At 35.5% G+C, this 230,686-nt stretch carries 173 protein-coding genes, 5 tRNA genes and 1 pseudogene (1 of these 179 cut by a window edge); 71 read left to right on the forward strand and 108 right to left on the reverse strand.

The features are described from left to right. From EZ428_RS08445 to EZ428_RS08455, 3 genes are all read left to right on the forward strand, one after another. Nucleotides 1–429: the 3' end of a glycoside hydrolase family 43 protein gene (locus tag EZ428_RS08445; protein ID WP_131552712.1), read on the forward strand. 501 nt of this gene lie to the left of the window's left edge; only the last 429 of its 930 coding nucleotides appear in the window; its start codon lies off the left edge, out of view; it ends in the stop codon at nucleotides 427–429. A gap of 1 nt (nucleotide 430) precedes the next feature. Then, nucleotides 431–1,405, forward strand: a complete 975-nt coding sequence (locus EZ428_RS08450) for a glycoside hydrolase family 43 protein (protein ID WP_131552713.1) — start codon at nucleotides 431–433, stop codon at nucleotides 1,403–1,405. Between the two features lie 433 nt (nucleotides 1,406–1,838). Beyond that, on the forward strand, nucleotides 1,839–4,184 hold the full coding sequence (locus tag EZ428_RS08455) for a glycoside hydrolase family 127 protein (RefSeq protein ID WP_131552714.1): 2,346 nt from the start codon (nucleotides 1,839–1,841) through the stop codon (nucleotides 4,182–4,184). A 126-nt stretch (nucleotides 4,185–4,310) separates the two neighbouring features. On the opposite strand, the gene EZ428_RS08460 is transcribed toward EZ428_RS08455, so the two are convergent. Both EZ428_RS08460 and galB read right to left on the reverse strand, forming a co-directional pair. Beyond that, entirely contained in the window at nucleotides 4,311–5,636 is a 1,326-nt protein-coding gene (locus EZ428_RS08460) for a rhamnogalacturonan acetylesterase (RefSeq protein ID WP_131552715.1), read from the reverse strand. Then, complete coding sequence (gene galB / locus EZ428_RS08465) at nucleotides 5,636–8,077, reverse strand: beta-galactosidase GalB (RefSeq protein ID WP_131552716.1); 2,442 nt, start codon at nucleotides 8,075–8,077, stop codon at nucleotides 5,636–5,638. Before galB ends, EZ428_RS08460 begins: the two co-directional genes overlap by 1 nt. 313 nt (nucleotides 8,078–8,390) lie before the next feature. Between galB and EZ428_RS08470 the strand changes: the two genes are divergently transcribed. Beyond that, the gene (locus EZ428_RS08470) at nucleotides 8,391–8,858 is read left to right on the forward strand and encodes a VOC family protein (RefSeq protein WP_131552717.1); all 468 of its coding nucleotides are present in this window, start codon (nucleotides 8,391–8,393) and stop codon (nucleotides 8,856–8,858) included. Nucleotides 8,859–9,175: 317 nt separating this feature from the next. On the opposite strand, the gene EZ428_RS08475 is transcribed toward EZ428_RS08470, so the two are convergent. The 14 genes from EZ428_RS08475 to EZ428_RS08540 all read right to left on the reverse strand — a co-directional run bounded on the left by EZ428_RS08475 (nucleotide 9,176) and on the right by EZ428_RS08540 (nucleotide 39,919). Continuing rightward, nucleotides 9,176–9,835, reverse strand: coding sequence for a hypothetical protein (locus tag EZ428_RS08475; RefSeq protein ID WP_131552718.1), 660 nt, complete (start codon nucleotides 9,833–9,835; stop codon nucleotides 9,176–9,178). A 661-nt stretch (nucleotides 9,836–10,496) separates the two neighbouring features. After that, nucleotides 10,497–11,159 carry a glycoside hydrolase family 2 protein gene (locus EZ428_RS08480; protein WP_165501741.1) on the reverse strand — a complete coding sequence of 221 codons (663 nt, stop codon included), beginning with the start codon at nucleotides 11,157–11,159 and terminating at the stop codon, nucleotides 10,497–10,499. Continuing rightward, nucleotides 11,095–11,580, reverse strand: coding sequence for a hypothetical protein (locus EZ428_RS08485; protein ID WP_131552720.1), 486 nt, complete (start codon nucleotides 11,578–11,580; stop codon nucleotides 11,095–11,097). The genes EZ428_RS08480 and EZ428_RS08485 overlap by 65 nt, the downstream gene beginning before the upstream one ends. A gap of 60 nt (nucleotides 11,581–11,640) precedes the next feature. Further along, on the reverse strand, nucleotides 11,641–13,815 hold the full coding sequence (locus EZ428_RS08490; RefSeq protein ID WP_131552721.1) for a glycoside hydrolase family 3 C-terminal domain-containing protein: 2,175 nt from the start codon (nucleotides 13,813–13,815) through the stop codon (nucleotides 11,641–11,643). Between the two features lie 112 nt (nucleotides 13,816–13,927). Then, nucleotides 13,928–16,717 carry a glycoside hydrolase family 2 protein gene (locus tag EZ428_RS08495; protein WP_131552722.1) on the reverse strand — a complete coding sequence of 930 codons (2,790 nt, stop codon included), beginning with the start codon at nucleotides 16,715–16,717 and terminating at the stop codon, nucleotides 13,928–13,930. Nucleotides 16,718–16,720: 3 nt separating this feature from the next. Next, a complete protein-coding gene (locus EZ428_RS08500; protein ID WP_131552723.1) occupies nucleotides 16,721–18,511 on the reverse strand; it encodes a glycoside hydrolase family 9 protein in 1,791 nt (596 codons plus the stop codon). 88 nt (nucleotides 18,512–18,599) lie between these two features. Continuing rightward, a complete protein-coding gene (gene galA / locus EZ428_RS08505) occupies nucleotides 18,600–21,449 on the reverse strand; it encodes a beta-galactosidase GalA (RefSeq protein WP_131552724.1) in 2,850 nt (949 codons plus the stop codon). 34 nt (nucleotides 21,450–21,483) lie between these two features. Continuing rightward, the gene (locus EZ428_RS08510; RefSeq protein WP_131552725.1) at nucleotides 21,484–23,247 is read right to left on the reverse strand and encodes an alpha-L-arabinofuranosidase; all 1,764 of its coding nucleotides are present in this window, start codon (nucleotides 23,245–23,247) and stop codon (nucleotides 21,484–21,486) included. A gap of 67 nt (nucleotides 23,248–23,314) precedes the next feature. Further along, complete coding sequence (locus EZ428_RS08515) at nucleotides 23,315–24,532, reverse strand: glycan-binding surface protein (protein ID WP_131552726.1); 1,218 nt, start codon at nucleotides 24,530–24,532, stop codon at nucleotides 23,315–23,317. A gap of 28 nt (nucleotides 24,533–24,560) precedes the next feature. Continuing rightward, nucleotides 24,561–26,144, reverse strand: coding sequence for a RagB/SusD family nutrient uptake outer membrane protein (locus EZ428_RS08520; protein WP_131552727.1), 1,584 nt, complete (start codon nucleotides 26,142–26,144; stop codon nucleotides 24,561–24,563). A gap of 17 nt (nucleotides 26,145–26,161) precedes the next feature. Beyond that, nucleotides 26,162–29,338, reverse strand: coding sequence for a SusC/RagA family TonB-linked outer membrane protein (locus EZ428_RS08525; RefSeq protein WP_131552728.1), 3,177 nt, complete (start codon nucleotides 29,336–29,338; stop codon nucleotides 26,162–26,164). A 41-nt stretch (nucleotides 29,339–29,379) separates the two neighbouring features. Next, nucleotides 29,380–32,217 (reverse strand): TIM-barrel domain-containing protein, encoded by a 2,838-nt coding sequence (locus EZ428_RS08530; protein ID WP_131552729.1) that lies wholly within the window; start codon nucleotides 32,215–32,217, stop codon nucleotides 29,380–29,382. 185 nt (nucleotides 32,218–32,402) lie between these two features. Continuing rightward, entirely contained in the window at nucleotides 32,403–36,527 is a 4,125-nt protein-coding gene (locus EZ428_RS08535; protein ID WP_131552730.1) for a hybrid sensor histidine kinase/response regulator transcription factor, read from the reverse strand. 134 nt (nucleotides 36,528–36,661) lie between these two features. Next, a complete protein-coding gene (locus tag EZ428_RS08540) occupies nucleotides 36,662–39,919 on the reverse strand; it encodes a family 78 glycoside hydrolase catalytic domain (RefSeq protein WP_131552731.1) in 3,258 nt (1,085 codons plus the stop codon). 695 nt (nucleotides 39,920–40,614) lie between these two features. On the opposite strand from EZ428_RS08540, the gene EZ428_RS08545 reads away from it, so the two are divergent. After that, nucleotides 40,615–41,748, forward strand: coding sequence for a hypothetical protein (locus EZ428_RS08545; protein ID WP_131552732.1), 1,134 nt, complete (start codon nucleotides 40,615–40,617; stop codon nucleotides 41,746–41,748). 680 nt (nucleotides 41,749–42,428) lie between these two features. On the opposite strand, the gene EZ428_RS08550 is transcribed toward EZ428_RS08545, so the two are convergent. From EZ428_RS08550 to EZ428_RS08565, 4 genes are all read right to left on the reverse strand, one after another. Continuing rightward, nucleotides 42,429–42,502 (reverse strand) — tRNA-Pro (locus EZ428_RS08550). Nucleotides 42,503–42,554: 52 nt separating this feature from the next. Continuing rightward, nucleotides 42,555–42,628: transfer RNA gene (locus EZ428_RS08555), tRNA-Pro, on the reverse strand. 93 nt (nucleotides 42,629–42,721) lie between these two features. Then, nucleotides 42,722–42,808, reverse strand: a tRNA-Ser gene (locus tag EZ428_RS08560). A 65-nt stretch (nucleotides 42,809–42,873) separates the two neighbouring features. Further along, the gene (locus EZ428_RS08565; protein WP_131553376.1) at nucleotides 42,874–44,880 is read right to left on the reverse strand and encodes an HD family phosphohydrolase; all 2,007 of its coding nucleotides are present in this window, start codon (nucleotides 44,878–44,880) and stop codon (nucleotides 42,874–42,876) included. 188 nt (nucleotides 44,881–45,068) lie between these two features. Here EZ428_RS08565 and EZ428_RS08570 point away from each other — a divergent pair, with 188 nt between their 5' ends. The 7 genes from EZ428_RS08570 to EZ428_RS08600 all read left to right on the forward strand — a co-directional run bounded on the left by EZ428_RS08570 (nucleotide 45,069) and on the right by EZ428_RS08600 (nucleotide 51,489). After that, on the forward strand, nucleotides 45,069–45,926 hold the full coding sequence (locus EZ428_RS08570; RefSeq protein WP_131552733.1) for an SPFH domain-containing protein: 858 nt from the start codon (nucleotides 45,069–45,071) through the stop codon (nucleotides 45,924–45,926). Then, nucleotides 45,926–46,462 (forward strand): hypothetical protein, encoded by a 537-nt coding sequence (locus tag EZ428_RS08575; RefSeq protein ID WP_131552734.1) that lies wholly within the window; start codon nucleotides 45,926–45,928, stop codon nucleotides 46,460–46,462. The genes EZ428_RS08570 and EZ428_RS08575 overlap by 1 nt, the downstream gene beginning before the upstream one ends. After that, nucleotides 46,446–46,625 (forward strand): Arc family DNA binding domain-containing protein, encoded by a 180-nt coding sequence (locus tag EZ428_RS08580; RefSeq protein WP_131552735.1) that lies wholly within the window; start codon nucleotides 46,446–46,448, stop codon nucleotides 46,623–46,625. Before EZ428_RS08575 ends, EZ428_RS08580 begins: the two co-directional genes overlap by 17 nt. A gap of 187 nt (nucleotides 46,626–46,812) precedes the next feature. Next, nucleotides 46,813–47,991 carry an acetyl-CoA C-acyltransferase gene (locus EZ428_RS08585; RefSeq protein ID WP_131552736.1) on the forward strand — a complete coding sequence of 393 codons (1,179 nt, stop codon included), beginning with the start codon at nucleotides 46,813–46,815 and terminating at the stop codon, nucleotides 47,989–47,991. Nucleotides 47,992–47,997: 6 nt separating this feature from the next. Continuing rightward, entirely contained in the window at nucleotides 47,998–48,921 is a 924-nt protein-coding gene (locus EZ428_RS08590; RefSeq protein ID WP_131552737.1) for a hypothetical protein, read from the forward strand. Nucleotides 48,922–49,036: 115 nt separating this feature from the next. After that, the gene (locus EZ428_RS08595) at nucleotides 49,037–50,620 is read left to right on the forward strand and encodes a peptide MFS transporter (RefSeq protein ID WP_131552738.1); all 1,584 of its coding nucleotides are present in this window, start codon (nucleotides 49,037–49,039) and stop codon (nucleotides 50,618–50,620) included. Nucleotides 50,621–50,739: 119 nt separating this feature from the next. Continuing rightward, nucleotides 50,740–51,489 (forward strand): polyprenol monophosphomannose synthase, encoded by a 750-nt coding sequence (locus EZ428_RS08600; protein ID WP_131552739.1) that lies wholly within the window; start codon nucleotides 50,740–50,742, stop codon nucleotides 51,487–51,489. 51 nt (nucleotides 51,490–51,540) lie between these two features. Here EZ428_RS08600 and EZ428_RS08605 read toward each other — a convergent pair whose 3' ends face one another. The 5 genes from EZ428_RS08605 to proS form a co-directional block, all read right to left on the reverse strand. Further along, entirely contained in the window at nucleotides 51,541–52,044 is a 504-nt protein-coding gene (locus EZ428_RS08605; RefSeq protein ID WP_131552740.1) for a YdeI/OmpD-associated family protein, read from the reverse strand. A 154-nt stretch (nucleotides 52,045–52,198) separates the two neighbouring features. Further along, the gene (locus EZ428_RS08610) at nucleotides 52,199–53,062 is read right to left on the reverse strand and encodes a TIGR02757 family protein (RefSeq protein WP_131552741.1); all 864 of its coding nucleotides are present in this window, start codon (nucleotides 53,060–53,062) and stop codon (nucleotides 52,199–52,201) included. A gap of 74 nt (nucleotides 53,063–53,136) precedes the next feature. Further along, the gene (locus EZ428_RS08615) at nucleotides 53,137–54,276 is read right to left on the reverse strand and encodes a cystathionine gamma-synthase (RefSeq protein WP_131552742.1); all 1,140 of its coding nucleotides are present in this window, start codon (nucleotides 54,274–54,276) and stop codon (nucleotides 53,137–53,139) included. Nucleotide 54,277: 1 nt separating this feature from the next. After that, complete coding sequence (locus EZ428_RS08620; protein WP_131552743.1) at nucleotides 54,278–54,967, reverse strand: hypothetical protein; 690 nt, start codon at nucleotides 54,965–54,967, stop codon at nucleotides 54,278–54,280. A 98-nt stretch (nucleotides 54,968–55,065) separates the two neighbouring features. Next, entirely contained in the window at nucleotides 55,066–56,538 is a 1,473-nt protein-coding gene (proS, locus tag EZ428_RS08625) for a proline--tRNA ligase (protein ID WP_131552744.1), read from the reverse strand. Between the two features lie 105 nt (nucleotides 56,539–56,643). On the opposite strand from proS, the gene EZ428_RS08630 reads away from it, so the two are divergent. Together EZ428_RS08630 and EZ428_RS08635 are read left to right on the forward strand one after the other, a co-directional pair. Continuing rightward, nucleotides 56,644–57,609, forward strand: coding sequence for a hypothetical protein (locus EZ428_RS08630; RefSeq protein ID WP_131552745.1), 966 nt, complete (start codon nucleotides 56,644–56,646; stop codon nucleotides 57,607–57,609). A 22-nt stretch (nucleotides 57,610–57,631) separates the two neighbouring features. Then, nucleotides 57,632–59,143 carry an OmpP1/FadL family transporter gene (locus tag EZ428_RS08635; protein ID WP_131552746.1) on the forward strand — a complete coding sequence of 504 codons (1,512 nt, stop codon included), beginning with the start codon at nucleotides 57,632–57,634 and terminating at the stop codon, nucleotides 59,141–59,143. A gap of 120 nt (nucleotides 59,144–59,263) precedes the next feature. On the opposite strand, the gene EZ428_RS08640 is transcribed toward EZ428_RS08635, so the two are convergent. The 3 genes from EZ428_RS08640 to EZ428_RS08650 all read right to left on the reverse strand — a co-directional run bounded on the left by EZ428_RS08640 (nucleotide 59,264) and on the right by EZ428_RS08650 (nucleotide 62,881). Further along, complete coding sequence (locus tag EZ428_RS08640; RefSeq protein ID WP_131552747.1) at nucleotides 59,264–60,052, reverse strand: DUF4350 domain-containing protein; 789 nt, start codon at nucleotides 60,050–60,052, stop codon at nucleotides 59,264–59,266. A 471-nt stretch (nucleotides 60,053–60,523) separates the two neighbouring features. Beyond that, a complete protein-coding gene (locus EZ428_RS08645) occupies nucleotides 60,524–62,356 on the reverse strand; it encodes a UbiD family decarboxylase (protein WP_131552748.1) in 1,833 nt (610 codons plus the stop codon). 45 nt (nucleotides 62,357–62,401) lie between these two features. After that, nucleotides 62,402–62,881, reverse strand: a complete 480-nt coding sequence (locus EZ428_RS08650; RefSeq protein ID WP_131552749.1) for a Dps family protein — start codon at nucleotides 62,879–62,881, stop codon at nucleotides 62,402–62,404. 169 nt (nucleotides 62,882–63,050) lie between these two features. Here EZ428_RS08650 and EZ428_RS08655 point away from each other — a divergent pair, with 169 nt between their 5' ends. Both EZ428_RS08655 and EZ428_RS08660 read left to right on the forward strand, forming a co-directional pair. Then, nucleotides 63,051–64,388, forward strand: a complete 1,338-nt coding sequence (locus EZ428_RS08655; RefSeq protein WP_131552750.1) for a LysM peptidoglycan-binding domain-containing protein — start codon at nucleotides 63,051–63,053, stop codon at nucleotides 64,386–64,388. Then, nucleotides 64,372–65,013, forward strand: coding sequence for a uridine kinase family protein (locus EZ428_RS08660; RefSeq protein WP_131552751.1), 642 nt, complete (start codon nucleotides 64,372–64,374; stop codon nucleotides 65,011–65,013). The genes EZ428_RS08655 and EZ428_RS08660 overlap by 17 nt, the downstream gene beginning before the upstream one ends. Nucleotides 65,014–65,164: 151 nt before the next feature. Here the strand turns inward: EZ428_RS08660 and EZ428_RS08665 are convergent, their stop codons facing one another. From EZ428_RS08665 to EZ428_RS08680, 4 genes are all read right to left on the reverse strand, one after another. Next, nucleotides 65,165–65,824, reverse strand: a complete 660-nt coding sequence (locus tag EZ428_RS08665; protein WP_131552752.1) for a 3-oxoacid CoA-transferase subunit B — start codon at nucleotides 65,822–65,824, stop codon at nucleotides 65,165–65,167. Between the two features lie 131 nt (nucleotides 65,825–65,955). After that, the gene (locus EZ428_RS08670; RefSeq protein WP_131552753.1) at nucleotides 65,956–66,657 is read right to left on the reverse strand and encodes a CoA transferase subunit A; all 702 of its coding nucleotides are present in this window, start codon (nucleotides 66,655–66,657) and stop codon (nucleotides 65,956–65,958) included. Nucleotides 66,658–66,928: 271 nt separating this feature from the next. Continuing rightward, complete coding sequence (locus EZ428_RS08675) at nucleotides 66,929–69,298, reverse strand: endonuclease MutS2 (RefSeq protein WP_131552754.1); 2,370 nt, start codon at nucleotides 69,296–69,298, stop codon at nucleotides 66,929–66,931. Between the two features lies 1 nt (nucleotide 69,299). Then, nucleotides 69,300–69,887 carry a DUF4296 domain-containing protein gene (locus EZ428_RS08680; protein ID WP_131552755.1) on the reverse strand — a complete coding sequence of 196 codons (588 nt, stop codon included), beginning with the start codon at nucleotides 69,885–69,887 and terminating at the stop codon, nucleotides 69,300–69,302. A gap of 71 nt (nucleotides 69,888–69,958) precedes the next feature. Between EZ428_RS08680 and EZ428_RS08685 the strand changes: the two genes are divergently transcribed. From EZ428_RS08685 to EZ428_RS08705, 5 genes are all read left to right on the forward strand, one after another. Next, a complete protein-coding gene (locus EZ428_RS08685; protein ID WP_131552756.1) occupies nucleotides 69,959–70,648 on the forward strand; it encodes a YggS family pyridoxal phosphate-dependent enzyme in 690 nt (229 codons plus the stop codon). 59 nt (nucleotides 70,649–70,707) lie between these two features. Further along, the gene (locus EZ428_RS08690) at nucleotides 70,708–71,175 is read left to right on the forward strand and encodes a GNAT family N-acetyltransferase (RefSeq protein WP_131552757.1); all 468 of its coding nucleotides are present in this window, start codon (nucleotides 70,708–70,710) and stop codon (nucleotides 71,173–71,175) included. Between the two features lie 84 nt (nucleotides 71,176–71,259). Next, nucleotides 71,260–72,060, forward strand: coding sequence for a DUF3298 and DUF4163 domain-containing protein (locus EZ428_RS08695; protein ID WP_131552758.1), 801 nt, complete (start codon nucleotides 71,260–71,262; stop codon nucleotides 72,058–72,060). Further along, on the forward strand, nucleotides 72,060–73,334 hold the full coding sequence (locus EZ428_RS08700; RefSeq protein ID WP_131552759.1) for an aspartate kinase: 1,275 nt from the start codon (nucleotides 72,060–72,062) through the stop codon (nucleotides 73,332–73,334). Before EZ428_RS08695 ends, EZ428_RS08700 begins: the two co-directional genes overlap by 1 nt. A 15-nt stretch (nucleotides 73,335–73,349) precedes the next feature. Further along, complete coding sequence (locus EZ428_RS08705; protein WP_131552760.1) at nucleotides 73,350–74,528, forward strand: class I SAM-dependent methyltransferase; 1,179 nt, start codon at nucleotides 73,350–73,352, stop codon at nucleotides 74,526–74,528. A 142-nt stretch (nucleotides 74,529–74,670) separates the two neighbouring features. Here EZ428_RS08705 and EZ428_RS08710 read toward each other — a convergent pair whose 3' ends face one another. The 5 genes from EZ428_RS08710 to EZ428_RS08730 form a co-directional block, all read right to left on the reverse strand. After that, nucleotides 74,671–74,868, reverse strand: a complete 198-nt coding sequence (locus EZ428_RS08710) for a cold-shock protein (RefSeq protein WP_131552761.1) — start codon at nucleotides 74,866–74,868, stop codon at nucleotides 74,671–74,673. Nucleotides 74,869–74,954: 86 nt separating this feature from the next. Then, the gene (locus EZ428_RS08715; RefSeq protein WP_131552762.1) at nucleotides 74,955–75,590 is read right to left on the reverse strand and encodes a peroxiredoxin; all 636 of its coding nucleotides are present in this window, start codon (nucleotides 75,588–75,590) and stop codon (nucleotides 74,955–74,957) included. Between the two features lie 55 nt (nucleotides 75,591–75,645). Then, complete coding sequence (locus tag EZ428_RS08720; protein WP_131552763.1) at nucleotides 75,646–76,566, reverse strand: DUF72 domain-containing protein; 921 nt, start codon at nucleotides 76,564–76,566, stop codon at nucleotides 75,646–75,648. 74 nt (nucleotides 76,567–76,640) lie between these two features. After that, nucleotides 76,641–77,732, reverse strand: coding sequence for a S1C family serine protease (locus EZ428_RS08725; protein ID WP_131552764.1), 1,092 nt, complete (start codon nucleotides 77,730–77,732; stop codon nucleotides 76,641–76,643). 1 nt (nucleotide 77,733) lies between these two features. Next, entirely contained in the window at nucleotides 77,734–78,300 is a 567-nt protein-coding gene (locus tag EZ428_RS08730; RefSeq protein WP_131552765.1) for an RNA polymerase sigma factor, read from the reverse strand. A 349-nt stretch (nucleotides 78,301–78,649) separates the two neighbouring features. On the opposite strand from EZ428_RS08730, the gene EZ428_RS08735 reads away from it, so the two are divergent. From EZ428_RS08735 to EZ428_RS08750, 4 genes are all read left to right on the forward strand, one after another. Beyond that, on the forward strand, nucleotides 78,650–78,853 hold the full coding sequence (locus EZ428_RS08735) for a hypothetical protein (RefSeq protein WP_131552766.1): 204 nt from the start codon (nucleotides 78,650–78,652) through the stop codon (nucleotides 78,851–78,853). 96 nt (nucleotides 78,854–78,949) lie between these two features. Then, a complete protein-coding gene (locus EZ428_RS08740; protein WP_131552767.1) occupies nucleotides 78,950–79,138 on the forward strand; it encodes a PG1828 family lipoprotein in 189 nt (62 codons plus the stop codon). A 139-nt stretch (nucleotides 79,139–79,277) separates the two neighbouring features. After that, nucleotides 79,278–80,624: an adenylosuccinate lyase gene (gene purB / locus EZ428_RS08745; protein WP_131552768.1), complete on the forward strand. Its 1,347-nt coding sequence runs from the start codon at nucleotides 79,278–79,280 to the stop codon at nucleotides 80,622–80,624. A 120-nt stretch (nucleotides 80,625–80,744) separates the two neighbouring features. Beyond that, a complete protein-coding gene (locus EZ428_RS08750; protein ID WP_131552769.1) occupies nucleotides 80,745–81,296 on the forward strand; it encodes a NifU family protein in 552 nt (183 codons plus the stop codon). A 208-nt stretch (nucleotides 81,297–81,504) separates the two neighbouring features. On the opposite strand, the gene EZ428_RS08755 is transcribed toward EZ428_RS08750, so the two are convergent. The 24 genes from EZ428_RS08755 to EZ428_RS08870 form a co-directional block, all read right to left on the reverse strand. Then, on the reverse strand, nucleotides 81,505–82,293 hold the full coding sequence (locus EZ428_RS08755) for an inositol monophosphatase family protein (RefSeq protein ID WP_131552770.1): 789 nt from the start codon (nucleotides 82,291–82,293) through the stop codon (nucleotides 81,505–81,507). Between the two features lie 2 nt (nucleotides 82,294–82,295). Further along, entirely contained in the window at nucleotides 82,296–83,450 is a 1,155-nt protein-coding gene (locus EZ428_RS08760) for a prolipoprotein diacylglyceryl transferase (protein ID WP_131552771.1), read from the reverse strand. Between the two features lie 121 nt (nucleotides 83,451–83,571). Then, a complete protein-coding gene (locus EZ428_RS08765) occupies nucleotides 83,572–88,374 on the reverse strand; it encodes a CHAT domain-containing protein (RefSeq protein WP_131552772.1) in 4,803 nt (1,600 codons plus the stop codon). Between the two features lie 96 nt (nucleotides 88,375–88,470). Beyond that, nucleotides 88,471–89,790 carry a tRNA (N(6)-L-threonylcarbamoyladenosine(37)-C(2))-methylthiotransferase MtaB gene (gene mtaB, locus EZ428_RS08770; RefSeq protein WP_131552773.1) on the reverse strand — a complete coding sequence of 440 codons (1,320 nt, stop codon included), beginning with the start codon at nucleotides 89,788–89,790 and terminating at the stop codon, nucleotides 88,471–88,473. A gap of 201 nt (nucleotides 89,791–89,991) precedes the next feature. Beyond that, complete coding sequence (locus EZ428_RS08775; RefSeq protein WP_131552774.1) at nucleotides 89,992–90,576, reverse strand: hypothetical protein; 585 nt, start codon at nucleotides 90,574–90,576, stop codon at nucleotides 89,992–89,994. Between the two features lie 94 nt (nucleotides 90,577–90,670). Next, nucleotides 90,671–91,237, reverse strand: coding sequence for a UbiX family flavin prenyltransferase (locus EZ428_RS08780; protein WP_131553377.1), 567 nt, complete (start codon nucleotides 91,235–91,237; stop codon nucleotides 90,671–90,673). A 290-nt stretch (nucleotides 91,238–91,527) separates the two neighbouring features. Then, on the reverse strand, nucleotides 91,528–93,153 hold the full coding sequence (locus EZ428_RS08785) for an NADP-dependent glyceraldehyde-3-phosphate dehydrogenase (RefSeq protein WP_131552775.1): 1,626 nt from the start codon (nucleotides 93,151–93,153) through the stop codon (nucleotides 91,528–91,530). A gap of 3 nt (nucleotides 93,154–93,156) precedes the next feature. Continuing rightward, nucleotides 93,157–94,731: an MFS transporter gene (locus EZ428_RS08790; RefSeq protein ID WP_131552776.1), complete on the reverse strand. Its 1,575-nt coding sequence runs from the start codon at nucleotides 94,729–94,731 to the stop codon at nucleotides 93,157–93,159. Nucleotides 94,732–94,800: 69 nt separating this feature from the next. Next, a complete protein-coding gene (locus tag EZ428_RS08795) occupies nucleotides 94,801–95,466 on the reverse strand; it encodes a bifunctional 4-hydroxy-2-oxoglutarate aldolase/2-dehydro-3-deoxy-phosphogluconate aldolase (RefSeq protein WP_131552777.1) in 666 nt (221 codons plus the stop codon). Beyond that, nucleotides 95,459–96,475 (reverse strand): sugar kinase, encoded by a 1,017-nt coding sequence (locus EZ428_RS08800; protein WP_131552778.1) that lies wholly within the window; start codon nucleotides 96,473–96,475, stop codon nucleotides 95,459–95,461. The genes EZ428_RS08795 and EZ428_RS08800 overlap by 8 nt, the downstream gene beginning before the upstream one ends. Nucleotides 96,476–96,477: 2 nt before the next feature. Further along, nucleotides 96,478–97,878 carry a glucuronate isomerase gene (uxaC, locus tag EZ428_RS08805; protein WP_131552779.1) on the reverse strand — a complete coding sequence of 467 codons (1,401 nt, stop codon included), beginning with the start codon at nucleotides 97,876–97,878 and terminating at the stop codon, nucleotides 96,478–96,480. A gap of 77 nt (nucleotides 97,879–97,955) precedes the next feature. Further along, a complete protein-coding gene (locus tag EZ428_RS08810; RefSeq protein ID WP_131552780.1) occupies nucleotides 97,956–98,771 on the reverse strand; it encodes an SDR family oxidoreductase in 816 nt (271 codons plus the stop codon). 159 nt (nucleotides 98,772–98,930) lie between these two features. Next, nucleotides 98,931–99,761 (reverse strand): 5-dehydro-4-deoxy-D-glucuronate isomerase, encoded by an 831-nt coding sequence (kduI, locus tag EZ428_RS08815; protein ID WP_131552781.1) that lies wholly within the window; start codon nucleotides 99,759–99,761, stop codon nucleotides 98,931–98,933. Between the two features lie 170 nt (nucleotides 99,762–99,931). Then, the gene (locus EZ428_RS08820; protein ID WP_131552782.1) at nucleotides 99,932–101,575 is read right to left on the reverse strand and encodes a UxaA family hydrolase; all 1,644 of its coding nucleotides are present in this window, start codon (nucleotides 101,573–101,575) and stop codon (nucleotides 99,932–99,934) included. 42 nt (nucleotides 101,576–101,617) lie between these two features. Further along, entirely contained in the window at nucleotides 101,618–103,117 is a 1,500-nt protein-coding gene (locus tag EZ428_RS08825) for a tagaturonate reductase (protein ID WP_131552783.1), read from the reverse strand. A 209-nt stretch (nucleotides 103,118–103,326) separates the two neighbouring features. After that, nucleotides 103,327–104,364, reverse strand: coding sequence for a pectate lyase (gene pelA / locus EZ428_RS08830; protein ID WP_131552784.1), 1,038 nt, complete (start codon nucleotides 104,362–104,364; stop codon nucleotides 103,327–103,329). Nucleotides 104,365–104,500: 136 nt separating this feature from the next. Further along, nucleotides 104,501–106,426: a glycoside hydrolase family 88 protein gene (locus EZ428_RS08835; RefSeq protein WP_131552785.1), complete on the reverse strand. Its 1,926-nt coding sequence runs from the start codon at nucleotides 106,424–106,426 to the stop codon at nucleotides 104,501–104,503. A 1-nt stretch (nucleotide 106,427) separates the two neighbouring features. Continuing rightward, on the reverse strand, nucleotides 106,428–108,104 hold the full coding sequence (locus tag EZ428_RS08840) for a glycoside hydrolase family 28 protein (protein WP_131552786.1): 1,677 nt from the start codon (nucleotides 108,102–108,104) through the stop codon (nucleotides 106,428–106,430). Nucleotides 108,105–108,243: 139 nt separating this feature from the next. After that, nucleotides 108,244–109,860 (reverse strand): glycoside hydrolase family 43 protein, encoded by a 1,617-nt coding sequence (locus EZ428_RS08845; RefSeq protein ID WP_131552787.1) that lies wholly within the window; start codon nucleotides 109,858–109,860, stop codon nucleotides 108,244–108,246. A 78-nt stretch (nucleotides 109,861–109,938) separates the two neighbouring features. Further along, nucleotides 109,939–110,949, reverse strand: coding sequence for a pectinesterase family protein (locus tag EZ428_RS08850; RefSeq protein WP_131552788.1), 1,011 nt, complete (start codon nucleotides 110,947–110,949; stop codon nucleotides 109,939–109,941). Between the two features lie 6 nt (nucleotides 110,950–110,955). Then, on the reverse strand, nucleotides 110,956–111,693 hold the full coding sequence (locus tag EZ428_RS08855) for a rhamnogalacturonan acetylesterase (RefSeq protein ID WP_131552789.1): 738 nt from the start codon (nucleotides 111,691–111,693) through the stop codon (nucleotides 110,956–110,958). Between the two features lie 172 nt (nucleotides 111,694–111,865). Further along, complete coding sequence (locus EZ428_RS08860) at nucleotides 111,866–113,428, reverse strand: fibronectin type III domain-containing protein (protein WP_131552790.1); 1,563 nt, start codon at nucleotides 113,426–113,428, stop codon at nucleotides 111,866–111,868. Between the two features lie 10 nt (nucleotides 113,429–113,438). After that, nucleotides 113,439–115,235 (reverse strand): RagB/SusD family nutrient uptake outer membrane protein, encoded by a 1,797-nt coding sequence (locus EZ428_RS08865; protein WP_131552791.1) that lies wholly within the window; start codon nucleotides 115,233–115,235, stop codon nucleotides 113,439–113,441. 22 nt (nucleotides 115,236–115,257) lie between these two features. Next, nucleotides 115,258–118,443, reverse strand: coding sequence for a SusC/RagA family TonB-linked outer membrane protein (locus tag EZ428_RS08870; protein ID WP_131552792.1), 3,186 nt, complete (start codon nucleotides 118,441–118,443; stop codon nucleotides 115,258–115,260). 228 nt (nucleotides 118,444–118,671) lie between these two features. On the opposite strand from EZ428_RS08870, the gene EZ428_RS08875 reads away from it, so the two are divergent. Together EZ428_RS08875 and EZ428_RS08880 are read left to right on the forward strand one after the other, a co-directional pair. After that, on the forward strand, nucleotides 118,672–119,688 hold the full coding sequence (locus EZ428_RS08875) for a LacI family DNA-binding transcriptional regulator (protein WP_131552793.1): 1,017 nt from the start codon (nucleotides 118,672–118,674) through the stop codon (nucleotides 119,686–119,688). A 215-nt stretch (nucleotides 119,689–119,903) separates the two neighbouring features. Next, nucleotides 119,904–122,357, forward strand: coding sequence for a TonB-dependent receptor (locus EZ428_RS08880; protein ID WP_131552794.1), 2,454 nt, complete (start codon nucleotides 119,904–119,906; stop codon nucleotides 122,355–122,357). Between the two features lie 66 nt (nucleotides 122,358–122,423). Here EZ428_RS08880 and EZ428_RS08885 read toward each other — a convergent pair whose 3' ends face one another. Both EZ428_RS08885 and EZ428_RS08890 read right to left on the reverse strand, forming a co-directional pair. Beyond that, a complete protein-coding gene (locus EZ428_RS08885) occupies nucleotides 122,424–122,654 on the reverse strand; it encodes a hypothetical protein (protein WP_131552795.1) in 231 nt (76 codons plus the stop codon). Between the two features lie 89 nt (nucleotides 122,655–122,743). Further along, a complete protein-coding gene (locus EZ428_RS08890) occupies nucleotides 122,744–123,184 on the reverse strand; it encodes a nuclear transport factor 2 family protein (protein WP_131552796.1) in 441 nt (146 codons plus the stop codon). Between the two features lie 242 nt (nucleotides 123,185–123,426). Between EZ428_RS08890 and EZ428_RS08895 the strand changes: the two genes are divergently transcribed. After that, nucleotides 123,427–124,014, forward strand: coding sequence for a DUF4142 domain-containing protein (locus EZ428_RS08895; RefSeq protein WP_131552797.1), 588 nt, complete (start codon nucleotides 123,427–123,429; stop codon nucleotides 124,012–124,014). 365 nt (nucleotides 124,015–124,379) lie between these two features. Next, a complete protein-coding gene (gene asnB, locus EZ428_RS08900) occupies nucleotides 124,380–126,224 on the forward strand; it encodes an asparagine synthase (glutamine-hydrolyzing) (protein ID WP_131552798.1) in 1,845 nt (614 codons plus the stop codon). Nucleotides 126,225–126,273: 49 nt separating this feature from the next. Here the strand turns inward: asnB and EZ428_RS08905 are convergent, their stop codons facing one another. Continuing rightward, nucleotides 126,274–127,110, reverse strand: a complete 837-nt coding sequence (locus EZ428_RS08905; protein WP_131552799.1) for an energy transducer TonB — start codon at nucleotides 127,108–127,110, stop codon at nucleotides 126,274–126,276. Nucleotides 127,111–127,427: 317 nt separating this feature from the next. Between EZ428_RS08905 and EZ428_RS08910 the strand changes: the two genes are divergently transcribed. From EZ428_RS08910 to EZ428_RS08920, 3 genes are all read left to right on the forward strand, one after another. After that, the gene (locus tag EZ428_RS08910) at nucleotides 127,428–129,611 is read left to right on the forward strand and encodes a glutamine synthetase III family protein (RefSeq protein WP_131552800.1); all 2,184 of its coding nucleotides are present in this window, start codon (nucleotides 127,428–127,430) and stop codon (nucleotides 129,609–129,611) included. Nucleotides 129,612–130,509: 898 nt separating this feature from the next. After that, complete coding sequence (locus tag EZ428_RS08915) at nucleotides 130,510–131,691, forward strand: AIR synthase related protein (protein WP_131552801.1); 1,182 nt, start codon at nucleotides 130,510–130,512, stop codon at nucleotides 131,689–131,691. A 55-nt stretch (nucleotides 131,692–131,746) separates the two neighbouring features. Next, entirely contained in the window at nucleotides 131,747–132,679 is a 933-nt protein-coding gene (locus EZ428_RS08920; RefSeq protein WP_131552802.1) for an NAD(P)-dependent oxidoreductase, read from the forward strand. Here EZ428_RS08920 and EZ428_RS08925 read toward each other — a convergent pair. The 3 genes from EZ428_RS08925 to EZ428_RS08935 form a co-directional block, all read right to left on the reverse strand. Continuing rightward, complete coding sequence (locus EZ428_RS08925) at nucleotides 132,676–133,527, reverse strand: dienelactone hydrolase family protein (protein WP_131552803.1); 852 nt, start codon at nucleotides 133,525–133,527, stop codon at nucleotides 132,676–132,678. The genes EZ428_RS08920 and EZ428_RS08925 overlap by 4 nt on opposite strands. A 111-nt stretch (nucleotides 133,528–133,638) precedes the next feature. Then, the gene (locus EZ428_RS08930; protein ID WP_131552804.1) at nucleotides 133,639–134,223 is read right to left on the reverse strand and encodes a hypothetical protein; all 585 of its coding nucleotides are present in this window, start codon (nucleotides 134,221–134,223) and stop codon (nucleotides 133,639–133,641) included. Between the two features lie 58 nt (nucleotides 134,224–134,281). Further along, a complete protein-coding gene (locus EZ428_RS08935) occupies nucleotides 134,282–137,626 on the reverse strand; it encodes a TonB-dependent receptor (protein WP_131552805.1) in 3,345 nt (1,114 codons plus the stop codon). A 469-nt stretch (nucleotides 137,627–138,095) separates the two neighbouring features. Here EZ428_RS08935 and lpdA point away from each other — a divergent pair, with 469 nt between their 5' ends. Beyond that, nucleotides 138,096–139,484, forward strand: a complete 1,389-nt coding sequence (gene lpdA / locus EZ428_RS08940; RefSeq protein WP_131552806.1) for a dihydrolipoyl dehydrogenase — start codon at nucleotides 138,096–138,098, stop codon at nucleotides 139,482–139,484. Between the two features lie 114 nt (nucleotides 139,485–139,598). Further along, nucleotides 139,599–140,438, forward strand: coding sequence for an MBL fold metallo-hydrolase (locus EZ428_RS08945; RefSeq protein WP_131552807.1), 840 nt, complete (start codon nucleotides 139,599–139,601; stop codon nucleotides 140,436–140,438). Between the two features lie 172 nt (nucleotides 140,439–140,610). On the opposite strand, the gene EZ428_RS08950 is transcribed toward EZ428_RS08945, so the two are convergent. From EZ428_RS08950 to EZ428_RS08960, 3 genes are read right to left on the reverse strand one after another with little or no spacing between them, the layout of a single operon-like run. Further along, nucleotides 140,611–140,823 carry a helix-turn-helix domain-containing protein gene (locus EZ428_RS08950; protein WP_131552808.1) on the reverse strand — a complete coding sequence of 71 codons (213 nt, stop codon included), beginning with the start codon at nucleotides 140,821–140,823 and terminating at the stop codon, nucleotides 140,611–140,613. Between the two features lie 24 nt (nucleotides 140,824–140,847). Continuing rightward, nucleotides 140,848–141,747 carry a DUF2975 domain-containing protein gene (locus tag EZ428_RS08955; protein ID WP_131552809.1) on the reverse strand — a complete coding sequence of 300 codons (900 nt, stop codon included), beginning with the start codon at nucleotides 141,745–141,747 and terminating at the stop codon, nucleotides 140,848–140,850. Next, on the reverse strand, nucleotides 141,744–142,229 hold the full coding sequence (locus EZ428_RS08960; RefSeq protein WP_131552810.1) for a DUF2975 domain-containing protein: 486 nt from the start codon (nucleotides 142,227–142,229) through the stop codon (nucleotides 141,744–141,746). Before EZ428_RS08960 ends, EZ428_RS08955 begins: the two co-directional genes overlap by 4 nt. A 407-nt stretch (nucleotides 142,230–142,636) precedes the next feature. On the opposite strand from EZ428_RS08960, the gene EZ428_RS08965 reads away from it, so the two are divergent. The 4 genes from EZ428_RS08965 to EZ428_RS08980 all read left to right on the forward strand — a co-directional run bounded on the left by EZ428_RS08965 (nucleotide 142,637) and on the right by EZ428_RS08980 (nucleotide 147,312). Continuing rightward, complete coding sequence (locus EZ428_RS08965) at nucleotides 142,637–143,497, forward strand: sigma-70 family RNA polymerase sigma factor (protein WP_131552811.1); 861 nt, start codon at nucleotides 142,637–142,639, stop codon at nucleotides 143,495–143,497. 139 nt (nucleotides 143,498–143,636) lie between these two features. Beyond that, the gene (locus EZ428_RS08970; protein ID WP_131552812.1) at nucleotides 143,637–145,085 is read left to right on the forward strand and encodes a glyceraldehyde-3-phosphate dehydrogenase; all 1,449 of its coding nucleotides are present in this window, start codon (nucleotides 143,637–143,639) and stop codon (nucleotides 145,083–145,085) included. A gap of 131 nt (nucleotides 145,086–145,216) precedes the next feature. Next, nucleotides 145,217–146,002, forward strand: a complete 786-nt coding sequence (locus EZ428_RS08975; RefSeq protein ID WP_131552813.1) for a PhzF family phenazine biosynthesis protein — start codon at nucleotides 145,217–145,219, stop codon at nucleotides 146,000–146,002. A 362-nt stretch (nucleotides 146,003–146,364) separates the two neighbouring features. Beyond that, nucleotides 146,365–147,312, forward strand: a complete 948-nt coding sequence (locus EZ428_RS08980) for a M28 family peptidase (protein WP_131552814.1) — start codon at nucleotides 146,365–146,367, stop codon at nucleotides 147,310–147,312. A 37-nt stretch (nucleotides 147,313–147,349) separates the two neighbouring features. Here EZ428_RS08980 and EZ428_RS08985 read toward each other — a convergent pair whose 3' ends face one another. The 5 genes from EZ428_RS08985 to EZ428_RS09005 form a co-directional block, all read right to left on the reverse strand. Then, nucleotides 147,350–147,616, reverse strand: a complete 267-nt coding sequence (locus tag EZ428_RS08985) for a hypothetical protein (RefSeq protein WP_131552815.1) — start codon at nucleotides 147,614–147,616, stop codon at nucleotides 147,350–147,352. A gap of 134 nt (nucleotides 147,617–147,750) precedes the next feature. After that, on the reverse strand, nucleotides 147,751–149,331 hold the full coding sequence (locus EZ428_RS08990) for a S41 family peptidase (RefSeq protein WP_131552816.1): 1,581 nt from the start codon (nucleotides 149,329–149,331) through the stop codon (nucleotides 147,751–147,753). 38 nt (nucleotides 149,332–149,369) lie between these two features. After that, entirely contained in the window at nucleotides 149,370–149,978 is a 609-nt protein-coding gene (locus EZ428_RS08995) for an HAD hydrolase-like protein (RefSeq protein ID WP_131552817.1), read from the reverse strand. Beyond that, complete coding sequence (locus tag EZ428_RS09000; RefSeq protein ID WP_131552818.1) at nucleotides 149,978–150,466, reverse strand: ATP-grasp domain-containing protein; 489 nt, start codon at nucleotides 150,464–150,466, stop codon at nucleotides 149,978–149,980. Before EZ428_RS09000 ends, EZ428_RS08995 begins: the two co-directional genes overlap by 1 nt. Nucleotides 150,467–150,527: 61 nt before the next feature. Then, nucleotides 150,528–151,178 carry an ABC transporter ATP-binding protein gene (locus EZ428_RS09005; RefSeq protein ID WP_131552819.1) on the reverse strand — a complete coding sequence of 217 codons (651 nt, stop codon included), beginning with the start codon at nucleotides 151,176–151,178 and terminating at the stop codon, nucleotides 150,528–150,530. Between the two features lie 158 nt (nucleotides 151,179–151,336). On the opposite strand from EZ428_RS09005, the gene EZ428_RS09010 reads away from it, so the two are divergent. The 3 genes from EZ428_RS09010 (at nucleotide 151,337) to EZ428_RS09020 (ending at nucleotide 154,306) form a co-directional block, all read left to right on the forward strand. Further along, nucleotides 151,337–151,975: a hypothetical protein gene (locus tag EZ428_RS09010; protein ID WP_131552820.1), complete on the forward strand. Its 639-nt coding sequence runs from the start codon at nucleotides 151,337–151,339 to the stop codon at nucleotides 151,973–151,975. Beyond that, nucleotides 151,975–152,271, forward strand: coding sequence for a winged helix-turn-helix domain-containing protein (locus EZ428_RS09015; protein ID WP_131552821.1), 297 nt, complete (start codon nucleotides 151,975–151,977; stop codon nucleotides 152,269–152,271). The genes EZ428_RS09010 and EZ428_RS09015 overlap by 1 nt, the downstream gene beginning before the upstream one ends. Before the next feature lie 373 nt (nucleotides 152,272–152,644). Then, nucleotides 152,645–154,306, forward strand: a complete 1,662-nt coding sequence (locus EZ428_RS09020) for a DUF4153 domain-containing protein (protein ID WP_131552822.1) — start codon at nucleotides 152,645–152,647, stop codon at nucleotides 154,304–154,306. A gap of 245 nt (nucleotides 154,307–154,551) precedes the next feature. On the opposite strand, the gene EZ428_RS09025 is transcribed toward EZ428_RS09020, so the two are convergent. Continuing rightward, nucleotides 154,552–155,805, reverse strand: a complete 1,254-nt coding sequence (locus EZ428_RS09025) for an ROK family protein (protein ID WP_131552823.1) — start codon at nucleotides 155,803–155,805, stop codon at nucleotides 154,552–154,554. 183 nt (nucleotides 155,806–155,988) lie between these two features. Between EZ428_RS09025 and EZ428_RS09030 the strand changes: the two genes are divergently transcribed. From EZ428_RS09030 to asnS, 7 genes are all read left to right on the forward strand, one after another. Continuing rightward, a complete protein-coding gene (locus EZ428_RS09030) occupies nucleotides 155,989–157,275 on the forward strand; it encodes a Gfo/Idh/MocA family oxidoreductase (protein WP_131552824.1) in 1,287 nt (428 codons plus the stop codon). 22 nt (nucleotides 157,276–157,297) lie between these two features. Then, on the forward strand, nucleotides 157,298–160,771 hold the full coding sequence (locus EZ428_RS09035; RefSeq protein WP_131552825.1) for a DUF1080 domain-containing protein: 3,474 nt from the start codon (nucleotides 157,298–157,300) through the stop codon (nucleotides 160,769–160,771). Nucleotides 160,772–160,800: 29 nt separating this feature from the next. Then, nucleotides 160,801–162,255, forward strand: a complete 1,455-nt coding sequence (locus EZ428_RS09040) for a Gfo/Idh/MocA family protein (protein ID WP_131552826.1) — start codon at nucleotides 160,801–160,803, stop codon at nucleotides 162,253–162,255. A gap of 7 nt (nucleotides 162,256–162,262) precedes the next feature. Next, on the forward strand, nucleotides 162,263–163,348 hold the full coding sequence (locus EZ428_RS09045; RefSeq protein ID WP_131552827.1) for a Gfo/Idh/MocA family protein: 1,086 nt from the start codon (nucleotides 162,263–162,265) through the stop codon (nucleotides 163,346–163,348). Between the two features lie 418 nt (nucleotides 163,349–163,766). Beyond that, nucleotides 163,767–164,960: an ADP-forming succinate--CoA ligase subunit beta gene (sucC, locus tag EZ428_RS09050; RefSeq protein ID WP_131552828.1), complete on the forward strand. Its 1,194-nt coding sequence runs from the start codon at nucleotides 163,767–163,769 to the stop codon at nucleotides 164,958–164,960. 850 nt (nucleotides 164,961–165,810) lie between these two features. Continuing rightward, a complete protein-coding gene (locus tag EZ428_RS09055; RefSeq protein WP_131552829.1) occupies nucleotides 165,811–167,010 on the forward strand; it encodes a GAF domain-containing sensor histidine kinase in 1,200 nt (399 codons plus the stop codon). A gap of 101 nt (nucleotides 167,011–167,111) precedes the next feature. Further along, nucleotides 167,112–168,548 (forward strand): asparagine--tRNA ligase, encoded by a 1,437-nt coding sequence (asnS, locus tag EZ428_RS09060; RefSeq protein WP_131552830.1) that lies wholly within the window; start codon nucleotides 167,112–167,114, stop codon nucleotides 168,546–168,548. Nucleotides 168,549–169,113: 565 nt separating this feature from the next. Here the strand turns inward: asnS and EZ428_RS09065 are convergent. Then, nucleotides 169,114–170,751, reverse strand: a complete 1,638-nt coding sequence (locus tag EZ428_RS09065; RefSeq protein ID WP_131552831.1) for an FMN-binding glutamate synthase family protein — start codon at nucleotides 170,749–170,751, stop codon at nucleotides 169,114–169,116. A 146-nt stretch (nucleotides 170,752–170,897) separates the two neighbouring features. Between EZ428_RS09065 and EZ428_RS09070 the strand changes: the two genes are divergently transcribed. The 8 genes from EZ428_RS09070 (at nucleotide 170,898) to EZ428_RS09105 (ending at nucleotide 183,658) form a co-directional block, all read left to right on the forward strand. After that, on the forward strand, nucleotides 170,898–171,518 hold the full coding sequence (locus tag EZ428_RS09070) for an L-threonylcarbamoyladenylate synthase (protein ID WP_131552832.1): 621 nt from the start codon (nucleotides 170,898–170,900) through the stop codon (nucleotides 171,516–171,518). A 198-nt stretch (nucleotides 171,519–171,716) separates the two neighbouring features. Continuing rightward, nucleotides 171,717–176,693 (forward strand): CehA/McbA family metallohydrolase, encoded by a 4,977-nt coding sequence (locus EZ428_RS09075; protein WP_131552833.1) that lies wholly within the window; start codon nucleotides 171,717–171,719, stop codon nucleotides 176,691–176,693. 14 nt (nucleotides 176,694–176,707) lie between these two features. After that, complete coding sequence (locus tag EZ428_RS09080) at nucleotides 176,708–177,631, forward strand: PorP/SprF family type IX secretion system membrane protein (RefSeq protein ID WP_225871026.1); 924 nt, start codon at nucleotides 176,708–176,710, stop codon at nucleotides 177,629–177,631. A 171-nt stretch (nucleotides 177,632–177,802) separates the two neighbouring features. Beyond that, nucleotides 177,803–179,002, forward strand: a complete 1,200-nt coding sequence (nhaA, locus tag EZ428_RS09085) for a Na+/H+ antiporter NhaA (RefSeq protein ID WP_131552834.1) — start codon at nucleotides 177,803–177,805, stop codon at nucleotides 179,000–179,002. Next, nucleotides 178,999–180,825 carry a glycoside hydrolase family 2 protein gene (locus EZ428_RS09090; protein WP_131552835.1) on the forward strand — a complete coding sequence of 609 codons (1,827 nt, stop codon included), beginning with the start codon at nucleotides 178,999–179,001 and terminating at the stop codon, nucleotides 180,823–180,825. The genes nhaA and EZ428_RS09090 overlap by 4 nt, the downstream gene beginning before the upstream one ends. Before the next feature lie 9 nt (nucleotides 180,826–180,834). Further along, nucleotides 180,835–181,218 (forward strand): nuclear transport factor 2 family protein, encoded by a 384-nt coding sequence (locus EZ428_RS09095; RefSeq protein WP_131552836.1) that lies wholly within the window; start codon nucleotides 180,835–180,837, stop codon nucleotides 181,216–181,218. Between the two features lie 310 nt (nucleotides 181,219–181,528). Continuing rightward, on the forward strand, nucleotides 181,529–183,109 hold the full coding sequence (locus tag EZ428_RS09100; RefSeq protein WP_131552837.1) for a rhomboid family intramembrane serine protease: 1,581 nt from the start codon (nucleotides 181,529–181,531) through the stop codon (nucleotides 183,107–183,109). A gap of 12 nt (nucleotides 183,110–183,121) precedes the next feature. Beyond that, the gene (locus EZ428_RS09105) at nucleotides 183,122–183,658 is read left to right on the forward strand and encodes a hypothetical protein (protein ID WP_131552838.1); all 537 of its coding nucleotides are present in this window, start codon (nucleotides 183,122–183,124) and stop codon (nucleotides 183,656–183,658) included. Between the two features lie 88 nt (nucleotides 183,659–183,746). Here EZ428_RS09105 and trpA read toward each other — a convergent pair whose 3' ends face one another. The 5 genes from trpA to EZ428_RS09130 form a co-directional block, all read right to left on the reverse strand. Continuing rightward, entirely contained in the window at nucleotides 183,747–184,517 is a 771-nt protein-coding gene (gene trpA / locus EZ428_RS09110) for a tryptophan synthase subunit alpha (protein ID WP_131552839.1), read from the reverse strand. Between the two features lie 84 nt (nucleotides 184,518–184,601). Beyond that, entirely contained in the window at nucleotides 184,602–185,783 is a 1,182-nt protein-coding gene (gene trpB / locus EZ428_RS09115) for a tryptophan synthase subunit beta (RefSeq protein WP_131552840.1), read from the reverse strand. Between the two features lie 163 nt (nucleotides 185,784–185,946). After that, complete coding sequence (locus EZ428_RS09120) at nucleotides 185,947–186,573, reverse strand: phosphoribosylanthranilate isomerase (RefSeq protein WP_131552841.1); 627 nt, start codon at nucleotides 186,571–186,573, stop codon at nucleotides 185,947–185,949. Between the two features lie 110 nt (nucleotides 186,574–186,683). Then, the gene (gene trpD, locus EZ428_RS09125; protein WP_131552842.1) at nucleotides 186,684–187,673 is read right to left on the reverse strand and encodes an anthranilate phosphoribosyltransferase; all 990 of its coding nucleotides are present in this window, start codon (nucleotides 187,671–187,673) and stop codon (nucleotides 186,684–186,686) included. Nucleotides 187,674–187,863: 190 nt separating this feature from the next. Continuing rightward, a complete protein-coding gene (locus tag EZ428_RS09130) occupies nucleotides 187,864–191,109 on the reverse strand; it encodes a S41 family peptidase (protein WP_131552843.1) in 3,246 nt (1,081 codons plus the stop codon). A gap of 125 nt (nucleotides 191,110–191,234) precedes the next feature. On the opposite strand from EZ428_RS09130, the gene EZ428_RS09135 reads away from it, so the two are divergent. Further along, a complete protein-coding gene (locus EZ428_RS09135; RefSeq protein WP_131552844.1) occupies nucleotides 191,235–192,173 on the forward strand; it encodes an ion channel in 939 nt (312 codons plus the stop codon). A 313-nt stretch (nucleotides 192,174–192,486) separates the two neighbouring features. Next, nucleotides 192,487–193,059 (forward strand): DUF4377 domain-containing protein, encoded by a 573-nt coding sequence (locus EZ428_RS09140; RefSeq protein WP_131552845.1) that lies wholly within the window; start codon nucleotides 192,487–192,489, stop codon nucleotides 193,057–193,059. Nucleotides 193,060–193,061: 2 nt separating this feature from the next. Here EZ428_RS09140 and EZ428_RS09145 read toward each other — a convergent pair whose 3' ends face one another. From EZ428_RS09145 to recR, 4 genes are read right to left on the reverse strand one after another with little or no spacing between them, the layout of a single operon-like run. Next, nucleotides 193,062–193,967: an alpha/beta hydrolase gene (locus EZ428_RS09145; protein WP_225871027.1), complete on the reverse strand. Its 906-nt coding sequence runs from the start codon at nucleotides 193,965–193,967 to the stop codon at nucleotides 193,062–193,064. 3 nt (nucleotides 193,968–193,970) lie between these two features. Continuing rightward, the gene (locus EZ428_RS09150; protein ID WP_131552846.1) at nucleotides 193,971–194,786 is read right to left on the reverse strand and encodes an SDR family oxidoreductase; all 816 of its coding nucleotides are present in this window, start codon (nucleotides 194,784–194,786) and stop codon (nucleotides 193,971–193,973) included. Beyond that, the gene (locus EZ428_RS09155) at nucleotides 194,786–195,550 is read right to left on the reverse strand and encodes a PI-PLC domain-containing protein (RefSeq protein ID WP_131552847.1); all 765 of its coding nucleotides are present in this window, start codon (nucleotides 195,548–195,550) and stop codon (nucleotides 194,786–194,788) included. Before EZ428_RS09155 ends, EZ428_RS09150 begins: the two co-directional genes overlap by 1 nt. Nucleotides 195,551–195,556: 6 nt before the next feature. Further along, nucleotides 195,557–196,174: a recombination mediator RecR gene (recR, locus tag EZ428_RS09160; RefSeq protein ID WP_131552848.1), complete on the reverse strand. Its 618-nt coding sequence runs from the start codon at nucleotides 196,172–196,174 to the stop codon at nucleotides 195,557–195,559. A 246-nt stretch (nucleotides 196,175–196,420) separates the two neighbouring features. On the opposite strand from recR, the gene EZ428_RS09165 reads away from it, so the two are divergent. The 3 genes from EZ428_RS09165 to EZ428_RS09175 all read left to right on the forward strand — a co-directional run bounded on the left by EZ428_RS09165 (nucleotide 196,421) and on the right by EZ428_RS09175 (nucleotide 199,365). Then, the gene (locus tag EZ428_RS09165) at nucleotides 196,421–197,929 is read left to right on the forward strand and encodes a sodium:solute symporter (RefSeq protein ID WP_131552849.1); all 1,509 of its coding nucleotides are present in this window, start codon (nucleotides 196,421–196,423) and stop codon (nucleotides 197,927–197,929) included. Nucleotides 197,930–198,016: 87 nt separating this feature from the next. Beyond that, nucleotides 198,017–198,724 carry an LOG family protein gene (locus EZ428_RS09170; protein ID WP_131552850.1) on the forward strand — a complete coding sequence of 236 codons (708 nt, stop codon included), beginning with the start codon at nucleotides 198,017–198,019 and terminating at the stop codon, nucleotides 198,722–198,724. Between the two features lie 143 nt (nucleotides 198,725–198,867). Further along, nucleotides 198,868–199,365 carry a hypothetical protein gene (locus tag EZ428_RS09175; RefSeq protein WP_131552851.1) on the forward strand — a complete coding sequence of 166 codons (498 nt, stop codon included), beginning with the start codon at nucleotides 198,868–198,870 and terminating at the stop codon, nucleotides 199,363–199,365. Here EZ428_RS09175 and EZ428_RS09180 read toward each other — a convergent pair. Continuing rightward, complete coding sequence (locus EZ428_RS09180) at nucleotides 199,362–199,952, reverse strand: DUF502 domain-containing protein (protein ID WP_131552852.1); 591 nt, start codon at nucleotides 199,950–199,952, stop codon at nucleotides 199,362–199,364. The two genes, EZ428_RS09175 and EZ428_RS09180, sit on opposite strands and share 4 nt — an antisense overlap. 123 nt (nucleotides 199,953–200,075) lie before the next feature. Then, nucleotides 200,076–202,535, reverse strand: a complete 2,460-nt coding sequence (locus EZ428_RS09185) for a bifunctional UDP-N-acetylmuramoyl-tripeptide:D-alanyl-D-alanine ligase/alanine racemase (protein WP_131552853.1) — start codon at nucleotides 202,533–202,535, stop codon at nucleotides 200,076–200,078. Between the two features lie 635 nt (nucleotides 202,536–203,170). Here EZ428_RS09185 and EZ428_RS09190 point away from each other — a divergent pair. Together EZ428_RS09190 and EZ428_RS09195 are read left to right on the forward strand one after the other, a co-directional pair. Next, nucleotides 203,171–203,974 carry a hypothetical protein gene (locus EZ428_RS09190; protein ID WP_131552854.1) on the forward strand — a complete coding sequence of 268 codons (804 nt, stop codon included), beginning with the start codon at nucleotides 203,171–203,173 and terminating at the stop codon, nucleotides 203,972–203,974. Between the two features lies 1 nt (nucleotide 203,975). Continuing rightward, a complete protein-coding gene (locus EZ428_RS09195) occupies nucleotides 203,976–207,278 on the forward strand; it encodes a DEAD/DEAH box helicase (RefSeq protein WP_131552855.1) in 3,303 nt (1,100 codons plus the stop codon). A gap of 86 nt (nucleotides 207,279–207,364) precedes the next feature. On the opposite strand, the gene EZ428_RS09200 is transcribed toward EZ428_RS09195, so the two are convergent. Next, complete coding sequence (locus EZ428_RS09200; RefSeq protein ID WP_131552856.1) at nucleotides 207,365–207,853, reverse strand: hypothetical protein; 489 nt, start codon at nucleotides 207,851–207,853, stop codon at nucleotides 207,365–207,367. Nucleotides 207,854–208,044: 191 nt separating this feature from the next. Between EZ428_RS09200 and EZ428_RS09205 the strand changes: the two genes are divergently transcribed. After that, nucleotides 208,045–209,046 carry a hypothetical protein gene (locus EZ428_RS09205; protein ID WP_131552857.1) on the forward strand — a complete coding sequence of 334 codons (1,002 nt, stop codon included), beginning with the start codon at nucleotides 208,045–208,047 and terminating at the stop codon, nucleotides 209,044–209,046. Between the two features lie 214 nt (nucleotides 209,047–209,260). Here EZ428_RS09205 and drt3b read toward each other — a convergent pair whose 3' ends face one another. The 6 genes from drt3b to EZ428_RS09235 all read right to left on the reverse strand — a co-directional run bounded on the left by drt3b (nucleotide 209,261) and on the right by EZ428_RS09235 (nucleotide 215,361). Further along, a complete protein-coding gene (gene drt3b, locus EZ428_RS09210; RefSeq protein ID WP_131552858.1) occupies nucleotides 209,261–211,198 on the reverse strand; it encodes an antiviral reverse transcriptase Drt3b in 1,938 nt (645 codons plus the stop codon). Then, entirely contained in the window at nucleotides 211,191–212,378 is a 1,188-nt protein-coding gene (gene drt3a, locus EZ428_RS09215; protein WP_131552859.1) for an antiviral reverse transcriptase Drt3a, read from the reverse strand. The genes drt3b and drt3a overlap by 8 nt, the downstream gene beginning before the upstream one ends. A gap of 151 nt (nucleotides 212,379–212,529) precedes the next feature. After that, nucleotides 212,530–213,339, reverse strand: coding sequence for a TIGR02391 family protein (locus EZ428_RS09220; RefSeq protein WP_131552860.1), 810 nt, complete (start codon nucleotides 213,337–213,339; stop codon nucleotides 212,530–212,532). A 136-nt stretch (nucleotides 213,340–213,475) separates the two neighbouring features. Then, nucleotides 213,476–214,540 (reverse strand): DUF932 domain-containing protein, encoded by a 1,065-nt coding sequence (locus tag EZ428_RS09225; RefSeq protein ID WP_131552861.1) that lies wholly within the window; start codon nucleotides 214,538–214,540, stop codon nucleotides 213,476–213,478. Further along, nucleotides 214,518–214,724 carry a hypothetical protein gene (locus EZ428_RS09230; protein WP_131552862.1) on the reverse strand — a complete coding sequence of 69 codons (207 nt, stop codon included), beginning with the start codon at nucleotides 214,722–214,724 and terminating at the stop codon, nucleotides 214,518–214,520. Before EZ428_RS09230 ends, EZ428_RS09225 begins: the two co-directional genes overlap by 23 nt. Before the next feature lie 61 nt (nucleotides 214,725–214,785). Further along, nucleotides 214,786–215,361, reverse strand: a complete 576-nt coding sequence (locus EZ428_RS09235) for a hypothetical protein (protein WP_131552863.1) — start codon at nucleotides 215,359–215,361, stop codon at nucleotides 214,786–214,788. 408 nt (nucleotides 215,362–215,769) lie between these two features. On the opposite strand from EZ428_RS09235, the gene EZ428_RS09240 reads away from it, so the two are divergent. Beyond that, on the forward strand, nucleotides 215,770–216,531 hold the full coding sequence (locus tag EZ428_RS09240) for a hypothetical protein (RefSeq protein WP_131552864.1): 762 nt from the start codon (nucleotides 215,770–215,772) through the stop codon (nucleotides 216,529–216,531). Nucleotides 216,532–216,548: 17 nt separating this feature from the next. On the opposite strand, the gene EZ428_RS09245 is transcribed toward EZ428_RS09240, so the two are convergent. The 7 genes from EZ428_RS09245 to traJ form a co-directional block, all read right to left on the reverse strand. Further along, nucleotides 216,549–217,100, reverse strand: a complete 552-nt coding sequence (locus EZ428_RS09245; RefSeq protein ID WP_131552865.1) for a hypothetical protein — start codon at nucleotides 217,098–217,100, stop codon at nucleotides 216,549–216,551. A gap of 15 nt (nucleotides 217,101–217,115) precedes the next feature. After that, entirely contained in the window at nucleotides 217,116–217,847 is a 732-nt protein-coding gene (locus EZ428_RS09250) for a hypothetical protein (protein ID WP_131552866.1), read from the reverse strand. Nucleotides 217,848–217,930: 83 nt separating this feature from the next. Further along, nucleotides 217,931–218,935, reverse strand: coding sequence for a hypothetical protein (locus tag EZ428_RS09255; protein ID WP_131552867.1), 1,005 nt, complete (start codon nucleotides 218,933–218,935; stop codon nucleotides 217,931–217,933). 15 nt (nucleotides 218,936–218,950) lie between these two features. Continuing rightward, nucleotides 218,951–220,000, reverse strand: a complete 1,050-nt coding sequence (gene traM, locus EZ428_RS09260) for a conjugative transposon protein TraM (RefSeq protein ID WP_131552868.1) — start codon at nucleotides 219,998–220,000, stop codon at nucleotides 218,951–218,953. Between the two features lie 25 nt (nucleotides 220,001–220,025). Further along, nucleotides 220,026–220,244: a hypothetical protein gene (locus tag EZ428_RS09265; RefSeq protein ID WP_131552869.1), complete on the reverse strand. Its 219-nt coding sequence runs from the start codon at nucleotides 220,242–220,244 to the stop codon at nucleotides 220,026–220,028. Between the two features lie 4 nt (nucleotides 220,245–220,248). Next, on the reverse strand, nucleotides 220,249–220,863 hold the full coding sequence (gene traK / locus EZ428_RS09270) for a conjugative transposon protein TraK (RefSeq protein ID WP_131552870.1): 615 nt from the start codon (nucleotides 220,861–220,863) through the stop codon (nucleotides 220,249–220,251). 19 nt (nucleotides 220,864–220,882) lie between these two features. Continuing rightward, on the reverse strand, nucleotides 220,883–222,085 hold the full coding sequence (gene traJ / locus EZ428_RS09275) for a conjugative transposon protein TraJ (RefSeq protein WP_131552871.1): 1,203 nt from the start codon (nucleotides 222,083–222,085) through the stop codon (nucleotides 220,883–220,885). Nucleotides 222,086–222,463: 378 nt separating this feature from the next. Here traJ and EZ428_RS09285 point away from each other — a divergent pair, with 378 nt between their 5' ends. Next, on the forward strand, nucleotides 222,464–223,774 hold the full coding sequence (locus tag EZ428_RS09285; RefSeq protein WP_131552872.1) for a hypothetical protein: 1,311 nt from the start codon (nucleotides 222,464–222,466) through the stop codon (nucleotides 223,772–223,774). Nucleotides 223,775–223,783: 9 nt separating this feature from the next. On the opposite strand, the gene EZ428_RS09290 is transcribed toward EZ428_RS09285, so the two are convergent. Beyond that, nucleotides 223,784–224,035: a hypothetical protein gene (locus EZ428_RS09290; RefSeq protein ID WP_131552873.1), complete on the reverse strand. Its 252-nt coding sequence runs from the start codon at nucleotides 224,033–224,035 to the stop codon at nucleotides 223,784–223,786. Between the two features lie 122 nt (nucleotides 224,036–224,157). Between EZ428_RS09290 and EZ428_RS09295 the strand changes: the two genes are divergently transcribed. Together EZ428_RS09295 and EZ428_RS24360 are read left to right on the forward strand one after the other, a co-directional pair. Continuing rightward, nucleotides 224,158–224,340: a hypothetical protein gene (locus tag EZ428_RS09295; protein WP_131552874.1), complete on the forward strand. Its 183-nt coding sequence runs from the start codon at nucleotides 224,158–224,160 to the stop codon at nucleotides 224,338–224,340. Then, nucleotides 224,337–225,260, forward strand: a pseudogene (locus EZ428_RS24360) (recombinase family protein); the annotation flags it as partial. The gene EZ428_RS09295 and the pseudogene EZ428_RS24360, both read left to right, overlap by 4 nt. A gap of 581 nt (nucleotides 225,261–225,841) precedes the next feature. On the opposite strand, the gene EZ428_RS09305 reads toward EZ428_RS24360, so the two are convergent. The 3 genes from EZ428_RS09305 to EZ428_RS09315 all read right to left on the reverse strand — a co-directional run bounded on the left by EZ428_RS09305 (nucleotide 225,842) and on the right by EZ428_RS09315 (nucleotide 226,668). After that, nucleotides 225,842–225,926 (reverse strand) — tRNA-Leu (locus EZ428_RS09305). Nucleotides 225,927–225,979: 53 nt separating this feature from the next. Then, nucleotides 225,980–226,052, reverse strand: a tRNA-Gly gene (locus EZ428_RS09310). Nucleotides 226,053–226,176: 124 nt separating this feature from the next. Further along, nucleotides 226,177–226,668, reverse strand: coding sequence for a regulatory protein RecX (locus EZ428_RS09315; protein WP_131552875.1), 492 nt, complete (start codon nucleotides 226,666–226,668; stop codon nucleotides 226,177–226,179). Between the two features lie 157 nt (nucleotides 226,669–226,825). Between EZ428_RS09315 and EZ428_RS09320 the strand changes: the two genes are divergently transcribed. Next, nucleotides 226,826–227,509, forward strand: a complete 684-nt coding sequence (locus EZ428_RS09320) for a hypothetical protein (RefSeq protein WP_225871028.1) — start codon at nucleotides 226,826–226,828, stop codon at nucleotides 227,507–227,509. Between the two features lie 11 nt (nucleotides 227,510–227,520). Next, nucleotides 227,521–228,252 (forward strand): hypothetical protein, encoded by a 732-nt coding sequence (locus tag EZ428_RS09325; RefSeq protein ID WP_131552876.1) that lies wholly within the window; start codon nucleotides 227,521–227,523, stop codon nucleotides 228,250–228,252. 296 nt (nucleotides 228,253–228,548) lie between these two features. On the opposite strand, the gene EZ428_RS09330 is transcribed toward EZ428_RS09325, so the two are convergent. Continuing rightward, complete coding sequence (locus EZ428_RS09330) at nucleotides 228,549–229,208, reverse strand: peptidoglycan-binding domain-containing protein (RefSeq protein ID WP_131552877.1); 660 nt, start codon at nucleotides 229,206–229,208, stop codon at nucleotides 228,549–228,551. Between the two features lie 170 nt (nucleotides 229,209–229,378). Continuing rightward, nucleotides 229,379–230,047, reverse strand: a complete 669-nt coding sequence (locus EZ428_RS09335; RefSeq protein ID WP_131552878.1) for a response regulator transcription factor — start codon at nucleotides 230,045–230,047, stop codon at nucleotides 229,379–229,381. 102 nt (nucleotides 230,048–230,149) lie between these two features. On the opposite strand from EZ428_RS09335, the gene EZ428_RS09340 reads away from it, so the two are divergent. Beyond that, complete coding sequence (locus tag EZ428_RS09340) at nucleotides 230,150–230,560, forward strand: hypothetical protein (protein WP_131552879.1); 411 nt, start codon at nucleotides 230,150–230,152, stop codon at nucleotides 230,558–230,560. Nucleotides 230,561–230,686 lie beyond the last annotated feature (126 nt).

The raw sequence follows: 230,686 nt of genomic DNA on the forward strand, positions 1-230,686 counted from the left end.
ACGACTAAAGATTTCAAGACATTTTCTGAAACTAAACTTTTATACAACCCAGGTTTTAATATAATTGATGCCACTATTGTAAAAGACAAAAACAGGTTCATCATGTTCTTAAAAGACGAAACCAGAGAACCTGACCAAAAAAATCTTAAAATCGCTTATAGCGACAACTTAATTGGCCCCTACTCTAAAGCAAGTGAAAAAATTACTGGAAATTATTGGGCAGAAGGACCTACTGTATTAAAAATTAAAAAAGATTGGTTGGTTTATTTTGATAAATACAGAGAGCATAAATATGGCGCCATCCAATCTTCAGATTTGGTAAACTGGACCGATGTATCAGCTCAAATTTCAGTTCCAAAAGGAATAAGACATGGTACTATTTTGCCTATCAAAAAAAGAGAATTAAAAAAACTATTAAAGGTAAATTAAGATGACTAACATCAAAGCTGTTGGATTAAGTTTGATTGCCATTGCATTCAATACTTCAATTGCCAAATCTCAAGAGAAAATTATTGTCTCAACAGGCAATCCAATCATCACAGATAAATATACTGCAGACCCAGCTGCTTTAGTTTACAAAGATTCAGTTTATTTATATACTGGTCATGATGTGCCAAAAGCACCTAAAAACAGCTACGAAATGCACGAATGGTTAGTTTATTCATCAGCAGATATGGTAAACTGGAAAGAGCATAAATCTCCGTTAGATGTTAAGGCTTTTAATTGGGCTAAAGATGATGCTTGGGCTTCGCAGGTGATAGAAAGAGATGGAAAATTCTATTGGTATGTGGCCATAACTCACGGTACCATACACGGAAAATCTATCGGCATTGCTGTTTCAGATAGCCCAACTGGGCCATTTAAAGATGCTTTGGGCAAGGCTTTAATAACAAATGACATGACAACAGATGTGAAAATTAGTTGGGATGACATTGACCCTTCAGTAATTATTGATGATGATGGTCAGGCTTACTTGTTCTGGGGAAACCAAAAATGCCGCTACGTGAAGTTAAAGAAGAACATGATAGAAATGGATGGTCCAATTGTAACCTTAGATTTGAAAGAATTTACCGAAGCACCTTGGATTCATAAAAGAAAAGACTGGTATTACCTTTCTTATGCTTCTCAATTCCCAGAAAAAATTGTTTATGCAATGAGTAAAAAAGTGACTGGTCCTTGGGAGTATAAAGGCATTTTAAATGAAATTGCTGGAAACTCAAACACTAACCATCAAGCCATCATCAATTTTAAAGGCAAAGATTATTTCGTTTACCACAATGGCGCAATTAATAACGATGGTGGTAGTTTTAGAAGGTCGGTATGCATAGATTACCTGTACTACAACAAAGATGGAACCATGAAACGTGTAGTGATGACTACAGAAGGTATTAAAAAAGCGAAGTAACAATCAGTTCGTCACCCTGAATTTATTTCAGGGTCTGGCTAGTATTTGAAAGGGATGAAAGATGCTGAAATAAATTCAGCATGACGAAAGTTAATATAATTTGAAAAGCAAAATCAGAGCAAAATTAAAGCCAGTCCTTCTTTCCGCTAAATCTTTTATAAGCTTCGCAAATAAAAGTATACCGCTGCAATAAGGTTTATGAACAACGGTCTTTGCTACTATTTAGGGTTGCAAAAGCACAGACCTGCGTTATCTAAACGGGATTGAAGCGAAAATACTTTTTGTCATGCTGAGCGTAGTCGAAGCACAAAAAGATTGAAGCAAAAAGCCCGACTAACTTAAATACCTGTAGAGTTATTGCTTTTCCAAAAAAAGATAAAAAATATGGTCTTTGAAAGGCCAAATATATAGTTAACCATATTATAATTTAGATATGACAAAGAAACTTATTAGCTGTGCTTTACTATTATTTACAGGTAATTTCGCTTTCGGGCAAGATAAACTGCAAGCTTTTAGCTTAAATGAAGTTCGTTTACTCGACGGACCTTTTAAAGCTGCTCAGCAAACAGATTTAGCTTATATGCTATCGCTTGATGCTGACCGATTATTGGCACCTTACTTAAAGGATGCCGATTTAGCTCCCAAAGCCGAACAATATGGCAACTGGGAAAATACAGGTTTAGATGGGCACATGGCTGGTCATTATTTATCAGCCTTGTCGTTAATGTATGGTTCTACGGCAGATCCAAAAGTGAAAGAGAAGATAGATTATGTAATCAGTGAGCTCGAAAAATGTCAGGTTAAAAATGGCAACGGTTATGTTGGTGGTGTACCAGGTGGTAAAGCAATTTGGGAAGAAATTAAACAAGGAAAAATTAGAGCCAATAGCTTTTCGCTGAATGGCAAATGGGTGCCATTGTATAACATTCATAAAATCTATAATGGTTTATACGATGCTTATGCCGTTACTGGGAATTTAAAAGCAAAAAATATCTTGATTAAATTAACAGATTGGTGCATTGATTTAGTAGCGAATCTCTCTGATGCTCAAGTTCAAGAAATGCTAAAAAGCGAGCATGGCGGCTTAAATGAAGTTTTTGCAAATGTGGCTGACATAACAGGCGATAAAAAGTATTTAGTGTTAGCTAAAAAGTTTTCAGATTTATCAATTCTTACTCCACTCCTCAATCAAAAAGATGCCTTAAACGGATTGCATGCAAATACTCAAATACCAAAAGTAATTGGTTTTGAGCAAGTAGCCAAAGTAGCTCATGATGCAACATGGGCAAATGCAGCTAATTTTTTCTGGCAAACTGTAGTAAAAAACAGAACTATTTCCATTGGCGGAAACAGTGTTCGTGAACACTTTAATCCTACCAATAATTTTTCATCGATGATAGATTCGAGGGAAGGTCCAGAGACTTGTAATTCCTATAATATGCTAAGGCTAACTAAGCAATTATTTCTGGCCAATCCGAGTGCTAATTATGTAGATTATTATGAAAGAACTTTATATAATCACATTTTAAGTTCGCAGAGTAAAACAGGTGGCTTTGTCTATTTTACGCCAATTAGGCCCGGTCATTACCGAGTTTACTCTAGCGCACAAGAAGGTTTTTGGTGCTGTGTAGGCTCTGGATTAGAAAACCATGCGAAATATGGCGAACTGATTTATGCGCATAGTAAAACTGATTTATTTGTCAATCTTTATATCCCATCAACCCTAAATTGGAAAGAAAAAGGATTAACCATTACACAACAAACTACTTTTCCAAATACAGAAACTTCAAAGATTAGCGTAAAGATTAACAAACCAAGTTCATTTGCCATTAATTTCCGTTATCCTGCTTGGGTAACAAATAACACTTTAACTATTTCCATTAATGGAAAGAAACAGAGTTTTACAAAAAATGCAGCTGGTTATGCCAGTATTCATCGTTTATGGAAAACTGGCGATGTAATAAACATCACCTTACCGATGCATAACACCGCTGAATTTTTACCTGACCAATCTAACTGGGTATCTTTTTTACACGGACCAATTGTACTTGCAGCAGCAATAGACACCTTAAAACCTAAAAATTTAATAGCTGATGGAAGCAGAATGGGACACATTGCTTCAGAAACATTATTTCCGATAGATAAGGCTCCATTAATTGTTGGCTCAAAGGATAATTTGGCTGCAAAGATTAAATATGGCACCGCCAATATGCAATTTAAGGCGGCCGACCTTATCTATCAAGCGCAATATAAAAATCTAAAGCTTGTTCCATTTTATGAGATACAAGGCAGGAGGTACATGATGTATTGGCCATATACCAATGAGGCCGGTTTACAAGAAAAAATAGCCAATATCAATAAGATTGAAAAGGCAAAAAATGAACTCGATGCGCAAACTGTAGATGTGGTTAATACTGGTGAGCAACAACCAGAATCAGACCATAATTTTAAAGGCGAGCAAACAGAGAATGGAACTTTCTTGGAAAGACATTTTAGAAATAGCAGAGATTGGTTTAGCTACGAATTAAATAACCCTAAGTTAAATGCAACTAAGCTTCGCTTTACCTTATATGGCAAGGATAAAAACAAGAACTTTGAAGTTTACATCAACAAAATTATAATAACCACCATAAGCTTAGATGGAAGTAAAGGCGATGGTTTTTACGAAGTTGAATATGAAATCCCTGCCTTTTTAAGAAAGGAAAAAATGGAAGTGAAATTTGTTGCGCAACAAAAATCTCAAGTCGCTAATATTTATGAGGTAAGGTTAATGAAATAGGGCTTTAAACCAAGTAGATCATGTTATTCACCATATAAGAAATATAAGTTCATTTAAGCTTGAGGTTTTACTTACATTGATTTATATTTCTTATATGGTTTATCTTATTTACAAACTGAAAACTGATTAATTCCCATCTGGTTTAACAATACTACTCTTAGGGCTTTCTGGCCATTTCCATTTTGTTACATCATCTGGTTTTGATGGACTAAAGGCCGGTAAATCATCTACCAAATATTTAGCTATACCGAGCTTTTGTTGTTTGATGCCTAGAATGATGCATTGCGCAATTTCATAAGCGCCATAAGGGTTAAAGTGCGTATTATCTGCCAATTCCTTATCCTGACCAGGATAACTATTTGCAGGATAATGCACAAAAGCTTTTTTAGAATTTTCTTCTCCCAATGCATTAAACAACTCCATTGTCATTGCATTTAAATCTATTAAAGCTACTTTTTCATCTTCAGCAACTTTGCGAGCCGCAGCAGGAAAATCACCTAGCGAATTTGTAATTTTTCCATCAGCACCAAAAGACCTACGACTAGTGGAGGTAACCACAACAGGAATACCACCCTTCTTTTTAACCTCAGTTATAAAAGTTTTCAATCGCTCTGTATACGATTTAAAAGCGCCATCATTAGGTCCTTTATCTTTTTGGTCATTATGGCCAAACTCAATAAAAAGGTAATCTCCAGGTTTCATTACACTTAACACTTTTGCTAATCTTCTACTCCCTAAAAACGAACCTAGGGTTAAGCCAGATTCAGCGTGATTAGCAATAGCAACTCCTGGTTTAAAAAAACGTGGTATCATTTGTCCCCATGAGGCCCAAGGTTCATTATCCTGATTAACAACTGTGGAATTACCTGCTAAAAAAACAGTAATTTGATCTTCTACCTTTGTAATTTCTAGTGAGTTTAAATGAGTGTTCAAATCAAATTCTAGCGTCAATTTATCATCCCAATCCAACTTAGTTAGCTCTCTATCTTTTAACCCTACAACTTGCCCCCCAGTTATATTTTTATTTTTAACGTTTACAATAAAGGTTTTTGTAATGTATTTTCCTGCAACAGTTTTTACATTTTCTAACATCAATCTCCTTGATTCTGCTTTAACGGTACTTTCTGAAGCTTCTTTTGAATCCCCTATGGTAACAGTGATTTTATAATTTCCTTCTGGTACTGCGACTGAAAAATAGAAGGGCAAATCACTTTTCACCAAGTCGCCTTTAAGTAAATCTTTTCCTCCCCTATCAACAGCAGTTACTTTAGAATCAAAATCGAATCCATAACCTTTTTCCTTGCTGTAAACATCGCTAGGCAAAATCTTGATGTAATTTTTCTCTGCCTTACCCGAGCCAAAATCAAACTTATAAGCTGTCTTAGTCTGTGCAAATAAACTACTTGAAGCCAATAACAAGGCAAAAGTGATTTTATGAATATTGTTTAGCATTATTTAGAGTTTAGTGTGATTATTGCGCTTGTTAAACCTTTTGCGCTAACCTGTAAATTGATATTCCCTTTGAGTTTTGAGCTCTCTACAATGGCAACCGCCATTCCGCTAAAAGCTTTCATTTCTGGCTGATGAAATAATTGTAAAGAAGTAGCATCGCCATTACAAGCAGCACGATATTTACCTGCTCCAGTAACTTTAAACATTAAATTATCTGTAGCCGTTGGACAAAGATTGCCGTCCTTATCTACCACACTAACTGTAACAAAAGATAAATCTTTACCATTTGCAGTTAACTGTTTTCTGTCTGCCGTTAATTTTAAATGATGTGGCGGTCCAGCAGTTTTAACTTCTTCAGTAGCTACAGCTTTTCCATTTTCATCATAAGCAACAACTTTAATACTTCCTTTTTGATAAATTACATCGTTCCACATTAAACGGTAACGAGTTTGATTATTCAAATTGCTCTTTTTCTGAACGCCCATACTTTTCCCATTTACAAATAACTCTGCCGAAGGATAATTAGTATAACAGAAAACAGGAATATTCTGACCTTCCTTGCCTTCCCAGTTCCAATGTGGCAATAAGTGCAAGGTTTTTTCTTCTGGTTTCCATCTGCTTCTGTACAAGTAAAATCTATCTTTAGGCAAACCTGCCAAATCGTAAATACCAAAATAAGAACTACGTGACGGCCAATAATCATCATAAGGCGTTGGCTCTCCAAGATAATCAAAACCTGTCCAAACAAATTCACCAGCAGAATAAGCCGTTGTATCTTGAACCGCCCATTCATCATCAGGAACTTGAGACCAATTGCAAAACTCTAAATCGTAAGATGAACTTTGATTGTCTGGATGATGTATATCCTTACCCATTTTTACTGGGAAATGGTAAACTCCTCTTGAACTTACTGTTGAAGCAGTTTCTGAACCATAAAGAAAACCTTGTGGTAATTTTTTATAAGCTTCGAAATATTGTTTCGGTTTGTAATTAAATCCAGGAACATCTAAAGTAGCCGCAAAATTGTTCTTTAATGCAGAATTAATGCGGTCCATTCCAGCTGTTACTAATCTAGTTGGGTCAGCTTTATGGCAAATATTCTGTAGATAGGTAATGATTTTATAACCTTCCTTATTGTCTTGGTCTGGCACTTCATTTCCAATGCTCCACATGATAATGCTTGGATGGTTGCGGTCTCTCTCAATCATATTGGTTACATCTTTTTCTGCCCACTTATCGAAAAAATTATGGTAACCATTTTTCATCTTACCTCTTTTCCACTCATCAAAAGTCTCCTCAATTACCAAAAATCCCATTTCATCACATAAATCTAAAAACTCTGGAGCCACCGGATTGTGTGAGGTACGAATGGCATTACAGCCTAAATCTTTCAATAAAACCAATTGTCGGCGCATGGCGGAAACATTAACCGCTGTACCTAAAGGGCCCAAGTCATGGTGCAAACAAACACCTTTGAATTTTACATTTTTATCATTTAACCAAAAGCCAGTTTCACGTTTAAACTCAGTTTTTCTTATTCCGAATTTAGTTTGTTGTTGGTCGGTTAATACATTGTTCACATATAATTTAGTAACCAGCGTATAAAGTGTAGGGGTTTCCGGCGACCATAATTTCGGATTTTGCAGCTTTAAGTCTATTTCATTTTTGCTCAAAGCAGAACCACTAACTAAAGTTGTCCCTTTTGAATCGAGTACGTTATAAACTAACTTAAAACCTTTGACCAAACTATCAGATAATTTGGTTTTCACATTTACTTTTGCAGCATTGGCTGATATTTCAGGTGTTGTGACAAATGTACCCCAAGTTTTAAGGTTTGTCTTATTTTTAACAATTAGATGTACATTCCTATAAATTCCCGCTCCCGGGTACCATCTAGATGATTCTGGTTTATTATCAACCCTAACGCTTAGCGTATTTGATTTTCCTTTAATGATATAAGCAGAAATATTGAATTGAAAAGAGCTGTAACCATAAGGCCAATTACCAACTTCTTTACCATTAACATAAATGGTTGAGTTGCTCATAACGCCATCAAACATTAAAGTCACTTCATCATTACCAGACACCGTAGGAACTGTAAATGTAGTACGATACCAACCAATGCCCATGTAAGGCAAAGCCCCTGTTCTACCAGTTTTCCTGGTTTCTTTGGTTTCGTTATTTTGGGTAATCTTAGTGATTTGCAGATCGTTATTTTCATCAAACGGACCATAAATTGCCCAATCATGGGGTACGGTTACGGTTTGCCAAGCCCTATCATTAAAACTGATTTGGGCCGCGCTAGGAAAATCTCCTTTTGAAAACTTCCAACCGTTTTCTAATAAAACAGATTTAGTTAATTGTGCTGAAGATAAAAGAGGAAAAAAGCTTACGGAAATAACTAATATAGTTCTAAAAATCGACTTTTTTAAAGTAATCATTTGTGGTTCTTAGGTTATTTGGTTTCGAGCTTAAATCTGACCATTTTATCTAAAAAAACTGTACTGTACTGTTATGAGGAGAATAGGTCCAATTCATCATCTAAAAAAGCTAAGCATAGCCTAGCAGTTGAAACATTATTAATTAAGGCTGATGAAGGGCTTGTTTTTACAAGGGTATTTGTTTTTCCATTTTACCTCTTACATTTCCCATCTAACATTCTTTTTTACCAACATAGAACCCAAAGAGCACCTTATTAACTAGAGCCTGTCCCGAATTTAACTATATTTAATCCCTAAGCAATTAAAACCTCGTATGAAACCAAGCCACTTCCTTATTGCCATTACCTGCTGCCTCAGCTTTCCCTTTAGTTCTTTTGCTCAAAATAATGCCCAAGCAAAAGCCGCAAGCTTAAACCATATTGCTTTTTATGTGGCCGATCTCAACATCGCCTCAACCTTCTATCGTGATTTTTTTGACCTGAAAGAAATCCCTAATCCCTTTAACGACCAAAAACATACTTGGTTTAGTCTAGGCCCCAATTCAGCCCTCCACATCATATCAGGCGCCAAAACCAAGGGCAATTATTTCATTGAAGAACATTTATGCTTTAGCACCCCATCCATTGAAATTTTTATCAAAAAGCTGAAAGCGCAAAAGATAAGTTATATGAGCTTTAACAAGGTAATTAACGAAGTTACCCTTCGCCCAGATGGCGTTCATCAACTCTACTTACAAGACCCCGATGGGCATTGGATTGAAGTAAATGATGCGAAGCTGTAGCCTAAGATAAGCCAATCTAATTTTTCTATGCGCAAAGAGCAATAAATAAAATAGAATTTATCATAGCCATTTTTTGATACCATTACTTCATTAACAGCTATCAGCACTTGTATAACCAAATCAGGAATAATCTTGTTGAGTGTATAACAACAATAAAAATAACACATAAGAGTGTATAGCCCAATCTAGCCTGGGCATAGATTAACCATCTAAGCCATTCAAACAACTAACCAACTCAGCAATTAACCAGTTAACCAACTTAAACAATTAACCAGTTAACCAATTCAAACAGTTAACCCATTCAACCAATCAATCCCCTATCCAATTTTCCTTAAAAAAGCTACTCCCATCCTTGCCAAGGTACCCACTACCTTACCATCCTTAAGTTTTTCACATTTAAGCACATACAAACATTGTGCATTAGCAGGCAATTCAGAGAAACGAAGTAAAACCTCACCTTTTTGCAATTCGCCAGATAATTGAGCAGTAAGAACTTCAGCAGGATAAGCATTAAGCAGCGTTTCATCTGTGGCAATGCGTAAAATACTCATTAAATAAGCTCGGTCAGTAGCTGGTCCATATAAAGTATAGTCCAATACCATGTTTGGGCCGGGATATTGAGGTTTGATATAAAAATAGCCGTGTTTATTGGTTCGATAATTAGGGCGCATTTCCATCTTTTCGAGAGGAAGATAAGAAATGAGCTTGCCTTCTTTCTGTTGCGCCCTTATTTTTTGGAGCAATTTACTCCAGAAAACTGTATCCTTAAAGCCCGGTGCTAAATCGTTAACCGCATCAAAAATGATTTTAGCCATTAAATTGGCAGTGGTTTGTTTGGCGGTGCTTTCCTTCATCCCATCTGCCAAGAAAATCTCGGTGTATGAGCCCCTAACTGCTCGATAGTGGTCGCCGTAAGCTTTACTGCGGACAAGTATATATCTTACTTTTTTACCCTTAGATTTGCGTTTCTTTCCCATAGAATTTGTATCTTTAAGTTTACAGCCTCTAGGGATCAAAAGCTATCCTAAAATTACCAAAAAATCTTCAAAAAACAATACCCTTAAAGCGACGTTATAGCGACAATAAAGCGACCTTATAGTGACCTTGCTCCCAGACAAACTCGTACCAAATCCGAGACAAGTTCGAGAAAACTTCGTGAAACCTTCGTCAATGCTTCGCTAGCCACCCACTTTTCGGGTACTATACGATCAACATGTTCCCGAACAAAACTCGACCAAAACTCGACCAAAACTCGAACCTGATTCGAATCACTTACGTTGCAAATACGAGTGAGATGCGATACAAAGTCGAAAAAAAGACGATATTTTGTTTATCTTATGGAGATTTGACTTATCCTGGCGTGATCTTATTCCCATTAGTCCGCGAAACAACTCAAACTAGTGGGTTTCGTTTTTTTTTAAATCCCAATTCTTACATAATAGTTGATCCGCGCCTTGGTCAGTTAATATGACAGGTGAAGTGATGTAACTCTCCTCCTAAATAAGTCCATATATAGTCCATACTAAGTCCATATATTACTAGCATAACTTGGACTTTATACAGATCTGATATTCTTTTAAATGAATATTTATCGAAGGAGTGTTACGAGGTGGTAGGATCCTGCTTAGATTACCATAATCAATAGGTAACAAGTAAACTTTCCTTGCTGGCTGGCATCCCATGAAAAAAGCTCCACTCAAATTGAACCACTAAGCCATATCGATCACAAAGATCTAAAAACCTTTCTGGAGGTAAGCCCAAATGAAATCGGAGATAATTACCACCCAAATCTTTGGTGCGTTGGATAGTGTTCTTTTTAAACCAGGTTGTATCGTATCCCAACTGTACACCTTCTTTGGTGCGCATCCAACGATGCCATACCACGGTTGGTCCACGAGGGATGAAGTGCGCATTGTTCAAATAAAATTGTTTGTCTTTTACTTCAAAGGTTTTAATACCCAGGGGAATACTCCTTTCATCGCTACCCATGCCACTGGCATCAATTATCGTTAGTTTAGCTTGATAGGGAATTGAAATGACATTGGCATTTCCAGCAATGGTTTTGGTTTGTGTAATTAATACCTTACCTGCTTTATCAACTACCACAAGTTTTGCTTTCCCCTCAAATTTTTCGGCGTTGTTAAGGTTAAAGTGAATATTTACCAGTTGGTTTTTGCTATCTACAAAAGGCATTACACGGGCTATGCCCACCGTCCCATGAAGATGTAAAACCACATCATCCCATAATCCTGAAAGAGACATTACTGCGCCATTGATCAGATTGTGGAATGTAGGAAGCATCCGTTTCGGGTATATTTTTTAGGGATGCCAAAGCAATTTCGATAACCATGGTTTTTCCTGGTTTGGCATTTTCATTCTCCAACTCAAAAAAAACAGGTGCCATCCCTCCTTCTTTCTGACCAATTAGTTTGCCATTGACATATAATTCTGGCCTGAAGCGTGCTCCTTTTAATTGTAGTGTAATGGCTTTCCAATTTCCTTTAGGCAACTGAACTACCTTTTTATACCACAAAGTTTCGCCTGTAATTTTTTTAGGATCACTTGCAATTGATGGAACCGATACTTTTTGGGTGTACTTTCTGTTAAAGCCCATTTCCCATTCTCCATTTAATACCTTGGTTGCGGTTGACTGTGCAAAGGTCAGCGTTGAATAAAAGACCATAGCCGATAAACAGATATTAGGGAATATTTTGTTTTTCATAAGGATGTTTGTTTTTGGTAAGTGACTCGTCAATACTTGCAAAACTGAAGAATTAGTATTTTAAGGTTTTAATTCCACCATTGATACTTGACGAATATCTTTTGATGAGCTTCCCACCAAAATCTGATATTTTCCACCATCCATTACCCATTGAAATAGCTGATCATTATAATATTGGAAAGCCGTTTGATCTAATTCTATTTTTAGGGTTTGTGTTTCGCCCGCCTTAAGGAATATTTTCTGAAAAGCTTTAAGCTCCTTTTCTGGTCGTGGTAATTTTGGTTCATCTTGACCCACATACAGTTGCACAACTTCGGCCCCATCCTTTTTACCTGTATTTGTAATGGTTAGTGTGATTGAAACTTTTTTATCTCCCGCTACCACGTCCAGCTTATCGTATTTAAAAGTGGTGTAGGAAAGTCCGTGACCAAAAGCAAATTGTGGCTCAACTTTATAGGTATCGAAATAACGATAGCCTACAAAAATATCTTCATGGTAAACAGCCGTTCCGTTTACACCCGGATAATCGCCAAGTTTGTGTGCAGGAGAATCTTCCAATTTTTTAGGGAAAGTCATTGGTAATTTTCCTGAGGGATTTACTTTGCCAAAAATAACATTTGCCAATGCATTGCCACCTTCCATACCTGGATACCAGCCTTCTATCACTACTTTTGCTTCATCAATCCAAGCATTCATTTCTACTGGCCCACCACCCATCATGATGATCACAAGGTTTGGTTTAACTTTTAGTAATGATTTTATTAATTCGTCTTGTCCGAAAGGTAATTTTAAATCTTTCTTGTCCACTCCTTCAGCATCATAGGCATTATCATCCCATTTACTAAAATCGTATCCATGTACCCAACCACCAACAAAAATTACCTGATCAGCAGTTGTTGCAATTTTAACTGCTTCTGCAATGAGTTGCTGATTAGCGATTGCATTTTTAGCTACCTCATAACCCTTTGCAAAAGTTACCTTGGCTTTTGATCCAACATAATTCTGAATTCCCATTAAAGGAGTAATTTCATAAGTAGGTTTTACTTGAGAGCTACCGCCTCCCATTGCATTTGGTTTCATGGCATTAGTACCAATTACAGCAATATTTTTAATTTTTGCAGCATTTAATGGCAATACCTGATCTTTATTTTTTAGCAAAACAATTGCTTCCTCTGCAACTTTTAAGGCGGTTTGTTGGTGTTCTTTTGTGGCGAATTGTCCGGCTTTACGGCTTTTATCTAGCATTCCGGTTTTAATCATGACCCTTAAAATTCTCCTCACCTTTTCGTCTATAAGTGCAACCGGCACTTTACCAGCATTAACCAAGGTAATCACTGTGTCACCCATGAAAAATTTAGCATAATTTGGTTTGGGCAACATACCAAGGTCTGTACCCATTTCTAAGTCGGTTCCATTGTAAAGTGCTTCATTGGTATGATGTACCGCCCCCCAATCGCTCATTAACAAACCTTTAAAACCCCATTCTCCTTTTAAAATTTTATTGACAAGGTAATAATTATGCGTTGCCCATTGTCCTCTAAATTTATTATAAGATCCCATCACTGTATTTACATCGCCTTCTATTACAGCGGCTTTAAAACCTGGCAAATAAATTTCTCGTAAAGCTCGTTCGCTCATTTCTACATCAACGGCGGTTCTATCAGTTTCTTGGTTATTGGCAATAAAATGTTTTAAACTGGCTGAAATACCTTGATCTTGTACCCCTTTAATATATCCAACTGCCATTTTACTAATCAAAAATGGATCTTCGCTTAAGTACTCAAAATTTCTACCATTTAGTGGCGTTCTGATGATATTTATACCAGGCCCTAAAATCACGTCCTTGCCTCTTGCATTGGCTTCGCTACCCAATACCGCCCCAAATTTATAACCCAATTGAGGATTCCATGTGGCGGCTAATGCATTACCAGTGGGTAAGTAAGTACCTGCATCGTTTACGTGATCATTAGAAGTGTCCCAATCTCTACCGTGTTCTGGTCTAACACCATGTGGGCCATCAGACATGACCAATTCTGGAATGCCTAATCTAGCTACACCTGCCGAAGTGAATGAAGAACTGGCGTGAATCATTCCTACTTTTTCTGCCAAGGTCATTTTAGAAAGGAGTTGATTGATTTGTTGCTCAACTGTATTTCGTTGTGCATGAACCGAAAAATTAAAAGCAGAAAAAAATATTAAAAAGATAAGTCTTGCTTGTGGGTAGGTAAGTTTCATTTAATAAGAATTTATAATGGATTGAATGTTGAACTAGCTAAAATAACCCCGGGAATAAGAAATATTGAGCCTGTTTTGTTAATAAAAAGGGTTAATATGTTAACTGATTTGGCTATTTAAAGTCAAACCACAATGTACCTTTAAAAGAATCGTAATTTAGCTGAATGTTTTGCTGACTAGTTGGCCCTAAAAATTCAGGTTTTTGAAATTTGGTACCAATTGGTGCTATCGCATTCATGAAACCTAAATCCCCGGCAGGAAATGCTGCTTTTACAGACTCTCTGGTTGCTTTAGCGTAGGCTGGCTTAAATAATTGAAGAAAAACATTTTGATTGGCCGTGTAAACGGTAAAATCTGCCTCGCTATTAGCTAATTTAACCCAATAAAATGGGCCATGATATCCCTTAAATTCTGGATAATCGAATTTTTCTCCAGTAATGCCATCGTTATATTCCTTTTTCCAAAGCCCAAACTCGGCACCATCCATTCTGTTTTTATATACCCTTTCAGGCCCATTCCCCATGAATTCAGCTCCTTTAACCAATTGCTCGGGATAATTAAATGTGATCCCCATAAAGTTATAGCCTAACTGCTGGTCGAAACGATTTGCAGCATACTCATAATCGAGTTTTACTGGCATACCAGCAGTAAAAGTCCATTTTACGTTTAACCACTCTTCACCTTTGTATGCACTTTCTACAATTACATTGCCATCTTTTACATAGTTTTTAAAGTATTGAAGCTTCATTTCTGAGCGAGCTTGCGCAAGAATTGGTCCTTTAGATAGACTTATTTGTTTTCCTTTTGAAATAACATGGTCTAGTAGCCCAGTAGTTTCATCAAACTGAACATCTAATTCATTTACCAAAACATTAAGTTTTCCTGATTTTAGTATCGCTTGAGGTTGTGTTTTAAATTCCTTTAAAACAATATCAGATTTGATTACATCTTCTGGAAATTTTAATGACCATGACCAAGTGTAAATCTCTTTTCCCTTCGGATCTATAGCGGTAAAGATCAATACATCGTTTTTTTTCCAATCGCTGGGCAAATTTAGTTTGAGCGCCGTAGTTTCTCCCGGGTTGACACTTGCTAAGAGAATCATTTGATCTGAGGCTTTTACCATCGTTTTTAACTCATCTTTATCTCTTATAAACTTTTTTAATTCCCATTTAAAAGTACATTGGTTTAAATTTGTATAGAGGTATCTGTTTTCTATAAAAAGTTTTCCATCAAAATTGGTTGGAATGTATTTGTTGTTAACCACAATAGGCGACCAAATTTTTCTTACCGCATTAAAACTGCCCTCTTTTTCATGATGTGGCCCAACAATACCGTCTGGAGCACTATCGCCTGCTAAATCAATCGCTCCATTTTTATCCGTTCGCACCACGCCTTCATCTGCAAAAGACCATAAAAAGCCGCCTGCCCCGTAGGGATGTTTGAGCATCATGTCCCAAAAGTCCTGTAATCCCGCCGCCATGCCTCCATCGTAATTGCCATGCATAAATTCGGTAGGAAAAAATACTTCTTTGCTATATAGCATGGCATTAACCATATAATTATAATCAGGATAGTGACGAGTATCTGTACCTCTAAACTTTTCCCACGGGTGAATGATCATTCTTTTTTGAGGATCATATAAATCAAAATCATCATCTAGTTCCCTGTTCCAGCCACCCTCATTTCCATTTGCCCAAATTACTATGGATGGGTGGTTAACATCCCTTACTACAAGTTCTTTCACCAACTTTTTGCCAATTGGGGTATCATAGCTTTTTTGCCATCCAGTTAATTCATCAATAACAAATAAACCTAACGAGTCGCACACCTCTAAAAAATGCTGATCTGGAGGGTAGTGAGACATTCGCACTGCATTCATGTTCATTTGTTTAATCAATTTAACATCATCAATGCTAATTTGCTTACTCAATGCTCTCCCACTTTCTGGCCAAAAACTATGTCTATTTACACCCTTAAATTTAATTTTAACATCATTTACATAAATCCCATCGGCTGGCCTAAGTTCAACTGTTCTAAAACCTATTTTCTGTTTAACTTGATGCACAATCTTTTTTTGATCTACTAACGAAACCGTTAAATTGTACAGATAAGGTGCCTCAGGGTTCCATTTCTTGATATCTTTAAACCTTGTGGATATCCTCGTATTTCCTTGTTTATCAATTAATTGTTGAGTTGAGCCAATTTTTTTCCCATCCAAGGTTTTGAGTTCCACCTCAATTTTTTGAGAGGAAAATTCTCCTTGCGTAAAAACATCGACCATTAAGGTCCCATCCGCCGTTGCGTTAACAGCAACCCGATCTATAAATTTTTTGGGTACGATCTCTAAATAAACTGGCCTGTAAATGCCACCAAATTGCCAGTAATCTCCCTCTCTTTCTGCTTTGTTTACAGATGCATTAGTAGATTTTTTATAGACCTTAATTTCTAACAAATTTGTACCAGTGGGATTCAATTTATCGGTAATGTTATATTTGAAACGATAAAAACCACCTTGATGAATGGGGCCGGCCAATTTACCGTTGATCTTTACCTCGGTATCAGTCATTGCGCCCTCAAAAACGATAAATACCTCTTTGTTTAAACTAGCTGGTGATTCAAAATTTTGTTTATACCAACCAAATTCATTTGGATTATTTGAATCAGAAAAATAATTATAAGTACCAAAACCTTGTAATTCCCAATTAGAAGGCACCTTAATTTTACTCCATTTGCCACTGTTCATTCCGGTGTTTACCATAAAATCCCAGCTAACGGTGTGGTCTTTATCAACCCCAGAAAGATATTGGTATTGAGTTTCTTGGGCGTTTGAAACAATTGACAAACTAAATTGCAACAAGAGAATGAAAGTTTTGATCTTAATATTTTTTATAGAATTCATCTTTTAATTTTTTGAGTAGCCACATTCATATTGTAATGCCTGTATTGCATTTACCAGATAAACTAAAGGCGCATTCCAATTAATGGCAATTTCGTTGGCTGCATAAGAATTCATACTATCCGTATAGGCCTCATCGGCTACCATACTAGGTAATGCAACTCCATCTTGCTTTCCAGGATTAGGCCCACCTACCAAAAAACCTGGCACTGGTTCTTTAATTCGATCTGCTGCAGAAGGACGATGGTGAGGAAACATTGGCGTTTTTGACCCAAAACCAGTAACATAAGAAAAACCTGTAGCATTACGTCCTAACAAATAATCGAGATTAGACAATGCATGATCTAGGTACTTTTTATCTTTTGTGATTTGATAAGCTTGAATGAGTACTATGCCCTGATTTGCCGCATTGGCATTACTGCCCCAACCAAAATCTCTGTTTGTTTTACCCATAACAGTTTGATAGGCAGTTGAAGATGCACCTTCAATGAAATCGTTAGCCATTTTTAGCAACCTTTTCTTAATGATTTCGGCGTCCGTTTTTTGGTTGTTTTTTAAAGCTGCTTCATTTCTTAGTAGCGAATAATAACCTAAAAGCCTAACATTGTTCCAAGATGGTAAGGGCATTCGTTCATCTGGTAAGATATTTACAGCAGTATAGTATTTTTCATTTTGTGTGGTTAGGTATAATTCTATGGCCGCCCAAATAAATTCATCTGTAAAATTCCGATCACCATAACCACCAGTAGTAATTTTAGGTTCATATTTGTTATTCATCGAATTTTGATCATAAGACATACTAGGATTTTTTATGGCCCAGTCCCAAGCCTTTTTGGCTGCATTTAAGCAAGAATCTGAAAGTCCTGGCAATTGTGTCTCATATTTTCTAAAAATACGACTTGCCTGAGCGGTTACCGCAGCAAAATCGAGCGTAGCTGAAGTTCCTTTCTGAACCACATAACGAGGTAATTTTGTAATCTCGGGCATTACCATACCATCAAAAAATGCGTTGGTTAACTTATTGTAAACCCCTCCATCATCTTGGTCTTGCATGCATAACATCCACCTAACGTTCCATAAAATCTCATCTAATTCATCAGGTACCTTATTGCTGCTTTCTGGAATATTTAAGTTTATTTTTTTTACATAAGATGGAAAATCTTCATACAGCGAAAGTAAAGTACCCGTGGTAATACCAGAATTTACAATGTATTTATTGTAATCGCCTGCATCATACCATCCTCTTGGTGCAGAAATTATTGTTCCGGTTGGCTTTTTTTCGGTTGCCGCAGAAGGGTGGATTAACACTTTATTATCTGGATGACCCGCATTTCTAAACCATGGTCCCGCATATTTTTCTGGTAAGGCCATTGAAGCTCTTTGGTAATAAAATGCTTTTACCGTACCTTTAGCCAAATCTGCAAACACATCATTTTTAATACTAAATTGATAGCTATAGCCCATATCTGGGATATAAATAATATAATCGCCAGGCTTTGTAAAATCTGAGAAATTAGCAATTAAGGTTTTTTTACCATTTAAAGCTACATTGGTGGAGGGTTGTAAATTCCCACTAAAAACAATCTTGTTTTCTTTTGCAGTTATAATTTCGAACTTGGTCAAACTATCTGCGCTAACAACAGCTATTTTTTGTGCGTTTGGATAAAAGCCAAGTTGATTAAAGCGAATATTTTCTGATAGGAATAAATTATTTAAGTTAACCTGTTGTGCATTTAAAGTAATATTAACAAAAATTAAAAAAGAAGAAAGTAAAAACGATTTGAAAAAGAAGCTCATTTTATGATTTTATTGGGATAAACTTATTGGGAAAACAGCAGTCTATTGCCATCTTGAAAATTAATTGGGATCATTAGCACTCTCATTATTACTTTTTAATTTGTAATAAAAGCGTACTTGATTTTAAACCCGCGGAGTTAGTTTGCAATTTAATTTCGCCTTCCTCGCCAGTTGCTTCTACAATTACTTGAGCCAAACCATTAAACAAGTTTCTTTTCCATTGTGGTGCAGGCGTATAAATCTGAAACAAGCCAAGATCTGTATTAAAACTATCCCAGCTGTTTTGTTTAACAAATGGAGTAGCAATAACCGCAACTGTATTTTTACCCACTTTTATCAATTTCTCATCAATTATATATTCGTAACCTTTTTTATTTTGGGCTAAATTGCCTGCCAGTTTTACCCCATTCATATAAATTGATTGTTGTGGACCAACGCATTTGTAAAAGAAAGTTACTTTAGCACCTTTTGGTATTTCGGGCAAATCTACTGTACCCCTATATATTAATGCTTTCGCTCTTTCTGCGAAAGATGCGTTTCTCTCGTCTTTAAAAGCAGGTTTCCATTGCTGATCATTGTAATTAGCGGCAATACCGTCAACAACAGCCATATTATCAACTATCTTTTCCTTTAAGCTGTGTATTGGGAAAGTTTCAATTTTTTCCAAGAATTTCTCTGGTGCTAAAGAAGTGGGATCTCCGTTGCCTACGCCAATTATTTTGCCCGGACCACTTAGCTCAAAACTTAGGTTGTTATTGGCAGTTGGCACATTTAAGCCCTTTTTATCGGCTACCGAGATGGTTACTACGGCAACTTTGCTATTTTCTACTAAAATTTTATCTTGTTTGGCAACAATTACTGCTGCTTGTTCAGTTGTATTAACTGCATCTGTTAATGTTTTTTTACCGTTTTTAAAACCCACAGCTTTCAAATTACCAGGTGCATAATTTACTTTCCACTCCAAGTGTCCATTTTTTTCCATGGTCTTTTTCCCTAAGCTTTTTGAGTTTAAAAAAAGCTCAACTTCATCGCAATTACTATAAACCCAAACGTCAAAAGTCTTACCTTCTTTGCCTTTCCAATTCCAGTGAGGCAAAATATGTAGGGTAGGTTCATCTGTCCACCATGATTTTAAGTACCAATTGTTATCTTTAGGAAAACCACATAAATCTAACATCCCGAAATAGGAAACTACTGAAGGCCAGCCAAAGGGGGTTGGTTCTCCCCTGTAATCAAAACCTGTCCAAATAAACATACCTGCCAAATATGCTCTGCTGGCATAGTGTTTCCAGCCATTCTCTAGGCTTAAAAAGTTATCATTTTGCTTTTTATCGTAGGCTGCTAAGTAATGTTTTTCAAGGTCATCAACATAAATGCCACGAGTTGCCACTGTAGAACCTTCTTCTGTACCCCAACTTAATTGTTGAGGAAATTTCTGGTGTTGTTCGTCCGTGTTTTTTGTGGCGATGTAATTATAACCCAACATATCAATGGTGGTGGAAATACCATTGCCAATGCCGCCACTCACTGCTGCCGTGATTGCTCTGGTAGTATCTATGGTTTTGGCAAAAGCCTGAATTGTTTTTGCCACCCTTGCGCCTGTAATATTTCCTTCGATGTTCCATTCTTCATTACCTACCGACCAACTGATTATACTTGGGTGATTGCGATCTCTTAGCATTAATCTTTTCAAATCATTTAAGTGCAAATCTGTAGTACCCATGAGCCTTGTTTCGTCAATTACCAACATACCTAGTCTATCACAAGCATCTAGCAACTCTGGCGTTGGAGGGTTGTGTGAGCAACGATAAGCATTACTACCCATTGCTTTAAGTAAGCCTATCCTGTAATATTGCAATTCATCTGGCAATGCTACCCCTAAACCCGCATGATCTTGGTGGTTATTTGTTCCCTTTATTTTAATGTGCTTACCGTTTAAAAAAAATCCTTCATCGGCATCAAATCGAATAGTTCTTATTCCGAAAGTGGTTTTATAAACATCAATCAATTTTCCATTTTGGCTAATTGTAGTAACCAGTTGATGTAGGTAAGGATTTTCTAAGGACCATAATACTGGATTTTTCAATGAAATGGTGCTGGAAAAATCTTTCAACTCTAATGAATTGATTTTAAGTTTTTCAATTTTAACAGTTCCCAAAACCTTTCCTTCTGCGTTTAAAACTTCTTGCTTAACCTCAAAATTCTCGTCTTTTAGCCCATCGTTTTTTACAGTTACCAATGCTTGTATTTTTGCTTTATCGTTCTCCAACAAAGTAGATACAAACGTTCCATTTGTCGCCACATGTAGTGGATTTGTTTTATTGAGCCAAACATGACGATATATACCGGCACCTTCATAGAACCAGCCCTCTTCCATGGTTACGTCAGCTCTTACGGCAATTACATTTTCGCCGCCATAATTTACATAATCAGTAATATCATAGTTAAAACTGTGATAGCCACTTGGTTCTGTGCCTAGATAATGGCCATTTACCCACACTATAGAATTTCTGGAAACTCCATCAAAAGCGATCGAAATTTTACGACCAAGATCTGTCGTTGGTATATGAATCGTTTTGCGATACCAACCCACACTTGTGTTAGGAAAGTTTCTGCCAACGGCATTAAAGCCATGACTTAAACTGGCATTCTTATCAAATTTTTGTTCAACCGCCCAATCATGTGGCAAATTTAACTTCCTCCAATATCTATCATCAAAACCAGGTGCAGCAGCTCCATCTCCATATCCAGTTTTACTGAGGTAAGAAAAATAGCTTGTTCCATTGTAAAAATCCTTTTGTGGTTCATATGGATGTCCGAAGGCAAAATACCAGTTTGCATCTAAAGAAATGTGTTCCCTTGTATTTGTAACTTGGGCTTGAGTGGTTAAACAATTGATAAACAAAAAGAAAACGATGATCGGAAAATACTTAAGCATTATATTTTAAGAAAAATAAGATAAAACGGGTTGTTTATTTTTTATCGACAACGAGATACACCACTGATCGAGGCGGAAGTGTTAATTTAATACCACCGACAACAGTTGCCGATCTGGCCACTAAGGTTTGGTAGTTTGTTGGTCCACCAGAAACGCCATCGGGCCCATTATCATTAATTAATAATTTTCTAGAAAACTCGCCATTATCATTGCTACCTGTAAGCGTGTAGTAATAATACCTGCTACCAGCATTAAAATTCTTGATTTCGGTGTTTACAATTTGAGTGCTGGTTCCCTTGTTCACTAAAACAATTCCGGCTTCGCCTGATGCGTATCCGGAAGCATAACTAACCACGTCAGTTGATCCAGTTACGGTAGAGGTAACCATCCTATCTCCAAAATATTTTTGGAAATAATATATGTGATAAAATGCAGGCCTTGGTGTCCATTTTGTAGTTCCATCACCTTCGTCTGCCAAACTAAACATCCCATGATCGTTTCCACTACTGTACCCATTTGCCAAATCCCACCTACTGGCCATTCCATAATTGTTTTTTATTAATTCGCCCAAAACCATAATGGCATGCATGCCTGCAATATGGGAAACTTGTTGCTTAGAGCCTTCTGCAAAAATATTCCATTCTGTCATTGCAATTGGCTTTAAAGAAGCGCCATTGTCTTGAGTGGTTTTTTTCATGTAATCCATGATCATTTTAGATTCAGTAACCGCTGTATTTAAAATCACCGACGCAGTAGAATTTTGAGCGTAAGGTGTGTAATAAGTGTGTACAATATAAAAATCTGCGGCTCCTGCAGCTGCAGATAAAAAGCCAGAATTCCAGTTCTTATCAACTACGTTGCTACTTGTTGTCGCATCATATTGGATCAATTGCCCTCCAATTTTTATCACAGATCCTATCTCACTAGCCGCCTTACGCATCGAATCTGCAAAAACCTTGAAATGTTTTCCGTAAAGTGCACCGTTTATAATTTCAGGCTGACCATCTTTATTGGTTGCCGTATTAATTTTATAACCTGCTTGCCAAGGGCCAGCATCTTCGTTACCAATTTCCCAATATTTTGTTTTTCCTTTATCAAAACGAACCCAATCTGCCGCTAAATGTGCCGCAACTTGGTCTGGATGTGTGCTTGTACCATAGCGGGCATAGCTATAGTTTACGGTAATTATTCCAGTACTATTTGTTTGTTGTAAAAAATTATAATAGTTAGCTAAGGAAAGTGTCCAGTTTGCAGTGTTTTTTCCGTACCAATAACCAGCATTCACTGAAGTTCCTGATGTGTTATAAAGCGTGCTTGGAGCATCTGCAGGTTTTTGATTGGCATCTGCATTCCAAAAAAATACACTGGCAATGTTTCCGCCAGGAAAACGCAAAATATTTGGAGATAGATTTTTAACATGGCCTACCAATAAAGGCTCGGTAGCCAATTGCCCTATATATGGATTTGTGTTATTCCCAAAGAGATATTTTGATACCTTAGCCACAGTTTCGCTAAAATCTGCACCAACTGTAACGTTTGCCGGCGACGTACTTTTGGGAACATCTACAAAATTAGGAGCTACAAAAGCTTTACCTTGCCAGTCGTCCATGAAAAAGCCAATTGTATTGGCTACTGGCACTGACTTTGGCGGAATAATATCACCTGTGTTTCCTGGGTTTGTGGGAACAGTTGGCTCGGCAATCACTTCTTTGGGCGTTTTTTTACAGGCAAGTAGAAACAACAAGCCTATACCCAAATAAGTAAGTTTTAACTTATTTGTAGTTAAATATAATTTCATGGTTGTGTATTTAAGGTGGATAAAGAAGGTTATAGGCTTTTTAACTAAAGCCTATAACCACTTTATTTTATCTATTTGCCTTAACAATTCTGATGTTGTCAATTGCCACATCAAACTTGGTAGTAACTGGCGTAGAGGTGTCATTGATATACATGAACACCATAGGTCTTCTACCTGTACTATTGGTTAAATCTGCTAATGTTGGTACGGAGTTACCGGTACCTTCTCCATTATTAGTTTTAGTTTTAAACTGAGTTAAAGGAATGGTTACCGTATACCATTGGTTTGATGTAAATGGTGTTGGCAGTGTTGCTTTCCAAGGCTCATAGCGAGCAAGATATAACCAAGTACCCTCATCCCTACGTATCATTAAGCCTCCTCCGCCCCAAGGTTCTTTAACGAAAATCTCGAATTTTAACACATAACTAGCTACTGGATCTTGTAAATTAGCCAATGGAACCCATTGTACAGGATTTAAGTTAATAGATCGATTAGCATCATACCATGCATAATTAAAAGAAGAGATTGGCCCAGTAAACATTCTGGCATAAAAGCCTTGTGCACCTGGAAACAAAGTTTGATCATTAGTTCTGGTACTGCCATAACTAAAAGTATTCACGTTATCAAAATTACAAAGCATACCTGTAACTTGATCATTGTAAGAGCTGTATTTGGTAGATCCACCCTGTGTTTTCACTATAATATCGCCAGATGTTGCACCCAAAGGAATGGTTACCGTACAAGAAGTTCCATCTGGTTTAGAAACCACATTTGTTCCATCAGCACCTCCCGGAAATGTGATATTTGTAATGAGGTAAAGGTACTGGCCATATAAAGTGATGGTTTGACCAGGTAAAGTGTACTCATTACTTACCGAGTTTACGATAGGCGGAGGTGGTGAAACGGGAAATTTAAAAATCGTTTCTCCATATTTACTCACCAAACGTATTGTATTCTCTTGTCCCTTTGGGATATTAGAAAATAGTATAGAAGGCACAGTTACCACAAAATTGTTATCGCCTACTAAAGCAGCGTTAAATGTTGCCGGAAAACCACTAAAATACACTGCCGAAGCCGATTTTAGGTTTGCCCCCTGTATAACGATGTTCTGCCCAGAACCCACCTTAGTTAAGGTAGAATCGTTTGGTGCAGGAGCAATTGCCCTGATTCTGTTAATTACAGGTGGTTTTTCATTTTCCTGTTTTTTACAAGAAGATTGAGTGGCCATTACCATCACACATAGCATGATAAATAAGCCAAATTGATTTTTAAAGACCTTTTTCATTATTCATTTAATTAATGATGAACTTATTTTATTTATAATAGGCCACAGCGGGCTGACTTAACAATGGATTTGTAGTGATATCTGCTGCAGGTAAAGGTAATTTGAATGAAGCTGCTGTGGGTGTAGAAAACTGCGGTTCATTTGTTCTGGCATTAGTTGCTGCATTATACGTTAGACGACCTCTATTTTGCAACGAAATTTTATTGATAGTTTGAGAAGGGTTAATATCATATTCCCTTAACAAGTCAAACCAATATTGACCTTCGATAGCAAGTTCTATTTGTCTGTCTATTAAAACATCAGCCTTTGCAATTGGTGCAGCCTTAACATCTAAACCTGCCCTAGCCCTCACTAAATTATAATATTTAACCGCATCTGCATTTGTAGAAGTACTATTATTTCCAATTAAAGCCTCAACGTAAATCAAGTAAACATCGGCAAGCCTTAACATGTAAGTAGCAGAACTGGTAGAAAGAAAATATACCTGTCCGGGATTATCTTCATTTGTACCAACTACATATTTTTTTACGTGTGGCGTAACATCTGTAACCCTATAACCTCCATCTTTTTTCAACAACTCAGTATATAAATCGCCATTTTGCATAAAAGTTGCTTTACGTCTGGCATCTTTTACGTCGTATTTGTTGTAAATATCTATACTTGGTGAGTTGGCAGCTCCAAATCCATCACCTGCATTGGTTAACTTACCCTCGGCAGCAAAGTAACCTTGTGTACTATTGCCAAGTCCGTAAGCTATCGGGCTAGCAATAAATTGCAATGCAAAAAGGCTTTCTTCGTTATTATTATTTTCTATCTTGAATAAATCAGCATAGTTAGGTAATAACTTTAAACCGCTATTGACACAAACATCACCTGCGTATTTTTGCGCACTATCCAACAAAGCTTGGTTTCTTAAGCCATTTCCTGTACCAACACCATCATCTGTAAGGCCAGATCTTGTTAAGTAAATTTTAGCCAACATACCTTCTGCCGACCATTTGTTAACCCTTCCTTTATCAGGTGTACTGCGCAAATTGGCAACGGCAAACTTCATGTCATCAATCACAAATCTGTAAACATCCTTAACTAAGTGTTTGTTAATTTGTGGTTGCTCCGCTAGTTCCCTATTGTCGGTAATAATGGGTACTTCTCCAAAATATTGAACCAAATAAAAGTAGGCCGTGCCTCTTAAAAAACGAAGTTCGGCTATGGCACTATTTTTTGCTGCGACGCTAACCGATGGATCTGTATTCTTTTCTATGTAAATCATATTAAGGTTAGCATAGGCAATTATTTTGTAGAGTGAACGCCATGCTTCATTAATCCTTGGATCGCTACTGTTAACCGCAAATGTAGAATAGGTTATCCAGTTGGTACGAGATAAGTTGCCGGCCATCGCGTCGCCAAGGGCGATCATCGATTTATCATTAAAATCGAACCAGGGTGTACCATATAATGCACCAGTAGCCAAACGAAGATCCCCTTCTGATTTAAAGAAGCTTTCTAAAGTTACCTTATCTAATGGAGCTCTGTCTAAAAAGCTCTTTTTACATCCAAAAAATGTAATCAAACCAAGCGATAAGGCAAGTATGAAATATTTTTTATTTTTCATTTCTTTTAAATTTAAAATTAAAATCCTGCGTAAATACCAAATGTATAAGTACGAGAAGATGGATATCTACCATTATCTACGCCAGCAGATTGTGCACTTTGAAAACGAGAGCCCACTTCTGGATCATAACCAGTGTAATCTGTAATGGTAAATAAATTGGTAATGTTTCCGTAAACCCTTAAATAACCAATTTTTAGTTTTTGGGTCATTTTATAAGGTAAGCTATAGCCTAGCACTAAATTTTTAAGACGTAAGTAAGAACCATCTTCAATGTATCTTGTAGATACCCTGTTGTTGTTATTTAAGGTCGAAGTTGAAATTCGTGGAACTTTGGTATCAGCATTGGTAACGTAAACATTATTGATATCTGCTGCACTACCGCTCGGATCTTTTAAAGCCAAACGGGCATAATTATTTACCGATTGCAGCAAACCAAAACCACTTTGCAGATCTTCGTTAGTTCTTTTTAACTGATTAAAGATTTTGTTGCCATAGTTACCATTAAAAAATACCGTTAAATCAAATTGTTTGTATTTAAAGGTATTGGTCATGCCATATTGAAATTTAGGAAGCGGAGAACCCAAGTACGTTTGATCCTTATTATCAATAATTTTATCACCATTAACATCCTTAAATTTAATATCACCCACCCAAACACCATTAACACCTATGGCACCTTGGTTTGCGTGATTAGTTAAATCTGCCCCATCCTTAAATACGCCTTCTGCTATATAGCCATAAAACTCGCCAATTGATCGGCCAACAGTAACTTGCTGTACAATGTCGGTACCCAGATACTGTGGTAAATTGGTGTCTTTGGTAATTAAAGAGGTAACCTTGTTCATGTTCCTTGACAAGGTGATATTGGTTGTCCAGTTAAAATTCTTAGACTTTAAGTTGATTGAATTAACACTAAATTCTATACCCTTATTTACAATTGAGCCAATATTCTTAGTAGGTGCATTCAATTTAGCTACCGTAAATTGATCTTGCGGGGTTGTGCCAGAATATAACGGAAGCGATAAACTATTTAAGAGATTGGAGGTATTTTTATAATATCCATCTACTGTAAATTGTAACCTGCTATTAAAAAATCCAGCATCTATACCAATGTTTGATGATTTTGTAGTTTCCCATTTGGCATTAGGATTTGGCACATTATCTAACAAAACACCTAAACCTAACGCAGTTTGCGTTGTACGGTAAGAGGTTCCATAAACGTAATCTCCTATGTTTTGATTATTTACAAGACCATACCCTAACCTTAGTTTTAAATCACTTATAAAATCAACCGATTTTAAGAATTTTTCTTCTTTTAAACGATAAGCCAAGGCAAATGCATAAGTAAAATTCCAACGGTTGCCCGGCGCAAATTTAGAAGAACCATCATACCTAAAAGTTGGGGTGAAGATGTATTTATCGTTATACGTTAAGTTAAACCTGGCATAATAAGAATCTATAGCTTGCTGTCCTTTACCACTAGTTGAAGTTGCTTTCGCTGGATCACCTAAATTAAGCTCAGAAATTACGTTTTGAAAAAAGCCAGAGGCAGTTGCATCTACATAAGAACTTGTGTTTAATCGAGATTCATGACCAATGGTACCATTTACCTTATAGATTTTTGCAAAAGTGTGATTATAGCTTATATAACTTCTGAAAGTGTTTTGATTGTATGCTGTACTTCCTCTTCTACTAAAACTTACAGCCTTTGGAAACTGTCCGAATTGATAAGATGGCTCAAATTGAACAATTTGTCCGTAATTATAGTTTATCGCCATCTCATTGCGAAACACAAAGTCTTTTAAAAAGGTGATGTCTGCATAAGCACTTCCATACACCTCGCTCCTAGTTCTGGTATTGGTGTTGATCTCAGTTAACGCAAACGGATTGGTTAAGGTAAATAGTGAACTCGATGGGCCACCATAAGTACCATCAGGATTTATAACAGCGATATCTGGCGATTGCCTAATGGCTAACTGAACAAGGTTTCCGTCTTGATTATTAATATTCTCATTGATGCGATTACCCGAAATATTGGTAGCCAATTTTAACCAGCTGGTTACCTTGGTTTCTACATTTAGTCTAACATTATATCTTTTAAAATCAGATTTGATGGCAATACCATCTTGATTTAAGTGCCCGAAGTTTAAGCCGTAAGTAGTACGAGCATCGCCCCCATTAAGCGAAACATTGTAATTTTGGACAGGGGCAGTGCCAAAAATTGCTTTTTGCCAATTTGTACCCGGACCTAAAACAGAAGGATCTGCAAATAATGGATTTGGAGTGGCAAAGTTTTGAATATCACGGACATTTCTAAATGCAGCATATTCTGGCAGTTCCATTACCGGTAAATATCTAGGTAACTCTTGGATCCCGTAAGACATATCGAAATTAATTTTTGGAGGACCAGATTTTCCTTTTTTAGTGGTTACGATAACCACACCATTACTTGCCTGACTACCATAAATTGCAGTTGCAGAAGCATCTTTTAAAATGTCTATACTTTCAATATCAGAAGGAGAAATAGTGGCCAAAGGATTTGTAGTTGGGCTACCACCAGTATAAATTGCACCGTTAACATCGCCTCCATAAAAAACCCCATCAATAACATATAAAGGTTCTTGGTTAGCTCCCAATGTAGAGATACCTCGTATTTGCACAGATATACCTCCGCCAGGCTGACCAGAATTGGTGTTAATAACCACACCTGCAACCCTACCTTGTAATGCTTGATCAAACGTGGTCGCAGCTGACTTAGCGATATCATCTGCCTTAATAGATGATATTGAACCTGTTACATCTTTTCGCAATGCAGTTCCGTAACCCACAATTACCACATCATTTAAGTTGTTGATTGAATTTACCAAACTGATGTTCATTACATCTTGCCCTGCCACAACAGTTGCTTCTTTGGTTTGATAACCTATATAGCTAAAAACCAACACATCGCCAGTTGCAACTTTTACTGTGTAATTTCCAGAAACATCTGTAATGCTTAACTGGCTATTTTTACCTTTTAAAGAAACATTTACCCCAGGTAAACCCTCTTTGCTGTTGCCATCACCAGTTACTTTTCCACTAATAGAGCGCAACGTTGCCTGTTGTGCATAACTTAAGCCATTAATGGCGATAAGCATAGAAAATATGACCAGTACAACAAGCGTCTTGCTGTAAATAATATTTTTCCTCATCATTTTAATTTTGTAAATAATTTGTTCATGTTGGTTGATTTGATTTATAATTTGGTTGTAATTTGCTTGCCTGTATAATTAATTGTTTGGGTTGCTTTCTGTTCAAAGTTGAGTGGTTTTGGAGATTTAGAATTAATCAAAAACACTTTAAAAATTCTCTTATTTAACATGCCTTTAAATTCTCCAACTCTACTTTGGATGGTTAAAGAATTTGATTGTTGATTATAGTTAAATTGGATGGTAGAAAATGCGCCCTTTTCGTAATTGTTATTTATACCTTCATCTTCATATAAACTAAATGTGGCATCTTTACCACCGTAAACGTATAAATGCAAGGTATCTGCAGGTTTTTCATCGGTATATTGTAACTCTGGCCCAAAGGGAATAATGGAACCTTCCTTAACAAAAATTGGCATTCTTTCATATGGAGAGGCTGCATTTATGGTTTCCCCACCAGCAAAATACTTCCCATCATAAAGGTTATACCAACCTGTACCTTTTGGTAAATAAACAGGTCTATTTGTTGCTTTATATTGATAAACTGGATTAATTAATAATGATGGACCAAACATGTATTGATCATTGATATTGTTAACAGCTTTGTCTTTCCCAAAATCCATCATTAAGCCACGCATAATGGTATAATCGTCTTTAAAAGTTTGACCTGCCAAAGAATAAACATAAGGCATTAACCTGTACCTAAGCTTATTATAGTAAAGCATACTTTTATAGGCAGGATGATTTTCTGGAGCAATATTATAAATCTCCCTATAAGGAAATTGTCCGTGAGCTCTAAATAAGGGTACAAAGGCGCCAAATTGGAACCACCTGCTATTTAATTCTCTCCATTCTGCCAAATCAATTTCATTAGGTTTTTCGTAGCGTCTTTCTACGGAAAAACCCCCAACATCCATGGTCCAATAAGGCAAGCCTGATAAAGAAAAATTAATACCAGCCGAAATTTGAGATTTCATATCTTCCCACCTCGACGCAATGTCTCCACTCCATGTGGCAGCACCATATCTTTGTAAACCTGCATAAGCAGACCGTGTTAAAATAAATACCCTATCGTTTGGTTTAACGGATCTTTGACCTTCATAAACACCCTTAGAATTTTGTAGTGGGAAAGCATTAAAATATTTTGTAGATGAACCTAAAAACGTTGGATTCATTAATTCTTTACGGGACTCTATTGGCAAATTTGAATGAATATCTGGTTCGGTAGCATCCATCCACCAAGCATCAATCCCTTTCACGTACAATTTTTTTTTCATTAACTCCCAAAAAGCCTTTCTTGCTGCCGGATTAAAGGCATCGTAAAAAGTTGAAGTAAAACCTAACCAATCTTTTTCTTGATTTACCACATTACGTTCGTACAGGAAGCCTTTTTTATTCATAAAATCGTAATTGGCATTACCTGTGTAAAACTTTGGCCATACAGAAATCATCAATTTGGTATGATAGTTATCATGCAATTTTTTAATCATCGCATCTGGATCTTGGAACCTATCCTTATCAAACTCATGGGTACCCCAACTATCTAATTTCCAATACTGCCAATCGAGTACAATATTGTCTAATGGAATTTTACGATCCCTGAATGTTTTTACAACATCGAGCAATTCGTCTTGCGTTTTATATCGCTCTCTACTTTGCCAAAAACCCATTGCCCATTTTGGCATTAAAACAGCTTTTCCAGTTAGGTTCCTGTAACCACTAATTACTTCATCTGCATTTTTACCTGCAATAAAATAATAATTGATCTCATCTCCAGATTCAGATAAAAATGCATATTGATCTTTTTCATCTTCTGGAATTGGGGTTAAGCATTTTAACGACAAATAAGATGGACCACCATCTGGAACCCATTGCATTTTTAGGTCGTACCTTTTATCTTTTAACATCTTGACCGCAACCACCGCACTACCAGGATTCCAAGCTTGCCTCCATTTATCTACCAGTAATACCCCATCAATCCAAATTTTAATGTATCCTGCGTATTTAACCTGCAAATGATGTAAACCCTCAAAACCTGATGCTACTTTTCCTTCCCAATTCACTAAACCGTCTTCCAGTTTATATCCTTCTGGAAATTTGTTCATGTCACTTAAAAACGAATAATCAATATCAGATTCTGCTCTTTTTAAAAAAACGTTTTTCTCTTTTGTATCATGGTAGGTGGCCGTTAGCCAACCTTCGTGCCCTTCAGCATCAAATAATTTTAAGGCAGAAAGCGGTTGATAGGTTCTGACATCTCCTACTTTGGTAATTGAATAGTTATCCCATAAAATACCATAATTTTGGTTTGATAAAAGAAAGGGAATGGCAACATCTGTATTATTCTGTAACAGTAAAACTTGTTTCCCTTTGTAATTCATCATGTCATCTTGATGCTGGCCTAAACCATAAATTGCTTCTTCTGATGGAGATTTAAAAGCTTGCATTAATTGAAATGATGCTTCGCCATTATTAGAAACTGATTTAAAGGAACGACTATTTTCTTTTTCACTTAAAAGAACCCTACCTGCTTGATCTTTATAAACTATGTTTCCGTTGTTACGGTTAATAACTACCGAAATGGAATCTGTGCTCAATACAATTTCTTGGCTTTGCTCAACCACCGACCATTTAATTTTTGTTGACGGGCGATCTATAGCCATTAAGCTAGGTTGATTGCTAAATGTAGAAATTGGACCTACTGTAACGTGGATAATTTTATCTGCAATAACATCTAACTTAATTAAACGATTTTGATTTGCGTCTTGTGTTTGGATCACAATGCCATTTTCTGTTTTTTGATAAGTGGTTTGCTGTGCTAAACAATCACCAGAAAAAGTTAAACAACCGATTGCATTAAAAAGGAAAAAAAATGTTTTGTACATACTTTGGATTTTTTGTTAATAAAGCATTTATTGCTAAATGACTTAACTAACGCTAACATTATATTTGGCTTAAATTTTTGTTAGGTAAAAGTAGCCAGTACAGGATGATGTGACGGTATGCAAATGATTAAAAATAGGTATCAAAATGTTAACTCGAAAGAAAAATGCCTTAAATAAGCCAGAGATTAAGGTTTTTCGTTTAGCTGATTTGCTCTATAAACTGTGGGCAGTTCATTAAACTCTTGCTTAAAATATTTAGAAAAGTATTTTGGGTTATTAAAACCAACCGAATAAGCAATCTCAGAAATGGATAACTGAGACTTTAACAATAAGGCTTCTGCTTTTTTTAGTCGATATGACCTAATAAATTCTACAGGAGATTTGCCACTCAATAATATTAATTTCTTGTAAAGCCCAACCCTGCTCATGTTAAGTTCGCTACTTAATTGATCAACAGAATAGTCGGCATTAGCTAAATTTTTCTCGATCATTACCAATAACTGACGCATGAATTTCTCATCAACCGACTCAATTACATCCTGCACGGTATTTATATCAACCTGTTTTTGATAAGTCTTTTTAAATGCCTCTTGCTGAGCTAACAAATTTCTTATTTTAGATAATAATATTTCAAAATTAAAGGGCTTCATTACATAATCGTTGGCCCCTATTTGTAAACCCGCCAACTGCGTTTCTTCGGTTGTTAAAGCGGTTAGCAAAATTACAGGAATGTGAGCCGTTCGTTTATCTTCCTTAATTTTTTTGCATAAATCAATTCCATTCAGTTCTGGCATACTGATATCACTTACCACTAAGTTAGGATGTGCAGAAAGCAAACGCTGCCAACCTTCCTTGCCATTAGCAGCTTCGTAAATATGGAAGTACTCTTTTAAGTTATCTTTTAAATAAAACCGAAAATCCTCGTTATCTTCAATTAATAGCAGCGTGGGTTTTTTATTTAAATTTACTGCTTGAACAAAATCTTGATCATCTATCATTCGTTTTTTTACGGTAACCGTCTTTTTTATTGATATCTGGCCACTTATATCGGCCGTATCGATTAACGGAAGAGCCACTGTAAAAGTAGAACCTTCATCTAGCTTACTTGTAGCCCAAATTTTTCCACCATGCAAGTTCACAAATTCTTTGGTAATGGATAAACCAATGCCGCTACCTTGGTTTACGATAGATCCAGGCACTTCATTTTGAAAAAATCTTTCAAATATTTTATCAAGCTTATCGTCTTCAATACCAATACCTGTATCTACTACCTTTAACAATAGGCAAGTTTGGTTCAATTCATTTTTTTCTGTAGTTAACATCACATCAACTGCACCGCCTTGTGGTGTAAACTTAAATGCATTTGATAATAAATTAAAAAGGATGCGTTCCACCTTATCGTGATCAAACTGAGTTACCAAACTAATCAAATCGGTTTCAAACTGCAATTCTATGTTTTTCTTCTCTGCAATATCTGTAAATGAAAATGTAAGCTCTTTAATAAAGCCAATAATATCACCAGCTGTAGCCTGCAATTTAAGCTCTTTAACTTCCATCCTTCTAAAATCTAGCAACTGATTAACAAGATTAAGCAAGCGCCTACTGTTTCGCTGAACCATTTTCAGTTGCTCTTTTTTTCCTTCATCAGCCGTTTGGTGGATAAGTTTCTCCATTGGTGTGATGATCAGTGAAAGTGGTGTCCTAAACTCATGGCTAACATTGGTAAAAAACTTAATCTTCAGCATATCCAAGTCGCGCATCCTTTTAGCTTCCTGACGTTCTTGTTCTAATGCAAAACCTGTTTTTAATTTATTTATGCCTCTTCTTCTAACCAAGTAAAGTGCCATTAAAACAGCCATGACATAAAGTATATATGCCAAAGGTGTTCGCCAAAATGGTGGCAAGATTTTAATAGAAAGATGTTTTTCATTCGCTACCCAATCGCCAGCAGAATTGGTAGAAATTACCTTGAATATATAGTTACCAGGATCTAGGTTGGTGTAAGTTGCCCTTCTAAATTTATCTACTGGCTCTTGAAACTTCTTATCAAAACCCTCTAGCATGTATTTATACCTGATCTTATCGGGGTTAAAAAAGTTGAGTGCCGTAAACTCTATGGAAAAGACATTTTGATGATGATTTAGCACCAACTTATCTATACTATTTAATGCTTTTGTCAGAACGATGCTACCATTGACCTCTTCCCCTACATCAACGCTTTTATTTGCAATTTGTAAATCAGAAAAACTAATGGTTGGTTTGATAAAATCACTGATAATATCATCAGGTTTAAACAAGTTTAATCCATTTGCACCACCAAAAATCAGTTCACCTTTACTTGTGATGTAAGCAGCATTTACATTAAATTCTCTTCCCTGCAAACCATCATGCTGGTCATAATTATTAAATGTGTAGCTAAGGTTTTTACCATTTTTCTTTACCTTTATCAAGGTTAAACCCTTCGAGGTACTTAACCAAAAATTACCCTGCCTATCTTCCACTATATTTAAGGTAGAATTATCTGCAATACCATCTTCAGATCTAAAAACCTTAAAATAACCCGTTTTTGGGTCGTACCTATTTAGTCCATCTCTAGTGGTTATCCATACATAACCATAACTATCTGCTAAAATATCGTATACGTTACCATTGCTCAATGCATTTTTACCATGGGGATCTGCGTTAAAATGGATAAACTTTTGAGTTCTTTTTTGCCAAAAATCTAATCCAGATGAAGTACCAATCCAAATGTTCCCATTTTTATCTTTTGAAAGAGCGGTTATGTAATTAGATGCTACAGAATTTGCACCTGTATAAGCCTTGTAACGTTTAAATACTTGCCTATCTCTATCAAGAACAGCAATACCTCCACCTAATGTTGCAATCCAGAGAGATTGATCATCTGCCTCCAAAATATCCCAAACCCTATCATCACTTAAGGTATTTGTATTTGTTTTATCGTATCTAAAATGCTTAAAGTTTTGTCCATCAAAACAATCTAATCCTCCAAAATAACTTCCAATCCATAATTTTTTGTCTTGGTCTATATATAAACTAACAATAATATCATTGCTTAAACTATTTGGATTGTTGGGCTGGTGAGTATATACTTTAAATTTCCTTGTTTTTCTATTAAAAAACATCAAACCCTGCCCATTGGTGCCAATCCAAATGTTACCCTCATGATCTTCAATAAATTTATTTACATCATCAAAAGGAAGGCTATTAGGGTTGGAAGCAAAATGACGGTATAACGGAAATTTAATGATGTTTTTATGGTAATAATTGATTCCCTTTTTAAAAGTTCCAATCCAAATAATACCGCTGGGATCTTTATATAAATTTACAATACTATTCTGACTTAAACTTTTAGAGTCATCTTCCCTATTGGTGATGTAGCTAACAGAAAAATCTTTTTTATTAAGTAAGTTAATACCGCCATGATCTGTACTAATCCATATTAATCCATTTTCATCCTCAATTATACCCGTTATCAAGCTATTATTTAACCCACCAGGTTTTTTAGTGAGTACTTTATTTATTTTTTGAATTGAATCATAATAAGTTACTCCTTCTTGACCCTCAAAACTCCAAATATAAACCACATCACTTTTATCGATAAAAAACCTTAGTGGCCTGTAACTTGACTTATCCTTAATTTCAAAAACAGAAACTTTTTGGGTTATTTTAAGCGATTTGATGTTAAATTTTTCAAATGTTTTGTCCACATGAAGTACCCACATCCCCTCTTTTGCATCCGTTTGGATGCTTGCAACAGGTGCTGCCCCTAATTGTGAAGGATGAGTTCCCCTGCAAGGAATATGTACTGTTTTATTTTGTTGAGTGAGGTAAATATAAATCCCCCCACTACCTGCATTGAACCAAAAATTACCTAGCTTATCTTTCTTAACAGCATTTATGACGCTTGTTTTAATGCCGATTTTTTTGAAATAGTTAGCCGCATTTTGATCAAAACTTTGTAGTTCTAAGTCGTAAATATTAAATCCGGCACGAGTATCAATCAATAATTTTTGATCAGGAAGTTCGTAAATGTTATTTATAAAATCATCGCTAAGCGATTTTGGGTTTCTCGTATCATGCCTAAAAACCTTAAACTGATACCCATCATAACGATTGAGCCCCGCCATGGTTCCAAACCACAAATAACCTTTATTGTCTTTAAAAATTGTGGTTACTTGATTATTCGACAAGCCATTAGCGAGTTCGAGCCTAGAAAATTGCAATTGGTTTTGCTGTGCAGAGGCAAATTTTGAAACAAAAAAAAGAAACCAAAGGAATATACAGCGCATCTATAGCAATTTATGGAATGGTTATCGCAAGTTAAAAAAAATCGTTTAAGATTTAATCTTTCGCCTTTTAGAGGCCTCAATCAACCCGCAACTATATTAGCTCGATTTGCAAAGCCAACGCCTTAACCTGCCGATTAATTGTTAATCATGAAATGATACTTGCCAGACTGAACAGTATAAACCAGATGTTTGGGCTCATTTCTTAAAAACCCTACACCTTCAGCTTTATTTATAGCTAAGCCTCCCTCAGTTATTTTTTCTTTGTTGGTTAATGGCAGATAAAGCGTTGCAGAAGTATTAACAGGTACAGCAACATTTAAGCTAATCCCATTTTCTGTTCGTTGCCAATTGCAAACAATATTCCCACTTATCGCTTTAAAAGATCCTTTTACCCAACTTAAATCTGACACAAATGAAGGTTTGAAAGTTATTTTTCGAAAGCCAGGACCCGTTTCGTCAGGGCTTATCCCTATCAAATCATTGAAAAACCATTCATTGATTTGCCCCGACATGAAGTGATTTTGCGAACCAAAATCTCCAACACCAGCATCCCATTTTTCGGTTAGGCTGGTTGCACCTTTTTTAATCTGATAGCCATAACCTGGTTTTTCAGATTGGTTATTCATTTCATATACAACATCAGAATAGCCCTCATCGGCCAACGCCCTAAGCAAAAACCTGTAGCCAACTTCTCCAGAATTAAAGCTGTTACTGTTTTTTTTGATACTATCTACCAATGCCTTAATCAATTTAGGGCGATCTTTTGGTGCTGCCAAGTTAAAAAACAATGGCATGGCATAAGTTGTATTAGAACCTGTTGAATAAGATACTGTACCTGCATTAAAAAATTTCCTATTAAATGCCTTTCTGATTTGAACCATCGCATGACCATAAGCTTCTGCATCTTCAGTTTTATTTAAACGTTTGGCAACATTGTACATGATTTCATTATCGTAATAGTAAACAGCCGTTCCCGTAAAAGAAACAGGTGTTAGCTGAGATCCCCAAGCGGGCTTTGGACCAATATCATACCAATCGCCTAGGCCAGTTAAAATGATATGGTCTTTAGCAGTAGAAGCCAGAAAAGAAACATATTTTTTCATTCGATCGTAGTAACGCTCTAAAAGTGAAATATCTCCCGAAAACAAATATTGTTGCCACGGAACAATAATGAAAGAACTACCCCATTCGGTTGAGTTACGGAAACCATTGCTTAAATCTGATGGGCCAGCAATAAAATATTCTGGGGCAATATTGGGTACAAATCCATTTGGCAATTGTGCATCTGCCATATCGCTCATCGTTTTGCGAAACAATGGCGACATGTCAAAATTGTAACGGAGCGATGGCCCATTCAAGTGATTTTCTTCCAACCAACCCATTTTTTCCCGGTGCGGGCAATCTGTCATTAAACTTTGCATGTTGCTTCGTTGGGCCCACCTGACCAGTTCATAAATTTCATTAAACATCTTGTTTGATGTTGAAAATTGACCCACAGGTTCGGCCGATGAGTGTACGATCAAATCTTCAATGGCTTCAATCTTTGGCAGTGGATCGTTTACCGCTGCAGGGAACAGTTCAACCTGTAAGTACCTTGCCCCTTGATAAAAAAACTTTGGTTTCCAATTTTCTATTCCTCTTCCGGCAAGTGTATACTGCCACCAGGCAGGCCTTGCCCCATCTTGTGTGGCCGATTTTCGATCTACCAGACCATTTTTATCTAAAAGCTCTGCCGGTATCATTCTCACAAAACTTCCTTTTTTACCACTTACCCTTAAGCTAGGCATCATGGAAGCATTTTGCCCAAAATCATAGATCCATAAATTATCCCTTATTTTTGTTATTTTAATAGGACGTTTTTTTTCAATCACCTTTATTGGTGGTGCTGATGCAGATAACCCACGGAGTTCTCCACCAGGTCCCAAACATTCGATGGCGTTTTGCCATAATGAACTTGATTTGAAGCTAGCAGTTTTCCAACCCAAAACCTCTAAATTAGCATTATAATCTTCACCTCCAAACATATTAGAGTAGGTAACGGGGCCAGGTGCTACCTGCCAAGTCTTGTCTGTGCCAATTATTTTTACGGTACCATCTTCATAATCTAATCTTAATTGTGCAATAGCCTTTAATGGTCCGTAAGAGTTTAGAAACTTAACATATCTGGTTGTATCTGGCTGGATATTATACATTCCATTTCCCAAAATAATTCCAATGGCATTAGTTCCTGCTTTTAACCTCTTGGTAACATCATAAGTAACATACAAAACAGTTTTTTTATATTCCGTCCAGCCGGGTGTCAGTAAATCATCTCCAACTTTTTGTCCGTTTAATGAAAGTTCAAATTCAGACATCCCACTTATAAAAATAGTTGCCCTAGCCAAGCCCTTGCTGATGGAAATGTTCTTTCTTAATGCCATTGATGAATAATTTGGCAAAACAGAAGTATCTTGAGGTTGATCTGTTAAATTCTGCTTAGTCCATCCATTTACGGCATTGCTATCCAAGGCTGTTACTGTAGTACCTGCGGCCATATTTTTACTTCCCGAAAAAACTTCAATTTGTCGCAAAGCGAATTGAAAGTTACGGTTTGAACCCCACAATCTGTTTGCAGTTATCCTTATAAACCTTGCTTGTGCATTTTTTACACTGAAAGAAACTGGTTTCCATCCGGGATTGCTAAATTGTTTTGTTGTATAATCAGCAACTGTGATTATTTTGGTAAAATTTTCATCGTTAGCTAATTCTACCTTAAAATTGATAGGGAAACCGTATCCAGCACGATCCTCAAAAAAAACAGGCGTAATTTTTATAGCGGAAATTTGTGTTAGTTTCTTTAAATCTACTTGCACCCATTTTATTTCATTACCTTTTTCGGAACTTTTAGACCTGTAGCCAAATGGGCTGAGCGCAAATTTTTCGGCACCCACTGCACTGATCCACTTAGCAATCCAATCCTTTTTCTCTAGTATGCCCATTGTCCAGTGGGCGATGTTGCTCCACTTAGAAACATTTCCTTTATTATCCCAAATACGGACTTTCCAATAATATTTTTTTCCAGAGGTTAACGCTTTTCCAGAATAGGTTATATAGGCCATTTGACTAGAAAGAACTTTGCCAGAATTCCAAAAATTCCCTTTATTGTTATTCAATGCAAATTCATTATCTGCCACCAAAAGTTGATAGGCGATTTGATTTACGTTTCTCATGCCCACCAGACTATTTAATATATAGCTAAGACCAGGGCGATCAACGTCAACACCCAACGGATTTTTAAATAATTCACATTTCAGCTCTGTTGGTTGTAATGCAGTATTTGCTGCAGAACAATAAAAGATGCTAAAAAATAATATAAGAAGAACAAGATATCTTTTTGATGGAAGCATGATCATTAATAATATATTTGGTTTGACTGTACATTGATGCCGGAAAATTTGATGCAGTATCCAATGCAATCTAAAGTTTTATTTATTGAGCCTTAATAGGAATGTTTTAAAATTTATTTCCACAATAAACTTTACCACAATAAATCTATTCATAACTACTGGTTTGCGGTTATTAACAGTTAACAATAAACTCAAATTTAATAAAGTAATGGTGAAGAAAAAATGTACAATATGGTCTTTTTCTTATCCAAATTGATTGGCACATTGAAGGTAGGTCGCCTTAACTCCGCGAAAAGTTCTTACTGCAACTTCTCCAGATCTTCCTTTGTAATGAATTCAATTGTTGCTATGATCCTTAATAGCTAAAGTGACAGGTGCAGTATGGAACACTCCTCCTATCTAAGTCCATAGTAAGTCCATATATTACCACTATAACTTGGACTTTGTACAGATTTTATATACTGTTATAATGAAGGTTTATCGAAGGAGTGTTACTAGGCGGTAGGATCCTGCTTGAGGCATAATAATATGACGTCAATAAAAGAATTTATTGATAGTAATTTAAACGAGATAAAAATACACACCTAGCGAAACAGTGAGAACAGTAAAACACTGATTTAAAAATACATAGGTAAAAAAAGGTAATTTTACCCTTTTAATGAGCAGGCAAGTCAGTTATCTTTATCTTTAAATAACAGATCATGAAATACACTCTCACCATTACCCTCATGCTGGGTATTACCACGGTAACCTCAATTGCCGCAATTGCTCAGAACAAAGTTGGCTATAAGATTAAAATAAAGCCATACGCTAACGTACAAAAGGTCGTCGAAGTGAAAGGATGTCAAGATACCGTCAAAAAAGGAGCTGAAATCAAAGTAGAAACCATTAAGACCGTCGATGGTTCCATCTATACCATCACACGCAAAAGCACTCCATTAAAAGACACTGTACTTTTAATTCCTAAAAAAATTAAAAAAGACCTTGCTGGAGATGCCGACGGATTGGCCAACGTCTTTATAGACGAAAAAGACAAATCCCTTCTTCATATCAATTACTGGCTCAACCCAGAAACCATAGTCCCTAAGGGCTCTATTGTCCAAAAGACGGTACAAACACTAGACTGCAACGGCAACTATATCCCAAAAACAACATTAGATACCCTCAAATTACCCACTGCATATCGTCTTTGGAAGATCGATGCACAAAACTGGCCAGATACCAAAGACAAAAAATGGGTCAAAACTGCAGACGAGATCATCGAGGTATTTGGAGTGACCGGCAATACCAACTATTATTTAGTTGACCGCTACGACCGCAATGCCGACTATCAGATGACACTAAAAAACCGGGAATTCCTATCCTATCCTACCTCTTGGTTGGAATACGGTCCCATTATCATCCCTGTAAAATACCGCTTCCAACGCGAGAAAAACGGCAAGATTGCCAAGGACCAGTTCCAGTCCGACATCAACATTGGCGTTTACGGAGGCTACAATTTCGGAAGGTACAGGTTGCGTAACGATGGTGGTACCCTCACCGAGCTCACACCGATATCGTTCAGTTTGGGCAGCTTCATTAATGTAGGCACCGCATCGATCGACACCCTTGCAACCAACCTTTCCGATACACCTCTGGCTAAGGACGAAACTTCCACCATCGGCGTAATCTCTCCCGGGTTCGGCGCAATGCTGTCCATTCATAACCTTCAGATTGGCCTCTATAGCGGCATAGACCTAGGAATGGGCAAAAGCGCCAAATTGTGGAACTTCCGCAACCGCCCCTGGATCGGCTTCGGCATAGCCTACAATGTCTCAGGCTTTTGGAAGAAATGACAATAAATGAGTGCCTGCATATTTTCGCTTGCAAGCAGCTCAGCAAGGGTCTTTTTATAGCTTTACAGCAATTCGCTCGCAATACCTTACATCATGCAGTTAGCCATTTGCTATATGAGCTTCTATCAAATTTTTCGTGCATCATTAACTTCCATCGAAACGGAGATTTAAGCAAAACTGGCCGTTTGTTTCTCCAATACTACTAAACTAATTCTACTTGCCAGAAAACAACACCCTGTGTGATTCATTATGATAATGATCGTTTGCGTGACCATCATAGCTCATCTGCTGGATGACTATGATGGCTTTTACCTACACCTATGGACTTTTGAGGGCATCACGATTGAATAGTTTGAAAAGACCTGAAACAGTTTTTGCGCTAGGCATATGTCATGAAAAGGGGTTTTGAAGACAAAGAAAGCCTTCGCTTCTCCCTTGTCGAAGCTTGCTTTTTAATTTACAGCCTTGTTTTCAAAGCCGCTGTTGTTTAGAGGGCTAGAGGATTACGTTCGCTGCGCTCGGTGATGCTGTTGGAGGGGGTGGATTCAAACTCAAGCCTTGGTCTTCTCGTTCCTCGAAGATCGCTTTTTTGTTTCTTGCTCCCCGGTCAAGCCCTTTGGGCTTGCGACCAGCTGAAAACAAAAAAGCCCTTTCTGCTTCGCAGAAAAGGCTTTCGTTTGTCGGGATGGCAGGATTCGAACCTACGACCTCCTGCTCCCAAAGCAGGCGCGATACCGGGCTACGCTACATCCCGAACTTGGTATCACCTTTTTGACCCTTTTGTGAAAGTGGAATCTTACTTTTTGTCGGGATGGCAGGATTCGAACCTACGACCTCCTGCTCCCAAAGCAGGCGCGATACCGGGCTACGCTACATCCCGAACTTGGTATCATTTTTAGACCCTTTTGCGAAGGGATTGCAAAGAAACGATTTTTAAATCACAAAAACCACTAATTTGACGTTTAAATTTATGCGGAGGAAGAGGGATTCGAACCCTCGGTACCGTTGCCAGTACGACAGTTTAGCAAACTGTTCCTTTCGGCCACTCAGGCATCCCTCCGTATTTTCAAAATATCCGTTTTGAGGTTGCAAATATAGCAATTCATTCATGTTTACAAAAAAAAATTACGTTGTTTGTAAATAATCTATTCGCACATGATAGATGCTCATCAGCATTGTCTTGAATATCAGCTTTATAGTTTCTAAATCTTTTAACGTTAAATCGCAATTATCTAACTGGTCTTGCTCCAATTTGTAGTTAATTATCCTTTCAACCAAGTCATTTATGCTTTGAGCGTCTGGATTTTTGAGACTTCTTGATGCTGCTTCAACAGAATCTGCCAACATTAAAACACCAGTTTCCTTAGAAAAAGGAATAGGCCCTGGATAACGGAAAATATTTTCGTCGACAAATTTTTCTGGCGAGTTCTTTAAGAATGACTGATAAAAATAATCTACCCTTGTGTTTCCATGGTGAGTTCTAATAAAATCAATCACATTTTCTGGCAATTTATGCTTTCTGGTAATCTCTATACCTTTATGAACGTGTTTAATAATGATCTGTGCACTTTGCTCATAAGGTAACTTATCATGTGGACTAACAGCTGTATTTTGATTTTCGATAAAATATTGCGGATTTTCCATTTTACCAATATCATGGTAAAGTGCCCCTGCCCTAACCAACAACGAATTTCCCCCTATCTTAAAAATAGCAGCCTCGGCAAGGTTTGCCACTTGCAATGAGTGTTGGAAGGTTCCTGGGGCTTTAAATGCTAATTCTCGAAGCAATTTATTATTGGTGTTAGTTAGCTCTATTAGTGCCACATCAGAAGTAATTCCAAATACCCTTTCAAAAGCATAAATTAAAGGATAAGCCAACAAAGAAAGCAATACACTAAACACAAAAGGTAAAAAGTGAATCCATTCTATTTGTTTAAATGAACCTTCTCTTAACAGAGAAATGCCTACAAATGAAACAAAGTATGCCGCCAAAATAAATGAAGCTGATATCAGCAGTTGCTCTCTTTTAATTAGATTTTTAATGCTGTAAATGGCCACCATACCCGCAGTAGTTTGATAAAAAACAAACTCAAAGCTACTGGGCACGAAAAATCCAGCTATTAAAATAACCAACAGGTGAAGGTTTAAGGCAAGACGGGTATCAAATAATATCCTGATGATGATTGGTACTATACAGAATGGGATATAATAAAGGCTGTTTAAGTCAAGTTTTATTGCCCAAGTTAGCGCCAGCAACATTGAAGTGATCACCAGCAATAGCAATAGAAGCTGTCTGTTGTCTGCAAAAATGTCCTTCCTAAAAAGAAAAAGGAAAACCATCAAAAGTGTAATGATAAAGCCAACCAAAAATACTTGCCCTAAATAAACCAGCTTGTTATCGCCTATGGTTTTTGTTTGAGCCTCATAAGCCTCTTTAAATGATAATAGTTTTTGGAATACCTCATCATCTACCGTGCTTCCTTTCGCAACAATTAATTCGCCTTTTTGAACCATCCCTTTGGTGGTGGATAAGCTATTGATGGTATTATCCTGAACAACCAAGGTTAAACCTTCATCAAAAATAATGTTTGGCTTCAAATGACTTTCAACAAGGTCTATAACTACATCATTAACCCTATCATTAATAGACTTAAAATTAGATTTAAAAAAATCCAATGCACTTTCTGTTGTAAAAACATCTTGGGAGTTAGATTTTGTAGAAATATTATTGTCAAGCAATGAGAAATCATAATGCTTCCCATCTTTTTGGTGTTTTGCAGTTAATTCGATAATGCCCCTCTTATAAACAGATTGAAGCATTTTGTATGCATTTTGCTTATTTACCTCTTTTTCGTTTTCTGCAAAAGCATTAGATTTCCACTTTACATCAAACTCATTTAAAAATGCTTCGCCTTGCGCTTTAAACACCTCAACATCATATTTGTAAATTGGCAAAATATTATTTAAAGCCTCTTTTTTATCTGTAGTTACTTGACTGTTTGTTTTTAAAATGGCAAAGCTAAATGGAGATATTAAATCTTTATTGTCCCAAACCTTGCCCTTTTCAAATTCATACCGAAATCGAGGTTGTTTAGGTAAATAGAGCGTGATTAAAAAAACGCAGGCAACCATCATTACATATTTAATGTTCGACGAATACTTGCGGTAAAGAACCTTAGGATTATTTCTGATTTTAGCCAAAATAGTTCGAATTGATTAACCCAAAATTAAGATTAATTTCTTAACATAAATATTTACCCTGTTTTATTTGTAATTATGAAATTTTATGTCTCCATTTGTGATATCAAATTAATATCATTATGTATACAGAAAAAATCATCAAACCACCTTCAGGTTATTTAACCTTGGCTTTGTTTTTAGTATTATTGATTGGCGGCATTGTAGCCCTCTCAAACGAGTATTTTTTTACTGGCGGAGCAATACTGACAGTAAATTTCATTTTGGTATTACCAGGATTGATTATTGTAAACCCTAATGAATCAAGAGTATTAACCCTTTTTGGGAAGTACATCGGAACAGTTAAATCTGATGGCTTTTTCTGGGTAAACCCATTAACGAGCAAAAAGAAATTATCCTTAAGGGCTCGTAATTTAAACGGGCAACAATTAAAAGTGAACGACAAAATGGGTAATCCTATTGAGATTGCGGCTGTAATTGTTTGGCAAGTTAATGAAACCGCTAAAGCAACCTTTGCAGTAGAAAATTACTTACAATACGTTAACATACAGAGTGAAGCAGCAGTTAGGCATTTAGCAAACAGCTTTGCTTATGACAATATGGAAGACGAAAGCGCGGAGATCACCTTAAAAGATGGTGCTGAAAAAGTAAGCATTTTATTAGAACAAGAGCTTAACGAACGTTTGTCTAGAGCTGGTATTGATGTAATTGAAGCCCGTATCTCTCACTTAGCTTATGCACAAGAAATTGCTAGTGCCATGTTGCAACGTCAACAAGCAACCGCGGTTATTGCAGCTAGAAGGCTTATTGTTGAAGGTGCTGTTGGTATGGTTGAGATGGCTTTAGAAAAACTTTCGCAAAAAGGTATTGTAGAACTTGATGAAGAACGTAAAGCTGCAATGGTAAGCAATCTTTTGGTTGTTTTATGTGGTGACAGACATGTCCAACCTGTTGTAAATACTGGAACATTATACAATTAATGGAATTTATAGAAATACAGCAATTAAAACTTTGGTGGCTCTATATTTTATTGGGAATAGATACCATAATAGTGGGCAGTATTGTTTTATTTGATAAAGGCGGAATGAGCTGGCAAGATTTAAAAGACATTTATTTCTTGCCGGTTTTCGCCATTGCATTACCTTATATTGTTGTCTATTTCGTAACCAACAATGTTTTAACCTTAAGCATTGACCAATGTGGCATAAATTATAAATATTGGCCTTTTTCGAAAAACAAAACTGTCTCTTGGACTCGAATTGAAAAAATGTATATCAGAAAATACGATGCATTTGGAGAATACGGTGGATGGGGTTTACGAAATCGCCTATGGTTTAAATTTAATGATAAGGCCTATGTTTTTAACGATAACAATCTAGGTTTACAATTAGAACTAAACAATAACAAAAGACTACTTTTCAGCACTTCAAAAACTGAAGAATTGTCTCTTTTTTTAATTAACCTGAAAACAAAATACAACATAGGAGCCATAGAAACCGATGTCAGAGAAAGATAAAAAAGCCTTTGTGTTGAGAATAAACCCAGCTTTACTTAAAGAAATAGAGCAATGGGCTGCTAATGAATTCCGTAGTACAAACGGACAGATCGAATACTTATTAAGCGAAGCAATAAAATCTAAAAAGAAAACTAAATCTAAAAAATCAGATACTGAAGATTAGAAAAACAGTGTCAGTATTTCATAGCAATTGAAGCCCTGCCCTTTGCTAATCCCAATGAAAAAATTGGGAACCGCTGTCGGTCAGGTTTATATAACAAAGTCACAGCTACAAGTCAAAATCCATTTATTGTTCGATAATTTCTTTTCGAATACCTAAATTGCGCCACCAAATATTATAAAAACATCATATGAGAGAAGTAGTAATTGTTGCTGCCGTAAGAACGCCCGTGGGTAGTTTCGGTGGTTCATTAGCTGGGTTTTCGGCTACTCAATTAGGTGGCTTTGCCATCAAAGCAGCTGTAGAAAGAGCAGGTTTAAAACCAGCAGACATCCAAGAAGTTTACATGGGCAATGTGCTTTCAGCAAACCTTGGCCAAGCACCAGCAACACAAGCCGCTAAATTTGCAGGCTTACCAGATTTACCCGCAACAACCATCAATAAAGTTTGCGCATCAGGAACTAAAGCGATCATGTTAGCTGCGCAAAGCATCGCCCTTGGCAATAATGAAATAGTAATTGCAGGCGGAATGGAAAGCATGAGCAACGTGCCTTATTATTTAGATAAAGCTAGAAATGGTTATCGTTTAGGTCACGGGCAAATTACCGATGGCCTGGTAAAAGATGGCTTATGGGATGTTTACAATGATTATCACATGGGTTCTGCAGCAGAACTATGCGCCATCACTTGCAACATTACTCGTGAAGACCAAGATAATTTCGCCATTGAATCTTACAAAAGAGCACAAGCGGCACAAGCTAGCGGCAAATTTTCTGAAGAAATAGCTCCTGTAGAAATAAAAGACAGAAAAGGAGAAATCACTATATTTGACAATGATGAAGAACCTGCTGCCGTTAAATTTGATAAGATACCAGGACTAAAACCAGTTTTCAAAAAAGACGGCACGGTAACAGCGGCCAACGCATCAACATTAAATGATGGAGCGGCAGCTTTAGTGCTGATGAGTGCAGAAAAAGCAAAAGAAATGGGCATAAAGCCATTAGCTAAAATTTTAGCCTATGCTGATGCACAACAAGCTCCAGAATGGTTTACCACAGCTCCGTCAAAAGCAATTCCTTTAGCATTAAGCAAAGCCAATTTGAAAACTACAGATGTAGATTTCTTTGAGATAAACGAGGCATTTTCGGTTGTTTCATTGGCAAACAATGCTGCCTTGGACTTAAATGCAGCGAAAGTAAACGTAAACGGAGGAGCGGTTGCAATTGGCCATCCACTGGGTGCATCTGGCGCAAGGATTGTAGTTACGTTACTTTCTGTTTTAGCACAAAATAAGGGTAAAATTGGTGTCGCCGGGATTTGTAATGGTGGTGGTGGTGCAAGTGCAATAGTTATAGAAAATCTACGTTAATCAACTATGTTTAAACCATTTAAGTTTTACTTATTCCTTTTCGTTTTATGCTGTTCGTTTAAACTTAGTGCCCAGCATACTTTTAATTTAAGCAATACTCCCAAATTAAATAAGATACAAGATTCACTTGTAATTTTAAGTGAGGCAACTTTTGCTGCAAAAACTAATTTAGAACGTGTAGAGAAAAACTCGCAATTTGTAAAGAAGTTTATCAGTGCCTTGAAAACAAATGGCTCTTTTAACTTTGGTTTCGACTCTTTAAAACGCATTTCAATTCTAAAATCTCCAGACAATTCATTTCGCATCATCACTTGGTTTATCCCAACAGAAGAAGGTACTTATCGTTATTATGGCACCATACAAATGGGAACACCTGACGGTAGTCTGAAACTTTTTCCGCTAACAGATGATACCGATCATTTAACAGATGTAAATGCAGTATCTACTAACAAGAATTGGTTAGGTGCACGGTATTATGAAATGATTCCTGTTATTGTAAATGGGAAACAGCCCTATTGGATTTTCTTGGGTTGGAAAGGAAATAATGCCACAACAAACAAAAAAGTGATCGAGGTACTCTCTTTTGACAAAGGACAACCCGTTTTTGGAAAGAACATTTTCGAGACTGCAAAAAACCAACCTTTAAAAAACAGGGTGATATTTGAGTACAACAAAGCCAACACCATGACCTTAACTGTCGAAAGTAAGGTGAACATGATTGTTTTTGACCATTTAGCGCCATACGATACAAAAATGGCTGGCAAATTTGAATTTTATGTTGGCGATGGCAGCTTTGATGGCTATAAGTTAAATTGGGGCAAACTATCTTTATCAGAAAACCTAGAGCTCAAAAACGATCCTTCCCCTAACGATGATTTTTATGGCAAGCCTATAAAAGCATCAACCATCATTACTAAAACAAATCAATAAGCATAATTACGTTACATTTTAAAATTTGCTACTGTGCATACATGTACTTATATTGCAATTTAAAATAACAATATTACACACAAATAAAACTGAAATATTAAACTTAACTAAAAACATGGCATCTGAAACTATTAGCCTAAGCCAAGACGAGGCACTTGATTTACACCTTGAAAAAAGTGGTGTAGAAACACAAAAATTACTCAATCACCCTGTCGGATTATTTGTACTATTCTTTACCGAAATGTGGGAAAGATTTAGTTATTATGGAATGAGGGCTTTGTTAGTACTTTTTTTAGTAAGTGAAGCAAGTAAAGGAGGCTGGGAATGGACCAGACCAGAAGCTTTAAGCTTGTACGGATGGTATACTGGCTTGGTTTATTTAACCCCTATAGTTGGTGGTTTTATTGCCGATAAATTAACTGGCTATCGGAAGGCAGTAATCATTGGCGCATTAGTAATGACTTGCGGTCATGCCTCTATGGCAATGGAAGGTATAAGTACTAATTTCTTTTATTTAGGCTTAGTACTAATGATGGTAGGTAATGGATTATTCAAACCAAATATCTCTTCAATGGTTGGAAAGCTGTATCCCTTAACAAGTGATAAAAAACATGCTGCTTATACGATTTTTTATATGGGTATTAACTCTGGTGCATTTTTAGGCATTTTGATGTGCGGTTATGTAGGCGAAAAAATTGGCTGGCATTGGGGCTTTGGTTTAGCTGGTATTTTTATGTTCTTTGGCATGTTACAATTTTACTTTGGACAAAAAATATTTGGTGTTATTGGCGGTCTTGTAAATAACAAAAATAAAGACACTCAAAACACAGATGAAGTTTTGCCTAAGAAAGTTGAGAATCAGCGTTTGTTGGTAATTTTTATTCTTTCATTATTTACAGTTTTCTTTTGGATGGTATTTGAACAAGCAGGTGGTTCAATGACCATTTTTGCTAAGGACTATACCTTAAGAAATTTAGATGGTAGCTCAAGTACAATTTTCAAATGGGCAGATGCGGCTTTAACGATCTTCCCTTTATTGGCAGTTTCTGTAGTATTATTTGGTTTAGCAAAAAAATTGTTTGCAAAATATCCAGCAACAATTCTTTTCACCGCAGTTAGTTTTATCATTATATGGGGATTAGCAATTTGGAAAGTGCAAAAGGAATTTTCTGCGGTTAACACAGAAGTGCCAGCCTCATGGTTTGGTATCTTAAACTCATTTTTCATTGTTTCATTAGCACCATTCTTCTCTAAACTTTGGGAAACCAAATTTAACCCAAGTGGACCAGCTAAATTTGGCATGGGCTTAGTTTTTGTTGGATTAGGATTTGCTGGATTAGCTTATGGCGGAAGAGACATCGCTGCTGGTGCAACAGTGGCACAGGTAAGTATGTTTTGGTTGATCTTTGCCTATTTTTTCCATACTGTAGGCGAACTATGTGTATCTCCAGTTGGATTATCTTATGTAAGTCAATTATCTCCCGTAAAATATGTTGGACTTATGTTTGGCGTTTGGTTTACTTGTACCGCAATAGGCAATTGGTTGGCTGGTGCTAGTGGAAGCTTAATCGATAAAATAAGTACAGAATATTCGATTTCTACCTTCTTTTTAATTTTCACTATACTTCCTATCGTTGTTGGGTTAATTGCTTTTGCACTTACTCCATTGTTGCGTAAATGGATGCATGGCGTTCACTAAACATAGTTTTAACATCATTTAACCAAAAGCCCGTAAAGAAATTTCGGGCTTTTGCTTTTTAATAGCTATTTTCGCCAAATCAAATTGTAAATAGTAAATCAACAATCGTAAATCTACCTGTGTCTGATAGCCTAGTCATTATTCCAACTTATAACGAAAAAGAAAACATAGAGAAAATCATTCGAAAAGTGTTTTCTTTAGACTATGCATTTGAGGTCTTAATCATTGATGATGGTTCTCCAGATGGCACTGCAGGTATTGTTAAAGATTTACAGTTAGAATTTCCAACTCAACTACACATAGAAGAGCGTAGTGGTAAACTTGGTTTAGGTACAGCTTATATACATGGTTTTAAATGGGCATTGGCAAGAAATTACGAATACATTTTCGAAATGGATGCGGATTTCTCCCACAACCCTAAAGACTTAATTAAACTGTTAGGCGCTTGCCTGCCTGCCGGACAGGCTGGTGTTAGCGGTGCTGATGTTTCAATTGGCTCAAGATATGTAAAAGGCGTAAATGTGGTAAACTGGCCTATGGGAAGGGTTTTAATGTCTTATTTCGCCTCTATGTATGTGCGTATCATTACAAGAATCAATATTCAAGACGCAACAGCTGGATTTAAATGTTATAGAAGAATAGTGCTAGAAACCATCCCAATGCATAAAATCAAGTTTGTAGGTTATGCCTTTCAAATTGAGATGAAATTTACTGCCATTAAATATGGTTTTAATGTTGTTGAAGTTCCCATCATTTTTACGGATAGAACCGAAGGAACATCCAAAATGAGTACCAGAATATTTAGGGAAGCTTTTTTAGGGGTAATACAAATGAAGGTGAATAGTTGGTTTCGTAACTATAGTCGTTGATCGTTGTTCGTTGATCGTTGGGTTTTAAATGAAAAACGACAGACGATCAACCTACCCCCTATTACTTCTTATCATTAAACCAAAATCTTGCTTATGGTACATTGCATTAACTATCATCACCAGTCTTTTTGTACGAGTTGGTTCAGTTTTAGCACTATTTAACCAATTGATGAAATAGTTTTGATGTGATTTAGGCATTGATAGAAAACGTGCTAACAATTCTTCTTCATCTGCCAAACAAAGCTCTAAATCATCAGGCATTTCTATTTTAAAGTCTGCATCAAATTCCAAATTCAGGTTAATTACCGCTCCCTCTTCTTTTCTTAAAGCTTTTCTCAATGGTTTATTTAGCGCCAAAATGAAACCTCCATCTTTAACTGGCATCACGCTCATTCCTTTCACCGCTACTTGATCTATTAAACCCTTAACCCTAAAACCAATGCGTGAATTAGGCTTAATTTTGTCTGCCACATCTTGTGGGATAAAAATATAACTCCACCCAGTTTTATCGCCATTTTTGGAGAAACGTTCTATTTCTGCTTTTAGGTTAATCATGATGTGAAATTAAATAGAAAATGGGAAATAGACGAATCGATTTAAAGGGGAAATAGGAAATGGAAAATAGACTAATTGTTAAAAAGTATAGAATACACAAATTACTTTTATAACCTCTCTACTCCCTATTTCCCATTCGCTATTCCCTAAAATATCAAAACTTCTCCTCCACTCCTAAACCAAAAAGTGCAAAATCATACTTAACAGGATCTGTAGGGTCAAACTCTTTTAGCTTATTTGTCAACTCAACTGCAGTTAACCAATCTGTTTGTTTACGGTTGATTAAACCTAATCTTCTCCCTACCCTATCTACGTGTACATCACAGGGGCAAACTAATGCTGAAACTGGAATGGTGTTCCAAAGGCCAAAATCTACACCACAATCATCCTTACGCACCATCCATCTTAAAAACATATTTAAACGTTTGCAGGTAGATTTTTGCAGGGGCGATGAAATGTGCTTGAAAGTTCTCCTAGGGAAATCTGGTAAGCTAAAAAAATAGGACCTGAAATGATTTAATGCTTTCTCGGCCGTAAAATCATCTGCTACAAAATCATTTAATGAACATGGCGAAGAAGCAAGCTCGATATAATTTTCATCATTATATTTTTCTGGTAAATAAGCTGGATTAAAGATTTGTTGTTGAGGCAAAAAGGCTGTTTCGAATGTATCAGATTGTAAATAATGTTGTTTAAAGAATGATACAAAATAAAGTAAATCGGTATCGTTAAATGTACGATGTTTAAAACCTAACAGACCTTTTAAATCATCATCGCTATGATTGAGCATAAACTCATAAGGTTGGTTATCCATCCTTAGGAATAACTCATTACACTTATTGATAATTGTTTTACGTTGGCCCCAAGCTAAAATTGCTGCAAAAAATGCAGCAATTTCAATGTCTTGTTTTTTGTCGTATTGATGCGGAATACAAATGGGATCGTTAGCAATAAAGTTAGGCCGATTATATTGCCTTACTTTAAAATCTAAAAAATCCTTAAGCTGGTTAAATTCCATTTTTTGGTTAATTGTTAAATCGGTTAATTGGTTAACTGAACGATTAACCAATTTCAACAGTTAAACGCTTAAACTTAACTCAATGCTTGCTCCAAATCTGCCAATAAATCTTCTATATCTTCTACGCCAACACTTAAGCGCAATAGGTTGTCAGTTACGCCAACTTTTTCACGTTCTTCTTTTGGAATAGAACCATGTGTCATTGTAGTTGGATGATTAACCAATGATTCTACACCTCCTAAAGATTCTGCCAAAGAGAAGACTTTAAATCTAGATGCAATTCTAAATGTTTCTTGTAAATCAGCGTCTTTTAGAGTAATAGAAACCATTCCACCGAAACCACGCATCTGTTTTTTAGCAATATCATGATTAGGATGGTCTTCAAAACCTGGCCAATAAATTTTATCAATTTTTGGATGTTTCTTTAAATAATGGGCAACCTTCTCTCCGTTTTCGCAATGTGCTTTCATGCGCAAATGCAAAGTTTTAATTCCTCTTAAAACTAAGAAAGAATCTTGTGGACCAGGAGTTGCTCCACATGCATTGTAGATAAAAAACAAATCTTTATACAACTGCTCATCGTTAACCAAAAGCGCACCCATCACCACGTCAGAGTGACCACCGATATATTTTGTAACAGAGTGCATTACTATATCAGCTCCTAAATCTGCCGGGTTTTGCAAATAAGGAGAAGCAAAAGTATTATCAACCGCTAAAAGCAGCTTATTTTCTTTTGTGATTTTTGCAACACCTTCAATGTCAATAATTCGCATTGTTGGATTAGTTGGCGTTTCTATCCAAACTAACTTAGTGTTTTCGTTAACATACGGAATGATATTTTCAGGCTTAGATAAATCTAAAAAATGAAACTTAATTCCGTACTTCTGATAAACTTTAGTGAAAATACGATAAGATCCACCATATAAATCGTTCCCTGTAATTACCTCATCACCAGGTTTTAACAACCTCAATACACAATCAGTTGCCCCCATTCCGCTACTAAAAGCTAAACCGAATTTACAGTTCTCTAAAGCTGCTAAACAATCTTCCAAGGCCTTACGCGTTGGATTTGTACCTCTAGAATATTCGTAACCCTTGTGCTCTCCAGGAGATTTTTGCCAATAGGTTGAGGTTTGGTAAATTGGTGTCATGACTGCACCAGTTGTTGGATCTGGTTCTTGACCAGCATGTATAGCTTTTGTTGCAAACTTCATGTTATAGATTATTTTGCTGTATTTCTGAACTGAATAAATAACCTAAACGCTTACCTGTTGGGTATCCGCTTGCGGCTATTAGTGATTGTTTTTGATGTAAGGTTACGTCTTTTATTTGTGCAAATGGTGGTAGCAGCAAATCTGTGTTTAAGCACAAAAGTATAGACCTTTCTAAAATATCTGTCAAATTTTCTTCAGTAACCATATTGGCTTCAAAGTCTTCGTATAAAAAGCCTAATGCACCATCACCTTCTACCAGAAAATGTTTTTCCTTGTTAACTAATATCCTAGCAATTAACGAACCTTCATCAGCTAACCTGTTATATTTAATTGAATCGGCTAAAAAATTATGGATGTAAATTACGCCACAATAACTGAGGCTCTCATCTGCCTTTACATAATTAGTCTGAAAAATTGAATGTCCCTCCTCAAAGTTAAAAACATTGCTATGCATTGAAATCATCAGCATATCGCCAGAAAATTTCAACTGTGCTTCGAATAGGTTATTTTCCTTATAATTTACCTCCACAGAAGGGTCTTTACTGGTATAATCCCCATGCAGTCTTGCTGCAATTTTAGAAAGAATGGTTTTAGTTAAGCCAAACACCTCAGCTGTGCTGCGATAAATAGCTTGTTTTAAGGAAGCCGTACTTTCTAATTTGCTGAGTATTTCTTTATAGTTATCTTCCATTGGGTATAGGGTATTGCGTATTGCGTATTGAGAAATACCTACTGAGCAAATCAATTAGACTTGATCAAATCTCTATACGCTATACGCATATCTCAATTCTAATAAGCCCTTGCAAACAACACTCTTTGTATAGATGGTTTACCAGTTAATATACAAACACCTTCTTCTTGTTTATTGTTTAACGGGATACATCTTATTGTTGCTTTTGTTTCCTCTTTAATTTGTTTTTCGGTTTCTGCTGTGCCATCCCAGTGTGCAGAGATAAAGCCAGTTTTGCCATCTAACAATTCTTTAAATTCATCGTAAGAGTTAGCTTCGGTAATGTGCTCTTCTCTAAATTGATGTGCCCTGCTATAAATATTTTCTTGAATTTCATTTAACAAGTTAGCAATGTAAATATCCAATCCTTCTTGTGGAACTGTGGCTTTCTCCCTTGTATCTCTACGTGCTAATTCTACCGTACCATTCTCCATGTCTCTACCACCTATTGCTAAACGAACAGGAACTCCTTTTAGCTCATATTCTGCAAATTTGAATCCAGGACGTTGACTATCTCTACTATCGTATTTCACAGAGATGCCCATTCCTTTTAGCTTCATCATTAATTCATTTACAAAAGTTGAAATTTTAGCTAAATCTTCATCACCTTTATAGATTGGAACAATTACCACTTGGATTGGCGCCAATTTTGGAGGTAATACCAAACCAGCATCATCACTATGTGCCATGATTAAAGCCCCCATTAGGCGAGTTGAAACGCCCCAGGACGTAGCCCATACGTGTTCTTGTTTACCTTCCTTACTTGTAAACTTTACATCAAAAGCTTTTGCAAAATTCTGGCCTAAAAAGTGTGATGTTCCGGCTTGTAAAGCTTTTCCATCTTGCATTAATGCTTCAATACAATAAGTTTCTAAGGCGCCAGCAAAACGCTCAGTTGGCGTTTTTTTACCTTTCACAACAGGCACAGCCATCCAGTTTTCCGCAAAATCTGCATATACATCTAACATTCTTTCTGTTTCTTCAACAGCTTCTTGAGAAGTTGCATGAGCGGTATGTCCTTCTTGCCACAAAAACTCAGTAGTACGTAAAAACAAACGAGTTCTCATTTCCCAACGAACCACATTGGCCCATTGGTTAATCAGTAAAGGCAAATCGCGATAAGATTCTATCCAACCTCTGTAAGTATTCCAAATTATGGTTTCTGAAGTAGGGCGAACAATTAATTCTTCCTCTAATTTTGCAGTTTCATCAACTACTATGTTTCCATTACCATCATTTTTAAGACGATAATGTGTCACAACAGCACACTCTGTGGCAAAACCCTCTACGTGTGCAGCTTCTTTAGAAAAATATGACTTAGGGATGAACAAGGGGAAGTAAGCGTTACTATGGCCAGTGTCTTTAAATTTTTGGTCTAAAACTGCCTGAATTTTCTCCCAAATTGAATAACCATATGGCTTTATTACCATACATCCTTTAACCGAAGAATGCTCGGCTAAGTCGGCTTTTATAACAATATCGTTATACCATTGAGAATAATCGTCGTTTTTACTCGTAATACCTTTGCTCATAACTAATTGGAACGTTTTTTGTGTTAAATTTCTTGTAAAGTCGTTTACAAAGCTATAAATTTATAGCTACAATTTAATTGAGCACACAAACAAAACACACATATCATGAAATCTAACCATTTATTCACCAGTTTGCTCGCGGTAACTGCCTTGTTGGTTGCCTCTTGCTCTACTCCAAAAATGGCGCAAAATGCTGCCGTTCAGGACGACGTGTACAACACAACTGCACAAGCTAAGGAGTATAAGCCTTCGGAGCCGGTTCAAGCTACACAAACAGACCAACAATCTAATGCTGACTATTATGGAAGAACTAATCCTAATTACGATATGGATTATTATTCTCGTATAGACAGATTTTACTATGGCAGCCAGTATAGAGGTTATTATGATCCATACTACAACTATTATGGCTACAACTCTTATTATAACCCATACAGCTTTGGTTACGGACTTGGTTATGGTTATAGTGGATTAAGCCTTTATTATGGCGGTTATTTTAACAATTGGGGATATTTTGGCAGCCCTTATTATAATCCTTATTGGGGTATTTACTCAAATTACAACTATTTTGGTTCTGGATATTATGGCAATGGATATGGTGGCTACTACGGAGGGGGTTATTATGCTGGCGGAGGTGCTTACAGCCCTAACTATGGTACAAGACCAAATAGAGGTGGTGAAAATGGCGTAAGAAGAGGCAGCGGAACAGGTTATAATGGTGGTTCAGGTATAGGAGCACCTACTAGATCAAACACTGGAGCTGGCTCTGGCAATACCGTTACTAGAAGCAGAGCAGAAATGTACAATCCTGCAGGACCAAGTGGAACTACAACTCGCCCAACTGGAACTAGTAATAACGGGGGGTCTTACACACCAAGTAGAACAACTACCACAACAGATTCTAGACCAACTAGAACAAGTGAGAGCTCAAGACCAGCACCCACTTATAGTCCCCCACCAACTCAATCAAGCTCTCCTCCTTCAAGAGCAGAAAGCTCAGGAAGTAGTTCTTCAGGTAGCAGTAGCAGTGGTGGCGGCGGTGGCGGCAGACCAGGTAGAGGTGGAAGATAATCTAAATTAACATTCAACACAGATGAAAAAAATTATATTAATGTTTGTGGTAGCTATAGTAGCTACTACAAGCAATACTTACGCTCAATACTCTGGCGACGCACTTCGCTTTTCTCAAACAAATTATGGCAGTACTGCTCGTTTTAAAGCAATGGGTAATGCGCAAATTGGAGTTGGTGGAGACATGAGCTCTTTAGGTGGAAACCCTGCTGGATTAGGTTTATTTACTAAATCAGAATTTAGCTTAACACCAGAGTTTAATGGCGGTGGCGTTAACGCCTCTTACCTTGGGCAAAATACCAATACTACAAAAGGCCAATTAAACATTAACCAAATTGGTGCCGTATTCTATGTTCCAACTTACAAACAAAAAGGTCAAGACACTAAAAAAGGACTAGTTAGTGGTGTTTTTGGTTTAGGTTATAGTAGAAACAATGATTATAGTACTGAAATTAATTACGGAGGCCCTAACAATAAAAATTCTATCGCAGATTATTTTGCTGAACTTGCTGGATCAGGTGTTCCTAGTAATTTAGGAGAAGGTAGTTTAGAAAGGATGGCTTATGATAATTATTTGATTAGCTATGATAATGTTGCCAATAATTATTTCCCAGAAACTTTTGCAGATGCATCTAATGCAAATATTCAGCGTAAAAACGAAGTAAGATCTGGTTCTGTATCTGAATTTAATTTTTCCGGAGCTGCCAACATCGGCAATAAGGTTTATATTGGTGCAAGTATTGGTTTAGTAGATATTAAATACAATACCGATGCACAATATGAAGAAAGTGGAAAAGCTAGAGAATACAATTCGGCTGGTATTTTAACAGGCGCTAATACGCCTTACAAATTACTTTTCAACCAAAGTCAGGTAACCAAAGGTTCTGGCGTAAATGGACGTATTGGTATTATTGTTAGACCGGTAGACAACCTTAGATTAGGTGCAACCGTGCAAACCCCTACTTGGTTTGTAATTGACGACAGTTATACAGAAGGCTTAGATAATAGAGGAACAGCTAGAGGAACTACAGATGAGCAGACTTATGATTATACTTACAACTTAAGAACACCATTAAAAGGATCTTTTGGAGCAAGTTATATCATTGCCGGTCAAGCTATCATTTCTGCAGACATTGATTATGTTGATTATGCAAATATTAAATTTTCAAACAACAATGGAAGCGGTGCAAGTTCTACCATTACTTCGAATAATAAAGCTGTAAGAGATAACTATCAGAGTGCAATTAATTACAGAATTGGGGCCGAATATAAAATCAATAGTGTTAGTTTAAGAGCAGGTTACGGTTTAAATGGTAGTCCATATAAAACTGATGAAGATAATTTCTACGATACTAAGATGTACAGTGGAGGTTTAGGGTATAGGGTAAACAACTATTATATAGATTTAGCTTACCAAAGAATTGAGGCAAACAATACTTATAGCCCATATACTTTAAATAATTTCTCTGAACCAGTAGCCGATGTTAAAAGCAGCAAAAACAATGTGTTCTTAACTTTAGGATTAAGATTTTAAAAATACTAGGTTAACAAAAAAGGCTTCTCAATAAATTGAGAAGCCTTTTTTGTTTGATAACAATGGAAAACATCATTAATTCTTTTTCTTATCTACCTTAAGATTTGAGTTTAACTATCTTTAATGGATTTGCTTAATTAACCAACTTGCCATATCATTGGCTGCTTTATCATTCTCAAACCTAACAGGCAACCTTCCATTTACATATTCATTATACAACCATGGGTCGCCAACTGCCAATACCATACCTTTGCCGTACTTAGCGCTTACCATGACATTTTTCCCATCTGTTGTTTTTAACACAGGTTTTGCTGTATGATTAATTGCAATAGAAGATGCATCTTTAATAAAAATATGCTTCGCAGTTTTTAATATGGGATTATTTTCAATGCTGATTTCACCATCTGCAAAATGTTGGTCGTCGGTTACATGAAGGATTAAATCTTTATTAAAGGCAAAGCCGAATTTAGAAGTTAATATGTTCAAATGTTCCAGGTCTGCATTTACTTCATCGTTGGCCATTAACAACAAAACACCACCTGCTTTTACCCATTTTGCAATTGCTACTGCTTCTGTTTCGTTAACATAATTAGGTTTCGGATTGTCTTTTAGATTATCTGGATCTACAATGATATAAATATCGGTACCTTTTAATTTTGCTTCATCTGGAGCGGTACTTAAGGTTTTCAATTCTTTTGCCCCATTCTTTTTAAAGGCCTCGCCAAAAATTGAAAAGCCAGACATTTCAGTTTCATTCCATTGGTAATGAAAAGTAACCATGTTACCCGACTTGTCTTTTTTAGTTTCCTGGTTATAATAGTTATCTATGGTAACAGTTTGTGCATTTAGCCCTAGCCCAATAAAAGTCATCGGGCAAATCATCCATATTTTGTTCAAAAATTTATTCATCGTATCTAGTATTTAAGTTTAGCATAAAGATAATTCATTAAAGGCATTACATGCCAGCAAGGGCACAAGAAATCGACCAAATATACTTAAGCTACCCTGCTGACGATGCTTTACCTTGAAATATTATCCCTCCATTACAACTTGTTTCCTTTACAGCTCTATCTATTTTTAGGAAATTAAAACAATTAGCATTTGATCAATACAAATATTTGCTTAGTTCTCTTAACTAAACTATAAATACTTGAATTAAAGAAAGAGTTTAACACTGCACAAACGTTTGTTCTGCGTTACATTTGATAATTGAAATTATCTTTCAGAATTTTTGATTCAACTTGTTATTATTTCACCAGTCTGATGAATTGATATGTGTTTTAAAAAAATTTAGAAAAAAGAACAGGAGCAAATAAACTTTGCCTTGCGGTTTCTATTAACAGTTATTAAAACTCTCTAAGAAAGTTTGATAAAGTAATTTTATATGACCCCATATAAACTACCACCCTTTTCTCCCATTTGATCTATTTTTTGTTCTACTGTTGGATCTTTGATCAATTCTGGAGCGTGATGAGGTTTCTTTCTTGCATCAATGATCAATGGTCCATTACAGCCCCAATGTTTGTTGGTATTAAAATCATTAACACCATCAATATCAGTTGCAGGATTGCTTCTGGTAAATGTTACCCAAACCAAATTATTAATGTTTGCAGCGGTAAACTCAGCATCATCGCCTACAACAATTAAGGGTAATGATTTCAAATCCTCAGCCTTTAAATGGGATTTTAAGGTTGCTATTTCTGTTTTGGCACTATCATATTGATAAGGATTTGCTTCAATAACCATCACCCCTGGCATAGCCATTTTTGGATTGTTAAATCCATCTGGTAAGCTAAAGTTAGCAGGTAATGATTTCGTTAAGTCCCTTTTCTTTTCTCCAGCTGCTGCAAAAACAACTTTAGAGCCAGCGTTTAATCCCTCACCCGAATAATCTAGCGTATCAATGGTGGTATTGGTATGGAAATGTAAATCCTTTGTGAAGTCAATTCTTTCTAGCATGTGCTGAAGAAAATGTTCGATGTGATTGGTGCTTAAATTTTCATCATCTTCTCTTGCTGCTATAAATAGATATTTAGCCAAACTCAATTGGTTTTTACCTAAAATATGATTAGCGATGGTTAAAATTTCTTGAGGTTTCCTGTCTTTTAAATAAGGCGTATACCTTTCGCTACCAATGGCAAACAGCAATGGATGCACACCTGCGGCATCAACTGCATTTACTTCTTTTAAGCCTGAGATTTCTTTCGGAATGGCAGAGCCAGTTATTTCGTGAATAAGCGCACCAAAACTGGTATCTTCTTGTGGGGGTCTGCCAACAACCGTGAACGACCAAACTGCATCTTTTTTATGATAAACATTATGAACCTTCATCAATGGAAAAGGATGTGTTAAACTGTAATAGCCCAAATGGTCGCCAAATGGTCCTTCAGGTTTATTTTCCTGTGGGTAAACAATACCTGTAATTACAAAATCAGCATCTGCAGAAATACAGAAACCTTCCTCGTCATAAAAATACCTAAACCGTCTATTGCCCATCGCTCCTGCAAAAGTTAACTCAGATAATCCCTCTGGCAAAGGCATTACTGCAGCTAAAGGATGTGATGGTGGCCCACCGACAAAAATACTTACTTTTAAAGGTTGTTCTTTTGCATTTGCCTTGGTTTGGTGTACCCCAATTCCCCTATGAATTTGGTAGTGTAACCCTATTTCTTTATCAGTAATGTAATCGTTTCCTGCTAATTGAATTCGGTACATTCCCAAATTGCCATTCATCACCCCTGGTTTATCTATATCTTCTGTAAAAACTTGGGGCATGGTAATAAATGGCCCACCATCCATTGGCCAATTTACAATTTGTGGCAATGCACTAATGGTGGTTTTCTGGAAAGTACTTTTAAATAGCGATTGTTTTAAAGGCAATGCCGATAAAGCCGTAAGGGCAGAACCAGCATATTTTAAAGGGTTTTTTAGTGCCTTTATGGGATCAGAACGTAAACCTACCAATTGTTCTACTTTTGGCAGGCTATCGCGAAACATAAATTTAGAACGGTCTAAGGTTCCGAAAAGATTAGAAACAGCAGGGAATTGACTTCCTTTTACGTTTTCAAACAATAAAGCCGGACCTTGATTTTCATACACTCGCAAATGAATGGCGGCCATCTCTAAATAAGGGTCAACCTCTTCTTTTATACGAATTAAATGACCATGTTTTTCTAGGTCTGCAATGCAGTCTGCTAAGTTCTTGTATCCCATTTACAAAGATAATTAGCTAATTCGCAAATTAGCTAATTAGCTTATTTATTTCTTACCAGCGAAAGAGCGTAACATCCAAGTTGTTTTCTCTTTAAATTGCATGAAACGGTTTACCATGTCATTGGTTCCATCATCACCAGCAGTATCTGATGCTTCTAGCAAATCACGTTCTAACTCGATTAGTTTTGCCATGTCTTCTAAAACGGCATCAACCATAGCTAAATCATTTAAGCCAATGGTATCAATTTCTTTAATGGTAGATTCTTTAATGTAATCAGCAAAACGACTGTGAGGTGGTTTCCCTAATGTTAAAACACGCTCGGCAATTTCATCAATTGTTAATTGAGCGTTGGTATATAATTCTTCAAACTTGATGTGTAAGGTAAAAAAGTTTTGGCCTTTAATGTTCCAATGGCAACCTCTTAGCTTTTGATAATGAATGTGGTAATTGGCTAAGTAGTCATTTAACATATCTACTACTGGTTTAACTTTTTTTTCGCTTAAACTAATTTCTTTTGCGTCCATGATAATTTCGATGATTTAATTTCAATAATAAAACAATCACTCTTAAGATTGGTTTGGCTAAATTTAGGAAAAAAGCACAATAGATATGTCATAATAACGTTTTAGCTACATCATTTACCCTAAAAATTATTTTCGTATAATTGTCAACCAAATACTTTCAAGAAATTTAATGCGCAAACTATATATACTCCTCACCATCTTTACACTAAGCTCTTCCATTACTTTTGCCAACTATAAGGTTGATTCTATTGGTGTTGAGAATAACAAAGGCAAAAAACTGATTGTCCACAGAGTGGAAGCCAAAGAAACTTACTATTCGCTTGCTAAAAAATACAATGTCAATTTTAAAGACATCATGAGCTTTAACGATAGCAAGTTTTTACAGATTGGCGTGACTATTAAAGTACCTACCGAGATTCCTTTCTCTTCTGCTACTTCATCTACTGTTGCGACATCAAATAGTGAAGATGTGGTGCAATACACCATTAAAGCCAAGGACAATTTAAATATGCTTGCAGAAAAGTATGGCACAACGGTTGATGAAATTAAAAGGGTAAATGGCTTAAAGTCTATCAATTTACAAATTGGGCAGGTTTTAATCATTCCGAATGAGCGAAAAGTTGAAGACACAGCTACTCAACCAGAAACTAAAACACTGGTTACCCCTCCAACACCAAAAACAGCTGTTGATAATAAGGTGGCTACAAATGAAAACCCAGCTACAGTAGTAGAGCATGCCATAAAAGCCAAGGAGAATTTAAACCTCTTAGCAGAAAAATACGGCACAACGGTTGATGAAATAAAGCGATTAAATGTTCTTTCTTCAAATAATTTAAGGATTGGTCAGGTTCTAAAAATTCCTTCGGTAAATGGAACTCAAGCACCCGTAGTTGAAAACGTAACTCCAACTGAACCAAAAAGCAATGCAAAAAAAGAGGTTGTTGTAGCAAAAACAAATGCTGCAGATGCAGGTTTTGAACATACGGTTGTTGCTGGCGAAACCATTTACTCTATTGCGCAAAAATATAGCTTAACCACCTATCAGTTAAAAACCTTTAATAACCTTACTTCAACAGATGTTGTTGTAGGACAAAAATTAATTATAAAGGGCGCTAAACTAGCTGCAACAGAAGGAGATGATGAAGAAAGTACTGGAAGCCCTAATACGATTAAAGACCCAACCTTAAAATATGCTCCAAGCAAATACGGCTTAACCCAATTTGAAGAAAAAGGAATTGCAGTTTGGATTGCCGACCAAGACCTAGATGCTACTAAAATGTTGGTTTTACATCGCACTGCGCCAGTTGGCACCGTTATAAAAATCACAAACCCAATGAGCAACCGAACCACCTATGCTAAGGTTGTTGGTAAATTTACAGAGAACGAATCAACAAAAGATGTTATAATTGTAATGACAAAAGCGGTAGCAGACGCTGTTGGCGCTTTAGATAAACGCTTTACCTGTAATATAACTTACGGCGCTCCTGAGAATGAACAACAAAAATAAACCACTAATTATCGGAATTGCTGGCGGCAGCGGTTCTGGAAAGACCTTCTTTTTAAATAGTTTTTTACATCATTTTAAAAATGATGAAGTTACATTGCTTTCACAGGATGATTATTACATTCCTGCCGGAGAGATGACCCAAGAGGAAAACAAACTCTACAATTTCGATTTACCATCTACCATTGATGACGAGCAATTTTTAATTGACATTAAAAAATTAATTAAGGGAGATGTTGTTTACAAAAAGGAATATAACTTTAACAATCCTTTAGCAGTTGTTAAAATTTTAGAAATTAACCCTGCCCCTATTTTAATTGTTGAGGGATTGTTCATTCTTCATTTTAAAGAAATTTCTGACTTATTAGATTTACGCATATTTATTGAAGCGGATGAAGATGTAGCTTTACAACGTCGCATTAAACGCGATGGGATGGAAAGAGGCTATCCCGAAGATGATGTACTCTACAAATGGAACAATCATGTTGTACCAGCATATAAAGAGTTTTTACTTCCTTATCGTGATGCTTGCAATAAAATTGTAATCAACAATAACGATACACCTGACGATATCATTAGAATTACTGAGGAGATATCTGACGAGTTGAAAACGAAGTATTGTAAATAAAGAGCTGCCGTCATTTCGAGCGAGCGCAGCGACGAGAAATCTGCTCAAGAAGAACCATCAATATTGTTGATACAAACTTAATTTATGTTTAAACAACTAACAGATTTCTCACTACGTGAAAAACTCCGTATCGAAATGACGTGCTTATTTATTAATCCAAAATCATTTCAGGCACATTGTCATCAGCGTAGAGCTTACCTAAGGTTGATTGTTTGATAAAATCGACACTAACGCCTGGCGCTCTTTCTAACAACCTAAAACCACCTTCTGGTAAAATATCCAATACAGCTAATTCAGTTACCACCTTTTTAATACATTTAACACCAGTTAATGGTAATGTACAATTAGGTAACAGCTTACTCTCTCCAGCCTTATTGATGTGCTGCATCGCGACAATTATATTCTTAGCCGAAGCCACTAAATCCATTGCCCCACCCATTCCTTTAACCATTTTACCAGGGATTTTCCAGTTGGCTATGTCTCCATTTTCAGAAACTTCCATTGCTCCTAAAATGGTAAGGTCTATTTTTTGAGCTCTTATCATCCCAAAACTCATTGCCGAATCAAATATGGATGAACCCGCTAAAGTGGTAATCGTTTGTTTACCAGCATTAATTAAATCAGGGTCTTCTTCTCCTTCGAAAGGAAACGGCCCCATACCCAACAATCCATTCTCAGATTGTAGTACCACATTTATTCCTTCTGGAATGTAATTAGCTACTAAAGTTGGAATGCCTATTCCTAAATTAACATAGTAACCATCTTTTATTTCTTTTGCTATACGTTTAGCAATTCCGTTTTTGTCAAGCATGTTTTGTTTTTTAACCACAAAGGGCACAAAGTAAATTTTGAGATAATGTTTATTCGTTTTTCGTTGGTCGTTTTTTTCGTTGACCGAAGGACGATAGACGAAAGACGATGGACGAAAGACGTTACTGCTCTTTAATCTTTTTTCCTAGTGGTTCTCTGTTCAATTCGTTTTTCGTAGTTCTCTCCTTGGAATATGCGATGAACATATACACCAGGCGTATGAATATGGTCGGGGTCTAGTTCTCCTGCTTCTACCAGATGTTCTACTTCAGCAATTGTAATTTTTCCGGCCATTGCCATTACAGGATTAAAGTTTCTACTGGTAGAACGGAAGATTAAATTACCTGCAGTATCTCCTTTCCAAGCTTTAACTAAAGCAAAATCTGCATCAAAGGCATATTCCATTAAATAATCCTTACCATTAAAGTTCCTGATTTCTTTACCTTCTGCCACCTCAGTACCTACCCCTGCAGGGGTAAAAATTGCTGGCATTCCGTAACCTGCAGCCATACAACGAGTGGCTAATGTTCCTTGTGGAATTAATTCTACCTCCAGTTCGCCGCTTAACAATTGTCTTTCAAACTCAGCATTTTCGCCAACATAAGATGAAATCATCTTTTTCACCTGTCGGGTTTGCAACATTAGCCCAATTCCGAAATCATCTACACCTGCGTTATTTGCAATACAGGTTAACTTATTAACACCTTTTTTAACGAGTGCAGTAATGCAATTTTCTGGAATACCACATAAGCCAAATCCACCTAACATTAAGGTATCTCCATCTTTTATATCCTTGATGGCATCATCTGCTCCAGATACAACTTTGTTAATCATATATAACGTTTTGCGGCTAATTTAGAATTAAAATAGCGCTTATTAAAATTAGATTAGATGTAAAATTTACACTAAGCAAAGCAGATAAAACGCCTTAAAATGTAAAATAGCCACGTTTTAATGCGATTAAAACATTTAGAAATATTTCTAAATTCTTACAACTAGGAAGGGTTATTTCAAAAAATTTAAACATTAATGCATTAAGAAAATAAGTCTGAAATCTTAACAACCTTAATTTCTTCCTCCCAGCCGCAGGCATGAATGTTTAAAATTATTTCAAGTTAACGTAAGTAATCCCATCTCCACCTCTATCTGCATGTTCATCTTCTAAACTTGTAACTTCTTTATATTTCTTTAAATGTTCTCTCACTAATTTCCTTAAAATCCCATCGCCTTTACCGTGAATTAGTTTAATAGATGGAAAGCCAAGCATAATTGCTTTATCCATATAGTTTTCTACCTCTTGAATAGCATTTTCACCACGCATACCACGTAAATCTAATTCAGGTTTAAAATTCATAACAGCTTCAGACATTCTACCTGAAAAGGAATTACTTTGAACCACTTTTTTTGCTTGGCGATTGCTAATTTTTTGGACCCTATTCCGTTTAACAACAGAACGTAAGTCGCCCAAAGCCAACACAAAGTTATCCCTGTTAATTTCTAATACCTGTCCGCTGGTTTCTGTATTTATTAATTGAACCCAATCTCCTACTTCAATTGCAGAATTATCAATTTTAACAACAGGTTTTTTCTCTTCCTTAACTTCGTTTTTAACTAAACTCTTTTGAAGATTCTGTCTTAATTCTTTCGTTACAACCTTATCGGCTTGTTTTTCCTTAATTTCTGCAATGGTATTCTCTACCAGCTTATTGGCGTCCCTAATGATATTTTGAGCTTCTAATTTGGCTTCCTTAATTAAAACCTTTTTATTCTCTTCTAAAAAGAGCTTGAGCTTTTCATTTTCTGCAACTAGGTTTTTAACCTTGTTCTGCTGATTAGCGAGGGTGATTTTAGTCTCGTGAATTTGTCGTTTTTCTTTTTCTAAATCGACCAATAAACTATCTATGCTATTTTGGTTGGTTCCAGTCTTTTGTCTTGCTAATTCTAATACTTCTCTTTGTAAGCCAATATTCTGGGCAATTTCAAAAGCGTAAGAGCTTCCAGGTTTACCTAAATCTAAAACATATAAAGGCTTCATTTTACTGTTATCAAATAACATTGAAGCATTTTCTAAACCATCGGTATTACCTGCAAACAGTTTTAGGTTTGAGTAGTGAGTTGTAATTACACCTCTAACTTTTTTCTTATTTAAGACTTCTAAAACAGCCTCTGCCATTGGCCCACCAAATTGTGGATCGGTTCCTGTACCAAATTCATCAATTAAAACCAAGGTTTTTGGAGAGGCGTGTTCTACAAAATACCTCATTTTAGTTAAATGCGCACTATAAGTACTTAGGTCTGATTCAATAGATTGGTCATCGCCAATATCTGCAAAAATCTGGTCGAAGATTCCCATTTCACTACTCTCATCAACAGGAACCAGCAAGCCAGTTTGCAACATCATTTGCAACAAACCAACAGTTTTCATACAAACAGACTTACCACCTGCATTTGGTCCAGAAACTAAAACAATCCTTAAATTCTCATTGATATGAATATTTAAAGGCACAACTGTTTTTTTCTCTGCAGCAAAAGAAAGAAGCAATAGCGGATGACGAGCATTTATTAGTTTCGTTTTTGCTTCTTTCAATAAAACAGGCATATTAGCCTGAACATCTATTGCAAACAACGCTTTAGCCCTAACAAAATCTAACTTCGTTAAAAACCCGTGATAAGATAAAAGTAATGGTGTAAATGGTCTAAGTTCTGTCGTTAAAGCAATTAAAATCTTGATGATTTCTCTGCGTTTATCAAATTCTAAATCCCTTAGTTTGTTGTTTAAGGTAAAGACTTCTTCAGGCTCTAAATAAACAGTTTGTCCACTTGCCGATTCATCGTGTATAAAACCTTTTAACTTTCTTTTATTCTCTGCCAAAATGGGAATACAGATTCTTCCATCTCTGACGGTTAAACTTCCATCAGCAACCCAGTTTTTGCCAACCGCCATTTTATAGATAGAATCCATTCTTTTACGAACTTCCTGTTCTCCTTTGGAAATTGCCGATGTTATTTCTTGCAGTTCAGCAGAAGCATTGGGCTTTAATTTTCCCTTTGAGTCTAAAACCGTTTCTATTTTTTTAAGAATATTTTTTTCGATAGGTAAATGCTCAAAGAGTGCTTCCAAATTTGGATATATTTCCTTTCGTTCATCGAAAAACCGAAGTACAGAAAAAACAGTTTGCAAGGAAGAATAGATTTGAAATAACTCATCTTCTATTAAATAAGTTCCTTCAACCCTTATTTTATCCGCCAGTGTTTTAATATCAAAAAACGTACTGATTTGGAGCGGCTCTTGATTTTCTAATATGCTTTTAAACTCGCTTGTTTGACGAAGAAATTTATTAATCTGGTCAAACTTAGTCATCACTTGCATTTTTGCAACTAACGTTTGTCCCATTGTACTTAAACAATGTTGATGAACCATTTGTCGCACCTCATTAAAGCCTAAACGCTCTTGGCAATTTTCGGGATATAACATATTACTGAACGGGGAATTTTGTTTTTTTAGCAGACAATGTATCTAATGCAGGTTTAACTTCGGTAGCTAAAGGCATAGGCATCGCAGCAGGTGGTATAGATACTGACAGAACATTACCAAAATTGCCATAGCGCTGCCTAATTAAATACCTATAATTATATCTTCTGTCTAAAGTTGGGTCGTACTGAGTGCTGTCTTTTGCGCTTGCATCAAAAATACCTTTAAAAGAATACTCTAAAGCCAATAGATCTTCTTTTGTAACCTGTTCTTTTAAAATCGTAAGCTTAACACTAATGCTGTCATACATCTTTTTCATAAGGTCTGGATGATTGTAATAGTAATCTAAACTTCTGTTATATAGAGCTGAATCGATATCGAATTTATTGTAAACACCTTTATATAAAGGAGCAGCTACTTTTTTAGAAGTATCTTGACTTGGCAAGTTTAAGGTAGACATGTAACCATCCACAATATGGATATCTATCAGTACTTTCTCCATTTTATCTGGCTGAATGATATCCTTCGGAACGCCTGGTTTACAAGCGTAAATGAATAAGCAAAGCATGATAAGGGTAAAAAATCTTTTCATTATTTGTAAAACCTTCTTATTTCTTAGTCAAATTGAACTAAGGATGTTAATTTTACCAAAAATACTGATAAATGAGCATTGCAGATAACTTATTGAAATATAAAAATGAATTAGACTCGGTTGGGGTTAAATTGGTAGCAGTTTCTAAAAACCATCCGGCAGATGCCGCATTAGAGGCTTACAATGCCGGTCAAAGAGTTTTTGGAGAGAATTTGGTGCAAGAAATGGTTGAGAAACAAGCTCAACTACCACAAGATATAGAATGGCATTTAATTGGCCACTTACAAACCAATAAAGTAAAATACATTGCTCCGTTTGTAAAACTGATAGAATCTGTAGATAGCCTTAAACTGTTGAAGGAAATAGACAAACAAGCCGCAAAAAATAACCGCGTTATAGATTGCCTTTTACAAATTTATATAGCTGATGAAGACACTAAATTTGGATTGGGGTTTGATGAAGCCATTGAATTGTTGAGGTCTGAGGAGTTTCAAACCTTTAAAAACGTGAGAATTGTTGGCTTGATGGGAATTGCAACAAATACTGCATTAGAAGGACAGACTAAAGCAGAGTTTCAAGAATTGAAAGTTCTTTTTGATGGTATAAAAGTTAGCTTTTTTAGAAAAGAAGATAGCTTTAAAGAAATTTCTATGGGTATGTCTTCAGACTATAAATTGGCTATTGAACAAGGAAGTACAATGGTTAGAATTGGAAGTAATATTTTTGGCAAAAGAGTAATTAAACATTGGAAAGCTGAATAAGGCGTTTTTCGTCTATCGATAAACGAACAACGTCCAACAACAAACGAACAACGAAACATATGAACATAAACATAAGAGTTGCAGTAAAGGAAGATTGCACAAGGTTATTAGAATTAATTAATGAATTGGCTGTTTACGAAAAGGCACCTGAAGAAGTTACGGTAACTATTGAGGAATTTATTGACGCAGGTTTTGGAGAAAAACCAGTTTGGAAAGCCTTTGTGGCCGAAGAGAATGAGGTGGTTTTAGGTTTTGCTTTATTTTACACCAGATACTCTACGTGGAAAGGTTGCCGTTTATATTTAGAAGATTTTTTAGTTACTGAAGCCGCACGAGGAAAAGGCATTGGAAAACTGTTATTTGAAACTGTTATTGCAGAAGCAAAAAATGGTAATTATAATGGAATGACTTGGCAAGTTTTGGATTGGAATGAGCCCGCAATTAATTTCTACAACAAATATAAAGCTTACATAGAGACTGGCTGGCTCAATGCATCGCTCTCAAAAGAGCAAACTCATGACTTATGAAACCATCGTGAGCAAACACTCAAAAAAACAAAACGAATATGCTCATGATAGCTTCATCTCCTTTAAAAAAACAATTATATAGTGATGAAAAAACTAACTTTATTTCTTGTTCTAATTAGTATTCTAGCAGCTTGTCGCAACGACAAAAGTAAAACTGAAACTATCGAAACAAGAGTAGATTCTCTAACCTACAACTACGATTCTGTAACGATTTACAGCACAAACATTGTTAAAACTGACGCAAAGGAAACCGATACTACAAAAGCAGTAATACAATATCCTGTTTTTAAAAACGAGGAATTGAATAATTATATCCAAAGACAAGTACTTAATTACTTTTCAGAAGAAGACAAAGCCATTATTGCTTATCAGGATATTGCAAAGAGCTTTATAACAGGTTATGATAGCTTTTACAATGAAAATAAAGGCACACAACAGGCTTGGTTTTTAAATATAGATGTTAATGTGCTTCATCAAACTCCAAATTATATTGCATTGGAGTATATACATTCAGATTATTCTGGCGGAGCTCATCCCAACACAAATTTTTCTTTCATCAACTACAATCCGAAAACAAACCAGCCATTAACTCTAGATTCGTTAATAGACAAGAGCAATAAAGCTAGGTTAACAAGCATCTCTGAAAGTATTTTTAGGAAGGATGAGAAATTATCGTCAACCGAACCATTAGAAGGAAAATACTTTTTTAGCGATGGGAAATTCACATTGCCTGATAATTTTTATGTGAGCAATAAAGGATTAGTATTTTTTTACAATCCTTATGAAATTAAAGCCTACGCATACGGAACAACTGAAATAACCATTCCATTTGCTGCTTTAAGAGAAATAGCTAAACCAAATACCATTTTAACCACAACAAATTAATGCAAGTATTTAAATTCGGAGGAGCTTCTGTAAAAGACGCAGAGGGTGTTAAAAATCTGGCTAAAATAGTACAAAGATACCCGTCTACTCATTTATTAATCGTTATCTCGGCAATGGGGAAAATGACCAATAAATTGGAAGAATTAACTTGGGCTTATGTTAAGGGAGATGAAAAAGCGCATCAGCTATTTGATGAAATTAAAGCTTTTCATTTTGACATGATATCAACTTTGTTTGAAGACCGAAAAAACCCTGTTTATGATGATGTAGCAAATACTTTTGTAGAAATTGAGTGGCTTTTAGAAGAAGAGGCAAGTGACAGCGCAGATTATTTGTACGACCAAATTGTCTCTATTGGTGAAGTGGTTTCTACCAAAATTGTGGCTGCTTATTTAAATTTAGCTGGTACTTTTACCATTTGGACAGACGCAAGAAATTACATCAAAACAGATAACAACTATCGTGAGGCAACTGTAATTTGGGATAAAACGGAACAGGAGATTCAAAAACATTTACCTACTTTTTTAGATAAGGGAGTTGTAGTTACCCAAGGTTTTATTGGTGCCACCAGCGAAAATTTCACCAGCACTTTGGGCAGAGAAGGCTCTGATTATTCTGCCGCCATATTTTGTGCTTGCTTAAATGCAGAATCGATGACGATTTGGAAGGATGTGCCAGGTGTTTTAAATGCCGACCCAAAATGGTTCGACGAAACAGAAAAAATCCCTCAGCTTTCTTACCATGATGCCATTGAGCTAACCTATTATGGGGCTACAGTTATTCACCCAAAAACGATAAAACCTATTCAGAATAAAGGAATTCCTTTGTATGTTCGTTCATTTATTGAACCAGATGCAGTGGGAACGGCAATTACTGGTGTTGCCTCTCCTTTACCAGTTGCATCTTTTATATTTAAAATAAATCAGGTACTAATCTCTATTTTCCCGAAAGATTTCTCCTTTATTATTGAAGAGAATTTAAGTCAGATTTTTAACATTCTACACAAAAACAAAGTAAAGGTTAACACGATGTTAAACTCTGCCATTAGTTTTTCTGTTAGTGTAGATAATGATGATATAAAAATCGAGCAATTGATTAAAGACCTATCTGAAACCTTTAAAGTGAAATACAACAAAGGTTTGGAATTGGTTACCATCCGTTATTACAATCAGCAAACCATTGATAGGGTTATTGTTAACAAAGATGTTTTGCTGGAAGTGAAAAGCAGGCATACTTGCCAAATAGTGATGAAAGACAAAACCCAAAACCCCTAAGGGGCTTTTCATAAAATGAACCCAAACATTTTAGACAAGGAAGTTCAGCAGTTTATCGATTCAAACTTGCTAAGTGATGTAAACAAAATTGCATTGGCAAAACCTATGTTTCAAAATGTGAGTTCAGCAGAATTGGCAGGGCAAATTGCGGCAAAAAAGAAAGCAAAAAACAAGCTTCCTACTTGGTTTAGCACAGCTGATATTTATTACCCAGCCCTATTGTCAATCGAACAAACCTCTTCAGAAACTACGGCAGCTTATAAGGCTAATTTAGCTATTGGTAAAACGTTATTAGATTTAACTGCTGGTTTTGGCATTGATAGTTATTTTTTTTCTAAGAAAGTTGATGAAGTTTTTAGTTGTGAAATCAATCCTGAATTAGCAGAAATTACAGCACACAATGCAAAAGTTCTTGGTGCAATTAAACTTTCAGTAATTTCAGATGATGGACTTGAATTCTTAAAAAATGCAGATAAAAATTTTGACACCATTTACATTGACCCCGCTAGAAGAAGCAATAGCAATAAGGTTTTTAAATTAAAAGATTGCACTCCAGATGTAACTGAAAACTTAGATTTTTTGCTAGCTAAAGCTCAGCGCATCATTATAAAAACTGCTCCTTTATTAGATATTTCTGCTGGCTTAAGCGAATTGAAAAATGTAAGTGAAATTCATATTGTTAGTGTAAAAAATGAATGTAAGGAGTTGCTTTGGGTTATAGATAAAAGCTTTACAGGAGAAACAAAAATTGTTTGTGTTACTTTAAATGAAAAAGATAAGGTATTTCGGTTTGCTATTGGCGATTTGCAATTAAAGACAGAAATATCACAAAGTGAACCAGCAGGTTATTTATACGAACCAGATGTTGCGCTTTTAAAAAGTGGTGCTTTTAATTTAATAGCCGAAAGGTTTGGAATGAAAAAATTGCATCAACAAAGTCAATTATATTTTAGTGATGAAATTAAAAAAGATTTTTTAGGTAGAATTTTCGAAATCAATTCACTATTGACTTTAAAAGAATTGAAAAAGGAAAAAGAATTGAAGGGAAATGTTATTGTAAGGAATTTCCCTGAGAAAGCAGAAAACTTAGTCAAAAAGTATAAAATAGAATCTACCCATGATGACTTCCTTGTATTTACTCAAAGTAACAATGGCTATCTAGTCATTAAAGCTAAAATTATACAGCATTATTAAGAAAAAAATAAAACGTCATTTCGAACGAGGCACGAGGAGAAATCTCTTGCAGAAGTACTACTGAATAAGATTTCTCTGCGTTCCGTTTCGAAATGACGGGCAAATTTGAGCCGGCCTCTTTTTTAATATAATTATAAATGATTTAAACCTTTTTAACGCTAACAGCTTGTAATCCTTTTTTTCCTTCAGCAATTTCAAATTCTACTTCATCATTCTCTTTAATGCTGTCTATGCCTCCAATTACATCTTTAAAATGAACAAAAATTTCTTTATTGCCATCGTAAACAAGAAATCCGTAACCTTTTTGAGTATTAAACCATTTTACTTTTCCAGTATTCATAAAATTTTGATTGTATTGATAATTTATTTAAGTATTTAAACCTAATTTAGTTACAAAAGTTTCAAAAAGAAATAAATATTTTAAAATTATTTGTTTGGTTGAGGCGTAGTTCTCAAATAAGGCTTAATAACTTGATGGCCTTTTGGGAATTTTGCAGGAATATCTTCAGTTTTAATGCTATTCATCACAATAACATCCTCTCCATCTTTCCAATCTGCCGGCGTAGCAACGCTATATTGAGCAGTTAGTTGCAAAGAATCGATAACCCTTAATACTTCAGTAAAATTTCTTCCTGTAGAAGCAGGATATGTAATCATCAGTTTTACTTTTTTATCTGGAGAAATCACAAATAAAGAACGAACAGTCATTGTCTCAGATGCATTTGGATGAATCATGTCATAAGCATCGGCTATTTTCTTATCCTCGTCTGCAATGATTGGAAACTCCACATTGGTATTTTGAGTTTCGTTAATATCACTTATCCAACCTTTATGAGATTCTGCTGAGTCTACACTTAAAGCCAAAACCTTAACGTTTCGCTTATCGAACTCAGGTTTTAAAGAAGCTGTTCTGCCTAACTCTGTGGTACAAACTGGTGTATAATCTGCAGGATGTGAAAATAAAACTCCCCAACTATCGCCCAAATAATCGTAAAAATCAATCTCACCTATAGATGTTGTTGCCTTAAAATTTGGTGCTGTATCTCCTATTCTTAAACTCATTGTATTTAATTTAAATTAATAAAATCTTTAATGAGTTGAAGTTACAAAAAGTCTATTAAAGTAGTAGATTACTTTTTGGAATAAAATTTATTCGTGACAAATCGCTACCTAAATGCTTGTTGAATTGCTCAATCGTATAATCTGCGATTAATGGCGTATCGGCTTCATCGTGTTGGTGCAAAAAGAAATATACTTTCTCTAAGCCATTAGCTAACCAGTGCTTAATCCTTATTACCCATTCATCAACCCTGGCTTTGTCAGAATCGAGGAACTTCCCACCATTACCTACAAATCTTATAAAAGCTTCTGGACTTGGCAATTCCATGTGTAAACAATCTCTTCGGCCACTAGCATCAGTAATTGCAGCGCCTTTTTCGTGTTTCGCCAACATGCTAAATAATTGTTTTTTAGCATCGCCAACAAACCAATCTTTATGTCTTACCTCAACAAAAACCTTTAAATCTTTTGGTAATTTTTGTAGGTAATTTTCTAATACATCAATATTATTTGGACCAAAATTATCGCTTACCTGCAAAAAACAAGGCCCTAAGTATTTACGAAAAGCAGATATTGATTTAATATATTCATCAGTTAAAAAATCGGTGTCTTTTAATCTTTTAATGTGAGTAATGGTTCTAGAAAATTTGGGACAGAAAATAAAATCTTCATTCGTATTTGCCTTCACCATTTCTGCCCATTTGATAATTTGTTCTTCTTTAGGGATGCTATAGAAAACCGCATTCAATTCAATAGAATTAAAATGTTTAACATATTCCCCTAAAAAATCGGCTTCTTTGGTTTTCTTTGGATAGATTAAATCTTTCCATTCTTTTCTTCCCCATTTGGCACAACCCACAAAAAACTCAGTCTTTGCTGGCTTATTATTTTTTAAAGTAAGGATTGTTTGTTCGCCATCTGCTGGCAAAGTAAAATCAACATTTAATACTTCTTCTTCTGCAACTCTTCCAAATTCCATAACAAATCATTTAAAAACAAAAACCGTCACGATAAATAATCGTGACGGTTCTCAAAGTTAATATTTTGGGAATATTAATACACTTTTATCATGAAAACATAATCCTGTATTTTTTGGACTTGTTTATTACGTTTTAAGCCTTGTAATGAACTTCTTTTACCATAAGCCACTCTTCTACTTAAAGAATCTTGTGGAATTGCATTTAAAGCTTCCATTATATATTTAGATTTTACAGCGAATGCTGCTCCATCTGTTTTACTTTCTTTTCCGTTAATCACACCAACAATATTACCGCTATTATCTAATAAAGGGCCACCACTATTACCTGGGTTAACTGGAATAGCAACTTGATAAGCAATGGTATCGCCATTTAAACCAGTTTTAGAACTCACATAACCATCGCCCAAAACCACATCGTCTTTTGGATAGCCTAAAGTATAAACAGCATCACCAATACCAGCCGAACCTTTTTTAATACTATAAGGTAATGCACCTAGATTTTCAAAAGCAGCATCACTAATTTTTAAAATAGCGATATCATTTATTGGGTCAGTATAATAACGCACTACTTTAAATATTTCTCCTTTACTATTCTGAACAGATATTGAACCTTTGCCATTAATCACATGGTAGCTAGTTAAAATATAACCATTGCTTGAAATAGCAAAACCAGTTCCACCAAACTTAGCTGGTAGTGATTCTGTAGCACGATTTCTAGGATTATTATTAATTGTTCTTATGATATTATCTTGTGAACCTTTCAATTCAGAAACTTTACCAGCCAAAAGCTCCATATTTCCTTCTTGTTTAGTTTGGCTCTGTATAGAATACAACATGATCATTGCCAATATCAAAAATGAAGCGGCAACTGCAATTGCAGATTTATTGTTTCTAAATAATCTAACAATCTTAGATGGGTGTGGACCAACTTTAGCACTAATTGCAGCAACATCAATTTTATCGTGAGCAGCATCTAACTGTTGTTTCAGTAATAAAACATCAGCATATTGTTTCATCGATTCTAAAAACACCTTATGTGCAACAACTTTATGATCAACAATTGGGTCATTATTTCTCAATTGCTCAAAAGCTTTTTGCTCATCAGCTGTTAACTTACCGTTTAAGTAATCCTCAATAATCGCTTCTAATTCTATCTCGTTCCTCATTTTATGATTGAAAAAATAACTTTTTTAACCTTTGTAAACATTTATACTTCTGTGTTTTGGCGTTATCTGTGTTGGTATAACCAAACTTCTCACAAATATCCTGCATCGATAAACTATTGATATAAAAATCCTGAATAATCGTTTTGCAGGGTTCGCCTAAACTTTCCAAGGCAACTTTCATCTTGTCGAACTGCAGGTCTTTTTGTTCACGCTGCTCTACATCTTCATCAACAACTAAAACACCCTCAAAATCGGCTATGTTATTTGTCTTTTTGCTATGTTGTGCTAGTTTCTTTAACCATATTCGGCGACTAACCGAATATATATAGGTCTTTAGCTTACTACTTAGCTCAAAGTTGCCAGTTTTGATTTTGTTATATAAAACAATAATTGCTTCCTGATACACATCTTTCGCATCATCTTCATCGCCATTATTGTTTAAAATAAATTGTAAAACCATCGGATAATACCCCGCATACAACTTATTTAGCGCTTCTTCTGAGTTGTTAAGTATACCTAATACTACCTCTCTATCTGTTGGAACTGAACTATTTAACTTAAAACTCACCAATTAATACATTTAAACGTGAATGGTAACCCAATGATAGACAAAAAAAATATTTTTCGCCTTAAAATGACAATTCTGAAGCTAATTCTTTTCATTATTTGAAAAGCAAAGACAGTAGAATTTTTTAAAGCTAGTCCTGCTGTCCGTTAAATCTCGATTTGCTCAATTCACTTCCATCAGGTTTATAACACAATCTTCAGTGCAAAAATATCACACGTTAATACTCAAAAACAAGCAATGGTAACCCCAAAAAAATAAAAATATATTTCTCGTTTTTTCAGGTCACCTTTTAAAAATATTTGCATTAAGGTAAAAACCTAAAAATTTTAACCTTTAAACAAAATTAACAATGAAAAATGTATTTAAATTCGGCTTTTTAGCCTTCACATTGTCCTTATCCTTAACATCTTGCGATTGGTTTACAAATTCTTCTGATTCTGCGGCAATAGATTCAAACAAAATCGACTCTCCTCAGGTAGATTCACCAAAAACCGATTCTCCAACAATAGATTCTAATAAAATAAAGGTCGATTCGGAGAAGATTAAGCACTAAATAAAAATAATTTCATTTTTTTTCAAAATTGCGGGTTACCTTTTTAACTTTGCAGTATTAACATGTAAATTAATTAATTATTTAAACAGAATTAAAATGAAAAACTTATTTAAATTTGGCTTTTTAGCTTTAGCATTATCTTTAGGTGTTGCTGCTTGTAACTCTGAGAAAAAAGATGCTGCTACTGATTCACCAGCAGTTGATTCACCAGTTGTAGATTCACCAGTTGTAGATTCACCAGTTGTTGATTCTCCAAAAGTTGATTCTCCAGCTGTAGCTCACTAGTCAATAGTAAAGCTTATAAAAAGGTCTTAACAAATTTTGTTAAGACCTTTTTTGATTCTAAGCCATTTTATCTCCCTTATAAACACCATAAATAAAGATAAATGTTAACTTTGCGGAATTATCAAAATTCTCATTCAAAATGAATTTATCTTCGCTTCAAGCTATCTCTCCTGTAGATGGTCGTTATAGAAAAACTACTGCAAAACTTGCCGATTATTTTTCTGAATCTGCTTTAATAAAATATCGTATTTTTGTAGAGATAGAATATTTCATCGCATTAGTTGAAGCTAAAATCCCTGGATTAGAAAACTTTGACACCTCGCTTTATCCTAAATTAAAGGCAATTTATCAAAACTTTACTGATGTAGATGCGCAACAAGTAAAAGATACAGAAAGCATTACCAACCATGACGTAAAAGCTGTTGAGTATTTCATTAAAACGAAATTTGATGAGCTTGCCCTACAACCGTATAAAGAGTTTATCCATTTCGGCTTAACTTCTCAAGACATTAACAATACTGCTATCCCTTATACTTTCAAATTAGCATTAGAAGAAACTTATTATCCAGCAATTGCTGAATTAATTGAGAAAATAACTGGTTTAGCCAAGGAATGGGAAAATGTTCCTTTGTTGGCGCACACTCACGGGCAACCTGCATCTCCTACCAAATTAGGTAAAGAGTTTATGGTTTTTGCAGAAAGATTAACTATTCAATTGCAAAACTTAAAAGCAATTCCTAATAGTGCGAAATTTGGTGGTGCAACGGGAAACTTTAATGCACATCATATTGCTTATCCAAAAACAAATTGGGTAGACTTCTCTAATGATTTCGTAAATAATGTATTGGGATTAAACAGAGCTCAATACACTACTCAAATAGAACATTACGACCAATTTGCCGCACAATGTGATGCATTAAAGCGCATCAACAATATCATTATCGATTTAGATAGAGACATTTGGGCTTATATTTCTAAAAACTACTTTAAGCAAAAAATTAAGGAAGGCGAAGTTGGTTCATCGGCTATGCCACATAAGGTAAACCCAATAGATTTTGAAAATGCTGAAGGTAATGCTGGCTTAGCCAATGCCTTATTTGAATTTTTTGCAGCAAAATTACCTATCTCTCGTTTACAAAGAGATTTAACTGATTCTACAGTATTAAGAAATATTGGTGTTCCAATGGCTCATACCATTATTGCCATTAGTTCTACTTTAAAAGGATTAAATAAAATTATCCTTAATAACGATGCAATAGAAGCAGATTTAGAAAATAACTGGGCTGTAGTTGCCGAAGCTATACAAACTGTTTTAAGACGTGAAGCCTATCCAAATCCTTATGAAGCATTAAAAGCTTTAACACGTACTAACCAAAAGATTACCGCCCAAACAATGGCTGTGTTTATTGATGAATTAGATGTAAACGACATCATAAAAGCTGAGTTAAAATTAATTACGCCGTTTAATTATACAGGAATATTCTAACCTCACCCCAGCCCTCTCCTTAAGGAGAGGGAACTATTCTTCATAAATGACCTAAAATAGACAACTGCACTCTCTATTTAGAATTAGAATTAATTATTTTTGTAGCATAATATTAAAGACATGACTATTAACGTATATACAGAGCAAACCCCAAATCCGGCTACAATGAAGTTTATGGTTAATAAACTTTTAATTAATGGTAGCGAAGATTTTGCAACAAAAGAAAGTGCTGAGCACTCTCCTTTTGCTAAAGAATTGTTCAAGTTTAACTTTGTGAATGGCGTATTTTTTGCAAGTAACTTTGTTACTGTTACTAAAACAGAAGATGCTGAATGGGCTGATATTGAAGCTATCTTAAAGGAATTTGTTAAAGGCGCAGTAGAATCAGAGTTTAAAATAAAGGAAAACACTGCTGACGAAGCACCAGCTTTTGAAGGAAGTGAGCTAGAAATTAAAATTCAACAGATATTACATGATTACGTTCGTCCTGCTGTAGAGCAAGATGGCGGTGCAATTAGTTATAAATCATTTGATGAAGGCGTAGTTACTGTAGAATTAAGAGGTTCTTGCAGTGGTTGCCCATCATCTACAATCACTTTAAAATCCGGCATACAGAACTTATTACAAAGAATGGTTCCTGAGGTTAAAGAAGTTGTTTCAATGGCGTTATAGGGATTAATTGGTTCATTAGCATCAATGGTTCATTAGTTCATTGATGAAAGAGCATAAAAAAGAGTCCAGACTTTAAGTTTGGACTCTTTTTTTATGCGATAAAATACTATGAATTGTTGTGGCAATCCTTGGGGTTGCCCATTTACAGTTATATTATTGCAAAATGGGCAGGGCAAGCCCAGCCCCGACAAGTCCTGACAGATTAAGACTAAAAATATTTCTTAATCGTAGATAAAATCTCTTCTGTTAGCAAACCATTTGTCGCTAAAACTTCTCTTGTTTGTAAAAATTCATCGCCACCTGCAAAGTTCATGATTTGTCCACCTGCTTGTTGAACCAAGTAAGCTCCGGCAGCCACATCGTAAGAGTTTAGGTTATACTCGAAATAAGCATCAAATCTTCCGCAAGCAACATAAGCTAAATCTACAGCCGCAGAACCTATTCTTCTTAAGCCATGGCATTTCTGCATCATGTCTGTAAAAAGCTGAATATATTGAGGCTGTTTCTCAAACTGATAATATGGAAATCCAGTTGCCAATAAACTTTGTGTAAGGTTTTCAGCTTTAGAAACTCTTATTTCTTTGTTGTTCAATAAGGCAGGTCCTCCTTTGTAAGTGGAAAACATTTCACCTCTATTAATTTCATAAACAACCCCAATAATAGGTTTATCTTCTTCATAAAGCGCAACACTAACCGAATAAGTAGGAATGCCATGAATGAAGTTGGTTGTTCCATCTAAAGGGTCAATTATCCAAGTAAAAGTTCTGTCAGTAATATCTTCGGTATCTTCTTCTGTTATAAAACCAGAACCTGGCAATATTTTAGACAAGTTTTTAACCAATTGTTTCTCTGCGTTTTTATCTACATAAGAAACCATATCGTTTAAGCCTTTATATTCAATCGAATTTGAATCGAAAGCCATTGATTCTTTACGGATAAAATTACCCGTTAATCGCGTTGCGGCGACTACCTTTGAGCATAATAATTCGTAATTCATCTTTAATAATTTGCGTTTCTCTCTTTGTTTTTAATTGAATAGATAACTAAAAGTAATCCTCCTATAAACAAAAGTGATGATATCAGTTCTGCTTGCGTAAACGGAATACCAGCCACTGTATATTTAGAATTTACACGAATCAATTCTATAAAAAATCTTTCTACCCCGTTTAGCATTAAATAAATTCCAAACATCATTCCTGGCAATTTAATGCGTTCACGAATTTTCCATAAAATGATGAATAAAATAAATGCTAAAATAACTTCATAAATTGGAGTTGGATAAACAGGTTGTGCCAATTCATTACAATAATTACCAATGCAACCTGCGATATGGTTACCTTCTCTAGCTACGTTATTTGGATAAGTGTATGCCCATAACCAATCTGGCAACCAAGTAAATGGCTTAGGATTTAAATTTGGAATTCCCCAATCGCCATCTCCTGATAAATGACAACCAATTCTTCCAACACTATAAGCTAACATCATTCCTGGTCCGCCAACATCTAACATGTGTAATGGTTTAATGCCATTTTTACGAGCGATGTACAATACAGCTGCACCACCGCAAATTAAACCTCCATAGAAAGTTAAACCTGTAAATGAGAATAATCCGCCAATCGGATCTTTAACGAAAGTATCCCAATGTTCTAAATTATCGAAAATCTTTGCTCCTAAAAAGCCCCAAACTGCAGCCCAAACTACCATACTGCTCATTACTTCATGAGGATGAACAGTTACTTCAACTTTTTTTGGCTTAGGTAACTTTGTTTTTTGTTTCTCGCTATAATCCCAATAGGCAAAAACGATGGCTAAAACTATACCGCCAATTATATTTCCTTTGGCCGAAAGTAAAACTCCTTGTTGGTCGTTTACAAATAATTTATAGTTAATGATAGCATAAACAACTTTATAACCAATTAGAAATCCAAAAAATGCATTCAATAAAATGTCTGAGATACTTGCTGGCTCTCCGACAGTAATTATCCTTTTAGTTGGGTGTATTAAGCCTAAAGCTTCTTTTCGTTTCAATTCTTTTGTAAAAGCCCAGTAACCAGCAACAAATGCCAATGCTACAAAAACGCCGAAAGTATTAAATGGAAGCGGAATATCTACACCAAAAAGGTAAGATATGAAATGCGAAACGGTTGGAAACATACAAAAATTAGTTTAAGCGAAGATAGGAAAGAAAATTAAAGACCGAAAGTCCGAGGTCCGAAAGTCAGGCTTTAAAAGAAAATATCTTTCGGACTTCCCGACTAACAACTTTCGGACTTTCTTATCGCCATTCTCCATACAAAATAAATGCCCCCCAATAAAATGGATGCACAAATTTTGGGTTGCGACTTAAGGTTTCCTGTGCTTTTCTCAATGCTAGTGCCTTAGGCATAGAATTCCCCATATTTTCATAAAATGCACTCATTAGCAAACTTGTGGCTTCATCATCTACCGACCAAAGTGAAGCAACTACAGATTTTACACCGCTTACTAAAAGTGAATTTGCTGGAGAAACATACCATCCCTTATTCACCGTTTGCGTTACTGCCGTCTCACAAGCAGATAAGGTTACCAAATCGCAATCTGAAATTTCGAGTCCTTTAATTTCTTGTATGGTTAATTTACCATCATTTGTGCTCGATTTTGCAAATTTTAAAAACGTTTTAGAAAAATCACTATAATCTAAAATACCATGGGTGGCAAAATGGATAATTTTTTTTGAGCCTAAGCTTTCTTGAGCCATGTCTTCTGTTGCAGAATCGCCAATATATACTTTGGCTGTTGTTATAATTTTATTTATTTCCTTAACCTCATTCTCAGCATTGGGTAAGCTATGGTCTGGGTTACCATAAGCAACAAAACTCATTCCTTTAATCGAATCAGGTTTTTTCTTGGTAAAGATGGATAAACTATTCGTGTAAAAAATCGTATAGTCTTCTACTAAATACCTAAAAGTTCCCTTATCATTTTTCTTACCAATTGCTTGAAATGGAATACTGCTCAATTCGCCATTATTAATAATGCAAAGTTGAGTTTTATTAGCTATATCTGCCGTTATTGGGTCGATAAGCGCTTCGTATAAACTAGTTCCTGTTTCTGCAATAGAACGAGATGATTGTGCTGAATTGGTAACCTTAACTCCTCTCAAATTTAATGGAGCCGCATTTTTATCTTTAAATGGTTGTTTTAATGCTACACTAAAATCTTTAACCTGAGCAGAAAAATCTGTCCCATTAATGCTCACAACCTTGGCTTTGGTGCTTTCGTTTGTTAAGGTAAAAATAATAAGCTGATCACCTTGAACAACGTATAACAATACGGCCATTTCTGGTGGAATAGAAGATTTAAATTCTTTAAGTTGCTCTGGGTTAACACTTTTAGTGAAATTATCATTAAAATCTTTATGTACCTTAACCATACTATCTAAAAAATTAAGCAATTGTTTCTGAGCAAATTGCTGAACCTTTTGTAGCGACACGATTTTGTCTTTATTCTGTTCTGCCGCTGGTTTTGCCTTTTCTTTGGCTATGTTCTCTTCTACTGAGGCAACTGTATTTGTTAACTGTGTGTGTTGTTTCAAGGCGGCCGATTTCTCTGTATTGTTACTCATCGCAACAACACCATTCATTTTCTCTTTAATTGCTTGGATATTACTTCTACTTGTGTATTCTAATGCTTCATCAGTTTTACCAACTTTTATAAGCGTAGAAATTAAATTATTATAAAGACTTACTTTTTTCTCATCAGCAGCAAAGATTTTTTTAGCAGCGGCACCACCAAATATATTTTTACCGGTACCTTCTACACTGGTTACTGCTCTTTTAAAATAAACCGTTGCAGAATCAAGTTTATTCTCGTTATAAAACATTAATCCACGACTGTAAAGCGCTTCCCATAAATTTTTAGCTTCTCCCACTCTAACCGAATTCACAATTGCTTCATCAAAGTACTTAGCAGCTTCTACATCTTTCTTTTGAGCCATTGCAACTTTACCTAAGTATAAAGATGATTCTATCAACTGGCTATTTTCTTTTGTTGATTTTGCGTACTGATAAGTATTTTGCAAATTAACAATCGCATTAGCGTAATCCTTTTTATCATGGTATAGCTTACCCAAAACCATTGTAGCACTAGATTTTGAACGTACCGCATTTTTTTCATTGCAAAGCTTTAGCGACAATAATAATATCTTTTCTGCCTCTACATAATTCTTTTGATGATAATATACCTCTCCCAAGTTAGTAGTAACCAACAATGTATTTTCTGTTACCACAGGTTGAGTTTTTATAATGGCATTAGCTTGATTAAAGTAGTTTAAGGCTTGGGGATAATCTGCTTGATAATAGTAAATTGTTCCGATATTGTTCAAAGTTGTAAAGCGACTATCTGGTGATTTTTCTACTTTAAAAAGACTATCAGCTGCCGTATAACTTTTAATGGCATTGATATTATCTGATATCCTATTATAATAATTACCTGCAAGAATGTAGGTATTAGCAATTTGATAGGCGTTGTTTAACTGCTTATAAATTTTAAAACAACTATCAATCAAAACTTTAGACTCAGGAAATTCTCCCTTTAACTGATGTAAATCAGATAAAGCTGCTAGGACATCGGCTTTGCCACCATAATTGTTTGTTGCTTTAGAAATATCCAAAGCTTGCTGCATTACATTTTCAGCATCATTAAACTTACCTAAAGAAACATTGGCGTAACCAATTGACAATAAAATATTTGATTGCTCAGATTTTTCATCAATCTCTTTATAGATAGCTAAAGATTGACCGTATTTAAAAATTGCATCGGTTAAATTAAGTCTGGTATTTGCAGCATCAGCTAGTTTTTTATAAGTTAAAGCTTGCTCCCTTTTTCCATTAATTTCTTTTGATATGGCTAATGCCTGAATGAAATATTTTTCAGCACTATCGTATTTTTTTTCTCTCGTATCTAAATTTCCAAGATTAAGCAAGCAGTATAACATTTGGTCCTTTATACCAATCGTTTTGTACAAATCATAAGATAACATATAATATTTTCGAGATTGTACCATATCATCCATATAGGTTGCATCCGCGATATTATATAACTGCTTGGCCATTTCTTGTTTTAGCCCAAGCGCTTTTAAGCTTTCATAAGCTGCTAAATAATGTACCATTGCTTTTGGAATATTTTTATCCTTAATGTAAATATCTCCAATAGAGCCATCTATTTCTGCCAGTTTATCTTTTAATCCAGCTTTTGTATAGGATATTTTAGCACTATCTAAAGCGGCAATGGCTTTTACCTTATCGCCAATTTCAATAAATAAACTACCTAATTTAGAATAGGAATAACCCATTCCTTCGAAATTACTCCCTTTTTTTCTGTATAATATTGATTGTTTATGAGCGGCAACAGCTTCGTTAAATTTACCTAAGCTCCATTGAGATTGCCCTATTTGCGAGTAACTATAACCCGCTTTATTCCAATCTTCAGTTTTTAACTGAATTGCCAATGCTTCATTCGCAAACTCGATATTCTTATCGTATTTGCCCATTTTGCTAAAAGCATAAGCTTTACTATTTATGGCATATGAGCGTTTTCCAGACTGGTTTAAGTTCTTGTAAACCACAATTAACGAATCATATACAGAAACAGCTTCTTCGTAGTTGTTTTGATTTGTTAAAATGTCTGCCACATTTTCTCTTGCCAATGCGTTTGCTACTTGGCTAGAAAAATCATCAAGTTTCCGATACTCATCTGCAGATTTTCCATAATATATTTTAGCCTCATTTAAATTTCCTTTTCTTTTTAAAGAATAGCCATAATAACCATAATGTTGTGCTAACAAACTTGTATACAAAGTCGACTCAAGTTGTGTTTTATAATCTTTAAAATCATTTTCGAGCCCATTGTAAGTTTTCGTTGCAGCTACAAAATCACTAAGCATCACCTCAATATAAATTCTTTTAAGTTTAAGCTTGATGTAGTACTCCCAATATTTTGATTGCCTGAAAAAATCAATTGCCTTATTGGTATGGACAATCGCTTGTGCATATTGTTGCTTATCTTGAAAAATTTGAGCTTGTATGTAGTGATAAAAACCTAAACCGGAAGTATCCTTTAAAAACGTTCCTGCTTTTAGTGTTTCTTTTAATAGGTTATCTGACTCTAAAATTTTTCCATCATTTGTTTTATCCATTGCAATAACTGCCCAAGATTTAAAATATTCATCTTTAACAATTACACTTCTATTTGCTAGCAGGAATTTTTCATACCTTATTTTATCATTTGTATAATGTTTTAAAGAATCTAACACTTCCTGATTATTTAAAGGCGCATTATTGATTACCCAAGTAGCAAAAACTTCGCCCAACTTCCAACTGGTACCAATGTATTTACCAGGATAAGATTTAACGAATTTCAAAAATCCGATAATATCAGCTTTAGTTGTTTTAGCCATTACATCTAAAACAGTCCTTCCTTTATATCGTCCATCAATCATTTTAACTTTTAGACTCTTGTACTTGTCATCATCCTTAACCATGTCATAAATTGATTTGATATCAATTATGCTTTTGTTTATGATAGAATCTTCCAAAACCTTCGAATCTTTAGTGAGGATTTGTTTTAATGAGTATAATTTGTTTCTAGAATTATCAAGAAATGTGATTTGCATTAATGCTAGATCATAAAATAGACTGTTATAGTTGTTTTGTGGCAGATTTATGTCTAAACTTAAATAATCATTTGCGATTACTCTTTCATCAGTAATATTGGGCTTATACAATGTTGTTTTAGCGATAATGGTATCACCCATCAATTTCACAATTGTACTAAAACCTAGTTCTTTTTGAGAACGATTTGGCTTTTCTGTAGAATAAGTTCCGAAAACTTTACCCTGCTGTCCCACCTTTACGCCTAATTTACCTCCTTCATAAATGAAAAGATAAACACTATCGGCCTTGCCATAATAAACGTAATCTATTTTAAAGTTGAAATTTCTAACAACGGTTTTAGCAACCTGAGCCTTGGTAGAAATAGAAAGAATTATAAGTATTAAACCTAGCAATACTTTTATAGCAGAAAACATGTACTTTTTCATACAGCGAGTTTTGTGAGCATTATACACACAATATTACAATATAAAAGCTACTGCTATATACCCACAACTGGGTATTTTAAAGAAGGAATTTGGCGATTAATGAGCTAATACTTCCTCAGCTTCAGCCACTTCTACTTCGCCATCGGCTAAAAGTTCTATTAACTTCACGTTTTTAAGCTCGTTAACCATTACAGGGTCGTACTTTGCCTTAACTTTTACATAGTTTTTGGTAAAACCATGCATGTATCCATTCTTTTGGTCGTCTTCAAAAAGCACTTGTGCAGTAGAACCGATTTGAGATTGATAGAAAGCTCTTCTTTTTTTATCGGAAAGAATATGTAGCATTTTATTTCTATCGAAACGAGTGCTTCCTGTAACTTTACCCTTCATAGTTGCAGCTTCTGTTTGCTCACGTTCAGAATAGGTAAATACGTGCAAATATGAGATATCCAATTCATTTAAGAATTGATATGTCTCTAGAAAATCATCGTGGGTTTCTCCAGGGAAACCAACAATAACATCAACACCGATGCAGCAATTAGGCATTACTGCTTTAATTTTTGCTACACGTTCTGTATATAACTCACGTTGGTAGCGTCTTTTCATTAAACCCAAAATCTTATTTGAGCCAGATTGCAATGGAATATGAAAATGAGGAACAAAACGTTTTGAGGTGGCTACAAATTCGATAATCTCGTTGCTTAACAAGTTAGGTTCAATTGATGAAATACGAATACGTTCAATTCCATCCACCTCATCTAATGTCTTAACAAGGTCGAAGAATTTATCTTCTCTTTGTCCATCACGGATACCAAAATCGCCTAGGTTTACACCTGTTAGTACAATTTCTTTAACGCCACTTGCTGCAATTTGAGTAGCACGATTAACTACATTCTCAATGGTATCACTCCTACTTCCACCTCTTGCCAAAGGAATAGTGCAATAAGTACAAGGATAATCGCAACCGTCTTGAACTTTTAAGAAGGTACGGGTTCTATCGCCAATTGAATAAGCTGCAATAAAATTATGGTTTACTTTTTCGATATTTTGTTGATGAACAACCGCCTTAGGATTTTTAGTTAAGTCTGAAATAAATTCAACTATCCTGAATTTTTCAGCAGCTCCTAAAACCATATCAACGCCTTCAATTTCGGCTATTTCTGTAGGTTTTAACTGTGCATAACAACCAACAATAGTTACATAAGCATTTGGAGAATACTTTAATGCTTCTTTAACAACTTTGCGGCATTTTTTGTCAGCGTGTTCTGTAACAGAGCAAGTGTTGATTACATAAACATCAGCTGCATCTGTAAATTCAACTACAGCATAACCCGCGTCAGTAAATAAACGACCAATGGTTGATGTTTCTGAGAAGTTTAGCTTACAGCCAAGTGTATAAAATGCAACTTTTTTCATTCGTTAACCATGTTTTCAGCGGTAATGAAGCTATCATAATTTTGTTGACTGTTTGCCTTTGGCCTTTAGAAAAATTATGATCGTTTCATTGAGGTTGCTCCAAAGGAGCCCATATTTTGGGCAAAGATAAGAATTAGATGTGAGTATTGAGATATGAGATTTGAGACGGACAGGAAACCTTACAACGAGCTAACAATAGTATTACTTTTTTAACAAGTACTTATGATAGTAATTATATTTCTTGATATAAGATTCAATCATTTCGTAGCTAAAATTCTTTTCTGCAATAAAATCATTCCAAAGTTCCTTATAATCTCCAATCAAATCATAAAAATTACTTTTTCGCTCTTCTCTAGTACCTAAGATGTTATTTGTTTTTATTTCTAAGAGATCGCCATTGTCTTTGCTTGCATACCAAATAGTTTGACTAGCAGTGCCTGCACCCATATAGCCAGAGGTTCCAGCTATAAAATGCTCATATAACTTTACTTTCCCATTCTCCAAACGCTCCAAAAACAATGGCTTTTTACGTGTTGGAATAGTTTTTAAAACATAAGAAGAACTATCCTTACTTTTGTAATAAGCAGATAAATCATCATAATTCACATCTTCGAATTGTGATTTTCCATTAGCTCTAAATTTAAGCCCTGTAGATATTAGTTGTTTTTTGAATTGCCCTTTTGTAGTATCTCCAGCATTATTTACGATGTAATCTTTCTGGGCAAACACAAAAAAACTAGAAAAAATTAAGCTGAGAAATAATGAATTTATAATGATACGTTGCATCTTGATTAAATTTCCTAAAAATAAATTAAAACCTTGTCATTTCTAATCTAACAAGCAGTTATTAGGCTAATAAATTCAGATTCAAACATTTAATTTATTCTTCATTCCATCTATAGCTTTCAGAATCTAACCCTGCTAAATCTATTACCCGATTAACCACCGTTTGCGCCACTTCTTCTATTGTTTTTGGTAAGCTATAAAATGACGGGTTGGCTGGACAAATAATTCCTCCAGCTTCTGTTACGGCTTTCAAATTATTAATATGGATTAAGCTAAAAGGCGTATCGCGAACAACTGCAATTAGTTTTCTGCGTTCTTTTAAAATTACATCTGCAGCACGAGAAATTAAATCGTTAGATATGCCGTGGGCAATACGGCCTAACGTTCCCATAGAGCAAGGAATAATAATCATTGTATCATATTTGGCAGAGCCTGATGCAAATGGCGCATTAAAATCCATTTTATGATAAAAAGTAAATGGGTAATTATCATAATCTTCATTTCCCAATTCAAAACGCCACACTTCCTTTGCATTATCAGACATTACTACTCCAACTGTCTCTATTTGCGAAGAGAGTTTCAACAAATTATCTAATAAAAGCTTGGCATAAACAGAACCGCTAGCACCAGTAATGGCAACAATGATTTTTTTCTTTTTTATCATATCTAAGCAAATATACGAAGTGGTATTGATTTTGGACGTTATAGATGAGCCTAATCAATATAGATTCCTCATACCTCTGAATGACATTTTTTTTGTAAAAACAAAAAAGGGCCTGAAACAAGTTTCAGACCCTACATCTACCTATGAAAAACATACCCCCGAAAGGGTAAGCTCAAATGTAACTAATTTTATAAATAAAAGAAAGTTTAAACACTCTTTTTTTTATTATAGTGTAAATGTGACACAAGTCCTCTTTTTTTATTGCTAAAAAACAGGTCTCATTACATTTAAAACAAGTATTTCGTACTTAAAAAGTTTGAACTATTGCTGTCAATAATCTCATTTAACAAGTGCTTATTGTTTTCGTTTAGTTTCGTTGCCACTAGTGACCTGATGGAGAACGAACGCAAAGCATCAACAACCGAAAGCGTACCTTCGGCACTATCTTTTCTACCTGTAAAAGGAAAAACGTCTGGCCCGCGTTGACATTGACAGTTAATGTTTACCCTACTTACTTGATTAACCAAAGGGTCAATCAAAGCGGCTACCTCTTGCTCATCATTACTAAAAATACTTACTTGCTGACCGTGAGTAGAATCGATTAAATATTGAATTGTTTCTTCTAAATCATCAAAAGGTACAACTGGCACAACTGGACCAAATTGCTCTTCTGTATATAATTTCATTTGAGCATTAACAGGATAAACTACAGCTGGATAAACAAATGATTCATTTGTTGCTCCACCATTTTCATTCATCACTTTTGCCCCTTTTGAAATTGCATCATCTATTACTTCTTTCAAGTAAGCAGGTTTGTGAGGTTCTGGAAGTGGTGTTAAAGAAACGCCATCAACCCAAGGCATACCAAATTTTAATTTGTTAACTGACTCTGAAAGTTGTTTCAAAAACTCATCAGCCAAGCTACGATGAACAAAAATAATTTTCAAAGCCGTACATCTTTGTCCGTTAAATGAAAGAGAGCCAAGTACCGTTTCTTGAACAGCTAACCTCAAATCTGCCTTTGCAGTAATAATGGCTGCATTTTTTGCATCTAAACCTAAAATAGCACGTAAACGATTCACTTTTGGGTGCATCTTTTTCAATTCGTTAGCTACCTTACTAGAACCAATCAAAGTTAAAACATTGATTTTTCCTGATTCCATTAAGCCGGGAATGATTTTATTTCCACGGCCATAAATCGTGTTAACCACACCTTTAGGGAAACAGTTTTTAAATGCTTCTAATAATGGATAAAACAATAATGTTCCATGTTTAGGTGGTTTAAATAAAATGGTATTGCCCATGATTAACGCCGGAATTAACGTTGTAAAAGTCTCATTTAATGGATAGTTAAATGGTCCCATACATAACACTACACCTAAAGGTGAACGGCGAATTTGAGCTACAATACCTTGTTCCATGGTGAAACCAGAAGATTGTCGATCTAAATCTTTTAACGCATCAATTGTAGCTTGAATGTATTCAATTGTACGGTCAAACTCTTTGGTAGAATCGGCAAATGTTTTACCGATTTCCCACATGATTAACTTCACCACTTCTTGTTTCTTTTCAATAATAGCGTGAGTAAAGCGCTCCACACATTCTATTCTTTGTGCAACCCCCATTGTTGGCCATTCGCCCCTACCATTATTATAGGCGGCTACCGCTGCATCAAGTGAAGCTGTTGCTTCTGCTGCATCACAAAGTGGATAAGTTCCAATAACCTTTCGCTCTAAACCTTTTTCAGTTTTGATACAAATCGGTGATAATACCGTGTGAACATCACCACTCCAAGGCAGCATTTCTCCATTGGATAAATATTCGCGTTGGTTAACTTCTGCTGCCAATTTAAAGGCAGTAGGAATCTGCTCTTCTGTTAAAAAGAGTGAATCCAATTCTTCTTGAAAGCTCATAATTTATAGATCAGTAATCTTTTTATATTTTGGAACTAATAACTTCATGACAGACCAAGCAATTAAATAAGCGACTGCACAAAATGCGAACATAATGGTGTAAGCAACAGTCATATTTGATTGAACTAGGGGTTTTTGAATTTCTAGCAATTGGGTAAATAGATTTGCGTCTACAGCTTTTAATTTATCAGCAACTTCAACTGGCAACTTACTCAATGCCATGATATTCAAGTTCACTTTGTCGCCATATTTACTAGCCAAATCCATCGAAGTAATTTGCGTGATAAAACCACTATTACCAAGTTCGTTGAATTTTGTAAACGACTCTGATATTCCCTTATTTGCATAATTATCAAAGATCCAGCCGCCAACTTTAGTTACTAACACACCGCCTAAACCACCTGCCATACCACCAATACCTACAACAGAACCAATTGCTCTTTTAGGGAACATATCTGAAACCGTGGTAAAAATATTTGCAGACCAAGCTTGGTGAGCGGAAGCGCCAATACCAATTAAAACCACTGGTACCCAGAACGAATAATGTCCGAAAGGTTGTGCTAACAAAACCACCAAAGGGAAAAGCGCAATTAAAAACATGGCTTTCATTCTGCCATCATAAACTGCATAACCTTTGTCTGCAAAGTATTTAGGCAACCAACCTCCACCAATACTACCAATCATTGTCATACTGTAAAGCACAGATAATGGGAGCATGATATCAGATCCTGTCATACCGTATTGATCTTTCAGATAACCTGGCAACCAAAATAAGAAAAACCACCACACACCATCAGTCATAAATTTACCGAAAGTAAATGCCCAAGTCTGTCTGTAACCTAATAATTTAAACCATGATACCTTATCAACATTGGCTTTATCGGCTATTTCATCTTCATCACTATTGATATAAGCTAATTCTGCGGCTTTTAATCTTTTTTGTTTTTCTGGAGATTCGTAAAAAACTAACCAAAAGAAAAGCCATAAGAAACCGATAGCACCTACCAATTCAAATGCTCTTTCCCATCCCCAATGCTCAGCAATCCAAGGAACAGTAATTGGTGCTAAAATTGCGCCTACGTTAGCGCCTGAGTTAAAAATACCTGTTGCAAATGAGCGTTCTTTTTTCGGATGATATTCTGCTGTAGCTTTAATTGCAGCGGGAAAATTCCCTGACTCTCCAATTGCCAAGACGGCTCGAGAAAACATAAAACCGAGAATAGATACTGGTAATGCAGCTATACCAAAGGTAGTTAAGATAGAAGCAACACCCGTACCAATTGAAATTGAATATGCGTGAATAATTGCTCCAATTGACCAAATGATAATTGCAATACCATAACCCCATTTTGTTCCCAATTTATCTACAAACCTACCTGCAAATAACATTGCAATTGCATAGGTAAATTGAAATACAGCAGCAATATCTGCATAATCACTGTTAGACCAACCGAATTGTTCTTCTAATGTTGGCTTCAGTAAACTTAGCACCTGTCTATCAAGGTAGTTAACTGTTGTTGCAAAAAACAAAAGGGCGCAAATGGTCCACCTGTAATTGCCGATTTTAGTTTGGTTCATAATTTTTGGTTTAACCCCTACATTCTTTGAAGAAACGTTGGAGGATTTAATATTTGGTTAAATTTGTGTTTAAGGTTTTACTTTATTGATGATTTCAAATGCTTTTGTGGTTAACGCGTGCAATTCATCATAAGCTTTATTTTCTAATATTTTTTTACTTACTAATTTACTTCCCATTCCAACCGCACAAACTCCAGCTTTAAACCAGTTATCAATATTTGTTTCATCAATTTCTACTCCGCCAGTTGGCACAAATAGTTGCCCTTGGAAAAGTTCTTTAATTGACGATAAATACTCCGGCCCTAAAATGTTAGCAGGAAACAACTTGATAATTCCAGCTCCAAACTGATGAGCTACATTAATCTCCGTAGGTGTCATACATCCAGGAATCCATAATAAACCTGCATCGTGAGTTAATTTACCAACTTCTAAGTCAACCACTGGGCAAACAATAAAATCTGCCCCAGCTGCTAAAAACTCCTTAACTTCTGTTGTGTTTTTAATTGTACCAATCCCTAAAAACAAGTCTTGCATTTCAGTTTTCAAGGCTTCCTTTAGAAACTTAAAATTTTCTAATGCAGCCTTACCTCTATTTGTATATTCAAAAACACGAACGCCACCTTTGTATAAAGCACGAACAATCTCTAAACTTACTTGTGCATCTTCATAATAAAAAAGAGGCAACATCCCTTGAGTTCTGATTGCCGCTATCGTAGTTTCTTTATTCTTAGTCATTTTCTGCTAGTGTTTTTTTAACGTCTGCAACTCTTGCTGTTGTCGCATCGCTAGGTATATATAATTTATTGTAAGCTGCAGCAGTAGCAAAGTTTAGTGTATCTAATGGATTATTACCCTGATAAAAACCATAAATTAAACCAGCCATGAAACAGTCGCCGCTACCCACTTTATCTAATATCTTTTCTGAAAGGTATTCTTTCGAAACTAGTAGTTCATTAGCTGTATAAAGTGCGGTATAATATCTAATTCCTTGTTTGTAATCGAAACGGAAAGTATTTGCCACCCATTTACATTTAGGATATTGTTTGATGATCTCTTCTGAAGTATTTTTTGCTTGCTCAAGATAAGTATTTTTATCATCAGCTTCTACAATACCTGCTGGTACAGTTATGTTTAACATCTTTTCTGCAGCCCAAATATTGCCCATGATTAAATCGCAATATCGAGCTAATTGAGGCACAATTTCTGAAGGTTGCTTTCCATATTGCCATAATTTAGCACGGAAATTTAAGTCGATAGAAATTGTAATTCCCTTTGCACTTGCTGTTTTTACCGCTTCTAAGCAAACATCGGCTGCTGCCTGATTTAATGCCGGACAAATGGCACTAAAATGAAACCACGTTACGCCATCCAATACTTTATCCCAGTCGATTGTTCCTGTTTGCAACATCGCGAAGGCAGAATTTGCCCTATCGTAAATTACACCTGCATTTTTTAAGTCTTTTCCTTTAGGCAAATAATATAAGCCTATTCTATCGCCTCCGTGATGAATTTTAGAAGTATCAATATGGAGAGCATCCATGTAACCGATGATTTGCTCAGACATAAAATTCTCAGGCAAAGCTGTAAAATAAGCTGAAGGAATATCCCATAATGCCAATGCCGTTGCAACATTTAATTCTGCACCACCAACATAAAAAGGCAATTTATTTTCCGCTAACCATTCTCCATCTCCATCCGGACAAATACGCAATAAAAGCTCCCCAAAACTTAAAACCTTACCCATACCTAGAAATTGAAATAAGTTTTAGCATTGTTATAACAGATATTCTGGATAATTTGACCTAGCCATTCTTTATCGTAAGGTAATTCTCCATTTTCTACATCGGTACCGAATAAATCACATAAAATACGTCTAAAATATTCGTGACGAGGATAAGAAAGGAAACTTCTAGAATCGGTTAACATTCCTACAAATTGGCTTAATAAACCTAGGTTAGACAAGGCATTAATTTGGTTAATCATTCCTTGCTTTTGATCTAAAAACCACCAACCAGAACCCCATTGAACTTTTCCAGCAACAGTTCCATCTTGGTAATTACCAATCATTGTTGCAAATAATTCATTATCTGCCGGATTTAAGTTATATAAAATGGTTTTAGCCAATTTATTATTCAAATCCAATTTGTTTAAAAATTTAGATAATGCTTTTCCTTGTGGGAAATCTCCTATAGAATCAAATCCTGTATCTGGGCCCAAAGAAGTTAATAAACGATCGTTATTATTACGAATTGCACCTAAGTGAAATTGTTGAACCCAGCCTTTCTCATGATCCCATAAAGCGAAAGTGAAAAGCATAGCCGATTTGAATTTCAGATTCTCTGCTAAGCTAATCGCTTCGTGTTTTCTAATTTTTAAGAAAATAGCTTTTACTTCTTCATCGGTATAATCTTCAGCATAAATTTGCTCTAAACCATGGTCAGAAACTGATGCTCCGTTTTCAGCAAAATAATCATGGCGAGCTTTTAAAGCTGATAAATAAGTGTCATAATCTGCAATTGCTGTTCCTGTTAGAGCAGCTAATTTATCGATGTAGGTATTTAAACCCGGAACATCATCTGCATTCATCGCTTTATCTGGTCTAAACGCAGGTAAAACAACAACTTCAGCATCACTAGCTGCAATTTGTTGATGGTATTCTAAATTATCCAGAGGGTCATCAGTTGTACATAAAGTTTTTACGTTCATTTTACGTAATAAGCCTTGTACGCTGTATTCCTTGGTTTGTAATTTGGCATTACACTCATCGTATATTTTTTTCGCATTGGCTGAAGATAAAACTTCGTGAATGTCGAAATAACGTTGTAACTCTAAATGTGTCCAGTGATAAAGTGGGTTTCTTAAAGTATAAGGAACGGTTTCTGCCCATTTTTCAAATTTTTCCCAATCAGATGCAGCGCCAGTAATATAATATTCATCAACACCGTTTGAACGCATCGCTCTCCATTTGTAATGGTCGCCATAAAGCCAAACCTGAGTAATGTTCTCAAAGTTTTTGTCTTGTGCAATTTGCTCTGGCATTAAATGATTATGGTAATCAATTACCGGCATTTGTTTTGCAAACTCGTGATACAACGTTTTTGCTGTTTCAGTTTGCAATAAAAAGTTCTCGTCTAAAAAATTTTTCACGTCTTATATTTTTTACCACATAGCCACATAGGAAATTTGTCTATGTTACCTATGTCTCTATGTGGTTAATTTCATTTCTAAACTCCACTAAAAATAGAGAAGCCACCATCTACGCAAATCATTGCACCTGTTACAAACTGAGATGCATCGCTCAATAGCCAAACTAAAGCACCTTTTAATTCATCTGGATCACCGAAACGTTTAAAAGGAGTTTGTTTAATTACCGACTGACCACGAGGTGTAAAACCACCATCTGGTGTAGTTAATAAGTTTCTGTTTTGTTCGGTTAAGAAAAAGCCTGGAGCCAATGCATTCATTCTAATTTTATCGCCATAACGATTAGCTAATTCCACTGCAAACCATTGTGTATAGCAATCTACAGCAGCTTTACCCATATTGTAGCCTAATACCTTGGTTACTGCTTTTTTGGAATTCATTGAAGAAATATTTACAATACTTCCTCTTCCAGTTTCGGCGATGGCTTCTCCAAAAATTTGAGTTGGAATAAGTGTACCCCATAAATTTAGGTCTAACACTTTTTTCATTCCATCCATTTTCATTTTGAAAACGCTTTCTTCTGGTTGCAAAACACCATCTGGCATATTACCACCAGCAGCATTTACTAAACCATCAATTTTACCAAAAGCAGCGATAATTTTTTCTCTGGCAGCAATTAATTCTTCTTCATCCATTGCATCAGCAATTAAGGCAATTGCTTTACCACCATTTTTATTGATTGCGTCTGCTCTTTCATTAGCTATTTCGGCATTTCTACCTAAAATACCAACTGCACCACCTGCTTCTACAATAGCGTTAACAAACGAATTACCTAAAATCCCTGTTCCGCCAGTTACTACGATTACTTTACCTTCTAAAGAAAATGATTGTTCCATCTTTATTATCTTTTTAACCACCAAGACACTAAGAACACAAAGCTGAATTACAATTTTTTTGGTGCTTTAGTGTCTTTGTAGTTTATATGTTTTTACTTCCTTTTTGACCACCAAGCTTAATAATAATTTCTTGGTGCTTTTTGTGTCTTTGTGGTTTACCTACTTAAGTTCTTTTACGCCAAATGTATCCATATCGGCATAGTCAAGGTTTTCACCTGCCATACCCCAAATAAAGCTGTAATTTTTTGTTCCGCTACCAGCGTGAATACTCCAAGTTGGAGATAAAACTGCCTCATGATTAGCTACAATGATGTGACGAGTTTCTTGCGGCTCACCCATATAATGGAAAACTCTATGTTCTTCATCAACATCAAAATAGAAATAAACTTCCATTCTACGGTCGTGTGTATGAGGTGGAATAGTATTCCAAACACTACCAGTAGAAAGAATGGTTAAGCCCATTACCAATTGGCAACTTTGAATTCCATCTTTGTGGATGTAACGAATAATTCTACGTTCGTTAGCAGTTTCTACGCTTCCTAATTGTGCAGAAAAAGCATCAGCATTTTGCAAATAAGTTGTTGGATGTGTTGCGTGTGCTGGAGCCGATAAAATATAAAATACTGCTGGATTGTTAGCATCAGCACTGCTGAAAGATACATCTTTAACACCTTTACCCATATACAAACAATCTAGTTTAGCTAAATTGTATGTTGTACCATCTGCTTCAATTGTTCCAGTACCCCCTACATTAATTACGCCCATCTCTCTTCTTTCTAAAAAGAAATCAGCACGTAAAATATCATAAGTACCTAAAGGTACTATTTCGGTTGTTGGCGTAATTAAACCAGTAACCATTCTATCGTAATGAGCATAAACAAAATTGGCTTTGTTTTTCTCTTTCAATCCGTCTAATAAAAACCTTTCTCTAATTTTCTCAGTTCCGTAGGTTTTAAAATCTTCTGAGTGTACGTGTTGTATAATTTTCATTACTTTTTATTGCTTTTATTGGTTATGAAGCTTGCTATGCAGGTTTCATTGGTTGTTTTTTTATTATTCGTCATTTCTAACCGATAATTTATCGGGAGAAATTTCTTTTGCTCTGTGCATTATCAGACCAGATATCTCCTCGCTGCGCTGCGTTCGATATGACGGTTTAACTATAATGACACCCCTCTTTTCCAAGGAATAAAATCATCTTGATTTAGTAAAACTGATTTAGGGATTATTTCGCCACTGGCAGCTTTAATGCAATATTCTAAAATATCTTCGCCCATTTCTTCAATGGTCTTTTCGCCTTCAATTACAGGCCCTGTGTTGATATCAATGATATCGCCCATTCTTTTAGTTAAAGCGTTGTTTGTAGAAACTTTAATTACCGGACAAACTGGATTTCCTGTTGGCGTACCCAAACCAGTAGTAAATAGAATTAAAGTTGCTCCACTAGCTGCTTTACCAGTGGTAGCCTCTACATCGTTACCAGGTGTACAAACTAAATTTAAACCGTGTTTTGTACTTGGTTCAGTATAATCTAAAACATCTTCTACAGGCGATGTTCCACCTTTTTTAGCTGCGCCATTACTTTTAATGGCGTCAGTAATTAAACCATCTTTGATATTTCCTGGAGATGGGTTCATATGGAACCCAGAACCTGCATTTTCTGCTGCCTGACTGTAAGCACCCATCAAACCAATGAACTTCTTTGCAGCCAATTCATCTTTAGTACGATCAATTAAGTCTTGCTCAGCGCCACATAACTCTGGAAATTCGGCTAACAAAACCGTTGCACCTAAGCCTACTAATAAATCTGAACAATAGCCCACTGCAGGATTTGCAGAAATACCACTAAATCCGTCGCTACCACCACATTTAACACCAACATTCATTTTGCTTAAAGGCGCTGGTTGGCGTTCTATTTTATTAGCTTCAACTAAACCTTCAAAAGTTTTTTTGATAGCCAAGGCTATCATATTTTCTTCGCTTTGCGATTGCTGTTGCTCGAAAATGAAAAGAGGTTTATCGAAATTAGGATTTCTATCTTTTAAATCTTTAGTAAAATCTTGAACTTGTAAATTCTGGCAACCTAAACTTAAGACTGTTACTCCTGCAACATTCGGATGATCTGCATAAGCAGCTAATAATTTACTTAATACGGCAGCATCTTGCCTAATACCACCACACCCACCTTGATGGTTTAAAAACTTGATACCATCTATATTCTTAAATGGCCTATTGTGTCTTACACCTTCAAAAGAAAGTGGTGCATCTAAAGTTGAAATATCAACTCCATTTTGATATGCTTCTACCAATTGGTGGGTATAAGATTTGTATTTTTCAGTTACAGCATAACCTAATTCATTGTGTAAAGCTTCACGAATGACATCTAAATTACGGTTTTCGCAAAAAACAGTTGGAATAAATAACCAGTAATTTGCTGTACCAACTTTGCCATCTGAGCGATGGTAACCATTAAAGGTTCTACCTTCAAATTTCGAAACATCGGGCGCTTGCCAACTGTAATGATAAGGGCGATATTCGTATGGAGCAGCTGCGTGTTTTAAGTTATCTGTATTCATTACAGCCCCAGCTCTAACTGTAAATTGTACTTTACCAACTAAAGTTCCGTACATACTTACTTCATCACCAGCATTCATATCGGTCATATAAAATTTATGCTTCGCATCGATATCATCGACTAAAACATAATCAACACCCTGATAAGTTACTGTTTGACCTGCTTTTAAATCGGTTAAAGCGACAAGTACATTATCTTTTGGATGAATTTTTAAAACCTGTTGTTTCATATTTATTCTACTTTCTTTTTTGAAAGGATTAAGTTAGTTAAATTAATTAGAACTGTTTAACGCTACTAAAGCTTCTGCAATACCATTTTTAGCTATTGCTTCGTGTTTTTCATTTACGGCTTGAGTAAAACCAGGCAATAAGTTTAAATCGGCTTTCCAGAAATCAACATCCGATAGCACGGTTAATGGATAGTTTGAACTATTTGATGATAATGTGTCATTGAAATAGCTTGCACTATCATCAGTAATTAAATAATCAATTCCATTATATGAACCGTAATATTTACCATCTTTTTGGCTTACCACTTTCATGAAAGTTAAATAAGCTGCAAAGCCAAAGGCGATATGTTCTGGAACGCTACTGAATAATTTATAATGATTTAGCAGCAATGGCAAAATGCGGATTTTCATTTTCATTGTATATTGAAAGGTGATATTAATCCACAAATGTTCAATAGAAGGATTTGCAAAACGGTCTTTAACCGTGCTTGCAAAGGATGTAGTTTGTTGCTCAGTAACTTGATAAGGAATTGCTGGGCCAATTTCTGAAGTCATTAAAACCTCTATGTAAGATTTTATTTGTTCATTAGTCATTGCTTTCTTAACGGTATCTATACCCGATAGAAATGCAATACCAGAACTTAAAGTATGTGTACCGTTTAATAAACGAACTTTTAATTCTCTATAAATCTCAATGTCTTCGGCAATAACAACACCGGTATCTACTTTAGCAAAAGACAGTGCTTCTGCCACTTTAGCATCGCCTTCAATTGCCCAAAGACTGTAAGGTTCGCTCATTGAAAGCAAATTATCAGTATAACCTAGTTCATTTTGCAAGCTAGCTAAAGTTGCAGCATCAGGCTTTCCTGGTACAATTCTATCAACTAACGAATTGCAAAATCTATTTTCGTCTTGTAACCATAAAATAAAATCACTTTCTAAGTTGTTAAATCTTGCTAATTCAACTACAATTGAACCTAATTTCTTACCGTTATCAGGTATCAACTCTGTTGCCACGATAACCAAGCCACTATCTACTGCGCCTAAAGCTTTAAACCTTTCGTGTAAAACTGCCAACACTTTAGCAGGGAAAGAAACTGGGGGATTTTGATTGATACTTTCATTAACTAACTGAATACCTACTTCTGTAGTATTAGATACAATAACGGTTAAGTCTTTTGATTTTGCAATTTCAAGAATAGCATTCCAATCATCATTTGCAGAAATAACCCTGCTTATGGCAGACGATATTATGTTTCGTGAAACTAGTTGGCCATTTTCTATACCACGGATACAAAGCGTATATAATGAATCTTGTTCTTCAAATTCTGATGTAGCGCCACTTGTAGATTTTACTACAGCAACCCTACCATTAAAAACCCCTAGTCGGTTTGCTTTATCTATAAAGTAATCTGGTAAACCACGCAGTAGAACACCTGTTCCGAATTGCAATACCTTTTCTGGAAGTTCAAAAGTATTTGCAGATGGCACAATCACATCTTCCTTAGTAATAAGGTTAAGATTTGCTTTAGATAGAATCATTATTGTATATCAAATTTCAAATTAAAATTTGCCGACGAAAGAAATCAAAGCACATTGTCAGCTTTTGGTTATAGCAATTTTACGTATTTTTAGCTATTAAAAACCCTATTTGAAAGCAAATATTTGCGCAATCGTTCCCGAATTCAGTTGCCAGTTTTCAGCTGGCAGTTGGCAACTTGTTACGCTGAAAATTGAAAACTGGAAACTGATTACTGATTAGCTTTTTGCCATTTTGGATAATCTTTAAGAATTAGATTATTCGCCCAAGTACCGTACCATCCATATCCGTTTCTACGTTCGAAACTGATATCAGCTACATTTGATTTAATTGAATTGTCTCTATCTCCAAAAATTGGCTTATTGGTTTGAAAATCATAAAATCTAGCCCAAATTATTGAAGTTTCATCTGGAATTAAACCAGTATCTTTTCCATCGGGAAATTTAGCGAATTTATAGCCTGTTATTTTTGAAGCATCAAACCAAGCTACCGCATTTGTTATTGCATTTTTAACAGCTGGTGATGGATTTTTTAAACGTATTAAAAACTTTACTATACCGGCAGATTCTGATGTACTTAAGGAAGCTGGTTCAAAATTTCTAGCTTTTGCAGGTTTTAAAGTGTTTTGATCATATTGTGCTGCCCAAATGGTTAATTTCCCATTTTGGGTAATTTGAGTTTTTAAGATACAGTCTAGGCCTCTTTTCACAGCATCTTCTGCTTTAGAAAAATATGCTTTATTCACTACATCGAAATCGTTTGCTTGGGTAACAATGTTTAACATGATATTTAACACATTAATCATAGCATCATCATTATAGGTAATTTCGGCCCTATAGCTACTGTTATCAGGATAATATTGTGGCCAACCCCCATTTGCATACTGCGCTTTAAAAAGATAATCTATACCTTTTTCTGCTGCAACTAAATAAGCTTTGTTTTGAGTGGTTTTATATGCCTTTACTAATGCATTAATTTCTCTAGTTGTTGCCTTATTATCAATTGTGGCATGCATATAGTCAGTTGCTTTAATTTTAGCTAATAATGCATCTGTTAATGGCAATTCATATTTAACTACAACACCACCTACTAATTGCTTTGGCCAAGCCCCATTGCTCAACTGATATACTAACATCTTTTCCGCTAATTCATCGGTTTTTTGAGCCGTTTGCGTAGCTTGTTGAGCAGATGCACAAGAGTACAAACTCAAGCAAATTAACGATAGAAATATTTTAGTTATGTTTTTCATAATTTAATTTTAGGCATTAAGAAACCTTCGAGATCCTTTTTTTAACCGCACCTGCTGGCAGGCAGTGCAAAGAATATGGCATTCAAGCTTTCATATCTTCCGGACTTTCGGTCTTAATAACTTTCTGACTTCTTTACTATTTTACTTGTTTTGTTAACCAATTCACTAAATCATTTGCAGCTTTAAAGTTGTCATAAGTAGCTGGTAATTTTCTTGCATCTACATATTCGTTGTACAACCAAGGATCTCCGATTACAAACACGGTGCCTTTACCATATTTAGCTACAGCAATTACATTGTCTCCGTCTTTATCTTTTAATATTGGTCTTGCGCTACCAGAAAGCTTTAAACTGCTATATTCTTTAATAAAAAGATCTTTTGTGTTTTTAAAGATTTCATTTCCTGCAGGCACAACTACTTTAGCTGTTTCAAATACTCCTGCAACAGGCACTTTCCCTTTGGTTTCTCCATTAAAATGAAAACCAAATTTGTTAGCCAATTTGTTAAAATGTTCTAATTCTACATTTGGACCATCATTACCTAATAACACTAAAACACCCCCAGTATTTACCCAATTTGCAACATTTGCGATGTCTTTTTCTTGAACATAATTAGGTTTCGTCGACTCTTTTTCACTATCAGGGTCTACAATAATATAGATTGAAGCACCTTTCAGATTTTCAACAGTAGGCGCCTGATATAATGTTTTGTTTTTAAATCCAGATCTTTCAAAGATCTCTCCAAGCAATGAGAAGCCATTATTATCACGAGCATCCCATTTGTAGTGCCAAATTTGATCGTTACCACTTTGATCCTTTTTAACTTCATTATTAAAATAAGAATCGAGTATTACGGTTTTGCCTGATCCTGGTTTTGGTAATGCAGCAATTTCCATTTCATTAGCTGCGCATAAAAATGCTCCAACACCTTTTGCATCGTTAGTAATTACTTTTTCGCTCATGTAATAAGCATAACTACCATCACGATAAGGTTTTCCGCCTAAGCCAGAAACAGCTACAGTTCCCTTCAAATTAACTTTATCTGTTCCTACCCTCTCGATAAATTCTTTTTGAATTCCTTTATAACCTTTATCTGCAACTGCGAAATAAGATTTTGGCAACCATCCCATTCTAACTGCTTTGGCATAGGTGTAAACAAACATACTTGAAGCAGACGATTCGAAGTAATTGCCCTTTCCTTGTGGTTTATCTAAAATATCATACCATAAACCAGACTTAACATCTTGAACTTTTTGAGTTGCCACTGCAAAGCGATTTAAAATAGCCAATAATGCTGCTCTTTTTGGATGTTTTTGAGGAAAATTATCTAACACATCTACTAAAGCCATTCCGTACCAACCCATTGCTCTTGCCCAAAAATTAGGTGATTTACCAGTAGTTTTATTGGCCCATTGTTGGGTTTTAGATTCGTCCCAACCGTGATATAACAAACCAGTTTTTGCATCTCTTGAGTTTTTCTCCATCCAAATAAATTGATTGGCGATATCATCAAATGCTTTTTCATCTTTAATTAACGTTGCATATTCTGCGTAAAATGGCTCACCCATATACAATCCATCTAACCACATTTGGTTTGGATAGATTTTTTTATGCCAAAAACCACCTTCCTTTGTTCTTGGTTGTTGTTTTAACTGCTCCCACAATACAGTTGCTGCTTTAAAATATTTTGCCTGACCAGTTACTTTGTATAACGTTAATAAAGTACGGCCATTTTTTACATTGTCTATATTATGGTCTTCTTGTTTGTACATTTTGATGTCGCCATCCTTAGTCACGTACGCATCCATACAAGCTTGCATGTATTTAAAATATTCATTGTTAACCGTTCTTTTCCAAACGCCATCAATGCCTTCTAAAATCACGCCTTGATCATAAGACCACTTTACTGGTCTAAAATTATTAGAACTTGCATTAGCCGAATCCTTAGACAAGGCCAGCACTTGGTCGGCCATTTGTTGAGATAAAGGTTTTACTTGGGCACCTACCTTAAAAGTTAAGCTTGTTAAAGCTACAAGTGCAAAATATTTAAAGGTTCTGTTCATGTTATTTATTAATCTGTAAAGTTTTTTCATCAGCACCAGCTAAAAATTCGGTTTTAGATTTTGCTTTTGTAGCATCTAATCCAGAGGTTTTAATGGCGCTATTTCTATCTCCTGCGATACGAAAAAGCAATTGGGCTGCATTATAATTTATATTCTTAAAGTTGATTACATTTCCATTTTGTATGTTAATTAATGGATTAGAATTGGCAACAATCAAATTCACATTATTTAAACTTACATTTTTTGCCTCTTGAATATCTATACCTTCATTTGCTGCGATATTTAGATTATCTAATGTAATGTTACTGATGCTTAGTTCAGGTAAGCCTCTAATAAATACCGCTTTCGATGCACCATCACAAACCACATCAGTAATATGAAAATCTCTAAAAATGGGCGTCTCTTCGGTTACAGGTAATAACTCAACTTTTGGAGCATCCCTTTTTTCACCTTTTAGCGGAACAGGATCTACCGCAGCATAATACATATCAAACAAAATAGCTTCGCCGACAATATCTTTCATGTTGATGTTTTTAACAAAGATTTTCTCTACCACGCCACCTCTGCCACGAGTTGTCTTAAAACGAAGACCAATATCAGTTCCAATAAACGAGCAATCAGAAACAAAAATATTTTTAGCACCACCAGACATTTCACTGCCAATTACAAATCCGCCATGTGCATGATAAACTGTGCTATTGCGAATAATTACATTTTCTGTTGGCATTCCGCGTTTTCTACCTGCAGCATCACGACCAGATTTAATGCAAATTCCATCGTCACCTACATCAAAAGTACTACCTTCAATTAATACATTTTTACAAGATTCAAGATCAATACCATCTCCATTTTGAGCGTACCATGGGTTTTTAACATAAACATTTCTTACGGTTAAATCTTCACACATTAGTGGATGTAAATTCCAAGCTGGGGAATTTTGAAAAGTAACACCTTCTAACAAAATCGTCTTACATGATGTAAAAACCAATAAATTTGGTCTTAAAAAAGTTTTAATGCTATTGTAAAATTCTGGAGTTTTATCTGGAGTAATTTCTCCAGCATTTTTCATTTTTGTAGCTTTAAAGAAGGCTTCAGAAGGGTACCAGCTTTTTTTATCATCACTTAACACACCACCTGATGCTATTAATTTAGACCATTGGCTTTCGGTTAACTTATCTTTCTTAACCATTCGCCAAACTTCACCAGCACCATCTATAATGCCAAAACCGGTTATGGCAATATTGGTTTGGTTTGTAGACCATAAAGGCGATTGGTTACGCATTTGCGGTAAACCTTCCCAATTGCTGGCAACTAATGGGTATTGATTAAAATCTTTAGTAAACTGGAGGATTGCATTTTTTTGCAAATGCAAATTTACATTGCTTTTTAACTCGATTGGTCCAGTTAGCCACATTCCTTTTGGCACAAGAACAACGCCTCCACCTTTTTTATTACAAGCTATAATTGCATCATTTATTGCCTTGCTATTTAAAGTAATACCATCGTTCTTAGCCCCGTATTTTATGATGTTAAAAGTATCTGCTTTAAAAGATGTTTTCGCTATTACTGGAAGATTACTAAAAGAATAGGCTGCTTTTTGCTTATTCATTTGGGCAAGAGCAGTTAATGAAGTAATAAAAAGAGTTGTAGTAAATATAGTTGATACTATTTTTCTCATTCGGGTATACAGTTTATATTGGTAATTATTAATAACAAGTCTACAGAGTTTAAAGGAGTAATGAAACAAAAACAGACAAAATAACTGTGCAATCGTTGTCAGTCGTTAGCTTTTAATTATCAGTTTTAGCAGTTTTCTATTACAATTCTATTCTAAACCAATCAAAATCTGCATAACCTGCATCATTGGTTTGTTGTTCTCTAACGCAAAAGAGCCCCACTTTAGCACCTATCCATTTTCCTGGCTCAGCCTGAAAAACATCATTCACTTTTGTAAATTTATCTCCATCTAAGCTGTAGCTAAATTGGCATTTTGCGTCTTCAATTACCGTTACGCTTAAGTAAATAGTATTAGAACTTAATTTGATCAATGTTTCTTCTTTTTCGGCTTTACCTTTATCTGCAGTTTTACAAGTGGTATAAACTAAGTAATTTCCGTCTTTTTTGCTCTTAACAGCGATGTTGGCATAACTTAAACCAGCTATGATGAGACCGGCTTTTTCGTTCTCTAACTTTGGGTTTGGTATAAGTGTTAGTTTAGTAACTGTTGTAAATTTTTCTGTCGGGAATTTTTGTAAAAGCAAGTTTGGCACTTCCCAATAATTTTTAGCACTATCTGGCATTTTTACAGAATACAGTCTTAACATTCCTTTGGCAGGGTTTAAAAATGACCAAGTAGCCGATGGATTCGCTTGCCATTGCCATTGTAACCCTAAATTCGTTCCGTTAAACTCATCGCTTTCTGCAGGGGTTGTAATCACTACCGGTTTTAATATGGATGGCTTTTTATAAACCAAAACTGGTTCTCCAATTCCATCGCCGTCTACATCTGTTCCAATTACTGGCCAATTATTAACCCACTTCATTGGCTGTAAATGAACTACCCTTCCATATGCATTTTTATCTTGAAAGTGTAAAAACCAATCTTCACCCGATGGCGTATTAACCCAAGCACCTTGATGTGGACCATTTATTGGAGATTTTCCTTGATCCATTGCAACTTTTCGCTCGTAAGGTCCGTATACATTTTTAGAACGAAGTATAGTTTGCCAACCTGTTGATACACCGCCACCTGGAGCAAAAATGTAATAATACCCATTTCTTTTATAAAATTTCGGTCCTTCTATTGTTGGATCTAACTCGTGGCCATCATAAACTAATTTACCTTCATCAATTACTTTATCACCTGTGGCATTCATCTTTTTTACTACGATAATACTTTTAATTCCAGCTCTGCTGCCTGCATAAGCGTGGGCTAGGTATACCTTTCCGTCTTCATCCCAAAGTGGACAAGGGTCAATTAAGCCTTTCCCTCCTTCTACTAACACCGGCTCAGTCCATGGACCTGCAGGATTTTTGGCTTTCGTTAAATAAATACCAAAATCTGGGTCTGGATAGTAGATGTAAAATTCTCCATTGCGAAAACGAATAGCAGGGGCCCAAACTCCGTTTCCATGTTGCGTTTTGGAAAAATGATCAAAAGGTGGTTGTCTTTTTAAGGCATGGCCGATGATTGTCCAATTTACTAAATCTTTTGAATGAAGAATTGGTAAGCCGGGAATGGCGTCAAAACTCGAAGAAACCAAATAAAAATCATCTCCAACTCTAACTGCATCCGGATCTGAATAATCAGCATCAATTACTGGATTTTTATACTTTCCATTACCTAAATCTGGCACCCAAACTTTAGAAATATCTTTTTGAGCAAAGGCTGAAATGGAAAGGAAAGCGAAAAATGTAAGGATTGATAATTTCATAATGTATCTGTGGTTATTCTTTTTGTATTGATTGCTATGCGTTGTCCAAAACGAACAACGATAAACGAAAGGATTGATTTACTCTCTAGGACTCCAACCATTGAAAATCTTATCTAGCGTATATTCTTTTGCTATTGCATCATCTAATTGATGTGACCAAGACACTCGAGATTTTGCATTGGCACCAGGCCCAGTACTTTTATACTCTGCGTAAAATGCAGTTTTCTCATTGCTTTCTTTGCCCCAATTATTCCAGCCTTCTGCCTTAATTATTTTACCCAAATCACAATTAATGAAAACTGCTTTTGCATAAGGTCGCCAAGGTCTACCTAAAAAAAAGGAATTAGCTGGAGCATCGCCTGTGATTTTGCTATTGATAAAAACGTAGCCATATTTTGAGGTATCTGGAGATGAAGAAGCAGTAACATATCCTGCTTTTTTACAAAAAATCTCACATTCTTCGAAAACAGCAGTGGATGCCCCAAAAATGAAATCGACTGTTCCTTCAATATAACATTTGTAGTAATATTGGCGACTGCCATAACCGTAAGTATATAAGGTATCTTGAAAACCTAACATTCTACAATTTGTAAATTTGGCTTTATCACCTGCCACAAACAAAGCAACTGCCTGACCAACCGGTCCTGCCGTATTTTGGAATGTGATGTTTTCCGCAGAAAAACCTTCTCCATAAATAAAAAAACTTGATGAACCAGAAGTCCCTTTTTCTTCTCCAAAAGCATTTTTCCGTTGTGCCCAATCATCATAAGTTAAAATAGTCTTCTCAACGCTTTCGCCTATCATTTTAACCAGTTTCTTTGAGGCAGAAAGATTTAATTTTTCTTTATATGTTCCATTTTTAATGAAAATTGTTGTTGGTGTTTTTCTAAAGTCTGGAACAGCATTGATTGCCTCTTGAACAGTTTTAAAATTTCCGCTACCATCGGTGGCTACTACGAAATCGTATTGAGTATTGAGTATAACGTATGGAGATTCGAGATGTGGAATATGAGAGCTGAGAGTCTTTGAATTGGCAAAACCGACATTCAACAATATAACAATCCAACAATAAAACAATCCTCTTTTCATTAGTAGTTATTTCTTAAGTAGATGTTTAGCTAAACTAGTTTTTGTCTCTTTAACTCCGGCCGCAACCAAACCAGCAAAAGCTTTTGCACCTTCCACATTTAAATGTGTGTTATCTTTTAATCCCTTTGGGTAGTTAACGTGCCCAGAATCTAAGTGAAGGAACAACTTTTTAGAGGACTCGTCACCTAAAGATTTAACCAACTTCTCGGTCTTACGTTGCATATCAATTAGTGGGATTCGTAGCGAATCAGCCAGCTTTCTAACAACATCAGGATAACCTTTATGTGTGTCGGTTAAAACGCCATTTATAAAATTACGACGAACAATTGGTGTCAATAAAATTGGATGTGCTTTTTTAGCCTGAGTTTCTTGAACATACTTTATCAAGTTAACTTTAAACTCTCCTAAGGAAGTTCCCACCTTTGGGTTTTCAATTTTCTCATCATTATGACCAAACTCAATCAATACAAAATCACCTTCTTTTAAAGTTGTCAGTATATTCTCCCATCTTTTTTCATTAATGAATGATTTGGTACTTCTTCCATTTAAGGCTCTATTATCAACTTTTACTTCCTCATTAAAAAACGATTGAAGTTCCATTCCCCATCCAGTTTCTGGAAATTTATCTTTTGCTTTATTCGCTGCTGTAGAATCGCCGATGATATAAAGTGTAATGGGTTCATTTTTTATGAAGGTAAATGACGTTAGGATAATTCCTAATCCGATCAAAAGGTCTTTATACATGCTATAATTGGTTTTTTTAAAAAGTCAAACTGTTTTTTGAGTTCTTAGAGAAGCAAATTACTCAACTTTTATAGCATTTATGATAATTAATTATGCAAACGTTGCCGACTGTTATTACAAAAAAAGGGCAGAATAAATCCTGCCCCTTTTATAGATAAACCAATTTAAACTTTTACCTCCATCTTGGGTCACCTATTCCATTTGTTTTTAGTGTATTCTCGCTAATGGTAAAATTACCTGTCGCAGGAGCGGTAAAACCAGGATTTAAAGTAGTTGAAGTTCCTGTATCATATTTAGCACCCGATGTAGCACTTCCGGCTAAATAAGTTGGTGCATTAAAATAGTTATTTCCGGTAAAATTAGCAGCCACAATAATAGTTGATGCTTGGTTTGTTAAAATACCACCAGAGTTTGCTACTATATTTTTAGAGAAAAATATTTGTTGATTCGCTAAACGAACATACAATAACCTATTTGCGGCACCAGTACACATTCCATTTAATGTATTGGTAGCAATGGTAATAACTGATGTTATTGTAGGGAAGTTGGTTGAACCAGCAGGATCCATTCTAAAGAAATCTCTTGCTAAAGCTGAATTATAAACTGTATTATTAGAGAAATTTACAGTTTTAGCTAAGCCAGCTCTAAAATCAATAAAATCTCCTCCATTACATTCGATATTACTAATGATATTACCTTTTATTGTTACTGATTCAATAAGTGCCTTAACATTTACGTACATTAATCCTTTTACATAATTTTTGATTATGCAATTTTCAATAGAAAGATTGCCATAAGCATTATCAGAAGCTTCATCATAAATAACAGCTTGATTACCATTTAATGATCCTGTTCCATCAATATCCAAATCTTTTAGCGCCAAACCAGCATTAGCTTTTAATCTAATGATCATACCTTTAATCATTGGTTTATCAGTTGGTTTAGCCCCTTTTATCGATATTGATTTAGTTGCTGTTATATCTGCATTAATGTTATAAGTTCCAGGAAATAATGCAAACACATCTCCTGCATTAGCATTAGCAATTAAAGTAGCAAAGTTATCTGTTGGATAAACTGGAATTGCGCCACCTAAATCAAGTAAAGTGGTAAAGGTAATTGTCCCTCTAACTTTAGTTCCATTAAGTAGTTTTGCAGTATATAAAGTTTCTCCGGTTAACCCTGTAACAATAGCCTCGCCTGCTGCTATTTCTGCGGCAGTAACTGCTCTGGTAATATTACCCGGCGACAATGTAATCGTAGTAGCAGTTTGTCCAGCCGGCCAGTTTAGTGCTACTGAATTTGAGGTTAATTTAGCTGCATTTATGGCCTGTAAAATTTGTTCAGGATCAGTCTTGGCAGTAGCGGTTACCCATTTAGAATCAACTATTCCATCACCAACTCCTTTAACTCTAATTGAATATTGGGTATCCCCGGCTAGGCCAGTTACCGTATACGGCACTTGTGTAAATGTGATATTTGGAATAGTTTTAACCGCTGTTCCTGAGAAATCTGCATTTTCAAATACTTCAATAGTGTAGGTTTTGGCATTATTTACTGCTTTCCATGTTAATAGAACGTTTGTTTTATTAACTACATTAGCAGTTAAACCAGTTGGTGAAAATGTTCTATCAACTTCTAACTTGGTAATTTCATCCATCATATCATCTTTACAACCTGAAAACCCTATTAAAGTCATCAGGAAAAAAATGCTGATATATATTTTGTTCTTTTTCATAACCTAATTATTATAAGTTTAAAGGTTTATTATTTAGCATCCCGTTGGAAGCATCTAAAAAAACTTGCCATATAGGCCAGTATTGTTGCAAATTTGGTTGTTTTACGAATAAAGCATCCCAATATTTTATCGGATCTGCAGCAGTACCCAAAGCCCAAGTTTTGTTAGCTGTATAACCACCAGCCGCACCAATAGCATCAATATCACCAAAGTTTAAACCATAAATTTCTACAGTTTCTCCGTTTGCCAAAGTTTTATAATAGATTTTAGCCGGAAGGTTTGCATACTTTCCTGTCCTGCTTTCTAATTGTTGCAATTTGGTTTTAGCTTCAGTCAATTTGGCATCTAATAAATTCCAGCGAATTAAATCTCCCTTCCTTAACATTTCACCAGTAAACTCTAACGCTCTCTCATTTACTACCGCATCAAAAAACGCTGTTTTGGAAGCTGTTGCTGTACTCATGAATGCAGTAACTTTTGCAGGAGCGGTTGGGTAAGCCCTATCACGAATCATTTTTAAATATGGAGCTGCTGCTGCTGGGCCATCAATATCATTAACAGCTTCTGCTGCCATTAAAATCACATCGGCATAACGCATGTACATCCAGTTTAAACCATCATCATTTGTAGCGGTAACTCTTCGTTTCATCCACTCATAACGATACTTACCAAAATATAAAGCGCTTAATGATGATGGAACCTGAATGGCACCTTTAGTACCATCGCCACCATCCCATCCATAAGGGACAATACTTACATCTCTACGTACATCTTCTTTCTCGTACTCGTATAACATAATTGGATTAGGACCATTTGTACCCCCTTTATTTTGACCAGTATATTGATCTGTCTTTGAATGTTTTACGCCTAAATCAAAGATTACTCTACCTCTACCTTCACTAAATGGAATTTCCCACATCGATTCTAAACCTGCAGCACCAACTTCTTCATTTAATTTTCTGAAGACTTCTTCATATCCTAGCAACCTTAATTTACCACTAGCAATAATCTCTAAACACTCTTTTTTAGCAATTGCATACATTTTATCGTGAGACAATTCTGGATCTGCGCTTAATTTTACAGTACCATCTAAACGTTGTGCAAAACCACCAGCAGCTAGGGCCAAACGAGCTCTTAACCCTTTAGCAAATGCTTTATTTACTTTTTCAACACTGTTAGTACTTGCATTTTCATTTGGCCATGGCAAGTAACCAGCTGCTTCATTTAAATCAGCCAATAATTGTTTATAAATAACATCCCTATCACTTCTCGGCAAATAGCTAGTTTCGCTAGTAATTGGTTCAAATCTAGCTGGCACATCACCCCAACCTTTAATTAAATCATTGTATATAACTGCTCTTAAAGTTAATATTTGCCCTAAAATTTGTGCCATTTGAGGGTTACTTTCTATTTTGCCATAAGTTCTAATTCCTCGTATGGCTAAATTTGCCCTTTCTATTCCTTCGTAGAATTTAGCCCAAGCATTATCTAGCGTATTCATTTGGCTATTATTTACATTGGTATTATTGTTACTCAATCTTGCTTTATCATCGCCTGTTGCTTTTAGTGAATTGTATACTTCGGTATCATTATTAACACCGTAATAAACCAAAAAGCGACCTCTATACGAGTTAGTTTCTCCAAACGATTGTAAAATCCCTGCAACTGCTCCTTCAGATAAACTTGGTGTAGAGAATATAACAGACTCATCCAAAGTAGACTTTGCTGGTGCATCCAAAGCATTTTTACAACTACTTATTGCTGCAAATCCTGCAAAAACAAATAGTATATATATTATCTTTTTCATATTATTTATTTAAATATTTTTCTTAAAAATTAACGTTTAACCCAAAAATGAATGATTTACTTCTTGGGTAAGCAGAATAATCTACACCTGGTGTTAAAGTAGTGTTTCTCCTAGTAGATACCTCCGGATCAAAACCAGTATAATTAGTCCACAACCATAAGTTATAACCCGAAGCATAAACCCTTAATTTTTTCATTTTCAATTTCTGTGAAATGTTAGCAGGTAAAGTATAACCCACTGTAACAGTAGATAAGCGCAAGAATGAAGCATCTTCTACAGCCCAATCGCTCAATACAAATGCTTTAGAGAATGGCGACCAAAGTGTGGTGTTAGCGTTCATTGCCGTTAATTCCGCAGGATCGTTACTCAGCGTACCGTCTGCACGAAGATTTGTCCAACGTTTACCTGTAGCCATGATATCAATCATATTTCTAGAACTATATTTACTACTAGAAGTATATTCTATTTTATTAGCATTATAAACATCATTTCCGTAACTCCAGTTAAAATAAGCGCCAATATCAAAATTATAAATTCTAGAGTTTAATGAGAAACCACCAGTGTTTAATGGGTTCGCATTACCAATGATAGATCTGTCTGATAAATCAATTTTTCCATCTCCAGAAATATCCTCAATTTTCATTGTTCCTGGGCGAATTGTACCTAGAAACTCTTTACCATCAACAATGCCAGGTTTCAATGTCCAAGTATCTGTTGCCGAATTATATCCAGAAAAGTCTGAAACCTCATATCTACCCGCATTTTTATAACCATAAATACGACCAATAGATGCTCCTGTCTCTACTAAATAATCTACCCCAATTTCAGTTGATGCCCAACCAGATGTACCATTTAAGTTCTTAAGAGGACCTAATGATTTCACTTTATTTCTATTGAAACTAATATTAGCACTTACAGTAAAATCAAAATTTGTTTTTTTCACAGCATTCCAACTTGCAGAAAACTCTAAACCTTTGTTTTCTGTTTGGCCCACATTACGGTATTGTGCATCATACCCTGTACCTGCTGTAGGAACTAAAAGTAGCAGGTCTTTAGTTTTATTTAAATAGGCATCTATTGTTCCTGTAATTTTAGAATCAAGGAGCGTAAAATCTAAACCTATATTTCTTGTTACATTTGTTTCCCACTTTAAATCAGGATTAGCCATAATTTTAGATGGTGCCCAAAAATTATTATAGCCATTTGAGTACACAATAGTAGAACTCTGGAATGATTGTACTATTTGACCCGGAGGAATATTATTATTACCTGCAGCACCATAACTTGCTCTTAATTTTAAGTCTGTTAACCAAGATTTTGTATCATTCATAAAATCTTCTTGAGAAACTCTCCATGCCCCAGAAACTGATGGAAAATATCCCCATTGGTTGCCAGCTGCGAATCTCGATGAACCATCTGCCCTAAAAGCTGCACTTAATAAGTATTTGCCCTTAAAATCATAATTGGCTCTTCCAAAAAATGAAAGAAGTTTATCGTCAGGTGAAAAATTATTATCTATAATAGTAGACTTGCCCTGAGTAGTTAATACCTTAGTTTGTTCAAATGTGAATGTTTTAGGGAAATTATGAACTTCATTCAATAAAATATTCTGCTCTGTTTTGATATATTCATGACCCAATAAAACATTAAGGTTATGATCTTTATTTAAAATTTTATTAAAGCCATAATTTAATGTATTAGTATTTCTTAAGCTATTTCTATTTGTATTTGTACTAGCAAGAATTGGAGTATTCGGATAATCAAGAGTATTTTTTACATAATAAGTTGTAAGCCCATAAAAACGATCTTGATCATTTCTTGAACCGTCATAACCCACCTCAGAACGTAATTTTAGATTATCAACGATTTCATAAGTAACAGCTCCATTGAGATTATAAGCTTTGCGATGAATTGATTGATTGTTATCAGTAATAGATGTTAGCGGGCTATATAAGTTAAACTCATCATTAGTTTCTGTTGATGATGTTAAACCAGCAACAGGAAACGGAGGATATAACATGGCATTTTTTAAGCGAGAATCTGCAGAAGATTTTTCATTTTGCTCATTTGCACCACCGCCATTGGTTTTAGTATCCGAATAACGAACTCCAAAATCTAGTGTTAAGTTGTCATACAGTTTATGATTTAATTTAAAATTAACATTTTGCCTTTGGAAATCAGACAATTGCATTATCGCCTTATCTTTCACAAAACTATGACTCAAACTATATTTAGTCTTATCACTTCCCCCGCTAATACTTAAATTATGATTTAAGGTAGTCCCTGTACGACCAAATATAAGATCCTGCCAATCATTTGGTTGTACATTGGCATATAAATCGATATCTTGAAAGTTTCCAAAATATTGTGCATAATCATTCGGCGTTTTCTCTAGCAAAGCCCTTTCATATTGCCAAGTTACATAATCTAGAGGTGTAAGTACACTTAACTTATTTGCCATTTGCCTTGTACCTGCAAAAATATTGTAGCTTATACTTGTTTTACCAGCTTTACCACTTTTCGTAGTCATTAAAACAACACCATTTGCACCCCTCGAACCGTAAATTGCGGCAGAAGAAGCATCCTTTAAAATGTCTATGCTCTCTATATCCTGTGGAGCAATATCTGAAATTGAGCTAACTGGAAAGCCATCTACAATATAAAGTGGGGTATTATCACTCGTTATAGATGCACCACCTCTTACCCTAACACTCATCACCGCATCTGGTGAGCCTTCGGTAGAAGCAATACTAATACCAGCTAAACGCCCTTGGATAGCCTCTAAAGCAGAAGAAACTGGTGCAGCTGCAATTACTTCAGCACTAATAGATGATACTGAACCTGTCAAATCTTTTTTACGAACAGTACCGTAGCCCACATTAACCATAACTTCGTTTAACGTGGACACGTCTTCATCAAGTGTGAAATTTACCTTAGTATCATTTCCAACTGTTATTTCTTGTACCTTAAAGCCTAAGTATTTAGCTTGCAAGACTACAGTTCCTGAAGTTGGAATATTGATTACGAATTGACCATTTGCGTCGGTACTTGCAGAAGTAGATGTACCTTTAATGGAAACAGCGGCTCCCGGAATGGCTTCTTTACTTGCCTTTTCTGTTACTTTACCCGAGATTTGCCTTGTTTGTTGTGCACTTACCATAGTAACACCTATAGCCAGCATCCAAAGAAGCAGTAGAATTTTTTTCATACATTAAAATTATATTTGGTTATTAGGCCATTTAACAGGCTTTAATAAACAAGTCTACATTGTTTTTTTTACAAACCATAACAGTACAGGACACTAAATTTGTGCAATCGTTCCCGACAACGTTACCAAAAAGTGTTATCGAAATTTTATATTTAAGCCTCAGAAAAAAATCGTAATATTATACTTTGATTTTTACCGTTAAAATATTAGCAGAATATTGCTTTAACTATGTTTGAGCCCGTAACCATAAAAGATATTGCAAAAGCTTTAGGCCTCTCTACTTCAACCGTTTCTAGAGCGTTAAGGGATACCCATGAAATAAGTGCCGCTACCAAGAAAATAGTGCTCGCTTATGCAAAGGAAATCAACTATCAACCTAACCCTATTGCATTAAGTTTAAAGGAACGCCGCAGCAAATCTATAGGTGTAGTGGTTAGCGAAGTGGCTAATAGTTATTTTTCTCAAGCAATTAATGGAATCGAATCTATTGCTTATGATAGAGGTTATCATGTTATCCTTTCACAAACACATGAATCTTATGATCGTGAGGTAATTAACGTTCAGCATTTGGCTTCTAGATCTGTTGATGGTTTATTGGTATCATTGTCTTCTCAAACGAAAGACATTTCCCACCTTACGTCCTTACATGAAAGAGGTTTACCAATTGTATTCTTTGATCGAGTGGCCGATGAAATTGAAACCCATAAAGTAATATCCAATAACGAAAAGGGAGCTTTTGAAGCCACCAACCATCTCATAAAATCTGGATATAAACGTATTGCTCACTTAACAAGTTCTACGCAACTATCAATTAGTATTGAGCGCCTAAAAGGATATGAAAATGCCTTAAAAGCAAATAACATTGAACCTAATCCTGCCTACATTAAACATTGTCCACATGGTGGAATGATTTATGAAGAAATGGAAAATGCAATTAAAGAATTAATGGCCTTACCTGAAAAACCAGATGCCATATTTGTAGCGGGAGACCGTTTAAGTACAGGTTGTTTAAGTGTATTTAAGAATTTAAAAATTGCAGTACCTAAAGATATGGCCATTGCCGGTTTTAGCAATTCTGATGTACTCGATTTATTTAATCCCTCACTAACATCTGTCCGTCAACCAGCATTTGAAATAGGAAAATTGGCTACACAAATGTTATTACAGCTTATCGAAGCTAAATATCCTGTAGAAGAATTCGAAAAAAAGGTTCTAGAAACCGACTTGTATGTTAGGAATAGCTGATAAATGCTATTATTCAATCTATCTACAGCATACAAACACACTATACTACATTTCTAATATTTAGTATCATTTAAAACTTCCCCACATACTATAATGTTGATTATCAGTATGTCTATAGCATTATTTTGCTTTATTTAAAATAAGTCTAAATAAATTTTGCTTTTATAAGCTTGGATTATATCTTTGCCACTGTTTAGAATTAATCCAAATAAAAGATGAAGAAATTATTTACTCAGATCCTTAGTGTCATTACTATTTCCATATTCCTGTTTGGGAATGTGCAGGCCCAAACAAAAAACGGCATCGTATCAGGTATTATTAAAACCAGCGACGGTAAACCAGCTCCATACGTAAACGTAGGCTTATTGAATACCAACAAAACAAGCCAAACGGATGAAAATGGTAACTTCATTATCAAAAACATAACTGCAGGTACATATACTTTAAAAATTTCTGCAATTGGAACAATTTCGCAAGAGAAGCAAGTTTCAGTTACAACCGGTCAAACTACTACGGTAGATTTTGCCATTGCAGAATCAGCATCAAAACTTAAAGAAGTTGCCGTAAATGGCTATAGAACACCAAATTCAAAATCTGTTAACCTAGGTAAAACTAATATACCAACAAAAGACTTACCTCAATCTGCACAGATCATCACAAGTCAAGTAATTGCAGATCAGCAAGCCGACCGATTAGGAGATGTAATGAAAAACGTTAATGGTGTAGCACTAGGCGCAAATCGCGGTAGTGTAGGAGAGAATTTTTATGCTCGTGGTTATAGCTTAGGGAGCAATAATACCTTTAAAAATGGAAGTCGTACTTCTATTGGTGGGAGTCCAGAAGCTAGTACTTTAGAATCTGTAGAGGTTTTAAAGGGTAGTGCAGCATTGTTATATGGTGGTGTTACTGGTGGTGCTGTTATAAACATGGTAACTAAAAAACCTCAATTCGAATATGGTGGCCAAGTATCTTTGCGTACAGGAAGTTATGACCAATACAAGCCTATGGTAGATATTTATGGTCCCATCTCTCAAAAATTAGCATTTAGAGCCATTAGCACTTACGAAAAAGCAGGCAGCTTTAGAGATAATGTAAAATCTAAACGTGTTTATGTAAACCCTTCATTACTTTATAAAATCAGTGATAAAACAGATATCTTATTACAAGGTGATTATTTAAAAAGCAACTATACTCCTGATTTTGGCGTTGGTTCTGTTGGCAGTAAAATTATAGATTATGGCAGGAACCAATTTATTAATACCCCTTGGGCCTACAATAATACAAATACAGTTACTGGTCAATTAAACGTAAATCATAAATTCAATGACAATTGGAAAATGAATGTAATAAGTTCATTTCAATCTTATGGTAGAGATTATTATGGCGCAGAACGCCCTGCTGCTGATGCAACTGGTGTTGCTCAACGTAATTTAACAAGATCTAAAACACAAGAATACACTTACAATCAACAAGTTAATTTAACTGGTATATTTAATACTGGAAAAATTAAACATACATTATTAGTTGGCCTAGACGCAGACCAATCAAGAGTTACGAGTAACGGGTTTAACTATGGTAAAAATGCAAATGGTACTGCTATCACTGCATATAATTATGGAAGTGTAAATTTATTTAATCCAGCTACTTATTATGGTTCTGGTTTAATACCAACTACCTTTAACATTAGCGAAACTTTTACTCCAGTTTATCGCTATGGTGCCTTTGTGCAAGATTTAGTTGAAATTACAAATAAATTTAAAGTATTAGCTGGCATCCGTTATACAGACCAAAAGAATGCTCGTACCAAAACGACTGTTTTCGAAACAGGTGCCATAACACGTGCAGCAACTAAAATTGAAGGTGCATTTTCACCTAAAGTAGCCCTTATATACCAACCAATACAATCAACTTCCATGTATCTGAGTTATGCCAATAATTTTATATCTAATACAGGAACAGATATTTTTCTTGCAGCTCTACCCCCATCTATTGTAGATGATTACGAAATAGGTGTAAAAAATGACCTCTTTGGTGGCAGATTAACTGCTAATTTAGCCGTATACAGAAAGGTAAATAGCAACATTGCACAAACTGCAGAGTTTGATGCCCAAGGAAATATTAACTCAAATAGCAACATTAAACAACTAAATGGAACTACTAAAAGTGATGGACTAGAAGCAGATTTAACAGGAAGTATTTTACCTGGACTAAATTTTATTGCTGGATATAGCTATAATTTTATGCGCTATACTAACACCGCTCCTATTGTAGCCACACCAACAACTGCTAATCCTAATGCGACTACATCAGGGATGTTAGAAGGTGTACGTTTAGTTGGAACAACTAAGCATACGGGTAATGCCACTCTTTTTTACACTATACAAGAAGGAAAAGCTAAGGGCTTAAAATTAGGAACTTCTGTTTTCTACACTGGAAAGCGTAATGGCGGTTGGAATGATAACAAGGCTGCTACAACTTTACGACTAATCCCTTTGGATGCATTTACAACAGTTGATTTTTCTGCTGGATATTCTTGGAAAAAACTTTCATTATTAGCAAAAGTTTCAAACATTACAAATGCGCTAAATTATTATGTGCATGAGAACTATAGCGTTAACCCTATTGCCCCTCGTCAATTCATCACTACACTTTCCTACAGGTTTAAATAAAGTATTAAAATAATAAGCCCTAAAACTATGATAGTTTTAGGGCTTATTTTATAAGATAAATAATAATTAGCCTATTTCAAATTCAGTTGCTAATTGTTGCAACTCTTCTTTAGAAATAGACCTTGGGTTATTATATTGTTTCTCTAACATAGTTAAGGCCACTTTAATGTGTCCCGTAGTTGTATTGATCAAGCATTCTCCATTTTCAACGGTGCTAGATATGTACTTACCAATTTCCCGATTGATATCCGAAAAACGAAGTACTAATTCATGGAATATAAACACTGGATAATTCATACATTAAAAGTATAAGTCCAATGTTAAGTTTATATGAAATTAATGTTATTTTTTGTTAACATTAAGTTAATATTGAAGACAAATTAGTTTTATTGTTTTACTTCTGGCAATTTAAATGCTTGCCTACCCAATAATTTCCATTCCCTTCCTTGCTTTTGCCAAACAAGCAAAATTCCTAAATGTACTTCACCTGGCTTACCACCATCATTTGTTTTTGCATGAAGTTCATGACGAACCAGTGCTGTTTTTCCAGTAACTTTAACCGTCTGATTTTTATATTCAATACTTACAAAATCTGATGAACCATTAGCTATGGCCTCTACAAACTCTGCTTTATTTTGCAATTTACCACTGGAGTGTCCATAACTTAAATCTTCTGCTGCAACATTTTGCAAAGCAGTTCTTTCGCCACTTATTAATGCTAAACGCATATTTTCTACAGCAGTTAAAACATTAGATTCATCTTTAGTTTGAGCTTTTACCATAAACGTGGCAGTTATTAATAACAATACGATGCTTATTTTTTTCATTTTCAATATATAATTAAGCCAATATACAGCTTTTCGCAATTGGTAGGAAATCTTCAAAATTACCATAACTCATTAACCTTAAAACCAAGAGTTGTATTGATCAAGTTTATCAAACATTTTTAAATAAGGCTTGTTAAGCATCAAACAAAAATATCTAACTATGAACCATTATAATCTTTGAGTCAACAACTGAAGCATTGAGATTATAATAGTTTTATCACTAAAACAAAAACCATAAAAAAATGAAAAAATTAGGATTTTTAAGTATGATCGTTATCGCTGCATTTGCTTTTCAAGGCTGTAGCAGTGAGCCAAAGGATTCAAAAGAAACTGCAGACAGTTTAAATGAAACCAAAGATACAACTACAAATGCAAACGCAACAGGCGGCATTGCGGTTGATGAAAATGATGCAAAATTTACAACTGACGCTGCCGCTGGTGGTATTGCAGAAGTTGAACTGAGTAAATTAGCTTTAACAAAAACTGCTAATGCCGAAATTAAAGCATTCGCTGATATGATGGTAACAGATCATGGAAAAGCTAATGCTGATTTGATGGCTATTGCTTCAGCAAAGAACATTACCTTACCAACAGCATTAGATGAAACTCATCAGAAAAAATATGATGATTTAGCTAAACTGACAGGAAAAGATTTTGATAAGGAATATGTAAAAGCAATGGTTGATGGTCATCAAAAAACTTGGGACTTATTAGATAAAGAATCAAAAGATGCAAATGATGCTGACTTAAAAGCTTTTGCCGCTAAAACAGCACCTGTTGTTAAAGGTCATTTAGATATGATCAAGAAAATACAAGATGCTTTAAAATAAAAAAGACATTTTATATAAAGGTTCTAGCTTACTAAGTAGCTAGAACCTTTTTTATGTTTGAAAAGTTTGCCATAGCAGCCACTCAAACTATATTCTTCAAATAGATAATATTCCTTATGCTTTAGTGAGGTTGCACTTACACAATCTATCTGCAGCTTAGCTCAACAACAAGTTATTGTTGATTTAACATAATCAACAATAAAGTTTTACAATGACTTTTTAACTAAATATTTGTATGTTTGAGACAACAAAATCCCTAATAACGCTCCTATTACTGAAATCATTTTATAGTATTTGGATATTTGTGGATTCAAGATAACCAAGTATTATTAACCCTGCTAAGCATATAAATCTCTAATGTGATTATGAGTGGAATAACTGGATTTATAGACCATAATCAAAAAATAAACGAAGCACATTTAATAGAGTCATCTAAAACATTACTTCATCGTGGAGGTAATGGAAACGACATTATTTTCGACAAAAAAGAACATTACACTTTAGGCATTGCTAATCAACGTTTAGCTACAATAGATTTAAGCAAAAAAGCTTCACAGCCGCTAACCACAAATTGTGGTAATTACAGCATTACCTTAGATGGCACTATTTACAATTATTTAGAACTTAGGGAAACCTTGATTAAATATGGAGTAACATTTTCTACCCTAACAGACACTGAGGTTATACTAGAAGGTTATAAAAAATGGGGCTATAGATGCTTTGAAATGCTAGATGGCTCTTTTGCTTTTGCTATAATAGATAGAAAGTTAAACCAATTGTTAATTGCTAAAGACGAAATTGGAGCCAAGCCCATATATTATTACAAGGAGAAAGGGTTTTATGCCTTTGCCTCAGAAATTAGAGCGCTTCTTTCTTATCCAACAATAAAGAAAGAAATTAATAAAAATGCTATTCCCACTTTTTTCAGGTATGGTTATTTTATTGGAGAAGAAACCATCTATAATAATATAAATAAGTTTAAAAAAGGTACTTTAACTACAATTGACGTTCATAGTGGAAATAGTTATGATAGCCCCTTAACCCGAAAACAGCTTATTCCCTCAATTTCCGAAAACAACTATACGGAAGAGCAAATCTTAGACCATGTTGAAGATCTGCTAACAGAATCTATCTTAAAGCGAAATGTTGCTGATGTTTCAATTGGGGTTCTATTAAGCGGTGGTTTTGATAGTGCAACTGTTGCAGCTATTTTGCAAAAAAACCAGACAAAAAGAATAAAAACTTATACTGTAAGCTATAAAAATGAAAAGCTTGACGAAGCATTACAAGCTAGAAAAGTTGCCGAACATCTAAAAACAAATCATAAAGAATTTTACCTAGATAAAGTAGATGCCTTAAATATGGCAAAAAACTTATCAAATGTATTTGACGAACCAATAGGCGACAGTAGTGCTATACCGTTATTATTTATTGCCGATAAAGTTAAAGATGATGTTAAGGTTTTATTAGGTTCTGAAGGTGGAGATGAATTATTTGGTGGCTACAGAACTTATGCAAAGGCAATTAAAATCAATTCCTTATTAAGTGGCAATCTTCCCAAATTACTTAAGGATGCTTTGATTAAATTCCTGATAAAAACACAGCCTAGAATGAAAGAGGTTTTAAAAGGAGAAGGCCTATTAAATAAATATCTAGCAATTAACGCCTGCTATAGTTTAAATCAAATAGGAAAATTATTAAACGTTGATGTAAATATTCCTAATAAAACCAAGGGTAAGGCGCAAAATATTAAAGACTTGCTTATTCATGATTTGCACAATTATTTACCAAACAATATCTTTTTAAAAAACGACAAGTGTTTTTCTCATTATGGTGTAGATAATAGAGACGCCTTATTAAAAAATGAATTGATTGCATATCTAGCCTCATTAGATTCGAAATGGTTCATTAAAGATGGAGAACAAAAATATTTACTTAAAAAAATCACTTCTAAATACATACCATCGAGTTTTATAGCCAATCCAAAAAAAGGTTTTGTAATTCCATTAGCTAAGTGGCTAAAAACAATACTTAAACCATTAGTAGAAGAATACTTGTCGGAAGAGAAATTAAAGCAACATCAGTTATTTAATGTAAAAGAAGCATTAAAAATAAAATCATCATTTTATGTCCATAATACCGCCTATAATGCGCAAAGGGTTTGGCTATTATTACAATTTCAAATGTGGTATTATAAATGGATGGCGTAAAAAAGCGATGAGTTACACTAACCCATCGCTTTTACATTAAATTGGAGTATTAATTAGAGATAGTGTAATTAATTGGCATATTATAACGAACCCTTACATTGGTATTATTCTGTTTTCCAGGTTCCCATTTTGGGGATTTTTTGATGACCCTCATTGCTTCATCATCACAGCCATAACCAATTCCACGTACCAATTTCACATCAGATAACGTCCCATCTTTCTCGATTACAAAGCTGATATATACCTTACCTTGTACTTCATTTTCTTGGGCCATATAAGGGTACCTTAAATTTTTCTGTATAAATTTTGCCCAAGCTGCCATCCCGCCAGGAAATTCCGGGAATTTTTCAATACCTGAAGTTTCATATATTTTAGTGTCACTTTCTCCTTCAGTTCCTGTTCCGAAACCGCCACCAGTAGTTGGTGCTGGATCTGCATTACCTTTCCCGTCTTTTCCTTCTAAGTTAGTACTTCCAATTACGGCTGTTTGTAACTCCACACTAGTTGGCGGTGGAGTATCATCTATTGGATCTGCCACCACAACAGGAGCGACAAAAGCCTTTGTTTTTACTGGTTCTTGGGGCGCCGGCTCCTCTTGCTTTGGTTCTTCTTTTTTAGCTTCTTCCTTTTTCATTTCATGAATTGGTTCAATATCTTCAGTATTCATGACAACTTGGGTTACCTTAGGTTCAACGGGTTGCATTTGCGCATAAATCATTGGACCAACAAACAACAATACGAATACAGGCACTACGATCAATAGAGCTTTCGTCATGATACTAGATGATTCTGACCTTAATGCATAAGCACCATAATTTTTGTTTCTGTTTTGGAATACGAGAGCAAGCCACTCACTGCCGTATAAATTTGATGAATTGTTAAACATAGCTTTTAGGTTTTTTTTAACTATGATGTTAGTTATTAAACAATTCCATAAAGAATTTTAAAAAAAATTAAAATAGCCAAACATTGATTTTTTACACATTTTTAATTTTTTTAACATTATTGCCATTTTTATGTCCGTTTTAAGAAAAAACATTAAAATTTTACTAAAAATTTGAAATTTCATTGAAAAAATTGATAAAAAATTCTATTTTTGGATAAAATTTAAACAAATCAATGAAACCATCATAAGTTTTACGTTTAAAACAAACAACAAAAAACTTATGATAGCTTCATAACAAATAAAAAAATAACAAACTAATGAAAAGTCTAAGAACAATTGCTCTAAAAGAGGCGCAAAATAGAATTTCTCCAGAAGTTCAAGCACCCTCATCAAAAATTTCTGATTTTTACGGTTCGAATGTTTTTGATAAGAAAAAGATGAGAGACTTCTTGTCTAAAGAAGTTTATGAAAAGTTAATCTCTACTATTGGCCAAGGTGAATTAATTAATGCTGACGATGCTAACCAAATCGCATCAGCTATGAAAACTTGGGCAATGGCAAAAGGTGCTACTCATTACACGCACTGGTTTCAACCTTTAACTGGTTCGACTGCTGAGAAACATGATTCATTTTTTGAGCCTAGTGGTGATGGAGCAATTGAGAAATTTGCCGGAAGTGCATTAGTTCAACAAGAACCAGACGCTTCTAGTTTCCCTAACGGTGGTATTCGTAATACTTTCGAAGCTCGTGGTTACACTGCTTGGGATCCTTCTTCTCCAGCATTTATCATGGAAAGCAAAGCTGGTAAAACACTTTGTATTCCAACTGTATTTATTTCATACACCGGAGAATCTTTAGATTATAAAGCACCTTTATTAAAAGCATTAGCGGCAATGGACAAAGCTGCTGTTGATGTTTGTCAATATTTCGATAAAAGCATCACTAAAGTAAATGCTTCTTTAGGTATTGAGCAAGAATATTTCTTAGTAGATCTTGCATTGTTTAATGCTCGTCCAGATTTAGTAATGACTGGCCGTACTTTATTCGGACACATGTCTGCTAAAGGACAACAATTAGAAGACCACTATTTCGGTTCTATTCCTGAGCGTGTATTTGCTTACATGGTAGATTTCGAAAATGAAGCTTTGAAATTAGGTATTCCTTTAAAAACTCGTCACAATGAAGTTGCACCTTCTCAATTTGAGTGTGCACCTATTTATGAAGAAATCAACTTAGCTATTGATCACAATCAATTATTGATGGATTTAATGGAAAAAGTTGCTCGTCGTCATAACTTCAAAGTATTATTACACGAAAAACCATACGCAGGCATTAATGGTTCTGGTAAGCACAATAACTGGTCTCTAATTACAGATACTGGCAAAAACTTATTAGCGCCAGGAAAAACGCCTAAGAACAACCTAATGTTCTTAACATTCTTCGTAAATACAGTTAAAGCTGTTTATGAGCATGCAGATTTATTAAGAGCAAGTATCACTTCGGTAAGCAACGATCACCGTTTAGGTGCTAACGAAGCTCCACCAGCAATTATCTCTATCTTCTTAGGTCAACAACTAGATGAGATTTTAGATGAAATCGAGCACTCTCGTATCAGCAAAAAAGCAAAAGAAGATAATGGTTTGTGGTTAGGTATTCCTAAAATCCCTCAAATCACTTTAGATAACACAGATCGTAACCGTACTTCTCCATTCGCATTTACAGGTAACAAATTCGAATTAAGAGCTGTGGGTTCTTCTGCTAACTCTTCTGCTCCAATGACTGTTTTAAATGCAATCGTTGCAGATCAGTTAACTAAATTTAAGGTAGATGTAGATAAATTGATTAAAAAAGGCGATAAAAAAGACGTTGCTTTATTAACAGTTATCAAAAGATACATTAAAGAATCTAAAGATATCCGTTTCGAAGGAAATGGTTATAGCCAAGAGTGGGCTGATGAAGCTGCAAAACGCGGATTATCAAACATCAAAACTACTCCTAAAGCTTTAGATGCTTATGTAAGTGAAAAATCAACTGAGTTATTTACTAAAACTAATATTTTCAGCAAACGTGAACTACACGCACGTCATGAGATTTTATTAGAAAGTTTCTTCAGAAAATTACAAATCGAAGCTCGTGTAATGGGCGACGTGACCAATAGCCAAATTTTACCAGCTGCAATTGCTTATCAAAACATTTTGATTGAGAATGCAAAAGGATTAAAAGACCTTGGTTTAAGTAAAGAAGCTATTGCTACTCCACTTGCAATTATCAGCACACTTTCTGAGCACATTGGCATTGTTAAAACTAATATCGATGCGATGTTAGAAGAACGCAAAAAAACCAATGCAATTGAAGACAGCCGTGATAAAGCAATCGGTTACGATGAAAAAGTTAAAGTTTACTTTGACACCATTCGTTACCACGTTGATAAATTAGAGCAAATTGTTGACGATAGCGTTTGGCCATTGCCTAAATTCAGAGAGTTATTATTCTTAAAATAAGATTTCTTTCTTTATAACATTTAAGGCGTCCCGATTAGTCGGGACGCCTTTTTTTGATTTGTCATCCTGAGTGCAATGTCCAAACTCTTCCTATCGTGTGGCCACAAATTATTGGAGCTTATTTTTGCTTCCTGCCTGCCGCAAGGCATCAAAGTTTTTGATGGGTGTATATTTTAAGGGTATGCGAGAATGCTTCGCATTATTGAAGCATTAAAAGTATGTAAAAATACATCGTAAAAGGAAAGCACCAAATCATTCAATCCATTCGAACCAACATCGCTTTTGGGTCGTATCAGAGTCGTCTCTGCATCGTGACAGAATCACAATGAGTCCAATATGAGTCCAATATAAGTCCAATATGTGTCCAAGTATTTCGATAAAAACTTGGACTTTTTATACATATATTTTAAAGTTACTATTGTAACATTCCAACTCAGTTACGATACTGTTACGAAGCAGACCCTAATCAGTAGCAATGCTGTCTCGACTGTATGACGAGCAATAGATAAAGGATATGGGAACACCTGCGTTATCTAAAAAATGGGCCCCTGCCTATCCTATCGTGTGATACATCTTTTTTTTTGCTTTGTTATGGCGTCATTTCCAGCTCGACTGGCAATCTTAATGCTATAGAAAGCGAATAGGCATACATAACGCTTTACGATTAGCTGTGCTGAGCCCTTCGGGGTTCCCGATGGCATGTGAATGACATCAGATTTTGAGACTTGTGTTCATAAGATAGAGGTAGTTATCGGGAGAGCCGAGGACTTGAAATCAAACGCCCGACTAACATTAAAAGATTCCCACTGTCGCTGCTTTTCAAACATCTTTATTACCAGCATAAACCTTTTACCTTTTTACCTTCCGCCTTTTACCTTAAAAACTTATCTTTGCACCAATGAGCGATAATAGGTACAACCAACGTGGCGTTTCTGCATCAAAAGAAGATGTACATGCAGCTATTAAAAATATTGACAAGGGTATTTTCCCTCAAGCATTTTGCAAAATCATTCCTGATATTTTAGGAGGTGATGAACAATATTGTAATATCATGCATGCCGATGGTGCCGGAACAAAATCTTCATTGGCCTATACCTATTGGAAAGAAACAGGCGACATCTCTGTTTGGAAAGGAATTGCTCAAGATGCAATCATCATGAATTTAGATGATTTAATTTGTGTTGGCGCAACCGATAACATCTTATTATCATCAACAATTGGTAGAAATAAAAACCTAATTACAGGCGAAGTTATTGCCGCAATTATTAATGGAACTGAAGAAATTTTGGCTGACTTAAGGGCACTTGGAATTTCAATCTATTCTACTGGTGGTGAAACTGCCGATGTGGGCGATTTGGTAAGAACAATTATTGTTGACTCTACCGTTACCTGCAGAATGAAACGTGATGAGGTGATCAGTAACCATACCATTCAAGATGGCGATGTAATTGTTGGCTTAGCTTCTTATGGTCAAGCAACTTATGAAACCGAATACAACGGCGGAATGGGCTCAAATGGCTTAACTTCAGCACGCCATGATGTATTTGAAAAGTCTGTAGCGAATAACTATCCAGAAAGTTTTGACCCATCTGTTCCATTTGATTTAGTTTTCTCTGGAGGTAAAAAATTAACTGACGAAGTTAAAATCGACGAGCAAAATAGCATAACCGCTGGTAAACTGGTTCTTTCGCCTACAAGAACTTATGCTCCAGTTCTTAAGCAGCTATTAGATTCTTACAGAAAAGAAATTCATGGCCTAGTTCATTGTAGCGGTGGCGCACAAACAAAGGTGCTTCACTTTATTAATAACGATGTTCACGTAATTAAAGATAATCTTTTCCCTATCCCACCCCTATTTAAATTGATACAAGAGCAATCTGGCACAGATTGGAAAGAAATGTACAAAGTATTTAATATGGGCCATAGAATGGAGGTTTATGTGCCACAAGCAATTGCTGATGACATTATTGCCATTTCAAAAAGCTTTAACATAGATGCTCAAATTATTGGAAGAGTAGAAAAAGGCAATCAAAAACAAGTAACGCTAACTAGCGAATTTGGCACTTTTATCTATAATTAGTTCTGCTGAATAAACCATTCTTCAATTTGCCTGTTTTAAATGTAAATTGTGCAATATGAAGATTTTGGTTTATACAATGCTTAATACAGAACAAGAAAATCAATTAACAGCTGGTATTACTGGCAATGTTGAATTATTTTTTAAAAATGATTTAACAGAAGAACAATTGTTTTTGAAATTAGCTGAAGCTGATATCGTACTTGGAAATATAAACGTAAACCATTTTTCAAAACCTCATCCTAACTTAAAATTTTGGCAATTAGATTCTGCTGGGTTTGACCAATATCAAGATATCAGTTTAAATATACCAGTTGCTAATATGGGTACTTTTTATGCACAAAGATGCGCCGAAACAATAGTTGCTGGTGTGATTGGTTTTTACAGAGGCATACCTAATTTAGTGAGGCTTCAAACTGAGAGGAAATGGGTTGGCAGTAAAATAAGGCCTTCATTACAAGGATTGACTGATAAGAACGTAGTTATTTTAGGTGCTGGAGCTATCGCAATAGCAGCTAAAGAAATGCTGATTGGTTTTGGTTGCAAAATTAAACTAACTGCTAGAAATAACCCTAAAGCAAGCCTACACAACTTTGAAGATATTGTTGCCGTTTTACCAGAAACGGATGTGGTAATAAATACCTTACCTGGTTCAGCAGAAAATTATGTAAACGCAGATTTTATCAATGCAATGAAAAATGGAAGTATATATGCAAACGTTGGCAGAGGAAACACAACTGACGAAGAGGCCTTAATAAAGGCCTTAGAACAAGGCAAAATTGCAGGAGCGATATTAGATGTAACTGCAGTAGAACCGTTGCCAACAGAAAGCAAATTGTGGGATTTGGAGCAAGTTATTTTAACGCAACACTCTGCAGGTGGAGACCAAAATGAAACTTCTGGAAAAGTGAAACACTTCATTAAAAACGCAAACAAGTTTTTAAATGGCGAGCAACCAGAAGATTTAGTAGATTTAAAAAGAGGGTATTAGCTCAATTTTTCCTTAAATAGCTCCATTGTTCTTTTCCAGGCTAATTTAGCTGCTGCTTCATTATATCTTGTTGGGTTTGAATCATTATTAAAAGCGTGGTTAACGCCATCATAAACATAAACTTTATAATCAATGTTGTTTTGCTTCAAAGCTGCTTCATAACCAGCTATTCCTGCATTAATCCGTTCATCAAGCCCACCATAATGCAACATGACGCTGGCTTTAATTTTTGGCACATCTTCTGCTTTTGGTTGTGCACCATAATAAGCCACTGCCGCTAAAAGTTTGGGATCTGCCACAGCTAATTTATTAGACATAGCACCTCCCCAACAAAAGCCAATACAAGCTGTTTTGCCGTTGGCATCTTTATGGCTTCTTAAATAAGCTAATCCTTTTAAGTAGTTCTGCAGGTTTTTTTCTGCATCTAACTTGCCTATCAATTCTCTGCCTTTATCTTCATCAGCAGGCGTGCCACCTAAAGGAGATAAGGCATCAATACCAAGCGCTAAGTACCCTTCTGCTGCTACCCTTTTAGTTACTTCAATTATATGTGGATTTAGCCCCCTGTTTTCATGAATAACAACTACTGCACCAAGTTTAGTTTTTCCTTTAGGTTTCACTAAAACCCCTTTCATCTCACCTTCTACTCCAGCATAAGTTATATTTTCGATAATCAGATTTTCATCACCTATGGTTGCTGCAGCCACATAATTATTTTCTAATAAGGGTAAAACCGTTAATGCCAAAGCTGTGCTTCCAGTTATCATGGCTAGCTTTTTCATAAAATCTTTTCTGCTAATCTGACTATGCGTATAAGAATCGTATAGATTGATAATTTTCTGATCCATCGTTTTAGGGTTTGGTAAAGATGATTGAATTTACGACTAATCTTTATAAATAGGGAATAAAAAAAGCCGATCTCTAAATTAGAAATCGGCTTTATCAAATTGTAATGAGAATTAAAGAGCAGCTCTCATCCCGTAATCTGCTAACGTAATTGTGTATTCGGCTAGCGTTACGTTTGCTGCATCTTGCGCCGTAATAATTATACTTGTACCTCTTGATTGAGAAACAACGTTATTAGATACAGTAAAAAGACCTGGTCCTATATCACTTAAATTAAAAGTATATTTAAGACCCCAAACAATATTACTTGCATTGCCATAAGAACCAATTGCAGTAATTACTGGAGCGCCAGCTGTTGGAGTTGGCGTAGCTGCTAAAGTAACATTATTTGCAGTATAAAGTGTAGTTCTTACAGAAGAACTAACAGCTGTAGAGCTTGTTTGCGTATTTTTTAAATAAGCAACTGTTAATTTTGGGATTACTTTATTTGGGAAAAGTTTTTCACCAACAATATAGTTTAATGTAACAACACTTGTACCTACAGTACCGGTAGCAGAAAGGCCAGCAACCTTCGCTACTTCTATCGTTGTTGCACCAGTACCGGCAACTTCTACATCTTCTAAATCTGATTTATCACAAGAAGAAAATGAAACAGCTAATACAGCTAAAAGTGCAAATTTTGAAATTAATTTTTTCATATTAATATTTTTTAATCCTTAACAGAAATTTAAATTCTTCCTGTTAAGGATATAATTATTAGTTAAAGTTATAACGTAAACCAAATTGCATATAGAACGTAGATGAAATAGTTTGAGATGTGCCAAAAGTTTCTCTAACGATATCGCCATTAACGTTGTTTAATTTAAATGTTGGTTTAGTGGTAGCGCTAATAGAACTAACGTTTTGTGGAACTAAGATGTTTGCACGATTAACAAAGTTCAAATTACCCCAATCTTTATTCAACATGTTACCTACGTTAAAAATATCAACAGAAAACTGGATAGAGTTTTTACTTGACCCAACGTTTTTGAAAACCTCTTGCGTCAACCTAAAATCTACTTGATTTCTCCAAGGAGAAGTAGCACCATTACGAGTTGCATACTGGCCTTTGTGTTCTCTTAAATATTTATCTTGCTCAATGTAAGCGAAGAAAATATCGCTTTGCTCTTGTGCAGAATATGGTCTTGCATAACCAGTAGTACCACCACCGGCAGGTATATTCACAAATGTAATTTCAGATGGATCCCTAGGGATATAGATCAAATCATTTGTTTGACCATCACGGTTAAAATCTGCTGAATAAGTGTAAGAGAATCTTCCTTGTTGAGAACCTTCATAGAATAACGATACTGAAGTCGCTAAATTTCTGAAATACTCCTTTTTGAATGATACGGATGCAATTACACGATCAGGATTTAAGTTAGACGAATAACTTAAGGTTGGTGTGTTTGGATTAGATGAAGTTTGTGGGATTGACCATAAGTTCAATAATTGATCACCAGCACCATCACCAAAATTACGTTGATCTGTACGTGTATATGCTGCCATTAAACCAATACCGTTAGCGAAGTTTTTAGTTAACTGAGCTGTAGCAGACCAGTTGTAACCACCCTTAGCATTTTTCATTTTAATCACATTGTTAATTTGCGTACCAGTTGCTGATGGAACACCAGCAGAAGTAGTATTAACAGCTTGTCTTGTGGTTACAGAACTAGAGTAAAAAGGTCTGTTATCAGCATATCCTGGAATATTTAACGGACTTGGATCTTTTAAGTTTACGTTAACAGCAACCGCAGCATTTAAATCTTTACCGTAAATCCCTTCTAAAGTACCAATAATTCCACCTGGCAATTTAGCATCAATAGCTAAGCTAGACTTCCAAGTTTGAGGGAATTTTAAGTCTTCAGATAATGCACTAATTGTACTAGGAATAGTAGTACCAGCAACACCTTTAGCTCCTACTAAATTTGGAGCAATGCTTGGATTAAAGAATGGAGTAGTTGCACCAGTATAATTTTGAGTGTATTGCAACAAACCAGCATCACCAGATTGAGCAACTAACCATACAAATGGAACTCTACCAGTAAAGATACCAGAACCACCTCTCACTTGTAGAGAACGATCTCCATTTACGTCCCAATTGAAACCGAAACGAGGAGAATATGTAATTTTATTAGCTGGTAATGCACCTGTATTTACTGTTTCGCCATTAGCAAAAGTTTGTGCTGCTACTAAAGGATGTGTTCTGATCTCATCAACTCCAGGATATCTAGCTTGTTCGAATCTAATACCGGCAGTAACTTTTAAACGATCAGAAATGGTAAACTCATCTTGTAAATAAGCTGAGTACTGAGCAAATTTAAAGCTAGGAAAAGCTTGAGAACCATCTGCAGTTAATGGATAAGTTACAGAATACTGTAATGGTCTTTGATTAGTTACGAAATCATTCCATGATCTAAAAGTATAAAATCCTGTTCCAAAACGTTGGAAACCATTTTTAGTAGTGCTAAATTCTGCTTGTACACCTACAGTTAAGTTGTGTTTTCCTAGAGCAATACTTAAATCATCGCTATAAGTATAAGACGTAACATCTCTTAAGTTACCATAAGTAAATGGCTCATAACCAAAAGTGGTTAATACGTTACCAGCACTAGTTCCAGTTTGTGTACCATCTAAAATATCAACTAATGGAAATGGTGAACTATCAGATTTTCTAGGATCATTTTGGTGAGAATAAGCAGCACGTAAAGTGTTGGTAAATCTGCTACCGAATGAAGAGTTTAACTCAGCTGTTGCTGAGTATAAATTAGCAGCTTGATAATAGCCAGCATTAAAAAATGGTAAACCAGCAGTTTGATCATTTCCTGATCTAACGTTACCATATCCTAAAGAACCAGCAACCCCAGAACCAGTAACTGATGTACTAGCAGGGCTTGGACTTTGGCTTTCTACTTGGTTGTAACGGATACTGAAACGGTGATCTTTTGAAATGTTCCAATCTAAACGAGCAAACATTTTCTCATTCTCACTTACATACTCATAATTCTGGTAAGGTCCGGTTTCATAGCCATAAGTTGATAAAAGATATGAACTTACTTGGTTCATAAAATCAGCAGTAGTTCTTGTTACTGTACTAATAGAGCCATATGGAAGGCCTGGAGTAGCAGCAATCCTAGTAGAACCAGGTGCTTTAGTTAGTTTCTTCTCATAGTTTAAAAAGAAGAATAATTTGTCTTTAATGATTGGACCTCCAAAACTAGCACCATAATTTTTCTCATCTAATTTCTGAAGACTTTGAATGGTATAATCACCTATTTTACGACCTTGTTGATCATCACCACGCATGGTGTAGAATGCATTACCAAAAAATTTATTTGATCCTGAACGAGTTACCGCATTAACAGCACCTCCTGTAAAACCAGTCTGACGAACATCATAAGGAGTTACATTGATAGAGATTTGCTCTAGTGCATCAATAGAAATTGGAGAACCATTAGCAGGAATATTTGCACCAATACCAAATTGATTATTGTAGTTAGCACCATCAACAGAAAAATTGTTTGAACGATAGTTACCACCACCAATACTTGTACCATTTGCCTGCGGAGTTAAACGAGTAATATCGTTTACACTACGAGAGATAGAAGGTAAAGCTTGTATTTGCGCCCTACTAACCACAGTATTTGCTCCACTTTTATTAGAGTTCATGATCGGATTAGCACCTTGACCAACAATATTAACGGTTGCCAAGGTAGAGCTATTGTCTGCCAAAGTAACATTTAAAACAAAAGGCTCGCCTAATTTTAAAGTTACGTCTTCAAATTTTTCAGGTTTGTAACCTACAAAACTTACTTCAATGGTATAAGGACCACCAACACGCATGTTTCCAATTGTGTAACGGCCATCGCCATTTGTAATTACGCTATAGACCGTTCCGGTTGGCGTATGTGTAGCTTTAATGCTGGCACCTGGCATAGTCTCTTTCGAGTCTTTTACCGTACCTGTTAATGACGATGTAGTTATCTGTGCATTCGCTGCAGAGATAAAACCAACAAAGACAAGAACAATTACTACAAATTTTAATAGTAAAGATTTCTTCATACTCTTTTAATTATTTTTTTGTTTTGTTAAGAAATGTTAAAATAACGCCACAAAGGTAAATATTTATTTTATCTGAAGTTCATTTCCAATGTTAAATAATTATTAATTATCCCCAAAACTTACTAACACTTAACATATTGATTAAATTACCTAACTAACAGTTTATCAATCGCTTTATATTTTAAGAATTTTGAATTTTACAGACAAAAATATGACGTAAAAACCCCTTCTATTGTCAAAAGTATGCTAAGTGCAATCATAAACTTATTTTAACCAACATTTTTTTTAATTTTGACGCATTATTCGTTTAGATCTTTAAAAAGATAGTACCCGAACTTGGTTTAGTTAACTTTAAACGCTTGGTTTAATTGGATACAGCACCTAAAGGCTCCATCTTGCACATGATCCGCAAATGCGGCTTGAAGAAAACAAATGATTTAAACGACTGAAAAAACATAAAAATAAATAGATGAACTACGATGTTATTGTTTTAGGCAGCGGCCCTGGTGGTTATGTAGCTGCAATTAGAGCTTCTCAATTAGGACTTAAGGTTGCAATTGTTGAACGTGAATCTTTAGGTGGCATTTGCCTTAACTGGGGATGCATACCTACAAAAGCGTTATTGAAGAGTGCACAAGTATTTGAATACATTAATCACGCAGCTGATTATGGCATCAATGCACCTGAAGCAACAGCAGATTTCGCAGCTGTCATTAAACGTAGTCGTGGTGTTGCAGATGGAATGAGCAAAGGCGTTCAGTTCTTGATGAAAAAAAACAAGATTGATGTTGTGATGGGAACTGGTAAAGTTAAACCAGGCAACAAAATTGAAGTTAAGGCTGCTGATGGAACTCAACAAGAATTATCTGCAAAAAATATAATTATCGCAACCGGTGCTCGTTCTAGAGAATTACCTAACTTAAAACAAGACGGTAAAAAAATAATCGGTTATCGCCAAGCCATGGTTTTACCTGAGCAACCTAAATCTATGGTTGTTGTAGGCTCTGGCGCTATTGGTGTTGAGTTTGCTTATTTCTATGCAACAATGGGTACTAAGGTAACTATAGTTGAATTTATGGAAAATGTTGTTCCTGTTGAGGATGAAGATGTTTCTAAGCAATTATTACGTAGCCTAAAGAAAACTGGCATTGAAATCATGACTTCTTCTAGCGTAGAATCGGTAGATACTAGCGGTGCTGGATGTAAAGTTCAAGTAAAAACGGCTGCTGGTATGCAAACCATAGAATGTGATATCGTTCTTTCTGCAGCTGGTGTGGTAGCCAACATAGAAAATATAGGATTAGAAGAAACTGGCATTAAAACAGAAAAAGGAAAAATCGTTACTGACGAGTTTTACAACACTTCAGTTAAAGGATATTATGCAATTGGAGATGTTGTAGGTGGTCAATCTTTAGCCCACGTAGCATCTGCCGAAGGCATTATTTGCGTAGAAAAAATTGCAGGCCAACATGTTGAGGCTTTAGATTACAATAACATCCCTGGTTGTACGTATTGCACACCAGAAATTGCATCCGTAGGATATACTGAAAAAGCAGCAAAAGCAGCTGGTTATGAATTAAAAATCGGTAAATTCCCATTCTCAGCCTCAGGTAAGGCAAGTGCTGCTGGTGCAAAAGATGGTTTTGTAAAATTAATTTTCGATGCTAAATATGGAGAATTATTAGGTGCACACATGATTGGTGCAAATGTTACAGAAATGATTGCTGAGATTGTTGTTGCTCGTAAATTAGAAACAACTGGTCACGAAATGATTAAATCTGTACACCCTCACCCTACCATGAGTGAAGCTATTATGGAAGCTGCAGCTGATGCTTACGGAGAAGTAATTCACTTGTAAAAAAGTTAATCGTTGAAATTGTAAAATTGGTTAATTGTGATGAGCAGTTAACCAATTTTTGTTTATAGTTAATCTATAAAATCGTAAATTGTAATTCTAAAATTGTAAATCCATATGAAACTCTACACCATAAATACTGGCTTTTTTAAATTAGATGGTGGCGCAATGTTTGGTGTTGTTCCAAAATCTATCTGGCAGAAAACTAATCCAGCAGACGCAAACAATTTATGCTCTTGGGCAATGCGGAGCTTATTAATTGAAGATGGCAGTAGATTAATACTGGTTGACAATGGATTAGGCAACAAACAGGACGAAAAATTTTTCAGTCACTATTATCTGCATGGTGATGATACTTTAGATAAATCTCTAGCAGCACATGGTTTCCATAGAGACCAAATAACGGATGTTTTCTTAACTCACCTCCATTTTGATCATTGTGGCGGTTCAATTGAAAGATATGGAGATCAACTTCGCCCTGCGTTTAAAAACGCTATTTATTGGACAAACGAACAACATTGGGATTGGGCTGTAAACCCAAATGCAAGAGAAAAAGCCTCTTTTTTAAAAGAGAACATCCTTCCCATTCAAGAAAGTGGACAATTAAGGTTTATACCTTCTCAAAATGGAGTGGTTTTTCACGAGGACATTAAAATCCGCTTTGCGTATGGGCATACAGATGCGATGATGTTGCCACAGCTTTATTATAAAGATAAAACTATCATTTATATGGCAGATTTACTGCCTTCGGTTGGCCATATCCCCTTGCCTTATGTAATGGCTTATGACATGTTCCCCTTACAAACCTTAAAGGAGAAAAAAGAATTTTTGGAGGAAGCAGCAGTCAATGAATATATTTTATATTTAGAACACGACCCAATTAATGAATGTTGCACGGTTCAGCAAACTGAAAAAGGAATTAAGTTGAAGGATACTTTTTCTCTTTCGAGCATTTAAACACACAAGAAACTACAAATCAACACCTTACAATAAAAATATTGCATTTTGACCGTCGCTTCACCGTCAATCGGATGTCGATTGACCGTCCAAAAGCCTATTTCGACGGTCAACCGACGGTATACCGAGCCTATACGGACGGTAAAAGGGCATATGTTAAAACAAATAGCATTTATATTGCCAACACCCTAAATTCTAAAATATCGCCAGGTTGGCAGTCTAAAGCTCTACAAATTGCCTCTAGGGTCTCTAATCTAACCGCTTTTGCTTTTCCTGTTTTTAGGATAGATAAATTTGACATGGTAATCCCTACCCTATCACTCAATTCAGTTAGAGACATTTTTCGCTTAGCAAGCATGACATCAAGATTTACGATTATCGGCATAGATAGATTGACACAAAAATAAGCTTAAATTGTTAAATCTTGTTCTTGTTTTAAAATCATCGCTTTTTTAAAAGCCGTATAGATTAAGTAACACAGAGCTGATAAAATCACTAAAAAGTAGTCATGCTCCCAAAAAGAATAAGTTATAGCTACCCCTTCTATTGAATGATTAATGCTAAAAAACAAATATATGATTATATTGAAAACAGAACTATAAGTTCCTAATACCGCGAGAACTATGGCCATTTTCTTTAACTTATTGACATTTTTATTTTCAAAACCATTATTTTTTGATATTGCAATGATTACTTCAAAGAACATTTTTAAGGTAAAAAAATAAGAAAATAATGCAATCGCAATAATTGCATAACTAAATATTTCAACAGAAACTTTCCAAAAAGGCATCCTAAGAGGAAGAAGAATCATATTCTCCTTTGATGAATATTTATAATTCACTTTCTTATCAATATAAGAAATGGAGTTTTCCTTACCGTTAACGCTTAATTTCGTTCTCGATAAATAGCTATCTCCATTTTTCGTGTAAAATGCAAGATAGTTGGGACCTTCCCTTTCTTGAACTTTAAGTCCTATCTTACTTAAAACTAAATATTCTAAATTATCTTTCTTTTCACCCCTATCACTTTTTCGTTCCAAATTAACTAGGCCTAGGAAATTGTTATATGAACCACTAAAACCATCAAACCCATCAATATAATTTCTCTCTACTCGCTTGATACTATCTAACTTTTGTTGGGCAATTCTAATTTCGCTCTTTATACTATCCCCCTTGTTTTCTTCCATTGAATATGCATCTATACCATAACTATTATCGGGATAATAATGATATAACTCCATCTTCCCAAAAACCAAAATTAGGATTACTATCACGCAAAAAGCGGATATTACATTTCCGTTGATTTTCATATTGTTAAATCTTGTTCTTGTTGTAGTTCGATACCTTTTTTAAACACAAAACCTATTGTTAGCAAAGTAATTCCAAAAATTATTAACCAAAAATCAAAATCAACTAATTCAATTGCTTTATAAACAGAATCCATAGAAAAGCTGACAATAGTTTTTAAAAAATAAAAGATATAAAGCAAGAAAGATAGCGTTATAGATGACCAGCCCATTGAAGTTAATCGAGTTACATTTTTTTCGTCAAAAATATTTTCTTTTTGCACAGAATTAATAAATCGAAAAAGGTTAATTAGAATTTTTAAGCCAAAATAAACGCCCGTAAAAGCAACAAAGGCCTCTAATAAACTAGGTGCTTTAACATCACCCGTCCCTTTCCATCCTTCTATAAACCCTTCTCTAAAAATATCTAATCGAAGAGCTACCGAACCTACTATGGTTAATAAAAACGAGAGTTTAATTAAAGTAATTTGATTTTTTGTATGCATAATTAGGTAGTTAAGTATTACTCTTTTGGTTAAGTTGTAGAATAGCCTTTAAAAATTACCAATACCTATTTGTATCTTTTTAAGCGAACAGTATTACACTTTTCATCTACAAATAAATTGTCACTCCTCTATCCTTAAATTTAAATATAAATAATTTATTTACAACACAAACATAAAACAAAAAATATTAATAATCAAAATATATTTATTGATTTACAATAAATAAACTACTTAAATCAATAATATATGACAAGTTATTACAAATTTAGTTTGGAATGATTTTTGTTGTTAAGTATTTGTTAAAAAATATGACATAAAGCACAAGATTTACAGCATTTTATCTGTCAATTTTGTTCAGAAATGTATATTTTTGCAAACCGAATTATTAGGAGTACTAAAACACATAAATGAGACAACTCAAAATCACCCAATCCATCACCAATCGCGAAAGTCAATCATTAGACAAATACCTACACGAGATTGGAAAAGTAGATTTAATTACCGCAGAAGAAGAAGTAATATTAGCCCGCAAAATACGTGAAGGCGATCAAGCAGCTTTAGAACGCTTAACTAAAACCAACTTACGTTTCGTTGTATCAGTTGCTAAGCAATACCAAAATCAAGGTTTAACACTAGGCGATTTAATTAATGAAGGTAACTTAGGCTTAATTAAGGCGGCTAAACGTTTTGATGAAACTAAAGGTTTTAAATTTATCTCTTACGCAGTTTGGTGGATTCGTCAATCAATTTTGCAAGCCATTGCAGAGCAAAGCCGTATTGTACGTTTACCATTAAACCAAGTTGGTTCATTAAGTAAAATCAGCAAAGCTTTCTCTAAATTAGAGCAAGAATTTGAGCGTGAGCCATCTCCAGAAGAATTGGCAGAAATTTTAGAAACAACTGTTGATAAAATCTCTGACACTTTAAGTAACTCTGGTCGCCATGTATCTATGGATGCACCATTTGTACAGGGTGAAGAAAATACTTTGTTAGATGTTCTTGAAAACCACGAGCCAAACACAGATAGTAACTTGATTAACGAATCTCTTTCTGAAGAGATTAAACGTTCATTATCTACTTTAACTGAACGTGAACGCGAAATCATCGTTTTATTTTTTGGTTTAAGTACTAACCACCCATTATCTCTTGAAGAAATTGGTGAGAAGTTTAACTTAACCCGTGAACGTGTACGTCAGATTAAAGACAAAGCTTTACAACGTTTACGTCATACATCACGCAGTAAAATCCTGAAATCTTATTTAGGATAATCAATAAAAAACAAGCTACTTAGTGTGCATTTAACACACTCTAAGGCATATTTTTATATAGAAATAAAGCAAAAAAGATTGGGTACTCACCCGATCTTTTTTACTTTTGTGCCAATTCTAACCAAATTAATTTTCTTGTATGTTAAACAATTATCAATCAGAGTTTCAAAACTGGATTGAAAAGGAAAAAAAGGCGCTTGAGCTCATCAGCGTAGTCGGACAATTATGGTTCGATCGTTCTATCGAACTTGTTCTTTTTCGTAAACCCCTATTCGACGTTGGCAGTAGTGAGATATTGGCACATCACCAATATGCTAAAGAAGTAAGCGGAAAAGACATTTCCGTATACGAAACACTTGAACTCGCTTCAACCATCGCTAAATGTAGCCTCGCTCCCTCTCGCATAGATGTTGGCAGGTTGGCAGCCGAATGGCTCGATGAAAGCAATACGCATTCTTCAATGCATAATTTCATTATCAGCAAACTAGGCAAACACATCGGCAAAGACAAAATTAGCCTTAAGCCAAAGGACGTAGTTTTATATGGCTTTGGCCGTATTGGAAGAATTGCAGCTCGCGAACTGATTGTACAGGCGGGTAAAGGCGAACAGCTTCGCTTAAGAGCCATAGTTACACGTACCTATAGCGATGAAGAATTGATTAAAAGAGCTGAGCTTTTGCGTACCGATTCTATACATGGACCTTTTAACGGAACTATAGTAGAGGACTTTGAAAACAAAGCATTGATTATCAATGGACAAACCATTTACATCATTGTTGCCAAAAACCCAGAAGATGCAGATTATAGCGCTTACGGAATTGAAGATGCTTTGTTAATAGACAATACTGGTGTTTTTAGAGACAGAGAAGGCTTAAGCAGACATTTAAGTGCACCTGGAATTAGTAAGGTTTTATTAACTGCTCCTGCTAAAGGCGACATCCCGAATATAGTTACAGGTATTAACGATGCAGATTTTGATTATCATACAGAAACTATTTTCTCAAATGCATCTTGTACCACTAATGCAATCATTCCAGTTTTAAAGGTAATAGACTCTACTTTTGGCATAGAAAAAGGACATATAGAAACTGTTCACTCTTATACCAATGACCAAAATTTATTAGATAACTATCATAAAAAATACAGGAGAGGTCGCTCAGCAGCATTAAACTTAGTAATTACCGAAACTGGCGCCGATAAAGCTGTAGCCAAGGTAATCCCACATTTGGCAGGAAAACTAACTGGTAATGCGGTTCGTGTACCCACACCAAATGTTTCACTGGCTATCTTAAACTTGTCATTAGACAAAGTAACTTCAAAAGAAGAAATTGCAGCAGTTTTAAAAGAAGCTTCCTTATTTGGAGATTTATCTGAACAATTGGAATATTCAATTTCAAATGAATTGGTAAGTAGTGATTTAATTGGCAATAGTCACGCTTCAATAATTGATGGACCAGCAACAATCATTGCTCAAGACAATAAATCAATTGTCTTATATGCTTGGTATGACAATGAATATGGCTATACAAGGCAGGTAATACGCCTAGCTAAAAAATTAGCAGGCGTAGTGAGGTTAACTTATTATTAAACCTAGTATTTGTCATTCTGAGGTGTGCCGATTTTATATTGATAGTAATCCTAAGAATCTCCTATCAAAATAGATTCTTCGTTGCACTCAGAATGACAAAATTCTTATAGATTTGAAATAAATAAGTCACCATGAAATTTCCTATTTATCAAGCCGATGCTTTTACCGACCAACTTTTTGGTGGTAATCCTGCAGCAATTGTACCATTAAAAGAATGGCTTCCAGCTTCAAAAATGCAAAAAATTGCAGCTGAAAATAACTTAGCTGAAACTGCCTTTTTCATTTCACAAGGAGAAAACTTCGAATTACGTTGGTTTACACCAGAACTAGAGATAGATTTATGCGGTCACGCTACTTTGGCAACTGCACATATTCTTTTTACAGAACTGGGTTATTCAAGAGAAATCATCCATTTCCATACCTTAAAAGCTGGTACTTTAACGGTTACAAAAAAGGATGACTTATATACTTTAAATTTCCCTTCGAGAGTCCCCCACCTATGCGAAATACCAGAAGGATTATTAGGGGCTATCGGTGGAAAACCACCTATTGAAGTTTTAAATTCTAGAGATTACATATTGGTTTATGAAGCCGAGACTGATGTTTTAGCTTTAAAGCCAGATTTTACAGCTTTGGCAAAAATAAGCCCTATGGGCGTAATTGCAACAGCTAAGGGTAATCATAGCGATTTTGTTTCTCGATTTTTTATTCCAGCAGCAGGCATTAATGAAGACCCAGTTACCGGCTCTGCTCATTGCAACTTAATTCCTTATTGGGCAGAGAAACTAGGAAAGAAGGAGCTGCATGCATATCAAGTTTCGGCAAGAAGAGGCGAATTGTGGTGTGAACTTAAAGGCGACAGGGTTTTAATGACGGGGAAAGCAGTAACATATCTAAAAGGAGAAATCTATATCTAAATCTACATCCTTAAAACATTTAGGAAAACAGTGTCAGAGCATTTGGCTTCTGCAGTCCTGCCATACGTTTTACTTCACCGACAAAATCGGTTACGTGCTCACTTCTGTCAGGTTTAAAGAACTCAGTCCTGTTCTTTATGGCAAGGTTGCTGGGAGCAAAAGCTATATAGTTGCACAAGCCTTGCACCCTAACCTGCCTGCCTGCCAGACAGGCAGCCAGACTTACATTAATTTTAGCAGGTTTTTGCCCCAAAGAGATTCCCTTGGAACTTTTCAAAAACAACCATTAACTTTTTACAATCCTTGATTGCCGAATATCTAACAATATATCTACCTTTATTTCAGAAACAAAACCCTAACAAATGAATAAATTACTTCTGCTTCCATTAGCATTCTTAATGAGCTGTGGCACAGTAAAAACTACTACAGATACCACAAAAACAAGTGAGCAATTACTAAAAGATGTAGAAACACTTTCTTCAGATGCTTATGAAGGCCGTAAAACAGGCACAAAAGGCGCCGAGTTGGCGAGGACATATCTAACTGCCAGATTGGTAGAAATTGGCTTAAAACCATATCCTGGTCAAGCCAGTTATGAACAAGCTTTTGAAATTAAAGGAAGAAATGGTGCGGGAGCTATTCAAGGCAAAAACCTTATTGCATACATTCCTGGCAAAACTGATAATATTATTGTTGTTTCTGCTCACTACGATCACGTTGGCGTTAAAAATAATGAAGTTTTTAACGGTGCTGACGATAACGCTTCTGGAGTTGCGGGCTTATTGCAGTTTGCTAAATACTTCTCTAAGAACAAACCAAATAGCACTTTAATTTTCGCCATTTTTGATGGAGAAGAGATGGGCTTACAAGGTGCAAAAGCATTTGTTGCAAATCCACCGGTAGCTTTAGAAAAAATTAAGCTTAACATTAATATGGATATGATAAGCCATAACGACAAACAAGAATTATATGCTGCAGGCACCTTCAAATACCCTCAATTAAAAAAGTATTTGATTACTACAAACCCAAATTTAAAAATGTTATTAGGGCATGATGACCCTAAGCTAGGAAGTGATGACTGGACGAACCAAAGTGACCAAGGCGCTTTTAATGCCAAGAACATTCCTTTTATTTATTTCGGTGTTGAAGACCATAAAGATTACCACAAAGCAACTGACGAGTTTAAAAACATTAACAAGACATTTTTTATAGATGCAGCCAATGCGATACAAGAAGTTATTGTAAATATTGATAAACAAAGAGATATACAAGCCATCTTTAGGGAAACCCTGCAGATGAAGAAGCAGTAAAAAAGAAAAGTCCCGACATGTCGGGACTTTTCTTTTATTAATATTCTATATCAATAACACATTTTATAGGAATGTGAATGTTGTTTTTTAACTGGATATATTTTTCTGTAACGGCCCAAACTGTTGTATAAACTTTTTTTGCGCCTTCTTTTGTATTAAAGGTAATTGTTGCTTTTGCTTTAAATTCATTACCCAATCTTTGGGCAGATGCTAGTCTTGTAATTGCTTCTTCTGAAAGGCTTGTTTCGGCAGGTATTATTTGAGTAACATCAATTGTTTCTTTTTCTATTAATTCGGCGTTCATGATCATTCTTATTTTGTTTAAACAAGTTAATTGTTTTCTGTTAATACAACAAAAATGCCAATACTTGTTTTCTCAAAAATTTGTAAAATAAATGTTATTTATAAATAAGAAGGCCGCTAATCGCGGCCTTCTTATTATTCTTTAATTTTATGTTTGGTATCTATCATTCCTTTAAACTCATGATCGCTAAGATCAGTGTTTATTACGGCAGATGAAGGGCTAGCTAACTCTTGTTGTTTTGCAGTCATCGTTCTAGCTTGACTAGTTACTGTTACGCCCGGCGCAATTAAACCCAAGGCCATCTTCAAATAGTTATCGTTAGGATTGCCGAAATCATACATTATTGTGCCAGCAGGTACTTCTGGTGCTCTATTTGCAATATCAGGAATAAGGCCATCATAGTAACCACCTTGCCCTAATGAATTTTTCGTTTCAAATAACGAATAATACACATCGTACTTATTTTCAATTGTTATAGGAAAGAAACCAACAGGCTTGCCATAGGTAGTTAAACCTACTAATTGCACAGTCATATGAGGTTTTAAACTATTAATAACCAATTCACTTGCAGAAGCCGTGCTACCTGAAACTATAAATACAATATTATTAACAGTTGTTAAAGAGCCCTTTTTAGAGAAAAGTTCTGTATTTCCAGCAACAGAATAATCAACATCTGCGTAAGTTATCATCTTTCCGTTTCTATATTGAACTTTATCGTTGGCATCTAATAAGGGTTGGTTAGCTAAAATTGTAGCATTCCCGGCTTGCATGGTTGCATTGTAATATTCTGTGAACATTGTGCCAGTTGCTGTAGAGGGTGCTATCAAATTAATTAAATGCTGTGCGGTACTCACATAACCGCCACCATTGTATCTCAAATCTATGATTAAGTCCGTAACTCCACCTGCAGCAAAAGAGGTAAATGCAGTTTCTAACTCTGCAATAGAGTTTTCTGCATTAGAAAACCTTGCATAAGCTAAATAGCCAACTTTTTTTGTGCCAGCGGTTAATATTTTAGTTTTATATATCGGACTACTTTTAAACAAGCTTTTTAATAACGTAGTAGAGAAACTAGTTCCATCATTTTTTAAGCCCTCAAGAGAAATGGTTGTGCCAGCTAATGATGTGTTTAAAAAATTTAGGTTCGTAGAAAAATTAGTTCCAACAGTTACACCATTAATTTTTGTAATTACATAACCACGAGTAATTCCTGCCTTATCTGCAGGAGAGTTTTGGTAAACAGCACTAACATAGGTGGTAAAGCTAGCATCGGTACCATAAAAGCCAAACCTAATACCTAAGTCGTTCCCATTGCCTTCTAAATCTACTGAAGCGGTTGTTTTAAGACTTGCACTTGCGTTTTTATTTGCTTTATCGAAAATGTAGGAGTATTTAGAAGAAGTCCCTCCTGTTTTATATTCATACGGATTAGAATACTTTGTAATTTCAAACAGTTCTTGATCATAATTATCTAGCTCTGATGTATTAGTGGTATATTTTCGAGGATTGAAAACCTCATAGGTAGGCAACTTATCATTCCACAAGTAAATTTGCTTAGCATATAAAAAAATAGAGTCTTTAGACAATTCTGCTCTAGTTGCTGTTATGACAGGTGGTACAACAACAGGTGGTGTTGGTGTTATTTTAGCCTTTTTACAAGCCGCCAAGGTAAATATAGAAATTGCCAATAAGGCAAATAGTTTGTTTATTTTCATAGGGATCCTTTATAGAATACTAATTAACGGAAAAATAATCATAATAGTTTTGCCACCGACAAAAATTCCATTCCAATTTTACTTGCAAAATCTCTATCCAAATCTGATATGCCCAGCATTAAAAGCTCATCTATTTTAACTTTATTTTCATTTAAGATAAAATTAATGCTTTTTGAAGATGGTTTAGGCTCAAATTCTTCGGTAAAATATACTTTCAAATATTTTTCAAGGCCGTGCCACTCCGTTTGCTTTATTTTATTGATTTGTTGTTTAGGGTCTCCATCTACCAATAAAAAAATAGTCTTTCTTTCAACAACAAGTTCTTGTAAAAAAGAAAGCATCTGCTTAAACAATAATAGCTTTAATGGCAACCTTGCGTTTTGATGCAAAAGGCTAAAATTAGCTTTGTATTTATCTGGAATATTGAATTTTGAAGAAGCTTTTTCAAAAATGCCTTCACTTCCATTTGCTACAAACTCGGCCTGCATAAATTCAATTATTTTCGAAGAATCAAGTTGTTCTGAATAAGCCATAAATTCAGAAAACAGATAATAAACCTGTAATAAGTAATCTTTTTCTGGATAAAGCACATTATCCAAACCTAAAACAATTGCTTTTTTGTCTTTAATATATTCTTCAAAAGCCATTAAACAGTAATTAAGTTCAAAACTAGATTTTCATCATCGCCATTAAAATAGAATACGCCATTAAGCTGCTTTGCGTTGCCATAAGCAATTGCCGACTTATTATCGTTAGTCATAAATATAGCCTCGCCATTTTTAAAAACAACCCAATCATCGGTTTTACTGCCATTTAGATATTGATTCAAATCATCCGCCTTTGGCACCAATACTTCAATGTTAAACTCATTAAATAAAATTTCGGCTTTAGCTACGGCTTCAATTTCAAAAGAATGAAGAGGCAAAATCGCGTCAACACTTTCATCCAAACAATTGTTTAATAATGTATGAGCAATTGTATCTTCATTTTTCACGCCAAGCGTTTTGAAATGATAATTTGTTGATGAAAGGGACGGCACATCGCCATAATCAGCTAGTATAACATTGTCATCTTTAAAAGCTTTAAGCAGCTTTAATGCGGTTGATGAGTTTCCGCCAGTGATTAATATTTTCAAATTTAAATAATTGAATTTGGAATGGACTATTGAACTAATGACACCAATGAACTACCTACATTTATACCACCAAACCGTCTTTCATTGTTACTACCCGATCGCTCATTGTGGCCAAATCCTCATTATGTGTTACAATAACAAATGTTTGCTTAAAATTATCGCGTAGGTTAACAAATAACTGGTGTAAGGCCTTGGCATTAGCTGAATCTAAGTTACCAGAAGGTTCATCTGCTAAAATAATTGCCGGATTGTTAATGAGCGCCCTTGCTACAGCAATTCTTTGTTGCTCGCCACCAGAAAGTTGATTTGGTTTGTGGTCTGCTCTATCTCTTAAACCTAATAAATCTAACAATTCAAAGGCTCTTAGTTCTGCCTCTTTTTTACTTTTTTTTGCTATAAATGCTGGAATGCAAATATTTTCAAGAGCTGTAAACTCAGGCAATAAATGATGGAATTGAAAAATAAACCCAATATTTTGATTTCTGAACACACTTAAAAGATCCCCAGAAAGCTTGTTTACCTTTGTTCCTTTTAACTCTACAACGCCTTCATCTGGTTTATCTAAACTACCTAATATATGCAGCAAAGTACTTTTACCAGCCCCTGACGCCCCCACAATGCTTACAATTTCTCCTTTTGCAACTTCAATATCTACCCCTTTTAAAATTGGTAAACTCCCGTAAGCTTTTTTAATTCCTGTGGCTTTTAGCATTTGGTAAAGTTACGTATTTGTTAAATTGCTACATTGTTAATTTGTTAAATTGTTAAATTGTTTTTGGGTTCATTAATAATAAAGCAATCAAACAATATTTAAAAAATATTTGGATATATTAATTTCTTCTATAACTTTGAAGCACAAAGTGCTTTAATATGAATAATCAAGAAGAACAATTGAATGCATTGAGCGACATTAGAAAAATGATGGATCGCTCTTCTAGATTTATTTCTTTAAGTGGTTTATCTGGTGTTTTTGCTGGAATAACCGGCTTAGTTGGAGCTTATTTGGCACATTTAGAATTAAAAAAGTATGTTGGCAAAACTTATGATTACGCAACTAGTACAGATGCAGGTGCTGATATAGAAGCCAATCTGATAAAAATTGCCTTTGGTGTTTTATTTGTTGCTTTAGCAGGAGGTTTTCTATTCACGCTTCGTCAGACCAAGAAAAACAATCTTCCATTTTGGGATAAGACCTCTAGAGCTCTTTTAGTTAATCTAGCAATTCCTTTAATTGCGGGCGCATTTTTCATCCTTGCCTTATTATTTAACACGACTGGAGGTGCTGCCTTAGTTGCGCCGACCTGTTTAGTATTTTATGGCTTAGCTTTAATTAACGCCAGTAAATACACCTATACTGATATTCGTTTTTTAGGCATTTGTGAGGTTATATTGGGAATAATTGCTTTGTTTAACATTGGTTACGGACTCTACTTTTGGGCTTTTGGATTTGGTGTTTTACACATCATTTATGGCTTTATCATGTATTTTAAATACGAAAGGACAAAGTAATGGTAAATCCAATTGGAGCACTTAATAAGATATTTGATAGCAGGATAAGACTTGGTGTCATGTCTATCTTAGTCGTAAACGATTCTGTAAGTTTTAACGAATTAAAACAAATGTTAGAATTAACGGATGGCAACCTTGCTTCTCACCTAAATACTTTAGAACAAGCAGAATATATTAAAGTGCAAAAGGCATTTATTGGTCGTAAAACCAACACCACTTATCTAATTACAGAGTTAGGCAAACAAGCTTTTAAAGCACATCTGGATGCTTTAGAAAAAATGATAAAAGGGATTTAATTTTTTTTTAACCTTATACTTTGAATTTCAAAGTACTTTTAAAATATCAGAATGGAAAATCAAGAAAACAATTCAATTATTAAATTAGCAATATTTTGCTTTAAATATTCGCTTATTATAGGCACTCTACTCTTCCTATCTTCTTTTATAGTAAGAAATGAAATAATCCCTCTCTTCGGCTTCTTCTATGTCTGTTTAGCAGTAGTCATAAATCTATTTGTCTTATTGGCTCTTTTAATCACGCTTATTTCCACCTCCGAGAACCGAATCCAGCTGGTTAGAGCAATGGGTTTATTATTAGTAAATATCCCTATTGCCCTATTTTACTTCTGGTTTCTTATAGAATATCCATCAATCTTTAATCAATAAATAAATGAAAAAACAAATAGACCTACAACTCATTGCCATATTTGGCGGTGGTTTACTTTTCAACTTCCTTTTTTGGATGGAGCGTTTAGCTTTGAACCTCCTACTCTACTCTTTATTTATATTTATTGTTTTATTTGTCGATAAGGCAACGCCTAAAAACAAAAGAGTGCTTTTTGCTGCTGTTTCGCATTTATTGGCAGCATTGCTAGTAGTCTACAATCAATCTGTCTTAACAATTATTTCATATTACTTAAGCTTATTTATATTTATCGGCTTTGTCCACATGCAACAATTGAGAAGCGTTTTTACTGCTTTATTTGCTGCAGTCCTGCAATTAACCATAGGCCCAATTAATTTGGTTAAAAAATTAATTGGTGTAAAACTTGGAAGATTTTCTTTGAAACCAATTATAAGACCCATTAAGTACATCATCATTCCAATTATTGTACTTATTTTCTTTAGCATATTATATAGTATAGCAAATCCTGTTTTTGCTAAGTATTTAGAAATTATCGCAAATAATATTGGCAGTTTCATCACTTCCGTGTACACTTTCATTTTTGGCGAACTAAGTGTATTAAGATTTATGCACATTGTTTTAGGCATTCTATTTACTGCAGGAATTATCATCAAGTTCAAAGATGATGGCTTAGAAAAAGCTGAATTAACTTTAGAAGAAAAAATGATTCGCAAAAAGAGAAATCTCAAAAAATTCTCTTTTGGTTATGAGATAACTGCAATATTTGCGGGCAAATTAATGAAGAAAAACATGGCACTTAAAACCGAAAATATCATCGGGATTATATCCTTTGCTGCGTTAAATCTTTTAATACTATCTCTAAACACCATTGATGTTTCTACACTCTGGCTAGGCAATGTTTCAAGCATAAAAACAGTGAATTACTCTGCAGAATTACACGAAGGAACCAATGCTTTAATTATGAGCATCGTATTGGCAATGCTTGTGATTATTTATTTCTTTAGTGGAAACCTTAACTTTTTTAGTAGAAATAAAACCATAAGGATATTAGCTTATGTCTGGATCATTCAAAATGCATTTTTAGTATCATCTGTACTATTAAGAGATTACAATTATGTAGATATGCATGGTTTAACTTATAAAAGGATTGGTGTTTTAGTCTTCCTGATTCTTTGCACCATTGGCTTAATAACAGTTTACATTAAAGTTGCACAACAAAAAACATTGTTTTACTTATTTAAAACCAATGGTTTTGTTTGGTATAGCTTATTGTTGATTGCAGGACTAGTAAACTGGGATGTTTTTATTGTTAACTACAACATTAACAATAGAAATAATATCACTTTAGATTTAGACCATTTGTTAGATATGTCTGATAAGACATTGCCCTTATTAGATAAGAACAGGAATTTGCTCAAAAAATATGTTTCTCAATCTAGTTACGCAACTAGGTACGATTACACTGAAGTTGTACCAGATACTGCTGCAATTGCTCAAGTAAAAACACCTGTAGATACTGTTCAGTTAAATATAGAGAGGACAAAAAGGCAACTTAAAAATTTTGATGATGACCTTGACGGAAGAATTGAAAGGTTTAATAAACAGTATGAAGAAACATCTTGGCTGTCTTGGAATTATAGGGATTGGCAAACGAGCGAATATTTTAGATTTAAGAAGAAAGATTAGAAAAGCTCCATAAGAGTCCATTGGGGACAATGACAGTGAAACGATTAGTTTTAGTCTGGCTATTCGTTTCACCCTATTTATCGAGATCCACTACTATCACGATTAAAAAATAAGGACCTACTGCTATATTTAGTATTGATAGTTAAGACGTGATTCATATTTATGAAATAAAACAACCTTCAGATTGACATAAATTAGGTTCTAGTAATCAATAAGGTATAACCATTTGAAGCCATTCTTATTTATCAACCCATCGGCTTTTTTGCCCTTTTGATTAAGGCCTCTAAAAATTGATCGATTCCAGATGCTGTATAGCCCAACAGTCTTGAATTTTCGCCAAGTTCAGAAGAGTTAATCATTGTTTTCTCTCTAATTTGGGTCATACAGTACATATTTATAGCTTGCTGCATGGGTAAAGTAATGTATTGTTTGGCTTCGGCAATTTTGCCACTTAAAATAATCAATTCTGGATTAAACAATTGGATCAGCATGGAGATTCCTTTACCCATGTACGTACCCACATTCGACAATAACTGGATGGCATATTGATCGCCCTTATTGGCCGCCTTAATAATTACAGATGGTTCAATCCTTTCCAATTCTTCGTTAGAAAGTGTGTTTAGCATAGAGTTTTTACCCGATAAAATACCTTCTTTAGCCATTTCTGACAAGGCATTTCCTGAAGCTATTGTTTCTAAACAGCCATGTTTGCCACAATAACATAATGCGCCGTTTTCAACAAAAGGAATATGTCCTAGTTCTCCAGAAAAGCCACAGGTTCCCTGCCTCAATTTGCCATCCATAATAATACCTAAGCCAACTCCCCAATCCATTAATAATACAAGCACATTTTTTTTGTCTTTAGCCATACCATGCGTAAATTCTGCCATAGACGAACCGTTCACATCATTTTGTATCACAACAGGTATATTTAACAGTTTTTCGAATGCGGCAGTTAAGGAAATATTCTCGCCATCACTTAAAAAGTAACTGTAATTTTCTCCCTTTTCAGCATCAATTAAGCCGGGCATCCCTATACTACAACCAATCAACTGCTTCCAATCAATACCTGCCGATTTTAAAATAGCTTGTAGGTTGGCGTGTAGAATATTAAAAAAATCAGTTCTACTTTTTGAGATCGGTAGCAGAATGGCTTTAACATCTAGTATAAAGTTATAATTATTATCTATAATGGCTATTTTGGTGTGAAATAACTCAATATCAACACAGAGGATCATGATTTTCTTATCCTTTAGTCGATAAAGTTCAGGTTTTCGACCACCAATGGATACCCCATAACCATTTTTTTCAACCCAATCTTCATTAATCAGCGATGTTAAGAGTTTCAATAAACTCGGTGTGCTCATATCCATTGCTTTACATAAAGTAGAAACCGAAGCAGTCTCTAAGTTAAAAAAATGTTTAATGAGCCTGTGCTTGTGAATTGACTGCTTATTGCTGCTGTCTAAAATTAAGTGATTTAATAGGTTAAGATTCATATTTATAACTGTACTATTTTGATAAATATAGATAACTTATATTAAAATTTTATAAAACTTTTTTTAATACATAAATAAATTATTAATGTTTTGTCTTTACAATAGTTATTTCCTAATATTATGTAATTAATTAGGATAATGTTTTCAAACAACGATTATGCAATTAGATTAAATGAAAACCAAATGAAAACCAAAAAAGAACCACAAAAATCACAAAACTCCAGACGAGATTTTATCAAAAAATCTGCAATCGCCCTGGCTACATTTACCATTATCCCTCGGCATGTAATCGGAGGGCAAGGGTTTATTGCTCCTAGTGATAAACTTACCAAAGCCGTAATAGGTGTTGGAGGTATGGGAAGAGGTCATTTTGCTTACGAAGGCACACAGGTAGTTGCCATTTGTGATGTTGACCAGAACCACCTTAAACAAGCTGCTTCTATGCTAGATAAAGGCGTAAAAACATTTAGTGATTATAGAGAACTCATACAATTACCCGAAGTAGACATTGTACACATTGCCACCCCGCCACATTGGCATGGTATTATGGCTGTAGATGCTGCAAATGCAGGAAAAGATATCTGGTGTGAAAAACCAATGACCCATACCATAGGTGAAGGGAAAAGAGTTGTGGAAGCCGTAAAGCAACATGGCAGAATGTTTAGACTAAATACGTGGTTTAGGTTTAAAGATACCTTTTACGGGATGGGTACAACCGTAAAACCAATTAAAAAACTGGTAGATAGCGGTATGTTGGGCTGGCCATTAAAAGTAATAGTAAGTAAACATACAGGCTACGATTGGAAGTTTTACTGGGTTGGCAAAGATCATTTAGCGCCTCAGCCTGTACCGGCAGAACTAGATTATAACGCATGGTTAGGCCCTGCGCCTTATAAACCTTACAATGCACACCGTGTTCACCAAACTTTTAGGGGCTATTGGGATTATGATGGTGGTGGCTTAAGTGATATGGGGCAACATTATATCGACCCGATTCAATACTTTTTAGGTAAGGATGATACCAATCCAATTTCTGTAGAAGTTGATGCGCCACAACAACATGCTGATGCAGTAGGCATTTGGCGCAGGATTACCTATACCTATGCCGATGGGTGCCAGATTATTTTGGATGGTGAAGGTAAAGATGCCAATGTACCTTATATAGAAGGTCCAAAAGGTAAATTGTATCCAGGTTTTAAATCTGATATCCCTGATCTGGAACGTAAATTGGCGCAATTCCCCGATCCTGACCCTGAGATTGTAGAGTTTTCAGAATCGGTAAGAACGAGGAAAAAATTCGCTTTAAATGAAGAGAACGGACATCGTTCATGCAACATTGTAAATATTGGTTTGGCTGCCTTAAGATTAGGAAGATCGTTAAAGTTCGACCCGGTTAAGCAAGAATTTGTAGATGACGAGGCTGCTAACAAATTAATTAATCCCGTAATGCGTGCACCATTTTCTATTTAAGACATCCCAAAATACGACGATCATGAATAAAAAAATAATATTGGTGCTGTTAACCATAGTAATGCTTTCCAATGCATTATTTACGGTAACGGCCCTAGCTCAAGATAAAAAAGACGAGAGAACTACCACCACACGTATTGCTGATTTATTGGCGCAACTGCCCGCCAGAAATGCTGCACAATTTGAACGCAACATGAAAGAAGTTGCCGATTTAGGTGAAGAAGGTTACGTAACCTTAATCAGTGGCTTAACGGCTTCTGCAAAAGGGAATAACTCGCTTATTGAGTATGCGGTAGGTGGTTTTACTGCCTATACTACAAAAAGCGGCCAACAAAACTTAAGGAATATGGCTGTAAGTGCCTATTGCAAATCACTAGCTAAACTATCCGATAAACAGAACAAAGCATTTATTATTAGTCAGTTCGACTTGGTAGGAAATGATGCTGCGGTATCTTGCTTAACCGGTTATCTTGCTGATGAGCAATTGGCTGACGAAGCATCGAGAGCACTAGCCAAAATTGGTACTGCCTCTGCTACAAACGCATTAATTAATGCATTAGCTAAGGCCAACGGCAAAGCCAAAATTTCTATTGTAGAAGCATTGGGGCATGCTAATGCTAAAACAGCATCAACCGCTATTGCACCATTGGTTACTGGAACAGATAAAGAATTAACCAAAGTAAGTTTGTATGCCTTGGCCAATATTGGCGATGCATCTGCTAAAGAAATTTTGGTAAAAGCTGCTGAACAAGCAGGTTATAAATACGACCAAACCAATGCGGTTGCGGCATTATTGGTTTATGCACAGAAAAATGTAACAACAGATAAAACCGGAGTAGAAACAATAGCCAAAACAATATTAGAAAAAGCAACGGCAAATGATCAGATAAACGAACGTATTGCGGCCTTAAGATTACTTTCGGCAACACAAACTGATCAACAAGCCTTGTTAGCTGCCATGGCCGATAAACAGTTCGAGTTCCGCGCTGCCGCGGTTAAATTTGCTGCTAATGGCGTAAATGATGCCAACAGTGCAGCTTGGGTAAGCCAGTTAAAAAAGGTAGATGCTCCAACTCAGGTTTCTATTTTAGACATGTTGGCTAATAGCAAGGCAAAATCTGTATTACCAACCGTACTCAAATTAATTAAAAGTGACGATCAAGAGGTAAAGCTGAGTGCAATTAACACAGCCGTAAAACTAGGGCAGGAAGAGGTTATAGAAGATCTGTTGATGTTAATGAGCAAAGGAGATGCAGCAGATATTGCAGGTATTTCTAATGGTATCTTAAGAATAAAAGGCGAAAGTGTAGCTACGAAAGTTGGCGCATATATACCGAAAGCTAAACCAGAAGTTCAGGTTGCTTTGATTAATATTTTAGCTGCCCGTGCAGCAACAAGCCAAACAGCAGTTATTTATACTGCATTAAACAGTAAAAAACCTGAAGTGAGAAAGGCCGCATTTCTTTCATTAAAACATATTGCTGTAGCCGAAAATAAAGCGCAATTATTTGACCTTTTAAATAAAATAACCGATGCAGGCGAACTTACTGCTGTACAAGATGCCATTATTGCTTCGGTTAAAGGAACAGCAGATAAAGAGGCTCAAACCAATGCTATTCTTCAGCAAATGGGTAATACACCTGCCGATAAGAAATTGCTATTTTATAAGGTACTGGGTAGCTTAGGTGGACAGAAGTCATTAAAATCGGTATCAGAAGCTTATGCCACAGGCGACGATGCTACGAAGAAAGCTGCAATCGAAGCCCTCTCTTCATGGTCGGATGCAGGCTCAACTGATGCACTGATTAACATTGCCCGTACAACTACAAATCCAGACTTTTTGAACCAGGCAATTGTGGGTTACTTAACTTTAGTAAGAAATACAAAGTATCCTCCCGAGCAGCGTTTATTACTATTGCGTAATACAATGTCAGTGGCAAAAACCCCGGCACAACAACAGCAAATCCTTAAAGATACCGAACAGGCCAAATGTTTTAATGCAATAGTATTTGCAGGTAAGTATTTAGATAATATTACTTTGCAACAAGCTGCGGCAAACGCGGTGATGAATATTACGATGACTGGCACTTACAATGGCGACATAGTAAAAGGCTTGTTGAATAAAACCATTGCAGTAATTACCGGAGGTGATGCAGGTTATCAGAAAGAGGGTATGCGTAAGTATATTTCTGAAATGAAAGCTGACGAAGGCTTTGTTCAGCTTTTTAATGGCAAAGATTTATCTGGTTGGAAAGGGCTTGTGGCCGATCCGATCAAAAGAGCAAAAATGGATGAAAAAATCTTAGCCGAAGCGCAAACAAAAGCTGATGCAGAAGCAAAGGAAAGCTGGAAAGTAATTAATGGCGAACTACAGTTTCAAAGCCATGGCAATAACCTTGCTACCGTTAAAAAATATGGCGATTTTGAAATGCTGGTAGATTGGAAAATCATCGACGATAAAAAAGGTGAAGGCGACGCGGGTATTTACCTACGCGGTACGCCGCAGGTACAGATCTGGGATCTTGCTCGCACAAAAGTCGGTGCTCAGGTTGGTTCTGGTGGTTTGTACAATAATCAGACTAACGAAAGCAAGCCACTTAAAGTAGCTGATAATAAGTTAGATGAATGGAATTCATTTAGAATCTTAATGAAAGGCGACCGTGTTACTGTTTATTTGAATGGACAATTGGTTACCGACAATGTAATCTTAGAAAATTATTGGGACAGAGGTTTGCCAATCTTTGCAGAAGAGCAGATCGAATTGCAGGCACATGGATCGCCGGTAGCCTACCGAGATATCTACATCAAAGAAATTCCTCGTCCAAAACCTTTTGAGCTAAGTGCACAAGAGAAAAAAGAAGGATACAAAGTATTGTTCGATGGAACCAACATGCATAGCTGGACGGGCAATACCACCGATTATATCATTGAAGACGGAAACATTGCCATCAGACCGAAACCAGGTAAAGGATCAGGTGGGAATTTATTCACCAAAGAAGAATTCAGCGATTTTGTTTATCGTTTCGAATTTCAGTTAACCCCTGGTGCAAACAATGGCTTAGGCATTAGAGCTCCTTTAGAAGGCGATGCAGCTTATGTAGGTATGGAATTACAGATCCTGGATAATGATGCCCCAATTTATAAAGACCTGAAAGTGTACCAGTACCATGGTTCTGTTTATGGTACTATCCCTGCCAAAAGAGGATTTTTAAAACCTACCGGCGAGTGGAACTACGAAGAGGTAATTGCAAAAGGATCGAAGATTAAAGTGATCTTAAACGGCACCTTAATTTTAGATGGCGATATCGAACCATTTAAGAAAAACGGCACCCCCGATCACCAACAACACCCTGGTTTATTACGTGAAAGCGGACATATCGGATTTCTGGGCCATGGTTCTCCAGTGCAGTTCCGTAACATCAGGATTAAAGACTTGAGCACGAAAGCGCCAGCTCAAAAAGAAACAGATACAAAAGCTTCAGATAAAAAGAAATAAGTATAATTTAGCATTATAATAAATTAATAATGATAGAAGATAAAGCAAATTCGAAAACCGAAAATTCAAGAAGAAACTTTATTAAAACAACAGCACTTGCCACCGCTGGATTTATGATTGTACCTCGACATGTACTAGGTGGGCCAGGTTTTCTGGCACCAAGTAATCGTTTACAATTGGCTGGAATAGGTGCAGGCGGAAAAGGAGAAAGCGATATTGCCAGTATTGTTAGAGGAGGCAAAACTGATGTTGCATTTTTATGCGATGTAGATGATAGAAGGGCTGCAAATTCTTTAAAAAACTTCCCAAAGGCAAAATATTATAAAGACTACCGTGAGTTATTGGATAAAGAAGGCAAAAATATTGACGCTGTAACGGTATCCACACCCGATCATACCCATGCGCAAATTGCCATGGCAGCCATGCAGTTAGGTAAACATGTATATGTTCAAAAACCCTTAACGCACGATATTTATGAAGCCAGGATGTTAACCGAAGCAGCAAACCGATATAAAGTGGTTACACAAATGGGTAATCAGGGAGCTTCGGGAGATGGGGTAAGAAGACTACAGGAATGGTATGATGCAGGCAGGATAGGTAAAGTACATACCGTTTACTGTTGGACTAACAGGCCGGTATGGCCACAGGGAATTTCGTGGCCAACAGGAAAGGCAGAAATACCGAAAGAACTCGATTGGGATTTGTGGTTAGGTAGCGCTCCATACAAAGAATATGTAAATAAACTGGTTCCCTTTAATTGGAGGGGATGGTGGGATTATGGTACAGGCGCCATAGGCGATATGGGCTGCCATTTAGTAGAACCGCCATTTAGGGTATTAGGTTTAGATACGCCCATTAGCGTAGAGTGTAGTGTGGGTAGTGTATATGTAGATGAATTTAAAAGAGCCTATTTACCAGAAAGCTGTCCACCATCTAGCCATGTAATTCTCACTTTTGCCAAAACGCCAAAAACCAAACATGAGGTTCAAGTACATTGGATGGATGGAGGTATTAAACCAGAACGTCCAGAAGAATTAGGTGCAAACGAAAAATTTGGCGATAATGGTGTACTTTTTATAGGTACAAAAGGAAAAATGATCTGCGAAACCTACGGCAAGAACCCAAGGTTACTGCCGTTATCACACAATAATTCTGATCATACTAAAATTACCATTCCACGTATCCTTAATCAAGAAGAAGGACATTACACCCAATTTGCTGAAGCTGCAATTGCCGGTTACGGAAAAATACAACTCAGTTCGCCATTTGAAATAGCAGGCCCACTTACAGAAACTTTACTCATTGCCAATTTGGCCATTAGAGGTACAGATGTGCAGCGGAGAGATGCGGCAGGTAAAATCAATTACCCCGGCAGAGATATCAAGATGCTTTGGGATAAAGTAAACATGAAGGTAACCAACTTTGATGAAGTAAATCAATTTGTAAAACGCGAATACCGAAAAGGTTGGACTTTGGGCATTTAAGAGACTGATGGAAACAACAAAAAAGAATTTAAGGGTATTAGTGGCAGGCTGTGGCAATATGGGTGCATCCCATGCCACAGCTTATCATACCTTGCCAGGTTTTGAAATATGCGGATTGGTTTCTACTGGAGAAAGTAAAAAAAATCTCAATGAAAAACTTGGTGGTCAATACCATTTGTATAGCGATTTTGATGAAGCTCTTTCCGTTACCAAGCCAGATGCAGTTTGCATTTCTACCTACCCCGATACACATGAAGCGTATGCAATTAAAGCTTTAGAGAATGGTTGCCACGTATTTATAGAAAAGCCATTGGCAGATAGTGTAAACGGTGCAATAAGAGTAGCCGAAGCTGCAAAAAAAGCTAACAAAAAATTATTGGTGGGCTATATATTACGCTATCATCCATCTTGGCAAAAATTTACAGATCTGGCTCAAACAATGGGAAAACCATTGGTAATGCGTATGAATTTAAACCAGCAAAGCCATGGCGCAAAGTGGACGGTACACCGTAACCTGATGAAAAGTTTAAGCCCAATTGTAGACTGTGCTGTGCATTATATCGATATCATGTGCCAAATGACAAAATCTATGCCCATACAAGTGAGTGCCATTGGTGCTAAACTAACCGATGATATACCCGAATGGAATTATAATTACGGACAGTTGCAGATACGCTTTGCAGACGGTTCTATTGGTTGGTATGAAGCTGGCTGGGGACCAATGATCAGCGATAATGCTTTCTTTATCAAGGATGTTTTTGGCCCAAAGGGATCAGTATCCATTGTAGCTAAAAATGCTGGAAACGTAGGACAATCTGCTAACATTGAAGCCCACACCAAAACCGAATCAATTAAAGTACACCATGCCGCTTTAGATTGTCAATACGAATTTAGCAAAGCTGATGAATGGATAGACCTTACAGATGAACCTAACCATCAAGAACTCTGTAACCGCGAACAACGGCATTTTTTAAAGGCCATTGTTGAAGACCTTGATTTAACCAATCCTACCAATGATGCAGTAAATAGCTTAAGGATTGCTTTCGCTTGTGATGAATCGGTGAAAACTGGCAAAATGATTAGGCTAAACTAAAATTTTTCCCTGTACCTTGTAGCATTATTGGGTGGTATATCTCCTTAACACATATTTGTTTGCAGAACATGAAATAAATTCAGGGTGACGTTTAGTCCAAGCTGATGAAGTGATGTAGATGCTCTTTTCTTAACAATTTAACATATGTATGGGGCGGCTTGCAACCTATCCTATTTTCACAACCTTCTTTCTCTAAACCCGGTTACAGCGAGCACGAAGCTGAAGAATGAGGCCAGTAAAGCGAAAGACTTGACTATCGTTAAAAAGAACATCTGACCTTGCTTTTCTAATAAAGGTGATTAAATTTTAACTAGGAATTTTGTGTGTTTAGCTAATATACTAAATACTTTCATTTTTAATAGATTTAGGCTTTGTATAAAGGTTTTGAAATTGTAGATTTGAGCAAATTTTTGAACAGATGAATATCCACGAATATCAAGGTAAACAAATTTTAAAGAGTTTTGGCGTTGCTATACAAGAAGGCATTGTAGCTGAAACTGTTGAACAAGCTGTAGAAGCAGCTAAAAAAATGAAAACTGACTATAACTCTGACTGGGTTGTGATTAAAGCACAAGTTCATGCAGGTGGTAGAGGAAAAGGTGGAGGCGTAAAGCTTGCTAAAAACTTGGATGAGGTTAAACAAAGAGCTACCGATATTTTAGGTATGCAATTGGTTACACCACAAACTAGTGCTGAAGGTAAAAAAGTACATAAAATTTTAGTTGCTCAGGATGTTTATTATCCAGGTGCATCTGAAACTAAGGAGTTTTACGTTTCTGTTTTATTGGACCGTGCAAATGGAACAAACATTATCATGTACAGTACCGAAGGTGGTATGGATATTGAAGAAGTTGCTGAACATACTCCACACTTAATTTTCAAAGAATCTATTGATCCAAAAGTTGGCTTACAAGGTTTCCAAGCTCGTAAAATTGCTTTTAACTTAGGTTTAACTGGTGCAGCTCATAAAGAAATGGTAAAATTTGTTACCGCTCTTTATAAAGCGTATGATGCTACTGATTCTGCGATGTTTGAGATTAACCCAGTTTTAAAAACTAGCGATGATAAAATTATAGCTGTTGATGCTAAAGTTGATTTAGATGAGAACGCTTTGTTCCGTCACCCAGATTATGCAGCAATGCGTGATAAATTGGAAGAAGACCCAACTGATGTTGAAGCTAGCGAAAGCAACTTAAACTATGTTAAATTAGATGGTAATGTTGGCTGTATGGTTAACGGCGCTGGTTTAGCAATGGCCACAATGGATATTATTAAAATTGCTGGTGGTGAACCTGCTAACTTTTTAGACGTTGGTGGAACTGCAAATGCAACTACAGTTAAAGCTGGTTTTAATATCATTTTAAAAGACCCTAATGTAAAAGCAATCTTCATTAATATTTTTGGTGGTATTGTTCGTTGCGATAGAGTTGCACAAGGTGTTATTGATGCTTATAAAGAAATTGGAAATGTTCCAGTTCCTATTATTTGCCGTTTACAAGGAACTAACGCTGCAGAAGCTAAAAAATTAATTGACGATTCTGGCTTGAAAGTTTTCTCTGCAATTCAATTAAAAGAAGCTGCTGATTTAGTTACTCAAGTTTTAGCTAGTTAGTCAGGAAGTTTTTAGTCCGCAAGTCGGAAAGATATATAATATTAAAAAAGACCAGCCGTAAAACGAGCTGGTCTTTTTTTGTTCCTAACCTTGCTTCAGTACAACCTTAAAAGTTGCACCAATTCAACACTCGCTATACCTTAATCAGCCTGTATAAATTTACATATGTAACAGGGTTCAAGTAGGCATCAAGTAGGTATCATATAACCTCAATAGCTATGTGACGCCTAGATCATATTTACTTGGTTACTATTTCCTACAAGAAGAGTATAACTAACAATAAGAAAAAATCAGGAATGTAAATAATATATTCTTATTAAAAACAAAGGCCAGTCGCTTGAACGAACTGGCCTTCTATAGTTTGGTTGGTTGTTAAGTTCTATTATAATTCTGTTCACTCCTATTTAGAGAGTTTTTAACCTGGTTTAATTTAAATGAAAAAGCTCTGGCCATCCAACCAGAGCTTTAATCAAACCAAATATAAATGTACTTTTTTGTATGAACACAACAAATATAAGGATTTATTTCACATAAAATAGATTAAAAAGAAAAATTATTTAATTTTTTTTACAGAAAATTAAATAATAAGTATAAAATTCTGCTAATCAGTGATTTTTTACCTTAATAACACACAAAAAAATATATGAAATTGATATAAATTAAAATATAACTCAAATTTAAAGGCATATTTTAATATTTAATGATTTTAAAAAGCACTTTTATTCAATTTTTTAACATAAAAACCTAAAAACACTTAAATATTTTAGTAAAATAGAAAATATCTATAAATTCAATCTAAAACAAAAGTTCATTCTATTAGATTATATTTGATACCTCAAACAAATTATTGATGAACAATTTTCAGATCCCTAATTCATTAATTCCAGACAATGATGCAGAGCGAATTAATAAGCTACACGCCTACGATATATTAGACACCCCTGAAGAAGATACATTTAATAAGATTGCCATATTAGCTGCTCAAATTTTTAACACCCCAATAGCTCAAGTAACTTTTGTAGATGAAGAACGAGTATTCTTTAAAAGCAATATAAGCCCGTTACAAGCAACACAAATAGACAGGAAAGATAGTTTTTGTTCTATTGCTATATTAAATAGCAATGTAACCTTGTTTGAGAATATGCTTAACGTACCTGAACTGGCAGACAATCCTTTTGTGTTAATGGAAAATGGTGTAAGGTTTTATGCTGGCGCACCTTTAAAAACCCCTGAAGGTCTTCAATTAGGCACAGTATGCGTTTTAGATGTAGAACCAAAAGAAGTAACAGCGCAGCAACTCCAGATGCTGGAAACATTATCGTCTATAGCAATGGATGAACTTGAACTAAGGCTTGCTACAAGAAAGGCGATAAGAACTCAAACGGACATGATGAACAGAATTGTTCACGACCTAAAAAATCCAAATACAACCATTTCACTTTCTGCAGAGTTAATCAAAAAAAAGGCAGATGACCCGAAAATTGTTGCCGACTTTGCAGATAGGATTAAAAGGGCTGCCACTAGTGTTTTGGGTAGTTTAAATAATTTATTAGACTTGTCGCAAAGTGAGAATGCAAGTTTCAGGTTAAATTCTCAAGAAATAGATGTTGCTGGAATATTGGAAACTATCAAAAAGAATTTTGAATTAATCGCTTCTCAAAAACAACAAACGGTAGAAATATCTTGTAATTGCTCTACTGTAATTTTAGCAGACACAATAAGATTACAAGAAGCTTTCGAAAATTTATTAAGTAATGCTTTAAAATATGCTTATCCCAATACTACTATTTTTATCAATGTAAGCACAATAGATAACCAAATCATAATTGAATTTAAAGACCAAGGGCAAGGATTATTAGAAGAAGATATGAGTAAACTATTTACAAAGTTTGCCAGATTAAGTGCCATCCCAACAGGAAAGGAACATTCTAATGGTCTAGGTCTATCAATTGTTAAAATGCTAGTGGAGCTACACCATGGAAAAGTGTGGGCAGAAAGCGATGGAAAAGATAAAGGAGCTTCCTTTTTTATTGCGTTACCAGTCTCTTAACCAATCTTCAAACTTTTAAAATTTAAGAAAACTTACCTCAAACAAATAGGAAATTTTAGGTTTAAATCCTTATTTTTGACGCCCTTATAGAGCATAGCCTAATGATAAAGAGAGAAAAAATTAAAGACCTGCTGAATTCTACAGCATTTGACACGGAAGTTAAGGTAATGGGTTGGGTTAGAACCTTTCGCAACAACCAATTTATAGCATTGAATGATGGTTCGTGCATGGGCAACATTCAAATAGTTGTTGACTTTACCAATACACCTGAAGAATTATTAAAAAGAATTACAACTGGCGCTGCAATTTCTGTTGAAGGAACTTTAGTTGAATCTTTAGGTAAAGGTCAAAAGGTAGATGTTAAAGCAAAAACTATCGAAATTCTTGGAGATAGCAATGCTGATGAATATCCTTTGCAACCTAAAAAACATAGCCTAGAGTTTTTGAGAGAAAAAGCGCATTTGCGTTTCCGCACCAATACTTTTAATGCTGTTTTCAAGGTTCGTCACGCTTTAGCATTTGCGATACACCAGTTTTACAACGAACGTGGTTTTGTTTACATGCATACACCAGTAATTACTGCAAGTGATGCAGAAGGTGCTGGAGAAATGTTTAAGGTTACTACTTTAGATTTCGATAAAACTCCTCGCACAGATGATGGAAAAGTAGATTTTTCTGAAGATTTCTTTGGAAAAGCAACAAATCTAACTGTTTCTGGTCAGCTAGAAGGCGAATTAGCAGCAATGGCTTTTGGCCAGATTTATACCTTCGGACCAACCTTCAGGGCTGAGAATTCGAACACTACTCGTCACTTAGCAGAATTTTGGATGATTGAACCTGAAGTTGCATTTGCAGATTTAGAGAACAACATGCAATTGGCCGAAGATATGATGAAATATGTAATCGGTTATGCATTAGAAAACTGCAAAGACGAAATTGCATTCTTAAATGACCGTTTATTAGAAGAAGAAAAAACAAAACCGCAGCAAGAAAGAAGTGAGCTATCATTAATTGAAAAACTTGATTTTTGCTTGGCAAATGAATTTGAACGTTTAACTTATACCGAAGCTATACAGATATTAAAACATTCTAAACCTAATCAGAAAAAACAGTTTAAATACTTAATTGACGAATGGGGCGCTGATTTACAAAGTGAGCATGAGCGTTATTTGGTTGAGAAACATTTTAAAAAACCAGTTATTTTAACTGATTACCCTAAAGACATCAAATCGTTTTACATGAGAATGAACGATGATGGTAAAACGGTTGCTGCAATGGATATTTTATTCCCAGGTATTGGTGAGATGATTGGTGGTTCGCAACGAGAAGAGCGTATGGATATGCTTACTAAGCGCATGGAAGAAATGCACATTCCGCAAGAAGAACTTTGGTGGTATTTAGATACCCGCCGTTTTGGTTCTGCCCCTCACGCTGGGTTTGGTTTAGGTTTTGAACGTTTAGTTTTGTTCGTAACCGGAATGACAAACATCAGAGATGTAATTGCTTTCCCAAGATTTCCAAAAAGCGCTGAGTTTTAAACCCCTAAATCCCCTAAAGGGGACTTTTAGTGAATAGAAAAGTCGCTTATCAGAAATGTTAAGCGACTTTTTTATTGTTCTAATTCGTCATTACTAACTTACTGAAGTATTATGGCTTTCTCAAGTATAGAAAAAGTATTAGTAAAGCAAGAAACAGGCTTATTAATCCAAATGTTAAATCTGTTTGTAGAGGAATTTTATGAGCACTAGCGTGGTACAACATCCAAAAAAATAGATTTACACCTAGAAATAGAATTAAGATAGGTTTAATGATAGAGATTAGTTGCTTCATTTATTTTATTTCAGTTTATTAGTTTTTAATCCCTCAGCCCAGACCCTGAAATAAATTCAGGGTGACGGACCTTTCTGTATTTATGCTCCCAACACCTTAATAATTGCACAATCCTTGCATCTTAAACCCGATTGAACCGACAGCCCGACAGCCAATTTTTCATTGGCTTAGGCTACAGGGAAAAGCGGGACTAACTTTAATAGCTACAATAGCTTGCTTTTCAAAAACAAAATCACTCAGTCCTTAGACAAGGTCAGGATGACAGTTTTTCATTTAATTATTAGAACTTGCTGTTTGATAATCTATTGCCGAAACTTTATAATCTGTTGGAGCAAAACTAGCTGAAGTACTTAATGCCATTCCTAACTCATGCTGTGAAGGATAAGGCGTTTGCACTAAACTTCCTTCAGGAATATAAGGAAAAGTTTCCATGTAAGATTGCATTACATTTTGCCCGATTCTACGGTTAATATATGCCCTAGTTAATTGATAAGGATGGCGTAAACCCGCAGCACCCAGCAATTCCACCGCACTTTGAACGGTTAATCTATGGAAGTTAAACACACGAACAGTTTTATCTTCGACTACCAAGCCTTTCATTAAACTTTCGTCTTGCGTGGCCACCCCTGTTGGGCAAGTATTGCTATTACATTCTAATGCTTGAATGCAACCTAAGGCAAACATCATTCCGCGAGCAGAATTACATAAATCTGCACCAAGGGCAATGTTTTTAACCAAATCAAACCCTGATGAAATTTTACCAGAAGCTATAATCTTGATGTGCTTTTTTAAACCAAAACCACTTAAAACATCATAAACAAATGCAACACCCTCTCTTAAAGGCATCCCAACAGCATTTGAAAACTCTTGTGGCGCAGCGCCTGTTCCACCTTCTCCCCCATCAACCGTGATAAAGTCTACGTAAATTCCAGTTTCCACCATCGCCTTACAAAGCGCAAAAAATTCTGTCCGTCTGCCAATACAAAGCTTAAATCCTATAGGCTTTCCGTTAGACAATTCTCTAAGCTGTTTTACAAATGCCATCATTTCTAAAGGAGTTGAAAAAGCTGAGTGAGCTGGAGGAGAATTAACGTCAAAGCCTTCTTTTACTAAACGTATCCTTGCAACTTCTGGCGTTACTTTCTTGGCGGGCAACATACCCCCATGACCAGGTTTTGCACCTTGAGATAATTTAATCTCAATCATTTTTACATTTTCTGTCTTTGACCTTTCTGCAAAAGCATTGGGATTAAAAGTACCGTCCTGATTTCTACAGCCAAAATAACCAGTTCCAATTTGCCAAATTAAATCGCCACCAGGACCAGCGTGATAATCGCTTATTCCCCCTTCGCCGGTATTATGGGCAAAGCCACCCATTTTTGCACCCCCATTTAAAGCTAGAATAGCATTCTTGCTCAACGAACCAAAGCTCATTGCCGAAATGTTATAAATACTCGCAGAATAGGGCTGCTTGCAATCTGGACCGCCAACTATTACTCTTGGGTTAACATCTAATTCATGGTGACTAATTGCTGCAATGCTATGACTTAACCATTCGTAACCATTTTCATAAACATCTAACTGTGTACCAAATGGAATGGTATCGTTATCTTTTTTAGCACGTTGATATATTAATGACCTATTAAGCCTGCTGAATGGTTTTCCGTTGGTATCGCTTTCTACAAAATATTGATAAACCTTTGGCCTCAATTCTTCCATAAAATAACGAAGTCTACCAAAAACTGGATAATTTCTTACAATGCTATGTTTAGGCTGATATAAATCATATAGACCTAGTAAAACAAATGGTCCGGTAAAAATAAATGACCACCATAAAAATGGATGATACAAACCTAACATAATTGTTAGGGCAACTAAAAACGCGGCAATGGCAACAAATGCTTTTCTCATATCTCAAAATTTAGCTTCGGAAGATTTCGATTGACAACCTTATCAAAAATAAGAAAACACTTCCCCATTTCCGATTATCAATACTTATTAAATGTAATTATCTAATCATATTAAACAAAGGCAATTTAATATTGTTATTTTTGAGTATGCTAATTAAGATATATCCTGAAAATCCGAATGAAAGAGCTATTGAGCAAGTAGTTGAAGTCTTAAAAAAAGGAGGCTTAATAATTTACCCAACAGACACTGTTTATGGATTAGGTTGTGATATTACCAATCAAAAAGCAATAGAAAAGATTTGTCGCATTCGTGGAATAAAACCCGAGAAGGCAAATTTCTCATTCATTTGTTCAGATTTAAGGCATATTTCTGATTTTATTAAACCAATAGATACAACAGTTTTTAGGGTATTAAAAAAGGCCTTACCTGGTCCATTCACCTTTATTTTTAATGCCAACAATAATGTGCCTAAATTATTGAGTTCTAATAAAAAAACGGTTGGTATTCGTGTGCCAGATAATGATATTGCAAGAGCAATTGTTGAAGCTTTGGGTAATCCTATTTTATCTACTTCCATTAAAGATGATGACGAATTGATTGAATATTCAACAGACCCGGAGTTGATTGATGAGAAGTATCAAGAATTGGTGGATATTGTTATTGATGGAGGTTATGGAGACAATGAACCATCAACAGTTGTTGATTGTACTTCTGGAGATTTTGAAGTTATTCGTGAAGGCAAAGGGAACATTGAGGATTACCTTTAACCATTAGAAACATCGCCGCTCAACTAAAATACCATACTCAATTTCAATTTCCCAAGTCAAACCTTGCTTTTCACCATTAAAAGTTAACCACAACGAAATAAATGTTAAATTATTTTTCCACAATAGGAATAATTTAACCACAAATTAATACTAGCGTTCTCATTTACGTATACATTTGTTCGTTCAAACAAATTGTATATGAAAAAACATTTACTCCTTTTATTTCTTTTTGCCATTTCATTCCAATCATATTCACAGGTTTCTATAACAGCACTAAATACTGCTAAAACAGAAAACTTTGATGGAATGGCTCCTACCGCAACCGCACCTGTTTCAGGCTGGTTTGCAGTTAAAGCTTCTGGCTCAAGTGGCGTAGCAGTTGGCGCAACAATTCCCCTTGTAGTTTATGTAACTTCTGCAAATGCAGGTGCTGCCTACAATACAGGTACACCTTCAGCTATTGATAGAGCAATTGGAAGCTTAGCTTCTGGATCATTAGTTCCAAGATTTGGTGCGGGTTACACCAACAACACTGGTTCTACTGTAACAGCTATTGATTTAAGTGGCGTAATGGAACAATGGAGAAGTGGAAGTAATGCGATAGTAGAAACCTTACCATTTGAATATAGTTTAAACGCAACTAGTATTGGAGACGCAACAGCAACTTGGGTTCCGTTAACAGCTTTGGATTTAGCAGAAAAATTAACTACAACTATCGTTAGTGCAGGTGTAGATGGTAATCTTACTGCAAATCAAACAGCAATATCAGGAAGTATTTCATCAATTTCTTTAACTAATGGTAGTACAATTTATATCAGGTGGACTGATAAAGACGATACTGGAAGTGACGGTATTTATGCTATAGACAACTTTAGTATTACTTTTAAAGGTGGGGCTGCAAGCAATCCACTTTTAGTTACAAACCCTACTTCACTAGCTTTCGGAAATCAATCAGTAAATGTTGCTTCAACATCTAAAACATATGCTTTAACTGGCACAGATTTAACCTCAGCTGTTAATGTTTCTGTTCCAGTTCCTTTTTCAGTTTCAAAAGATAATTCAACTTTTAGTGGGGCAATTAGTTATACAATTACTGAAGCTGCAGCAGCCCCTACTGTTTATGTTCGTTATACACCAATAGCAACAGGCGTATCAAACGAGAACGTTTTAAATACAAGTACTGGTGCAACATCGGTTAATATTGCCTTAACTGGAACAGGTGTGATTGGGGATGTAACGCCACCAGCAAATACAGCCACCTATCCAAAAACTAGCAATGTTACCATTACCTCGTTTGATTTAATAAGTAATATCACAGAGGCGGGAAAATCATATTATGTTGTTATTCCAGCAAGTGGAACTGCTCCAATAACAGCTGCACAAGTTAAGGCTGGACAAGATGGAAATGGAAATGCAGCTCTTAAAGCTGGTTCAATTACCAATTTGGCCAATGCCGATGCAACGGCAAACATTACTGGTTTAACTGGCGCAACAGCTTATAATGTTTATGTAGTGGCAGAAGACAATGTGCCAAATTTACAAACAACAGTAAGCTCACTAAATGTTACAACAGCAAATTTACCGCTTGTTGTATCTCCTTTAATTATTAGTCAATATTACGAAGGTGCTTCAGTTAATAAATGGATTGAATTAACCAATTTAAGTAATGCCCCACTGAATACAGCAGCTCTAAATTTAAAATTAGCTTTATATAATATTTCCGGAGATGCTGGCAATATCAATATCACTGGCAATCCTTCTCAAACTGTTAGCTTAACAGTTACTATCCCAGCTAGAGGAACTGTAATTATTGGCAATACAGGTAATGGAAATGAAGTTCCTTATTTAACTTCTACTACTGCAGTTCAAAATAGCAATACAGTTATTAATTTTAATGGTAATGATGGTGTTGCAATTTTAGATGCAAACGGAAACATTTTAGATGCTTTTGGGCAGGGTGTTAATGCTAAAGATGTTTCTTATGTTAGAAGTATCACTGTAACCGACCCAAGCCCAACATTTATTGTAGATGATTGGCAAAGGGTTACTTTACCCGTAGTTCAAAATGCAATTGATGGGGATGATGCAGACCAATTAGGCGTTCACTTCCCTCCAAACCTTCCAGTTTGTGCCGGACCAACTGTTTCCGCTACAGCATTAACTTTTAGCAATGTAACCACAGGAAGTATTACAGGAACATTTAATAAATCTACGGATGCTAATGAATATTTAATCATTCGTAGTTTAAATAGTACTTTATCTGCAACACCTGTTGATGGAATTTCATATACAGTAGGCGCTTCATTTGGTGGTGGAATTGTAGCCAACAAAATTGTAAGCAATACTTTTACTGATAACAATTTAACAAGTGCTACAAAATACTATTATTTCATTTTCCCATTAAATAACCTTTCTTGTACTGGCGGGCCAAAATATTTAACCACAAATATTTTAACTGCAGATCAAACTACAAAAACATTATTGCCTTGCGCTGCACCTACTGCTCAGCCAACCAATTTTAATGTTACTGCCTCAAATTACAATTTTGTTCAAGGTACATTTACAGTTAGCACAGCTGATGAATTCTTGGTAGTGATGAGTACTTCAACCTCATTAACAGCATCGCCAGTTAATACAACAGTTTATAATGTTGGTGATGCAATTGGCGGTGGTATTGTTGTAAAAAGAGGTGTTGGAAATACATTCATTAGAAATGGATTATCTCAAAACACAACTTATAACTTCTTTATTTATGCATTAAACAGTGCTTGTAGTGGCGGTCCGCTTTACCTTTCTACCAATCCATTAAAAGGAAGTCACAAAACTGGTATTTTAGATGTAAATAACCTTAACTGGTATTTTGGAAACTTACACAGCCATAGTAGTTATTCTGATGGAAATAAAGATGATTTAACCAAAAAACCTGAAGATGATTATGCTTTTGCGAAGAACTCCATGAATTTAGATTTCTTGGGTTTATCAGAACATAACCACACACAAGCAGGTATGTCATTAGCTAATTGGCAACCTGGAATTACTGCTGCTAAAAATGCAACTACTTCTAATTTTGTTGCCTTACACGGCATGGAATGGGGCGTAATTAGTGGCGGTGGTCACGTAATTGTTTATGGTATCGATTCGTTAATTGGATGGGAACCGGGAGAAAATCAAATCTATGTTCCGAAAAGTGTTTATACTGGTACAACTGGATTATTCAGAATCATCAACCGCCATGGTTTAAATGCAGTAGCTACTTTGGCTCACCCAAATACTACAGACTATAATAATATCTCAGCTACTTATGATTTAGGCGCAGATAGCGCAATTGTTGGAACTGCTTTAGAAAGTGGACCTGCTTTCTCTACCAATCTTACCTATTCAGACCCTGCAAGTTCAATGAGTTACATCAGTTACTATAACCGAATGTTGGCAAAAGGATATCATCTTGGGGCATCAATTGACCATGATAACCATAATTTAACTTTTGGTAGGCACACCAGAGCTCGACTTGTAGTTATGGCTCCTGCATTAACTGAAAACGATTTATTAGATGCGATTAAAAAGATGCGTTTTTATGCATCACAAGACTCAGCAGCGAAAATTACCTACACCATCAACAAACAACCAGTTGGAAGTATGTTTACGAATGCTGCCGGGCCAGAAATATCAATCACCTCAAAAACTACTAGTCCTGTAACCAGCATTAAAATAATGTACGGAACACCAGGAAGTGGTGTTAATCCTGTTGAAATAACCAGCAGTACAACTGGCACTTTAAGTTTCACTCATACAGGTCTTGCTAATTTGGCAACAGGTTATTACTACGCAGATATAGTAGAAAGTGATGGAAGTAGAATCATCACATCGCCTATTTGGTATACTAGAGACGATGCTTATGTAAAGAAAAATCAAACCATCACGTTAGCTCCAACTAAAATGGTTACTTATGGCGACCCAGATTTCCCAATAGGTGCAACAAGTGATAACACTGAGATTAATCTAACTTATACTAGTAGTGATACCAATATTGCAACCATCAGCAATAATGATATTCATATCTTAAAAGCCGGAACGGTTACAATAACTGCTAATCAGATTGGAAATGCTTTTTATAATGCAGCAACTCCAAAGACTCAGGTTTTAACTATTTCTCCAAAACAAATTGCAGTAACCGCTGCAGCGAAAAGTAAAATTCAAGGCGCAACAGACCCAGCTTTAACTTATACCTTTAATCCTGCCCTATTAGGTAGCGATGTATTTACAGGAACCCAAACTCGTCCTGCTGGCGAAACCCCAGGTGATTATACAATTGGTCAAGGTACTTTAGCCATCAATGCTAATTACCAGATTAATTATACTTCAGCCATCTTCAAAATCATTCCAAAACCTGCCGGAACCATAAGCGGAACAACTGGTATTTGTATTAACTCAACTTCACCTAACATTACTTTTACCGCAACTGTTGGTACAGCTCCATTTACCTTTACTTATAACATTAATGGAGGTGCAAACAGGACCGTTGTAGCAAACTCTCTAAATACATCTGTAACGGTAGCTGCTCCTACAAATGCCGTTGGTACTTTTGCATATAACTTGGTAAATATTGCCGATGCAAATACAAATCAAGCGCTTACTGGTTCGGCAACTGTTACCATAAATGCTTTGCCAGTAATTAGTATTACAAAGAACAACACTTCAACTTCTATTTCTAAAGGAACTCCAGTTGTACTTTCTGCAACAGGTGGTGTTACGTACACTTGGTTACCAAGTACTGATGTAGTTGCAGGACAAGGAACAGCTACATTAACAGTTAGACCGAAGCAAACTACAACTTATACAGTTACAGTAACTAATGCGTCGGGTTGTACAAGTAATCAATCAATTACAATAGCCGTAGAAGAAGATTATAAAATTAAACCATTAAACATTTTAACACCTAACGGTGATGGTAAGAACGATAAGTTTACAATAGAGAACATCGATTATTATCCAAATAATACCTTAAAGATATTTGATAGATCTGGTAGAATTGTATATACCAAAAAAGGTTATGCCAACGAATGGGATGGAACTTACAACGGTGCCGCTTTGGCCTCAGACACCTATTATTACATTTTAGACTTTGGCACAAACATTAGCCAGTTTAAAGGTTACATCACAATTATTAGAAACTAAATTGTATTAAACAGATGAAGATTATCAATAAAACATATCAAATGCTACGCCATACAGTTTGGTCACTTTTGCTAATAACAACAGTTTTATCCTTAACAAGGATTGAGACAAAAGCGCAGCTTAATCCTTTAAGTTCGATGTATTTCTTAAACCAATATCAGGCAAATCCAGCATATGCTGGATTAATTGATGGCTTAAACGTAAATATTAACTACCGCAAGCAATGGAGTAATATTCCTGGCGCACCAAGCACACAAGGCATTACTGCAGATTATAAAATGAACAAGGTTGGCGTAGGTGTTAACTTTTACAACGAAAAGGCTGGTTCTTTACAACGCACAAAAGCGGTAGCTACCTATGCTTATCATTTGCCATTAAATGGAGATAACCAGAAGTTAAACTTCGGCGCTTCTATTGGAATAGTGAATGAGCAAGTAGATTATAGTGATGTAAATGGTGATATTACAGACCCAAACATTACACAGTTTAACAACAAAGGTTCTTTATTTGATGGAGATTTTGGAATTGCTTATACCAGCAATAAGTTGAATATTGAAGCTGCCATCCCAAACATTAGAAGCTTTATTAAACAAGAAAATGATAATGTAGTAGATCGTTCCCGTTTTTATGCTGCAGCTAGTTATAAAATCAGCACTGGAAGTGGAGCAAATGCATTAGAAATTGAGCCTAAAGTTGCTTTCAGGGAAATTGAAGGCTATGATAGCATTTTTGATGCTGGGGCAAACTTTAATTTTACCAATAAGCTTTTCATCATGGGGATGTACCATAGTTCAAAAAGTGCATCTTTTGGTGCAGGTATTAACTATAGGTCATCTTTAGCCATAATGGGTTATTATACTACTGAAACATCTGCATTGCAGGGCTCGGCAAATGGTACTTTTGAAATTAGCTTGAAAGCAACATTGTTTGGGAAATAAAGCTCTCCTAAAAAATTCTAAGCCGCTCTGTAAAATAGAGCGGCTTTTTTATTCTATGGGCTTGTCATTCTGAGCAAAGCGAAGAATCTCATTTTATAATCACTAAGAGATCCTTCGTTCCTCAGGATGACAAAATTGATTAAAAGACAAATTTGTTGCTTACTTTTAACCATGGCAAAAACAATTAACCTATCCATATTTCAAAAGTTTTTTCAATCGGGAAAAGTAGGTGGAATCATCCTTTTAGTTTGCGTAGTTATTTCTTTATGCATTGCTAATTTTGGAGATGCTGTTTATTTCAATAATTTTCTAGCACGAGACTTAGGTTTCAATTTAGGCTCTTTTGAAGTAAAATACAGCATCTCTGCTTGGGTTAATGATGGCTTAATGGCCATATTTTTCTTATTAGTTGGCTTAGAAATAAAACGAGAGTTGCTAGAAGGAGAATTATCTACCTTAAAAAAAGCATCCCTACCTGTTTTAGCAGCGATAGGCGGAATGATTGTTCCTTCCTTAATATTCTTCTTCTTTAATAAGGGTGCAGCAACAGCATCTGGCTGGGGAATACCCATGGCTACTGACATTGCTTTTGCATTAGCTATTATTGCCATGTTGGGTAAAAACGTACCTGCATCTTTAAAGATTTTTTTAGCTGCTTTGGCAATTGCCGATGATTTAGGCGCTATTTTGGTGATTGCCGTCTTTTACACTGCACAAATTCATTGGAACTATTTATTAATGGCTGGTGGAGTTTTCGCTTTCCTCCTAGCGTTAAATTATTTCAAGGTTAAATCCCTTTGGTTCTATTTGATCCCTGGAGTTTTCTTATGGTATTTCGTTCATCATTCAGGTATACATGCAACCATTGCTGGTGTTTTATTGGCATTTACCATTCCAACTAATGATACAGATATAGAATCTCCCTTAGAGAAATTAGAGCATTTTTTAACCACACCTGTTAATTTCATCATCATGCCAATTTTCGCTTTGGCAAATACCAATATCACCTTTCAAAAAGAAATGATTAATGGTTTAACATCGCCTTTGGGTTTGGGCATAATTGTAGGCTTATTTGTAGGTAAAACTTTAGGTGTTTCTTTATTCTCTTGGTTTGCAGTTAAAATGAAATTTGCCACTCTACCTGATGATGCTAATTGGAAACATATTATTGGCGTTGGTATGTTGGCTGGCATTGGTTTTACAATGTCTATATTTATTTCATTATTATCCTTTAACAATCCCTTATATGTAGTTGAAGCTAAGTTTTCAATTTTATGCGCTTCAATTATAGCTGGTGTTTTCGGTTTTGTTTATTTAAAAAGTATCAAACAAAAAAACTTAATTTTAAAGAAACCAAATTATATACTATGAACAAGAAAGCGTTAATCATCCTTTTACTTTCCTTGGTAGTTAATGAGTTATATGCTCAAAATCAATGGGCATTTAAAAAAGATAAAATTTATACTTCTTGGGCAAATGATTTAAATCCGAGTGCTCCTTTACCAGAATACCCGCGACCACAATTGGTAAGGGATAACAATTGGAAGAACTTAAATGGGCTTTGGGATTATACCATTACCCCGAAAACAGAAGCTAACCCAACAAGGTTTGAAGGCAAAATATTAGTGCCTTTTGCTGTAGAATCTGCTTTGTCTGGTGTAAAAAGAACCGTTGGTAAAGACAGTACTTTATGGTATAGAAACAATATTACCATTCCAGCTGAGATGAAAGGAAAACAAATCCTTTTACATTTTGGCGCAGTAGATTGGCAAACGGAAGTTTTTGTAAATGGTAAAAGTGTTGGAACCCATGAAGGCGGTTTTGATCCTTTTAGTTTTGACATTACCTTATTTTTGAACAAAAAAAATAATCAAGAAATTAAAATAAGGGTTTGGGATCCTACTGAGGACGGACCACAACCAAGAGGAAAACAGGTTAAAAGACCTCGTGGGATTTGGTACACCCCTGTTACTGGTATTTGGCAAACGGTTTGGCTAGAAGCTTTGCCGGGAACTTATATCGTAAACACCAAACAAACACCAGATATTGATACGCATACTATTAAAGTTGCTATCGCTTTAAATAAAACTAGCGAAACCGATAAAGTGAAAGTAGAAGTACTTGACGGTGCAAACGTAATTACATCTGAATTTTTAGGAACTGATGGTTCAGCAACATTAAAGTTGACCGACGAGAAATTATGGTCGCCAAGTAGCCCTTTTTTATATGATTTACGAATTAGCTTAATCAGGAACAATAAAACGGTTGACCAAGTGATGAGTTACTTCGCCATGCGAAAAATCTCTATGGGTAAGGATGAAAATGGTATTCAACGAATGTTGTTGAACAATAAATTCTTATTCCAATACGGACCATTAGACCAAGGTTGGTGGCCAGATGGTTTGTACACACCTGCAACGGAAGCAGCAATGAAATTTGATGTGGACCAATTAAAGGCAATGGGCTTTAACATGATTAGGAAGCACATTAAGGTAGAGTCTGCCCGCTATTATAATTATTGCGACAAGATGGGAATGTTGATTTGGCAAGATATGCCAAGTGGCGATTTAGGCAATAGCTGGAATCCTAACCCCGGAACAGTGAATAACGAAACAGAGAAAAATCGCAGTGCGGATTCTGAGGCTTATTATCGCAAGGAATGGACAGCAATAATGGATGATCTTCACAATTTTCCGAGCATTGTTGTTTGGACACCATTTAACGAAGCTTGGGGACAATTTAAAACAGTAGAAATTACAGAATGGACAATGAAAAAAGACCCATCAAGATTGGTTAATAGTGCCAGTGGTGGTAATTTCTTTAATACCGGTCACTTTGTAGATTTACACAACTACCCACAACCTGCTATGCCTAGACCCGATTTATTTGGCAAAGATAGGATATTAGTATTAGGAGAATTTGGTGGTTTAGGTTTACCTGTTGATGGACATACTTGGCAACAAAAAGACAATTGGGGATACCAAAGTTTTAAAACTAAAGAAGAGTTATTTGCCAAATATGCTTTATTCATTAAGCGTTTGGAAGAATTAATCCCATTGGGTCTATCTGCTGCTGTTTATACACAAACAACTGATGTAGAAATAGAAACAAATGGAATTATGACTTATGATAGAGCAATTATAAAAATGCCCATTCCAGAACTTCGTCAAATACACACTAAACTATACAAGTAATATTTACACATGACACCTCATAATAAAGAAGAAATCATAAAAAATTACATTACTGCCTATAATAGTTTTGACCTTGAGGGAATGTGCTCACAATTACATGCTGAAATCGAGTTCATTTATATTAATAAAGGAGAAACCAATTTGACTTTAAATGGTATTGATGCCTTTAAAGTTCAAGCTGAACAGACCGCTGCTATGTTTAAGGCCAGAAAACAAGAGATAATTAGTATTGTTTATGGCGATAACCACGTAGAGGTTGATATTCATTATACTGGAACTTTGGCAGTTGAGTTTCCTAATGGTTTAAAAGTAGGTGATGATATTGAGTTGAAAGGGAAATCTGTTTTTCAGTTTTATGATGGGTTGATTTTGAAGTTGGTTGATATGAGTTAGGGTGTTGTAAGAGAAATATATTTAATTACGAGAAAATACTAAACTTGTTTTGGTTTACCGTCGGTATAGGCTCGGTATATCGTCCATTGACCGTCGAAATAGGCTTTTCGACGACCATGCGACACAGGATTGACGGTGAAGCGACGGTGAAAACTTAATATTTGGAACACATATAGCCGCTAGCACCGCATTAATGGCAGATTATATAGTATTAAATATGAATATTAACTGAAAAATCAGTCAAATTTTCATATCTCTTCATTCAAATTTTTATCTTCGGTTAATCAAAAAAATTAACAAACTCGAAAAAATGGCATTTGGTTTAACTCCCAAGCATACTGAAGAAATTTATTTAACAGACCTTAGCCCTGAACAATTTTTAGCCTTAGCAATAGAAACTGCTAATCAGTTGAAATGGCAAATCAATTATGTTAGTGAAACGGGAATAATTGCATATACCAACAAAGGTTTATTTAGTTGGAATGCTGACATTAAAATTCTGATGCAATATGGAAATACAATTTTCATTACGAGTGAATCTGCAGGGAATGAAATGATAGATTGGGGCAAAAACAAGAAAACCGTCAACCAGTTTTTAGATACGTTTGAAATTGCTAAGCTTTCTTTTACTCCAGAAGAACTTACTTTAAAACATATAGAACTCGAAGCAGAATTACCGCCTCCAGAACAAGATTACTTACAACTTCCTCCTCAAACTTTTAAAGAACAAATAAAAGATTTCTTTTCCATGTTTGTCCCAACAAAGGAATACTTCATCACACCTATTTTGGTAAATCTAAATCTCCTAGTTTTCATTTTGATGCTAATTAGTGGGGTGGATATTATAGCACCAACGGGTGAAGCTTTATTAAGTTGGGGTGCAAATTTTCGCCCTTACACATTGAATGACCAACCTTGGCGCCTAATTACAAATTGCTTTTTACATATAGGCATTATCCATTTGGTAATGAATATATTTGCGTTATTATACATTGGTGCGCTTTTAGAACCTATATTAGGAAAAGTAAGATTTTTTGCAGCTTATCTCTTAACTGGATTAATTGCGAGCATCACTAGTATGTGTTGGCATGAGTTAAGTATAAGTGCTGGAGCATCTGGTGCTATTTTTGGTATGTACGGCGTTTTCCTAGCATTATTAACCACTAGCTTGATTGAAAAAAATACTCGAAAAGCCTTATTATCCAGCATCGCATTTTTTGTAGTTTACAACTTAATTTATGGATTAAAGGGCCAGATTGATAATGCTGCACACATTGGAGGATTGTTTTCTGGCATATTGATTGGCTATGCATTTTTACCTAGCATAATACGCTTTGAAGAAACTGGCGTTAAATCTATTACTATTGGATTTGTTTCATTAGTTGTGATTTCTTCTTGTACTGTTATTTATACCATGCTGCCTAACAATGGCATTACTAACCAAGAGATAATGAATGGAGCAATAAATAATCAGACACAATCAAATCCTGAGCGATCAATTTTTTTTATTGAATCAGATAAGGACCGAAGTGAATATCAATCTATCATGAAAGATTTCGCATCAATTGAAAGTATGGCATTAGATATTTATCCACTTGACACTACTGTAGCGGGCAAAGAACAAGCTCTTGGACAAATTAAGAACAGAGGGATTTATTATTGGAACAGAAGCCTAGAAGTATTAGCACCCCTAAATCAACTTAAGCTTCCACCTGCCATAATTAAGCAAAACAAATTGTTAAATGAGTACTGTTTATTATATATCGAGTTGTATAATTTGATGTACGTTGCATTAGAAAAACATTCTAAGGCCTATGACAAACAAATAGATGAGTTACACCAAAAGATAAATGTGAAACTTGAACAACTAAAAGCTGGGCTTCCCAAATAATTAACCACAAAAATGTCATCCATTATCCCTAAACCTGTAATTTATTTAACCATTGGTTGTATTGTCTTATTCTCCATTGCCATAGGTGTTTTTGTTTATTCGGTAAAAGGAAAAAGAGCAAATTCGGGCATATTTAATTCTACTTTATATGGCAAATCTGATGAAGTGGAGCCGTTTAACAAAGATGCCGACAAAAAAGAATACGAAAGGGTAATGACCGAATACCTTTCATTAACTACTATGGCAAATGGCATATATCCTGTCGATACAACTTTGGTCGGTAGAGAAAAGGCAATGTCTGATGTTAAAGACATTGGCATTTATTATTGGACTAGGAATTTGGAGATTTTAGATGAACTAAAACAAATTGATTTACCTAAACAATTGGTTGCTCGTGTTCAATTATTTAAAGAGTATTGCCAATTAAACAAGGAATGTTGCGAACTGATATATAAAGCTGTTGATGAACATTCTACCGCTTATGATGAGAAGATTGAAGCTTATTTTACACGGATTGACGCGAAAGTAAAGGTGATAAATGGGGGTTAGAGTGTTTAAATTAAATTAAGAAATCTAAGAGGAGATTGCCACGTCGTTCCTCCTCGCAATGACGTACGAGGAAGAATGAACTAATATATTATCCTCTAAATTGTTTCATAAATGTTTTCACACTTCCTTCTACATCATTCTCATTTAGGCTCTTTACAAATGCGCTACCGATGATGGCCCCGCTTGCATATTCATTGGCAGAATCGAATGTTTTTTTATCGGAGATACCAAAACCTATCATTAAAGGATTGCTTAAATTCATAGCTTGAATACGAGCGAAATAATCTCTTGCTGTGGTAGAAACATCTAGGTTTTTTCCAGTAGTTGCTGCAGAAGATAACAAGTAAATAAAGGCATTACTCAAGCCATCAATTTTGCGAATACGTTCTTCAGAAGTTTGTGGCGTAACCAAGAAGATATTGCTTATGCCGTGTTCAGCAAAACAGGTGTGGTACATTTCTTCGTACTCGTACATTGGTAAATCTGGAATAATACAGCCATCCACCCCTACTTCTTGACATTTTTCGCAAAAATTTGCGACTCCATATTGCAATACCACGTTTACATATCCCATCAATAAAATAGGGATAGTTACAATTTTGCGTAAGTCTTTCAGTTGGTCGAATAAAATTTCTAGTGTCATTCCGTTATCCAAAGCTTGTTTGCTGCTTCCTTGGATAACTTCTCCATCGGCTACTGGGTCTGAATACGGAAATCCGATTTCCATAAAATCTGCACCAGAAGCTTCTAAAGCCTGTGCAATTTTTAAGGTATCGTTTAAGTTGGGATAGCCTGCTGTATAATAGATGGAAAGAATATCTTTCTTTTTATTTTGAAAAAGTTGTTGTAATCGGTTCATATCTTGAGATGTGAGATATGAGATGTGAGATATGAGATCCCTGAGCTTTAAAAAGTCTCAAATCTCAAATCTAATGTCTCAAATCTATAAGTTAAAATGTTTCATATAAGTTTCCATATCTTTGTCGCCCCTACCGGATAAACAAACGACCACGTTTTCGCCCCCTTTAAATTCCATATATTCTAGGTATGCTAAAGCGTGTGCACTTTCAATTGCCGGAATAATTCCTTCTAGCTGCGTTAATAACAAACCTGCATCTAAAGATTCATCGTCTGTGATAGACACATATTTAACGCGACCGGTTTTAAATAAATGGGCGTGTTGCGGACCAATGCCAGGATAATCCAGCCCTGCAGACACCGAATGTGGTTCTACTACTTGTCCGTCTGGTGTTTGCATTAAAATACTTCTGCTCCCATGCAAAACACCTTCTTTACCAAGGTAGGTTGTGGCTGCAGAAAGACCAGAAGCTACACCTTTACCAGCAGCTTCAACGGCAATCAGTTTTACGTTTTCATCATCAATAAAATGATAGAACATACCTGCAGCATTGCTTCCGCCGCCTACACAAGCCATTACATAATCCGGTTGGTCTTTGCCTGTTTGTTCTATTAATTGCTTCTTTGTTTCTTCAGAAATTACCGATTGAAAAATAGAAACCATATCTGGATAAGGGTGCGGACCGACCACAGAGCCAATGATGTAATGCGTATCAACAGGATTATTAATCCAGTCTCTCATTGCCTCATTGGTGGCATCTTTTAGTGTTTTGCTACCTGATGTTGCAGGAACAACTTTTGCACCTAACATTTTCATACGAGCCACATTTGGAGCCTGACGTTTAATATCAATCTCTCCCATGTAAACTACGCATTCTAATCCGCGTAAGGCACAAACGGTTGCTGTTGCTACACCGTGCTGACCAGCACCTGTTTCGGCGATGATTCGTTTTTTACCTAAGCTTTCTGCCAATAGAATCTGACCGATGGTATTGTTGATTTTGTGTGCGCCAGTATGGTTTAAATCTTCGCGTTTAAGGAAGATGTTTGCTCCATATTTTTCAGATAATCGCTTAGCCAAATATAATGGCGAAGGGCGTCCAACGTAATCCTTCAAAAGTGCTTTAAACTCTTCTTGAAAGCTTGGCTCGTTTATGATACCTAAGTATTGTTGCCTTAATTCTTCTACATTTGGATATAACATTTCTGGAATGTATGCTCCTCCAAAATCTCCGTAATAACCTCTTTCGTTTACAAAATAGCTCATATTTTTATTTATTATAACCGTCACTTCGTGTGAGTGAAACTACGAGAAGTCTATTTGTGTAGTACTTTTGCAGAACAGATACCTACTCGCGCCTCGTTCGATATGACGATTTATTTTATTTTATTTTTTCCTCCACCAACCCCATCCAGGGGGACAATCGCGTTCAAGAATTCATCTCTTTAAAAAACTCTCTTAACTTTTCTACATCCTTTAATCCTGGTTCTAGCTCAAACTTGCTATTTACATCTACGGCGTATAGTCTTGGGTCGTTTATATTTTTTATTGTTGTTGTATGTGTTAAATCAATTCCACCACTTAAAAAATAAGGTTTATTGAAAGTATAATTTGTTAATAATTTCCAATCGAATATTTTACCTGAACCTCCATGATCAGGTGTTTGAGTATCAAACAAGAAATAATCAACCACATTTAAATAAGCCTCTAATTTAGAAAAATCAAAGTTTTCATCTATTCCAAATGCTTTTATTATTTCAACCCCTGTGGGTTTTAACGCCTCACAATAGACAACATCTTCCTGTCCGTGTAATTGCACTGCTTTTAAATTGTATTTGAAAATATATGCCTTAACTCTTTCTAAATCTTCGTTAACAAAAACGCCTGTAGTTTTAATGGTTGATGGCACATATTTAATCAGCTCTGCTGAAACCCCACTAATAAAACGCGGTGATTTTTGGTAGAATATAAAACCCAAATAGTCAGGTTGTAATTCTGCTACCGCAGCGATGTTACTCGCTTGCCTCATTCCACATACTTTTAGTTTCAATTTCATCTTTTATGTTTGAATCATTTAAGGAATACCTTCCTGCGATAGGCAGGTAAGTTCATTTAAGTTTAGTGCAATGGCTTATATTATCTTAAATGCCTTATATGGTTTATTCGTTAAACGATTATCAATTTTTTAAAACTCTCTAAAGCTTTTTTATTCATTAAAGATTCTTCTGCTTCGTAATAACAATCGGCAAAAGCTACATCTTGTTTAATAGTTTGGATGGCTAATGCTGCATTACTTAACACTACATTCATTTGCGCATCAGTTCCTTTCCCGTTTAAAATATTCGTAAAAATTTCTGCTGATGATTCTACCGTATCACCACCTTGAATATCCTTTTCGCTGATTTCTTGAAAACCTAAATCTGAAACCTTATTTAAAGCCTCCCCCTTTTTACTGAAAGTTTTAAAGTCACAGGTTAACGACACTTCATCAAACCCATCCACTGCGTGAATAATGGTATAATTCTTATCTGTCTGTTGATATAAATACGCGTACAAACGAGCTAACTCTAAGCTAAACACACCAACAATTTGGTTTTTTGGCTGCGCCGGATTTACCATTGGTCCGAGCATATTGAAGAATGTTTTTACACCCAATTCTTTGCGTATTGGCGCTACGGTTTTCATTGCCGGATTAAATAGTGGCGCATGTAAAAAGCAAATACCTGCTTTGTCTAGGCTACGTTTTAATTTGTCTTCATCGTTGGTAAAAGTGTAACCTAAATACTCCATCACATTTGATGAACCACAACCAGAAGAGACACCATAGTTACCGTGTTTAGCTACTTTATGACCTGCACCGGCAACCACAAACGAAGCCAATGTTGAGATATTAAAAGTGTCTTTTCCATCGCCACCAGTACCACAAAGGTCTACCAATTCGAATTCTGAAAGGTTAATTTTTAAGCATAAATCTAACATCGCATCACGGAAGCCTTGCAATTCATCAACCGTAATGTTTCTCATTCCATAAGCAGTAATAAAAGCAGCAATTTGCGAGCTGTTAAATTCTCCTAACGCAATTGAAGTTAGAATTCTTTGTGCTTCTTCTTTGCTAAAGGTTTTATTTTCGAAAAGGTGGTTTAGTATTTTCTTCATGGGTTTAAAACAAAAAAGGTTGCCTTTTACAAGCAACCCTTCAAAATATTTTTATAAAAAAATAAACGTATAAATAAGGATCACATCACGCTGTTGCGTTATGCCACCACCAATTTTTATTTGTGTTTATCTGTATCATTCTGTTGGCAAATATGTAATAGTTTTTGTTTAAATGCAAAAAGTTTTTGAATTATTTAGGTTTTACCTCTGTTAGCAACTCTTTAATAGCTGCCAATAACTGCTCATCTTTGCCTTGATCAATCATTCCTGGCATATTTTTAACCTGTATGTCTGGTTTGGTTTCATTGTTTTCTAACCATTCTCCAGCTTTATTTTTGGCACTAATAGGAATAGATCCCCATCTTGTACCATCAATTAATGTTTCCCAACCTGCAAAACTACAAGTGCCTGGCACTGGCATACCAACTGTTTTTCCGATTTTTAAATCTTTATAACCACAAGAGAAACAATGTCCGTCGCTATAATTTGCCTCATTAAACATTGCTAAGGTTGGTTTAGTCCACCTAAAAGTTGGCTCACCACCAACCGAACGTTTATCCGTAGCGTAATCTAAAAACTTCTGACCAGTGAAGAACATCGCCAAATCTGACACTAAATCGCCTCCACCATTAAATCGAGTATCTACAATAACCGCTTTTTTGTCGGCATATTTACCCATCATTTCTTCGTATACGTTACGATAAGGGCCATCACTCATTCCGGGAATGTGAACATAACCTAGCTGACCTTTACTTAAACTATCTACCTCGGCCTGATTAGTTTTAACCCATCTTCTGTAAAGCAATTGATTTTCTAGTGCTAATGGAATTGGCTTCATTGTTAATTGCTGTCTTTCTCCGTTTTTAGGATTTAATATTTCCAATAAAGTAAGTTGACCCGCTTTTCTATTCAAGTATTTAGCAATATCTTGATTAGATTCTATTAGCTGACCATCTATTTTTTCGATGATCATTCCTTTTTTAGCAACTGTATTCGCAGCCCTATCTAATGGCCCGCCAGCTAAAATTTCATCAATTAATATTCCATCTCCTTTGTGTGAATAATTTAATAAAACACCTAGAGAAGCTGTAGCATCATCGCCTGGAGCACTGCTTCCATATCTTGCACCGGAGTGAGATACATTAAGCTCACCTAATAGCTCAGACAACATTTCTGCAAATTCGTAGCTATTGCCAATAGATGGAAGATATTTTTTGTAGGCTGGCTTTAAGGCATTCCAATCCGCACCATGCATATCTGCAGTGTAAAACATCCCTTTATTTCTTAGCCAAACGTGTTCAAACATATACTCACGTTCTGCTTCAGCATTAACTTGCACTTCACCCTCAATAGTAATTGGTTCTCTCTTATTATTTTCAGTATTGATTTTAGAAACTCGACCACCACTTAACAAATACAAATTCTTTTGCGCTTTATCCCACATTAAACTTCCCCCCATTCCATCTAAAGCAATTTCCATTTTTGTTTCTTTTGTACGAAGGTTCGTACTCCAAAGGTTAGTGCCTTTTTCGAAACTCGCCAAATAGAAAAGTTTTTCACCATCTTTTGTAATTACAGCATCGCTTAATGAAGAAGAATGAATTGTTAACCTAGCTTTTCTCATTTCCATTCCATCCCAATCAAATTTAATGGTAGAATCTGGCTTAACAGGTTTAGTTCCTTTTTCTTTTTCAGCTTTTTTATCAGCTTCATCTTTAGCTTTCTTTTGCGTTGTCTCCATTTCTTTTAACAAGGCAAAATCTTCCTTATCTAGGTTAAAACGATCCCAAGCATCTTTAGTGAAAAACATTCCATAAACATCACGTTGTGAAGAGCCTGAATTCGCCTGAGATTTCATTCCATCTCTATTACTAAACCACAACATTTGTTTACCACCGTTTACCCATTTTGCATTGCCATCTCCAAAACCACTTTTGGTTAAATTTCTCATTGGCAATTTGCCTTTAGCATCCAATAAAACTACTTCTCCGTTGGACATAGTCGGACGATAAGTTGCTAAAAGCCATTGACTATCTGGACTCCAAGTGAAATACTGGTCGCCATCTTGCATATAGAATAATTCATCTGGAGACAATAGCGTAACTGCTTGCTTGGTGCCGATTTCCATAACCCTTAAAGCTCTTCTATCTTCTATGTAAGCTATTCTTTTGCCATCTGGCGATATACTCGGCATGTAATTATCCTTATCATTACTTACCAAAGGTTTTTCTTCCAACACTGTTGAAGCGAAAAAATAAGGTTCTTCTTTCCGAGCTTTTTTCACTTCATAAATACGCCATTTGCCATTTCTTTCACTAGAATAAATAATTGATTTGCCATCTGGCGCAAAATCAACAAATCTTTCTTGCTCTGAAGTATTAGTTACTCTTTTAGTCATTTTGCCATCAGCAGATGTTACAAAAACTTCGCCCCTAGCTATAAAAGCAACTTCTTTTCCATCTGGAGAAACCGCCATCTCCCTTACCCCTCCATTTATGGCAATGAAGCTTTCATTATTGTTTTTATCTTGAGTGGTAATCGCTACTTCCACTTTTTTAGGTTGTTGCCCTGGTTTTAAGGTAAAAATCTCTCCATCATAACCAAAACTTAACAAGCCATCATTAGAAGAACTTAAAAACCTAACAGGGAAAGTTTTAAAATTGGTTATTTGCTGATTTTTAGCATTAGCTGATAAAGGCATTTTATGGATATTAAAGTTTCCACTTTGCTCACTTAAATAATAAATGCTTTTTTCTTGGTCAGCAAATACTGGATTTCTATTTTCTCCATAAAAACTACTGATTTGTTGATGTTTATTTGTCTTTTTATCATACAACCAAACTGCTCTAGCCACTGAAGATTTATGGTGTTTACGCCACTCATTTTCGCCACCTTTTTTATCATGGTAAATCATTTTTGCCCCATCACTTGAAGATTGAACATATTCTGCAGGAATAGTGAATATTTGATTTATCCTACTTCCTTCGGTGGCCACGCTATAAAGTTCAGGTTGTGAGCCAGTGGGAAATTGACGATGGATTGCTTCATCCTGTCTAACGCCACCAAAAACTACAGCTTTATTGTCGAAAGTAAAACTATACGGAAATTCATCAGCAGAGTGATAAGTTAATCTTTTTGCAGAACCACCATTAGCATTCATGATAAAAATATCGAAGTTGCCATAACGATTTGACGCAAACGCAATCTGTTTCCCATCTTTACTCCATACTGGCATAAAATCATGGGCATCATGAAATGTAATTTGTTGAGCTGTTCCGCCAGCACTAGAAATTTTATATAAATCACCTTTAAAAGTAAATATAATGGCACTTCCATCTGGTGAAATTGATGGGTAACGCATCCATTGAGGTTTGGTTTCTGCATTTGCGGTGATTGCAAATAGGGAGCATAAAAATAGCGTAAAAATTTTCTTCATTTTATGGGATTTAGGTTAGCTAAAATACTTTCAAAATATTTATTATTAACTATTATTGGGTAACATTTAGGCGAGCCTATTAATAGGCTTATTTTGCAAAATCTTTCTCAAAATAATTTAGAAATATGGCTTTTATTAAAAGAAAACACCACGAAGAAGACGATTTAGGCTTTGGGAAACGACCAATGGGCAAAGATCAAAGGATGATGAATGCCGATGGAACTTCGAATGTTAAAAGAATCGGGCTCCCAATATTTAGTTCTAACGACACTTATAACTGGCTAATTTCTATGTCGTGGCGAAAGTTTATGTTTATCATTTTGACGGCCTATCTTGCAATTAACATTCTTTTCGCTACAGTTTATGTAATAATTGGAATTGAGAATTTACATGGAGCACCTGGAATTACTACTCGTGACCATTTTTTTGATGCCTTCTTCTTCTCTGCGCAAACTATTTCTACTGTTGGTTACGGGCACATTAGTCCGGTTGGATTTTTAACGAGTTGTGTTGCCGCTTTCGAATCAATGTTAGGTCTGTTAGCCTTCGCCTTAGCAACGGGTTTATTGTATGGTAGGTTTTCTAGACCGAATGCAAAAATTCTATACAGCAACAATATGGTGGTAGCGCCTTATAAAGACATTACGGGCTTAATGTTTAGGCTAGCCAACGGGCGAAATAATCAATTAATTGAGATCGAAGTTCAAATGGTTTTTACAATAAACCAAGTGGTTGATGGCAAAAGAACGAGACGATTTTTTCCTTTGAATCTAGAAAGAAATAAAATAGGATTGCTATCATTGAGTTGGACTGTTGTTCATCCGATAGATGAAAAAAGCCCACTGTTTGGAATGACAAAAGAAGAGATGATGGAGGGAGAAACTGAAGTTTTAATACTTCTAAACGCATTTGATGACATTTTTTCTCAAACGGTACATAGCAGGGCGTCTTATTTAGATGAGCATATTCTCTTTAAACATCGCTTTTCGCCTATCTTGTCTCAAGATGAGGAAGGCATAACCACACTAGATTTATCGAAACTTAGTAATACTGTTTTAGCTTAATTCTAGAATCGAAACTCTTTTAGGAATACGTCAAACAAAGGCTTCAATTCTCTGTTCTGTGCTTGAATTATTCACGTAATTCAATAGGATGAAGTGTTATTTATCGGATGATAGTAAGAACTTTATATAAACATCTACCAATGTTTAGCACAACCCTTGCCATTGATTTGGCAAGGGTTTCTGCTTATATACATTTTTTAAACCACTAACACATTCAAAACGAGCTTTGCAAATAAAAAATTACTAAACACTTAGTTGTAACTAATAGTTTAATTTTTATATTTGAACTTAACAACGCTCGATCCTATTTTTTATGAAAAAAACCATCTCTCAAGCTAGAAACTTAGTTTTTCTAGCAATTTTAGCTATCTCAACTATTTTTATTTCATCTTGTGAAAAAACAGAAAATCAAATTAAAATAAGAATAAACCAGTTTAAACAAACAGCAGTTGCTCCTTACGGGCCTGTAATAACACTATCTGCCCAGCAAGGAGATGAGATTGGAAGTGCTAACTGGTCTGCATTTTACGATCAAATAGTTGGCTTCGATTATGAAATAGGCTACGTTTACGATCTTCTAGTTGTAGAGACAGAGATTCTTAATCCGCCAGCAGATGGTAGCTCTAAAGCTTATCAGCTGAAACAAATTCTTTCTAAAACTAAGGTAGATGAAAGTATAACGTTTAATTTGATGTTAAAAAACGACTTAATTAATTACGTTAAGGGCGATGCAGTTTCAGGTTATACACTATTAGACGAAGCTGACATCGATTGTGGTAATCTATGTAATGAATTTGCAAACGCATTGCAATCAAATTCAAAATTAATTAACGGCAAGTTTGTTTTAAATTCGGATGGCTCGATCAAACTAGTTGAACTTCTATAAGTCTATCTGGTTTCTTTTAAAAAATCAAGAATACTTTTGTATAGATTATTATTTCCCCAAATCATTTGGCTAATCATTGGAACGTGCTTTTTGCCGTCTATTTTTATTAGTTTAACTGGAGTTTGTTGCTCTTGTAATATTTTACAAATCCGTTCAGATTGGATTTGTATAGCTTCATAAGTCTTTGTGCCGTAGAAAATAAGGTGTGGATTTTTAATATTTTTTACATAAAACAGTGGTGACCCTGCTTGCCAATTTTTTGATTCGTTGCTAAACGTTCTTAGGAAATCTGTATAGTAATGGTCTTTTGCTGCCTTAGTTAAATATTCTTCCATATCTAAACCAAAGGGATCATTCAAAATCACTCCTTTTAGTGGATTTGCTATCCCTGCATTTTGAAAAAATTGAGGATCAGAATTAATTAACTCAGCTAAATGTGCGCCCGCTGAATGCCCCATTATAAAAATACGATCAGCATTACCACCATAAGCTGCAATGCTATCCTTTACCCATTTAACAGCCTGTGCTGTAGCCGCAGCCATTTCTTTATAGGTAACACTTGGAGCTAATGGATAATTGATGATGACACTTACCACATTATTTTTAGCCAAATTTCTACCAAGCCACCAATAAGTTTCCTTTTTACCACTACTCCATGAGCCCCCGTGTACAAAAATAATTACATCTCTATTTTGAATGCTGTCTTTTTTATGGTAAATATTTAATGTGTTTGCTTGATAAGTATTACCTGCATAGTTGATGTTTTTCTCAACACGAATTTGAGCTGAGCCAGTAAAAACCTGACTAAGGAAAGCGAAGAGCATTACTATAGTTTTGAGATGTGAGACATGAGATGTGAGATAAGAAAACAGCTGTCCATTTTCCATTTTACTTCTTACATTTTCCATATTCTATTTAATCAACGGATTTTTCTCTTTTGCAAACAAGTCGAACACTTTTTTATCAGCGAATGCTGGAAATAATTTATTAACCCAAACCGCTAACTTGCCTTGTCCTGTCATGATCAAGGTGCGCTTTCTTTCTGCAATTCCATCGCTAATAATAGCTGCAACAGCTTCCGATGTCATCATTTTACCTTCTTCCATACTTGTTTCTCCATGAGCCGAGCCATCTTTCGCCAATGCGGCAACACGGATGTTAGAAGTGGTAAATCCTGGGCAAGCCACCATCACGTGGACACCCGTTTTTAATAACTCAGTACGTAAAGATTCCATGAAACCATTCATCGCAAATTTGGAAGAAGAATAACCAGTTCTTCCGGGCAAACCCCTATAACCTGCAATTGAAGATATGGCAACCACACTACCTTTGGTTTTTAAAATTTCTGGTAAAGCATATTTTGTACAGTAAACTGTTCCCCAAAAATTAACATCCATCAGGTTTTTCAAAACCGATAAATCTACATCGTTAAATAAAGCACGCATAGAAAGTCCGGCGTTGTTTATTAAAACATCAATTTTACCAAAGGTGATTAACGTTTGTTTAACTAGCATTTCACAATCACTTTCTATACTTACATCACATTGTACAGCTAATGCCTTTACAGCATATTTTGCTTCCAACTCTGCTGTGATTTCGCAAAGCGTTACATATTGGCGAGCGCCTAAAACAACATTAGCACCACGTTTTGCTAGTTCTTCGGCCAATGCCTTACCAATACCAGAAGATGCACCAGTAATTACGACAACTTTATTCTTAAAATCCATTATTTATGTTCGAAGTAAGTTTTACACTCCACTATTTTATCTGTGTTTATAATTACCACACCCATTTCGTTTAATTGTCGCCAACAATCTTGAGTATCTGGAGCACCCCAAAATCGGAACGGTCTATGTAATTTATTAGCTTGCTTAACAGCAGCTAGTAGTTTTATCTTATCAGCTTCTGGAATCTCGCCAACACCTCTCCATTTAGAATAAGAAGCAAAATTATCGCTAATCATGGTTACTCTTTTTAAATCTGCTTTAGCATAGCTGATGTTTGGTAAACCATCAAAATATACCCAACCTGGAAAAGTGTGATACAATGAATCTGCAGGTCTGTTACCGCTAATTACAACTTGAACTGCATTCTTGTTCTTGCTCCTGTCTAAAATTTCGCCAAACGTTTCTAAATGTTTTTGCAAAGCAGGAAAGGTTAAATCCCAACTTGTCTTAAAATCTATCATCAAGGTAAAAGTGTATTTTTTATCTGCGCTTACTTTTCCATTATTTAACTTAAACAATGAATCTATCTTATTTAAGTATAGTTTTTCTAAAGTTTGTTTAACCTCTATTTCTTTCTTACTATGCGCAACGATTAACTCGCCATTAACCTCAAAAATATCTGCTTCTATCTGATACACCTTATTGTTGTAAGCTAAACTAAATTGCTGTTTTTGCACATAATCGTTATGCGAATGGATTTTAACTTGTGCAAAACCAGTTGTTGCAATTAGAACAAAAAGGATAAAAGCAGTTATTTTTCTCATTGTTAATTATTTAAGGAAAGAACCTTCATAAGGCACTCTGGTAATAATTGATCGGCCAAGTGTGATTTCATCCGCATACTCTAATTCTCCGCCAAAGGCGATACCCCTAGCAATGGTTGTAATCGGAATTTGAAAATCTTTGAGCCTTTTGTGAAGATAAAACAAGGTAGTATCTCCTTCCATATTAGCACTTAAAGCCAATATAATTTCCTTTACAGGTGTTGTGGCTACTCTTTGCACCAAGCTATCGATATATAAATCAGATGGACCTACCCCATCCATAGGAGAGATTAATCCGCCTAAAACGTGGTATACTCCAAAAAACTGATTGGTATTTTCAATGGCCATTACATCACGTGTATCTTCAACCACGCAAATAATTTCTTTTTCTCTTTTTGCAGCGGTACAAATACTACAGGTATGATGATCGGAAATATTATGGCAAACATTGCAATGTTTAATTTCCGCTTTAAGTCTAATTAAGGTATTGCCAAAATGAGAAACCTCTTCTTGTTCTTTATTTAACAAATGTAAAACCAAACGCAAAGCTGTTTTTTGCCCTACACCAGGTAATTTAGAAAATTCGTTTACTGCGTCTTCAAGCAGTTGAGAAGAAAAGTTCATTCTACAAATTTAATTAAAATGATGTGGATTGATAGGCAAGATATAAAATATTACAAAAACTGAATGATGTTATTTTTAACCATTTAAGATAATCTTAGCTATTCGTAAAAAAGTATTTTTTTGTGTTACTGAGATGTTCTTAGATTTCTAAGATGGTTGACATTGGGCTATTGCCAAGAATAATTATCTTCGTTGTATATGAGATTAAAATTGTAAATTCTTACATTTAAAAACTAAATATTAAATATGAGTCCAACCATACTATTGTGTTTCTTAATTGGGTATTTTACTCTCTTAATTATCATCGCTTTTGCGACATCAAAAAAATCATCAGATAATTCTACTTTTTTCTTGGCAAACAAAAATTCTAAATGGTATTTAGTTGCTTTTGGGATGATTGGAACAGCACTTTCTGGCGTAACCTTTATTTCCGTACCTGGAGAAGTGGGAGCTCCCGGTGGTAATCAGTTTCAGTATTTTCAGTTTGTTTTAGGAAATGCTGTTGGATTTATCATTATAGCTACCGTGCTTTTGCCCTTGTATTATAGGATGAATTTAACGTCCATTTATAGTTACATTGAACAACGACTTGGTCATTACAGTTATAAAACCGCAGCATCTATATTTTTATTGAGCCGCACGTTGGGTTCGGCAGCAAGATTATACCTTGTGGTATTGGTACTACAACGTTTTATATTTGATAGTTATGGAATTCCATTTTGGGCAACTGTATTAATATCATTAGGACTAATATGGTCATACACTTTTAAGGGAGGCTTGAAAACCATCATCATTACAGATACCTTGCAAACATTTTTCTTGGTATTATCTGTATTCTTAACCATTTATTTTGTTTGCAGCAGTTTAGACTTAAACATACCGCAGGCTTTTGAAACGATTAAAAACAGCAGTTATTCTAAAATTTTCTTTTTAGATGATTTTGTATCAAGTAAGTTTCATCTGAGTAAACAGTTTATTGGAGGTATTTTTGTAACCATCGCCATGACTGGGTTGGATCAAGATCTAATGCAGAAAAATCTAAGCATGAAAACCATTGGTGAAGCAAAAAAAAATATGTTCACCTTTACAGGAATATTTGTGGTATTGAATATATTCTTTTTAAGTGTTGGAGCTCTTCTTTATATTTTTGCAGCAAAAAATGGCATAGAAATTCCTTTAGATCAAGTTACTGGAAAACCAAGAACAGATATCCTTTTTCCATTAATTGCATTAAATCATTTAACTACAGTACCTGCAATTGTATTTATGCTAGGGCTAACTGCCGCTACTTTTGCTACTACAGATAGCGCTCTAACAGCATTAACTACATCTTTTTGTGTAGACTTTTTAGGGATGAACAAAAAAGAAAACCTCGAAAAGAAAGATGCCGTAAAAAAAAGGCATATGGTGCATATTGGTTTTTCTGTTTTAATGTTTTTAGTCATATTGGTTATTAATGCTTTAAATAGTTCTTCTGTTGTAAGTTTAATTTTCACAATAGCATCATATACTTATGGCCCACTGTTAGGTTTGTATTCATTTGGTTTATTTGTTAAAAATAGAGGCCTACATGATAAATTAGTTCCTATTGTTTGTATTGTGGCTCCAATTTTATGCTACCTATTTGCTACAAATTCTAAAGAATTGCTTGGTGGATATGTTTTTAGTGTAGAACTGATTTTGGTAAATGGATTGATTACATTTGTTGGCTTATTACTGATCAGTAAAAAAACAGATCAACAAACGAAGTTTTAGAATAGTTCATTTGCTCATTAGTTTAGGTGCCTTTTACACCCAATGAACCAATGACACTAACGAACTTATGATATAAAATAATAGAAAATGACAAGTGAAGAAAAGATAAGAAGTGCCTTTGCGAATAAAGATTGGCAAGAAATAAAAGTAACAGATAGCTGGCAGATTTTTAAAATCATGGCAGAGTTTGTAGATGGATTTGAGAAGTTGGCTAAAATTGGCCCTTGTGTAAGTATTTTTGGTTCTGCTCGTACTGCAGAAACTAATCCATATTATGAGATTGCAGTAGAATGCGGTCGTTTATTAACAGATAGAGGTTATGGTGTAATTACTGGTGGTGGACCGGGTATCATGGAAGCTGGTAATAAAGGAGCGCACATGAATGGCGGTAAATCTGTGGGTTTAAATATCGATTTACCATTTGAACAGTTCCACAATAAATATATTGACCATAATAAATTGCTAGAGTTCGATTACTTTTTTATTAGAAAAGTAATGTTCATGAAATACTCACAAGGCTTTGTGGTATTACCTGGCGGGATGGGGACAATGGATGAATTATTTGAAGCAATAACATTAATTCAGACTGGCAAGATTGCCCGTTTCCCAATTGTTTTGGTTGGTAAGGCATATTGGGGTGGTTTAGTTGATTGGATTAAATCAACTATGTTAGAAAAAGAGCACAACATTCATGCAGAAGATTTAAATTTATTTAGATTGGTTGATACAGCCGAAGAAGCTGCAGAACATATTTTTAGATTCTATGATAAATATGTATTGAAACCGAATTTCTAAACCATAATCGTCATTTCGAGCGAGCGCAGCGACGAGAAATCTGTTTTAAATTTACTTTATAGCCAACTTTTAGTTGGCTATTTTTTTGCCTGTTTGTAACGAAATAAAACAATCATAGTCTATAATTTATAAAAGCATACGCCATGGAACGCTACCTAACTTGGAATAAAGGAATATTTGAAAGCAATTATCAGATTTTTGAAAGTGGGAAAATCAAGTGTACGCTATTTTTTGACACTTGGAGAAGTGAAGCCAAAGCCATTAGCCAAAGCAAAAATTATAGGTTTAAAGATGATGGGCTTTATGGCACCACTACCCAAATATTTGATGGGAACAATGAATTAATTGGTTTTATTAGCTACAGTGATTGGAAATCAAAAGCTACCATAACGCTAAATTCTGGAGAGAAATATGCCTTTGAATTTACCAATACTTGGCATTCTCAATGGAGAATTACAAATTTTAACGATAAGCAAATCAACTACGATTCTTCAACATCTTCAGGAACTGTTGTATCAAACAATGATGATGAACTAATGCTATTGATAGGATTTTATGCAAGGGAGCATTTCACTAAGATGATTATGCTCATTATATTTATTATTATTTTCTTGCCAATGATTTCGCGGGGTATTTTTTAGAAATGACTAACACCACCGCTAACTACTAATTTCATTGCATCGGCGGCACTCATATTTAATGGCTTAATTTTTTCTTTGCTAACTACATAGACTTGTCCGGCAAATGAATAAGAGAAAGGGAAATATACAATCGCATCTCCGGGTAAATCAAGCTTAGTTAAGTCGTTTTGTGTTAAAAACCCAATTCTTTTCATTCCTCCTTCTGCCTCAACCAACACAGGGTGATTAAATTTCTTTTCATCGCCAACAAAAGCTTCTGTTAAATCTTTAATGGAAGAAAAAATAAAATTTAAGAGTGGTAACCTATTCATTGTACGTTGAAACCAATTGTACATTGGCTCGGTTACAAAGTTGGTTACAAAAATACCAGCAGTTAGTATAATAAAAATCACCAATGCTAACCCTAAGCCAGGTATATTTCTATTTGTACCAGTAAGTGGATTTACACCTAAAATATTATTAATGTTTAACCAACTATCAACAGTTGTTACCGCCCAAACCACTATAAAAATGCTTAGGGCAATTGGCACAACAATCAATAATCCTTTAATCAGGTAATTTAAAAGCGCTCTTCCTATCCTATTCATAGTGCGAAATTAGGTAAAAATAGTTGAGTTGTTTAGATTGTTGAGCCGTTAAGTTGTAAAGTCCGTTAAGAAGTTGACATTCATTCGACTCACCAACAAACAACTTTACAACTCACCCCTTATCTATTCGTAAAAATAAACTCTTTTAACTCTTTGAGAAACGTTGGTTAATATTTCATAAGGAATAGTTCCTATCTGCTCAGCCAAGTCTACAATTGTATGTTTGTCATTAAAAACGATAACTTCATCGCCTGTCTTTACGTTTAAACCAGTTACATCTAACATACACATATCCATACAAATAGACCCAACCGTAGGAACCAGTTTACCCTTTACCAGCATTTTACCTACACCATTTCCAAATTTGCGACTGTACCCATCGGCATAACCAATTTTTACAGTGGCAATTCTTCCGCCCGTTGGCATGATGCCTTTTCTACTGTAACCAACGGTTTCCCCAGCATTTAAATTTTTAACTTGCGTAACTGTGGTTTTAAGAATAGCCACAGTCTGTAAACCCTTATTGTTATTTAACGCCCCATCAAAGCCATACAGGCCAATGCCAATTCTTACCATATCCAATTGTGCTTGTGGCCAACGTATAACGCCAGAAGTGTTTAAAATATGTCTTATAGGCATATAACCAAGTGTGCTAACTAAAGTGGCATATAACCTTTCAAACTCATCCAACTGGTGTTGCGTAAAACCATCATGTTCAGCTTCTGCACTTGCCACTAAGTGAGAAAATATGGAGACCACTTTTAATTGTTCATTGTCCTTTAAAATTTCCAATAAATCAGGTAAATCAACTGCCTCAAAACCCAAACGATGCATTCCTGTATCTAGCTTTAAATGTATTGGAAAATCTTTTTCATGGGCTGGCAAGAAATTGAGGAAGCTCTTTAGAATATTGGCGTTATATATCTCAGGCTCTAAATGATTTTTCACCATTGCCTCAAAAGCAGAAGGCTCTGGACTCATTACCATAATTGGCAAAGTTATTCCAGCTTTACGAAGGGCGATGCCTTCATCAGCATACGCTACCGCCAAATAATCTACCTTGTGATACTGTAATAAATTGGCGATTTCGAAACTCCCACTTCCATAAGAAAAGGCCTTAACCATTGCCATTACCTTTACACCTTGGTTTAATTTAGAACGATAAAATTGCAGATTACTAGCTAAAGCATTTAGGTTGATTTCTAGAACAGTATCATGGATTTTTTGTGTAAGTAACTTACTAATTCTGCCAAATTCAAATCGCCTTGCGCCTTTAACCAAAATGGTTTCATTAGCAAAATGAATGGCTGGCAACTTTTCAATAAAATCTTGTGTGCTTGCGTAAAACGATGATTCAATCGTAATTAAACCAGCAAATGCTGAAATATTTGGACCAATGCCAATTAAGCGGTTTAAATTCTTCTGTGCAAGCAAAGCTGAAATCTCTGCATACAATACTTCATTAGTTTTACCAGTTTCGTAAATGTCTGATAAGATCAATGTCTTTTTAGGGTGTTGGTTTTGCAGGTTTAAAAAATCTAAGGCGATAGCCAATGATGAAATATCTGCACTGTAAGAATCATCAATTACTGAACAGTTTTCAATACCATTGATTAACTCTAAACGCATACTCACTTGCGTTAATTTCTCTAAACGTAAATCTGCCTCTTCTGGAGTATAACCCATTGCTAACAATGTAGCCCAGCAAATTATGCCATTTTCTACTGATGCTTTATCACTAAATGGAATTAAACATTCTATTTCCTTTTCTTTATAAGTAGCCCTGATATAGTTTTTACCTTCAATTGGTTCTATAAACGAAACCTTTAAATCTGCTGGAAGATGTAGGCTCCAAGTAAACTTCCGTTTTCCTGGCAAATCTGCTTCAGCCACATCACTTACATATTCTGGTGCATAAACAAAAAGCTCAACATCTTTAAAAAGCTTTAATTTTTCTGTTAATTTTTCAGCTTTGCTTTCGAAGCCCTCAGCGTGTGCCTCGCCAATATTAGTTAAAACACCAATGGATGGCGAAATGATATCTGCCAAAATTTCCATTTCATTCTTAGTCGAGATACCAGCTTCAAAAATGGCCAGATTATGTTCAGCATTAATTTGCCACACAGATAAAGGCACACCAATTTGAGAATTAAAGCTCTTTGGGCTACGAATGATGTTAAAATCTGAGGCCAATAATTGATATAGCCATTCTTTAACAATGGTTTTTCCGTTACTACCTGTTATACCAATTACTTTTAAATCGTTTGCTTTTCTATTATAGGTTGCTAAAGCCTGTAAAGCTTGTAAAACATCATTTACCAATAAAAAATTGGCATCTTTAAATTTTTCCGTATAGGCGGAATCAACAATTACAAAATTGCGAACCCCATTTTCGTAAGCATCTTTGATAAATTGATGACCATCTCTCTGCGCATTCACCGCAAAAAACAGAGAACCTTCGGGGTCTATTACTGTTCTGCTATCAGTTAATAGCTTTCTAATACCCGCTTCAGGAGTAGTTAAAACTGCCTTTGCCTTTAAGATTTCGGAAATTTGTGAAATAGAATATTGGTCTGCGATCATTATGAAACGAATTTATGAAAATAGCAGACATAAAAAAAGGGATGATTTGCTGGAATTCGATTGAATGTAAATGAAGAAGCTACCGAGCGTTAATTGAATTATAGCATTAGCATAGTGAAACAGTACCCATCCTACGTTCATCTTTCGTTCATCCTACGTTTATCCTACGTTTAATCAATCTTCAAGTTGGCCTTATGCTAGTGGTCGAAGCAGTTGATTATCCGATTTAATATTTTTCCACTTTTGATTAACGGACTGTACACGTCATGACCATGGGTTAAATTTTCAGTTTCACAAAAAGAATAGGGATAAACAAAAAAACCTTTCGTTTCTGAAAGGTTTTTGTTCGATTTGTTCTGTACTGAGGATGGGAGATTTCTTGAACACATTTATGGGTTTCTAATGGTTGTAGAGCGAATTCTAGAAAAGAAAAAGGCATTAGAAAATCCATCAAAAGACTAAAAACATCGTATTTCATCTTTTTTAATTACTTAATTTTTTGTGGGGATGGTAATTTTTTCGAACACTAAGGACTATGTTGTAATAATAGCGCAAGTTTTTCAAATGACAGGGTGATTTAATAAATTTTTCTTACGCGGAAATACTATTATCTTTAGAGATAACTTTGTAGATAAATGCCAATATCAAGTTCAACAGTTGAAGTCTCAGATGATTGCGTAGGAAATCGTTGGGAAATCAATGATGAAAACGAGTTAGCCAATCTGGTTGCTTTTGTTACAAAGGCACAGGCTATCCATGCACAAAATATTTTAGCTGGCATTGTATCCGATTCAATTGTTTTTGAAGCAGCTCAAGAGCAACAAATTAAACAGTCAGCAATAGACGCTTTAACGGTTCCAAAAGATGCACATGGCAAAGAAATAAGAGGAACTGCATTATGGCATCGTGATGGTATATTATTTGAAGCAATATCTTGGATTGTTGCTAGAAAACACTTCCCAGATGCAATAATGCGAGATCCTCATATTTCACCAACCACTCAAGGTTTAGATGGGTTGATGATTGTTCTTAGCCCAGATATGGATGAGGTTCTTTCTACAATAATATTCGAAGATAAATGTGTAGAAGATCCTACTCATACTTTTAGATATGAAACTTTACCCGCATTATTGCGCTTTCATGTGGATAGTAGAAAAGTTTTAGAAAGCGCAAGTACAATTTTGCAAACAGTAATACCACTAGCCCAAAGACCTTCTATGGCAGCAAAATCAATTTCATCCACGGTGAGGGCGTATCGTGCGAGTTTCCCAATCCCTCCTTCAATGGATAATGTACCGGGAAGGGCAGGGATTTTTGATCGATATAATCAAATTGTAGGTATTGCGAAAGAACGCAGAATCGGTGGAATGTTTCTTGCTACAGAAGACATAAGGGCTTGGTTTGAGCAATTTGCAATTAAAGTTATAGGCAAGCTCTAGAATGTTCGACGCTCAATCTGCCAACTTATTGCGCTTAGCGCCTGAGATTCCTGGAATTACTCCAGATGAATTGCCTCGAATACTTACTGATGTTTATACAGAAATTGTAGTAAATAGACTTAAAAGTAATAATCAAGCACAGAATTTAGAACCTGTTTTCAGATTAATTGAGATAGCTAATACTTATGAAGCAATCACTGTATTAATTGGCGACGAACAAGTAAGGAAGGCCTCAGCTTTTGTGGCTGGTAGTGCATATCAAATATTAGCTAAAAGTGCAGAGATAAATTCCGTAGCCGAAACAATACCACTTTCTAGAGATCACATTAACGGTCGACTCGCAAGTGCATTACTTTTCTTAATTGCCGAGCAATATCCAGATTCGAAAGAAGCAATCAATGGTTTTAATATACCAAATGAAAACTATTCACTTATATTGCAAATGCTTTGTGAAAGTCTTCGTGACCTAATACAAGAACGATTTGAATCCATAATTGAACGTGGGACAAGACGTGGTATTTATAATATTCAAGGCGGAAATTTGCAAGTGCAAGCTACCAATAAATTATATGAAACAATTTTACAGGGGGTTGAATTTTTAGCTTCTAGAATATTAACTAAAGCACCTCCAGTGTCAGTTGTGTTCCAATACGAAACTGCTAATCAGTTTTTTAACTCCGTTATTCAATTATGTACTTTAAATCATCAAGGTGCTGTAATGGAAACGGATTTTATAACTACATATCCTGGCCCCGCTCATCTTGCTAAATTACTTATTTCAACTGCCACAACTCTTGAAGCAGCTTCCATTATGAATATTGAAGTTCCAGGTAATGCGAATGAGGAAAAGTGGTCACAATGGCTCGCACATCGAGCTCAATCAAAGCCCATCCTTTGGCCAAATCATCGTATTGCCATCGATCAAAATTTTCATTTGCAGGGAAATTCTGCAGTGATTGTCCTTCCTACAGGTGCTGGAAAAACTACTATGGCAGAATTTAAGATCGCAGGAGTTTTAGCTACTGGTAAAAAAATTATTTTTTTAGCCCCAACTAATGCTCTCGTTGAACAGCTTAAGAATGATCTGCGTGACGGTTTACCAGAAGAAATATTTGGCGAAAGTGATCCTTTTGAAAGCGATTTCTTTTTTACTGGGGACGATGCGCTTACTACTTTAGAGGTGATGACACCTGAGAAATGTCTTGCCTTTCTAAATTTTAATCCAAGTGCATTTTCTGAAGTTGGCTTACTGGTTTTTGATGAATGCCATATGCTTAGTCCTTCTTCGGGGAGCTTAAGGCGTGCAATAGACTCGATGTTAACGATCTTAACTTTCCAAAAATATGCCCCCAATGCGGATTTTCTATTTCTATCAGCAATGGTCAAAAATGTAGATGACTTTGCAAAATGGATTTCAAGCATTACTACTAAGCCCTGCATACCGATTAACATGGTTTGGAAACCTAGTAGACAATCAAGAGGAATTTTAATCTATGACAAGGCAGAGCTAGATGCTGCGATTGAGGCTTCCACAAATGCACAAATAGCGGCGGATGACGATGCGGTTGCTAATGGAAGAGCGAAATCAGGGGGTGTAAGGGCTGCCCCAGGTCGGTTACTTAAAGTCAAACCTCATGCCTTATTTGGGCTTGTTCATAATTGGAATCATGGAGCACCAGAGGATATACGTATAAGAAAGGTAGCAGAGGAAGAATACCAGCTTGACCCAAAATTTGTCGATAACTATGGAAGACAAATTTATCCAGCTTCTAACGGTACAGAAATTGCAAAAAAACTTGCTATTGCAAGTGTAAAGTCTGGCTACAAAACAATTGTCTTCATAAATACAGCTCCTTCAACGTACACTTCTGCATTAGATATCCAAGCTAGTCTACCAGATACAGTAAACTATACCTCTCACGAACAATTACTTTTATCGGCGATTGAAACTGAACTTGGCAATCTTGATGCTTCAATGCTACAGAACATGAAATCTGCTGTTCCTCATAACGCTCGGCTTGTAGGCTTTGAAAGGCGACTTGCTGAATCATTATATAAACGTGCTGACGGCGCAAGTGTAATTTTTGCAACAACAACACTGTCACAGGGTATGAATTTACCTGCACAGGTTGCTATACTTTCTGCCGATCAAAGAGCTATGCAGGATGAGGATGGAGATGGTTACAGTCAGGATAACTTACAAGCACATGAATTATTAAATGCGGCAGGTCGTGCAGGAAGAGCCGGATTTTTAGCCAATGGACTTGTGTTCTTAATTCCTAGAAGGGTGCTTACTTTTACCGATTATCAACCTGTCGAAGAAGCCTTACCTATTCTAGAATCAATAATTCCTGAAGATGAACGTTGTGTCATTATAACAGACCCTTTGGAAAAGATATTAGATCAGATTCAAACTGGTGCTGAGCCTGGTGAAGATGTTGTCTATATGTTTCATCGCTTACTATCAGATACCCCGGAATCAGATGCTGTTGAGACAATTATGAACAAATCATTCGGTCGATTTATGGCGGAAAAAGGAAATGAGGTCAATAACTACGATGAAAAAATTGCAGAATTTAAAGCTGCTATATTGCAGATCCCGCGACTGGATAATACTCCAGATTGGCTTTCGCGACTTACAATTCAGTCTGGCGTTTCCCCTAATGTGATAATTAGTCTGCATGATGCCATTAAAAGTCAATTTCAACAATTACCAGAAACCATACAAGGTTGGGTCGATTGGCTTATTGTTTATTTAAAAGCTAACCCAGAAGCCGGTCGATATTGTTTTGGAAAATTATTATCACCTCTCGAAAAAGTCAGTGGAATTACAATATCAAGTCTTGACCATTACGATGCAGCTTTGGAGCAACTCTCTTTAGGTCTTAAAAGTTGGATTCACGGAAAAACCATTAAAGAAATCAATGATAATATTGGTGGTACAGGTATTGGCCGAGATAAAGTGTGCCCTAGGGCCAGGGAGCTGGTTACAAACATTGCACCTCGCCAATTATCTTACTTTACGAGTCTAATTGTGCAAATAGTGAGCTATTTAGCTGATGAATCAGAAACATTAATTTCAAAATTAGCAGTTCTAGAATGTTTGCCTAATGCTATTAGATATGGTTTTGATAGACCCGAAAAGTTAGCATTCTTTTCTATTGAGACCAAAACGAACCCATATTTAGGTAGAGTGGCCTCACATCTAAGTTATGATATTAGATTAGGGAATGTAGAGCTAGTTGAAGATAATGATGATTATAAAACTGTATTCTTAACTGTGAAAAGCCTACTTGAGGGTTGATAATCTTTAACCCAATATATATCCAATCATTTTCTCTAAGGGGCTAATAGTAAGATCTACAAGGGTTTATCTTGATGGATTTGTTTTCAGGTTTCAGTATTTCTGAAGGCATGGTTCAGCATATAGTCTATTTTGTTAATCCTTGCTAGTATATATTCCAATTCATCTACCTTAAACCTGATTGCGTTGGGTTTGTCACGGAACTTGGCCAGTGCAATTCCAGTTTCCTGGTCCCAGTCGGCAATCGTGGGGATTAGTGGATAATGTGCGAACTGGTTTCTCAGGTCGTTAAGCTCGGAGAGCTCTTTGAAAATATGTTTGTACTTTGTCCTGTTTTCTGCTGCCCGTCCATAGATGATGACTTGAAAACTAGCCCGTTTATTTTCAAAGGTCATTCTTTCCAGCAGGGTGTGATACATTTGGTTGCCCAGTTCCCGATCAGAGATAAATGATTCGGTAATGATCATGCTCATGGTCATTTCCAGAAAACAGAATTGACTGATTATCTTTCCCCTATAATAATGTGCTCGATCGATGTAGCTTTCGTCAATGATCCAATTAATATTGTCTTCCATAACAATAAATCTACAAAACTAATCCAGCAGTTTCATCGCGCTAGGCTGTCAAATACCAAAAACATATTTTCTCCTGGTCAGGATAAAATTTAATCATACAAGAATGTGCTAACTTTTCCATATTTGACAGGTAACAAAAAAACTGCCTTGGAACGCTTCAAAAGCTGTATCTTTCCTTGAACAACTTACCAATGGATAAAGTAATTCAATTAAAAACACAGCTTGCAGAAGCTGCCAAACTAGGACTATCTAACAACTTCGGGCACCAACGCCTATCGGTAATTCTACTTGATAATTTTGTGGAAATTCAGTTAGCAGCTTTAATGGAAAATGTATTCATGTATGATAGTGGATGGTATAATAGTCCCAAGAAATATAGCTATGGTTTAAGGAAAAAAATCAAATTTCAGCATGCAGATTTATTAAAGGCTTGTAAGAATGAAGATATCATAAATGAGGAGGAAAGAAAACAATTAGAATTTTGCCACGAAATCAGGAACAATTTATACCATGTTGGAAAAGAGGATCATCTGTTAACTAACATTGCGCTTCTAATTCTGTTCAAAATCATATCTACTCGACAACCAACATGGAAATCAGCAAGAAATGTAATGGTTATGAGTGGCGATTTAATTGACCCTTATGTATCAAAGTCTAAACAGGAGGGTTTTATGAGTTCAAATAGTCAGAGTGAATGGGAGAATTTTTTAGCTGTACATTTCAATTTTCTTGAAGAGAACCATAAAACGGTACCTAGCCTGATTTATGAACATCTTATGGGAAAGCTTGATAAAAGCCAAGACTTTTTAAGCTTCTTAAAAGAAGAACATCCTAATTTCAACAAGTCATCGGAAAACTGGGAGCTAAACGAATATATGCTCGAATATTCTTTTTTCAGCATGAAATCAAAAGCTCTTTCAGAAATTGAAGATCGTCAGGAACGAAATGAGAAATATCGACAGCAATACACTAATCACAAAAAAAATTGGAAGTTTATTAAAGCTAATCGAATAGAAACACTAGAAAATAGCATAAGAGCTTTACAAGGGAAGACTGCACATAGAGCATTAGAAATTTACATTTCAAAAAAATCGGAAATATATTTAATTTTTGATACGTTATCAGATGCCGTTTCTGATTTGGAGAGTCAAATCGATGGGGCGATTGAAGATATGAAATTAAGTAAAATTTAGTAACAGAAAGGCCATTGAATACATACAAGCAATAAAAAAGAATGAGCATCTGTATTAACACTTGAAGAAATCGTGTGTGGTCACTTGCGTGACTATCATTCTTAATAAACTACATAATATTATTAGCAGCTCATTAAGTTGTATTAACAGTTCAGTCTTGCTATAGCGCAACTAAACCCTTGTTCTTCTCCTATTAATCCTACCAATACAAGTATTAGTAGGTAGATGCCCATTCTTTCTTTTTTAGAACTACTTCTAAATCAATTTCTTGATCCCATTCAAAAAACCAAGTTTTTTGATCTTGAATAGTTTTAACTTCGTTAACAAAATTACCTGTGCGAAGATAACTACTATGAACCATGATAGCTTTTTTATTTTTGAAGTCAACATAAGGACAGCTAATGAAGTCAAAAAATAATAAAGTCAATTCAGATTTAGTAAAATGATCGGTTGCTTCCTCAAACTTTTTAACAACAGCTTTTTCCAGTAAGCTTTTAATGATTTTAAAATCAGTATTATTATCAAAATAATAGAGTAAAGTCACGATCTGAAAGTAGTTCAGCTTTTTCAGTTGCGAAATATCATTTGTCTTTGTCAACCCTTGGTCGAGATTGAAATATTCTCTTAATTTTTTTTCAGTAAAAATATATTCTTTGCCCAATCCTTTTAGAGATATAAGCAAATTAAGAGTCTCGATATTGGTTTCGTTTTTATTTTGTCTTCTATGATAAGTTGTCATCACAAATTCTGCTTCCTTCAATATTTTCGAAAACACTGTATGTTTATAATCATCAGCTTTTTCAGATAGAAGCTTAGATATTAGTACAATAATTTGAGAAATCTTGAAAGTGGCATTAGCTGTGATATTGAGAGAATAGTAATAGAAAACTACCTCGATGAACATAAGTAAAAAATTCTCAAAACCGTCTTGCTCCTTATCAATGTCTTCATTTTTGAGATATCCTACTAATTTGCGCTTAAATAGCCTTATGATATCCCGATTAATTACATCATAAGTCAAATTATTTAACCTCACTACACACTGAACATCTTTGATAAAATGTTGTGATATAGAGTATGGTCGACTAATTGGCACCATTTTTTTAGAAGTAGAATCTATTAAGCTGTCAAAAAGTTCCCCTACCAGTTTTTTTACCTGTCTTTTACCTACGGCGATATTAGAAACAAATGGTGAAGCAGTTTTTTTTGTTTTATTTGTATTCAGGTAAAGTTTATAGAATCTAAGCTCTTCTTTATATGCCTTAAATATTGCCTCTTGTATCTTTTCTTCATTGGAAAATACAAAGATATCATCAACATATCTTCTGACTTCATAATCAACGCCCATCTTAAAATTTTGCATTAAAACTCGATTGATAACGTTAATATCTACTTGTTGTAATAGTATTTCAGCAAAAATCCTAGAAATTTCAGGTCCCACCACAATGCCATTAGTTTCATTATAGTTTGCCTGCTGCATCAATTTATCAAACTTGTTTTCGAATAGATTTTCAAACTTATGGTTACGTTTGGCACTTTCCTTATCTTTTATTGCCCAAGTTATCGAATGTGTGTATATATGGTAAAAGCATTTGCTTATGTCAAACTCCCACAATAAGTTAAAACGTTGTTCAAGTCTTTGATAATCATGCCTGTCATAGAACTTATAAATTAGGTCGACCGGCTTATAAATAAAATAGGATTTTAAATATTGAGGATCATATTCCTTAATTTCAGGTTCTGTCTCAACTTCCGCATCTTTATGGCCATCTTCTGGAAATACTAATTCTGAAATGGAGCTGAATTTAGCGACCTTTTTAATGCTTCTTAAAGAAAATGGACTTTTTGAGCAGAGGTGAAGCATTATTGAATCATACTTCTTGTAAAAGTCTATAAAATTGTATTGATTAAATGGATGTATTACACTTAAAGTTCTTGTATCAGAATCATTTGACTTAGCGATTTCATAGTTAAAAGGGATTCCGTAAATTTCCCTCAATGGTCGAAGCTTTGATATAAAATATTCAATATTCCCCTCACTGACGATTTGATAGAATCCGTCATTTGAGAACAACATCGGCACTTCATAGGGCAATAATTCAGTGAGCAAAATCCTATTTGCATCGTTTTTATCAATTTTAACCCTACTCATATTTCCAACATTCTTTTATTTTTTTCATATCAGCAAAGGTAAACCTATGATAAATCTTTTGCTTGAACCCCTGTTTGAAAGAATATTTCATAAGCCTTATTTTATCTGCAACTGGAAGTTTTGCAGTTAGTTTAGTTCCGAAAGAACCTGCTTTTGAATTTAATAACTGATGGTAAAAGCCATTTAATTCCTTTAACGGAGATAAATCGTTAATATGCAAATAATTATAGTATATCCCCGCCTTTAAATCATGTCCACTTTCTGAAGAGCTTTTAATGCTGTAATTCCCCGTTAAAAACCTCAACCTTTTTTCCAACATAGCAATATCAGAATCATTCAAAAAGGTTACGAAGGACAACACCAGTCTCGTTTTTATTTTTTTTACTTTCGTTTCGGCGATAGATATATTGACACTCTTTGTATCGCCCTTGAGTCTCTGAATCAAAAATTTATAACCTAAATATTCAAGTGGGTTTTTTTCAGTAATTGAACTTCCATTATATATCTGGGTCTTCGATATATTTTGTGTGAGTCCAGTTTCTAAATTTTTATCCATGTGGTCACGGATTTCCTTAAGCGAGTCCTCACTGTTGCTAAAAATTAAAATGTCATCTACAAACCTTGAATAATAATATACCCCCCTACATCCGCGGATATATCTATCAAATTTACGCATATAAATTTCTGAAAGAGTAGCGCTAATGCCTATTCCTCTAGGCAATCCGTTATAAGCAGCGATCACACTGTTTGTGAAAATTCTTTTGATTGCCCACAATGAAAAATACGAAAGTCTAGCATCGTTGTGAAGCTTTGAGTATATTCTATCTCTATCTACACTCTCATAAAATTTTGAAATATCTGTTCTTAAAATCCAAAAAGGACAGCCATCTGGCAAAAGAGTTGTAACCTGGTTAATTATAACACGCCTATTAGACTGTTCATCTTTATAAATGCGTTTTATATTATCATTCAGCTTTCTTAAAATGAGAATGTCTACAAGATTACCCGTATAAAAAATCAATCCATTTTTATGGATGCTAAAATCAAAATTACCTTCGGTAATTGCCTTACTAGCAATTTCCAGCTTGGCTACCAAATCCTCTTTAGTAATTTTATGTTCCTTTAAATCGGCAAGCCTCAGATATCGAAGTAATTCTTTTGCAGAGAAATTTTGGTTCATTTAAGGTTGGCATTTCTTATCAATTCCTCGTTGATTGATTTCGCAGTTTCATGGGTTTTTACCCAACACTATACTTGCCTTGTCGACCTTGAGCTGATTAATTTATCTAAAGCTAGTTATATTTTTGCAATATCGGTACTCGACGACTTCTTTACCTAATTTTATGTGCTTTATCCAACTTGCGATGACAAAGTGATGCTATAGTCATAATTTCTAATGCGTCCTGTTCAGTCATTATCCAATTGGTTTTGGGCACATGAGCGGTAGTATTTCTAAACATCCCGAAAAATCCAATCAAGAGATTTGAAAAACCTTTATGTTCACTAATATCTGTTTCATCCGTGAAGTTATTGATTATAAGAATTGGTTCTTTTGAGGAAAATGCCTCAGAAACTAGTGCCGCACCATCAATTTTTAAATCTGACAAGTATCTTAGCCTATCAGCAACTCCCTTTGTGGTTTCAAATACCGCATGAAAATAATTGTCCATTAAAAGCTCAGGCTTGCAATATTTGAAAATGTCTGTGTGTACATTGCGTTGTTCAAGCTTATGCATCAAAGTATTTGCCCTAGTTTGCGCATCACTTATTGTTTTTGATGCAGTTTTATTTCTAAATACTCCATCTATTCCATATTCAAGACCTATAAAAGAAAGTGGTTCATTAATCGAGGCTACAATTGAAGAAAAGTAGTTATCTCCATAAATTACGAAACGAGCTGGATGGATAGCTGTCTGGATAAATTTCAGAATGTCGTTCGAGTTTTTGGCATAAAATTGTTTTTGATCTAACGCATTCACCAGACGTTTCCATTTGGTTATATCTGGTGTAGGGTTATCAATTTTACAATCATTGAGATATTTATTAATGTCGGTCCCAGATAAGCCTTCGCTTATATTCCCTATTGCCCTACATACAGCCTCCAATACATTTGGAGGAATTTTATCAAACGCTTTTCCCATTAATTTTATAAGTGTTATTAATTTCACCTAATATATCACAAAACAAACTTATTAGAACATTAAAAGCACTTAAGGCGCTGACAAAAAAATGCCCTCTCCATTGACTATGAAGTGGGCATTTTTATTTAGGATTTACTCAATTAAGCGCCTCTACGCCAGTTTTAGCAAAATTACTGCACAAATCAAATGCGGTCTGGCTTCTCTGCAAACCTGCTCCGTACATAATAGATTTAAACTTGCTTTCTTCATCCTTGTAATTACGCACATTCTGGAAGTAACCCGTGACCGCATTATATGCCCCAAACAAAGTGCCTTTAGTTGTGGCTTCCTGTTGGGTAGGATTTGTTAAAGCATATTCCATTACGCTACTTACCATGTTATTGTAGGCACTTGAAAATTCATCCTGTTTACCAATTTTTAGATTAGCTAACGTTTCCTTGTTAGGTGCCACTGAGAGCTGAACCAAACGTTTTACCGCCCTATCGGTAATCTTAACCTTAGACCATTGGTTAAAAACCTCCTCCAATTCATTTGCTAATTGGTTGGTAATCCCCAAAAGTTTATTTGCCTGTTTTAACCTTTCCTGTGCGGTTGCGGTGTGGCGTATCTTAATGCAATTAGTATGGTTTTTCAATGCTGCATTTAAGGTATTTTGGCAACAAACACGAACAGGCGTGAAAGATGCCATAATGCTCCCAAAACCATCGTGTGAAGATGTAAGAAAAAGATATTTCTCAATACAATCGTTTCTGCCAACACGGATAAAATCGGGCAGTTTTGCAGTAATAAAAATCCGTTCTCCCAATCCCAATGCCCCTGCGGTTTCGTATAAAATCCCATCTTTTCCACCTACAATACTATCAAAAAATGCAAATGCGTCTACATTCTGAACAATATTGTAATCTTTGCCAACGACCCCCAAAACCTCGTCCGTATCAGTTCTAACATTTGCATAATGGTTGGGTACATCAACACGCCATTCCATTACAATATCGTTGTCCTCTGTTTCGGGCGTTGTATCATCGCCATAGGTAAACAGGTTTCGTTTTTCTACGGTATAGTCTAAACCTGCGTGCTTGATTGCTTCGGCACTGGTCGGGTAATCGGTTATAATCTGCCCCAATCCGTGCCAAGCTTTTTCCTTTACGCTGAAAAAGCTGTGCTTTTCCGTTTTTTCGTTATAATTTAGGTTGTGTGCCATGATTGATGTTTTTAATGTTCCTTACCTTAGATACTAAAATTTCTGTTTCCAAAATGTTGACGTTTGCCATATCGGATAACGTTAATTTTGACTGGGTTTCTATCTCGTGTACGATATCCCCCAAATTGGTATGGTCAGCATGAACTGCAACCCGAGCCATAATAAATATTGTTTCGTATTTCATCTTTTTGATTTTTGGTAAATGAATAAACGCCCCTTGCAACCTGCAAAGGGCGTTGCTTTAATTAGGCAGGAATAAAAATCTCTCCCTCAATTTCCGCTAACTTGTCAACGCACAAAGTATTAACCCTATTTACTACCTCACGGATAATGAAAGGGTTTTTTGTGGTAAACTCCCTGCCCTTATCATCTTCAAGGGTGAGGGTACAACCTTGGAAAAAATTATTGTCCGTTTCTTCGGCATCATCCTGTTGCGCCACTTCAAAGGCTTCCAATGTGCTGATAGTTTCCAATAACTTGCCCCTTTGATTGATACGACGGTTTAAATCCAACGCCAATTTTATGGTTTTTTCCAAATTGAACGCTGGTTTTTCCTCTTTCAACTGTTCCTTGATTTCAATTTTGGTCGGGTCTGCTTTTGGTGCATCCTGTTTCGGGGTGTCTGCTTGTGGCTTTACCTGTTCTGCAGATTTTTCATTTGCAGGTGCTTCAATTTTTTTAACCTCTTCCTGTTTAGAATCCTCCTTGTTAGTTACCGAACCATTGCCAATTGGCGAGAGGGTTTTTACATCTGACTTTCCGTTTAACTGAGGGTTTGTTTTTCCATTTACGGTTGAACCGTTTAATTGTACTGTTTTCATGATTTCTAATTTTAAATTTCTATTAATGATTATTTGAATAATTTCCCCAATCGGGGCGGTTTTCCTTAGTCGGTAGCTCTTTGGCGTACCGCATTGGCGTTTGGTGGGTGGGCTTCTGTCTTTTAGTGTTACCATATCTTTTGTTTTTTAAGTCCAGTCGGCAGAGCCTCCTGGCTTTTTGATAAACCCCCGCACCTGAACGCAATCCCCTAGCAAGGCAAGGCTTTGCGAAAAAAAACCTCGTGAGCGTAGCGAGCAGGGAAGATTTTTTCAGCAAACCCGTAGGGTTTAGCCTTGACGGCTAGGGGATTGTTCAGAAATTTGTTCACAAAAAGCCTAGGTGAGAATTTTACCTCACATTGGAAATCATAAATATTATTGTATAATAGCGAGTAAAGAATTGGCTCTATGGAAAATATCAAAACACAAATACTAGGCTATATAAGTCTTGAAAAAAAGCAAGCGGTTGAATCCTTAGTCGATAAGGTGATTTCATTCTATAAAGAAAATATCGAACTTGAACTGACAGAAAGTAGTATAAGCTATTTCGAAAGAGCGAAAGAACGAGTAAATGCCGAGCAGGCTACACCGAAAGGAAAAATCACATTATCTAGTACTATGAATACAGAAGAGGCATTGGTTCATGAGCTTTTGCACTTGTATATGCCCATCCATCATGGAATTTATACCCTTGGGTTTGATATCAAAGACAAGGGTACTTATGACCTTTCGGCAATCACACAAAATCTAATTGAACATGATATATTTCTAAAGGATTACTTGAATTTTGGTTACTCTATAGATAGATTTCTTACGCCAGACAACAAAAGAGATGATTATGAAACCAAAATTAGATCAGGCATCGCTAATGACCTATTTTGGATGCATGAGTATTTTCGAATTTTTATTACGAAAAGGCATGTTCCAAAACATAAAATTGCTGAATGGGATAAACGGATGAATATTATGAGAGTACATGCATTAAAAATGTATCCAAATATTACTGATAAGTTCAGCCTGATTAGAAATTGGATTAAGTCGGAGGATTTCCATAAATCGGACAGTCTTTTCAAAGAAATAAAATCATTATTTAAAATATTTGGAATATATCCGCCAACACAAATACTTACGCACGACAAAAATTACCTTTTAAATATTGTGAGACCTTAAAGCATTTATTTTGAAAATTAATGTTTGAATCTTTTAAACAGAGGTAACCATATGAACATAAATCGATATTGCCTTTTACTTAATAGATAACAGCTTCTGTTGGTTCTTTTAATTCTTTCATTATTACCTATTTCTGTGCTGTCAAAAGAAAACTGTTGCCTATACTTATTTTGATATTTATCTTCATATTCAAAATATAACACATCCATCTTGAAATCATTGTTATCGATAACCAAAAATTCTTCCTCTTTAAATAACGGAAAGAAAGAGGCTCGTTCTAGAGTTGATGAAAGAACAGTTTTTCGGTTTTCAAAAGAAGCAATAGCGGTAGATGGATATTTAACCACAAAGACAGCTCTTTCGGAATTGCTAACCTTTAAATTGTACATATTTGACCTTAAACAGACAAGATATGGTTCAACCTCATTTCCAAAATCTGTCTTATAGTTGAAACTACAATATTCTCTTTTTTTAAATGTTCTGATGAAACCGATAATTCCTAAAACCGACCCGACAAGGTATAAGATGTCTTTGGAGAAATTCATTAGCTGTTGTTGATTGTCAATCATATAAATTCAATTTAGTTAATCTACTGGCACATTATCGTAATGTCCAAGTGCTAGATTTGACACTTTTAATCTGGCAATTGTCAAGTTGACAGCACATAAATAATCGTAGGGTTTTTTGCTGAAATCTGTTATGTCTACCATAAATTCATTTGGAGGGGGAGAATCATGGGTGAGAAAATACCCAAATGGCTTAAAATTTATTTCAGACCATTTATATATGCCGCCGATTCTCATGTCAGAGGCATAGCTGTAACCAATCATTCTTTTGGTAGAGCAAGCATTAGAATAAATATGAATATTGATTTTTTCTGGAAAAACTGTGCTATTCTTATCCAATAGGTAGTCTTTAACTCCCTTGTGATTATTTAAAGTGCCTGTAGAATCTGTGCAAACAAACATCAATAAAATTTGCTTGATTACATTTAAAGGTTTAATGGTATAACTACCACTAGATAGATGCGGATCTGTTGTTTGCTCTAAAATCTTCAGTCCTTGTTGAGTGAAAGCGCAAAAATCCTTTGCATACCAATTTCCAGTTGAGTTGTTGCACGAAGCACAAAGACAGTGCTTCCCAAAGCCCCTATTACTTAAACTCTTTTTGCCAAATAGATAATTTTTTTCATCTATTAAATGATCATGGCCCTGTATATAAATCGATTTATTGTTAAAGGCGCATTGCGGTGGGATATGTTCAAAAGTAAGATTTCCGACTTTGCCACATAAAAAGCAACTATTTTTCTTTTGCATAATTCGGATTGATTTTGTACATTTTTTACAAAAGTTAAAGTACAAAAAAACCTGACCATAAATGATCAGGTTTTGCATTATTATTATACTCTCATCCCTTGCCTTTGCTCAACTTCCTGCTCTTTACCCTTGTCTTTCGATTGGGTTGCAGACATTGATGGCTCTTTTAAGAACTGCTCCCTTTTTTCAGGTTTGCCATTTTCAGCATACATATTGATTTGACTGTAGCGTGGTACGGCCTCGATAAATAACTTTATAGGTTGACCATCTTTTTCCGTAGTCACAAAAGGACGGTTACCATTTTTAAGCGAATCTTCCAACAGCACTTTTTTAGCAGGGTCTTCCAATTCCTTGATATTGAACCTTTCCAGTACCTTGTTAAGGTCAAAGCCATATTGTGGGTCGTGGAACTGGTTGGTACTGTAATTCTGGAAACGGTCTTTGCCCTTTTCAAAATCCAGTTTAACCCAAGCTTTGTAAGGCTCTCCCGAAAGGTTCATCATATCATCACGATAAACAGAACGACCTTGTATCAAATTTATAGCCTGCTCTGCTTTAAATCCTCTGCCTTTTTCTATCCAGAATGTCTGTGAAATCGGGTTGGCATAATAGGTACGCTGAAACTCTTTGTTCACATAGTTTACCTTTCCATTTTCCATATTGGCAACCATATTTTTACTAGCAACCAAATCTTTATTATTATCTCCTTTTCCAATGGCAAGTTCGCTATTGCCTGTTTGTTTTTTGAAGAAATTAATGGCTTCCTCGGTATTCAGGAATGATTTGATAAGGTTCTGTTTGCCGGCTTCTTCTGGTTGCGTTATCACTACATACTTTTGTCCTTCCTGCAAGGTTTTACCTTGGTTATGCGATACTTCGAACTTATTGAAGTAATAGAACTCCGATTGTCCAGACTGTTTGAAATGCAGGGTTAAATCTACCTGCCCTTTTGTTGCCTTAGCAATATCGTGCAACCTAAAATCGGGAACATTGTCCTTCATGTATTCTTCCATTTCACCAATGAGCTTATCCTTAAAGCCCAATCTTTTCATTTCATCTTTCAGGTCTTCTAAATTATTCAAATTCATAATGCTATTTTTAAGTTAACGAATGGATTGATTTGGTTTGTTGTTGCGGAGCAGAACTGGATATTTTGCCTTCAACTTGACTTTTATGCGCTTTACTTTTTTAGAGAAAAGGTTTTTCGTGGCTTCGATACCTGCACCTGCAATCTGTGCGCCCATTGACTGGTCTAATCCCATTAGCTGTATATTCCTAACGGCATCATCCGAACCACCATTGATAGCATCGGTAAGTAATGCCTCTGGCGCCTCAATGCCACGGATACCGTCCAAACTGTAGACCGAGAGGTCAACAGGTACAATGCGATTTCCCAAACGAATGGTCTTTATATCGAGCAACAATCGTTGGTTGGCAATATTGCAAATACCATAGATGAACTGCCCTTTTGGGATAACCTGTCCGTTGAGTGTTACGCTATCGAGCAGGCGCAATTTTATTGTAGCTCCCTGTAGCACTTTTTGGTTATCGACAATTACTGCGGGAATTGCCTTGAACAAACTGTCTGGACTATCTGCAACCTGATTGATGTATTTTTGCCTTACACGCTCTGGATGCTGTATATCCATTATACTCTGTAGCATAGAGTTCATTTGCTCCATTTCGGGGTCTGAACCTTTGCCCGACTGCATAGAATTCATCAGCATTTCCAATCGGTCTACATCGTTTTTCATTCCGTTTGGCTGTTGCCTAACTGAAGTTGACGATGTGTTTGGTCTAGGAGTTGGTTTTGTAATTTCCTTATTTAACGCTTCCAGTTTCTGGTTGATCTGTTCGGTCTGTATATCTTCCTTTGCATTAAATCCCAATCGGTCGACAACATTTTTAATTCCGTTTTCATTTGCATTGCTGTCTTTTGCAGTGAGATTGTAGATGCCCATTTTATCTTTTGGGTCTTCGGTTTTAAATGAGGCGTCGGGAAGCGAGGTGTTTATTCCCTTACTATCCAGATGCCCTGACAGTTGATTTGCTTTTCCACCGCCCATTGCGTAAAATGCAAGTGCCATAAAGGGCAGTACCAATAGCGGTAACATCAATAGCACCTTTCTTTTGTCCTTTTGTTTTGTTTCCATGTTAAATTATTTGAGTGATAAATGATTAATTGAGTATCGAATTGTAGAGCAAATAGATGCAATAAGCCCCGAATGCAACGCAGAAACCGAACAGTGCAGAAGCCAAAAATTTTTTCGGTACGCCACTGATTTTATGGTTCAAGTAATCTGCCAACTGCCGTTGTCTTCGAGTAATGTTGCCTGCGATTTTCTCGGCGGCTGCATCGCTAGATACGGTTGCCTGTTTTCGTTTAAAAAGCTTCATTATATTAGGGGTTAAGAGGCTCGTCCTTATTTTCCAAGGTTTCCCATCGCTGAATCAAAAAGCCGTGCGGATTGTTATCGCTTCGGCTTACATTTCTAATATAGCCTTGTGTAACAAGCTTTCTTGTTGTTGCCGATGTTGACCTAATCAACCGTTGTGTTGCGTAACATTTGAAATAAAATGGATATTGGTTAATATCAAGTGAAGTACTGTCGATTGTAATTTCCTGTGAAATATTGGCAGAAATTAGGTTATTGAAATATCCCCGTTCACGCAGGTTATCATAAGCCTTTTTTGCGCTTTCATCTGCCAAATTCAGCGAATTTGAAACATTCGTTTGTATAACCTTATCATCTGGGTCTAGTGTAAAGAACAGGTGATGAAAGGTTTTGATATGATCCCTTAGCTCAACGGGGAGATTGTCCTTTCGCTCGGTACTAAACGCTTCGATTGCCTTGCCATTGGCAAGGATATATACCTTTGCCTGAACGGCATTTACCATATCAAAGCTTTTATAGATCGCAAAGCAGGAGATAAGCAGACAGGCTAATATCAAAAAGATGCTGAACCTTTTGATGTGGCTGAAAGCGGTATCGATATTTTTGAATTGTGTAAACATAATGATGTGTTTTAATTATCTATTTACCTGAGAGTTTGTCGTGCTGATGGTTTGAGGCATCTTTAAGTGGGAAATAATCCGAATAACTTGCTGCAGCGTAGCCTTGGCTCATGTTACGGTTTCCATCACCCAACATATCTACCGCCATTCCTGCACCTGCCGAACCTGCACGCATTCCTGCGCTACTTGTATTACTGATAATGGAGTTTACCTTTTGGAGAATGGCATTTCCGCCACCTGCGTGAACCACATAGTTGGCAACGTTTGGAACCGAAAAATAGCCAACAATGCCAATGATGAGGAAAATTAAATATGCAACATCGGTACTTGAAAAGAAGGTATCTCCCTGTGCATCGATTTGTGAAATATCCAAACGGAGCATGTTTTCTTGAATTTTCCCAAGGATGCTACCAAAGATATTTGCAATTGGCAACCATAAAAATATATTGACATATCTGGCGAGCCAAACCGTTAGCGTATTCTGGAAACCATCGAACACTGCAAAGCCAAATACCAAGGGACCCAGGATTGCTAGCACGATGAGAAAGAAAGTCCTAATGGTATTTATACATAGGCTTGCCGCAGCATAAAGAACTTCCAATACTTCGCTCATCCATTGCTTGATGGAGTTTCTAAAGTTGTAGGACTGCTTTTCCATAAAGAACTTGATATCATTTCCAATGCCCTCGAACATTCCCTCATCTTCTCGGTCGGGGTCTTTTGGATGGGTATATTTATACCATTTATCAGCATTGCCACGGCCATCCTCGCCAACATACATCTCATAATATTTGCTTTTTTTAATGGCCTGTTCCTTGCGTTTCAACAGCACCTTTATCGCCTTGTTGGAATCCTTAACCATTGAGCCAGTGGCAGAAACGGTCGGTTGCAGAATACCATTCATAACCGCTATGACAAGTGGGAACATCAGTATCGCCATACCAAGGGCGAAAGGTCGGAGCAATGGATAGAAATCTATGGGTTCGGCGGATGCCATTTGGCGCCAAACCCGACTGGCAATATACCAGAGCGCACCGAAACCCGCTATGCCTCGGGCAACGCCAATCAGCCGACTGCAAAGTGGGAGCATATCGTCGTACACCCTGTCTAGCACGGGTTGCATTCCAGTCAACGTTTCCGCCATACCCTGTGCGCTGGCAAATTGGGGCAAAGCAGTGGCTGATACCACAATTAATGCGGTTAAAAAAATTTTTGTTGTCATACGTTCTAGTTTATCCCAAATAATCCTTGGGTAGTTTTCAGATTTGACTTTTCCCGTTGCCTTTGAAGATTGAGAATGCTGGCTTCCTTGTTGAAACTTCGCAGGAACATCAGCTTGTTTTCGGTATCTGCAAAAATTCGGTCTATGGCCTGTAACCTTTCATCATCGCTCTTTGCTAAGTCCACGCGGACTACAACACTGACCTGCCGAAAGTGGTGCTGAACTTTGGGTTGTGGTTTAAAATTGTTTCATCAAAGATGTGGGTATAGAAGATTACCGTTACGACAGTAAAGCGGTAGGTACGAGAAATAGCTGTTAGGAACTATTGTGTTGATTTAGTAAATGATACCGTAATTTTATTGTAAATGGGTTAAATTTATGGACTTATCTGGCTACGACCTTAACGGTCTTCATCTTCTGCATAAAAGCATTTCTGAATTATCAGCATCAACAGAAAGTGAAATGCACATAGAAGAAGATTTGCATTCTGCAAACTTTAAGGAGCTATCTGAAAAACTGTTTTATTATTCCGCACTACTTGAAATGGTAATAATAGAAATAAGAAAAAGACAGAAAGATAAACTTCTATTTTCTGTGGAAGATATGTTTCGGATGGTGGGTCAATTCGATAAATATGTTATTATATATTTCTACCATACAAGCGATTCTTACATAAATTATGGAGAGGAAGTGCATGGGCATATAATCTATGGTCGGAAATCAAGAAGTTATTTAACAGAAACTATAGTAGACGATAATCATACTAGATCAGATGGAAAAATCCTCTTGGATACCATTAATATTGATGAAGAAAAAATTAAAAAATTAAAAACAGATGGATTTCTAGCAAGTGAAATTTATAAAATAGAAACCTTCAATCATGATCCTGAAGAAGTCGCCTATAAAAAACAGGGTTTAAAGACAATACCTAACACTATAGAAATACCTTTTGAATCTGCGGGTTTTGATTTAGCCAGAGTAGAAAATCACATTATATCGATGAAGATTAGTGACGGTTATAAAATTTTGGCTCATGAGATGTTAAGATACTATGTTAATGAACTTATTATTGGAAATAATGTGCCAGAGGAGTTGTTAAATAAATATGTTATAGAGGACAATGGAGTTTTTAAAGAGCAAGCCTTGGTTCAAATGAATTCTTATGCCCTGCATCATGATGTACTTGATGAGATCCAAAAGTCTTATTTTAATATTATTTTAGGGATTAGGGCAGAAAGACGTATTGAACTCTTAAAAAAGGATCTTGGTATAACCAATGATGTTTTTGAGAAGTTCAAAATTAATCACCCATCTGAGTATAGGAATACAAGAATGATGCTTATGTCTTTCCGAGAAGAAACATTAACCAATACATGGCCTCAATATCCTATTTATTGGGATGAAGAGAGGTTCATTCATATATATGGTAGGCACTATGTTGATTACTTCATTAATTTTTCTACTTATAATGGTACCCACTTTCAGTACACCTATAAGGATATCCGTCGACTTATCTGCTTAGTGTTAGATAGTTTAAGAGAAGATATTGAGTCTTCACTTTCAAATGGAAAGAGATATGATAAATACGGGGATCAAGGATACTATTTTAACGGTGATTATTACACTTTGAGAATTGATGAAACTGGAAGGTTAATGACATTTTTTCCAATGGGGAAACCTAAGGCTTAGAAGTGATCTTTATCTGATTTCTTCTATTCTTTCCTTGATTTTTTTTACTTCTATTTTGAAATTATCAATAATTATATTTTTGGAATAAGGATCTTTAGTAACTAAACTAATTGCCTTTTCAAAGCCCTCAATATCAGCTTTTCTATTGTTAATTAATGATGTGGTATTAGCTGAACTAGGTTCTTCACGTAATTCAATAGCTTGTTCTTTTTGCTTTAAAGCTTCTTTTAATTCTTCTAAAAGTAATTCTAACTCTTTCATCTTAATAATTTTATCAAATATACAGTTACATAAAATAACATCAAAAATTACAAGTACCTACCGTGTATATAGCGATTAATTAATTTTAAGAGATCGGAGATTTACTTTTCAAAATGGAAGGTATGGGCGCAGAAATAAATGATAAAAATACATTAGAGGATTATATTGAAAATGATATAACAGAGGAACAATTCATTGATAAAATCGATAAAGAATTACCTTCAATTTATGCGGGAAGTGAAGATAAAATGCTAAATTTAGTAGTAGAAATCATTGTTAAAATCATAATAAAGGAGGTTTTATGAATGCTATTGGCTATATACGATTAAGCATAAAAGATCAATCACAATATTCATTAGAGTATCAAGAAAAAAGCATACGAGACTACTGTTTGCGAAATGATGTTAATGTACTAGAAATTTTCCAAGATAATGGAAAGAGTAGTTACACTTTTGACAGACCGAACTACATAGCGTTAGAGAATTTTATAAAAAAACATAAAGGGGTCGTAAGGTATCTTGTAGTAATGGATCATGATAGGTTTAGCAGAAACCTATCTGAGGTACTCACCAAAATTGATGTTCTTGAGAAAAAATATGGCATTAAAGTGCTTGCAACTAATGAACCCCTAGATTTAGATACCACAGACCCATCGGTTTTTATGCAAAGAGCCTTTAAGTATTTGGTAGCAAATGAAGAGTTGTTCAGAATAAGAAAACGTGTCAAAATGGGAGTTAGACATGCTATTGAAAGCGGTAGATTCATAAATTTTGCACCTTTTGGATACGTGAATGCCCGTGATGAAAGTGGCAAGGGAATAATTGTTATTGACGAAATTAAAGCAGAGATTATCAAGAAGATTTTTGCTGACTATCTTGACGGCAAACAAGCTTTCGTCATCCATAATGAAGTTAAGGAACTTGGGTTTACCACTAAGGGAAACAGTGCAATTGTTCGCGTGTTAAGTAATTGCGTATATGCTGGCTTAATTAAAGTTCCTGCATACAAAAATTCCCCTGAAAGATATGTAAAAGGAAAACATACTAGAATTGTAAGTGAAATGGATTTTTGGTTAGCACAGGAAATGCTAGGAAACAAACGTCCGTCCAAATCCCGTGCAAAAGATGAAGTTCCGCTTCGAGGAATATTAAAATGTCCCTGTGGATTAAGTATGACTTCTGGTTGGAGCAAAGGGAAAAAGAAGTATTACTTATATTATCGTTGTACCAAACATAGAGGTATCAATATTTCTGCACCAGATTTACACAAAGATTGGAATGAAATATTGTCGCTGCTTAGTTTTAGTCCTAATCAAGTACAAAAAATTCAAACAGAAAGTAAAAAAGCTATTGAGATTGCTTTATTAGGTGTTGCCGAACAACTAAGTGTCAAAAGAAAAGAATTGTCTGAACTTGAAATTAAAATTGATCGTTTGGAAGAGAAAATGATGAATGATGAGATTGAACCATATACTTATAAAAAATGGTTCAGTAAATACTCGGGACAGAAGGCTTACCTTGATAGTGAAATTCAAAATCTAAGTGCAGATCAAAAGGGCAAGTGGAAGAAGTCTATGGAACTTTTGGACAACTTATTGGATATACCATCTATTTTCAAGCAGGCCGAAATTTTAGACCAACATTCTCTAATTAAAGAGGTGTTCAAACATGGTATCACATATTCAAAAGGCAAGTGTCGAACACCTTCGGTAAATCCTGGATTTTCTCATAACTCATTGAAGCTAAAACAAATAGGGTTGCTCGATAACGAACAACCCTATGAGAATTTGGGAATAAATCCCATCCGTACTCGGAGCGGGAATCGAACCCGCACGCCTGTTGAGGGCACAGGATTTTAAGTCCTGCGTGTCTACCAGTTCCACCATCCGAGCTTAAAAGCATAAAGCTTTTAAAATTAAATGCCTCCTGGTAGGAAGGCATTTAGAGCGAAAGACGAGATTCGAACTCGCGACCCCGACCTTGGCAAGGTCGTGCTCTACCAACTGAGCTACTTTCGCATTTGCAACATCATCCGATGTTATCCCTTTTTGATTGCGACTTTTAATGTGTCTCTCTCCGTTTGGGAATGCAAATATAAGCAGATTTATATTTCTGTCAAGAAATATTTCATAATAAATTTCACTATTCTGTTAAGTTATTGGCTTTCAGTACATCAAAAATTAAATCTTTTTCAAAACCCTTGCTTTGAAGGTACGTAATGAGCTTATATTTTCTTTTTAAGGAATCTTTTTCGCTTAAAACCTTCGATTTTTTTTCGGCAGTTGCTAATAAATTTGCCAAATATTTATCGCCATCAATACTATTTAGTGCTTTTTGAATCAACTTATCTGGAACTTTTTTTAGTTTTAACCCTTGTTTAATTTTTATTTTACCCCATTTTTTGATGTTCACCTTTCCCGAAACATAAGCCATTGCAAACCTTTCTTCATTTAAAAAGTTGGTGGTAATCAATTCTGATATCAAATCTTCAACCTCATTTTGGTGCAAACCATATTCATAAAGTTTGTTACGAACCTCTTGTTGCGAACGTTCTTGATAAGCACACCAACTCTCTGCTTTTAACAACGCAGTTTTTTTATCTAGAATTTGTGGCTGTTTTTTTGGAGCTTCCATATTATTGTTGAAAGTCGTAAAAATTATTGTTGTTGACCTTATCCTTACCTCAAAATATTATAACAAACTATTTAAACAATTAACTGTTAGTTAAATATCCCTGCTTGTACTAAGCGCTCGCATAGTTTTTTATTTCATATAAATTCACATTACCGTTATGAAATTAGTAACCGTTCCCTTATTATGCATTATGCTTTTTATCGGCATAGATTCAAATGCGCAGATAGATAGTTCAGCTAAAGTATTTAAAAACCAAAAATCTATTCAGCTTAATTTAGGCACCCAAGGCATTGGAGCAGAATTCCTTTATGGAGTATTACCTAAATTAGCACTAAGAGGAGGTGTAAATGCAATCCCCTTAAAGGCGAATGATATTTTTAAGATTGAAGATTTCAATTCTACAACTCATGCGTCTGCAGATTTTTACAATATCCATGTACTTGCAGATTATACGCCTTTTCAAAAAGCAAGTTGGTTACGTATCGTTGGGGGCCTTGCCTATTTTTTTAAGGCAGATGGAAAAGTAAGAATCACTCCATCTGATGATTATACTTATGGTGATTTAGTACTCAGTGAGGAACAAATTGGTTATGTAGATTTAAATGTAGACTGGAAAGGAGTAGCGCCTTATTTGGGTTTTGCTTTCGCGAATACATTTCCTCGTAAAAAATTTAATGTTAATTTTGATTTAGGAGCTTATTACTTGAGCAAACCGAAAGCAGATATCATTGGAACAGGGTTATTAGAAGGGAACTCTTCACAAACACCTCAATTTCAATCTAACATTAAAAATTACAGGTGGTTACCAATCGTACAAGTAAATTTCAATTATAAATTTTAAAATTTAATGTCATGTCTACAGAAAAAATAATAGGTTTTACCTTAGTGATGCTCACATTATCAGCTTGTAAAAAACCTACGGAAAACATCAAAATTATTTTAGATACCGATGTGATCAAAAACACAGCAATGATTAATGTAACAGATGCTCAAACTGGCAATTCGGCTCCTAATGATGCCACCATTACTATTTCTGGAACACAAGCTACCGACGTTTATGAATTATCGGGCAAAAAGGACATCAAATTAAGTGCTGGTATGGTTACTATTGGTTTACGCCCGGATATTATACCCACAGCTGATAAACCCATAAGTATTATTGTGGAAATTAATGCTACCGGTTATAATAAACAAGCAAAACAGGTTACTTTTACTGCAGCGCAAAAGCAACAAGTTGTTAATATATCCATTACTAAAACTGGCACAACGGCTCCTCCAATCGTAATACCTCCCCCGCCTGTTTATAATAATACGACTTTAACTTTTGTAGGCAAATGTCCAAACAGGACAGATTTAGAAATAAGACCAAGTGTATATGTTTATTTCAAAAAAACAAGCTCAACTGGCGCATTTCAATATTTAGGCTATATGGAAAAGGGGAACATAACCACTAATTTATTAGCCTTAAATGAAACGTATGATTTTCAGATTGTTTATGGCGGAGAGACTTATAGAACAAGTCAAAAAATAGAGCAAACTAGTTACAATTTAACTATTGAAATGCCGGCGGCTTGCAAATTTTAAATTATTGTTAACAGCATTAATTTACCAATCATATCAAATAACTATTTAAAGATTTGACATAAATTTTTAACTTTATCAAAAATTAAACACTATGGGACCTCAATCGCCAGAAGGCTTACAGACCTTACTTATTCTAGCATCAGTTTGCATTATCATTTTAATCACTGCGTTTTCTTTAACTTTTTTTAGAAAAGCAGATACTAGTGATAAAAAACACTAGAATTTCTCAAAACGATAGAAAATAAAAAAGGTTGGCTTTAACACCAACCTTTTGAGAGACATTATTTAGGTAGTATTTAAAATATTGCTAATAACTTTAAGTTCTGCATTTTTCTTCTGCTCAACTCTTCTTTTACCTCTTCCTCATTCATCCTTATAGACCAAGCTGGTACAATTTCAAATTTTGGGAAGCTGTTAAACACCCTGCTATTTTGATCGTAAGTAAGACCAATAAACTCGCCTAGCTTAGCCACTTGTGCATAATTAGGAGATTTATCTACATATACGAGCTCTCCTTTTTTGTTCTTCTCAAAAATTCCAACATAAAATGATAATCCGAAGTTAGAATCGATTGTTTTGTCTATAATGCGGATATGGATACCTTTTCTTGCAGATAAATAGATTAATTCTTTGGCAAATGGTCTAGCTTCAGGACTCATCATCGCAAGCATTTTTTCATTCTCAGGATCGCTAAAATTTGCGAAATCATCAGCACAACTTTCAACTATCAATAGCTTGTACAAAACATCCCAAGTTTTAGTCCAGGGATAACCGTCTGCTCTTACATTAATCTTTTGTTGTATAACTTTAATAATAGAATCTACATTGATATCATAGGGCACTGAAGAAAATAGAAGATAATAAATATGAAGCCAAGTTTTTGATGAGGCTACTCCATCTGCCTCAATGCCTGCTTTTTGCTGTAATGCTTTAATTTTATCGGTGTATTCCATCATTTTGGTTTTAATAAACGGGGGTACTTATTAATACTATTGAACAAGCTTTAATAGCTTATTGGTTTAGCGTAAGCTAAATGACAGTTTTTTACTAGAAATTTTGAGCGTAGTTTTGCGTGAAGTAATGATTGCGTATTTAAACTTGACGAAACAGGTAAAAATACCTGGTCTTAATTAGTGAGTAGGTCTAAATCAAATATTTTGTGCTTCAATGCGTACAAAACCAGTCCAGCGGTATTTCTACTGCCAGTTTTTAACAGCAAATTATTCCTATGCCCCTCTACTGTTCTTGCACTTAAAAATAATTTTTCGGCAATTTCATTGCTATTTAATTGTTTACAGATAAGTTGTAGCACTTCTTTTTCTCTTGGAGTGAGGTTATCTTCCTCTTCTAGATTGATTGTATTGTGTTTTTTGACCAAACCTTTTCGCATAACTTGTAGCATAGGCAAGGTAAAATAGAAATCGTTCTTAAAAACTTCTCTAATTGCAAGCTCTACCTCTTCAGGTTCAGCATTTTTAGCTAAATAGCCATTTGCTCCGGCTTGAATAGTGGCCAATATAAAGCTTTCGGCTTCGTGACTTGTTAATACAATAACCTTAACTGCAGGGTGTTCTTCTTTCAATATCTTTAGCGCATCTAGTCCGTTCATTTCAGGCATAGAAAGATCGAGCAAGATAATGTCTGGCTTTACTTCAGCATTTTTATACAGCTCTAGTAATTCTTTTCCATTTTCAGCCTCAAAAACCATCTGCATAAGCTCAAAGGAGCTAATAAGTGCAAGCATACCTTTCCTGAAAAGTTTTTGGTCGTCGGCTATTGCAATGTTAATATTCATTAAGGATGATTTGAAATTTGAAAGTAGAAAAAATGTGCGTTATAACGTTATAATGTTCATTTTTTTTTAGATTAGAAGAAAAATTATCTCAATTATCCCTCAATGAAAAAATCACTTAACATCCCAACAGTTTCAATTCCAGATGCAAAAGCAAGAGTTGAAAGATTTAGAAGACAGCTAAGTGGCTCAATGCCAGAAAGCAACATCCCTAGAGCTATTTTAATTCCAATAGCTGATATTTTACAGATTATAGATAAGTATCAATACGTTGATGAAGAGGGCGTAACAAGGAATGAGTTACGAGGTGTTCGTGCTTATTTTGCAGTTAAACAAGGCGACCAAGATTTACCCGATGATGTTACTGCTTTAATTGTTCCTGTAGATTTAAAAGGGAATGACATTGTAAAAGATCCAGAAATTGGTTTAGGAGAAGGAGATAAAACTGAAATATACGATTTCACTAAACCTTGCCCTGACATGTGTGACCCAGAAAGCCCGTTGTACGTACCTTAATCTACTATGTTCGTAACCTATATCGTTCCCTTAAGTATATTAATTCCTATACTTTTGGGAATACTAATTTTTAAAAATGCTAAAACAGGCCCAAGGCTTCTATTATATTATTTGATAGCTTCTGGA

Source organism: Pedobacter frigiditerrae, assembly GCF_004331645.1.
Classification (GTDB): domain Bacteria; phylum Bacteroidota; class Bacteroidia; order Sphingobacteriales; family Sphingobacteriaceae; genus Pedobacter; species Pedobacter frigiditerrae.

What these genes read in the sequence shown, in the direction of transcription:
- EZ428_RS08450 (WP_131552713.1), top strand. Translation starts at nt 431, where the DNA reads ATGACTAACATCAAAGCTGTTGGATTAAGTTTGATTGCCATTGCATTC.
- EZ428_RS08455 (WP_131552714.1), top strand. Translation starts at nt 1,839, where the DNA reads ATGACAAAGAAACTTATTAGCTGTGCTTTACTATTATTTACAGGTAAT.
- EZ428_RS08460 (WP_131552715.1), bottom strand. Translation starts at nt 5,636, where the DNA reads ATGCTAAACAATATTCATAAAATCACTTTTGCCTTGTTATTGGCTTCA.
- galB (WP_131552716.1), bottom strand. Translation starts at nt 8,077, where the DNA reads ATGATTACTTTAAAAAAGTCGATTTTTAGAACTATATTAGTTATTTCC.
- EZ428_RS08470 (WP_131552717.1), top strand. Translation starts at nt 8,391, where the DNA reads ATGAAACCAAGCCACTTCCTTATTGCCATTACCTGCTGCCTCAGCTTT.
- EZ428_RS08475 (WP_131552718.1), bottom strand. Translation starts at nt 9,835, where the DNA reads ATGGGAAAGAAACGCAAATCTAAGGGTAAAAAAGTAAGATATATACTT.
- EZ428_RS08480 (WP_165501741.1), bottom strand. Translation starts at nt 11,159, where the DNA reads ATGCTTCCTACATTCCACAATCTGATCAATGGCGCAGTAATGTCTCTT.
- EZ428_RS08485 (WP_131552720.1), bottom strand. Translation starts at nt 11,580, where the DNA reads ATGAAAAACAAAATATTCCCTAATATCTGTTTATCGGCTATGGTCTTT.
- EZ428_RS08490 (WP_131552721.1), bottom strand. Translation starts at nt 13,815, where the DNA reads ATGAAACTTACCTACCCACAAGCAAGACTTATCTTTTTAATATTTTTT.
- EZ428_RS08495 (WP_131552722.1), bottom strand. Translation starts at nt 16,717, where the DNA reads ATGAATTCTATAAAAAATATTAAGATCAAAACTTTCATTCTCTTGTTG.
- EZ428_RS08500 (WP_131552723.1), bottom strand. Translation starts at nt 18,511, where the DNA reads ATGAGCTTCTTTTTCAAATCGTTTTTACTTTCTTCTTTTTTAATTTTT.
- galA (WP_131552724.1), bottom strand. Translation starts at nt 21,449, where the DNA reads ATGCTTAAGTATTTTCCGATCATCGTTTTCTTTTTGTTTATCAATTGT.
- EZ428_RS08510 (WP_131552725.1), bottom strand. Translation starts at nt 23,247, where the DNA reads ATGAAATTATATTTAACTACAAATAAGTTAAAACTTACTTATTTGGGT.
- EZ428_RS08515 (WP_131552726.1), bottom strand. Translation starts at nt 24,532, where the DNA reads ATGAAAAAGGTCTTTAAAAATCAATTTGGCTTATTTATCATGCTATGT.
- EZ428_RS08520 (WP_131552727.1), bottom strand. Translation starts at nt 26,144, where the DNA reads ATGAAAAATAAAAAATATTTCATACTTGCCTTATCGCTTGGTTTGATT.
- EZ428_RS08525 (WP_131552728.1), bottom strand. Translation starts at nt 29,338, where the DNA reads ATGATGAGGAAAAATATTATTTACAGCAAGACGCTTGTTGTACTGGTC.
- EZ428_RS08530 (WP_131552729.1), bottom strand. Translation starts at nt 32,217, where the DNA reads ATGTACAAAACATTTTTTTTCCTTTTTAATGCAATCGGTTGTTTAACT.
- EZ428_RS08535 (WP_131552730.1), bottom strand. Translation starts at nt 36,527, where the DNA reads ATGCGCTGTATATTCCTTTGGTTTCTTTTTTTTGTTTCAAAATTTGCC.
- EZ428_RS08540 (WP_131552731.1), bottom strand. Translation starts at nt 39,919, where the DNA reads ATGATCATGCTTCCATCAAAAAGATATCTTGTTCTTCTTATATTATTT.
- EZ428_RS08545 (WP_131552732.1), top strand. Translation starts at nt 40,615, where the DNA reads ATGAAATACACTCTCACCATTACCCTCATGCTGGGTATTACCACGGTA.
- EZ428_RS08565 (WP_131553376.1), bottom strand. Translation starts at nt 44,880, where the DNA reads ATGGTTGCCTGCGTTTTTTTAATCACGCTCTATTTACCTAAACAACCT.
- EZ428_RS08570 (WP_131552733.1), top strand. Translation starts at nt 45,069, where the DNA reads ATGTATACAGAAAAAATCATCAAACCACCTTCAGGTTATTTAACCTTG.
- EZ428_RS08575 (WP_131552734.1), top strand. Translation starts at nt 45,926, where the DNA reads ATGGAATTTATAGAAATACAGCAATTAAAACTTTGGTGGCTCTATATT.
- EZ428_RS08580 (WP_131552735.1), top strand. Translation starts at nt 46,446, where the DNA reads ATGTCAGAGAAAGATAAAAAAGCCTTTGTGTTGAGAATAAACCCAGCT.
- EZ428_RS08585 (WP_131552736.1), top strand. Translation starts at nt 46,813, where the DNA reads ATGAGAGAAGTAGTAATTGTTGCTGCCGTAAGAACGCCCGTGGGTAGT.
- EZ428_RS08590 (WP_131552737.1), top strand. Translation starts at nt 47,998, where the DNA reads ATGTTTAAACCATTTAAGTTTTACTTATTCCTTTTCGTTTTATGCTGT.
- EZ428_RS08595 (WP_131552738.1), top strand. Translation starts at nt 49,037, where the DNA reads ATGGCATCTGAAACTATTAGCCTAAGCCAAGACGAGGCACTTGATTTA.
- EZ428_RS08605 (WP_131552740.1), bottom strand. Translation starts at nt 52,044, where the DNA reads ATGATTAACCTAAAAGCAGAAATAGAACGTTTCTCCAAAAATGGCGAT.
- EZ428_RS08610 (WP_131552741.1), bottom strand. Translation starts at nt 53,062, where the DNA reads ATGGAATTTAACCAGCTTAAGGATTTTTTAGATTTTAAAGTAAGGCAA.
- EZ428_RS08615 (WP_131552742.1), bottom strand. Translation starts at nt 54,276, where the DNA reads ATGAAGTTTGCAACAAAAGCTATACATGCTGGTCAAGAACCAGATCCA.
- EZ428_RS08620 (WP_131552743.1), bottom strand. Translation starts at nt 54,967, where the DNA reads ATGGAAGATAACTATAAAGAAATACTCAGCAAATTAGAAAGTACGGCT.
- proS (WP_131552744.1), bottom strand. Translation starts at nt 56,538, where the DNA reads ATGAGCAAAGGTATTACGAGTAAAAACGACGATTATTCTCAATGGTAT.
- EZ428_RS08630 (WP_131552745.1), top strand. Translation starts at nt 56,644, where the DNA reads ATGAAATCTAACCATTTATTCACCAGTTTGCTCGCGGTAACTGCCTTG.
- EZ428_RS08635 (WP_131552746.1), top strand. Translation starts at nt 57,632, where the DNA reads ATGAAAAAAATTATATTAATGTTTGTGGTAGCTATAGTAGCTACTACA.
- EZ428_RS08640 (WP_131552747.1), bottom strand. Translation starts at nt 60,052, where the DNA reads ATGAATAAATTTTTGAACAAAATATGGATGATTTGCCCGATGACTTTT.
- EZ428_RS08645 (WP_131552748.1), bottom strand. Translation starts at nt 62,356, where the DNA reads ATGGGATACAAGAACTTAGCAGACTGCATTGCAGACCTAGAAAAACAT.
- EZ428_RS08650 (WP_131552749.1), bottom strand. Translation starts at nt 62,881, where the DNA reads ATGGACGCAAAAGAAATTAGTTTAAGCGAAAAAAAAGTTAAACCAGTA.
- EZ428_RS08655 (WP_131552750.1), top strand. Translation starts at nt 63,051, where the DNA reads ATGCGCAAACTATATATACTCCTCACCATCTTTACACTAAGCTCTTCC.
- EZ428_RS08660 (WP_131552751.1), top strand. Translation starts at nt 64,372, where the DNA reads ATGAACAACAAAAATAAACCACTAATTATCGGAATTGCTGGCGGCAGC.
- EZ428_RS08665 (WP_131552752.1), bottom strand. Translation starts at nt 65,824, where the DNA reads ATGCTTGACAAAAACGGAATTGCTAAACGTATAGCAAAAGAAATAAAA.
- EZ428_RS08670 (WP_131552753.1), bottom strand. Translation starts at nt 66,657, where the DNA reads ATGATTAACAAAGTTGTATCTGGAGCAGATGATGCCATCAAGGATATA.
- EZ428_RS08675 (WP_131552754.1), bottom strand. Translation starts at nt 69,298, where the DNA reads ATGTTATATCCCGAAAATTGCCAAGAGCGTTTAGGCTTTAATGAGGTG.
- EZ428_RS08680 (WP_131552755.1), bottom strand. Translation starts at nt 69,887, where the DNA reads ATGAAAAGATTTTTTACCCTTATCATGCTTTGCTTATTCATTTACGCT.
- EZ428_RS08685 (WP_131552756.1), top strand. Translation starts at nt 69,959, where the DNA reads ATGAGCATTGCAGATAACTTATTGAAATATAAAAATGAATTAGACTCG.
- EZ428_RS08690 (WP_131552757.1), top strand. Translation starts at nt 70,708, where the DNA reads ATGAACATAAACATAAGAGTTGCAGTAAAGGAAGATTGCACAAGGTTA.
- EZ428_RS08695 (WP_131552758.1), top strand. Translation starts at nt 71,260, where the DNA reads ATGAAAAAACTAACTTTATTTCTTGTTCTAATTAGTATTCTAGCAGCT.
- EZ428_RS08700 (WP_131552759.1), top strand. Translation starts at nt 72,060, where the DNA reads ATGCAAGTATTTAAATTCGGAGGAGCTTCTGTAAAAGACGCAGAGGGT.
- EZ428_RS08705 (WP_131552760.1), top strand. Translation starts at nt 73,350, where the DNA reads ATGAACCCAAACATTTTAGACAAGGAAGTTCAGCAGTTTATCGATTCA.
- EZ428_RS08710 (WP_131552761.1), bottom strand. Translation starts at nt 74,868, where the DNA reads ATGAATACTGGAAAAGTAAAATGGTTTAATACTCAAAAAGGTTACGGA.
- EZ428_RS08715 (WP_131552762.1), bottom strand. Translation starts at nt 75,590, where the DNA reads ATGAGTTTAAGAATAGGAGATACAGCACCAAATTTTAAGGCAACAACA.
- EZ428_RS08720 (WP_131552763.1), bottom strand. Translation starts at nt 76,566, where the DNA reads ATGGAATTTGGAAGAGTTGCAGAAGAAGAAGTATTAAATGTTGATTTT.
- EZ428_RS08725 (WP_131552764.1), bottom strand. Translation starts at nt 77,732, where the DNA reads ATGAGGAACGAGATAGAATTAGAAGCGATTATTGAGGATTACTTAAAC.
- EZ428_RS08735 (WP_131552766.1), top strand. Translation starts at nt 78,650, where the DNA reads ATGAAAAATGTATTTAAATTCGGCTTTTTAGCCTTCACATTGTCCTTA.
- EZ428_RS08740 (WP_131552767.1), top strand. Translation starts at nt 78,950, where the DNA reads ATGAAAAACTTATTTAAATTTGGCTTTTTAGCTTTAGCATTATCTTTA.
- purB (WP_131552768.1), top strand. Translation starts at nt 79,278, where the DNA reads ATGAATTTATCTTCGCTTCAAGCTATCTCTCCTGTAGATGGTCGTTAT.
- EZ428_RS08750 (WP_131552769.1), top strand. Translation starts at nt 80,745, where the DNA reads ATGACTATTAACGTATATACAGAGCAAACCCCAAATCCGGCTACAATG.
- EZ428_RS08755 (WP_131552770.1), bottom strand. Translation starts at nt 82,293, where the DNA reads ATGAATTACGAATTATTATGCTCAAAGGTAGTCGCCGCAACGCGATTA.
- EZ428_RS08760 (WP_131552771.1), bottom strand. Translation starts at nt 83,450, where the DNA reads ATGTTTCCAACCGTTTCGCATTTCATATCTTACCTTTTTGGTGTAGAT.
- EZ428_RS08765 (WP_131552772.1), bottom strand. Translation starts at nt 88,374, where the DNA reads ATGAAAAAGTACATGTTTTCTGCTATAAAAGTATTGCTAGGTTTAATA.
- mtaB (WP_131552773.1), bottom strand. Translation starts at nt 89,790, where the DNA reads ATGAAAAAAGTTGCATTTTATACACTTGGCTGTAAGCTAAACTTCTCA.
- EZ428_RS08775 (WP_131552774.1), bottom strand. Translation starts at nt 90,576, where the DNA reads ATGCAACGTATCATTATAAATTCATTATTTCTCAGCTTAATTTTTTCT.
- EZ428_RS08785 (WP_131552775.1), bottom strand. Translation starts at nt 93,153, where the DNA reads ATGAGCTTTCAAGAAGAATTGGATTCACTCTTTTTAACAGAAGAGCAG.
- EZ428_RS08790 (WP_131552776.1), bottom strand. Translation starts at nt 94,731, where the DNA reads ATGAACCAAACTAAAATCGGCAATTACAGGTGGACCATTTGCGCCCTT.
- EZ428_RS08795 (WP_131552777.1), bottom strand. Translation starts at nt 95,466, where the DNA reads ATGACTAAGAATAAAGAAACTACGATAGCGGCAATCAGAACTCAAGGG.
- EZ428_RS08800 (WP_131552778.1), bottom strand. Translation starts at nt 96,475, where the DNA reads ATGGGTAAGGTTTTAAGTTTTGGGGAGCTTTTATTGCGTATTTGTCCG.
- EZ428_RS08810 (WP_131552780.1), bottom strand. Translation starts at nt 98,771, where the DNA reads ATGGAACAATCATTTTCTTTAGAAGGTAAAGTAATCGTAGTAACTGGC.
- kduI (WP_131552781.1), bottom strand. Translation starts at nt 99,761, where the DNA reads ATGAAAATTATACAACACGTACACTCAGAAGATTTTAAAACCTACGGA.
- EZ428_RS08820 (WP_131552782.1), bottom strand. Translation starts at nt 101,575, where the DNA reads ATGAAACAACAGGTTTTAAAAATTCATCCAAAAGATAATGTACTTGTC.
- EZ428_RS08825 (WP_131552783.1), bottom strand. Translation starts at nt 103,117, where the DNA reads ATGATTCTATCTAAAGCAAATCTTAACCTTATTACTAAGGAAGATGTG.
- pelA (WP_131552784.1), bottom strand. Translation starts at nt 104,364, where the DNA reads ATGAAAAACATAACTAAAATATTTCTATCGTTAATTTGCTTGAGTTTG.
- EZ428_RS08835 (WP_131552785.1), bottom strand. Translation starts at nt 106,426, where the DNA reads ATGAACAGAACCTTTAAATATTTTGCACTTGTAGCTTTAACAAGCTTA.
- EZ428_RS08840 (WP_131552786.1), bottom strand. Translation starts at nt 108,104, where the DNA reads ATGAGAAAAATAGTATCAACTATATTTACTACAACTCTTTTTATTACT.
- EZ428_RS08845 (WP_131552787.1), bottom strand. Translation starts at nt 109,860, where the DNA reads ATGAAATTATCAATCCTTACATTTTTCGCTTTCCTTTCCATTTCAGCC.
- EZ428_RS08850 (WP_131552788.1), bottom strand. Translation starts at nt 110,949, where the DNA reads ATGAAAAGAGGATTGTTTTATTGTTGGATTGTTATATTGTTGAATGTC.
- EZ428_RS08855 (WP_131552789.1), bottom strand. Translation starts at nt 111,693, where the DNA reads ATGTATAAAGACCTTTTGATCGGATTAGGAATTATCCTAACGTCATTT.
- EZ428_RS08860 (WP_131552790.1), bottom strand. Translation starts at nt 113,428, where the DNA reads ATGAAAAAGAACAAAATATATATCAGCATTTTTTTCCTGATGACTTTA.
- EZ428_RS08865 (WP_131552791.1), bottom strand. Translation starts at nt 115,235, where the DNA reads ATGAAAAAGATAATATATATACTATTTGTTTTTGCAGGATTTGCAGCA.
- EZ428_RS08870 (WP_131552792.1), bottom strand. Translation starts at nt 118,443, where the DNA reads ATGAAAAAAATTCTACTGCTTCTTTGGATGCTGGCTATAGGTGTTACT.
- EZ428_RS08875 (WP_131552793.1), top strand. Translation starts at nt 118,672, where the DNA reads ATGTTTGAGCCCGTAACCATAAAAGATATTGCAAAAGCTTTAGGCCTC.
- EZ428_RS08880 (WP_131552794.1), top strand. Translation starts at nt 119,904, where the DNA reads ATGAAGAAATTATTTACTCAGATCCTTAGTGTCATTACTATTTCCATA.
- EZ428_RS08885 (WP_131552795.1), bottom strand. Translation starts at nt 122,654, where the DNA reads ATGAATTATCCAGTGTTTATATTCCATGAATTAGTACTTCGTTTTTCG.
- EZ428_RS08890 (WP_131552796.1), bottom strand. Translation starts at nt 123,184, where the DNA reads ATGAAAAAAATAAGCATCGTATTGTTATTAATAACTGCCACGTTTATG.
- EZ428_RS08895 (WP_131552797.1), top strand. Translation starts at nt 123,427, where the DNA reads ATGAAAAAATTAGGATTTTTAAGTATGATCGTTATCGCTGCATTTGCT.
- asnB (WP_131552798.1), top strand. Translation starts at nt 124,380, where the DNA reads ATGAGTGGAATAACTGGATTTATAGACCATAATCAAAAAATAAACGAA.
- EZ428_RS08905 (WP_131552799.1), bottom strand. Translation starts at nt 127,110, where the DNA reads ATGTTTAACAATTCATCAAATTTATACGGCAGTGAGTGGCTTGCTCTC.
- EZ428_RS08910 (WP_131552800.1), top strand. Translation starts at nt 127,428, where the DNA reads ATGAAAAGTCTAAGAACAATTGCTCTAAAAGAGGCGCAAAATAGAATT.
- EZ428_RS08915 (WP_131552801.1), top strand. Translation starts at nt 130,510, where the DNA reads ATGAGCGATAATAGGTACAACCAACGTGGCGTTTCTGCATCAAAAGAA.
- EZ428_RS08920 (WP_131552802.1), top strand. Translation starts at nt 131,747, where the DNA reads ATGAAGATTTTGGTTTATACAATGCTTAATACAGAACAAGAAAATCAA.
- EZ428_RS08925 (WP_131552803.1), bottom strand. Translation starts at nt 133,527, where the DNA reads ATGGATCAGAAAATTATCAATCTATACGATTCTTATACGCATAGTCAG.
- EZ428_RS08930 (WP_131552804.1), bottom strand. Translation starts at nt 134,223, where the DNA reads ATGAAAAAATTAATTTCAAAATTTGCACTTTTAGCTGTATTAGCTGTT.
- EZ428_RS08935 (WP_131552805.1), bottom strand. Translation starts at nt 137,626, where the DNA reads ATGAAGAAATCTTTACTATTAAAATTTGTAGTAATTGTTCTTGTCTTT.
- lpdA (WP_131552806.1), top strand. Translation starts at nt 138,096, where the DNA reads ATGAACTACGATGTTATTGTTTTAGGCAGCGGCCCTGGTGGTTATGTA.
- EZ428_RS08945 (WP_131552807.1), top strand. Translation starts at nt 139,599, where the DNA reads ATGAAACTCTACACCATAAATACTGGCTTTTTTAAATTAGATGGTGGC.
- EZ428_RS08950 (WP_131552808.1), bottom strand. Translation starts at nt 140,823, where the DNA reads ATGCCGATAATCGTAAATCTTGATGTCATGCTTGCTAAGCGAAAAATG.
- EZ428_RS08955 (WP_131552809.1), bottom strand. Translation starts at nt 141,747, where the DNA reads ATGAAAATCAACGGAAATGTAATATCCGCTTTTTGCGTGATAGTAATC.
- EZ428_RS08960 (WP_131552810.1), bottom strand. Translation starts at nt 142,229, where the DNA reads ATGCATACAAAAAATCAAATTACTTTAATTAAACTCTCGTTTTTATTA.
- EZ428_RS08965 (WP_131552811.1), top strand. Translation starts at nt 142,637, where the DNA reads ATGAGACAACTCAAAATCACCCAATCCATCACCAATCGCGAAAGTCAA.
- EZ428_RS08970 (WP_131552812.1), top strand. Translation starts at nt 143,637, where the DNA reads ATGTTAAACAATTATCAATCAGAGTTTCAAAACTGGATTGAAAAGGAA.
- EZ428_RS08975 (WP_131552813.1), top strand. Translation starts at nt 145,217, where the DNA reads ATGAAATTTCCTATTTATCAAGCCGATGCTTTTACCGACCAACTTTTT.
- EZ428_RS08980 (WP_131552814.1), top strand. Translation starts at nt 146,365, where the DNA reads ATGAATAAATTACTTCTGCTTCCATTAGCATTCTTAATGAGCTGTGGC.
- EZ428_RS08985 (WP_131552815.1), bottom strand. Translation starts at nt 147,616, where the DNA reads ATGAACGCCGAATTAATAGAAAAAGAAACAATTGATGTTACTCAAATA.
- EZ428_RS08990 (WP_131552816.1), bottom strand. Translation starts at nt 149,331, where the DNA reads ATGAAAATAAACAAACTATTTGCCTTATTGGCAATTTCTATATTTACC.
- EZ428_RS08995 (WP_131552817.1), bottom strand. Translation starts at nt 149,978, where the DNA reads ATGGCTTTTGAAGAATATATTAAAGACAAAAAAGCAATTGTTTTAGGT.
- EZ428_RS09005 (WP_131552819.1), bottom strand. Translation starts at nt 151,178, where the DNA reads ATGCTAAAAGCCACAGGAATTAAAAAAGCTTACGGGAGTTTACCAATT.
- EZ428_RS09010 (WP_131552820.1), top strand. Translation starts at nt 151,337, where the DNA reads ATGAATAATCAAGAAGAACAATTGAATGCATTGAGCGACATTAGAAAA.
- EZ428_RS09015 (WP_131552821.1), top strand. Translation starts at nt 151,975, where the DNA reads ATGGTAAATCCAATTGGAGCACTTAATAAGATATTTGATAGCAGGATA.
- EZ428_RS09020 (WP_131552822.1), top strand. Translation starts at nt 152,645, where the DNA reads ATGAAAAAACAAATAGACCTACAACTCATTGCCATATTTGGCGGTGGT.
- EZ428_RS09025 (WP_131552823.1), bottom strand. Translation starts at nt 155,805, where the DNA reads ATGAATCTTAACCTATTAAATCACTTAATTTTAGACAGCAGCAATAAG.
- EZ428_RS09030 (WP_131552824.1), top strand. Translation starts at nt 155,989, where the DNA reads ATGAAAACCAAAAAAGAACCACAAAAATCACAAAACTCCAGACGAGAT.
- EZ428_RS09035 (WP_131552825.1), top strand. Translation starts at nt 157,298, where the DNA reads ATGAATAAAAAAATAATATTGGTGCTGTTAACCATAGTAATGCTTTCC.
- EZ428_RS09040 (WP_131552826.1), top strand. Translation starts at nt 160,801, where the DNA reads ATGATAGAAGATAAAGCAAATTCGAAAACCGAAAATTCAAGAAGAAAC.
- EZ428_RS09045 (WP_131552827.1), top strand. Translation starts at nt 162,263, where the DNA reads ATGGAAACAACAAAAAAGAATTTAAGGGTATTAGTGGCAGGCTGTGGC.
- sucC (WP_131552828.1), top strand. Translation starts at nt 163,767, where the DNA reads ATGAATATCCACGAATATCAAGGTAAACAAATTTTAAAGAGTTTTGGC.
- EZ428_RS09055 (WP_131552829.1), top strand. Translation starts at nt 165,811, where the DNA reads ATGAACAATTTTCAGATCCCTAATTCATTAATTCCAGACAATGATGCA.
- asnS (WP_131552830.1), top strand. Translation starts at nt 167,112, where the DNA reads ATGATAAAGAGAGAAAAAATTAAAGACCTGCTGAATTCTACAGCATTT.
- EZ428_RS09065 (WP_131552831.1), bottom strand. Translation starts at nt 170,751, where the DNA reads ATGAGAAAAGCATTTGTTGCCATTGCCGCGTTTTTAGTTGCCCTAACA.
- EZ428_RS09070 (WP_131552832.1), top strand. Translation starts at nt 170,898, where the DNA reads ATGCTAATTAAGATATATCCTGAAAATCCGAATGAAAGAGCTATTGAG.
- EZ428_RS09075 (WP_131552833.1), top strand. Translation starts at nt 171,717, where the DNA reads ATGAAAAAACATTTACTCCTTTTATTTCTTTTTGCCATTTCATTCCAA.
- EZ428_RS09080 (WP_225871026.1), top strand. Translation starts at nt 176,708, where the DNA reads ATGAAGATTATCAATAAAACATATCAAATGCTACGCCATACAGTTTGG.
- nhaA (WP_131552834.1), top strand. Translation starts at nt 177,803, where the DNA reads ATGGCAAAAACAATTAACCTATCCATATTTCAAAAGTTTTTTCAATCG.
- EZ428_RS09090 (WP_131552835.1), top strand. Translation starts at nt 178,999, where the DNA reads ATGAACAAGAAAGCGTTAATCATCCTTTTACTTTCCTTGGTAGTTAAT.
- EZ428_RS09095 (WP_131552836.1), top strand. Translation starts at nt 180,835, where the DNA reads ATGACACCTCATAATAAAGAAGAAATCATAAAAAATTACATTACTGCC.
- EZ428_RS09100 (WP_131552837.1), top strand. Translation starts at nt 181,529, where the DNA reads ATGGCATTTGGTTTAACTCCCAAGCATACTGAAGAAATTTATTTAACA.
- EZ428_RS09105 (WP_131552838.1), top strand. Translation starts at nt 183,122, where the DNA reads ATGTCATCCATTATCCCTAAACCTGTAATTTATTTAACCATTGGTTGT.
- trpA (WP_131552839.1), bottom strand. Translation starts at nt 184,517, where the DNA reads ATGAACCGATTACAACAACTTTTTCAAAATAAAAAGAAAGATATTCTT.
- trpB (WP_131552840.1), bottom strand. Translation starts at nt 185,783, where the DNA reads ATGAGCTATTTTGTAAACGAAAGAGGTTATTACGGAGATTTTGGAGGA.
- EZ428_RS09120 (WP_131552841.1), bottom strand. Translation starts at nt 186,573, where the DNA reads ATGAAATTGAAACTAAAAGTATGTGGAATGAGGCAAGCGAGTAACATC.
- trpD (WP_131552842.1), bottom strand. Translation starts at nt 187,673, where the DNA reads ATGAAGAAAATACTAAACCACCTTTTCGAAAATAAAACCTTTAGCAAA.
- EZ428_RS09130 (WP_131552843.1), bottom strand. Translation starts at nt 191,109, where the DNA reads ATGAAGAAAATTTTTACGCTATTTTTATGCTCCCTATTTGCAATCACC.
- EZ428_RS09135 (WP_131552844.1), top strand. Translation starts at nt 191,235, where the DNA reads ATGGCTTTTATTAAAAGAAAACACCACGAAGAAGACGATTTAGGCTTT.
- EZ428_RS09140 (WP_131552845.1), top strand. Translation starts at nt 192,487, where the DNA reads ATGAAAAAAACCATCTCTCAAGCTAGAAACTTAGTTTTTCTAGCAATT.
- EZ428_RS09145 (WP_225871027.1), bottom strand. Translation starts at nt 193,967, where the DNA reads ATGGAAAATGTAAGAAGTAAAATGGAAAATGGACAGCTGTTTTCTTAT.
- EZ428_RS09150 (WP_131552846.1), bottom strand. Translation starts at nt 194,786, where the DNA reads ATGGATTTTAAGAATAAAGTTGTCGTAATTACTGGTGCATCTTCTGGT.
- EZ428_RS09155 (WP_131552847.1), bottom strand. Translation starts at nt 195,550, where the DNA reads ATGAGAAAAATAACTGCTTTTATCCTTTTTGTTCTAATTGCAACAACT.
- recR (WP_131552848.1), bottom strand. Translation starts at nt 196,174, where the DNA reads ATGAACTTTTCTTCTCAACTGCTTGAAGACGCAGTAAACGAATTTTCT.
- EZ428_RS09165 (WP_131552849.1), top strand. Translation starts at nt 196,421, where the DNA reads ATGAGTCCAACCATACTATTGTGTTTCTTAATTGGGTATTTTACTCTC.
- EZ428_RS09170 (WP_131552850.1), top strand. Translation starts at nt 198,017, where the DNA reads ATGACAAGTGAAGAAAAGATAAGAAGTGCCTTTGCGAATAAAGATTGG.
- EZ428_RS09175 (WP_131552851.1), top strand. Translation starts at nt 198,868, where the DNA reads ATGGAACGCTACCTAACTTGGAATAAAGGAATATTTGAAAGCAATTAT.
- EZ428_RS09180 (WP_131552852.1), bottom strand. Translation starts at nt 199,952, where the DNA reads ATGAATAGGATAGGAAGAGCGCTTTTAAATTACCTGATTAAAGGATTA.
- EZ428_RS09185 (WP_131552853.1), bottom strand. Translation starts at nt 202,535, where the DNA reads ATGATCGCAGACCAATATTCTATTTCACAAATTTCCGAAATCTTAAAG.
- EZ428_RS09190 (WP_131552854.1), top strand. Translation starts at nt 203,171, where the DNA reads ATGCCAATATCAAGTTCAACAGTTGAAGTCTCAGATGATTGCGTAGGA.
- EZ428_RS09195 (WP_131552855.1), top strand. Translation starts at nt 203,976, where the DNA reads ATGTTCGACGCTCAATCTGCCAACTTATTGCGCTTAGCGCCTGAGATT.
- EZ428_RS09200 (WP_131552856.1), bottom strand. Translation starts at nt 207,853, where the DNA reads ATGGAAGACAATATTAATTGGATCATTGACGAAAGCTACATCGATCGA.
- EZ428_RS09205 (WP_131552857.1), top strand. Translation starts at nt 208,045, where the DNA reads ATGGATAAAGTAATTCAATTAAAAACACAGCTTGCAGAAGCTGCCAAA.
- drt3b (WP_131552858.1), bottom strand. Translation starts at nt 211,198, where the DNA reads ATGAGTAGGGTTAAAATTGATAAAAACGATGCAAATAGGATTTTGCTC.
- drt3a (WP_131552859.1), bottom strand. Translation starts at nt 212,378, where the DNA reads ATGAACCAAAATTTCTCTGCAAAAGAATTACTTCGATATCTGAGGCTT.
- EZ428_RS09220 (WP_131552860.1), bottom strand. Translation starts at nt 213,339, where the DNA reads ATGGGAAAAGCGTTTGATAAAATTCCTCCAAATGTATTGGAGGCTGTA.
- EZ428_RS09225 (WP_131552861.1), bottom strand. Translation starts at nt 214,540, where the DNA reads ATGGCACACAACCTAAATTATAACGAAAAAACGGAAAAGCACAGCTTT.
- EZ428_RS09230 (WP_131552862.1), bottom strand. Translation starts at nt 214,724, where the DNA reads ATGAAATACGAAACAATATTTATTATGGCTCGGGTTGCAGTTCATGCT.
- EZ428_RS09235 (WP_131552863.1), bottom strand. Translation starts at nt 215,361, where the DNA reads ATGAAAACAGTACAATTAAACGGTTCAACCGTAAATGGAAAAACAAAC.
- EZ428_RS09240 (WP_131552864.1), top strand. Translation starts at nt 215,770, where the DNA reads ATGGAAAATATCAAAACACAAATACTAGGCTATATAAGTCTTGAAAAA.
- EZ428_RS09245 (WP_131552865.1), bottom strand. Translation starts at nt 217,100, where the DNA reads ATGATTGACAATCAACAACAGCTAATGAATTTCTCCAAAGACATCTTA.
- EZ428_RS09250 (WP_131552866.1), bottom strand. Translation starts at nt 217,847, where the DNA reads ATGCAAAAGAAAAATAGTTGCTTTTTATGTGGCAAAGTCGGAAATCTT.
- EZ428_RS09255 (WP_131552867.1), bottom strand. Translation starts at nt 218,935, where the DNA reads ATGAATTTGAATAATTTAGAAGACCTGAAAGATGAAATGAAAAGATTG.
- traM (WP_131552868.1), bottom strand. Translation starts at nt 220,000, where the DNA reads ATGGAAACAAAACAAAAGGACAAAAGAAAGGTGCTATTGATGTTACCG.
- EZ428_RS09265 (WP_131552869.1), bottom strand. Translation starts at nt 220,244, where the DNA reads ATGAAGCTTTTTAAACGAAAACAGGCAACCGTATCTAGCGATGCAGCC.
- traK (WP_131552870.1), bottom strand. Translation starts at nt 220,863, where the DNA reads ATGTTTACACAATTCAAAAATATCGATACCGCTTTCAGCCACATCAAA.
- traJ (WP_131552871.1), bottom strand. Translation starts at nt 222,085, where the DNA reads ATGACAACAAAAATTTTTTTAACCGCATTAATTGTGGTATCAGCCACT.
- EZ428_RS09285 (WP_131552872.1), top strand. Translation starts at nt 222,464, where the DNA reads ATGGACTTATCTGGCTACGACCTTAACGGTCTTCATCTTCTGCATAAA.
- EZ428_RS09290 (WP_131552873.1), bottom strand. Translation starts at nt 224,035, where the DNA reads ATGAAAGAGTTAGAATTACTTTTAGAAGAATTAAAAGAAGCTTTAAAG.
- EZ428_RS09295 (WP_131552874.1), top strand. Translation starts at nt 224,158, where the DNA reads ATGGGCGCAGAAATAAATGATAAAAATACATTAGAGGATTATATTGAA.
- EZ428_RS09315 (WP_131552875.1), bottom strand. Translation starts at nt 226,668, where the DNA reads ATGGAAGCTCCAAAAAAACAGCCACAAATTCTAGATAAAAAAACTGCG.
- EZ428_RS09320 (WP_225871028.1), top strand. Translation starts at nt 226,826, where the DNA reads ATGAAATTAGTAACCGTTCCCTTATTATGCATTATGCTTTTTATCGGC.
- EZ428_RS09325 (WP_131552876.1), top strand. Translation starts at nt 227,521, where the DNA reads ATGTCTACAGAAAAAATAATAGGTTTTACCTTAGTGATGCTCACATTA.
- EZ428_RS09330 (WP_131552877.1), bottom strand. Translation starts at nt 229,208, where the DNA reads ATGATGGAATACACCGATAAAATTAAAGCATTACAGCAAAAAGCAGGC.
- EZ428_RS09335 (WP_131552878.1), bottom strand. Translation starts at nt 230,047, where the DNA reads ATGAATATTAACATTGCAATAGCCGACGACCAAAAACTTTTCAGGAAA.
- EZ428_RS09340 (WP_131552879.1), top strand. Translation starts at nt 230,150, where the DNA reads ATGAAAAAATCACTTAACATCCCAACAGTTTCAATTCCAGATGCAAAA.